At 41.4% G+C, this 230,686-nt stretch carries 167 protein-coding genes, 2 tRNA genes, 3 rRNA genes, 1 pseudogene and 1 riboswitch (2 of these 174 cut by a window edge); of the genes and pseudogenes, 78 read left to right on the forward strand and 95 right to left on the reverse strand.

Features of this window, described 5'->3' with window-relative positions:
• From OQ289_RS19825 to rhaT, 14 genes are all read right to left on the reverse strand, one after another.
• Positions 1–280, reverse strand: the 5' end (the start) of a protein-coding gene (locus tag OQ289_RS19825) for a SusC/RagA family TonB-linked outer membrane protein (protein ID WP_270088483.1). The gene continues 2,819 nt to the left of window position 1, outside the view; only the first 280 of its 3,099 coding nucleotides appear in the window; the start codon lies at positions 278–280; its stop codon lies beyond the left edge, outside the window.
• Positions 281–303: 23 nt separating this feature from the next.
• Positions 304–1,623, reverse strand: coding sequence for an IPT/TIG domain-containing protein (locus OQ289_RS19830; protein WP_270088484.1), 1,320 nt, complete (start codon positions 1,621–1,623; stop codon positions 304–306).
• A 545-nt stretch (positions 1,624–2,168) separates the two neighbouring features.
• Positions 2,169–4,247: a sialate O-acetylesterase gene (locus tag OQ289_RS19835; RefSeq protein ID WP_270088485.1), complete on the reverse strand. Its 2,079-nt coding sequence runs from the start codon at positions 4,245–4,247 to the stop codon at positions 2,169–2,171.
• A gap of 208 nt (positions 4,248–4,455) precedes the next feature.
• Complete coding sequence (locus OQ289_RS19840) at positions 4,456–5,409, reverse strand: hypothetical protein (protein WP_270088486.1); 954 nt, start codon at positions 5,407–5,409, stop codon at positions 4,456–4,458.
• Between the two features lie 151 nt (positions 5,410–5,560).
• A complete protein-coding gene (locus OQ289_RS19845) occupies positions 5,561–7,312 on the reverse strand; it encodes a hypothetical protein (RefSeq protein WP_270088487.1) in 1,752 nt (583 codons plus the stop codon).
• Between the two features lie 96 nt (positions 7,313–7,408).
• Positions 7,409–9,223 carry a hypothetical protein gene (locus tag OQ289_RS19850; RefSeq protein WP_270088488.1) on the reverse strand — a complete coding sequence of 605 codons (1,815 nt, stop codon included), beginning with the start codon at positions 9,221–9,223 and terminating at the stop codon, positions 7,409–7,411.
• 46 nt (positions 9,224–9,269) lie between these two features.
• On the reverse strand, positions 9,270–11,456 hold the full coding sequence (locus tag OQ289_RS19855; protein ID WP_270088489.1) for a RagB/SusD family nutrient uptake outer membrane protein: 2,187 nt from the start codon (positions 11,454–11,456) through the stop codon (positions 9,270–9,272).
• A gap of 24 nt (positions 11,457–11,480) precedes the next feature.
• The gene (locus tag OQ289_RS19860; RefSeq protein ID WP_270088490.1) at positions 11,481–14,597 is read right to left on the reverse strand and encodes a SusC/RagA family TonB-linked outer membrane protein; all 3,117 of its coding nucleotides are present in this window, start codon (positions 14,595–14,597) and stop codon (positions 11,481–11,483) included.
• Between the two features lie 49 nt (positions 14,598–14,646).
• The gene (locus OQ289_RS19865) at positions 14,647–16,542 is read right to left on the reverse strand and encodes a RagB/SusD family nutrient uptake outer membrane protein (protein WP_270088491.1); all 1,896 of its coding nucleotides are present in this window, start codon (positions 16,540–16,542) and stop codon (positions 14,647–14,649) included.
• Between the two features lie 17 nt (positions 16,543–16,559).
• Positions 16,560–19,715: a SusC/RagA family TonB-linked outer membrane protein gene (locus OQ289_RS19870; protein ID WP_270088492.1), complete on the reverse strand. Its 3,156-nt coding sequence runs from the start codon at positions 19,713–19,715 to the stop codon at positions 16,560–16,562.
• A 429-nt stretch (positions 19,716–20,144) separates the two neighbouring features.
• Positions 20,145–21,512 (reverse strand): FGGY-family carbohydrate kinase, encoded by a 1,368-nt coding sequence (locus OQ289_RS19875; protein WP_270088493.1) that lies wholly within the window; start codon positions 21,510–21,512, stop codon positions 20,145–20,147.
• Positions 21,513–21,514: 2 nt separating this feature from the next.
• Positions 21,515–22,789: a TIM barrel protein gene (locus OQ289_RS19880; protein ID WP_270088494.1), complete on the reverse strand. Its 1,275-nt coding sequence runs from the start codon at positions 22,787–22,789 to the stop codon at positions 21,515–21,517.
• A gap of 71 nt (positions 22,790–22,860) precedes the next feature.
• Positions 22,861–24,975, reverse strand: coding sequence for a bifunctional aldolase/short-chain dehydrogenase (locus tag OQ289_RS19885; RefSeq protein ID WP_270088495.1), 2,115 nt, complete (start codon positions 24,973–24,975; stop codon positions 22,861–22,863).
• Between the two features lie 16 nt (positions 24,976–24,991).
• Positions 24,992–26,065 carry an L-rhamnose/proton symporter RhaT gene (rhaT, locus tag OQ289_RS19890; protein WP_270088496.1) on the reverse strand — a complete coding sequence of 358 codons (1,074 nt, stop codon included), beginning with the start codon at positions 26,063–26,065 and terminating at the stop codon, positions 24,992–24,994.
• A gap of 289 nt (positions 26,066–26,354) precedes the next feature.
• On the opposite strand from rhaT, the gene OQ289_RS19895 reads away from it, so the two are divergent.
• Positions 26,355–26,975, forward strand: a complete 621-nt coding sequence (locus OQ289_RS19895; protein WP_270088497.1) for a hypothetical protein — start codon at positions 26,355–26,357, stop codon at positions 26,973–26,975.
• 71 nt (positions 26,976–27,046) lie between these two features.
• Here OQ289_RS19895 and OQ289_RS19900 read toward each other — a convergent pair whose 3' ends face one another.
• Together OQ289_RS19900 and OQ289_RS19905 are read right to left on the reverse strand one after the other, a co-directional pair.
• Complete coding sequence (locus OQ289_RS19900) at positions 27,047–28,417, reverse strand: RagB/SusD family nutrient uptake outer membrane protein (protein WP_270088498.1); 1,371 nt, start codon at positions 28,415–28,417, stop codon at positions 27,047–27,049.
• 69 nt (positions 28,418–28,486) lie between these two features.
• Positions 28,487–31,984, reverse strand: a complete 3,498-nt coding sequence (locus tag OQ289_RS19905) for a SusC/RagA family TonB-linked outer membrane protein (RefSeq protein ID WP_270088499.1) — start codon at positions 31,982–31,984, stop codon at positions 28,487–28,489.
• A gap of 661 nt (positions 31,985–32,645) precedes the next feature.
• Here OQ289_RS19905 and atpD point away from each other — a divergent pair.
• From atpD to OQ289_RS20005, 20 genes are all read left to right on the forward strand, one after another.
• Entirely contained in the window at positions 32,646–34,148 is a 1,503-nt protein-coding gene (gene atpD / locus OQ289_RS19910) for a F0F1 ATP synthase subunit beta (protein ID WP_033565496.1), read from the forward strand.
• A gap of 84 nt (positions 34,149–34,232) precedes the next feature.
• On the forward strand, positions 34,233–34,481 hold the full coding sequence (gene atpC, locus OQ289_RS19915) for an ATP synthase F1 subunit epsilon (protein ID WP_033565497.1): 249 nt from the start codon (positions 34,233–34,235) through the stop codon (positions 34,479–34,481).
• 397 nt (positions 34,482–34,878) lie between these two features.
• Positions 34,879–35,769 carry a branched-chain amino acid transaminase gene (locus OQ289_RS19920; RefSeq protein WP_033565498.1) on the forward strand — a complete coding sequence of 297 codons (891 nt, stop codon included), beginning with the start codon at positions 34,879–34,881 and terminating at the stop codon, positions 35,767–35,769.
• Positions 35,753–37,453, forward strand: a complete 1,701-nt coding sequence (gene ilvD / locus OQ289_RS19925) for a dihydroxy-acid dehydratase (protein WP_033565499.1) — start codon at positions 35,753–35,755, stop codon at positions 37,451–37,453. Before OQ289_RS19920 ends, ilvD begins: the two co-directional genes overlap by 17 nt.
• Positions 37,454–37,512: 59 nt before the next feature.
• Complete coding sequence (ilvB, locus tag OQ289_RS19930) at positions 37,513–39,258, forward strand: biosynthetic-type acetolactate synthase large subunit (protein WP_270088503.1); 1,746 nt, start codon at positions 37,513–37,515, stop codon at positions 39,256–39,258.
• A 74-nt stretch (positions 39,259–39,332) separates the two neighbouring features.
• On the forward strand, positions 39,333–39,923 hold the full coding sequence (gene ilvN, locus OQ289_RS19935; protein ID WP_033565501.1) for an acetolactate synthase small subunit: 591 nt from the start codon (positions 39,333–39,335) through the stop codon (positions 39,921–39,923).
• A 4-nt stretch (positions 39,924–39,927) separates the two neighbouring features.
• Complete coding sequence (locus tag OQ289_RS19940) at positions 39,928–40,392, forward strand: DinB family protein (protein ID WP_270088504.1); 465 nt, start codon at positions 39,928–39,930, stop codon at positions 40,390–40,392.
• Positions 40,393–40,437: 45 nt separating this feature from the next.
• Complete coding sequence (gene ilvC / locus OQ289_RS19945) at positions 40,438–41,919, forward strand: ketol-acid reductoisomerase (protein WP_033565502.1); 1,482 nt, start codon at positions 40,438–40,440, stop codon at positions 41,917–41,919.
• A 267-nt stretch (positions 41,920–42,186) separates the two neighbouring features.
• On the forward strand, positions 42,187–43,584 hold the full coding sequence (gene leuC, locus OQ289_RS19950) for a 3-isopropylmalate dehydratase large subunit (RefSeq protein ID WP_270088505.1): 1,398 nt from the start codon (positions 42,187–42,189) through the stop codon (positions 43,582–43,584).
• Between the two features lie 101 nt (positions 43,585–43,685).
• Positions 43,686–44,270 (forward strand): 3-isopropylmalate dehydratase small subunit, encoded by a 585-nt coding sequence (gene leuD, locus OQ289_RS19955; protein WP_270088506.1) that lies wholly within the window; start codon positions 43,686–43,688, stop codon positions 44,268–44,270.
• Positions 44,270–45,739: an ATP-binding cassette domain-containing protein gene (locus OQ289_RS19960; protein WP_270088507.1), complete on the forward strand. Its 1,470-nt coding sequence runs from the start codon at positions 44,270–44,272 to the stop codon at positions 45,737–45,739. The genes leuD and OQ289_RS19960 overlap by 1 nt, the downstream gene beginning before the upstream one ends.
• Positions 45,740–46,001: 262 nt before the next feature.
• The gene (gene leuB / locus OQ289_RS19965) at positions 46,002–47,075 is read left to right on the forward strand and encodes a 3-isopropylmalate dehydrogenase (protein WP_033565506.1); all 1,074 of its coding nucleotides are present in this window, start codon (positions 46,002–46,004) and stop codon (positions 47,073–47,075) included.
• 35 nt (positions 47,076–47,110) lie between these two features.
• Entirely contained in the window at positions 47,111–48,274 is a 1,164-nt protein-coding gene (locus tag OQ289_RS19970; protein WP_270088508.1) for a 2-isopropylmalate synthase, read from the forward strand.
• 71 nt (positions 48,275–48,345) lie between these two features.
• On the forward strand, positions 48,346–49,599 hold the full coding sequence (gene ilvA, locus OQ289_RS19975; protein WP_270088509.1) for a threonine ammonia-lyase IlvA: 1,254 nt from the start codon (positions 48,346–48,348) through the stop codon (positions 49,597–49,599).
• A gap of 207 nt (positions 49,600–49,806) precedes the next feature.
• A complete protein-coding gene (locus OQ289_RS19980) occupies positions 49,807–50,328 on the forward strand; it encodes a DUF2911 domain-containing protein (RefSeq protein ID WP_270088510.1) in 522 nt (173 codons plus the stop codon).
• A gap of 612 nt (positions 50,329–50,940) precedes the next feature.
• Positions 50,941–51,174 carry a glutaredoxin family protein gene (locus tag OQ289_RS19985; protein WP_033565510.1) on the forward strand — a complete coding sequence of 78 codons (234 nt, stop codon included), beginning with the start codon at positions 50,941–50,943 and terminating at the stop codon, positions 51,172–51,174.
• Between the two features lie 30 nt (positions 51,175–51,204).
• Positions 51,205–51,612: a class Ib ribonucleoside-diphosphate reductase assembly flavoprotein NrdI gene (gene nrdI / locus OQ289_RS19990; RefSeq protein ID WP_270088511.1), complete on the forward strand. Its 408-nt coding sequence runs from the start codon at positions 51,205–51,207 to the stop codon at positions 51,610–51,612.
• Between the two features lie 10 nt (positions 51,613–51,622).
• Positions 51,623–53,677, forward strand: coding sequence for a class 1b ribonucleoside-diphosphate reductase subunit alpha (nrdE, locus tag OQ289_RS19995; protein WP_270088512.1), 2,055 nt, complete (start codon positions 51,623–51,625; stop codon positions 53,675–53,677).
• A gap of 83 nt (positions 53,678–53,760) precedes the next feature.
• Positions 53,761–54,747, forward strand: a complete 987-nt coding sequence (nrdF, locus tag OQ289_RS20000) for a class 1b ribonucleoside-diphosphate reductase subunit beta (RefSeq protein WP_270088513.1) — start codon at positions 53,761–53,763, stop codon at positions 54,745–54,747.
• A gap of 143 nt (positions 54,748–54,890) precedes the next feature.
• Positions 54,891–55,421 (forward strand): hypothetical protein, encoded by a 531-nt coding sequence (locus OQ289_RS20005; RefSeq protein WP_270088514.1) that lies wholly within the window; start codon positions 54,891–54,893, stop codon positions 55,419–55,421.
• Positions 55,422–55,467: 46 nt separating this feature from the next.
• On the opposite strand, the gene hutG is transcribed toward OQ289_RS20005, so the two are convergent.
• From hutG to hutH, 4 genes are read right to left on the reverse strand one after another with little or no spacing between them, the layout of a single operon-like run.
• Positions 55,468–56,454, reverse strand: a complete 987-nt coding sequence (gene hutG / locus OQ289_RS20010) for a formimidoylglutamase (RefSeq protein ID WP_270088515.1) — start codon at positions 56,452–56,454, stop codon at positions 55,468–55,470.
• Positions 56,455–56,458: 4 nt separating this feature from the next.
• On the reverse strand, positions 56,459–58,465 hold the full coding sequence (locus OQ289_RS20015) for a urocanate hydratase (RefSeq protein WP_270088516.1): 2,007 nt from the start codon (positions 58,463–58,465) through the stop codon (positions 56,459–56,461).
• Between the two features lie 12 nt (positions 58,466–58,477).
• The gene (gene hutI / locus OQ289_RS20020; RefSeq protein ID WP_270088517.1) at positions 58,478–59,728 is read right to left on the reverse strand and encodes an imidazolonepropionase; all 1,251 of its coding nucleotides are present in this window, start codon (positions 59,726–59,728) and stop codon (positions 58,478–58,480) included.
• Between the two features lie 9 nt (positions 59,729–59,737).
• On the reverse strand, positions 59,738–61,312 hold the full coding sequence (gene hutH, locus OQ289_RS20025; protein ID WP_270088518.1) for a histidine ammonia-lyase: 1,575 nt from the start codon (positions 61,310–61,312) through the stop codon (positions 59,738–59,740).
• 127 nt (positions 61,313–61,439) lie between these two features.
• On the opposite strand from hutH, the gene OQ289_RS20030 reads away from it, so the two are divergent.
• Complete coding sequence (locus tag OQ289_RS20030; RefSeq protein ID WP_270088519.1) at positions 61,440–62,336, forward strand: LysR family transcriptional regulator; 897 nt, start codon at positions 61,440–61,442, stop codon at positions 62,334–62,336.
• Positions 62,337–62,439: 103 nt separating this feature from the next.
• The gene (locus OQ289_RS20035) at positions 62,440–64,242 is read left to right on the forward strand and encodes a M60 family metallopeptidase (protein ID WP_270088520.1); all 1,803 of its coding nucleotides are present in this window, start codon (positions 62,440–62,442) and stop codon (positions 64,240–64,242) included.
• A gap of 37 nt (positions 64,243–64,279) precedes the next feature.
• On the opposite strand, the gene OQ289_RS20040 is transcribed toward OQ289_RS20035, so the two are convergent.
• From OQ289_RS20040 to uvrB, 5 genes are all read right to left on the reverse strand, one after another.
• Positions 64,280–64,681, reverse strand: a complete 402-nt coding sequence (locus tag OQ289_RS20040) for a hypothetical protein (RefSeq protein ID WP_270088521.1) — start codon at positions 64,679–64,681, stop codon at positions 64,280–64,282.
• An 11-nt stretch (positions 64,682–64,692) separates the two neighbouring features.
• A complete protein-coding gene (locus OQ289_RS20045) occupies positions 64,693–65,940 on the reverse strand; it encodes a glutamate-5-semialdehyde dehydrogenase (protein ID WP_270088522.1) in 1,248 nt (415 codons plus the stop codon).
• A 1-nt stretch (position 65,941) separates the two neighbouring features.
• Positions 65,942–66,976: a glutamate 5-kinase gene (gene proB, locus OQ289_RS20050; protein ID WP_270088523.1), complete on the reverse strand. Its 1,035-nt coding sequence runs from the start codon at positions 66,974–66,976 to the stop codon at positions 65,942–65,944.
• 106 nt (positions 66,977–67,082) lie between these two features.
• The gene (locus OQ289_RS20055; RefSeq protein WP_270088524.1) at positions 67,083–68,528 is read right to left on the reverse strand and encodes a hypothetical protein; all 1,446 of its coding nucleotides are present in this window, start codon (positions 68,526–68,528) and stop codon (positions 67,083–67,085) included.
• Between the two features lie 255 nt (positions 68,529–68,783).
• Entirely contained in the window at positions 68,784–70,814 is a 2,031-nt protein-coding gene (uvrB, locus tag OQ289_RS20060; protein ID WP_270088525.1) for an excinuclease ABC subunit UvrB, read from the reverse strand.
• Between the two features lie 348 nt (positions 70,815–71,162).
• Between uvrB and upp the strand changes: the two genes are divergently transcribed.
• Both upp and OQ289_RS20070 read left to right on the forward strand, forming a co-directional pair.
• A complete protein-coding gene (gene upp / locus OQ289_RS20065) occupies positions 71,163–71,807 on the forward strand; it encodes a uracil phosphoribosyltransferase (RefSeq protein ID WP_033565524.1) in 645 nt (214 codons plus the stop codon).
• 120 nt (positions 71,808–71,927) lie between these two features.
• Positions 71,928–72,401: a ribonuclease H-like YkuK family protein gene (locus OQ289_RS20070; RefSeq protein ID WP_033565525.1), complete on the forward strand. Its 474-nt coding sequence runs from the start codon at positions 71,928–71,930 to the stop codon at positions 72,399–72,401.
• Between the two features lie 221 nt (positions 72,402–72,622).
• Here OQ289_RS20070 and OQ289_RS20075 read toward each other — a convergent pair whose 3' ends face one another.
• A complete protein-coding gene (locus OQ289_RS20075) occupies positions 72,623–73,237 on the reverse strand; it encodes a S24 family peptidase (RefSeq protein WP_270088527.1) in 615 nt (204 codons plus the stop codon).
• Between the two features lie 311 nt (positions 73,238–73,548).
• Between OQ289_RS20075 and OQ289_RS20080 the strand changes: the two genes are divergently transcribed.
• The 5 genes from OQ289_RS20080 (at position 73,549) to OQ289_RS20100 (ending at position 79,734) form a co-directional block, all read left to right on the forward strand.
• Positions 73,549–73,824 carry a hypothetical protein gene (locus OQ289_RS20080; protein WP_270088528.1) on the forward strand — a complete coding sequence of 92 codons (276 nt, stop codon included), beginning with the start codon at positions 73,549–73,551 and terminating at the stop codon, positions 73,822–73,824.
• Between the two features lie 259 nt (positions 73,825–74,083).
• Positions 74,084–77,062 (forward strand): hypothetical protein, encoded by a 2,979-nt coding sequence (locus OQ289_RS20085; RefSeq protein WP_270088529.1) that lies wholly within the window; start codon positions 74,084–74,086, stop codon positions 77,060–77,062.
• 248 nt (positions 77,063–77,310) lie between these two features.
• On the forward strand, positions 77,311–78,447 hold the full coding sequence (locus OQ289_RS20090; RefSeq protein WP_270088530.1) for a clostripain-related cysteine peptidase: 1,137 nt from the start codon (positions 77,311–77,313) through the stop codon (positions 78,445–78,447).
• 138 nt (positions 78,448–78,585) lie between these two features.
• A complete protein-coding gene (locus OQ289_RS20095) occupies positions 78,586–78,867 on the forward strand; it encodes a hypothetical protein (protein ID WP_270088531.1) in 282 nt (93 codons plus the stop codon).
• 303 nt (positions 78,868–79,170) lie between these two features.
• A complete protein-coding gene (locus OQ289_RS20100) occupies positions 79,171–79,734 on the forward strand; it encodes an ATP-binding protein (protein WP_270088532.1) in 564 nt (187 codons plus the stop codon).
• Between the two features lie 84 nt (positions 79,735–79,818).
• Here the strand turns inward: OQ289_RS20100 and ahcY are convergent, their stop codons facing one another.
• Positions 79,819–81,135, reverse strand: a complete 1,317-nt coding sequence (gene ahcY / locus OQ289_RS20105) for an adenosylhomocysteinase (RefSeq protein ID WP_270088533.1) — start codon at positions 81,133–81,135, stop codon at positions 79,819–79,821.
• 170 nt (positions 81,136–81,305) lie between these two features.
• On the opposite strand from ahcY, the gene OQ289_RS20110 reads away from it, so the two are divergent.
• Positions 81,306–81,716 (forward strand): BrxA/BrxB family bacilliredoxin, encoded by a 411-nt coding sequence (locus OQ289_RS20110; RefSeq protein WP_033565533.1) that lies wholly within the window; start codon positions 81,306–81,308, stop codon positions 81,714–81,716.
• A 390-nt stretch (positions 81,717–82,106) separates the two neighbouring features.
• Positions 82,107–83,741: an amidohydrolase gene (locus tag OQ289_RS20115; RefSeq protein ID WP_270088535.1), complete on the forward strand. Its 1,635-nt coding sequence runs from the start codon at positions 82,107–82,109 to the stop codon at positions 83,739–83,741.
• Positions 83,742–83,794: 53 nt separating this feature from the next.
• Here OQ289_RS20115 and OQ289_RS20120 read toward each other — a convergent pair whose 3' ends face one another.
• The 8 genes from OQ289_RS20120 to lipA form a co-directional block, all read right to left on the reverse strand.
• Positions 83,795–84,430 carry a peptidylprolyl isomerase gene (locus OQ289_RS20120; RefSeq protein WP_270088537.1) on the reverse strand — a complete coding sequence of 212 codons (636 nt, stop codon included), beginning with the start codon at positions 84,428–84,430 and terminating at the stop codon, positions 83,795–83,797.
• Positions 84,431–84,753: 323 nt separating this feature from the next.
• Complete coding sequence (locus tag OQ289_RS20125; RefSeq protein ID WP_033565536.1) at positions 84,754–85,734, reverse strand: Gfo/Idh/MocA family protein; 981 nt, start codon at positions 85,732–85,734, stop codon at positions 84,754–84,756.
• Between the two features lie 12 nt (positions 85,735–85,746).
• A complete protein-coding gene (locus tag OQ289_RS20130) occupies positions 85,747–87,243 on the reverse strand; it encodes a Gfo/Idh/MocA family protein (RefSeq protein WP_270088538.1) in 1,497 nt (498 codons plus the stop codon).
• A gap of 13 nt (positions 87,244–87,256) precedes the next feature.
• A complete protein-coding gene (locus OQ289_RS20135; RefSeq protein ID WP_270088539.1) occupies positions 87,257–88,924 on the reverse strand; it encodes a RagB/SusD family nutrient uptake outer membrane protein in 1,668 nt (555 codons plus the stop codon).
• A gap of 4 nt (positions 88,925–88,928) precedes the next feature.
• Complete coding sequence (locus OQ289_RS20140; RefSeq protein WP_270088540.1) at positions 88,929–92,297, reverse strand: TonB-dependent receptor; 3,369 nt, start codon at positions 92,295–92,297, stop codon at positions 88,929–88,931.
• Positions 92,298–92,488: 191 nt separating this feature from the next.
• Entirely contained in the window at positions 92,489–93,688 is a 1,200-nt protein-coding gene (locus OQ289_RS20145; RefSeq protein ID WP_270088541.1) for a FecR family protein, read from the reverse strand.
• 81 nt (positions 93,689–93,769) lie between these two features.
• Complete coding sequence (locus tag OQ289_RS20150) at positions 93,770–94,405, reverse strand: RNA polymerase sigma factor (RefSeq protein ID WP_270088542.1); 636 nt, start codon at positions 94,403–94,405, stop codon at positions 93,770–93,772.
• A 173-nt stretch (positions 94,406–94,578) separates the two neighbouring features.
• A complete protein-coding gene (gene lipA, locus OQ289_RS20155; RefSeq protein ID WP_033565541.1) occupies positions 94,579–95,460 on the reverse strand; it encodes a lipoyl synthase in 882 nt (293 codons plus the stop codon).
• Between the two features lie 154 nt (positions 95,461–95,614).
• On the opposite strand from lipA, the gene OQ289_RS20160 reads away from it, so the two are divergent.
• On the forward strand, positions 95,615–97,870 hold the full coding sequence (locus OQ289_RS20160) for a glycoside hydrolase family 20 protein (protein ID WP_270088543.1): 2,256 nt from the start codon (positions 95,615–95,617) through the stop codon (positions 97,868–97,870).
• A gap of 53 nt (positions 97,871–97,923) precedes the next feature.
• On the opposite strand, the gene OQ289_RS20165 is transcribed toward OQ289_RS20160, so the two are convergent.
• Positions 97,924–98,430 (reverse strand): hypothetical protein, encoded by a 507-nt coding sequence (locus OQ289_RS20165; protein WP_270088544.1) that lies wholly within the window; start codon positions 98,428–98,430, stop codon positions 97,924–97,926.
• A gap of 369 nt (positions 98,431–98,799) precedes the next feature.
• Here OQ289_RS20165 and carB point away from each other — a divergent pair, with 369 nt between their 5' ends.
• Complete coding sequence (gene carB / locus OQ289_RS20170; protein WP_270088545.1) at positions 98,800–101,616, forward strand: carbamoyl-phosphate synthase large subunit; 2,817 nt, start codon at positions 98,800–98,802, stop codon at positions 101,614–101,616.
• 95 nt (positions 101,617–101,711) lie between these two features.
• On the opposite strand, the gene OQ289_RS20175 is transcribed toward carB, so the two are convergent.
• The 8 genes from OQ289_RS20175 to OQ289_RS20210 form a co-directional block, all read right to left on the reverse strand.
• Positions 101,712–102,800: a formylglycine-generating enzyme family protein gene (locus OQ289_RS20175; RefSeq protein WP_270088546.1), complete on the reverse strand. Its 1,089-nt coding sequence runs from the start codon at positions 102,798–102,800 to the stop codon at positions 101,712–101,714.
• A 388-nt stretch (positions 102,801–103,188) separates the two neighbouring features.
• Positions 103,189–103,300: ribosomal RNA gene (rrf, locus tag OQ289_RS20180) — 5S ribosomal RNA — on the reverse strand.
• Between the two features lie 85 nt (positions 103,301–103,385).
• Positions 103,386–106,270: ribosomal RNA gene (locus OQ289_RS20185) — 23S ribosomal RNA — on the reverse strand.
• A gap of 153 nt (positions 106,271–106,423) precedes the next feature.
• Positions 106,424–106,497: transfer RNA gene (locus tag OQ289_RS20190), tRNA-Ala, on the reverse strand.
• Positions 106,498–106,510: 13 nt separating this feature from the next.
• Positions 106,511–106,584, reverse strand: a tRNA-Ile gene (locus tag OQ289_RS20195).
• Between the two features lie 112 nt (positions 106,585–106,696).
• Positions 106,697–108,218, reverse strand: a 16S ribosomal RNA gene (locus OQ289_RS20200).
• Together the 16S, 23S and 5S rRNA genes with 2 tRNA genes alongside form the textbook arrangement of a ribosomal RNA operon.
• 566 nt (positions 108,219–108,784) lie before the next feature.
• Positions 108,785–109,603 carry a 3-keto-disaccharide hydrolase gene (locus tag OQ289_RS20205; protein WP_270088547.1) on the reverse strand — a complete coding sequence of 273 codons (819 nt, stop codon included), beginning with the start codon at positions 109,601–109,603 and terminating at the stop codon, positions 108,785–108,787.
• A gap of 84 nt (positions 109,604–109,687) precedes the next feature.
• The gene (locus tag OQ289_RS20210) at positions 109,688–110,848 is read right to left on the reverse strand and encodes an acyl-CoA dehydrogenase family protein (protein ID WP_270088548.1); all 1,161 of its coding nucleotides are present in this window, start codon (positions 110,846–110,848) and stop codon (positions 109,688–109,690) included.
• 267 nt (positions 110,849–111,115) lie between these two features.
• Here OQ289_RS20210 and amaB point away from each other — a divergent pair, with 267 nt between their 5' ends.
• Entirely contained in the window at positions 111,116–112,645 is a 1,530-nt protein-coding gene (amaB, locus tag OQ289_RS20215; RefSeq protein WP_270088549.1) for an L-piperidine-6-carboxylate dehydrogenase, read from the forward strand.
• A gap of 35 nt (positions 112,646–112,680) precedes the next feature.
• Positions 112,681–113,970 (forward strand): L-lysine 6-transaminase, encoded by a 1,290-nt coding sequence (lat, locus tag OQ289_RS20220; protein WP_270088550.1) that lies wholly within the window; start codon positions 112,681–112,683, stop codon positions 113,968–113,970.
• A 138-nt stretch (positions 113,971–114,108) separates the two neighbouring features.
• Here lat and OQ289_RS20225 read toward each other — a convergent pair whose 3' ends face one another.
• The 6 genes from OQ289_RS20225 to OQ289_RS20250 form a co-directional block, all read right to left on the reverse strand.
• Complete coding sequence (locus OQ289_RS20225; protein WP_270088551.1) at positions 114,109–115,671, reverse strand: RagB/SusD family nutrient uptake outer membrane protein; 1,563 nt, start codon at positions 115,669–115,671, stop codon at positions 114,109–114,111.
• Between the two features lie 20 nt (positions 115,672–115,691).
• On the reverse strand, positions 115,692–118,838 hold the full coding sequence (locus OQ289_RS20230) for a SusC/RagA family TonB-linked outer membrane protein (RefSeq protein ID WP_270088552.1): 3,147 nt from the start codon (positions 118,836–118,838) through the stop codon (positions 115,692–115,694).
• A gap of 406 nt (positions 118,839–119,244) precedes the next feature.
• Positions 119,245–120,960 (reverse strand): GMC oxidoreductase, encoded by a 1,716-nt coding sequence (locus tag OQ289_RS20235; RefSeq protein WP_270088553.1) that lies wholly within the window; start codon positions 120,958–120,960, stop codon positions 119,245–119,247.
• Positions 120,961–120,975: 15 nt separating this feature from the next.
• Positions 120,976–121,467, reverse strand: a complete 492-nt coding sequence (locus OQ289_RS20240; protein ID WP_033566090.1) for a gluconate 2-dehydrogenase subunit 3 family protein — start codon at positions 121,465–121,467, stop codon at positions 120,976–120,978.
• 110 nt (positions 121,468–121,577) lie between these two features.
• A complete protein-coding gene (locus OQ289_RS20245; protein WP_270088554.1) occupies positions 121,578–122,231 on the reverse strand; it encodes an HAD family hydrolase in 654 nt (217 codons plus the stop codon).
• A 65-nt stretch (positions 122,232–122,296) separates the two neighbouring features.
• Complete coding sequence (locus tag OQ289_RS20250) at positions 122,297–122,929, reverse strand: DUF6266 family protein (protein ID WP_270088555.1); 633 nt, start codon at positions 122,927–122,929, stop codon at positions 122,297–122,299.
• Between the two features lie 421 nt (positions 122,930–123,350).
• Between OQ289_RS20250 and OQ289_RS20255 the strand changes: the two genes are divergently transcribed.
• The 4 genes from OQ289_RS20255 to OQ289_RS20270 all read left to right on the forward strand — a co-directional run bounded on the left by OQ289_RS20255 (position 123,351) and on the right by OQ289_RS20270 (position 127,908).
• On the forward strand, positions 123,351–123,962 hold the full coding sequence (locus OQ289_RS20255; protein WP_270088556.1) for a fumarylacetoacetate hydrolase family protein: 612 nt from the start codon (positions 123,351–123,353) through the stop codon (positions 123,960–123,962).
• Positions 123,963–124,124: 162 nt separating this feature from the next.
• Positions 124,125–125,846: a M23 family metallopeptidase gene (locus tag OQ289_RS20260; protein WP_270088557.1), complete on the forward strand. Its 1,722-nt coding sequence runs from the start codon at positions 124,125–124,127 to the stop codon at positions 125,844–125,846.
• A gap of 55 nt (positions 125,847–125,901) precedes the next feature.
• Positions 125,902–126,363, forward strand: a complete 462-nt coding sequence (gene bcp, locus OQ289_RS20265; RefSeq protein ID WP_033566085.1) for a thioredoxin-dependent thiol peroxidase — start codon at positions 125,902–125,904, stop codon at positions 126,361–126,363.
• 75 nt (positions 126,364–126,438) lie between these two features.
• On the forward strand, positions 126,439–127,908 hold the full coding sequence (locus tag OQ289_RS20270; RefSeq protein WP_270088559.1) for a glycine--tRNA ligase: 1,470 nt from the start codon (positions 126,439–126,441) through the stop codon (positions 127,906–127,908).
• A 55-nt stretch (positions 127,909–127,963) separates the two neighbouring features.
• Here the strand turns inward: OQ289_RS20270 and OQ289_RS20275 are convergent, their stop codons facing one another.
• From OQ289_RS20275 to OQ289_RS20295, 5 genes are all read right to left on the reverse strand, one after another.
• On the reverse strand, positions 127,964–129,682 hold the full coding sequence (locus OQ289_RS20275; protein ID WP_270088560.1) for a M64 family metallopeptidase: 1,719 nt from the start codon (positions 129,680–129,682) through the stop codon (positions 127,964–127,966).
• Between the two features lie 17 nt (positions 129,683–129,699).
• Positions 129,700–130,581 (reverse strand): AraC family transcriptional regulator, encoded by an 882-nt coding sequence (locus OQ289_RS20280; RefSeq protein WP_270088561.1) that lies wholly within the window; start codon positions 130,579–130,581, stop codon positions 129,700–129,702.
• Between the two features lie 91 nt (positions 130,582–130,672).
• Complete coding sequence (locus tag OQ289_RS20285) at positions 130,673–131,929, reverse strand: DUF4369 domain-containing protein (protein WP_270088562.1); 1,257 nt, start codon at positions 131,927–131,929, stop codon at positions 130,673–130,675.
• Positions 131,930–132,059: 130 nt separating this feature from the next.
• The gene (locus OQ289_RS20290; RefSeq protein ID WP_270088563.1) at positions 132,060–134,408 is read right to left on the reverse strand and encodes a glycoside hydrolase family 95 protein; all 2,349 of its coding nucleotides are present in this window, start codon (positions 134,406–134,408) and stop codon (positions 132,060–132,062) included.
• Positions 134,408–136,288, reverse strand: a complete 1,881-nt coding sequence (locus OQ289_RS20295; RefSeq protein ID WP_270088564.1) for an alpha-L-fucosidase — start codon at positions 136,286–136,288, stop codon at positions 134,408–134,410. Before OQ289_RS20295 ends, OQ289_RS20290 begins: the two co-directional genes overlap by 1 nt.
• 193 nt (positions 136,289–136,481) lie before the next feature.
• On the opposite strand from OQ289_RS20295, the gene OQ289_RS20300 reads away from it, so the two are divergent.
• Both OQ289_RS20300 and OQ289_RS20305 read left to right on the forward strand, forming a co-directional pair.
• The gene (locus OQ289_RS20300; protein ID WP_270088565.1) at positions 136,482–137,978 is read left to right on the forward strand and encodes a catalase; all 1,497 of its coding nucleotides are present in this window, start codon (positions 136,482–136,484) and stop codon (positions 137,976–137,978) included.
• Between the two features lie 271 nt (positions 137,979–138,249).
• A complete protein-coding gene (locus OQ289_RS20305; RefSeq protein ID WP_270088566.1) occupies positions 138,250–139,422 on the forward strand; it encodes a trans-sulfuration enzyme family protein in 1,173 nt (390 codons plus the stop codon).
• A gap of 28 nt (positions 139,423–139,450) precedes the next feature.
• Here OQ289_RS20305 and tpx read toward each other — a convergent pair whose 3' ends face one another.
• A complete protein-coding gene (tpx, locus tag OQ289_RS20310; protein ID WP_270088567.1) occupies positions 139,451–139,951 on the reverse strand; it encodes a thiol peroxidase in 501 nt (166 codons plus the stop codon).
• Between the two features lie 232 nt (positions 139,952–140,183).
• Between tpx and OQ289_RS20315 the strand changes: the two genes are divergently transcribed.
• From OQ289_RS20315 to OQ289_RS20325, 3 genes are all read left to right on the forward strand, one after another.
• On the forward strand, positions 140,184–141,425 hold the full coding sequence (locus OQ289_RS20315; RefSeq protein ID WP_270088568.1) for an OmpP1/FadL family transporter: 1,242 nt from the start codon (positions 140,184–140,186) through the stop codon (positions 141,423–141,425).
• Between the two features lie 27 nt (positions 141,426–141,452).
• Complete coding sequence (locus OQ289_RS20320) at positions 141,453–142,769, forward strand: SGNH/GDSL hydrolase family protein (RefSeq protein WP_270088569.1); 1,317 nt, start codon at positions 141,453–141,455, stop codon at positions 142,767–142,769.
• Positions 142,770–142,958: 189 nt separating this feature from the next.
• Positions 142,959–143,375, forward strand: coding sequence for an OsmC family protein (locus tag OQ289_RS20325; RefSeq protein WP_033566076.1), 417 nt, complete (start codon positions 142,959–142,961; stop codon positions 143,373–143,375).
• A 44-nt stretch (positions 143,376–143,419) separates the two neighbouring features.
• On the opposite strand, the gene OQ289_RS20330 is transcribed toward OQ289_RS20325, so the two are convergent.
• Positions 143,420–144,460 carry a membrane protein gene (locus OQ289_RS20330; RefSeq protein ID WP_033566075.1) on the reverse strand — a complete coding sequence of 347 codons (1,041 nt, stop codon included), beginning with the start codon at positions 144,458–144,460 and terminating at the stop codon, positions 143,420–143,422.
• 221 nt (positions 144,461–144,681) lie between these two features.
• On the opposite strand from OQ289_RS20330, the gene uvrA reads away from it, so the two are divergent.
• From uvrA to OQ289_RS20355, 5 genes are all read left to right on the forward strand, one after another.
• Entirely contained in the window at positions 144,682–147,522 is a 2,841-nt protein-coding gene (gene uvrA, locus OQ289_RS20335; RefSeq protein ID WP_033566074.1) for an excinuclease ABC subunit UvrA, read from the forward strand.
• 107 nt (positions 147,523–147,629) lie between these two features.
• Positions 147,630–149,507 (forward strand): DNA mismatch repair endonuclease MutL, encoded by a 1,878-nt coding sequence (mutL, locus tag OQ289_RS20340; RefSeq protein ID WP_270088570.1) that lies wholly within the window; start codon positions 147,630–147,632, stop codon positions 149,505–149,507.
• A 22-nt stretch (positions 149,508–149,529) separates the two neighbouring features.
• Positions 149,530–150,207 (forward strand): rhomboid family intramembrane serine protease, encoded by a 678-nt coding sequence (locus OQ289_RS20345; RefSeq protein WP_033566072.1) that lies wholly within the window; start codon positions 149,530–149,532, stop codon positions 150,205–150,207.
• A gap of 19 nt (positions 150,208–150,226) precedes the next feature.
• On the forward strand, positions 150,227–151,105 hold the full coding sequence (locus OQ289_RS20350; protein WP_270088571.1) for a rhomboid family intramembrane serine protease: 879 nt from the start codon (positions 150,227–150,229) through the stop codon (positions 151,103–151,105).
• Between the two features lie 5 nt (positions 151,106–151,110).
• Entirely contained in the window at positions 151,111–152,226 is a 1,116-nt protein-coding gene (locus OQ289_RS20355) for an endonuclease/exonuclease/phosphatase family protein (protein ID WP_270088572.1), read from the forward strand.
• Here the strand turns inward: OQ289_RS20355 and OQ289_RS20360 are convergent.
• A complete protein-coding gene (locus OQ289_RS20360) occupies positions 152,223–153,818 on the reverse strand; it encodes a S41 family peptidase (protein ID WP_270088573.1) in 1,596 nt (531 codons plus the stop codon). The two genes, OQ289_RS20355 and OQ289_RS20360, sit on opposite strands and share 4 nt — an antisense overlap.
• 158 nt (positions 153,819–153,976) lie before the next feature.
• Between OQ289_RS20360 and OQ289_RS20365 the strand changes: the two genes are divergently transcribed.
• From OQ289_RS20365 to OQ289_RS20380, 4 genes are all read left to right on the forward strand, one after another.
• Positions 153,977–154,546: a hypothetical protein gene (locus OQ289_RS20365; RefSeq protein WP_270088574.1), complete on the forward strand. Its 570-nt coding sequence runs from the start codon at positions 153,977–153,979 to the stop codon at positions 154,544–154,546.
• Positions 154,547–154,747: 201 nt separating this feature from the next.
• Entirely contained in the window at positions 154,748–156,145 is a 1,398-nt protein-coding gene (fumC, locus tag OQ289_RS20370; RefSeq protein WP_270088575.1) for a class II fumarate hydratase, read from the forward strand.
• Between the two features lies 1 nt (position 156,146).
• Positions 156,147–156,683 (forward strand): fumarate hydratase, encoded by a 537-nt coding sequence (locus OQ289_RS20375; RefSeq protein WP_270088576.1) that lies wholly within the window; start codon positions 156,147–156,149, stop codon positions 156,681–156,683.
• 24 nt (positions 156,684–156,707) lie between these two features.
• Positions 156,708–157,712 (forward strand): acyltransferase, encoded by a 1,005-nt coding sequence (locus tag OQ289_RS20380; RefSeq protein ID WP_270088577.1) that lies wholly within the window; start codon positions 156,708–156,710, stop codon positions 157,710–157,712.
• A gap of 67 nt (positions 157,713–157,779) precedes the next feature.
• On the opposite strand, the gene OQ289_RS20385 is transcribed toward OQ289_RS20380, so the two are convergent.
• Complete coding sequence (locus OQ289_RS20385) at positions 157,780–158,154, reverse strand: DUF3127 domain-containing protein (RefSeq protein WP_033566065.1); 375 nt, start codon at positions 158,152–158,154, stop codon at positions 157,780–157,782.
• 71 nt (positions 158,155–158,225) lie between these two features.
• Here OQ289_RS20385 and OQ289_RS20390 point away from each other — a divergent pair, with 71 nt between their 5' ends.
• The 6 genes from OQ289_RS20390 to OQ289_RS20415 all read left to right on the forward strand — a co-directional run bounded on the left by OQ289_RS20390 (position 158,226) and on the right by OQ289_RS20415 (position 163,807).
• On the forward strand, positions 158,226–159,404 hold the full coding sequence (locus OQ289_RS20390; RefSeq protein WP_270090883.1) for a THUMP domain-containing class I SAM-dependent RNA methyltransferase: 1,179 nt from the start codon (positions 158,226–158,228) through the stop codon (positions 159,402–159,404).
• Positions 159,397–160,044 carry an HD domain-containing protein gene (locus OQ289_RS20395; protein ID WP_270088578.1) on the forward strand — a complete coding sequence of 216 codons (648 nt, stop codon included), beginning with the start codon at positions 159,397–159,399 and terminating at the stop codon, positions 160,042–160,044. Before OQ289_RS20390 ends, OQ289_RS20395 begins: the two co-directional genes overlap by 8 nt.
• A gap of 60 nt (positions 160,045–160,104) precedes the next feature.
• Entirely contained in the window at positions 160,105–160,971 is an 867-nt protein-coding gene (locus tag OQ289_RS20400) for a phosphodiester glycosidase family protein (protein ID WP_270088579.1), read from the forward strand.
• A 200-nt stretch (positions 160,972–161,171) separates the two neighbouring features.
• Positions 161,172–161,942 (forward strand): glycerophosphodiester phosphodiesterase, encoded by a 771-nt coding sequence (locus OQ289_RS20405; protein ID WP_033566120.1) that lies wholly within the window; start codon positions 161,172–161,174, stop codon positions 161,940–161,942.
• Positions 161,943–161,946: 4 nt separating this feature from the next.
• On the forward strand, positions 161,947–162,783 hold the full coding sequence (locus OQ289_RS20410) for an endonuclease/exonuclease/phosphatase family protein (RefSeq protein WP_270088580.1): 837 nt from the start codon (positions 161,947–161,949) through the stop codon (positions 162,781–162,783).
• Positions 162,784–163,042: 259 nt separating this feature from the next.
• Entirely contained in the window at positions 163,043–163,807 is a 765-nt protein-coding gene (locus OQ289_RS20415; protein ID WP_270088581.1) for a DUF4197 domain-containing protein, read from the forward strand.
• A 173-nt stretch (positions 163,808–163,980) separates the two neighbouring features.
• Here OQ289_RS20415 and OQ289_RS20420 read toward each other — a convergent pair whose 3' ends face one another.
• Entirely contained in the window at positions 163,981–164,394 is a 414-nt protein-coding gene (locus OQ289_RS20420; RefSeq protein WP_270088582.1) for a hypothetical protein, read from the reverse strand.
• Between the two features lie 270 nt (positions 164,395–164,664).
• Between OQ289_RS20420 and pepT the strand changes: the two genes are divergently transcribed.
• On the forward strand, positions 164,665–165,927 hold the full coding sequence (gene pepT / locus OQ289_RS20425; RefSeq protein ID WP_270088583.1) for a peptidase T: 1,263 nt from the start codon (positions 164,665–164,667) through the stop codon (positions 165,925–165,927).
• A 122-nt stretch (positions 165,928–166,049) separates the two neighbouring features.
• Positions 166,050–166,613, forward strand: coding sequence for a nitroreductase family protein (locus OQ289_RS20430; RefSeq protein WP_270088584.1), 564 nt, complete (start codon positions 166,050–166,052; stop codon positions 166,611–166,613).
• Positions 166,614–166,669: 56 nt separating this feature from the next.
• Here the strand turns inward: OQ289_RS20430 and OQ289_RS20435 are convergent, their stop codons facing one another.
• From OQ289_RS20435 to OQ289_RS20490, 13 genes and pseudogenes are all read right to left on the reverse strand, one after another.
• Positions 166,670–167,353, reverse strand: a complete 684-nt coding sequence (locus tag OQ289_RS20435) for a hypothetical protein (RefSeq protein WP_270088585.1) — start codon at positions 167,351–167,353, stop codon at positions 166,670–166,672.
• Complete coding sequence (locus OQ289_RS20440; protein ID WP_270088586.1) at positions 167,313–167,849, reverse strand: RNA polymerase sigma factor; 537 nt, start codon at positions 167,847–167,849, stop codon at positions 167,313–167,315. The genes OQ289_RS20435 and OQ289_RS20440 overlap by 41 nt, the downstream gene beginning before the upstream one ends.
• A gap of 146 nt (positions 167,850–167,995) precedes the next feature.
• Positions 167,996–169,252: a YeiH family protein gene (locus OQ289_RS20445; RefSeq protein ID WP_270088587.1), complete on the reverse strand. Its 1,257-nt coding sequence runs from the start codon at positions 169,250–169,252 to the stop codon at positions 167,996–167,998.
• A gap of 286 nt (positions 169,253–169,538) precedes the next feature.
• The gene (locus OQ289_RS20450; protein ID WP_270088588.1) at positions 169,539–170,975 is read right to left on the reverse strand and encodes a hypothetical protein; all 1,437 of its coding nucleotides are present in this window, start codon (positions 170,973–170,975) and stop codon (positions 169,539–169,541) included.
• Between the two features lie 10 nt (positions 170,976–170,985).
• Positions 170,986–172,296 (reverse strand): DoxX family protein, encoded by a 1,311-nt coding sequence (locus OQ289_RS20455; protein WP_270088589.1) that lies wholly within the window; start codon positions 172,294–172,296, stop codon positions 170,986–170,988.
• A gap of 29 nt (positions 172,297–172,325) precedes the next feature.
• Positions 172,326–173,693 carry a RagB/SusD family nutrient uptake outer membrane protein gene (locus OQ289_RS20460; protein ID WP_270088590.1) on the reverse strand — a complete coding sequence of 456 codons (1,368 nt, stop codon included), beginning with the start codon at positions 173,691–173,693 and terminating at the stop codon, positions 172,326–172,328.
• Positions 173,694–173,792: 99 nt separating this feature from the next.
• A complete protein-coding gene (locus tag OQ289_RS20465; RefSeq protein ID WP_270088591.1) occupies positions 173,793–176,828 on the reverse strand; it encodes a SusC/RagA family TonB-linked outer membrane protein in 3,036 nt (1,011 codons plus the stop codon).
• 227 nt (positions 176,829–177,055) lie between these two features.
• Positions 177,056–179,647, reverse strand: coding sequence for a TonB-dependent receptor (locus tag OQ289_RS20470; RefSeq protein ID WP_270088592.1), 2,592 nt, complete (start codon positions 179,645–179,647; stop codon positions 177,056–177,058).
• Positions 179,648–180,126: 479 nt separating this feature from the next.
• A complete protein-coding gene (locus OQ289_RS20475; protein WP_270088593.1) occupies positions 180,127–181,905 on the reverse strand; it encodes an acyl-CoA dehydrogenase family protein in 1,779 nt (592 codons plus the stop codon).
• Between the two features lie 131 nt (positions 181,906–182,036).
• Positions 182,037–183,209, reverse strand: coding sequence for an acetyl-CoA C-acyltransferase (locus OQ289_RS20480; RefSeq protein ID WP_270088594.1), 1,173 nt, complete (start codon positions 183,207–183,209; stop codon positions 182,037–182,039).
• A gap of 35 nt (positions 183,210–183,244) precedes the next feature.
• Positions 183,245–183,604 (reverse strand): annotated as a pseudogene (locus OQ289_RS22180) (four helix bundle protein).
• Between the two features lie 33 nt (positions 183,605–183,637).
• A complete protein-coding gene (locus OQ289_RS20485; protein ID WP_270088595.1) occupies positions 183,638–186,067 on the reverse strand; it encodes a 3-hydroxyacyl-CoA dehydrogenase/enoyl-CoA hydratase family protein in 2,430 nt (809 codons plus the stop codon).
• 83 nt (positions 186,068–186,150) lie between these two features.
• On the reverse strand, positions 186,151–186,585 hold the full coding sequence (locus tag OQ289_RS20490) for a MarR family winged helix-turn-helix transcriptional regulator (protein ID WP_270088596.1): 435 nt from the start codon (positions 186,583–186,585) through the stop codon (positions 186,151–186,153).
• 227 nt (positions 186,586–186,812) lie between these two features.
• Here OQ289_RS20490 and OQ289_RS20495 point away from each other — a divergent pair, with 227 nt between their 5' ends.
• The 3 genes from OQ289_RS20495 (at position 186,813) to OQ289_RS20505 (ending at position 189,061) form a co-directional block, all read left to right on the forward strand.
• Complete coding sequence (locus OQ289_RS20495; RefSeq protein ID WP_270088597.1) at positions 186,813–187,292, forward strand: RNA polymerase sigma factor; 480 nt, start codon at positions 186,813–186,815, stop codon at positions 187,290–187,292.
• 8 nt (positions 187,293–187,300) lie between these two features.
• Entirely contained in the window at positions 187,301–187,957 is a 657-nt protein-coding gene (locus OQ289_RS20500; protein WP_270088598.1) for a hypothetical protein, read from the forward strand.
• Positions 187,958–188,098: 141 nt separating this feature from the next.
• A complete protein-coding gene (locus tag OQ289_RS20505; RefSeq protein ID WP_270088599.1) occupies positions 188,099–189,061 on the forward strand; it encodes an isopenicillin N synthase family dioxygenase in 963 nt (320 codons plus the stop codon).
• Positions 189,062–189,137: 76 nt separating this feature from the next.
• Here OQ289_RS20505 and OQ289_RS20510 read toward each other — a convergent pair whose 3' ends face one another.
• The 3 genes from OQ289_RS20510 to OQ289_RS20520 form a co-directional block, all read right to left on the reverse strand.
• Positions 189,138–189,902, reverse strand: coding sequence for a porin family protein (locus OQ289_RS20510; RefSeq protein ID WP_270088600.1), 765 nt, complete (start codon positions 189,900–189,902; stop codon positions 189,138–189,140).
• The gene (locus OQ289_RS20515; RefSeq protein WP_270088601.1) at positions 189,902–191,032 is read right to left on the reverse strand and encodes a PCMD domain-containing protein; all 1,131 of its coding nucleotides are present in this window, start codon (positions 191,030–191,032) and stop codon (positions 189,902–189,904) included. Before OQ289_RS20515 ends, OQ289_RS20510 begins: the two co-directional genes overlap by 1 nt.
• A 226-nt stretch (positions 191,033–191,258) precedes the next feature.
• Complete coding sequence (locus OQ289_RS20520; protein ID WP_270088602.1) at positions 191,259–191,630, reverse strand: MmcQ/YjbR family DNA-binding protein; 372 nt, start codon at positions 191,628–191,630, stop codon at positions 191,259–191,261.
• A 274-nt stretch (positions 191,631–191,904) separates the two neighbouring features.
• Between OQ289_RS20520 and OQ289_RS20525 the strand changes: the two genes are divergently transcribed.
• Entirely contained in the window at positions 191,905–192,753 is an 849-nt protein-coding gene (locus tag OQ289_RS20525; protein WP_270088603.1) for an AraC family transcriptional regulator, read from the forward strand.
• A gap of 101 nt (positions 192,754–192,854) precedes the next feature.
• Positions 192,855–193,529, forward strand: a complete 675-nt coding sequence (locus OQ289_RS20530; RefSeq protein WP_333485555.1) for an ankyrin repeat domain-containing protein — start codon at positions 192,855–192,857, stop codon at positions 193,527–193,529.
• Positions 193,530–193,567: 38 nt separating this feature from the next.
• Here OQ289_RS20530 and OQ289_RS20535 read toward each other — a convergent pair whose 3' ends face one another.
• Positions 193,568–194,122 carry a thioredoxin family protein gene (locus OQ289_RS20535; RefSeq protein ID WP_270088605.1) on the reverse strand — a complete coding sequence of 185 codons (555 nt, stop codon included), beginning with the start codon at positions 194,120–194,122 and terminating at the stop codon, positions 193,568–193,570.
• A gap of 213 nt (positions 194,123–194,335) precedes the next feature.
• On the opposite strand from OQ289_RS20535, the gene dnaK reads away from it, so the two are divergent.
• On the forward strand, positions 194,336–196,243 hold the full coding sequence (dnaK, locus tag OQ289_RS20540; protein WP_033566041.1) for a molecular chaperone DnaK: 1,908 nt from the start codon (positions 194,336–194,338) through the stop codon (positions 196,241–196,243).
• A gap of 73 nt (positions 196,244–196,316) precedes the next feature.
• Here dnaK and OQ289_RS20545 read toward each other — a convergent pair whose 3' ends face one another.
• From OQ289_RS20545 to OQ289_RS20560, 4 genes are all read right to left on the reverse strand, one after another.
• The gene (locus OQ289_RS20545; RefSeq protein ID WP_270088606.1) at positions 196,317–196,559 is read right to left on the reverse strand and encodes a hypothetical protein; all 243 of its coding nucleotides are present in this window, start codon (positions 196,557–196,559) and stop codon (positions 196,317–196,319) included.
• A gap of 162 nt (positions 196,560–196,721) precedes the next feature.
• Complete coding sequence (locus tag OQ289_RS20550; protein WP_270088607.1) at positions 196,722–197,420, reverse strand: TIGR02117 family protein; 699 nt, start codon at positions 197,418–197,420, stop codon at positions 196,722–196,724.
• 194 nt (positions 197,421–197,614) lie between these two features.
• On the reverse strand, positions 197,615–198,526 hold the full coding sequence (locus tag OQ289_RS20555) for a sugar phosphate nucleotidyltransferase (protein WP_270088608.1): 912 nt from the start codon (positions 198,524–198,526) through the stop codon (positions 197,615–197,617).
• A gap of 64 nt (positions 198,527–198,590) precedes the next feature.
• Complete coding sequence (locus OQ289_RS20560) at positions 198,591–200,147, reverse strand: helicase HerA-like domain-containing protein (RefSeq protein WP_270088609.1); 1,557 nt, start codon at positions 200,145–200,147, stop codon at positions 198,591–198,593.
• 215 nt (positions 200,148–200,362) lie between these two features.
• Here OQ289_RS20560 and OQ289_RS20565 point away from each other — a divergent pair, with 215 nt between their 5' ends.
• The 3 genes from OQ289_RS20565 to OQ289_RS20575 all read left to right on the forward strand — a co-directional run bounded on the left by OQ289_RS20565 (position 200,363) and on the right by OQ289_RS20575 (position 203,172).
• Positions 200,363–200,704, forward strand: coding sequence for a hypothetical protein (locus OQ289_RS20565; protein ID WP_270088610.1), 342 nt, complete (start codon positions 200,363–200,365; stop codon positions 200,702–200,704).
• A gap of 89 nt (positions 200,705–200,793) precedes the next feature.
• Complete coding sequence (locus OQ289_RS20570) at positions 200,794–202,329, forward strand: SulP family inorganic anion transporter (RefSeq protein WP_270088611.1); 1,536 nt, start codon at positions 200,794–200,796, stop codon at positions 202,327–202,329.
• A gap of 195 nt (positions 202,330–202,524) precedes the next feature.
• On the forward strand, positions 202,525–203,172 hold the full coding sequence (locus OQ289_RS20575; RefSeq protein ID WP_443020413.1) for a carbonic anhydrase: 648 nt from the start codon (positions 202,525–202,527) through the stop codon (positions 203,170–203,172).
• Positions 203,173–203,284: 112 nt separating this feature from the next.
• Here the strand turns inward: OQ289_RS20575 and OQ289_RS20580 are convergent, their stop codons facing one another.
• Positions 203,285–204,553 carry a hypothetical protein gene (locus OQ289_RS20580; protein WP_270088612.1) on the reverse strand — a complete coding sequence of 423 codons (1,269 nt, stop codon included), beginning with the start codon at positions 204,551–204,553 and terminating at the stop codon, positions 203,285–203,287.
• Between the two features lie 225 nt (positions 204,554–204,778).
• Here OQ289_RS20580 and OQ289_RS20585 point away from each other — a divergent pair, with 225 nt between their 5' ends.
• A complete protein-coding gene (locus tag OQ289_RS20585) occupies positions 204,779–206,449 on the forward strand; it encodes a glutamine--tRNA ligase/YqeY domain fusion protein (RefSeq protein WP_270088613.1) in 1,671 nt (556 codons plus the stop codon).
• Positions 206,450–206,593: 144 nt separating this feature from the next.
• On the opposite strand, the gene OQ289_RS20590 is transcribed toward OQ289_RS20585, so the two are convergent.
• The 4 genes from OQ289_RS20590 to OQ289_RS20605 all read right to left on the reverse strand — a co-directional run bounded on the left by OQ289_RS20590 (position 206,594) and on the right by OQ289_RS20605 (position 210,262).
• Entirely contained in the window at positions 206,594–207,550 is a 957-nt protein-coding gene (locus tag OQ289_RS20590) for a methylenetetrahydrofolate reductase (RefSeq protein ID WP_033566032.1), read from the reverse strand.
• Positions 207,551–208,027: 477 nt separating this feature from the next.
• A riboswitch (SAM riboswitch) is annotated at positions 208,028–208,132 on the reverse strand.
• A 66-nt stretch (positions 208,133–208,198) separates the two neighbouring features.
• A complete protein-coding gene (locus OQ289_RS20595; RefSeq protein ID WP_270088614.1) occupies positions 208,199–209,041 on the reverse strand; it encodes a hypothetical protein in 843 nt (280 codons plus the stop codon).
• Positions 209,042–209,128: 87 nt separating this feature from the next.
• Positions 209,129–209,653: a ribosome maturation factor RimM gene (rimM, locus tag OQ289_RS20600; protein WP_270088615.1), complete on the reverse strand. Its 525-nt coding sequence runs from the start codon at positions 209,651–209,653 to the stop codon at positions 209,129–209,131.
• 69 nt (positions 209,654–209,722) lie between these two features.
• Positions 209,723–210,262, reverse strand: coding sequence for a 30S ribosomal protein S16 (locus OQ289_RS20605; RefSeq protein WP_033566029.1), 540 nt, complete (start codon positions 210,260–210,262; stop codon positions 209,723–209,725).
• A gap of 317 nt (positions 210,263–210,579) precedes the next feature.
• Between OQ289_RS20605 and OQ289_RS20610 the strand changes: the two genes are divergently transcribed.
• Both OQ289_RS20610 and OQ289_RS20615 read left to right on the forward strand, forming a co-directional pair.
• On the forward strand, positions 210,580–213,969 hold the full coding sequence (locus OQ289_RS20610; protein ID WP_270088616.1) for a UvrD-helicase domain-containing protein: 3,390 nt from the start codon (positions 210,580–210,582) through the stop codon (positions 213,967–213,969).
• A 75-nt stretch (positions 213,970–214,044) separates the two neighbouring features.
• The gene (locus OQ289_RS20615) at positions 214,045–216,921 is read left to right on the forward strand and encodes a PD-(D/E)XK nuclease family protein (protein ID WP_270088617.1); all 2,877 of its coding nucleotides are present in this window, start codon (positions 214,045–214,047) and stop codon (positions 216,919–216,921) included.
• A 32-nt stretch (positions 216,922–216,953) separates the two neighbouring features.
• Here OQ289_RS20615 and OQ289_RS20620 read toward each other — a convergent pair whose 3' ends face one another.
• The 7 genes from OQ289_RS20620 to OQ289_RS20650 form a co-directional block, all read right to left on the reverse strand.
• The gene (locus OQ289_RS20620) at positions 216,954–217,820 is read right to left on the reverse strand and encodes a cupin-like domain-containing protein (protein WP_270088618.1); all 867 of its coding nucleotides are present in this window, start codon (positions 217,818–217,820) and stop codon (positions 216,954–216,956) included.
• A 165-nt stretch (positions 217,821–217,985) separates the two neighbouring features.
• Positions 217,986–219,023: a gliding motility protein GldN gene (locus OQ289_RS20625; protein ID WP_270088619.1), complete on the reverse strand. Its 1,038-nt coding sequence runs from the start codon at positions 219,021–219,023 to the stop codon at positions 217,986–217,988.
• Positions 219,024–219,127: 104 nt separating this feature from the next.
• Complete coding sequence (gene porM, locus OQ289_RS20630) at positions 219,128–220,651, reverse strand: type IX secretion system motor protein PorM/GldM (protein ID WP_033566026.1); 1,524 nt, start codon at positions 220,649–220,651, stop codon at positions 219,128–219,130.
• Between the two features lie 43 nt (positions 220,652–220,694).
• Positions 220,695–221,339, reverse strand: coding sequence for a type IX secretion system motor protein PorL/GldL (gene porL / locus OQ289_RS20635; protein ID WP_270088620.1), 645 nt, complete (start codon positions 221,337–221,339; stop codon positions 220,695–220,697).
• Positions 221,340–221,386: 47 nt separating this feature from the next.
• Positions 221,387–222,679, reverse strand: coding sequence for a type IX secretion system lipoprotein PorK/GldK (porK, locus tag OQ289_RS20640; protein ID WP_270088621.1), 1,293 nt, complete (start codon positions 222,677–222,679; stop codon positions 221,387–221,389).
• 381 nt (positions 222,680–223,060) lie between these two features.
• A complete protein-coding gene (locus tag OQ289_RS20645; protein WP_081981272.1) occupies positions 223,061–223,840 on the reverse strand; it encodes a uroporphyrinogen-III synthase in 780 nt (259 codons plus the stop codon).
• Entirely contained in the window at positions 223,841–224,764 is a 924-nt protein-coding gene (locus OQ289_RS20650) for a DUF4271 domain-containing protein (protein WP_270088622.1), read from the reverse strand. It lies immediately after the preceding gene.
• 264 nt (positions 224,765–225,028) lie between these two features.
• Here OQ289_RS20650 and OQ289_RS20655 point away from each other — a divergent pair, with 264 nt between their 5' ends.
• Positions 225,029–225,598: a DNA-3-methyladenine glycosylase I gene (locus OQ289_RS20655; protein WP_033566108.1), complete on the forward strand. Its 570-nt coding sequence runs from the start codon at positions 225,029–225,031 to the stop codon at positions 225,596–225,598.
• Here the strand turns inward: OQ289_RS20655 and hpt are convergent.
• Together hpt and OQ289_RS20665 are read right to left on the reverse strand one after the other, a co-directional pair.
• Positions 225,595–226,140 (reverse strand): hypoxanthine phosphoribosyltransferase, encoded by a 546-nt coding sequence (gene hpt / locus OQ289_RS20660; protein WP_033566023.1) that lies wholly within the window; start codon positions 226,138–226,140, stop codon positions 225,595–225,597. The genes OQ289_RS20655 and hpt overlap by 4 nt on opposite strands.
• Before the next feature lie 88 nt (positions 226,141–226,228).
• Positions 226,229–228,313, reverse strand: coding sequence for a transglycosylase domain-containing protein (locus OQ289_RS20665; protein ID WP_270088623.1), 2,085 nt, complete (start codon positions 228,311–228,313; stop codon positions 226,229–226,231).
• Between the two features lie 271 nt (positions 228,314–228,584).
• Between OQ289_RS20665 and OQ289_RS20670 the strand changes: the two genes are divergently transcribed.
• The 3 genes from OQ289_RS20670 to OQ289_RS20680 form a co-directional block, all read left to right on the forward strand.
• Positions 228,585–229,646 (forward strand): Mrp/NBP35 family ATP-binding protein, encoded by a 1,062-nt coding sequence (locus OQ289_RS20670; protein WP_270088624.1) that lies wholly within the window; start codon positions 228,585–228,587, stop codon positions 229,644–229,646.
• A 221-nt stretch (positions 229,647–229,867) separates the two neighbouring features.
• Positions 229,868–230,263 (forward strand): hypothetical protein, encoded by a 396-nt coding sequence (locus tag OQ289_RS20675; protein WP_033566021.1) that lies wholly within the window; start codon positions 229,868–229,870, stop codon positions 230,261–230,263.
• A gap of 47 nt (positions 230,264–230,310) precedes the next feature.
• Positions 230,311–230,686: the 5' portion of an SIMPL domain-containing protein gene (locus OQ289_RS20680; protein ID WP_270088625.1), read on the forward strand. Its footprint extends 347 nt past the window's final position; the window shows 376 of its 723 coding nt (coding positions 1–376); it begins with the start codon at positions 230,311–230,313; the stop codon falls past the right edge of the window.

Raw genomic sequence — 230,686 nt, forward strand, 5'->3', positions numbered from 1 at the left:
TGTCCTTTTTCTCTTCCGTAGCCAGGTACTCAACCGCATCATAGCCCACTGACTTAAACACGACCATATCCCCCTTTGACACTCTGATACTAAATTTTCCTTTGGCATTGGTTGTTGTTCCGATACTAATCTTGTCTCGAAGATATATAGTAGCTCCTTCGACAACCTCTCCTGCATCGTCATAAACGGTGCCCTCAATATGAAAGTTCTTTTGCTCTTGGGCAAAAAGCATCGTGGATACTGACAACAGTACCCCCAATATAAACACTATTTGTCTCATAATTTTAGGTTGGTTTTTGTTGATTAGTTAATTGAGAGTTTTCTAACTCGATTGTTGTTAAAGTCGGCGACATACACAGAGCCATCTTTACTGATCCCAATTCCTGAGGGATTGTTAAAGAGTGCTTCCTCCTTTCCGCCGTCTTTCCAACCGGCTGTACCGGGCATCCCCAGCACAGTCTCTACCATATTATCAGGCGTTATTCTTCGAATACAATGATTGCCAGAATCAGCAATAAAGATATTGCCTTGCGCATCGCAGAAGATTTGTTCTGGATTTCTAAACTGCGCTACTTCCAATCTACCATCTCGATGCCCACCGGCTATCGATCCACTTAATTTTTTAAAGCTATTCTCTGGGTCAGTAACATCGATACTACAAATGCTATTTGCATTTACACCTGAGTTGCCATAAAATGAGATGTATAGAATATTGGGATTTAACGGATTGAAAGTCAAACCATAACTATCTCCTTGTTCTGTTTTGTAGATTGTTTGGACTTCATATGTCCTCGGATTTATCTTGACAATATGACCATGGTAGTAACGTGTGTAAAGAAAGCCGTCGGTAGGGTTAAAAACCATGGAGTGTTTCCAGCCTGCATCGGGGCGATCCCCTGAAGCCGGCCATCTCATTTCTCGAATTCGCGGTCCCCAAAACTCTTTCGGATCTAAGGTATAATAAGATCCAACTGTAGTCTCCGTTGGAAAGCTGATTGTGCCGGTTTCTGGGTCTGCAGCTGGCACATTGGCAATAACATTTCTAGCAACCGTTATCAACTCATTTGCCTCTTCGTCTATTCGGGCCACATGATACATATCGGGAACCCGATTAATCATAAAAATATTGTCTTCCTTATCTACACATACATATCGAGGGGCAACAATGGATTGGGTGAGATCCCCATCACGATAGGAGTTGCGGCTACCATTACCGGCGATGGTCGTCACAGTTACCGATGTCTTGTACAAAAACTTTTGAGTATAAGCTAAAGAATCCTCGCCTATTGCTACGGATATTGTGCAGGTATCGCCCGGGAGCCGAGGAGCTAAAACGTACATCCTCGTTCCGGTAGACCCAACAACAGCCGCTTTTCTGTTATTAAACCAAACACGAATTTGCTTAGGGTCTGTTCCAAAATTTTCTCCAGTTAGCATTACCTTTTCAAGGTATTTCCCCGAGTCTGGATAGACAATTTGTAATTTAACAGGTTTGGACGGATCGTACTCCTCTCCTTGGCCCTGTGTACTGCCGTCTTTCTTGCAAGATAGAACGGTGAATAAAAGCAGTAACAATCCAACGCTTAAGATTGTCGTACTAGTGGAATGCTTATTTGTATCCATAGTAATAGGTTATTAATTAATACATTAATTATTCGAAGGGTTATCGGAAAAATTAAAAAAAATTGGTTATGTAGCTAAAAAATAGGTCTTTGGCTTGGTTAATTCATCATCATCAACTACATTGTAAAGATACCGATACTTATTACTGCACTGTCCTGCTCCATCCTGCAACAGGTTGTTTACAACCGCTTTTACAGGTAATTAGCGCTAATTTTTCGAGATATTTCTTGTCCCATATCAGCCATAATGGAATCACTTATACGTTTTAGCTACTTGAAAATAAATAATCAAAAAAAATGTTTACTTTTTTTTGATTATTCTCGAGAAAAAAAATCAAAAATGATTTTTTTTCTCCCATCTTCACTTACAGAGTGTATCCTTGCGTACCTACTTTCTAGGAGTATCCCCATTGAAATTTTGATTTTCTATACGCCGTTATGATCGGTGATTAATCAAGAGCTGAAAGGTCCCCTAACAAATCGAGAGAAAATAAAAAAAGGGATTTACCTCATCCTGAAAAATTCTTTGCTAATAGACCGGGCTATTTAATATGGATAGATATCCTTAATAGGCCAATTGTCCGTTCGGAATGGAAGAGCAGGAAGTCCTTCCTTGTTGAAAAATTTGGATAGATAGGGGTAATTTTCCCACCCATACCTTACAGCGGCAATATGAGGAACAAGAGGAGAGGATACCATCACTCCCTGCCCGTGTATTCGGGCTTCGGCAGGATAAAATTTTTGGTCGTTACCGGCAACCATAAATCCTTGCAGAAAGGTCTTTTCGTTTGTCAAATGGTCTGTTCCTTTTTTATAGAAAACAATCGCTTTATCCCCTTTATACTTTACCTGCTTTAAATCTGGTCCCGAAAAGACAATGTCCGTTTGACGATATACTTTACGCAATGCTGCAGCTGACAATCTATTGCCGACTTCCCACTTCAGCCTAGGATGTATATCGTGTATATCACCTAGATCAAACGCAGATATACACCAAGTATTTGTCACTTCATTAGCCACTTTTCTTTGTATATCACGCAAAAGAGGCCATGCATCCGTCAATTCATTACCGCTTACTTTTCCGTCAAAACCTGCAAGTTGTACCCACAAAAAAGGCATAGCGCTGTCCTGCCAATAGTTTCTCCAAGTGGAGACCAGCATGGGTAGCAAATATTGATACTGCGATGATCGGTGGCAATTACTTTCACCTTGATACCACAATACTCCCTTCATAGATACATTTTTAAGTGGGGCTATCATGCCATTAAAGAGATATCCAGGAGCATGCGACTGACCAGGTACATCCCAATTTTGGGGCCAAGGAACCTGTATTGCCTCTCCTTTTTTCAGCAAAAGATCATACGCTTTATAACGCTCCATATAGGAACGTGTATAGACGGATGTATTCAACGCATCTTGAGGAATCCAACTTTCTATTCCGGTACCACCATAATGCGCAGTAATTATTGCTATCGGGACATCTAATTTGTCTTCTAGATTGAGGGCGAACGCCAGGGCAACTGCGGACCAACCAGCTACTTCGAGAGAATCACCTACATACCACTTACCTCCGGTTTCGTTCTCTTCAACCGGAGAGGACCATTGCTGCTGCTTATAATGCCTGAGCATGGAAAGGTCATAATCCTGACTTTTGCTCAAACTGTCCAGAACGTCACTTTGCCAAGCTCTCATCTCCATATTGGATTGGCCAGATGCTAACCATACTTCGCCGATATCGACGTTATTGTACACAACTGTCTCGGTAAGAGACGAAATCTTTAATTCCAGTCCTCGGCCCTTTTTTAAGGAACCTAGGGTGACTAACCACAATCCGTTCTCATCTGTAATTGCACGCTCTTCGTTTCCTCCCAACTCGACTTTGACTATTTGGTGCGGCTCTCCCACTCCCCAGACTTTAATGGGCTTTCCTCGTTGGATGACCATATTATCACCAAAATACGAGGATGGTTTTAACTGTTTCTTTTTTAATTGCTCACGACTGAGCAGAAGCATGTGATTTTTAAATTTGATCGATGGGCCATTTACATATATGCCAGTATTCCCCTTTCCAAAGAAAGGCATTAAATTCTCTACGCTCCATTTCAAGAAAACAGCTTGACTTTCCACCTCAACAACCTCTACCTTCCAAGGCCTCCAATGTTCTTTATCTACTCCCGGTGCTCGATAAATTTTAATTTGATAATCTCTATTTAATACTAGCGGTGCCATCACCTCGAGTTCTTCTACTACTCGAATCGTACCATACTGTCTTTTCCCTAATTTCAATACTGTACGATGATCGCGTGTTCCGATTGACAAAAAATGATAGGTAGACTCATCGCTGAAATTCAATATGCACCCAAAGCTATTCTCTTCCTGTAAGGAATCTTCTAGCCTAAAGGATAGGGATATGGCATCCCATATGGAATTGCCTATTGGGGGATTGTCGAGAAAGTAAGAGGAGAGGTTGTTGGAGAAGTTGGGCGATCGTTGGCTATGTAAGTAACCATTGCTATCCATACTCCAATCGCCATGAATAAGAAATCGAGTCGTATCAATCTGAGCAACTACGCTGCCAACGAGAAATCCCATTAGAGAAATCAATAAAATTAGATCTTTCTTCATCTACACTACAATTGGTTTTCAGAAGTTTGGAATGCCCTAATACAATCCTATACGTTCGCTTTTAAGATGAAAGAACGTACATCGCTTTCTATTATTTGGACAATAATAATATTCTAATCAAATGGCGGCATCCTGCCCTATCCTGCAACAGATGTAGATGCAACACACGCTATACAACCTACTAAGTTGGTAGATTACAGCAGTAATCTTATTTCTTTTTTCGGATTTCTTGGATATCAAGATTCCGGACAACCACGCCAGAATTGATCGTCGCTGTACTTTCCCAACCAATGTTCATCGTCGTAATTTTCATATCTCTCCACTGACTCTTTTTCAGAAACCCTCGGGCTTGTGCTTCTTTAAAAGCAGCCTTTAAGCTTGGCAGAATATCGATGTCGACAGGTTGCCATTGGCCTGACCGAAGGCTTTCTTTCAAGACTTGGTTACTGCCGAGCATATAAATAAATTTGGCAGAAGCGTCTGATTTACCAATATCCTCTGCCATATAGGGAGGGATATCTACGTACCTATAGTCATAAAAAGGTAGTCCAAACCATAAGAAATCATCATACCCGGAGGAATTTGGATTGACATCTTGCAGCGTGACAAAAAACTGAAATTGAGCGGAGTGCAAGCCATTATCAAATAATGGCTCAGGCATTTTTAATTCACTAAAAAGTAGGCGGAGATCCATCTTCACCTTTAACATTTCCAAATTATCCGTCAGTGAAGGAGCTTCAAAGGTCTGCGCTAACAATAAATGAGGCCAATATTCTCCATTCTTTCTGACTGCTTCGTACTCATGCTCTGCCAACACTTCCAAACGAACGGAAATCTCATTCTTTGATTTTCTAAATCCGATCGTTTTGGCCTTATTGGCAAACACGATTTCCTCGCCCTGAGCGGGGACGGCAACATTCGATACCAGATGCTTGGTACCCCATTCGGCTATACTCCATTTCGGTTGAGACTCGCTCTTGCCGAATGGAAATAGGAAGTTCCCCTGTCTGGGCTCGCTGGTATTTGCTCCTTCCATTCTTATACCATTTTCAAATTTCCGATCTGCAAGTAGCGATACTGTATCGTGTTGGGATACTGAACGGGCGGCAGTCTGACTTTCTCCCACATGATAGAAGAAGAGAAGACCAAGGGTGAATGCCATTGGCATTATTTTAGTGAAATCAACCATTTTTTTCAAAATTTAATTGAGAATATCTGCGGATCTTTTAGCCTTTCGATTATAAAGGTTATGCTCTTTATTGAAACCGCTGCAATCCTAGTATGCCTTGGCTTATTTTAATACGCTCATACGGTTACTTTATTTTTACAGTCAGATTCAATCTGCCCCCAGGCGCCGTATCCCCATTTAGATACCAATCCAAGGGATCGTCTTTTTGCATATTATCGGACCATTTAAATTCAATTGACGCACCCTCAACGGACAATCCAAGTTTTTCATACGATATGGTGACTATCATCTCGTTATCGAGTATCTCACACCGGACAGTAGTCACATCTTTCCATGATCCATTGACGTACCGTTGTAGCTGGTCTCCATTGACTACCCTAAAATCATAACCATTCCAACCCGATAAATAGGACTCATCAATATTCAACCACAAGGTCATCCAATCTCTACCTGATTTTGTCGATATTTTGTCTACTGTTTGTACATAAAAACTAAGGTCTTTACTGGAAGCTGCTAATTTTAAAACTTTGAAATCATTTCTCCCAGTTTTGTTCTCATATATTATTTTGGGTTCTGATTGTGCTCCTGGATGACTTCGATGTAGCACATCTCCAGTAAAATCTGTATAAAGAGGTGTGATATCTTTCCAATTGATGCTCTTTTGAGGTGATCCATCTTTATTGACGTAGAGGGGAGGATTTGTGCCTTTGTAGCGGCGAATATTCGCAATCATCTGTAAGTAATATGTATCCTTAAGATCGGCAGTCCACGAGGGTTCAATATCCCGACTATATTCTGGATTTGCTTGATCAACAAAATGGGCGTGATGCTTATTCTCATCTGCACGACTCCATTTGCCTGCAATCCATTCATTCCACCCCGTGATGAATATAAAGGGTACATCTTGACTTAAAGCAAAATCCCATTGCTCTTGGATATTGTAACCATAATAGATATCCTTGGAGGGATTTCCGGGTGAGCCTTTGTGAAAACTTCGGCCCCAATTGCCAGACTTTCCATAGAAGGCGCTACCTCCCATTGATGCGTCAAGATTAGGATGTTGTGCTGCAGAAACGTTGATAATTTCCTTCTGTCCACTTTTATTTTTGTAGACGCGTTGGGGCCGTTGAAATTCAATCCATGGCCAACCATTTACCTTCTCGGCTTCATTGGGCCATTGCGACTCTCTAATTGTGAAAAAAGATTCGTAATCTCTTCCTGCAGCCTCCTTGGATAACCCGATGATAAGGGGCTTTCCTTCCAAATAGTACCAGTTATCGGGATAATTGCTGATTGCCTGAGGACCATAAAAGTTTTTGTAAATTTCTTGCATCGCTTCTCCGGAAGCTGTGTTCGTATAAAAAACGATTTTAGGGGGGGTCTTCCCCTGTTTTCTTACGGCATCCATTGCCTTCATTAAAGCGTCACATTGTTTGAAATAGGTCAATCTATTGGTCGCATCGATAACAAGAAAATCAACCTCAGCATCGGTTAGGAGTTGAATATTCTTAAGATGTACCCAATAGTCGTCACCTCTATAATACCCATAGATGGGTTCACCCCAAAAATAGTATTTCCCGGCACCTGACGCTCCTCCTCCCCATCCGGGGTGATAGAAGTCCTGGAAAACTTCAGGACTGTATTGGTACAACTTATCCAAATCCCATTGGTGGGCAGAGGTAGGAGACCCATCATCCCCTTGCCATAAAAAATAGAAAAGCCCGATTTGCTTGCCCTTCTTTTGCGGTCCTACTTCAGAGAATTGGGGCAAAATCCGTCCGAGATCATCCACACCCGTAAACGCCTGACCTTTAACGCCCAAGGCAGCCCATGTGGTGACTAGGGTTAATATTATCTTTATACTTATTTTTTCCATAATTCACATGCGGTATACATTCGTTTTATAACTGTTGTCAACTCCACTATAATAACCTAAGGCCCTTTTCCATTGCTCAGCAAATTTCTTTAACGCTCAATCCGTTTTATAGACAAAATTAAACCGCCCTCCCGGGGCTGTATCTCCATTAACGTAGAAATCCATAATATTACCATTTTCTTGCATATTGTCATTCCACTTAAATTCCAAATTCAATCCCTCTCCCTTAATCCCTAGCACTTTTTTCGGAATGGCGATTACCAGTTTATTATGATGTGTAGCCATCTTAGAATGACCGATGCTTTCCCATTCCCATCTATTTCCTACATTGCGTTCTATGACGACTTTATTCTTGGATGGGCTCATTCTATTGATTACAAAATCATACCCGTTCCATCCGGTATTTTTATCTCGATCTATATCTATAAACAACAGCATCCAATTGCGATCATTCGGAGAGGTCAATTTGTCATTGGTTTCTACATAAAAATAGATTTGATCGATATCTCTTGCTACTTTGGCTCCGACAATATCATTCCGCCCGGTAGTATTTGTATAGTATTTATCATACCGCCCGCGATGACCCCTGTGTTCGGTATTTCCTTTATAATGTGCATAATAGGGTTTGACTTGATCCCAATCACTAGGTTGGGCAAGATTTATGGTCTTGGGCGGGGAGGCAATATCCAAGGTTGCCATTCCCTTAAATTTACGCACATTGTCTATTAATTGTTGATAATACACATCCCCTTTGTCTCCCCATCCTTTATTTGGCTCAATATCTCGACTATGTTCCCAATCAAACTGATCGACAAATGAGAAAGGATCTCCGGTCCAACTATCCGAAGGAAGCCATTGTCCAGCAATAAATTCGTTCCAACCGGTTACAAAGACTAATTCAGGATCGATTTTTAGTGCTTGGTTCCACTGCTCCTGAAAATTCCACCCATATAGATAGCCATCCACTCTTGGGTCAAATCCGTTAGTCTGACTGAAACTTCTGCCATATGTCCCGGGAAGATTAAATGCACTACAGTGGCCATTCGTTGATGGCCCTGCATTCTGGGCAACTCCTACAGTGACTTGCTCAAATGATTCGTCTTTATTCTTGACATATCCTTTCTGTGGATAATTCTCCAGCCACCCCCAGTGGTCGGAACGCTTTGGTCCGTCAACATAGTCTGGTTGGCCAGGTCGAAAAGTAAAAAAATTGGCTATTTCCTGGTCTTCAGTTGTTTTTTGAAGATTATCTGGATAGGCCATGATACCAGGTTTCCCTTTCCATACGAACCATAAATTCTGATAGCGGCCGGGTTTATACACATCTTTGTAAAGCTGCCGAAGTGATACCAATGAATGGGGGACTGGCCCAAAAGGTAGCATAAATGCTATTTTAGGAACTCGTACTCCATCTCGTTGAGCTTCATCCCAGGTTTTCAATAGGGCCTCATACGACTCTTGCCAGGTTAAGCTCCCATTGGTGCAATCAAAGAAAACAACATCTACCCCAGCATCTGCCAGCATCTCAGCATGTTTACGAAGCACCCAAGGGTCGGTGGTCTTATAATACCCCAATAAAGGTTCTTCCCAGAAAAAAAAGCCGGGCTTTTTAGTTCCCCACGCAGGGTGGTGGTAATCCTTCATGGCTTCTGGATGTTCTCGAACAATTTCGGTGATATTTTTGACTTGATAGGTGGTGTCATCATGTCCCTGATGCCATGTCCAATAAAACATGGCCACCAACTTATTGTCTTTTTTTAAACCGGCAGTTTCTTGGCTCGCGGCTTTGCGCCCCAATGCGTCGGTAAAAGACCATTGATCGCTATTGACAATCTGCTGGGCTTTGACGAGCTGTGCATTCCAGCATACTATTAGACCAAAAATTAATAGTGATATCTTTCCTTTCATCATGCTATAACTAGTTGAATTATACGGGTACTCATCTCTTATTTTTCTACTATTCTAACCATCCCGGGTTTTGCCAATTCTGGTTGTTTAACTTGCTCATCTTATCCACCTCGCTTTTATCTATCGGATACAGTAAATATTTATTATCCCATGAATGGCGATCGGAAAACTTAAATCTATTGTAGGCAAAAGAACCATCTTGCCTTTTCACGATGCTCACCCCTGTAACAAACTTATCTGTTTCAGCTAATATTTTCCAACGGCGCACATCAAAAAAACGGTGTTCTTCGTATGCTAATTCTACTCTACGCTCATTTCGATACTTCTTTTCAAAGTCCTCTTTGCTTAGCCCCGTAGGAAAACCAGGCATCCCTGCACGCGTCCGCACCGCATTAACGGCATCGCGTGCGCTCATTGACCTAGTTCCTGTTTGCATCTTGACTTCTGGCCCATGCGACTGATAGGCGGACTCGGCAAAATTCAAATAGACTTCGGCCAAACGAAATAGTCGAGTATAACCGTCAGCAACATTGTTGAGTGTAGAGCTATGATTATAGTATTTTCTAAGGTAGTATCCGGTACGGGTATTTTTACGACTGCTATTGGAAATTTCATCAGCGCCGCCAACAAATGTCTGTACGACATCGGATGATGCGGAAGAGGTTTCCAACACTCTCAAATTTCTAACACGGATATCTCGATTTGCCTGTCCACCAAAATCGAAACGTAGCACATCACCTTTATTGCCCCAACCTAACCTGGCAGCACTGGCAGCAATGTCAATTGTATGTGTAGTCCAATTGGTGGCCACCGGAATATTCGGGTAGGTGGTGGACCTTCCCCCTGCAATTGGGCTAAAAAACAATTCGGGACTTTGGATGCCTGTGGTGCTCTGATACTCAAAAACGAGCTGAACAACTGGGAAACCTTTCATTTTGGAGGGCAGAGCAGAAGTCTGTACGAAAGGGTCCCCTCCCGTTGTAATGATGTCAAAGTAGCCATTCTCCTCCTTAATGTTCATGTGGTTACTGGTGCCCATTTGTAAAGAAAGGTTATATTCCTCATGACCTTCTTCTCTAGACGCCTTCGCCGCTCCATTGTAAAATATGGAAGCATAAAATCTCGGATCCCTTTTGCTATAGGGCGCCTCAGGATCGTAGCCAGATGCAGTATTGATAATAGGTTGAAGCCTATCAGCATCTGTATAACCCAAAATAGGAGCCATTCCGTTTGCCATTTCGTAGGCATCTACCAAATCTTGTGTCGGACAATGCCCAGCTCTTTCTTGGTTGGGAGTAGAAGGGAGTCCGACATATCTCCAAACTTCCTGACGACTCCCCAAACCATAAATCGTTTCCTTATCTACTGATCGCTGATCGTTAGGATTGGTAAGGAAATAAAGTGCATACGCATTTTCTGCGACTGCGGCACTGGGCTGGACATCAAAAAGTTTATAATCATTGTCCAATAGTTGACCAAGAGCCTCTGCATTTATAGCTGTTGCTTCGGCCCAAGTAAAGGTACCATCATCAAATAATGGGCTTACTGCATATGTGATGGCTTGCGACATGATGGCATATGGAATCGCTCTCGTCATAATTCCATTTTGATTGTCATAAATATTCCAAGAAAAACCATCTTGCTCGTTTGGGGCTGCGAGTGCCTCTCTGCAATCTGAAATAATAAATTTTACAATCTCCGAAACTGATGTACGGGTCATCGCTCCATAGTCCGACCCGACTGGAAGCGCCTTATCCAGTAAAGGCACGGCACCGTATCGCTTAATCAATTGCAAATAATACAAGGCGCGCAAGGTGTGTGCTTGTGCCTTCCAACCAGCTTTCGTGGTTTCAGAAGCGAAGGCAGTAGATGTTGGAATATTCTCTATAAAAACATTACATTTCCTTATTCCCTGATATAGACTTGTCCATGGACTTCCATCAGTCAGTACACTTCCAAAATTGGAGGGTGTTACATTTCCATTATACCAATTGGAGTATCGATTTCCAGCAATAATATCTTCGGAGTCATGTGATTCGTCTGATAATGAAGCTCTCGCAGCTCCTGGTGATGGACAGTGTCCATAACATGAATTTAAATATCCTCGAGTACGGTTGTAATCGCTAAATACCTCATCCATGGTAATCCTTCCATCCAACGGCAAGTCTAATTGCTTATTGCAACTACATGCCATAAGTAAAATGGCAACATAGATAATCTTCTTATAAAAATTCATAACCTTTTGAAATATTTACAGCTGTTAAAAAGTAAGACTGACTCCTAAATTGTACACGCGATAGACTGGTATCGCACCGAAACCTCCTCCTTCTGGACCGAAATCATCGGTTTTCATATGACTCCAAGTCAACAAATTCTGTCCGCTTAGCAAAAATCGAATCTTTTCAGCTCCCATTTTATGCGCAATACGTAAGGGCATACTATAGCCTATCTCTAGATTTTTAAGACGTAGATAGGACATATTATTGACATAGAAGTCATTCCCTTCGTGACTTGCGGTAGCATTTGTTGACAATGCTGGATATAAGATTGGAGCTCCGCTTTGATATCTTTCTTCTGTCCATGCTTGTTTATGAATATTTGCATAGATGCCTTCATAATGATGTTCTTGAACTCCCCAACCGGTCACAATGCGAGAATATCCACCTACTCCTTGAAATAGGACATTCAAGTCAACGTTTTTATAGTTTACTTTTCCATAAATTCCGTACGAATAGGTCGGGATGGCACCTGTACCAAGAGGTACCCTATCTCGATCGTCAATCACTCCATCTGCATTTAAATCTTGGTAGAGAAAATCCCCTAGGCGCTTGGAACGCTCATATTTCGGGCTATTACTAAGTTCTTCAGCGGTATTGATATATCCATTGCCTTTACTATGATCGATTACGTATCCAAATGCTTGACCTACTGAAAAACCTTGTGAACGGAATGGATAGATATAATCTTCGGCTCGCTCAGCCTCATTATTGCTTACTATGTTATTCTTAGTTTTGCTGAGATGCCCTCCAAAACCAATAAACCAATCTTGATTCAGGGATTTCTTAACATCTAAAGTAAGTTCATAGCCTTTATTTTCAAAAACACCGACATTCAAGTTGGGATAGTTTCCAAGAGGTATACCTTGAAATGTAGGGATTGCCGAAGTGGCCCCCACCATCATATTGTCTGTACGCTCATCAAACAAATCAGCCGTGATAGTGATTAAATTAAACAGGCCGATATCCACACCAATATTTCTTTTTTCAATCTGTTCGGCTTCATACATAGGATTTCCAAATCTATTTTCGCTGACGAGGTATTGGAGATATGCGATAGGTCCACCACGGCCTACCGTTACATCATCGATATATGAAAATCGTCCTTGACCATTTTGATCGGTAGCGGTCTTAGACCATGTTCCTCGAAATTTGGCCAACGATAACCAAGAGACGTCTTTCATAAACGCTTCATTGGTCAAGGCCCAAGCCAAGCCAATACCTGGAGTGAAGGTATAACGACGGTCTTTGGCAAACTGCTCTGACCCTGAATATCCCCCAATTAAATCTACGATATACCGCTCGTCATAGGCATACTGTGCTTTGACTCCAGAACTCATCCTATTGTATGGAAAAAGCCCCGGACTGCCATTATCTGCTTTGATCAGATTTTGGTAGAAAAAGTATCCGGTACTACTGATTTGGTGTTTGTCAAATTTTCTATTGAAACTAAGCTGTCCTTGGTACGACAAGTGATAGTAATGAGAGCTCGATTTGGAATAGCCTAATGGTTCATTTACGTTGGTATAAACGGGCGAAAAACTCAATTCATCTAAATTAATGGTATTACGACGCATTCGCTGATAATCCTGTAGGGTATTCATGCTTCCTACTGTATTCGTCTGGTAGGAAAATAAACCACTAGCTGATAATCCATCTACCAAAAAACTCAAATCCAGATTAGCTCCAAACTGCGAAAAGATATTGGTGACGGTGTGATTACGATATCCTCTCCTATTCAACATACCGTAGGTTGGGTTAGTAACATCTCCGGAGGTAATCACCTGCTTGCTATTGGACAGCTCTTCTCCGGTCTCTGGATCAAAGGCTTCGGGGGTTAGCGGACCATACATGCTCGGAGGAAGATGAAAAATGCTACTGTATATAGTTGCATTTCCCTCCCCTGGAGTATGCTCTCTCTTGACATTTCCCGCCAATCGTACATACGCAGACAAATATTTATTTATTTTCATATCCACGTTGGACCTATAATTGGCCCATACATTATATGGATTGGTCCGATAGTCTTCTTGATCCGTATTAAAATATCCTGCTTGGTGCATAAAATTAACATTCGAGTAATACTGTACTCGATCGCTCCCTCCAGAGACATTAAGTCCAACACGCTGCATATTTGAGAGTTCACGAAAATAGTAGTCATACCAATTGTTATTGGGATACAAAGGGTCAGAGCCTGATACGAATTTTTGTATTTGCTCTTCGGTATAGAGCGGTTTATAATTCGCTTGACTCTTGTAATCATTATGCCATGCTTCTTGACGAAGTGCGACATACTCACCCGATGACATCATATTGGGTCGAGTGGTAACCTGTTGTACCGAGTGGTCCAAGCGGGTATTGATTTCAATATCTCCTTTCTGCCCACGTTTGGTTTTAACCAACAGGACCCCATTCCCTCCTAATATACCATACATTGCTTGATCCAAACCATCCTTAAGTAGGACAACAGATTCAATCTCGTTTGGTGAGATGTAGTCAAGAGTTTGATTGGCATTGTAGGGAATCATGATGCCATCTACCATGACCAGTGGTCCCCCCGACCTTGAAGTCGAAAATCCCCTAACATAAAAGTTGGTATTGGCCCGGGACAATTCTGAAGAGGTTTCTTGCGTGGTTAAGCCCGAAAAACGTCCTGCAAATCCCAATGTCAAATTCGCAACGGGAGCTCGTTCCAACTCCTCCCCAGTGACGACAGAAACCGTACTGGTCATCAGACGCTTGGGCTGCTCATCCCAGCCTAACGGGATAACATTATCTAAACTATGAATGTCAAGTTCCAACTGGACATCCATATCAGATTCGCTATTAATTTTGACCGTTTTGGTCCTGTAAGAATCGGCTGAAAAAGTCAAAGCCAAACTACCGTCATCCACTATAATATCATAGTGTCCTAAGACGTCTGTGGATGTCCCATTTTTTCCTTTCTCTGACTTGACAGACACTCCCTTCAATGGCTTTCCATAGACATCTGTCACCTTTCCCTTTGCGGGAAGTGAGTATGATTGCGCCGAAGTAAAAGATAGACCTAAAACAAATAATTGAAGACCTATGGCTATTACTCGAATAATGTAACTATTCATATGCTTTTATATCTCGTTTAATAATTAATATTCATCCCGGGATTTGGGATTACCACCCGGGATTTTGCCACACCACGCCTGTAATAGATTCCAATCGACTTGCTTCATTTAACGGAATGGGGAGTAAGAGATAGGCATTAGTATAGTTGCGTCGTTCTAATGTCCGCACTGTCCTCCTATTATAAGTAAATGTCCCGTCTTTACCCTTCACGATTTCCATAGCCGTGACCCATTTATCGGTCTTGGAAAGATCACCATCAGGTTGGCTCCATCTACGGACATCAAAGTAGCGACACTCTTCAAATGCTAGTTCTACACGTCGCTCATTCCGAATCCGTAAAATCAATTGTTCTTTATTCAACCCATTCGGTAATTCAGGCATATTGACCCGACTTCGGATTTCATTTACAGCTTCCCTGGCCTCATCAAGATGTCCGGCCTCAGCCGCAGCCTCGGCAAAGTTTAGTATGATCTCACCGAGACGGAAATACTTCCAACCTGCCCCAGCGACAGGGTTATCATTTCCAGAGTTAGGATGCAAGAATTTGCGATGGTAGTATCCTGTTCTCGTAGCACGACGGGCGGTAGGGTGTATACCCGTTTGTGGTTCACCAACGTAAGTCGTTATAATACGGGTTCGATTTCCAATCCCTCCAGGATAATTTTCAGGAGACTGCGGGACTTCTATAAAATTCCAAAGTGCTTTACGCTTCGACCCATTGTGATATATAGATGCGTAAAATCTAGGGTCACGATTAGCATAGGGATTATTGGGGTTATACAATTTATTTTGAGAATTATAGTTGGGTTGGAGGTGCTTCTCATCCAAATACGGATTTTCTAAATTTAATATAGTTTGCCCATCCAGGGTTTCGTAGGCATCGACCAACTCTTGTGTGGGAGAGGTCCCACTTTTGTAACTATCCTGTGCACCAACTCCATCGATATTCCATATATTTCCCTGGCCTTCTCGACTTTGATAAATAGTCTCCAAATCGACCTGAGAAATACTAAAAGACATCCCACGAGTAAAGTATTCATTATACACCCCCGCATATTTACTATTTTCAGGTCCCAAGAATGACACATCAGATTGATAGGTCTGGGGGAAATTTACTTTTTTATACAATTCATATCCGTTGTTTCTCAAATTTTGTAGAGACTGTTTATTTATTTGGTATGCCTCTTCCCAATGGTCCTTGCCGATATTGTTCATCGGACTAGCTGCAAACAAAAACATCTTGGATTTAATAGCCTCGGCCAATGCTTTTGTAACACGATATGACTCGCCGTTGCTTATGCGCCATGGGAGATATTGGGATTGCAAACCTGCATTGCAATCTTCTTCGATAAATTTGACAATCTCATAATAAGTCGGTTTCACGAGCGTACTAAAATCCGCAGCAAAATGTATAGGCTCGCGAAGAATAGGTATGGCATTTCCATACCATTTCAGTAATTCATGATAATAGTAAGCGCGGAGCACATGAGCTTCTGCTTTCCAACGGTTACGCTCCTCTTCACTATTCACCTGTGCCTTGTCAATTTCGGAGATAAAAATACTGCAATTGCGAATGCTTGCCCAGTACCGATTCCAGTAGTCTCCATTACCTGCTTCTACAGAGGCCGGGGTTTCTATAGGATGATTTCCTGCTGAAGCATTACCATTATAAAGTCTGCCGGAAGTCAATGTAGGCTCGGCCTCAGCGTCTCCATCCCAAGCTTCATCACTCCACACCACGGGACCTCTCGACCAGAAAAAGTAACGAACGCCCTTACCGGACATATTGGAATAGCAGCTATTTAAAAATGCACCTACCTTTATGTGATCCTCAAAAACCTCGGATAAGTCCATTTTTCCATCTGGCGCCATATCCAACGTTTTGTTGCATGACAACAATAATATGGTCACACAAAATCCTATTATATATTTTTTAATTTTCATATCAATTTATATTTTCCTCAAAATCTAATATTGCATCCGAAACTATACATCTTCGTAATGGGATATCCGATAGCATCGTTATATTCAGGGTCATGATGGGTCATCTTCAATTTATCCCATGTGACAAGATTTTGTCCAGAGATGTAGGCACGAAGATGTTTTATTCCTAAATGACTGAGAAATTTTTGATTAAAGGTATAAGCTAATTCAACATTCTTCAGCCGGATAAAAGACCTATCCATGATAAAAAAATCATTTGCTCTATGATTGGTATTGAGCTGCGTACTTAATGCTGGGTAGGTAATGTTTTCACCATTTTTATAGCGTTCTTCTGTCCAGGCAGTACGGTGATATCCAAAGTAATTACCCTCTTTTGTTGTCTCCCAGACACCTTGCTCGGCAAAGTTTGTCGAATAACGACCTACTCCTTGAAAAAAGACGGTAAAGTCCCAATTCTTGTATGTCCCACCCACATCAAATCCATAAATGATTCCCGGAATTGCAGAGTTCTTTATAGGGGCCACATCCTTATCGTCAATCACTTCATCTTGATTAAGATCAATGTATTTGAAATCTCCCACTCGAGGTACTCCAAAGCTGTATGTGATACGCGAGAGGTATTCGTCTAACTCCTCTTTAGAATTGAAATATCCGTTACCATTGCTGTAATCTATTCGGTGTCCCCACGCTTGGTGTAACGGAAACCCTGTTGTGGTATAGCGATAGCTATATGATTCACCACGTCTAGCCTCATCTAAGAAAACAACTTTATTCTTATTAAAACCCAAATTACCATTAGACCTCAGGGTCAATTTGTCACTAAATATCTTTCTATAGTGATACTCGATTTCAAACCCTTTATTATTGACAATTCCCATATTGACTTTGGGAATGTTACCTAAAGGCACCCCCTGAAGACTTGGTACCGTCCCTCTAGTGAGGAGTATATCCGACCGACGCTCTTGGTATACATCAAATGCTAGATCTAAATCTTTAAATAATTGAACATCTAGACCGACATTCGTCTTTTTAGCTGTTTCCCAAGTAATGTTTGGATTACCCAATAGCCCTTGGTTCACGCCCCGTCCTTGAGACAAACTCCCCAAAGGCCCACCACCCATAGTGATATCACTTTGATAAAGAAAACGCTTGCCGTCCATTTGATCATTACCGACTTTACCATGCGACCCTCTCAGCTTCAAGTTTGTAAGCACGGGATGCTCCTTGAGGAAGCGCTCATTACTGAGTACCCATCCAAGCGAAAATGCGGGAAAGAATCCAAATCTCTTTGTAGGAGAAAACTGTTCGGAGCCATTATACCCCATATTAATCTCGGCGAGGTAACGATTATCGTATCCATAAGTAGTCCTTCCGACAAGACCTATGACATTATAAGGAATCTCACCACCATTAGTCTCCCAAAAATCACGCTGGCCCAGTATCAGCCCTGTTACATCATGTTTGCCAAAATTTCTTTTATAATGGAGAGACCCTTGAACGTTAATATTGTATCTAGAGGAGACACTACGACCTACTGATAATCGATTCTCATCTGGACGAAACACAGTATAAGACAATTCATCGGTATCATAGTTGACTGTGGCTCGATATAAAGGCTCCAATTTTGCACCCTGAACTGTGGTACTTGCATATGAATCATAAGAAATCATACCCTTTAGCGACAGGCCTTTAGTAATCAATGTTGCTAAATTCCAATCTGCTCCGAAGGTTCCGTTCAGATTTGATCTCATGGTATTCCGATATCCCATGCGATTCATGACTTCAAATGCGGACCGATCTAAATAGCCCGGATCAACGATTTGTCCTGGCTCTACCCCAAATCCATCAATAGTAAGTGGCCCGGGGGTGATAGGTAATATAGATTGCGCTTGAAAGAAAATATCCCGCATCATCCAACTCGGACTACTTGAAGGATAAGCTGACGCAGAAGGCATATTGACTTGTTCGATGTAACTTCCTAGATTTAAATAGGTTTTAAATGAACTAGAAATGTCGTAGTCCAAATTTGCGCGAAAGTTATATCGATCCAACTTGGAAGCTGAATTGTAGCCAAGCTTGGATTCGGGCTCTACATTTAGATTGCCTCCCTGATGTAGATAGGCTGTATTGACAAAAAATTTGACCTTTTCTGTCCCTCCAGATGCTGTTACGTTCACTCTAGATTGGGGTGTATATCGACGAATAAACATTCGATAATAATCATGATCCGGATAAATATACTGGAGCACCTTTACTTTTGACTCGTAGTCAGGATCATTGGGATCTAAACCGAGTAGAGGATTAACAAATTTCTCCCTGGTTTGACTACTGAAACGGAGAGGCATCTGATCATTCAGAGAAGCTTCATTTCTAAGATCTATATATTCCCAAGAGTGCAGCCGCTCGGGTTCGCGGGTGAAGGCTGAGTAACTCTGATCAAGCGAGGCACTAAATTCTGTTTTACCGGCAACTCCTCTTCGGGTAGTAATGAGAAGTACTCCATTAGCGCCGCGGACCCCGAATACTGCTGTCGCTGACGCATCCTTTAAGGTGGTGACTGATTCTACTTCAGATGCATCTAATGCTTGGAGATTGTCCCGAGGCACCCCATCTATCAAAATCAAAGGAGATTTTCCATTAGTGGTAGCCGCCCCTCGCAAATACAATGTAGCATTGTCTACCCCAGGCTGCCCTCCGCCCGATTGTATTGCAGTCAATCCCGATATTCGACCCGCTAAAGTAGCTGTGAAATTTGCCGACGAAGATTTCCTTAATTCTTCTCCGCTAACACTACTTATAGCACCAGTCACTGATATCTTTTTTTGTTCACCGTATGCCACGACGACTACCTCATCAATGGCCCTATTTTCGGAAATCAGATTGATATTAATTGTCCGAGCCCCATCCACTTTAACCTCCTGCCTCTTGTACCCTATAAAATCAAAAGTTAGATTCCCATTGCGTCGGGCTTTTATAACATATTGCCCTTTACTATTAGTCGAAGTAACCTCTGTCGAATTACTCAGTCTTACAGTAACACCCGAAATAGGAACTTTGCTCTCGGAATCCAATACGGTTCCTTCTACTTGTAAATCCTCCTGAGCGAGAAGAGAAATACCATTAAACAAGAAAATAAAGACAAGGATGGCAATCCTTTTTATTAAACAGTTCATATAAGTCTTTTCATTCATAATTCATTTGACTAAAATTTATTGTAAGGCATGTTACCACATATGTGATAGGTAAAAAACAGGTACTTCATTCTTTTTAGGATTGTTAGGTTTATACAATTTATTACTGGTTAGATGGTCTAAAATTAGGGGGCAATTTTAAACATATCATCATGCTCTATCCTGACTAAATACTAGGGTCAAAAAGATAGATTTAGCTCTTTAAAAAGAGAAAATTAAACGGAATAACAAAAGCTAAAACGTTTTTAGGAAGCGGTCAAATGGAAGTTTCCTAAGAACTATCCTGTGCTATCCTTATTCGCCCACACCACAAAAAAAAGACGTGTTTCAACAAATCGAAACACGTCATTCATTTATTCTGAATAAAAAAATTGATAATACTGAATTACTTCTCTTAGTGAGTAAGATTACTTAGGATTCACCTCCTCTATAAAACCGAAGTTCTATAATATCACTTGGAATTGTATGTTCGTTCCAGTGATTATGCATCACTAAGGCAGCACCTATGGCTGTCGCTTGGGCCATGGAAGCCGCGTAGACCTCGACATCACTAAATGTCTTGGCAATCAAATTCATATAGATATTATTTTTACTGAACCCGCCGTCGACAAATATCCGACGTATTTTCTGATCTCCAAGCACGAGGTTAGTCGCGACAACTTGTGAAGCCACCAGGTCCAATATAAGGGCATGATAAGCGACTATACTATCTTCGAAATCAGACAATACACGTTGACCAAAAGCAGCTAAAGAAGTGCCATCAAATGTAAATCGCGTTTGCAGATCATCTATAATTTCCCAGTCTACATTTATATTCCTGAATTTAGCAGTGGTTACATCAAAGTGGTCTGCAATCCGCTTGAGCTGAATCTCATGCTCATGACCTGCGAATAGACGAGAAGCTTTTACAGGTACGCCTGTATACGTCATGTAAAAAAGACAGTCTTGATTTAACTCATCGGGTGTCAGTGTATCGTTATTAAACGGATTGAAAGAAATACACCATGTGCCCGTTGATATAAGGATAAAAGGCTCCTTGAAATTCAATATATAAGGAATTAAAGCTGCTGAACTATCATGCAATCCAATGCCAACAGAATAATTGCTACCAGGAAAAGTCGCGGGAAATACCGCTTCTCCTTTGACTATAGGAGCAAGTTTGTCAATGAGCCCCTCACTAATGACCCAATCATGATAGCTTTGCTTACTAAAGTCCCATAGGGCCGTATGGCAACCAATACTAGTCATATCCGAATATATTTGTCCGGAGACAAGGTAGCTGAGGTATTGAGGAAGGTGGAGGCTATACTTTAGCCGTTTAAAAACTTCAGGGTTACGTTGTTTTAGACGATACAATTGGAAGCCGGAATTCAAGCTCCCTAAAGAGGGAGAAGCTGTATCTAATAAGAACTGTTCACGGCCACCAAATTTCGCATAGATTTGATCCTGAAGCTCCTCTGGATAGGCCTTTAGATAGTTATATAGCGGAGTGAGTGGCCGCCCATCCTCATCCAAATGCACCAAACTTGCCCCATACGAAGTAAAATTTATAGCCTTGACATCAAATTGCCTCTTCGTAAAAACCTCATGCAGAGAATCAAATATAGAAAGTCTAAGACTTTCTATATTCTCACACGGATCGCCGTCTTCATCAACAGTTTCTATAAAACGAGCTGTCCGTTCAAATACGAGATTGTAATGTTCATCAAATAGGAATAATTTTTTATTGGTTTTACCTACATCGAATATTGCGATGGTGGGAATCAGACTCCGTTCCATGCCTATAGTCCAGTCGCGATTGAATCCACACCTCTCTCCTCAGTCAATTGTCTACGGACATCCAGCTCCTTAAACAACCCAATAGGGTCTAGGGCTGCGCCACTTCGCAATCTTGCTTCGGCCAAAAGGGATCGTACATCCGTTCGAAAAGCGTATTGTAATATTTCCTGAGCTTGAATGACATCATTCTCCTGCTGTGCAATCCTCAGAGCTTTGCGATCTACAAGCAGGGCTTGTGCATATGCAATTTTTATAGCTTCCACAGATTGCAATAAATCAATAAGAGGATCTTTCTGATTATGTGATGCATCTATCATCCACCCCAGTCCTGTTGCATGGTCTAGGCCATTCAAATCCATCCCATCAACCAGTTCATTAAATATCAAAAAGAGTTGATAGGGTTTGATACTGCCTGCAGTAAGGTCGTCATCCGCATACTTACTGTCATTAAAGTGAAATCCACCTAGCTTACCTTCCATCAATAGTAGAGATACGATCTGCTCAATATTCGCATTGGGAAGATGATGCCCTAAGTCAACCAATGTGTATGCCTTCTCACCCAATTTATTAGCCAATAGCAGGGACTGCCCCCAATCGGCGATAGTAGTAGAATAGAAATAGGGTTCGAAGCACTTGTATTCGATAAACATTTTCCAGCCCTCGGGAAGGTGTTTGTATATTTCACCCAGGCTTTCTAACGTATTTTGGAAAGCTTCACGAAAGTTAAGCTGTCCTGGAAAAGAAGATCCATCAGCTAACCAGATGGTCAGCGCTGTCGACCCTAGAGCAACCCCCTGTCGAATAACTTCAATATTATGATCGATGGCCTGTCTTCTAACTGCAGGATTGACATGGTGTAATGAACCATATTTATAACTATATTGCTGACCGGGTTGATCTTGAAAAGTATTGGAATTGACCGCATCAAACTTTAACCCATAAGATGCTGCCAACTGTTTAATACTTTCGATGTCTTTTGGTATATCCCAAGGAATGTGAAGGGATATTGCGCCACTTGACTTATTTAAAGCGTGTAACAACCCAACATCTTCAATCTTCTGATCAAGAGTTGCAGGTTCACCCCCACCAGAAAAACGACCAAATCGAGTTCCGCCAGTCCCCAATGCCCAGCTTGGGATACCAATTTGGAATGCCATGAGTTTTTGAAGTACCAGCTCGTAATTAAGGATGTCTTCTTTTATAAAATTAAATTTTCGGATGTGCGTGTACAAAAGTGACTCATTGTGTTGGTCAATATGCTTTTGCTCTATTCTCATGTTTATATCAATTTTAGGTTTATTACTGAAATTACATAAATACCTATTATACTTCCCAATATTTATGTAATTTATCGAACAAATGCCATCGCTACTCCACCGTCTACATTAAGTACATTGCCTGTAGACTTATTGAGCAGTCCGCCAACAAAGGCAAAACAAGCGTTTGCAATATCGTCTGGCAAAATAATCTCGTTTAATAATGTTCGTTTAGCATAGTAAGCCGGTAATTCTTCAACTGTAATACCATACGCCTTGGCCCGTCCTTCAGCCCAGCCTCCAGACCAGATATTGCTGTCCGAGATAACGGCATCAGGATTCACGACATTTACCCGTATTTTTGCTTCACCTAGTTCTGCGGCATTTAATCTACTAAGATGTAGTTGAGCAGCCTTTGCACTCCCATAACCCGCGTTATTAGGTCCACTTACCAAGGCATTTTTACTCACGATATTAATAACATCTCCTCCTATTCCCTGTGCTTTTAAAATTTTAACAGCGGCTTGCGTTACAAAAAACTGTCCTTTAGCCAAAATATCATATAACAGATCCCAATCCTTTTCGGTATGCTCTTCTATCGTCTTCGATATCGAGATACCCGCATTGTTCACGATGATATCTACACCACCGAAAGATAAAGAGGCTTCACGCATTGCCGAAGTAATTTGCGCTTCGTTGGTGACATCAAGTAAACATGTGCATACGGCATCCCGACCAAAAAGTCTTACAAACTCCGCAAAGGTGGAATCGAGTCGCTCCTTATTCACGTCATTCAGGACTACAACTGCTCCTTCTGCTACAAATTTTTTAGCAATGGCTTTTCCAATTCCACCGGCACTACCTGTAATCAGAGCAATCTTACCTGAAAGCGCCTTCGGCTTAGGCATCCGTTGTAATTTGGCTTCTTCTAACAACCAATACTCTATGTTAAAAGCTTCTTGCCTTGGCAGGGAAGTATATGACGAGACAGCTTCTGCTCCTCGCATTACATTTATAGCATTAATGTAAAACTCGGACGCAACTCGGGCTGTTTGTTTATCTTTTGCGAACGAGAACATCCCGACTCCTGGGAATAGGATAATAACTGGATTGGCATCTCGCATAGCAGGGCTATCAGGATGTTTACAGGTTTCATAGTACGTTTTGTACATATCCCTATACTCTTGATAGACCGGCAAAAGTCTAGCTTTAACGCCCGCAACATCTGTCAAATCATCCTCTTTATCCAAATTTAATATCAAAGGTTGAATCTTGGTTCTCAAGAAATGATCTGGACAACTCGTACCGAGGGGCGCCAATCTGTCCAAGTCATATGAATCAATATATTCCAATACACGAGCATCATCTGTAAAATGTCCTACCATGTGTCGTTCACTGGAACAAAAGCCTCTTAAAATTGGTGCCAAAGCTGCTGCCTGTGATTTCCGTCTATCCTCCGAAAGCGGAGTGACTTTCTGACCACCAAATACGGGTCTATTCTTTCCTTCATGTTGATGCAGATATTCTGCGCATTTCTCGATGACTTCCAAAGAATTAATATAGCATTCATAAGCCGTATCTCCCCATGTAAATAGGCCATGTGAACCGAGCATAATCCCTTTGATACCTGGATTTTTATTCAAACATTCACGCAATTGCAAACCCAAATCAAACCCAGGCTTTTGCCACCCGACCCAACCAATCTGACCATTAAACAGCTCCTGTGTTATGCGCTCACCATCGGCAGCGGCCGCTATTGCAATAGCGGCATCAGGATGAAGGTGATCAATATGCTTAAACGGTAAAAATCCGTGTAAGGGGGTATCAATAGAAGGTGCCTTAGATTGCAAATCAAAAATGCAATGATTGAACAATTCAACCATTTCGTCCTCGTGATCCAGACCTTTATAAATATGCTCTAGGTTTCGCAGACGGTTTACGTATAGCGCAGCTAATCCGGATTTCTGCAGCGTGCCAATATCACCACCCGATCCTTTTATCCACATCACCTCTGTCTGCTCACCAGTCAATGGATCCTTTTCAATCACCTTACAGGAGGTATTACCCCCGCCATAGTTTGTGATTCTCAGATCCGATCCTAGTAAGTTTGACCGATACAACAACAAGGCAACTTCATCCCCCTCGATGGTCTTAGCTTTTTCTTCGTCCCACAAATAGTTGACGTACTGAAATGTTTTCAATTCCATATGTATATTTAAATGATTATTCTAATGTTTTTGCTAATCCCACGACACAAATAGATAGGATAATGGTCACTATACCTGCTATAATTGCGCGATAGGTGGACTTACTCACTCCCTTCCATTCTTTCAATGCTATTCCCCAAGCATTGGAAATCAATATGATAAAAGCCATGTGTAATATCCATGAACTGGCACCATTACCTAGACGACTCTCTCCCATTCCATAAAAAAAGAACTGCAAGTACCAGGTCGTCCCTGCTAAAGCACATAGTAATATGTTTTTGGCTAAAGGCGAAGAAGATTTAGTGTAATCCGTATATGTCTTATTCTTCATCAAGAGATATAAGCACCACAGAAAATTAGTCGTAAATCCCCCCCATAAGATGACCACATAGGTCACATTATTCTGATATAAAAATTCGCCCTGCCCTGGATTGGCTGACTTCCAAAGATTATTTGCAATTTCTGCCATTGGTTTTCCGGCCTCAATCCCAAAATTGAAACAAGCACTAAGTATCCCAGAAACAATAGCTACCACGATACCTAAGGTAAAGTTATACTCAGGCCGTAGATCTTCAGATTGGCTTTTTATACCTCTCTCCTTAAGCATACCTGCATATCCACATAGATAAATACCAACCACACAAATCAAAAGACCAATCATCACACATATCCCGGGACCGGTTGATAAGAAATAATCTATTCCGTGCTTTCCTATTGTTTCATTAAAGAAGTAATAGACTGCGGGCATTAGGGAACCAAAGACCATACTTAACCCCAACATAATACTGCTTCCCAGAGATACCCCGAGATACCGGACTCCCAACCCATAGGTCAATCCGCCTATACCCCACAATAGTCCAAAAAGAAATGTATAACCAAGCGTATTGGAATCACTATCTCTTATAATATTCCAAAAGTTAGGAATCGTGATATAGGCTGCAATGGGCGGAACAATAATCCACGAAAAAACACCTCCCAGTATCCACATGGATTCCCAAGACCAAGCTTTGACCTTTTTATACGGTACATAAAAACTTCCGGAAGCGAATCCTCCGATAAAATGAAATAATACTCCAGCTATTGCGTTCATATGTGTATTTGAAAGTTAATCTATTGATCTTAATCTGTAATAATTAAACACTTGCAAATTATAGATTAGATCCTGCTCAACTGTTATGAACTGTCATGTCTAAAAAATTAGGACATAAGCTTATGTCGGTAAGGATCACCAAATAACATACTATTAGAAACAGGGAATCTACATTTGGGTTTTCTTCTCTACCATTTATTCGTATATTAGACGGAATTAGTAATTAAAAATACTTACTCAATTAGTATCTACACGGAATATGAAATACACTTATAACACAAATGATTCTATGAATTTCAAAAAACTATTTTGTTATATATCAACAATTTTATTAACGATCATATCAGTGATGCCGACTAGTGGATTTGCACAAACGGGAACTTTTAAATACAGTAACGAAGGTTTAAAAAAGGGTACCATCGAAAGTCAATTCCAGCATCTAAATTATATTTCCAGAACCCAACCACCTTACAAGCTAATCCGTAGTGAGAATCTGGATATAATCAGACAAAACATCCGCGATAGCATCACTGTCCTAACAAAAGAAATTGCAACTTTAAAATCTTCGTCAAGCAATGTAGCCGCAAACACCAAAGCACTACAAGACTCTTTGGGCAACGTCGCACAAGAATTACAGCAAGAGCAAGCAAAAACAGACAGCATTTCCTTTTTAGGCATTCCATTCTCCAAATCAACCTATCATATGCTGGTCTGGACCTTAATCATCGTATTTGGACTTCTATTCTTAATCATGCTTGCTTCATTTCGCAAAGCGAAAGTAGATACTGTGGAGCATAAGAAAACGGCGGAACAAGTTCAAGATGAACTGCAAACGCTTCGAAAAAAATCAATAGAAAACGAACAAAAATTACGCCGTCAACTTCAAGATGAGCTCAATAAAAGGTTATAAGAAAAGCGGGCAAATGCCCGCTTTTCTTATAATATAACCCATTGATGACATTAGGCATATTTAAACATGTATCAATAGCCCGGATTTTGTGTAAGTCCAGTTCCCAAACCTATTTGTGCAGACGGGATAGGATATAAAAGAAATCTTTCGTCGGTCAGACTCTCATATTTTTTGAGTGCGAGCTTGGTCCTACCGAAATCAAACCAGGTCTCACCTTCAAACATAAGTTCCTTTTCTTTTTCTTCTTGTACCGCTACGATAAATTCCTCCAGATTGGGATACGCATTGATAGGTACCGTAACTCCAGCGCGGTCCTGAACGGCTTTCAACGAGTTGTAAGCAGCTGTGCTTACACCATTATCTACTCGACCCTGAGCTTCAGCGTGGATTAAGTAAATCTCTGCCAGTCGAATAGCGGTTACATTTTGGCTGGCTGGCGAGAAATTAGGAAACTTTCCCATAAAGTACTTATCGTTATTGCCCTTTTTCACAGTGAAATTCTTTCGTTTGTCCTGCTCTGCGTATATATCAAGAATTTCTGACTCCTTAGCAAAAAATAGTACACTTGCATTATCATTAGCTACTGCGGCAAGCGGATTTGTGACTTGATCGTCAAACTGGATTTCGAAAATGGCTTCGCTTGTGTTTTGTGTAGTCCAAATCGTACTAAATTCGGTAACTAAACCAAAACCGCCGGCTGTCAGCACTTCGTTTGCCAAATCTGCTGCTTTTTTATAGTCATTGGTAATAGAAGCTTGATATAAATATACCTTTGCCAGTAAAGCTTTGGCCGCCCAATGAGAAGCACGACCTTTAGCTGCATTGCCCGTATTGGGATTCTCTTCAGGAAGTGATACAATGGCATCTGTTAAATCCTTGACAACTTGCTCATAGAGGACTTCTTTATCAGACTCTTGAATATCAATATTATCCCCTTCTTTGGTATAAGTAAGTTTTAGAGGGACTTTATTAAAAGCTCGTACGAGAAAAAAGTAATTCAACGCTCTAATAAACTTAGCTTCGCCAACAAGTATATTCTTCTTCTCTTCAGTAATCATCGCTTCCGTCATTTTTGGAACCTCCTCGATAACTTGATTGGCCGCATTTATTGTCGTATACAACGCCTGCCACATATTTGAAATCCATGGATTAATGGCTTGTATTTTATGTTCGGAGAAGTTTTCGTATTCAGGAAAGCTTGCTGAATGGCTTACATGTCTCGCTGAAAATTCAGGGACGACTATCACAGACTGACCAAAGGAAAATGAATTCATCATAGTCCGATATATCCCCAAAACAGCCGCATTTGCATTTGTCTCGGAATTGAACAATTTATCTTGAGCAATTTGTCCCAAAGGATCACGATCTAAGAATTTATTACATGATGTCCCAAAAGAAGCCATCATGTAGACTAAGCAGATTAATATTGTTTTATTTTTCATTGGAATATTTTATTGTTAGAAATGGGGAATCTTGCTGCGAACAGATGTCGCATAGACCATTAGCAAATGTCAGAAAGTTAAGTTGATACCAGTAGTGAATATGCGTGGTTGCGGATAACTTCCATAGTCATACCCATAAATCAACCCTGTATTTGCTCCACCATGGCTTGAACTTACCTCTGGATCATAACCCCTATATTTAGTGAATACATATGCATTTTGAACGGTAACGTACCATCGTAGTTTTTTTACTTTAATCCTGTCGGTAACAGTAGATGGAAATGTATATCCAAATGTGATATTTCTAAGCCTAAAGAAGGAGCCGTCTTCTACAAATCTTGATGATACCGCTCCATTGCTAAGATCACCTGGTGCTGGTCTAGGAACGTCGGTAATATCTCCCGGAGCTTTCCATCGATCGACAAAGTCAATGAATTGATTGGAGCTTGGATTAAACCCCTCTAGACCAGAAGCTAGGTTATAATTGAAAATATCATTGCCATAAGTGAACTGACCTTGGACACTTAAGTCAAAATTTTTATATGCAAAGTTATTGGTGATACCTCCAAAGAAGGAAGGGTTAGGATCACCTATCATCCGGTGATCTTCGTAATCTGTAGGAGATACCGCATTACCACCTTGCCCTAAATAATCAATCATACCTGTTTGAGAATTAACACCGATTGCTTGCCAGCCATAGAAAACTCCTAATGGATGCCCTACAATCGCACGATTCAAATCGCCAACTCCGCCACGCATTTCTGCCAATCCCTCAGGTAATGCTACGACTTTATTTCTATTAAAAGTCATGTTTAAGGCCGTAGTCCATTGAAATTCACCAATCAAGTTTTTCGTCGTCAATTCGAATTCGAAACCTTTATTCTCTATATCCCCCGAGTTTGTGAATCTATTGAGGTAACCAGAACTAGTCAGGATAGGCAATCCGATTAACAAGTCGGTAGTTTTTTTATAATAGTAATCGGCCAATAGTGACACTCTATTATTTAAGAAGCCAGCGTCAATACCTACGTTCCATTGACGGGTGGTTTCCCATTTTAAATCACGGTCACCCAGTACATTTGGTACAAAACCTGCCATACCCAGATAATTATTCCCTCCCGAATACAGAGAACGGCTAGCATAATTACCGATATTTTGGTTACCTGTAATTCCCCAACTTGCACGAAATTTTAAGTCATCGAGCACTTTGGAGTCCTTTAAAAAGTCTTCTTCTGTAAGTCGCCAAGCCCCCGCAAATGAAGGAAATATTGCCCAGCGATTGTCTGCACCAAAGCGGGAAGAACCATCTGAACGAACATTTGCATTTAGGATGTACTTATTCTTGTATATATATGTGGCCCGTGCGAATCCGGATGCAATCGCCCATTCTTCCGGATAAGAATTAGCCCCTGTAATCACACCTCCTGCAGTAATGTAAGGGATATCATTGTTCGGAAAACTAGACCGTTGTCCATGGACAAATTCAAGTCTTGACTCTTGGACTGAAAACCCCGCTAAAGCATTAATACTATGGTCACCGAATGCCTTATCGTAGGTCAATGTTGTTTCATTAATCCATAGCTGATCTCGGGTATTACGGCGTGCACCAATGCCGCCCTGACTAGCATAAGACCTAAGTCCCACGGGCGGCATAAAGAACGTTTCATCGATAAAACTAATATCTGTACCAAAACTAGTTTTTAACAAAAGCTCTGGGATAATATTGTATTCCACGCTGGCATTAGCCAATACGCGAAAAGTTTGCGCTTCATTGGTAGGTAGGTCTAACATAGCGACTGGATTCTCGCGTGTCAGTCTGACTTGATCATATACAAAATTACCTGCGGCATCATATACCGTTAAGTTTGGTGGAGAAAATATACCACTCTTGGTTGCTCCTTCTTTTGAGTTTTCCTCTTGGACGCGTTGGTTGATGGCCCTCGTTAGATTAATGGCAGTCGAAAATCTTAGTTTTTCATTGTGCTGATGATTAAGATTTATACGACCGCTTAATCTATTGAAATCAGAACCTAAAAGAACACCACCTTGTTTCATATAACCAATGGAAGTATAGTACTGGGTCTTTTCACCCCCACCTCTTGATGATAGTTCGTAACTCCTGGTGGCTGCATTCCTAAAAATTGCGTCCTGCCAATCGGTATTAACATTAGGATTGGAAAATATTTGATTAGGGATAACTGCTTTGGGATCCTTTTGTTGAAGAATGCTGTAATAGTCTTTCATATAATCCTGATACTGTTCGGTATTCATAAAATCATAATACCTTTCGCGCGGGACTTGTGAGAACCCCTCGTACATATTAAAGTTAAATTCACTTTGTCCGGCTACCCCCTTTTTTGTACTAATCAGCACCACCCCATTTGCAGCTCTTGAACCATAGATGGATGAGGAAGCGGCATCTTTTAGTATTTCGATGGATTGAACATCGGAAGGATTGATGGACGACAACACATTGATACCTTGGGTACCGCCTCCAAAATCGAAGGTAGACCCTCCCGTAAAGTTGGTCGTGCTATTTACAGGAATGCCATCTACCACGTACAATGGATCTGAGCTTGCATTAATGGAGGTTGTCCCCCTTACTCGAATACTGATTCCGCCTCCGGGGGAACCAGACTTCTGAGTAACTTGAACTCCACCAGCCTTCCCTTGTATTGCCTGTGTAATACTTGGTAGGACCTCATCCTTAATTTCATTAGCGCCGATACTGGATACAGCACTAGGCAGGGTAGCTCGATTCATCGTGCCATACCCAACTGCGACAACCTGTGCTGAGTCGAGCATATTGGTTTCTGAACTCAGTACTACTTGAATATCTTTCCTATTGCCAACCGTCTGCGTTATGGCCTTAAAACCAACTGATGAAAATCTTAATCTATCTTTCGACCCAGCCGCAACTTGGAATTTCCCAAGCTCATCCGTACCGGTAGATTGGCCTGTTCCGACTACTGTAACCGTGACTCCTGGCAAAGGCCCTTTAGGTCCCGTGACAGTACCTGATACATTCCCTTGTGTGGCCGATTGGACAACGGTACTCAAGCTGTCGGGCTGAGCAACGATTACAGTCGAACTGTCTTTGACACCGACATGAGTGGAATCGACGACTACAGCAGATACTGTAGAATCAGCCTGGACTATAATCGAGTCCGCTGAACCTTCGACCGTAGACTCGGCGAGGCCGGTACTAAGGGACACCTTTATAAGCTTTTGATTGTTTACATGGATTTCTTTGTTCACAAATCCAGATTTGATAAAAACCAAAATTCCGTTGGGATCTGCCGAAATTTTGAATGTTCCGTCCTGCTCGGACAACGTACTATTGGATGTTCCTTTTTCGGTGACAACTACTCCACCGACTGCCATTCCCGCTGAATCCGTGACCGTACCACTGATACCAATGGAGTCTAACAGAGAGAACGAAAGTGGTGTAGAATATTCTAATATCTTGGAATGGTAGTTGTCTTTGGTAATGTCTGCACGCCCCGACTGACTAAAGAGAATAAGACAGCAAGTCAAAAAGAGCGAGTGGTAGAGATAATGCATCATACGTCAAATATTTATATAAGAATCTAAATTGAAATAATAAGCTTCAGCCAAAAATGGCAATACAGTAGACCAACTTGATATGATTCGCTTTCGGAGCCACACCCAAGTGTATCATATTTGTTACATGTATTGCAGACATTATAACGTTGTCAAATCCATTTTGTTATTCAGATATTGTTATTTATTTCAAAAAAAATTGACATTCAGGCACGATAGCGAAAAGTAGAGAAGCCCACAAATTAGGAGGGTGGAAAAAAATGGAACACTATCGAAATATTCTTTGACTAGCGATACCGAGCTACAAAGGATACTGCCCCTGTTTATATATAACAGATTTGTTACGCGATTTAGTATAACGCTGTTAAAATATAATAATCAAATTATAGTGATTACTGGTAGCCAAGTCCGAAATACATTGGGGAGATAAAATGTTCATCCAAGCCAAATTTTGATGCATATGATTCTTTGAAACAAATTGGAGTATGCCCTATTCTCTAACTTATTCAGTCATAATTATATTCAAATTTACCTTTGACAAAAAAAAAGTAAATTTTATTCATCCAACACTTTGCTTTTCGGCATATATAGCTTATTTTTGCAGTCCAAAATAGGACTCATTTTGAGTTTTGTAATTGATTATTAAATATTTAGTCCCTATAATATGCCCCAGATTGGTAAAATAGCGCAGATTATCGGCCCAGTTGTTGACGTCAACTTCGCCGACAATGAGAACCTTCCTAGACTTTTCGATGCATTGTATATCGAAAAAGATAACGGTCAGCGTATCGTTTTAGAGGTTCAACAACACTTAGGTGAGGATTGTGTACGTACAATTGCCATGGATGCTACCGAAGGTTTGGTTCGTGGAATGAAAGTTGTCGACACAGGAGCCCCTATCAAAATGCCGATTGGAGAAGAAATCAAAGGCCGTGTATTTAACGTAGTTGGAGACGCCATTGACGGGATCAAGAATCTGGACAAAACCAACGGACGCCCTATCCACAATGTACCCCCAAAATTCGAAGACTTATCTACCGAGACTGAAGTTCTCTTTACAGGTATTAAAGTTATCGACTTATTAGAACCTTATGCTAAAGGTGGTAAAATTGGTTTATTCGGTGGTGCTGGTGTGGGTAAAACAGTATTAATCCAAGAATTGATTAACAATATTGCAAAAGGTCATGGTGGTCTTTCGGTGTTCGCCGGTGTAGGCGAACGTACTCGCGAAGGTAACGACTTATTGCGTGAGATGTTGGAATCAGGAATTATTAAATATGGTGAGCAATTCATGGAAGGCATGGAAAAGGGCGAATGGCCTTTAGAAACCGTTGACCAAGAGTTGATGAAAGAGTCTAAATGTACATTTGTCTTTGGTCAAATGAATGAGCCTCCAGGCGCCCGTGCCCGTGTAGCTCTATCTGGATTGACAGTAGCGGAGTATTTCCGTGATGGAGAAGGTGATGGCCAAGGTAAAGACGTACTATTCTTCATTGATAACATCTTCCGTTTTACGCAAGCAGGATCTGAAGTATCTGCGTTATTAGGCCGTATGCCTTCCGCCGTAGGTTACCAACCGACACTTGCTACAGAGATGGGGTTAATGCAGGAGCGTATTACGTCGACCAAAAATGGATCGATCACTTCTGTACAGGCCGTTTATGTGCCTGCGGATGACTTAACTGACCCTGCTCCAGCGACAACATTCGCCCACTTAGATGCTACAACAGTATTGTCTCGTAAAATTGCTGAGTTAGGAATCTATCCGGCAGTAGACCCTTTAGATTCTACTTCACGCATCCTTTCTCCTGCAGTATTGGGTGCTGAGCACTACAATACCGCTCAACGTGTTAAAGAAATCTTACAACGTTATAAAGAACTTCAAGATATCATTGCCATCTTAGGTATGGATGAACTCTCTGAAGAAGATAAATTGACTGTGCACCGTGCACGTCGCGTTCAACGTTTCTTGTCACAACCTTTTCACGTAGCAGAACAGTTTACAGGCCTTAAAGGTGTATTGGTAGACATCAAAGATACCATCAAAGGATTCAATATGATTATTGATGGAGAAGTTGATGAATATCCTGAAGCAGCATTCAACCTAGTCGGTAGCATAGATGAAGCAATCGAAAAAGGAAAGAAATTATTAGCTGAGGCTGTTTAATAATAGATTTGCGTATTACGTAGTTAGATTTGCGAAAGCAAAATTCTCATCACGTAATACGCAATTCGCAATACTATAGAATAAATGAAACTTACAATTATTACTCCTGACAAGTTGGTCTACGAGGGTACGGTTACAGCAGTAACGGTGCCTGGATCTGCTGGCTCATTCCAGATACTAAAGAACCATGCTGCTATCGTCTCTACGCTAGAGGATGGTAAGGTGATTATTAAGGTCAGTAACAATGAAGAAATCCTTAATATTAAAGGCGGAGTAGTGGAAGTAAAAGACAATGTTATTACTGTCCTGGCGGAGGGCATTATAGAAGAATAGAAAATAACAATTCAAGACCTTATAAAAAGCCCTTAAAACGATATGTTTTAAGGGCTTTTTTTTAAAACTTTTAGCAACCAAAAACCTATTTTAGGAAGAATTTAAGCATAACTGACTATAAATACAAAAAAGTCAAACTATACCAATTTTAATTTTGGTCTACTTTAAAGATTGAAAAATATTAAAACAAAAGAAATATACAGAATTATATTCCGCAAATATTGCATACACAAAATTATAAACTATTTCAAAATTATAAGCTCGGCTATTGCGTAGTATTTTTATTCGTCCTATCTTACAATTATCATTTTGAGCATCAAATGTACCAATTGAAATGGCTCACTGAGATTGAGGAATATCCGTATCACAATAAGTGGAATTAAAATTTGATAAATGTATGCAATACTACAACGATGAAACGCTTATATATTTAGAAGGTAGCTTTGTAAAAGCATCTTCCGCTGGCGTGGATTTATACGGTCAGGCGTTACACTATGGATATGGAGCATTTGAAGGTCTAAGAGCTTATAATACCCATAATGGGACGCGTATATTCAAGGCGGAGGAACATTTTGATAGACTTCAAAAATCCTGCGAAGCTATTAGTATACCATATATATGGGACAATCGTGAATTAGTCGAAAGGACCTACGAATTATTGAGCTTGAACAATCTTCGTGAAGCCTATATCCGACCTCTGGTTATAGCTGGATCAAATATGCACCTTACCTCTGCTACACATGCCAAGATGTTGATTGCAGCATGGGAATGGGGGCCTTATTTAGGACAAAATCTATTAAGGGTATGCATCACGAATATACAACGACCAAGTCCAAAGGCTTTTCCTGTCGAATCAAAAATCAGTGGTCAATATATCAATTCCATCTTAGCAAGTACAGAAGCTATAAAAAAAGGATTTGACGAAGCACTTCTTTTAGATCAAGAAGGATTCGTGGCGCAAGCATCTAGTGAGAACCTCTTTATCGAGAAAGATTACAAAATATACACTGCTCCTTTGAAAACCGTATTTCCTGGCATAACGCGTTCAGCGGTAATCAATATATGCAAAAAACTGAATTTTGAACTTATCGAAAGACCTCTCACCATTCAAGATGTATATGAGGCTGATAGCGCTTTCTTATGTGGCACAGCTGCAGAAATTATCGGTATCAAACAAATCGATCATATAATTTTTAAAGAGGATTGGGAGCACACTATAGGAGCTTCCATCCAAAGAAGATATAAAAACCTAGTATTAGAGAACGAAAACTATGAAGTCATCATCTAACGGCGAAAATGAAATGAATAAGTACAGCCGTACATTTACGCAAGACGCTACACAACCTGCTGCAAAGGCCATGTTATATGGGATCGGACTCACCGATGCTGATATGGACAAAGCACAGGTCGGTATTGCCAGTATGGGATACGATGGTAATACCTGCAACATGCACCTCAATGATCTAGCACAGGTCGTCAAGACAGGTGTTTGGAACAATGATTTAGTAGGTTTGACTTTTGGTACGATTGGAGTAAGTGATGGGATGAGCAATGGCACCGATGGTATGCGCTATTCACTCGTCAGCCGCGATGTCATAGCAGACAGCATTGAGACGATATGCGGAGGACAATATTATGACGGCCTTATAGCTATTCCTGGCTGTGATAAAAATATGCCTGGCGCAATTATCGCTATGGGTCGCCTAGACAGACCAGCTATAATGGTATACGGGGGTACTATCGCTCCTGGTCATTATAAAGGGGAGGAACTCAATATTGTATCCGCATTCGAAGCGTTAGGTCAAAAGATTTGCGGCAACCTGTCCGATGAAGATTATGAAGGGATTATAAAACATACTTGCCCCGGAGCAGGCGCTTGCGGCGGAATGTACACCGCCAATACCATGGCCTCTGCAATCGAAGCTTTAGGCATGAGCTTACCTTATTCCTCCTCTAACCCTGCTGTATCGGATGAGAAAAAAGCAGAATGTCTAGAGGCGGGCAAGTATATCCGTATCCTGTTGGAAAAAGATATCAAACCATCGGATATCATGACCCGAAAGGCATTTGAAAATGCAATTAGATCAATTATCATCCTTGGGGGTAGCACAAATGCGGTATTGCACTTTATCGCTATAGGTAAAGCTATCGGCGTGGATATTACACAAGATGATTTTCAACGGATGAGTGATGAGACGCCAGTGTTAGCAGACTTCAAACCGTCTGGTAAATATCTCATGCAAGATCTCCACCAGTATGGTGGCACACCTGCAGTACTTAAGTACTTGTTGGAGGAAGGACTATTGCATGGAGACTGTATGACCGTAACCGGGAAGACACTAGCTGAAAATCTGGAAAACGTGAAATCAATCATGGATTACGACCAAAATATTATTCACAAACTCAGTGATCCAATAAAAGCAACCGGACACCTTCAGATTTTATATGGAAATCTTGCTGAGAAAGGATCTGTCGCTAAAATATCCGGAAAAGAAGGTGAAAAATTCACAGGACCGGCTCGTGTATTTGACGGAGAGCAACGTCTGATCAAAGGCATACAAGATGGAACCGTCAAACAAGGTGATGTTGTCGTGATCATTAATGAAGGTCCTAAGGGCGCCCCTGGAATGCCAGAAATGTTAAAACCTACATCTGCTATCATTGGAGCAGGACTCGGAAAATCCGTAGCCTTAATTACCGATGGTCGTTTCTCTGGAGGAACACATGGATTTGTCGTAGGACACATCACTCCTGAGGCCTATCAGGGAGGATTGATTGGTTTAGTCGAAAACGATGACATTATCGAAATCGACGCAGTCAACAATTCTATCAACCTAAAGGTAGATGAAGCGACCATTGCCGCAAGACGAGCAAAATGGACTCAACCTGCGTTAAAAGTATCCAAAGGAGTTCTCTACAAATATGCCAAGACCGTGGCAGATGCATCCGAAGGCTGTGTAACAGACCTTTAATAGCAGAACCGGATAATCAACAACTAAAACTAATAAACTAATCGACTAAAATTAAAGTAATGAGTACACTGGAAAAAACAGAAAATAAAGCACCAACAATAAAACCCAAAGAATCTACTCAAAAATCGGGTTCTCAAGCGGTGTTGGAAGCTTTATTATGTGAAGGTGTTGACACCGTATTTGGATATCCAGGTGGTGCAATCATGCCTATCTATGATGCCCTTTACGATTATAACGATCGCCTTAAGCATATTTTGGTACGTCACGAGCAGGGAGGTATACATGCCGCTCAAGGTTATGCACGCACCTCAGGTCGTACAGGTGTGGTATTTGCCACTAGTGGTCCAGGGGCAACCAATCTTGTCACCGGCTTAGCGGATGCACTGATTGATAGCAATCCCATCGTTTGCATTACTGGACAGGTATTTGCGTCTTTGTTGGGAACTGATGCATTTCAGGAGACAGATGTCATGAACATTACCGCCCCTATCACAAAATGGAACTACCAGGTAACGGACGCCTCTGAAATCCCCCATGCATTAGCTAAAGCATTCTATATTGCTAGCACTGGGAGACCAGGTCCGGTACTCATTGACATAACAAAAAATGCCCAATTACAATTATTCGATTATGAAGGGTATCAGAAATGTGAACACGTCCGTAGTTATAGACCTGCTCCCGAAGTCAGAAATGAATATATTGAGCAGGCCGCCAATCTCATCAATGCAGCAAAGAAACCTTTTGTTCTATTTGGACAAGGTATAATCTTAGGCAAAGCTGAGCAGGAATTTAAGACCTTCATTGAGAAATCGGGGATCCCCTCAGCTTCAACAGTCATGGGACTCAGCGCCTTGGAGACCGACCACCCCCTACACGTCGGAATGTTGGGAATGCACGGAAACTATGCTCCAAACGTGATGACCAATGAGTGCGACGTACTTATTGCTATAGGTATGCGTTTCGATGATCGTGTGACTGGCCGTTTGGATAAATATGCTAAACAAGCGAAGGTCATACATCTAGATATTGACCCCGCTGAGATAGACAAGAATGTACAAACGACGGTACCTGTATGGGGAGATTGCAAACTTAGTCTTCCTCTTCTAACAGCCGCAATCAAACCAGTCGACCATTCCCAATGGTTAGCCCAATTCAGAGCTTTAGAAAAAGAAGAAATAAAAGAAGTCATTCAAAATGAACTTCACCCGACAACGGATACGATGACAATGGGTGAGGTGGTCAATATACTGAATGAATTAACTAACGGTGATGCAATCATCACAACTGATGTTGGACAACACCAAATGGTCGCTTGTAGATATGCCAAATTTAACAACAGCAGATCAAATGTTACCTCGGGTGGGCTAGGTACAATGGGCTTTGGGTTACCCGCAGCTATCGGAGCTTGGTATGGTGCTCCAGATAAAACCGTTGTGGCTATTATTGGTGACGGAGGTTTCCAGATGACATTACAAGAATTGGGAACTATCATGCAATTTGGAGCGAAAGTTAAGATACTGATTCTTAACAACGAATTCTTAGGGATGGTACGTCAGTGGCAGCAATTGTTCCACGACAAACGTTATTCTTTTGTAAATATCACCAGTCCTGACTTTGTAGCGGTAGCTAAGGGTTACTATATTGAAGGGCAAAAAGTTTGTGAAAGAAAAGACCTTCGGACTGCATTGGAAGCTATGCTGAATCACGATGGCGCATACCTTCTAGAAGTAATGGTGGGAAAAGAGAACAACGTCTTCCCAATGGTTGCACAAGGGACATCTGTCTCAGAGATCCGATTAAAATAATACATTGCCATAGGTCCTAGAGGATTGATCTTACCAATATCTCATCTAGGACTTATAGCCAAAAAGCTGTAAAAATGGAAAAACAAGAATATACTATCACCCTATATACAGAGAATTCTATCGGGCTTATCGGTCGGATTTCGACCATCTTCTCTAGAAGAAAAATAAATATAGAAAGCTTAAATACCTCTCCTTCTGAAGTCGAGGGCATACATCGGTTCACCATCGTTATTACGGAGACTGAAGAAGTCGTGCGTAAGCTATGTCGTCAATTAGAGAAGCAGATAGATATCTTAAAAGCGTACTATAACACCAATGATGAAGTTATCTGGCAAGAGCAAGCTTTATATAAAGTACCAACAGACATTATCGCCGAAAAAGCACCTGTAGAACGCCTACTACGTGAATATGGGGCATCTGCGGTCGTCATTCGGAATGATTATACTGTATTTGAAACAGCTGGCCACCGTGAGGAAATTGACAAACTAACAGAAGAGCTAACCAAATACGGACTGATTGAGTTTGTACGTGGCGCTCGTATTGCTATTATCAAAAATAGTGCGGGATTTCATTCTAAATTAATTCAGTTCGAACAGAAACAACCATCTGAAGAGATTGTCGAAAATGAATATCTCGACAAACGTGATGATGTATTTACTATGTAATCAGATGGAAGAGACATTTAAATTTATCCTACAGGCCCGCCAAAAGTTCATTGAATTGATTGATAGCCTTTCTGTAGAACAACTAAACAATATTCCATCGGGATTCAACAACAATATCATTTGGAATTTTGGACATATTGTTGTCAGCACCCAAACATTGGTATATGTCCGTACTGGAATCAAATCAGATACTACTTGGGTCAAATACAATGAGGATTATAAAAAAGATACGAAGCCTACCCGTTTTGTAGAACAAACTGAAATCGACGAATTGAAAGCAATTGCCATCAAAAGTATCGAAGAAATCTGTAAAGACTATGAAAACAATGTTTTTGGAACAATCACAACCTTTTCAACGGCAACGTATGGTTATCCAATGGAAACAATCGAAGAAGTTGTAGCCTTGACTTCTGGTCATGATAATGTACACTATGGATACGCGTTGGCACAACGCAGACTTGTGCAATAATTTAGAGTAAACAACCTAATAACAACAATATTAAGAATTAAAAAAATGGCAAATTATTTCAACACATTACCGCTAAGAGAGCAATTAAACCAATTAGGCGTGGCCGAGTTCATGGACAATTCCGAATTCGCAGAAGGTGTGGAAGCACTAAAAGGCAAAAAATTAGTAATCGTGGGATGTGGAGCTCAAGGATTGAACCAAGGACTTAACTTAAGAGATAGTGGTCTGGATGTTTCTTATGCCTTACGCAAAGAGGCTATTGAACAAAAAAGAGATTCTTGGAAAAATGCAACCGACAATAACTTTACAGTTGGAACCTATGAAGAATTGATTCCTTCGGCAGATGTTGTTATCAACCTCACTCCCGATAAGCAACACACCTCGGTGGTCAATGCAGTGATGCCGTTAATGAAACAAGGGTCGACTTTGTCGTACTCGCACGGTTTCAACATCGTAGAAGAAGGCATGCAAATTCGTAAAGACCTGACCGTCATCATGGTCGCACCTAAGTGTCCTGGTTCTGAAGTGCGTGCCGAATATTTAAGAGGCTTTGGTGTACCAACTCTAATCGCCGTTCACCCAGAGAATGACCCTGAAGGAAAGGGATTAGCGCAAGCTAAAGCATATTGTGTAGGTACTGGTGGTCACCGTGCAGGTGTACTACGTTCAACATTCGTTGCTGAAGTTAAATCAGATCTAATGGGAGAGCAAACTATCCTTTGTGGCCTATTACAGACGGGTTCTATACTTTCATTCGATAAAATGGTCGAAAAGGGAATCGATGCTGGATATGCTTCCAAACTGGTACAATATGGTGTAGAGGTCATTACCGAAGCATTGAAACACGGTGGTGTAAGCGGTATGATGGATCGGTTGAGCAATCAAGCGAAAGTTAAAGCTTTTGAAATTTCAGAAGACTTGAAAGACATTATGCGTCCACTTTTCCAAAAACACCAAGATGATATCATGGCTGGCGAATTCAGTCGTGTAATGATGGAAGATTGGGCCAATGGAGACGCCAACCTATTGAAATGGAGAGCAGAGACAGGTGAAACTGCATTTGAAAAAACACCTGCTGGAGATGTAAAAATAGGCGAACAAGAATATTTTGACAATTATTTGTTAATGGTCGCTTTTGTCAGAGCGGGTGTTGAATTGGCCTTCGAAACGATGGTTGAAGCTGGAATCAAACCAGAATCAGCTTATTACGAGTCCTTACACGAGACACCACTTATCGCCAATACTATTGCCCGTAAGAAACTATTTGAGATGAACCGCGTTATTTCCGACACGGCTGAATATGGTTGCTATTTGTTCGACCAAGCCTGCAAACCGTTGTTAGGTAATTTTATGAAGACGGTGGATACAGACTTAGTCGGTAAAAATTTCAACGATGGTAAAGATGGAGCTGTAGATAATGCAACACTTGTCGAAATCAACGAAATCCTACGTGATCATCCTGTCGAAGTGGTGGGTAGAAAATTACGTAAAGCAATGACTGCTATGAAAGCAATTAAAACTACTTAAAATTTTTGTAATTTAGAGGGTTAAATAAGGGGTGAAGATTATGAAAATAAGATTTACCCCTTATTAAATTGATGAAACCTTATACATATAACACCGTTGCTATATGCATTGCACCTACATTAGGTTTGGTTTCATCATCATTAATCCGAGTGAAACGAGCTCATTCATGCTCGTGAATGCCAACACTCGTTAATAAAACAAATCGATTCACCTGTTGGCGAATCACACAGTACTTATTCTGATGAAAATTAATTGAGAGAAAGAGAAATGTCAAAAACATTAGTAGAAAAGATTTGGGACGCACATGTCGTCAAACGTGAAGAAGGATTTCCGGATATTCTATATATCGATACGCACCTAATCCACGAGGTCACCTCTCCTCAAGCTTTTGATGGGTTACGTAAAAGAGGGCTTCCGGTCTTTCGTCCACAACAGACTGTGGCGACTGCAGATCATAATGTCCCTACCCTTAATCAACATTTACCGATTAAAGAAGAGCTTTCTAGATATCAGGTAGACATGTTAACCAAGAACTGTGCTGAATTCGGGATAGAACTATATGGCTTAGGACACCCTTTTCAGGGTATTGTCCATGTTATTGGTCCTGAGCTTGGCATCACTTTGCCGGGCAAAACAATGGTATGTGGTGACAGCCACACATCCACACATGGAGCTTTTGGTGCTATTGCTTTTGGTATAGGCACTTCACAAGTAGAGCAAGTATTCGCCACGCAATGCTTACTACAACAAAAACCTAAGACCATGAAAATCGAGGTCAACGGTACACTTCAGAATGGAGTAGGTGCCAAAGACATCATTCTCTATATTATTGCCAAAATATCTGCTGCTGGGGGAACGGGATATTTCATTGAGTATGCAGGATCAGCCATTCGCTCATTGAGTATGGAAGCAAGGATGACTATCTGCAACATGAGTATCGAGATGGGTGCGCGTGGAGGTCTCATAGCTCCGGATCAAACTACATTTGATTATATCAAAGGTCGGGAATTTGCACCTAAAGGAGAAGAATGGGATAAATCCTTGGCATATTGGAAAACGTTATATTCTGATCAAGATGCATCTTTTGATGCTGTCCTCGAGTTCAAAGCGGAGGATATTGCTCCGATGATTACGTACGGCACCAATCCAGGAATGGGAATGGGCATCCGTGAAAGCGTACCCCCCACACTGTCTCAACCCGAAAGCGAACGTCCATCTTACAAAAAAGCGTTGGAATACATGGGATTTGCCGATGATGCACCTGTATTGGGCAAGCCGGTAGACTATGTATTCATAGGTAGTTGCACCAACTCTAGAATTGAAGATCTGAGAGAAGTAGCATCATTTGTTAAAGGAAAACAAAAAGCTTCTCAAGTAGAAGTTTGGATCGTACCTGGTTCTAAGCAAGTGGAGAAACAAGCAAAAGAAGAGGGATTAGATAAAATTTTTGAAGAAGCTGGTTTCCAATTAAGAGAACCAGGTTGTAGCGCTTGCTTAGGGATGAATGAAGATAAAATACCTGCTGGAAAGTATTGTGTATCAACATCCAATCGAAACTTTGAAGGCCGTCAAGGACCTAATGCAAGGACGATGCTGGTATCACCGCTTACTGCAGCAGCAGCAGCAGTTACCGGAAAAATAAGTGACGTAAGGGAATTGATATAAATAAAGGCATGTGGAACAAAGACTAAAGGAACAAAGACAATTCTCTGCATATCTATTACGGTCTTGAATCTTATATCTTTAATACACATATTTAAGAAAACATGAAAGTATTCAAAAAATTAACATCTCAGGTAGTACCATTACCTATCGAAAATATTGATACCGATCAAATCATTCCTGCGAGATTCTTAAAAGCGACTACAAGAGAAGGATTTGGCGACAATTTATTTCGTGACTGGCGCTTTGATGGGGACAACCAACCCAAAGCTGACTTTGTCATGAACAACCCCACTTACAACGGGAAAATTCTTGTTGCGGGTAAAAACTTCGGATGTGGCTCTAGCCGTGAACACGCTGCATGGGCAATCCAAGATTATGGATTTGATGTTGTTATAAGCTCTTTCTTTGCTGATATTTTTAAAGGAAATGCTTTAAACAATGGTGTATTACCGATTCAAGTTACAGACGAGTTTTTAGAAAAAATATTTGATTTAGTATTCAAAAATCCTGTAACAGAAATTATTGTAGACTTAGAAAATCAAACCGTTACGTTGACGGAAACAGGCGAACAGAGTACATTTGATATCAATCCATACAAAAAATCATGTTTAATCAATGGATATGATGACATTGATTTCATCCTAAACCAAAGAACAGCAATCGAAGCATTCGAACAGACTCAATAATGGTAGAGCCTTTTGTCCATATAGTCAATTTATCCCTCCAATACGGTAGCCATACGATATTGCAGGATTTAAATTGGCAAATTTTTCCAGGAGAACATTGGCTCATTGGCGGAAAAAGTGGATCAGGAAAGACTTCATTGGCCCAAGCTATAGTGGGACAACGAAAAACATTGGGAGAAGTAAGTATCCGCTTTCATGAAGCCCCCTCCCTCACTCCTAAAGCCGTATATGTATCCAGCTGGTTCCAATTTACGAACTTAGAAGGTGATCGCAATTTCTATTATCAACAACGATATAATAAATTCGCAAAAAACGACACGCTGACAGTTCACGCAGAACTTTTACACCATGCTAAAGTGGAGCAACTTCGTTTTGAAGATGTCCAAAGATATTTAGAAGCTTTTGGATTTGATAATTTCCAAGATCAACAGCTCATAGAAATGTCTAGCGGTGAGCACAAAAAGCTACAGTTGGTAAAAGCGCTATGGCTACAACCGCAACTGCTAATCATTGACCAACCTTATACTGGATTAGATGTACAGACAAGAAAAACTTTAAATACATTTTTTGATGAACTTGCGGAAAAAGGATCCCAATTGGTTCTCATTAATAATGATGACGAGCTTCCTAACTGTATCAATCGATTTGCAGAAATAAGGGAAGGAAAACTTCATTTTGTAAATTCAGTACAAGAAATCGAAAAAGAAGAAAATCGAATCCGAAAACCTCTTCCCTATTTTCTCCAACAAGATCCACAGGTCTCTGCTGAGGTAATGGTTCAGATGAACAATATAAATGTCTCCTATGGCGACAAGCATGTATTGAAAAATATCAGCTGGAAAATCAAAGCTGGAGACAAATGGCTCCTACAAGGGCACAATGGCTCTGGGAAATCCACGCTTTTGAGCCTAATAAATGGAGATCATCCTCAGGCATATGCGAATGATATCCACCTATTCGGAAAAAAACGCGGCAGTGGAGAGAGCATCTGGGATATAAAAGCCCATTTGGGTATAATCTCACCCGAATTGCATTGGTACTTTGATAGTAACGCCAAAATATGGCAGACCATTGCATCTGGATTCTTTGATTCCGTTGGACTTTACCAAAACCTTGGCTTTGATAAAAAACAAAAACTGGATCAAGTTCTCGATTTTTTTGATTTAACGGAGTATAAAAATCATACGTTGGGCACCTTGCCTTTAGGAAAGCAGCGGTTAGCACTCTTGGCTCGTACGATTGTCAAGAATCCGGAATTACTAATTCTCGATGAACCCTGTCAAGGGCTGGATGCAGAACAGTCCAGGTATTTTAATGAAGTAGTTGACGACCTATGCAAGCATGGACAGACATTAATCTATGTTGGACATTTCCAATCTCAATTACCAAAGTGTATCAACAATCGATTAATATTAGAAAAAGGCAAAGTAAAAGCCTGCGAACAGGATATAGAAAGCATACCACAGTAATGAAATCGCTTACTTCTAGAAACGGACAAATCTAGATAATCGCTTACGAAATACAGCGTTCATTACTTTAATAAAAGAAGAACAGATCCGTCAAGCGGCGAATCAAGGAATAATTTATTCTAATGAAACCGAGATATAAGTAATTTTGACATGCACTAGCAAATATTATTTATTCGAGTGCTCATCAGTAAATGAACCGAGTGTACCGAGCTCATTTACACCATGGAGTTCATATACTCCGTAAATAAAAAAGATAAAATAGATGAAAAAAAACATTTTAATCATCCCTGGGGACGGAATTGGACAAGAAGTAACAACTTGGGGTAAAAAAGTTTTAGAAAAGATTGGTCAAAAATACGGACACGATTTTGTATTCGACGAAGCAATCATGGGACATACGGCCATCGAGGCAACAGGAGATCCTCTCCCAGAAGAAACATTACAAAAGGCCAAAACTAATGATGCTATCCTTTTTGGAGCTATTGGCCATGCCAAATATGATAATGACCCAACAGCAAAAGTACGCCCGGAACAAGGCTTATTGAAAATCAGGAAAGAGCTTGGATTATACGCCAATCTTCGCCCTATTTTATTGTTTGATGAACTTTTAGATGCCTCTAGTTTAAAACCAGAAGTCCTCAAAGGAACGGATATCCTCTTCTTTCGCGAATTGACGGGCGATGTATACTTCGGAGAGAAGAAACGTAGTGAAGACAATACATTTGCATCCGACCTCATGAACTACAATCGTTATGAAGTCGAACGTATCGCCCGTAAAGCATTTGAAGCAGCACGCACACGAGGCCGAAAGTTATGTTCTGTAGATAAAGCCAATGTATTGGAAACTTCTCGTCTTTGGAGAGAAGTCGTGCAGGAATTAGCAAAGGAATACCCAGATGTAGAGACTGAGCACATGTTTATCGACAACGCCGCTATGCAATTGGTCAAGAATCCGAAGAAATTTGATGTCGTACTAACAGCAAATCTATTTGGCGATATTCTTACAGATGAAGCTTCCCAGATTGCAGGTTCAATGGGTATGTTAGCGTCAGCATCAATTGGAGATGGCACTGGTTTTTTTGAACCCATACACGGATCTGCGCATGATATTGCAGGACAAAATAAAGCCAACCCTTTAGCTTCTATTCTCTCTGTAGCGTTGATGCTAGATATCAGCTTTGGCTTGCAAAATGAAGCCAAGGAAGTCACACAAGCTGTTGCTGACACATTAAAAGCTGGTTGGAGAACTGGCGATATAGCGAATACCCAAACTCCGGCCGACAAACTATTAGGTACAAAAGAAATGGGTGCAAAGGTATTAGAATTTATTAAATAGTATTAAACAAGGTTCAAACATAAAAACGTAAAGCTATGTTACACGATCCAAATCACTTATATATTTTCGACACTACCCTTAGGGATGGCGAGCAAGTGCCCGGATGTCAATTGACTACTCCAGAGAAGATTGACATTGCAAAGGATTTGGAAAAACTAGGCGTCGATGTAATCGAAGCAGGTTTTCCAGTTTCCAGCCCAGGCGACTTTCAATCAGTAGTCGAATTGTCAAAAGCCGTAAATGATGTCATCATCTGCGCACTCACACGCGCTAACAAAAATGATATCGACGTTGCAGCGGAAGCATTAAAATATGCAAAAAGACCACGTATACATACCGGAATAGGCTCATCCGATTTACATATTCAATACAAATTTAACAGCACACGCGAAGAAATACTTGAACGTGCCATTTCTGCTGTAAAACACGCTAAGTCATATGTAGAAGACGTGGAATTTTATGCAGAAGACGCCGGACGTGCTGACTTGGAATTTTTGGCTAAGATGGTCGAAGGCGTCATTGCAGCAGGAGCAACGGTGGTCAATATTCCCGATACAAATGGTTACTGTCTACCAGACCAATATGGTGCTAAGATCAAATATTTGACTGAGAATGTTCGTAATATCGACCAGGCAATTATATCTGCCCACTGTCACAATGATTTGGGGCTTGCGACGGCCAATTCCATCGCCGCTGTTCAAAACGGGGCCAGGCAAGTAGAATGTACTATCAACGGTATAGGTGAGCGTGCAGGCAATACTTCTTTGGAAGAGGTGGCCATGATTCTAAAAGTACACAACCAGACATTCGGCGGCTTAACCTCCAACATCAACAGTCAGATGTTCACCTACTTAAGTAGAAAGGTTAGCGAGATGATGAACATGCCGGTACAGCCCAATAAGGCTATCGTCGGTCGCAATGCATTTGCCCACAGCTCAGGTATCCACCAAGATGGATTCCTTAAGCACAGAGAGACCTATGAAATCATCCGCCCTGAAGATGTCGGTCTAATAGAAGCTGATATCATCCTAACAGCACGTTCAGGACGCCATGCACTTAAATATCACTTAGAGCGTCTAGGATTTCTATTGGAAAAAGACGAATTGGCTGAGACATATCAACGTTTCTTGGTATTAGCTGATGCCAAAAAAGATATTTGTGATGATGACTTAAAGAGCCTCATCCAAGCTAAGATTTAATATAAAAGGCTGCGCGATGCAGCCTTTTAACTTTTATCACTCCTGATTACTTCAGAGAAATTAAAACAACAATGACTTTAGATTTATCAACCCTAACCATCAATTCAGAGGCTACTCTTGACCGTATCAAAGATGTTGTCAACAGGACACCTCTTCAATATAACCAACACCTCTCAGATAAATATCAGGCTGAGGTCTATCTTAAAAGGGAGGACCTTCAGATAGTTCGGTCCTATAAATTAAGAGGAGCCTATAACAAGATTGTTAGCTTATCCGAGGAAGAGCGCAACAAAGGAGTTGTATGTGCTAGTGCGGGTAACCATGCACAAGGTGTCGCCTTTTCATGTCGTAAGCTCGACATCAAAGGAGTTATCTTCATGCCAGGACCAACACCTCGTCAAAAGATTTCACAGACAGAAATGTGGGGTAATGGCAATGTGGAGATTATACTCACGGGTGACACCTTTGATGACTGCCAAAAAGCAGCGCTCACCTACACCGCAGAACATGGAATGACGTTTATACCTCCATTTGATGACCTCAAAGTAATTGAAGGTCAAGGCACCGTAGCTGTAGAAGTACTCCAAGACTTGCCAGACCTAGATGTTGTCTTTATTCCAATTGGTGGGGGTGGGTTGGCCGCAGGAGCAAGCTATTACCTGAAAAGCAAGAATAAAAATATCAAATGTTTTGGAGTAGAGCCCGAAGGAGCACCCTCTATGCAAGCAGCCTTGGATGCTGGTGAACCTATAGAACTTGGACACATCAATAAATTTGTGGACGGTGCCGCAGTGAAAAAAATTGGGGCAACTACATTTGAAATAGCACGTCAACTATTAGATGATACCCGTTCCATTCCCGAAGGAAAAATCTGTACATGTATACTGGAACTTTACAATAAAGACGCTATCGTCGTTGAGCCTGCAGGAGCTCTTTCTGTAGCCGCCCTGGAATTTCATAAGGAGGAAATCAAGGGGAAGAAAGTCGTTTGTATAATCTCTGGAGGTAATAACGATATTGACAGAATGAGTGAAATCAAGGAATTATCACTCTTGTATGAAGGCTACAAGCACTACTTCATCGTTCGTTTTCCACAACGTCCGGGAGCCTTGAAACTTTTTGTTTCTGAAGTATTGGGACCTAAAGATGACATCACACGCTTCGAGTTCATCAAGAAGACCGAACGAGAAAGAGGCCCCGCACTTGTGGGTATAGAGTTGAATAAACCAGAAGATTATCAGTCATTAATAGACCGAATGAAAGAATACAAATTTGAAGTTATCGAGGTCAACAAAGATCAAACACTATTTGAATACCTCGTCTAACAACGAATAGGTGCAGAGACGATCGATATTAAGAAAAGCTCCTCTCCCCAGAGGAGCTTTTCTTGTATACATATGTACCACCGTTATTATCCTCATCATATAGGAGCCCATCACGGTAATCATTGATTTATTTTTTATTCAGACAAACACAACATTATCATCAATAGTTTGTTATATTTAATACATCAAACTGTAAATTAACTCCTTATGAGAACACCTATCTTATTTCTATTCGCCATGTTGCTCAGCATAGCAACATTCGCACAGACAGACAAAGCCAAACGTCCTAGTCCTCCGGCCAATACAAAAATCACGACCAATGATGGCGTCACCATAGATATCAACTACAGTAGCCCTTCTTTAAAAGGGCGTCAGATTGGTGTAGACGTAGCTGAAAGAGGCAAAGTATGGCGGACAGGAGCCAATGAAGCCACTACATTAGAAATCGACAAAGACGTAATGGTAGAAGGTAAGAAATTGGCTGCTGGAAAATACGGATTATTCACCATTCCCGGCGAAAAACAAACAACCGTAATCCTCAATAAAGTGTGGGATCAATGGGGCAACTCCAAATATGACCAAGCACAAGATGTCCTACGCATAGATGTCAAAAATACAACGGCTAGTGCCGCACAAGAACAATTCAAAATCAATGCTGACAAATCGGGGAAGATTTCCCTAATCTGGGGTACGTATAGTGTACCCTTCAATATTAAAAAAGCAAAGTAATATAGTGCCTACATATATGCTAGCGAAATCATTTATTGTTTTCGCTAGCATATCTCCTTGGTCATGCCTTTTATTAGCCTGTTTTAAGGATTTTCGAAAAACCAAACAGGAAAAAGCCGTCTGCCTCCGATTTAAGCAGTTCAATCGGCCAAAAATAGAACTGTCCCCCTTCGTCATCACCCCATTAGATTTCCTAAAATCTTACCACTATAAAAAAAGAAAAAACAATCTTTCTATTTGCTTATTTGAAGTATTTGACTATTCAAAAAATACTGCAAAAAAAACAATTTTAATGCGTCATTTTTGTCTTACTTTTGTCATCAATGAAATGGAATTTTCACCCTTGAAATTTGGTTGTAAAATTAATTTTAAAGTTATCCACATTCTCAACATCAGCTGAAAACCAATCATTTACCAAAAATAATCGCGCAGGAACGCTGTTTACAGCAAGTTGTTAGTTCAGTTGTGGAAAAGTATCATTAGCCCTCCCATTTAAAATAGTTGATATTTGTTCAACGCTTGGGAAAACTATCTCCCGCGAGTACTTTTAATCATCTTCAGACACTAACTTTCGACCTGGGGTGAAATGTCTGGCTTTATACATTAACAATCATGGCAAGAATCATCAAATTTGAAAAAAATGACTGTGCACCATGTGCACAAGTGTCGGCATACCTGGATCAAAAAGGTATTCAATACGAAACCATTAATCCTTTTGATCAGCCTGAATTAGCGGTCAAGTTCAAAGTCCGTACTGTCCCTACAGTCATTGTGCTTGAAGATGAGGAAATCAAAAGTCGTATTATTGGATTCAAACCGGAAGAATTGGCCGCTATTGCGTTGTAATCATGTGTATCACTATTCAATCAACAGAACATGGTACATATTTATTACGACTCACGTACAGGCAATGTGCAACGGTTTATGGACAAGCTGACACAAGTCACGGGCTGGCACACGCATAAAATAACCGAAGACTTATGTGTTGAAGAAGCGGGACATTTAGTCACCTTTACGACCAACTTCGGGCAGATACCAGAAAGTACGCTTTCTTTTGTGAGGAGAGAAGCACAGCATATTATTTCCGTCACCTCTAGCGGGAATCGCAATTGGGGACGTAATTTTGGTCTTGCAGCCGACAAAATAGCCGCAGACTTTGACATCCCTCTGGCATTCAAATTTGAACTGTCAGGAACAATGGAGGATATTAATCAATTTATTGACATCATAAAGAATAACAACTATGATAGCGAACGAGGTAGCAAAAAGCTGGATATTGCTTAACAATGAGATCATGATCAAACATGAGGACGAGTATAGCTTGCATAAAGATAAAGAAGCTGTACGCGCCTATTTCTTGGAATATGTAAATAAGAATACTGTATTCTTCTATACATTGAAAGAGAAGATTGATTATCTAATCGAGCAAAATTATTATATTGACTTCTATGAATGGTTTACATTCGAACAAATGGAAGAGGTATATAACTTTGTCTACTCCAAAAAATTTCGCTTTCAATCCTTTATGAGTGCGTTCAAATTTTTCCAGAGCTACGCATTGAGGGACGACTCCGGAGAAAAATTCTTAGAGCGCTATGAAGACCGTGTAGTCGCTGTCGCATTATTTCTTGCACGTGAAGAAGGTGTCAATAAAGCTATTGAATACGCAGAAATTTTCATCAATCAAGAGTATCAACCTGCTACCCCGACTTTCTTGAATGCTGGAAAAAAACGTTCTGGAGAGTTGGTATCTTGTTTTCTTGACGAAATCGGTGACAATCTCAATGGGATTGGCTATGCGGTAGACTCAGCAATGAAACTGTCGTCCATTGGAGGTGGTGTATCATTTAATATTTCCAAAATTCGTGGCCGTGGAGAAGCCATAAAAGGTGTTGAAGGTCGTGCCGGAGGCGTATTGCCAATTATGAAAATCATGGAAGACACATTCTCGTACGCCAACCAACTTGGACAGCGTCCAGGGGCGGGTGCTGTTTATTTGAATATCTTCCACTCAGATATCGAAGAATTCCTCGACTGTAAGAAAATCAACGTCGACGAGAAAGTCCGTATCAAATCTTTGTCCATTGGTATCATCGTTCCTGATAAATTTATGGAACTGGCTGAAAAAGACGAAGCCGCATACCTCATCTATCCACACACTGTCATGCAAGAATATGGCAAGTATCTCGATGAACTGGATATGGACTTGATGTATGAGGAGTTGATTACCAACCCCAACATCAAGAAGAAAAAAATCAATGCTCGTCACATGCTTGTGAAAATAGCGCAAACCCAAAAGGAATCCGGTTACCCATATATCTTCTTCAAAGAGAATGCGAACCGTGAACATGCTTTGAATGGCATTGGACAGGTCAAATTCTCGAATCTATGTACTGAGATTATGCAAGTATCAGAAGTCTCCGATATTAATATCTACGGAAGAGAAGATACTATCCGCTACGGAATATCGTGTAACCTGGGATCGTTGAACATCGCTACAGTGATGGATAATAAGCGTGTAAAGGAAACAGTCAAAACGGCAATGCGCGCCCTCACGGTCGTATCCGATGTAACGGATATTGAGATGGTGCCATCTATAGCTAAGGCCAACCGTGAGTTACACTCCGTAGGTCTAGGAGCAATGAACTTACATGGCTTCCTAGCGAAAAGCTTTATCATGTACGAATCAGACGAAGCATTGGATTTTGCGAATACATTCTTCATGATGATGAATTATTATTCACTAGAAGCATCCATGGAGATTGCTAAAGAACGCCAAAGAACATTCGTCGGTTTTGAAAAATCAGGATATGCCGATGGATCTTACTTTGACAAATACTTAAGTAGAGATTATCTTCCACAGTCGGATAAAGTAAAAGAACTCTTTGGAGATATGTACATTCCTACAATTGAAGATTGGGCAAACTTGAAAGAACAAGTCAAAGAACATGGCGTATACCATGCTTACCGTTTAGCAATTGCTCCGAATCAGTCGACTTCATACATCATGAATTCAACAGCTTCAGTAATGCCTATTGTAGATATCATCGAAGTACGCGAATACGGAGATAGTACGACTTACTACCCTATGCCATATTTAACCAATGATAATTACTTCTACTTCAAGTCTGCATATGACATGGATCAAATGAAGGTATTAAAATTAATATCTGTTGTGCAACGTCATATCGATCAAGGTGTTTCAACCATCTTACATACCAACTCGAAAGACTCGACAAGGGATTTGGCAAAGTACTATATCTACGCGCACAAATTAGGATTGAAATCGCTATACTATACGCGTACGCGCAAATCGTCTATTGACGAGTGTGTATCCTGTTCGGCATAAAAAGAAAAAAAACATAATCATATAGAAGCTGAATATCAACGACTACATTCGTTAGTATTCGGCTTCTTTCAACAAATACCACTATGAACAAAAAAATAAGAGCAGTCAACTGGAATACCCCGGACAATGATTATGCGTTGATGTTTTGGGAGCAGAATATAAAACAATTTTGGATTGATACGGAATACATACCCTCAAAAGATATCGACAGCTGGAAGGGATTGAGCTGGGATATGAAAGAGTGTTACAAAAAAGCATTGGGAGGCCTTACTCTTTTAGACACACTACAGAGCCATACGGGGATGCCAAAAATCATTGATCACATTGATTCCCTACAAAATAAAGCTGTATTGTCTTACATGTGTATGATGGAAGCTATCCATGCCAAATCCTACTCGACTATATTCACCACTGTATCCACGACCAATGAAATTAACGATGTATTTGGTTGGGTAGAGGAAAATAAACAGCTACAATTTAAAGCGCAGACAATCGATAAATATTACCGATCGATTGACAAAGAGAATCCAACAGACGAAGAGTTGTTCATGGCTTTAGCGGCGTCGGTTTTATTAGAATCTTTCTTATTCTACTCCGGATTTTTCTTACCGCTTTGGTTGTGTGGACAGGGACAAATGGTCGCTTCTGCCGATATCATCAAAAAAATTATTGCCGATGAATCTATCCATGGTATTTTTGTAGGATTAATCGCTCAAGATGTATATAGAAGGTTACCAAATAAAGAAGAAGTAAAAGGAAGATTCTTGACCCTCTTAAACGAGCTTTACGAAAACGAATTAAAGTATACTGAAGAAATCTATACAGTTGTAGGATTGACGGCCGAAGTTAAGGAATATGTTCGTTACAATGGAAATAAAGCCTTGATGAATTTAGGTTTTGATCCTATTTTCGAAGTTAAGCAGGTCAACCCTATTGTACTGAATGGATTGAATACCGAAACAACCCAACATGACTTCTTCTCTAAGAAATCTACGAATTACGAAAAAGCAACCGAGATTGTCCACTTAATGAATGAGGACTTTCAAATGGATGCTACAGTCAATATCTAACACCAATAGAACGTTCCTACGCGTTCTCAAATGGGCTATACCTGAAGGCGTTCGACGATAGTTGAACGCCTTCATCATTTATTCATTGGCTACTCTTGCTCAAACCATTTTTCTTACTTAGCTTTATAGTAAAGCCATTGGTTATGAAATACTTCATACTCTTCTCTCTATATTTACCCCTTACAGTCCTAGCTCAGGAATTAAAGGTTCATTTTCAAAAAGATAACGACAGAAGTGAGCCCGCTTACTTTGTCAATAACATCTTCACACAAAAATCTGTGATGTCCACCTTGAAGCCGAATTTAATTGACAGCTTGTATGTAGATAAGCAAGACACAACCATTAATGGGAAAAAATATGCAGGTAAGATATTTATAAAATTAAAAGAATCGGCTAGCTTTGACAAATCAAACTTGCTAAGTCTTGAAAATATAGATAAGAAATATATTAAAACAGCTACAGCCAAAATATACCTAATAGATGGAGTTGTTATCACCGAAAATCCAGCGACCTATTTAGTCGATATCAACAATATTGCGAACATTACTGTCACAAAGTTAAACTCAGATGCCGCGAATTTAAAAGATGCCGAGCTAGTATATGTGAACACCCACGAATACCACAAAAAACAATCGATAAGAATTCGTGGAAATAACGCCCTTACGGCTAGATAAAACATCTTATATCTGACAGGGAGTCTTCGTTTGCGAAGACTCCCTGTCAGATATCCTTAGATAATAACCTAAAGACTAAATCTGCGCCCAACTTAGCTGTTCGACTATCAACATCATATAGTGGATTCAGTTCTGCAATATCCAATGAAATCAGTTTTCCACTATGCAGGATACGGTAGAACATTTGAAAAAAGACATCATCTGGAACAATTCCACAAAAAGCAGTTGCACTAACCCCCGGTGCATATGCCGCAGCAAAGACATCCAAATCCACCGTTAGATAGACAACATCACACCTCTGGATAAAATTATCTATTTTCCCTAGGTGTTCAGTAATATCATTCTTCATTCGCAACTCATCCGCTAAAATATATTCCACACCCAATTCAGTTGCCGTATTGAACAATAATTTGGTATTACTGATTTGTTGTATACCTATAGCCAAATAGGCCATCTCACAGTCCTTACTATCCAAATCCTGTGCAATTTCATAAAATCCTGTGCCAGATGTAGACGTCCCCCCCTGAGGTGCCCTTAAATCAAAATGAGCATCGAAATTAATAATACCTATTGTACGGTCAGCTCCGAAACATCGATCAATACCCTGGAAATGACCATATGTAACCTCATGTCCACCACCCAATACAATTGGAAAACCTCCCCCTTTGATAATCAACTCTACCGCAGCAGCTAAAGCTTGCTGCGCCCGCTCCAAATGGCCATCTAGGCAGACAATACTTCCTCCATCATACAATGCACTTTCATGATGTACTGGCAAATTTCGCAATACATCCCGTATAGCTACTGGACCTCCAACAGCCCCTACACGACCTTGATTACGTCTCACACCCTCATCACAACAAAATCCTAACAACACATATCCTCCATTCCATGACGGCTTATCTGTACGGAGGTCAGCTACAACAATCCTCTGATGCCAACGAAGATACGCTGTAGAATCACCATCCACTCTCCCTTCCCAGTCGTTCTCATCCGCTAACTGATAATAGAAAGAATCTAAAATATTTTCCATGTAGCTATTGTTTAAATAAGCTTCTGATGGTCTCATCCGCGACCAAGTGTGCCTGAGTCACCCTAAGCTGACTACTGCGTTCCAATTCTCGTTTTATAGCATCCATTGCTTCCGGATTACGGGCCCAGGCCCTTCTGGCAATACCATTGTTCACATCAAAAAACAACATCTGCACCAATTTTTCATCCGCTTGTGCGGTACCATCCAACACCAACCCGAAACCACCGTTGATGACCTCACCCCATCCGACACCACCGCCATTATGAATCGATACCCAGGTAGCCCCCCTGAAGCTATCCCCAATGACATTATGAATGGCCATATCAGCCGTAAATTTACTTCCGTCGTAAATATTACTCGTCTCCCGATAGGGCGAGTCTGTGCCACTTACATCATGATGATCGCGTCCTAAAACAATAGGTGCCGACACCAATCTCTCTCGAACAGCTTGATTAAATTTTTCTGCAATTCTAATTCGTCCCTCAGCATCTGCATATAAGATGCGCGCTTGAGAGCCTACCACCAGTGCATTCTCTCCCGCTTCACGGATCCATTGGATATTATCATCAAGTTGCTGGCGGATATCCGCAGGAGCATCTTGCTTAAGTTCCAACATTACTTCCAAAGCCAGCTGATCCGTCAAGGCAAGATCTTCCGGCTTCCCTGAAGTACACACCCATCTAAAAGGACCAAACCCGTAGTCAAAGCACATTGGACCTAAAATATCCTGTACATACGATGGGTATTTAAAATCTATACCATTGTCCGCAAACACATCCGCACCTGCCCGGCTAGCTTCCAAAAGAAAGGCATTACCATAATCGAAAAAATAAGTTCCCCTCGCCGTATGCTTATCTATTGCTTCTACATGCGCAAGCAAAGACTGTTTCACTTTCTGCTCAAATAACTTTGGATTTGAGACAATCAAAGCATTGGACTCTTCAAAACTAAGACCCATAGGATAGTATCCTCCCGACCAAGGATTGTGTAAAGATGTTTGGTCACTACCCACCGTTACAAAAATATCCGCTTCATAAAAACGCGACCATAGCTCCACCACATTCCCGATATAAGCAATAGATACCACTTCCTTTCGATCCATGGCCAATCTCACCCGATTGATCAATGCACCTATCTCCAAAAACAACTCATCCACCCATCCCTGTTCATGACGTTTCTTTGCAGCCACAGGATTCACTTCAGCACATACTGTAATACATTTGGCAATATTTCCAGCTTTAGGCTGGGCTCCACTCATTCCCCCCAAGCCCGATGTCAAGAATAGCTTTCCCCTACTATTATCTCCCAATTCCAACTTCTTACGGAATGCATTCATTACCGTGATAGTGGTACCATGTACGATTCCCTGCGGTCCGATGTACATATAGGACCCAGCTGTCATCTGACCATATTGTGTAACGCCCAATGCATTGTAACGCTCCCAATCATCAGGTTTAGAATAATTCGATATCATCATTCCATTCGTTACAACGACCCTTGGAGCAGCGGTAGAAGAAGGGAATAATCCCATTGGATGGCCGCTATACATATGCAGCGTCTGTATATCTGTCATATTAGCCAAATATTGCATAGTCAAGCGATATTGTGCCCAGTTCTGAAACACAGCACCATTGCCACCATACGTAATTAATTCTTCCGGATGCTGGGCCACTGCAGGATCCAAGTTATTCTGAATCATCAGCATGATTGCTGCTGCATGCTTGCTTTCAGCAGGATATTCCTCGATGGGTCTAGCATACATCCTATATCTAGGCATAAATCGGTACATGTAAATACGACCATATATATCCAGCTCTTCTAAAAACTCCTTTCCCAACTCCGCGTGCCAAGATACCGGGAAATAACGCAATGCATTCCGTATCGCTAGTTTTCGTTCCTCCTCAGTCAAGATTGCCTTACGATTTGGAGCATGACTAACCGTTATACTACGCCCTCTTTTCTCAGGTAACCGATTGGGTATTCCTTGTAAAATTTCTTCTTGAAATGTCATACTTTTACATTTTTAGTCCAATACTCGTTCTCCACCAATCCACACCTCCTCTGGAATCATTTGTCCTTGCAGATAGGTTATTTCCTCAATATGTGCTGTCCTATAAATAGCAAAATCTGCTCTATATCCGGGGGCTAATACCCCCCTATCCTCCATACCCAATGCAGCCCCAGCACGGCAGGTCAAGCCAGCAAATACTTCTGCATTCGTCAACTTCTCAAACGTAGCCAAAATCGATGCCTGTGTCATCAGCTGTCCCATAGGTGCCGATCCAGGGTTCCAATCACTAGCAATAGCTAGACTCGCACCTGCATCCAACAGCTGTCGAGCCGGTGTGAAGGCACAACCAATACCTAGAGACGCCCCTGGCAATGCTACAGAAACTACATCTGACGCTGCTAATTGTCGAATCTCCCGCTCGCCTGAACACTCCAAATGATCCGCACTCCTCGCTCCAAACGCTATAGCTACTTCACTACCTGATGTGGAGAACTGGTCTGCATGAACCGTTATATCAAATCCCATTTCTTTCGCCCGCATAAAGTATGGTTCAATTTGGGCTTTCGAAAAAGCACTTTTTTCTATAAATGCGTCTATCCTGTTTGTTAACCCCTCGGCTTTCAGTATCGGAAATAATTCCCTCGCTATCATATCCAGATATTCTGTATGCGTGCCTACATAATCTTTGGGCAACGTATGTGCAGCTAAACAAGTCGGTACGAGTGTTGCCTTACAGATAGTCCCCGCCCTCCGAATAGCTCTTAATATTTTCAGCTCTTCCTCCACACTCAAACCATAGCCACTCTTCACTTCAATAGTAGTAATGCCTTGTTTAATCAGGCTATTTGCTCGTTTCAGAATTAAGAAAACCAATTCCTCCTCACTCGCATCACGAGTATCTTTTACCGTACTCCAAATTCCCCCGCCACTTTCGGCGATTTCAAGATAGGAGCTTCCCGCATTTCGCATTCCAAAATCACGAGCTCTTGTCCCTGCAAAAGCAATATGGGTGTGCACATCTATCCAGCCCGGTGTCAGCACCATGTCGTTATCAATAGAGAGTATTGTTGCAGACAACTCTTTAGCTTCATGCTGCAAGACTTCAAAATTACCAATAGCTTTAATCGTTGCGCCGTCCAACAATATCCCGGCGTCACAAATCACTTTTAAATCCGAATCGTGCAACGCTCCCTTAAGAGGAGTTCCCTCCATCGTCAAAACCTCACTAAAAGGACCAATCAGTATATATTGATTTCTATTCATGACCATCATTTAATAACTGTCAAACAATTCGCTCCCCTCACCAACATAATCTACACCTTCTTGAGCAGCCACCCTTTTGGCTTTATCTAATAGCTCCCCATTACGAACTATAGTCAATGCAGTATCTATTATCACCGACATTGTCTGGTCCTCTTCCACGTGAGGGATTAAACTTCTGATATAATCGTGCAAGCCAGCAATTATAGGCGTAGGCCGGAGCGGCGCATGAAAGTCTAAGGCCTGTGCTGCACAGAGCAATTCTATTGCCTGTATTTTTTCGACATTATCCAATACCCGCAACAATTTGCGTCCACTAATAGATCCCATACTGACATGGTCTTCCTGCCCTAAAGAAGTCGGAATGCTATCCGCACTTGCAGGGAAACAAAGCCCCTTATTCTCGCTAGCTAATGCTGCAGTTGTATATTGAAGAATCATAAATCCAGAGTTGAGCCCAGTTGACTTTAACAATAATTTAGGGACATTCGGCGTATCTCCCTCTAACGATAGATAGATTCTCCTGTCCGCAATATTTCCTATTTCTGAAGTCGCCAAGCAAGCATAATCCAAAGCCATTGCAAGTGGTTGTCCATGAAAATTCCCTCCACTAATTGTCAATCTATCGTTAATTAAAACAGGATTATCCGTGACCGAATTGATTTCAATCTCCACCAATTCTTTCAAGTGAAGCCACGCTGTACGAGAAGCACCATGTACCTGAGGGATACAACGCAGTGAATAAGGATCCTGCACGCGCGAGCAATTGGCATGAGATGTAACTATTTCAGACCCTTCCAATAGATTAAAGATAGTACTCGCTACAAACTTATTTCCCCCATAAGGTCTTAAATCGTGGAGTTCCTTAAAGAAAGGCTTAATGGATGCATTCATCCCTTCAAGCATTAAGGTCGCAATCAAGTCTCCCTGCATCAAGGTTTGATGCAATTTGACTACCCCCATGACCGCATGTGCAGCTATAAATTGTGTCCCGTTGATTAAAGCTAGCCCCTCTTTGGCTGCCAGATGCAAAGGAGCAATCCCCATTTCAATTAACAATGTTGAAGTCTCGCGCACCTCATTTTTGTAGTATACTTGTCCCAAACCGATTAAGGGCAAAAACAGATGAGAAAGCGGCGCTAAATCTCCTGAAGCACCAACCGACCCTTGTTTAGGCACCAACGGAATTACGTCATGATCTATATGCCAAATAATACGATCGATTGTACTTTCCTGTACACCTGAAAATCCTTGCGCCAACGCATGAGCCTTCAAAATCAACATCAACTTGGAAAGCTCTTGATCAATAGGCTCTCCAATACCTACCGCGTGGCTTTTTAGAATATTCTCCTGTAATAACTTCGTATCTGTAGAATTTATCATCGTAGTACATAGTGGCCCAAAACCAGTATTGATACCATAGACAACCTCATCTGAAGCAACAATTCTTTCTACAATCTTAGCACTCTGTTGCACACGTACTCTATAAGATGAAGATAGCTCCGCACGGATTTTCCCTTTCGCAATAGCCAGGGCAGTTGATGTCTTTAGATGATCTTCACCGTAATGGAATATTGATTTTATCATATGCGCGATTTGATTTTATAATGGATGCACTTCTGCTACGTTGAATTCAATAGAAGAGAAGCTTTTATCAAATTTACCAGCTATATTTGATAATCAGAAATACCAAAAAAGTCAAGAATTGATAACTATGAGTAATCAAATAGAATTAAGGCATCTCATCTATTTTAGTGTATTAGCCGAAGAACTACATTTTCGGAAAGCATCCGAACGACTTTTTATCTCACAACCCGGTCTTACAAGGCAGATTAAGCAGATGGAGGACATCTATCAAGCTCGCCTCTTCGAAAGAGGTAAACGCGCGGTCCACCTTACCCGCGCCGGAGCATTCCTAAAGACAGAGGTTGATATTCTCATGAGTCAGTTGGACAATATCCGTGTACAAATAAAAAAAATAGCCGATGGGAAGATTACCGACCTCTCTATTGGATTCATTGGTTCTGCTGCACAAAGTATTATGCCCGACCTCCTATCTCGTCTCAATGAAGACTTTCCATTAATCGAGGTCAGTATGAATGAACTTCCTAACAATACACAAGTCCACTTTCTTCAAACCAATAAATTAGACTTTGGATTCGTCCGAACTGCGGTACCTCCTCTCGGTCTATTGATGAAAAAAATCGGAGATGAATCTTTCTCATTAGTCATCCCGAAAGATTACCCCATACAACTACACAATTTCGTCTCTCTGACACAATTTAAAGATGAATCCTTTATCTTATTCTCCCGAGATTATGGGAATGCCTACTACGAGCTCGTCATGAGTATCTTCAGCGACCATGGTTTCATTCCCCAAGTACATCATAAGACCGTAAATGCACTAAGTATTTTCAAACTCGTAGAAAAAGGACTCGGAGTTGCCATCGTACCAACCTCTCTAAAGATTGGATATGATATCCCCGTCAATTTTATTGAGTTGGCACATCTTCCACAACGAAGTCAATTATCCCTGCTTTGGAATCCAAAAAATAGAAACTCTGGAATCCCCGCACTCTTAGAAGTATTAGAAAAATCTATTCATCCGTAACTTTTTCATGATATTAAAGTTAGGCAATCGATTGCCCGTCCCTAGTCCTTAAAGATAGCACAAGAGATTAGATATATTTGGGTTTGATATACTTAATCTTGTTATGAAAAAAATACTATTCATATGCCTAGTCATGTCCAATATGGCATATGCACAAATCAATACCACCGATATTTTTAAAAATGTCAATCTGACAGCACTACGAAAAAACGTGACATCAGAAGATATAAGTGGGATACAAAATCCTATATTCAAACGCGTAGCCCAACAACTTTACAACAAAGAATACCCCTTAGCACAACGTTATCGTAGTTATGCACAATACCTCTCTCCCAAAGTCTTGGCATCCCAGCTCAAGACAAGCCCATATTCACAGTATGAAAATCCAACCGGAATCTATTTTAACACTGGAGACTCCGCCGTCATTTGGGTTGGAAAGACACATGGAGCCACACCTTCCCTACGTGTGACGAATTGGGACAACGAAAAGTTTGCACAAAAGGACTACCCCTTAAAAGAAGGCTACAATACCTTCAAAATTGAAAATCAAGGAAATGCATATATCTACAATTATACAGACGGCAACGTTAGCAAAAAAAAGCTTGACATCCATATCTTAACTGGTCAGCTTAATGAGATATTTGATATTAGTAAACATACCAATGAAGATTGGAAAAAAATATTAGATAATGCTTCCGGTCCCGTCATCGACATTGTAGGCAAACAAGTGCATTTAGCTTATGCAGTTTCATCATTAAGGGTCCACGCACCAGACCAAGGAGTTGAACTTATACAGCTCTATGATTCTATTGTCGGCATCCAACATCAAATCATGGGCTTGAAGCAAACAAAGCGCATCCCGAAAAACAGAATGTTTGGAAGAGTCATCTGGAAAGGATTCATGCATGCAGATGGCATTGGAGCCGCTTTTCATGACAACACCATGAAGGATATCGCCAGTGTAACCAATCTTCGCAAAAATTCTTGGGGAGTAGCGCATGAATTTGGTCATGTCAACCAGGTACGTCCCAATATGAAGTGGGTCGGTACCACCGAAGTAACTAACAACATTTACTCCGTATGGACACAATACATATACAACACTGCAACACCTAAATTAGAACGCGAAAAATTAAAAGACTATGATGAACCCACTGTAGGTGGGCGTATCACGGCTTACATGGAGTCTGCATTTATCCATCGTCAACCTTGGCTGACACAAGCTGGACCTGACCGATGGGATAGAGAACGTCCGCGCGATTGGGGTGGAGACCACTTTGTCAAATTGGTACCGCTATGGCAGCTCCAACTGTATTTCGCTGTTGCTGGTAAGGGCAATTCCTGGGGCAATTCCAATTTTTATGGAGATATTTTCACAAAAGCGATAGATGCTCCCCAAACCGAAGGCAAATCAGATGCCTACTACCAATTGGAATTCATCAAAAATGCTTGTGATGCCACTAAACTTGACCTATCTGATTTCTTCGAAAAATCAGGTATGTTAACGCCGATCGACCTATGGGTTGATGATTACATCTGTGCACAGATGACCATTACCAATGAAGACATCTTAGCTATTAAAAAATATACATCAAAATATCCCAAACCTTCCACACCAGTCCTACATTACATCACCGCCAATAGTGTCAAGGCCTATCAAAATAAACTGGAAGTCATGGGGGTTACGGGAAAAGGATACTCAAAAGAAGACAAGAAGCTACTGATAGACAACAACAAGTGGCAAAATGCTGTCGCCTATGAGACCTATATTGGAGACAGATTAGTTAAAGTCACATTTGTGGGGGCCGGATCTGCAGATGCCTCAACGACGACAGTACGCACTCCAGAAGGAACAACTAGTATCAAAGCTGTAAGTTGGGATGGAAAACGGATAGACGTCCTATAACAGGAAAAAAAATAAGGCACCTGGTCTATCAAGTGCCTTATTTTAATTTAGCATCTATCGTCGCTAGATAACCATAATCTTCAAAAGCAAAGCTCGATGTTTGCTTTATGACATAATCCAATATTAGTCTCGCCTTCATCAACAAATTCTGCTGTTCAGAAAGCTGTCCACTATGCAACCCATCTTGCATCATAACCAATCCCAACGGGCGAAGCTGCTCGACCTCTAGATCTGTTCGGATATAGGCCATTAGGTCCTCGTCCGAAAGCCCTAAGAAGAAACTCCTATCTTTCCCAAAAAAGTCAATATATCCTTGATTAAAGAAATCCGTGTCCTCCACTTCTTCAAATGCACTATATCGATCTGTAATCAACCGTAGATATTTTCCGATCTCGTTCATCCAGTTCATCAATGTGTCTTTCTCAAATCTTATTCCCATCGTGTTTCTATTTATCTGGTTTGCCCGTCACCTATTACAAACCATTTCTCCGTGACCAATTTCTCCAATGCGAAAGGTCCTCTTGCGTGCAATTTCTGCGTGGAAATTCCAATCTCTGCCCCTAAGCCAAACTCTCCACCATCCGTAAAGCGTGTTGATGCATTTGCATACACTGCTGCTGCATCCACCTCTTGCATAAATTGCTTTATACTAGACTGCCGCTGTGAAACAATACACTCCGAATGCTTGGATGAATATTTAGCAATGTGCTCCAATGCTTCATCTAGACCATCCAATATTTTAACCGAACATTTCAAATCTAAAAATTCCCTACCAAAATCCAAGTCGTTAGCCTGTTGTAAATATCCATATCCCCCTCGCTCCAATATCTCATACGCTTCCTTATCTGCAAAAATCTCCACACCAGCTTCCGTAAAAGCAGGCATTAATTTAGTCAATAGAGCCTCCGCAATATTGCGATCTACCAATACCGTATCCAAGGCATTACAGACTGAAGGTCTACTGATTTTCGCATTCGCGACAATCGCCGCTGCTTTATCCAAATCTGCCGTCGTCTCTACATAAGTGTGGCACACCCCCGCCCCAGTTTCGATGACAGGCACCTTCGCATGACTACGCACAAATTCGATTAATGACTGTGATCCCCTAGGGATAATGATATCAATATAATTCGTGGCTTCCAGCAATTCAGTTACAAATGCACGGTCAGTAGGCAATAATTGGACTACATCAGGATTCACACCACTATTTTGCAACACCTGCCGAATCAAATCAACCAATACCCTATTGGTGTGCCAAGCATCGGTTCCACCCCGCAACACACATACATTACCGGAGCGTATACACAGAGAGGCCACATCAATAGTAACATTCGGCCGAGATTCATAGATTACGCCCACCACACCTAGCGGAACTGTTTTCTTTTCAATCAACAATCCATTATCCAATACTTTGGAAGAAAGCACCTGTTCAGTAGGATCTTCCAGTTTAGCAACAGCCATTAAGCTGGCACGGAGATCATGAATGCGATCAACAGTTAGTACCAAACGATCTCGTTTAGGATCATTTACATCCAGTTGAGTCACATCTAATTCATTAGCCTGCAATATTTCAGCAATATGCTCACCGAGCGAATCGGCCAATCGGATTAACATTCCCGATCGTTCTTGATTTTCTAACCGTTGAATGTCGCGGGTTGCCGCCTTTGCGGCCATCAGTTGGTTTTCTATACTTTTCACGTTACAACAGTACAATATCATTGGCATTCGCCAGTTCTACATTCTTTTTACTTTTCATATCCGTCAATGAAGAAGCATCCACACGAGCCTTCCCAACCCCTATTTTCACGCCGTCTTCATCCGAAATATGAAAAACTTCCCCTGCTTCAAAGCCCTGCACAATCTCCTTTACACCCACGGCTAGAAGACTCTTTCTTTTTTGGAGCGCCTCTACAGCCCCCTTATCAATCGTCACTTCCCCCTTTATCAAACTCCCACTCGCAATCCACTTATTACGCGACGAGACCTTGCTCGCTTGAGGAAGGCACACCGTACCCGTTTCCCCCTTCACCGCTTTTAATAATCCATTTTCCGTCTGCATACTAAAGATGACCGCCTTAATACCTAATTGGCTAGCCAGTCGAGCAAAGTTCAGCTTAGAGGTCATTCCTCCAAGGCCTACTGCCGATTTCTCCGTCCGCGCCAAAGAAAGCGCATCCTTATCAACGACTTTTATTTCGGGAATAACCTTGCCCTCACCATCCAACACACCAGGCACCGAAGTACTAAACAAAATCTGTTCTGCTCCAAACCCTACTGCTATCAACGTTGCCAGTTCGTCATTGTCCGAGAACTTCAACTCTTTGTTGCTGACCACATCGTTCTCATTTGCTATCGGAATGATATTATTCTTCCATAACTCTTCATACGTACTCTTCAATTGTAAAAATTGATTCCGATTCGCGAAATGCTGCCGTTCACAGAGACTCTGGGCAAGCCCAATCTTAAACGGTTTAAAATACGTACTGTATTTCCGAACCAAAAGTGGATTACCAATCGCAGCGGCAGCTTTACGCTCAGACAAAGTCCCAGCATACTTAGGCAAAAATCTTTTTCCTGCAGCCACCGCCCCAGAAGACACAATCACAATATTATATCTCTGTTGCAATTCCGCGGCTTGCCTTGCTATTTCCAAAACAATCCGCTCATCTATTTCGCCTTCTTTTGTAGTAATGGCTGCCGAACCGAACTTAACAACCAATATCGGTTTTCTCATCTTTACCTAACTCCCTTAATTATTGAGGTGATTAAAAAGCTAAATTTAAGAACTTGAGCTTACAATACAAGCAAAATCGGTAAAAGAATAAATAATATTCGTTTAATCAAAAAGGCTGCTCCACGCTCCCTCCCCATGCCTCGTCCAGATTAATGACAAACTTACCATCCGTATGTATACCATCTAGCAGATTCCCCTTAAACGTCAGTTGAACATTATTTTTGATAGCCGAACTGACCGAAAACTCTCGCAGCACCTTTTTATCTCGATCGTATGCCCGAATAAGGTAAGCCACATCTCGTACGTTATCCAAATCACCTAAAAATTGGTTAAATTGGATAAATCGATTATCCGGTCCAAATGTCGTAGGCATCGAAACTTTGGTCGCATCTGTCAAAGTCGAAAATACCCGATTACCAAATGGCACATAATAGGGAAGGATATGTTCTTGAACAATCTCTATATTAGCCACTTTCGTGAGATCCATTACATCTGTAAATTCAAATCTAATCTCTGAATAGTAGCGTCGTAATGTAATAGGTACATGCTGGTCCCCATCAATATCCAACCCTATGATTACCCCTCCATATACATTGTTTTCAAAGTTTTCAAAAGAATTGTAAATATAAAAATCATCTATTGTTTTAATCGTCTTGGGCAATATCAAGGCTTTTGTAGATTGGTTCAGCACAAAAGAAGCCAGGTAACGTCCCGAACTCAATGCTACGGGCAATTCCACTTGTGTACTCCCTGACACAACTTCCGCCTCGCCAGACGCCACAAGCCCCCCATCATTTTGGTTGAATATGTAGTAGTGTAACTTTCGAATCGCAGGCACCCCTTCCTCGATATGCCCATCATATTCCCCTTGTATGCTAAAATTATCTATTTTGAAGGTTCCAGTAGTCGGATTTGAAGCATTTTTCAATATAAATTTAAACACCAGCTTTTGCACATTTCCAGACAAATCAATAGCTGACAAATCTTGGATTACATCTCCCCATGACGTGCTCTTGACATCACTGAAGTCAAAATTCAGGAGGAGAGGAAGGTAAGTTGCCCCATCATCTTTCGAGTAAGACAAATCCAACTTTTTCGGTCCTGTATCCGAGCCTGAAATATGAAAAGCCAATTCTCCTAGTGACTTGACATCCTTGATGGAAATGCCAAGTGTGAATTCGGAAATACCCCTTACAGAGAGCGCCTTTCCGGCTTCATATGGTTTAAAGGCTTTCCCCGCCACATAACTAATTCGATCTGTCTGGATATTCCAAACGACCGAAGATTTATCGATTGCTAGGTCTGGATGTAATGATTCTTGATTGAATGACCAATGATATAGCACTTTACCCGATACCTCAGCCAGCATATGAGCACCCTTCACATCATTAGACGGAAGAGGAGTGACTGAAGCATTGAAACCGTCTACTTGAAATCTAATTTGATGCTCGCCAATTAATTCAGGATCGGGAATTGATTTCCCACAAGAGTAAAATAATCCCGATACAATTAGCAGGATAGCATAGAAGTTCTTTTTCGCGTTCGTTCTCATAATATATGATTGATAAAAGATTAAACTTACAGCTCATGCAATCCGTACCTTCTACCTCTTTAGGCAAAAAATCGCATGACAATACAGCCCCGCAATTCCAGGGTTCTAAATCTCACTCATACCAAGAAAAAAAATCGTCGGCTATAAAAGATAATCCGTCATTGGGAATAAATACCATACACGGTCATTTAAGTATTGGCAAAAACACTTAAATATAAAAACAATTTACTTAAATATCAAATATTTAAACCAATATTAACCAAATCTCTCCTCATAGATTTTTTCTAAAGAGAACATTTCATCCCTCAACTTGGCAGCCTCTAGGAAGTCCATCTCTTTTGCAGCCTTTTCCATACTCTTGCGCGTAACTTCAATAGCCTTTTTAATATCCTTTTCACTCAAATACTGCATCACTGGGTCTGCTGCAATAACTTCTGTCGGATCAGGTTCGACATATATTTTAGGTTCCATTCCATTAAAATCAGCAACTGATGTCTGTCCCATGATTTCCTCCCTGGTTTTGCCCACGGTCCTCGGTGTGATGTTATGCTCCTCATTATACCTCATCTGCTTCTCACGCCTCCGGTTCGTTTCATCAATAGTCACCCGCATGCTATCAGTCATCTTATCCGCGTACATAATAACCTTTCCCTTATCGTTTCTCGCTGCTCGCCCAATCGTTTGTATCAACGACCTCTCCGAACGTAAGAAACCTTCCTTATCTGCATCCAAAATTGCAACCAATGTCACCTCAGGCAGATCCAATCCCTCTCGTAACAGATTCACTCCCACCAGCACATCAAACTCTCCAAGCCGTAGTCCTCTCAAAATCTCTACACGCTCCAAAGTCTTTACCTCCGAATGGATATAGCGTACTTTCACATTGAGTCGAGTCATATATTTGGTAAGCTCCTCTGCCATGCGCTTGGTCAATGTAGTCGCCAATACACGCCCCCCCTCTTTAATCGCTTTATCCACAGCTTCCAGAAAATCATCTACCTGATTAATGGCCGGACGAATCTCTATAATAGGATCCAACAGTCCCGTAGGTCTTATGACTTGCTCAACCACCACACCTTCTGTCTGCTGCAATTCATAATCTCCAGGCGTTGCCGATACATATATAGTTTGATTAGTCAAAGATTCAAATTCTGAAAAATTAAGTGGTCTATTGTCCATCGCTGCAGGCAGTCTGAATCCGTGCTCTACTAGCGAAACCTTCCGCGACCGATCACCGCCATACATAGCCCGTAACTGAGGGATAGTCACGTGGCTCTCATCAATCACAAGAAGATAATCCTCGGGAAAATAATCCAACAGTGTAAACGGTCGCATACCAGGCTCACGACCATCGAAAAATCGAGAATAATTTTCAATTCCCGAGCAATAGCCAAGTTCACGCATCATCTCCAGGTCATAGTTGACACGCTCTTCCAAACGTTTAGCTTCCAACATCCTCCCTTCCTCTTCCAACTGCGTCTTACGTTGCATCAACTCATCCTGGATCGCCCAAATAGAAGAGGTAAATTTTTCCTTCGGTGTTACAAAGAGATTTGCAGGAAATAGGGCTAAATCCTCCATCTTATTAATCGTCTTTCCAGAAACGGGATCGATTTCACTCAATTCATCGACCTCATCTCCAAAAAAAGATACCCGTATGGCATAGTCCAGATAAGCGGGATAAATATCCACTGTATCGCCTTTAACACGAAAAGTCCCCCTTTTAAACTCGGTTGTAGTCCTCGAATACAAGATCTCTACCAAACGATGTAAAAATGCATTCCGACTTATAGTTGTGCCCACCGCAAAACGAAAAATAGACCTTGAGAAATCCTCGGGGTTACCCATACCATAGATACACGATACCGATGAAACAACCACAATATCCCTTCGCCCCGACATCAACGAAGACGTCGTCGCCAACCGCAACTTCTCGATTTCTTCGTTAATCGCTAAATCCTTTTCGATGTAGGTATTGGAAGACGCGATAAAAGCTTCCGGTTGATAGTAATCGTAGTAAGACACAAAATAATTGACAGAATTTTCAGGAAAAAACTGTTTAAACTCCCCGTATAGCTGAGCGGCCAATGTCTTATTATGACTAAGTATCAGCGCAGGTCGTTGCGTTTCTTGAATCACATTCGCAATCGTAAATGTCTTACCAGACCCTGTAACCCCCAAAAGTGTTTGATAAGTCTCTCCTTCATTTACCCCTGCAACTAGTTCTTTAATCGCTTGTGGCTGATCGCCAGTAGGACGGTATTCGGACGTGAGTTTAAATTTCATGTAGCACCCTTCAATAAAGTATAAACTTAGATAAAATGCTTTGCATTCACAAACCGAGGGCTGCAAGCACACATCCCCCCATTGACGCAAGACAGTCTAATTCTACCATAAAAAATTAGTCCCGCTACAGCTCGATAACAATAATACATAGTGCACATCGGAAAGGCAAGTAGATTCATTCCTCTTGACACTCTCTGGTATCATAATCGCAATCAAACTAGGGTGCCATCTTAAAGTCGCCAAATCACAAAGTGTAAAAAATCCGATCTGCATAACAAGGTTCGTTCATACTGTTTCAAACAATTCTAGTATTTTTTACGTATATTAACTAGCAAACATCCAAACCGTATGACAACGATCCTGACAAAACAAAATAGTATAGCCAATCAATACATCTCCGAATTACGAGATGTCCATATTCAGCAAGACCGAATGCGATTCAGACGAAATCTGGAACGTATAGGAGAGATAATGGCCTACGAAATAAGCAAAACATTAGAGTACAAACAAGTATCTGTCGAGACCCCATTGGGTATTGCCGAGACGCATCTTCCCATAGAACATCCCGTACTAGGCACTATCATCAGAGCAGGACTACCTTTTCATCAAGGGTTTCTTAACGTGTTCGACCGTTCCGACAATGCATTTGTAGCCGCATATAGACATACAAAAAAAAGTGGAGAATTTGAGATTCACAAAAAATATGTCAACACACCCAATCTGGAAGACAAGATTGTCATTATTGCAGACCCCATGCTGGCGACTGGCCAAAGCTTAGTACTATGTTGTAAAGAGCTCTTGGCCGAGCACAACATCAAAGAACTCCACATTGCAGTAGTCATAGCGTCCGAAGAAGGCCTCAGACATGTCAAAGCATTCCTACCAGAAGCCATACTATGGGTGGGCGACGTAGACAATGAACTGACAAGTAAGGCATATATCGTTCCAGGACTAGGCGACGCCGGTGACCTTGCCTATGGAAACAAGGAATAACCATTATATGTAATTAATTAACAATAATTTAGCACACAAAAATGCAAAAACACGATTTACAACAGTTACATTTATACTATCATACGGTACGTTCTTTTTCACCCTTAAAATTTTCACTTTATGAATTGGCAAAAATACAATGGCGAGTACATCCGCATTCCCATCATGGAAGCCGTGGAAGAAATCATTAGTAGAGAGACGCACTTAGGCAATAGACTCAAAGTATACATCGGAACAGACTCTCAGGTCAAGCGAGGAATTATAGATTTTGCAACAGTCATCGTCTTTCTTCGAGAACACAAAGGTGGCTTTATGTTCATCCACAAAGACAGGCGTAATTACCGGATGGGCATCAAAGAGCGAATGCTACTCGAAGTCCAAAAATCCATCGAAATCGCCTACCACATCTGTCCCCTCCTAGACCAATACCATGTCGACCTCGAAGTTCACGCCGACATCAACACCAACCCCAACTTCCAATCAAACGTAGCACTTAAAGAAGCCATGGGATATATCATGGGAATGGGATTTGTATTCAAAGCCAAGCCCGAATCGTTCGCCAGCACAAACTGCGCGAATAAATTGGTACAATAAAGATTAAAAAGAAAAATAATAAAGCTTAGGTTCGAACAAAAGAAAAATCATTCAAACTCAAGAACCTGTAAAAAGAGAACACATTAATAAAAAATACCGGCACCAAGCACTCCATCAGTTTGCGGATAGATGCTGTAATAAGATTTGCGACAGACTTTTGAACATCTTCTCAGAGAGGATTTTGACTAATCTCGAAAACCTCAGTTATGCCCATAATACAACTACATGGACAGCATAGACAATACGCCCTTTACTTTATATATTGCTTGAATGGATGATTTTTTCAGTAAGATATCGTCAAAATCTTTCGCATTTTTTGCCGCAAGGCGCAAAGTTTCCGAATCATATTCACGAACAAATCGGATAACATTAAATTTTTCGGAAATAATCAAATAGATATCTCCAAAAAGAACAGAATCGACCTCCACTTTGCGTACAAAAACCATACTGCCGTGTGCAATTTCAGGTGACATCGCCTCTCCATTATTCACTACAGCAAAGTCGCTACCCGACAAAACAGGTATCTCCAATTCGTCCGTGGGAGTAAGGACGCTCAGATCTGCAGGCAAGTCTTCCAAGCCAATCCCATAAAGCGGAATTTTCTTTAACAGAGAAGCCGACCGAAGCATATTTCCATTACCCGTAAGTAACCAGCCCTCGTTAATATCGGGGAATCTCTCCGATATAATCGAAGACAGATTTTTACTGATGGAATAGTTCCCTTTTTTTATCTGATAAAGACGCTCGGACCGTTTCAGACCAATCTCTTTCGCAAAGGAATTCACATTGAGTCCCAGATGTTCAATAATCTGTTCCAATCTTTCCCAACTTGACATATATAAAATTACAGTTACTTTAAAAAAAACAATAATACGCAAAAACGACGCCAAACATTAAACCTTCCATAATATTTATCGAAATAAAAAATTTGATTATACAATACAATATTGTATTATTGCAATTTATTATTTAGATTATTAACATAAGCCGCATACATTACCCTACAAAAAATATATGCAATCCACAGAAATAACGAACATGTACCATGAAATCCATAATAACGTACACATATTTCAATACCCAGTAAACGGATAACATGATAAATATGCTACAGGCATAAGCCTCCCCTATTACCAATATCTATGTTATGTCAAGAAAAAAAGACACCAAAAAAAACCACGCGACGATAGTGGACAGCAACCAACAAGATGACCCCTCATATATCACAATGCAGGATGTGATGCAGTTATGTGCATTTTGGAGTCAAACCAATGCTGATATAGTAGACATATTAAAAATCAACAACCCCGAGAAAAACATCCAGATAGTTAAGAAAAGTGAAAAAGCAATCTTAGAAATTAAATTCATCAATGAAAATAAAGAGGAAAAAATCTTTCAAATCGAAATAAAAATATACGAATAATACAATACCAAGACCATTTTTTTTAATCCGCAGCCCCCCGTTGCCAGAGAAGAATATAAGTTTCAAAAAAAATAAATTAAAAAACATTTGCAAATACAATATTATATTGTACTTTTACCAAAAATATTGCAATTTAATTGAAGAGTCATTATTAACAACTAAAAAACAGCTTTTAACAAAATCATAGTAACACAAAAAACAATTAAAAATCAAAACTGGCAACAGGTTCGGCCATGTCAAAAAAATCATTACGAAAAATATGAAAGTTAAACATTTATCCAAAGTAGCCTTGGCACTGGCACTCTCGAGTACGGTAGTATTTGAAGGGTGTAAAAAGTACGACGATGATATCAATCGTCTCGAGAACAGCATCAATCAGAACACCTCTGATCTTGCAGGATTAAAAACAAAACTAGATGACCTAGCTAAAAACTATGTCGTTACGGCTGTCACACCTGTGACGGGTGGATTTGACATCACACTAAAAGGTGCAGATGGCAAGACTACTACCTATCCCATCAGAAGTGGAGCAAATGGTACCGATGGTACAAATGGTACAAATGGCAAAGACGGTGTCGAGGGAAAACCAGGCACAATGTTCCGCATTGTCAACGACATGTGGGAAATCAGTGTTGATGGAGGCAAAACTTACCAATCGACTGGAGCGAAAGCGAAAGGTGATAAGGGTGACAAAGGTGATCAAGGAACGCCAGGAACTCCAGGTCAAGACGGAGCACCTGGAACGCCAGGTCAAGACGGAGCGCCAGGAACACCTGGCACCCCAGGAGCGCCAGGTCAAGATGGTGTTGACGGACAACCAGGTAGAGATGGTTCAGTTGTCTCTATTATCGATGTTGCAGGTAAAAAAGTTTGGGCGATCGATGGTGTAGCAGTAGCTCCACAAGTACTTGCTTATCCTGGTGAAGTGGCAGTAATGGAGGTCAATGACGGATACACCATTGTCATCACAGACAGCAATGGCCAACCGACTACTGTATTCCTTTCAAAAGAAGCACTTGCAGTATCTAGCTTAGCTTTAGTACCAGCTTTCACTAACAACAATTCTCCTGTTATTTTCTTCCCGCGTATCGTCAATGACGACGTAAATAGAACGACTTGGATGCAAGGTGAGGCTGAAATTAAGTACAACTTAAATCCATTTGGTGTTGCAACTGACAACTATTTAGCGACTGGCCTATTGACGCAAAATGCTGAAAAGATTGTCTTCAGATCTTCTGGCGGATCCGTTTCAAATAGTTTCACGATTACCAATACGGCTAAGACATTCGGAGATATCACAGTTAAAGTCAAGCCTGATGGAAATGCGAACTCTATCTTCCCGAAAAACACAGATAACAACGATTTGTTTGTCGCATTACAATTAAAAAATACACATGCAAAAGTAGCAGACAACCAAAGATTTGCTGCTTCAGGTTATAATCTTGCCAAAGAAGAGATTGTAGAAGCGGACGAAGTAACTATCGAAAAAGCAGTGAAGCCAACAACCAAATATGAGTTGGCAGGTGGTGTAACGCCTAATTTCACTGGAGGCGCGTTTGGAGAGGGTGCTGCAAGCAATCAAGCAACATCTATTTCTGCAACAAATGCTGCTGCAAAAACTGCTGCCCATTACACATTGCACGTATTCAACAATGCCGAGAACAACATCGACGGACGCACCACATACGTTGGAGCTGTTGATTTAGAGAAAGATTTACGTGGTTTCTTCGCTCGTACGCAGGTAGGCAACAAAATTGTATCCATGGATGACCACGGATTAGCTGGTTATGACTTGCGTTTTGCACTTGCCAACCCTAGCACTACTGAAGCCAACTGGCTAAAAGTAGATGCAGCTACAGGAAAGATTACGGTAAGAGAATCTACGCCTGGCGTTTACAACACTGCGGCTCTTAACAACCATACTATCGTAGAGGTAAAACTATACGCGTCAGCAACTAGCACACAAGCTATAGCAACCCGTTATGTGAAAGTTGACTATACGCAGACAGCACCTACGCCTATTAGTTTATCTGGCGTGATCAACCACGATGTAGTTTCAACTGCTTCAGTTACCAAGGACATCGTATGGCCTAATCCGTTATCTTCTATGGACGTAGCGTACAGCACAACTGGAAAATCTGCTGCTGACTTCCATACAACCTATACATTTGTACCGGGCGGTCTACCAGCAGGATTCACATTCCATGCAGACATGAACTCCAATGTACAAGCTACGACTAGAAAAGTGAACATTGCCAACACAGTAATGCCTGGTACCTACACGTTGACAGGTCAATACATTTCGTCTGTATCTACTGATCCAGTTGTCAATGTATCCATCACAGTAACAGTTGCAGGTACAATGATTGACAAGTTGAACAAAGACCTACCGTTCTGGGATAATTCACAAACTTTCGGTATTATCAACGGTAGAAACATTGGCGGTAACAACTGGCAGCTATATGCTAACCTGTGGGATTACTGGACCATTCAATCTGTATCAGGAGCAAACAAACCAACAACTACGTTTGAATACAGCATCAACAACGTAACATATCCTGGAATCTCGATTGTAAACGGTACTAGCCATACTACTGCTGAAGTACAACTTGATGCGACTAACTCCGCAGCTAGAGACAGGGTAAACAATGGAAATGTTGTTTTGACTGTAACCACCAAGGTGAACGGCGCCGTTTACGAAGTGAAGAATTTCGACGTGAAATTTGTGAATCCGGTAAAACCAATCGTTCTTCGTGCCCCTTATAGAGAAATGACAGACAAAGAAAACTCTGGATCGAATACGTCTACCTTTGACCTTCGTAGAGCCATCGAAGTTAGCAACTTCAATAATGACATTATCTACAGATTCAATGGCATTGCTGCTACAGGAACCGAGAATGATGGCACATTGAAAGCAAATTACGGTATTAGCCTCACAACTAATGGCATTGCAGCGACGTTCTCCGGAACACCTTATCGCTTGACAGCTAGCAGCTTCGTAGGTGCGTATGCAGGAGTAGTCACAAGCACAAGTGGCACACCGCTAACCCTTCAAAGTGGAGCAACAGCGACTGTCAATGGAGACAACGCCGTATGGACAAACAATGGTGCAAACTTGCAACAACCTATCACACTTGTTTACAAAGTGAAGGTACATAACAAGTGGAACCTAGGACAAGCTCCAACAATAGGAGAAGTTGAAAAACTAGTCTACATTGTAGTAAATCCAAACAACTAAGAACTAACACACCCAGTTCGAAGTATGAAGGTGGCTCCGGCCACCTTCTTTTTTCTCCAATTTTTAACATTGACCAACCACCTCAAATTTTATAAACCTTTTATCAACATGGAATTATTAAAAACAACCTTATATTTGCTGATTGCCATCATACTTTTTATAGCAACTGTAGTTGTCAAATATAAGCTCAACAAAAAAGATTTCCATTAACCAGGCAATCCTTAACATTAACCTTTTGAACCACGGCCATGAGATTCCTATCCATCATATCTACCCTCGCGATACTTCTACTAGGCTTGCAGTCCTGTAAAAAAGAATTACCCACACACCCTGAAGAACAGCCTAAATTTAGAACTGTAATTGCTTACCTCGCGGCAAACAACAGTCTAATCAACGAGGCCTACGAAAATATCAATCAAATGGAAGCCGCCATCGGAAATGTTGACGGCGACCTGATTGTATACGCCCGTCTCCAAGGCACCAACCCAGCACTTTACAGGATAACACCCGATCAAACCCCTGATATTCGTAGCCAGAAAATCAAAGAGTACGCTCCTCATAATTCTTCTGACCCCACCGTCATGAAGCAAGTGATAGCAGACATTCAAGCCGCATACCCCGCACAGACCTACGGACTCATCCTCTGGTCACACGCTACAGGATGGATACCCCCTAACCATGGAGGTGTCAAAGTCAAGTCATTTGGCGACGATAATGGGAGCACAATGGACATCAAGCACCTCAAACAAGCCCTACCAGACAATCTCGATTTCATCATGTTCGACGCCTGTTCCATGGCCAGTGTAGAGGTCCTCTATGAAATAAAAGAAAAAGCAAAATACTTTATATCTTCACCTGGAGAAGTAATCTCCAATGGCATGCCATATAACAAGATAACCAATGACCTTTTCCACATATCGCCTGAAAGCTATCAGATGATTGCTCAAAAATATTATGAACACTACAATAGTAAGAGCGGACTATTCAGGTCGGCGACCATATCCATAATAGACGGCCTACAATTAGCCACACTAGCAACAACTTCCCAGCAACTCCTGAAAGCTTATTCGTCACCCTTCCCAAACTTACAACGCAATAACATTCAACGTATGGATTTTGACAGGATAGGCAATCCATTGATTGCATTTGACTTTGAAGACTTCTTCTTTCAAAATTTTGGTCCTGTCATTACCCAACCCCTATCTCAGCAGCTCGCTCGCACTGTAATTTTCAAAGCAAACACTCCTTCATTCAATGGTTACGAGATCAAGAAAAATGGAGGGTTGACCTGCTACATCCCACATCCAGACAATGACGGGCCCCTACACGATTACTACCGTACTTTACAATGGTATAGCGCCAGTGGGTTTGATCGCTTATTTTAACACAAAATACCCAACAAGCCCAATGACAATTAATTAAAAAATACTCATAATTAGGTATATTTTACTTGATATTGAATGACTACTTTTGTTACTAGGAGAGCATAAAAAGAATAAGCCAATTATTTTTGACATACATCTATGAAAAAGCAAATAAGTTATTTAGACGAGGATAGCTACATTTTCAACAGCTATTTGACACATAAAGATTATGGATCAGCCAACACTTCAAAGTGGCAACTCATCCTGAATACACCATCCATCAGAAAGAAGCTCAAAAAACTAGCCATCTGTGCCAACAAGTCATTATCACTGTCCGAAATGTCTCAGCATCCATTATTGGTTCCAAAAGAAATAGATCGGTTTACATTGACAACCAAGGAAATCAGTAACACCATCATTGAACTCAAGATTTACACCTAGATCTAGACGTATGGCCTCCAACCCATTCCCCTTGCTCTGATTGACAGTCTCCTTAACTAGGTTCATTTTTTTATTCAGTACCCTTCAAAGACGAAAGATTTCGCCTAACAGCGGACTAAGTTTGTATCTTTAGATTCGCAAATACAAAGACTTATGTCAGCTCCTACTCAACAGATGCCACAACAAACAGCCCAAACCTCCCTACTGGAACGGCCAGTAGCCATCTCTGGCGCTCCATAGGTACATTTTTCCATCAATTTAATTGATAATCCTCTCCCCAGATACATATCTTTATAGCCATATATGTTTGCAACACATCCAGACCTCCTAAAAATAGCTGTTGTTGGGCCCGAGTCAACAGGAAAATCCACAATCGCACAAGCACTTGCGGCGCATTTCAGAACCATCTGTGTCCCTGAATATGCACGAGAATATTGCAAACACTTGCATAACGCATATACATTGCAAGACGAAATCAACATGTACTACGGGCAGGTTGCATTAGAAAACAGTTTGATTCCACTTGCCCAGCAGAATCTATGCTTCTGTGACACTACTATATTGACTGTTAAGATTTGGTGCGATTACCTTTTTGGAGATACACCAGTACACGTCAAGAACGAAATATGCAAAAGACCATACGACCTATACCTGTTGATGGACATTGATCTCCCTTGGCAAGACGACCCCTTAAGGGACTTCCCAAATCAGCGAGATCATTTTCTACAAGTATGGAAAAATGAGCTGCATGCTTTAAACGCCAAATACACCGTCATCTCTGGTTTAGGGAATGACCGTTTTCAAAATGCCTTATCTGCAGTACACACGCTATTATCAGACGCTGATTGGTCGGGCAAACAGAGCTAAAATCTATCATAAAAAACAAAAGGAGTAAAGTTTAACACAGTCGTCGTTAAACTTTACTCCTTTTGTTTCAAATAAAAATATTATCTAGTAGCGATAGGCATCCGATTTAAAAGGCCCCTCAACAGCTACCCCAATATACGCTGCCTGCTCTTCTGTAAGCACATCCAACACCACTCCAATATGTGCAAGATGTAATCGTGCCACTTTTTCATCCAAATACTTCGGCAATGTATACACTTTGTTTTCATAAGCTGCAGTATTTGTCCATAGTTCCAACTGTGCCAATGTCTGATTAGTAAACGAATTGGACATGACAAAAGAAGGATGACCTGTTGCACACCCCAAGTTTACCAATCGTCCCTCAGCCAACAAAATAATGTCATTCCCATCTATTGTGTACTTGTCCACTTGAGGTTTAATTTCAATCTTCGTACCGCCATAATTTGTATTCAACCAAGCAACATCGATTTCATTATCAAAGTGTCCTATATTACAGACCACTGTTTTATCCTTCATCATTTTGAAGTGTTCGGCACGCACGATATCCTTATTCCCCGTCGTAGTCACTACGATGTTAGCTTCCTTTACTGCATCCGCAAACCTCTTCACTTCAAACCCCTCCATTGCAGCTTGCAAAGCACATATAGGGTCAATTTCGGTCACGATAACCCGTACACCAGCTGATCGCAATGACTCCGCAGACCCCTTCCCCACATCACCATATCCAGCTACTACAGCCACTTTACCCGCAAGCATGAGATCGGTTGCCCGACGAATAGCATCCACCAATGATTCGCGACAACCATATTTGTTGTCAAATTTAGATTTCGTCACTGAATCATTCACATTGATAGCAGGTAAGTGCAACGTTCCATTTTTCATGCGTTCATAGAGCCTATGCACACCAGTAGTGGTCTCTTCCGACAATCCTTTAATCCCCGAAATCAGCTCTGGATATTTATCAAACACCATATTCGTCAAATCACCACCATCGTCCAAAATCATATTCAAAGGATGACGCTTCTCCCCAAAATATAACGTTTGTTCAATGCACCAGTCAAATTGCTCCGCTGTCATTCCCTTCCACGCATACACCGGAATTCCCGCTGCGGCAATCGCCGCTGCAGCATGGTCCTGTGTCGAAAAAATATTACAAGAAGACCAAGTGACATCTGCTCCCAATTCTACCAATGTCTCAATCAGTACCGCGGTCTGAATCGTCATATGTAGACAACCCGCAATACGTGCACCTCTCAATGGCTTAGAAGCTCCAAACTCCTCCCGTAGACTCATCAGTCCAGGCATTTCAGCTTCTGCAAGCTCTATTTCCTTACGTCCCCATTCGGCAAGGTTAATATCTTTGACTTTGTATGGCACATAAGTACTTTCAATTGATGACATAATTTATCTTCTTTAGTTATAACGTTAGAAGACAAAAATACCATTAACAGTAATAAATTCAAAACGTTAGCTTCTTCCTATTTACAAATCTGACATTCATTTGAGAGTATAAACTTGACGAAGGCCCCGAAGTACCTTATATTTGTAGATATAAAAAAAATAGAGAAGAGATGTATCCAGAATATTTAGTTGAACCGATGCGTAAGGAGCTTACGGATGCCGGTTTCCAAGAATTAAAGACAATTGAAGATGTTGATGCGGCCATTCCTTCTGAAGGAACTGTTTTTGTCGTCGTTAACTCTGTCTGCGGATGTGCTGCAGCAAATGCAAGGCCGGCAGCAAGAGCTGCCGTAAAAAACGAAAAGCACCCGAGCAAATTAGTAACAGTATTTGCTGGAATGGAAAAAGAGGCTGTAGACAAAGCTCGTGAATACATGCTACCTTTCCCTCCATCGTCTCCAGCAATGGCACTTTTCAAAGATGGCAAATTGGTGCACATGATTGAAAGACACATGATTGAAGGGCGCCCCGCACAAATGATTGCCGACAACCTAGTCGCTGCATTTGACGAGTACTGCTAGATCTTATTTTGATTTTTGAATAAACAAGGTCGCTCAACAATCGTTGAGCGACTTTGTTTATTAACATTAACCTCACCCAATTATTTAATTAAGAATGCATCCATATTACCTGTGTAATGTGCAAGCGGAATCATTAATTTACTTTTTGACAACACCAGGCCATCATAATCAAAATAAGCTATCACTTTAATTATCATAAACTGTCAAATATACTGCCTGCCTTATCCACGGTTCGGTTCAAATGTTGCGGAGGACACACTTTGCCACGATGCTCAATCGTATTATCCCTTCGATGTTCACGAATATCCTAGCCGCTTCCTAAAATATATAAAATAATAGGTTAGTTCAGCCAAACGATTTGTATTTTAGTATACATCAATTAAAACAACCATGCGCTGTATCCTCCTCTATTGCACCCTATGTCTATTGGCATTCTTCAGTTGCAAATCTTCAAATCAAGTCGACCTTATTGTCTATAATGCACAGATATACACCGTAGATTCTGCATTCTCCATCGCCGAAGCCTTCGCCGTAAAAGACGGGAAATTCGTTGACATTGGCAGTGGCGCCGATATTCGATCCCAATACATGGCCAACGAAGAGATTGACGCCCAACAAAAATCGATATATCCCGGATTCTACGATGCCCATGCCCATTTTTTCATGCTCGCTGAGCTTCTCGACCAGGTCGATTTAGCAGGAAGCAAGTCCTTTGAAGAAGTCATCGCCCGCATGAAGATATATCGTAGTAAATACCCCGATAAAAAATGGCTCATTGGGGGCGGTTGGGATCAAAATCTTTGGGTAGACAAGAAATTCCCGACCAAGGAGTTCTTAGACAAAGCCTTTCCCGATATCCCGGTTTACCTAGCAAGAATAGATTACCATGCTGCAGTTGTGAATTCCAAAGCATTGGAAATAGCTGGGTTGACACACCCTGTTCCGATAGAAGGTGGCATCGTAGGGGGAACTTCCACTGTTCCAAACGGGTTACTAATAGACAATGCTATGGACTTAGTCAGCAAGTTCATTCCCATAGCCAATGAGGAAACATCATTAAAAATATTGAAAACCGCAGAGGACTCATTGCTGTCGGTTGGACTGACATCTATAGTAGATGCTGGGCTTCCTAAATCCCAGTTAGATTTGCTTCAAAAATTCTACAAAACCAATCAACTCCGCATCCGCAATTATGCTATGATTGCAGCAAACAAAGAGAACATTAACCATTACTTACAAGCTGGTCCTTACCGCACCGACCACCTCACCATCAGCTCGTTCAAGATATTGGCGGATGGGGCTTTAGGCTCACGTGGAGCATGTCTATTAGAGCACTACCATGATGCCCCAACTAAAGGGTTTCTCTTACACAGTCCAGCTGAATTTGACACCGTGATACGTCAATTAGCCAATAGCCCTTTCCAAGCCAATACCCATGCCATAGGAGACTCTACCAATCGTATCATATTGGATACCTATGGAAAATATCTCCCTACTCATCAAGACAAGAGATGGCGCATAGAACACGCACAGATTATTGCCCCCTCAGACTTCCCTAAATTTAAAAAGTTCCATATTATCCCCTCCGTACAACCCACACATGCAACATCAGATATGTATTGGGCTATAGATCGTCTCGGTAATGAGCGCATGAAGGGAGCTTATGCCTACAAAGAGCTACTTCAACAATATGGAAAATTAGCATTAGGCAGCGATTTTCCCGTCGAACACTTCAACCCAATGTTTGGATTTCACGCCGCAGTAGCAAGAGTAGATGCCAAAGGGTATCCTCAAGGAGGATTTCAGATGGAAAATGCAATAACTAGAGAAGAAGCATTAAAAGGGATGACTATCTGGGCTGCCTATTCCTGTTTTCAAGAAAAAAATCGAGGCAGTATTGAGAAAAACAAAGATGCAGACTTCATTATATTAGAAAAAGATATTATGAAAATACCCAACGACCAACTCCGAGCAGTACAGACGCTACGTACGGTTATTGGAGGAAAAACTGTTTTTAAACGATAAGATTATAGCGGCATAGCGTGGAATGCGGTCTTTTTTAAGTACCCCTATTTCACCTATTCTATTACTTCCATCGTAAACAACACCTTTTCAACTGGTAAATCAGTAGACGTAGTACGTACTTTACTGATAGCCGTCACGACATCGAGACCTTCATAAATCTCACCAAAAACCGTATAATCATAATCCAATCGAGGTTGGCCTCCGTTCGTTAGATAAGCATGCCGTTGTTCAGGTGTATATTTGATTCCCTTTTTTTGTTCCAATGTGTGGAGATCACCTTCCGTCACAGGTTTTCCTACGACAAAATACAACTGATTCAAAAAAGAAGATTTCGTTGGGTTGTCATCCCTTCCCGCACCAAGCGCACCAATTTTATGAAACGCTCGTTTATCAAATTCGGGACTCAAACGTTGCTCAGCAGATATATTCTTCGCCTCTCTTGCTAAAATTTCCTCATCCAAGTCTCCTCCCTGTATTACAAAATCAGCAATTACCCTATTGAATTCTGCCTGATCGTACACCTTGGCTCGGATTGCATCAAGCAGCAGTTGTCGATGATGAGGTGTATAGTCATATAGCAATACTTTAAAATTTCCATAATTAGTCTTCACCAAGATCTTGTAAGTCTGCCCATAGCACACCGAAAATATTAATAAAGCAAATACCGTAACTAATGCTCTTTTCATCATCTCCAATAATTAGGATATCATCAAACTTAGACAAACTTACCTTTTTTCACAAATGCTTACATATCTATCTAAATTATTTGAATGATTGATGTTCACCTCCAAATTAAACTCAACGTTCAAACACGCTATTATGAAAACAAAAGGTTCTTTCTAGGATCTACACATAAATACACAGATGGAAACCACACATCAGTTCCAAGGTGACTATTTTCAATCAATATGAGCTTAGAAGACAATGGCTATTGAAAGCTATCTTCAATCCTTAACATACTAAAAAAGACTGTACTATAGCCCATTATAGGACTATAGCACAATCATCCCAATTATAAGCGTTCTATTCGTTTTGTTTTCTTGCTTCGGTCGGCAGCTTCCATAAACTTAAAAATCTCGATTGTTTCTGCTGGAGTGACAGGAGGTATCCCTGTATCGAAGAATGTAAGAATCTCCGACACCAAAGGTCCATAACCTGCAAAAGGTCCTAATTCAGCAATTCCTTTCTCGCCAAAAGCCCTTCCCGCGATATTAGATGCTCCCTTTCGGATTCCACGAACCGATCCTATACGGCCATCAGACCAGACACCCACCACCTGTTCAAAATCAGCATGAAATACTCTGTACACCTCTTTACATCCTACACCCATCACAGTAAACAACATCTCCACACCATGTATCATATACCAAGCCTGATCTATATGATGACGCTCGATTTCAGCAGGAGTATACACATCCGCCCCCAACACTTGACCAATACTCCCTTCCTTAACCTTTCTTACATTCGCATCATATCGCAAAGATGATGAACTAAAGAGCGGGACGCTATTCCGCGCAGCTAGGTCAAAGATCTTTTCTACGGACTTGAGATTCTCACCCATTGGCTTATCGATGAACAACGGTTTTTTTGCCCTTATCACGGGTTCGGCCTGTTCTAAATGCACTCGCCCATCATTAGATTCCAACAGTACAAAATCCACCTTTTTCAACAAATCTTCTATACTCGTCACAATTTCCACCCCCATTTTCTTAACCGCTTCTGTGATAGCAGGTTTCATCTCCAGTGCAGAAGGAATATCCTTGCTCCCATTTGGGTATGCGGCGACTACACGATACCCTCTATCCTTGAGTGCCCCTTCATTGATATCCCGCGTAAACATCTCACTATGAGAAGTATCCAATCCAATAATACCAATTCTTTTTTGTTGCACAGGCCGTTCAAAGATTCCATCTGAGAACGAAAGTGCCCCAAGCCCAGCGCCCAATACCGACATTTGCACGATAAAATCCCTTCTATTTGTTTCTTTCTTCATATCAGTTTCGATTTAAATTTTGGGCATATCTGGAAGACGAAAGCCATTATGGTAAGTATGTTGAATCCATTCCTTCGCAATATCTTTAGCATTGAATTCAGTAAATTGTCTATTGAAGCGCGGATCTCCATCCACCACACTAAATTCGTCCACCGACACAATCTTAATTTTATCTGCGTCATTGATATTGGTAAACTCCATCTTCTCACCATCCCATAACAAATCTCGATGCAACCCCTGCAAGCGGACAGCCAGTACCCCCATTACAACCATCTCATTAAAAGGTCCCGAAAACCCAAAATGCGAACTTGCCTCTTTCCTGTTATCCGGCGACTCCTTAGCCGCACGTATCCAATCCTGCTCATGCGCGTTGCTATTCCAGATATCACCGTTTCCGCCTGGTATACGCGGAATCCAAGGCTTAGGTTGCTGAAAATGTGCCATATCCGTCACTGGCAACAACGTTGGATTCATCCCATAGCAACCAGTCATGATTTTACCTTTCTTCCCGACAAATATGATTCCACCATTTTCATCACCCATCATCGCACCTGGTGCAAGTTCTTTTGGTCGCTCTGGAACCAGTCCGCCATCATACCAATAGACCTTAACCTCTGGCATATTCACCTTCCCCTTTTTTGCTCTAGCAGGAAACGTATATTGTACCATCTGCGCATGCGGAGGAGAATACAAGTTACTCAAGGTGGAGCTTCCATTTACCTTGATTGGATATTTAAGATCCAGTGCCCAATACAGAGGATCCATAATATGACAAGCCATATCACCCAAAGCTCCTGTTCCAAAATCCCACCATCCCCTCCAGTTCCACGGTGTATACACACTATGATAAGGCCTGTTTTCTGCCGGTCCGACGAATAGGTCCCAAGCCAAGCTATCAGGTACCGACATTCCATCTTTTGGCTTCATCAAACCTTGAGGCCAGATAGGACGATCCGTCCAGCAATGCACCTCATAGACCTCACCAATCGCATCCGATTGAATCCATTCTGCAATTTGCCTACACCAGTCAAACGAATTTCCTTGGTTTCCCATCTGCGTCGCCACTCTATGCTTTTTTGCTAAACGTGTCAGCAAACGTGATTCGTATACCGAGTGGGTAAGCGGCTTCTGTGTATAACAATGCTTTCCCAGTGTCAGCGCATGCGCCGTCGCTATAGCATGAGTATGATCTGGAGTTGCCACCATCACCGCGTCTATCGAGTCACCCATCTCATCAAACATCACCCGCCAATCTTTGAACTGCTTCGCACCTGGATAGTCTTTGAAAGTCTTTTGAGCATATCTCCAATCCACATCACAAAGCGCTACGATATTCTCCGATTTCATATTGGCAAGATTACGGCGTCCCATCCCACCAACACCTATACCCGCAATATTAAGTTTATCACTAGGAGCCACATGTCCCAGTGTTTTGCCCAGAACATGGCTGGATACGATTGAAAAGCTCGCCAATGCCGTTGTATTCTTTATAAAATTTCTTCTGTCCATTATATTTAAGCTATTAATAATTATCATTTTGAACCAGTACACCATTAGATCGATCGATCTCTATCTGCGGGATTGGGAATGGCCAACTATTGTCGCCAGCATCCCGTCCTTTATCCGCAAAGCCATATTTTTCATAGAATGCCTTCATCGTAGGGGCATACTCTCCCCAGCGCACCAGATCATATAGACGGAACCCCTCTAACGCCAATTCATTCCTCCGCTCACGCTTTAAGGCAGTCATGACATCGTCAGATGGCTTAATCGCGTATTGCGCTTGAAAATCAGCATCAGAAACAGTTTTAAGTCCTTGACCAAATAATCTAAATATCGCCGGCTCATCCACCTTAGAGGTCGTTACAAAAGCCCTCCTACGCACCTCATTCAAGTGTGTAAGCGCATCCGTTGTACTGCCTCCTGACCTTATTAAAGCCTCTGCATACATTAAGAGAACTTCTGAATAACGGATCCAATATGGCTGCCAATTGCTGCGCTGTAGGTCATTGTTTTGCCGATATTGTTGTGGGACAAAAGCCTTCCTACTTTGTTGAAGGTTAAAATCATTGAAGTATCCCCTATAATTATGTATTTCCTCCCCACCAGAAGAAGTTTTAAAAATATCGTTGTGACTAATGATGGTAAACATACGACGTGGATCCGCAGGGTCATAAGAAGCCGCCAAATCCTTGGTTGGTGTATTTCCTCCCCAACCACCGACATTGTTCCGTCCTACGTTCATAATCGCAAACGGGTCACCACCAATACCAAATGCTGGATCGAACTTACGAAGAACCCCAAAAATACACTCCTTGGAAAATGGAGCCACAGCATAGTCACCCCTAAAAAGATCTTGAAAATCTGGCAACAAACTAAGCTGTCCATTTCGCACCACTTCCCCTGCAGCATCCCTTGCCACTTTATATTCATCCTGTGCATTTCCTGCAAGAATTCCTTGTTCCATCAACCCTCCAAAAAACAATGCGGCCCGAGCCATCAAAGCATAGGCTGCATCTTTTGTCACACGTCCGGTTTCTGAACTAGACAATCCTGAAGCACGAGGAAGACTACTTTCTTGTATGGCCTCCTGTAAATCTTTATAAACCTGCGCCTTTAAATCCGCCAGTGGAGCCTTAGCCTTACGTGTGTCAGGTTTTTCTACATTGACAATCAAGGGCACTTCCTTAAATACCGTAATCAAATCAAAATAATACCATGCCCTCAAAAATTTAATCTCTGCAAAATAACGTGCTACCGTCTCTGCAGGTACAGGTTTGGCATTCTCAATTAGATTGCCTCCCTCCCTTTGCAGGGCATCCAAGGCAATGTTACAATTCCCAATTCCCTTAAAGCGATTTGCCCAAGTCTCGTAAAGCAAAGGATTGGATGGCAACGGTCGACCCCGCCCCACCTCTGTTGTTTGTGGCCTATCTCCTGGATCAGAACCTCCAGCATCTGCGTTATCCACACTCTCATCGCCAAGAGCGACTTTATTCACCGTATACCCCCAACCATCAAACATAGGTTGGTAACAGCTTGTGACCAACTTCAACCCTGCACCATCCGTCTTAAAAAACTCACTCTCGTTCAAAATCCCATAAGGATCACGGTCTAAAAAATCCTTTTTGCAGCCAATTACCGTCCCCAAGAGAAGGAATGCCGACATATATAAAACTATATTTTTCATCTATTTAAAAACTTAGATTAACCCCAAACATAAATGACTTCGCCACAGGATAGTATCCTTGATCAACTCCCATACTGAGTGGTGACCCACTTCCAATTTCAGGATCCAAACCGGAGTATTTCGTAAACGTGAACAAGTTATATGCACCAGTCCATATCCTTATGCGCTCTATTTTTGCCTTCGACAACAATGAGGCTGGCAATGTATACCCCAACTGTATATTCTTGATTCGGAGATAACTTCCATTCTCGACAAGCCAGTCAGATACCTGTAGGTTATTTTGATTAGATGAACTGATTTTAAATTGTGTATTGCTAGGATTTGTCGGTGTCCACGCTTCAGTCAATAACTCACGCGGCGCGTTGTACCAGCCCACGCCTGATTTCATGTCAATCTTTGAAATATTCATGATTTCATTACCCTGCGTTCCTTGTGCCAACAATTGAAAATCAAACCCTTTATAATCCAATCCTATACGAAAACCGTAAGTCAAATCCGGAAAAGGATCTCCGATATTTGTCCGGTCTAGGTTATTGATCTTTCCATCCTGATTCACATCCACAAAACGAAGGTCTCCAGGTCTAGCGCCCTCTTGTATATAGCTATCCACTTCTTGTTGTGACTGGAATATACCATCGGTTTTTAAGCCATAGTAATACCCAATAGGCATATTTTCTTCCGTCATTGTAGTAGTATAACTAATCCATCCGCCTCCCGTGATAGGTTCACCACCACCCAAAGTCAACACCTTATTTCGAAAAGTCGAGGCATTTGCTGCAATAGTATAACCCAAATCTCCAATCTTATTCCGATAGGCTACATCCAACTCCAATCCCTTATTCTGTACACCACCCGCATTTGACCATGGGCTATTGGGAAATCCCAGATAAGCCGGCAAAGGAACATTTAACAGCATCCCATCCGTATTCTTTCTGTAGGCATCCACTGTTACATTCAATTTGCTTTCAAAAAATGCCAGATCGAGCCCGATATCGACTTGCTCCGTCTGTTCCCAACGAATAAGCGGATTACCAATATAATTACTACCTCCGATCAGCTGTGGGTTACGCGGGCCGAACAGGTAATAGCCCATATTTCCAGAGTAAGTCGTCAGGTATGCGCCACTACTAATATTTTGATTTCCAATTTTACCCCAACTAAATCTTAATTTTCCGCTACTCAACCAAGAAAGAGACTTTGTAAATTCCTCCTCTGAAAAGTTCCATCCCGCAGATATCGAAGGAAATGTTCCCCATTTCTCATCTCGCCCAAAGTTAGACGACCCGTCATAGCGAAGATTTGCCGTTACCATATATCTGTTCTTATAAGAATAGAACACCCGACTGAAATAGGAATTCAAAGCATTTTCCCATTTTGTTCCCGAAGCTTGAGGGTTGATAGTACCTGCATCGATTATCCATTGACTCGGGTCATTCGATATCAGTCCTTGCTTCGAAGCACCAGTAGACTCTCCTTTCCATTGCTCCGCAGAAGTCCCAATCATTGCCGTAATATGATGATCCTCTATTTTTTTCTCATAGGTCAATGTATTTTCCCAAACATAATAATCCGTTTTAGAAGTCGATTTACCAACTGTAGCATCTACATTAAACTGGTTACCATTGAGATAATATTTAGGTAAAAAAGAGTCCGAAGTACTTCTTCCTAAATCCACTCCAAGACTACTCCTGTACTTTAACCAATCGGTAAATTGAATATCTATAGCTCCACCTCCCTTTATAGCAAGACCTTTCCACCGATTATTTTTATAGATATCCGTTTGTGCTACAGGATTTTCCTTATTTGTCATCAGAATTGGGCCATAATTGGACCAAGGATTGTTTGGATCGATTTTATCTAAAAATAGTCCCGGACGCAGAAAATCTGGGATATCAACCAAGTTATTTCGATATACCTGCGAGATGGGATCTGCTACAAAAGCAATAAATGCCGTATTGAATCCAGGACTGTTTTCCAGTACATTCCCACGTCCTTCATTAATCAAACCTATGTTTCCTGATAACTTTAACCATTTCCGTAGGTTGTGATTAAAATTCGTCCGCCACGAGAGGCGATCATAATCGGAACCATTGATAATTCCTTGTTGATCCATGTATCCCACGCTCGTGCGGTATGCCAAATCTTTCATACCTCCTGAAATAGCAATATCATAATTCTGAATAACAGCATCCTTATGGTTGATTTCTTTCCACCAATTAGTTCCCTCCGTACTTCCCGTATTCGATTTTAAGAATTTCAGAACATCAGCTTTATTCTGTTCGCTAAAATAAGGGTCCAATCCAGCGTTTATATTTGCAAGATTTTTATACTCCATGAATTCAGATGCATTCATCATATCATACGTCTTCGTTGGATTTTGAAAGCCCACATAGCTATCGAATGAAATCAAATTGTTCAATACATCCCCTTTTTGATTCCCTTTGGCTGTTGTCACCATAATGACTCCGTTTGCTGCTCGAGAACCATAAATTGCAGTTGCTGACGCATCTTTCAGAATTTCCATAGAAAGGATATCATTCGGATTCAACCAACCAATATCCGACTGAGGAAGACCATCTACCACATACAGTGGATTATTATCATTGACTGTACCAATACCACGTATCCTAACCGCAGGCGGTGTGCCTGGGCTCCCTCCTGTAGACGTCACCTGTACACCTGCAGCTTGCCCCTGCAAGCCCTCGGTCGCATTTCTTATAGGCATATTCTTAATCTCCTTCCCATCCAACTTCCCAACAGCTCCAGTCAAATCACGCTTGAGTTGCGTACCGTATCCTACGACCACCACCTCTTCCAAACCACTTATCGATTCTTCCAGCACTACCTGGATCGACGTATTTGAAGAAATCGCAACTTCTGTAGATTGGTATCCTACCGCCGAGAAAAGCAGACTTTTTCCCTCCTCCAAAAAAATCCTAAAATTACCGGACTGATCGGTAGAAGTTGCACTATCCGTACCTTTAATCGTTACCGTTACACCTGTTATTGGATTCCCCGATGGATTTTTAACCGTACCTGTAACCTCTCGCTGTTGGAGGAGATTGTTCCCTGAAGATCTTTGCATTTTTTTAATCAGGACCGTTTTATTCGCCAACTCAAAGGTCAATCCTTGATCATCCAGACATGCTTTCAACACCTCTTTAAAATCTGTATTTAAGAATCGGACGGAAATCTTCTTATCACTATCAATTTCTGCACTGTTATACAGAAAATCATAATCTGTCTGCTTTTGAATCTGGTTCAAAATATCGCGAAGATTGGCCTTCTTAGCGTGAATACTTACTTTCTGTGCAAAAGTTGAAGCATTGACCTGCAAAAGAAAAGTCGTCAAAAAAAAGATGACTAATTTCATAACAATAAGGTATCTAATTAAGATTTGTCGCGTTATACAACAATTTCTAATTGAAGTTTTATACATTTGGTTTATGTTTGGTTTATAATTTATAATTACTTCTTATCACAAGGTTATTTTTATGGACAAGCATTTCTTCGGAAGCGTTCGCAGCGCTTCCGATTTCTTGACATCTCCAATCTTAGGTCAGTTTACTTCATCACCCTCACCCTCCCTTCTACAATTTTAAATTTTAAAGAAGATATACGCTCCAGTTGTCCCAAAAGATCGGACAATTTTTGTGAACGTCTAACTGAACCGGAAAATCGATCTGAAGATTCAGAAAGAATTTCCACCCCTTTAATGTCATACCACTTCGACAGCTCATACAACACTTGCTTTATCGATTGGTCTGTAAATCTAAAATATCCATCCTTCCACGCCATCATTTCTTCCAAATTGACTGTTCGAGATACGATATCACCGCTTTTACTATTTACAATAGCCTGCTCCCCAGGCATCAATCTAACATGCGTCTTTTTACTGGACACCAACACAGAGCCCTCGCTAAGAGTCACTTCACTGTTTAGTTCTTCTGGATAGGCCGATGCATTGAATTTAGTCCCTAAGACTTGTATTTCACTAGTATTAGTCTTCACACGAAAAGGGGCATCTCGATTATGAGCAATCTCAAAATAGGCTTCGCCGTTGAGATCGACTTGACGTGTATTATCGAAGATTAAGGGAAAGGAAAGACTTGATGCGCTATTCAATTTGACTACCGAACCATCTGCCAATATAATTTCAGCAGAAGAGCCCTTAGCAGTCTTAAACACTTGTCGTTTCGCTAATGAGTGAAGCGAAGCATTTGCATAAGCAAAATAAAACCTACCGCCTTTTCTTTTTTCTATCCGCACTCCATCTACTTCCCGCACTTGCCCTTCCTCTAAATCGTCCAAGGAAATTGGTTTGCCATTCTCTAGAATCAACGTTGCTACTGTATATGGAAGGAGTGTAATTTCTTGTTGGTCTTGTTGAACAACCCTCGACATTGGAGGAGCCTCTCTTTTCATATAAAAAATCAATCCCAATGCTATTAGAAGCACTGCAGCGGCAGGAATACCATATTTAAACCTAAAATGCCTTTTAGCAGCTCGTTCCTCATTCAAATTATCGACCCCAGACATTCCCGCTATTTCAGCTCTCACCCGGTCGAATACCCCCTTTTTCTTAAAATCCAGAACATCTATTCGTGACCAGTTGATCGTCGTCAATACATCATCGATTACCCCCCCAACTATTGCCTCATCAGACTCTTCCAGGGTCAACAGCAATTGCTTCACCTCCTCCTTGGATAGTTCATTCTTAAAATATTTCTCTAAACGACTCTTTAAATCTTCAGTGTTCATCATACGGTCTATCGCTCTTCAGAAGCGTTGATTTCCCATAGAACACCTAAAAAAGAAAACAGGACTAGTAAAAAAGAAAAAAAATTAAAAAATATACATCGATAGAATCAACAGGTAGAGATAGTCCGTTTTATTTAGCTGTTCTCGTAAGGATTTTAAAGCCTCCACAATATGATTTTTTACAGTATTTTGCGAAATCTGAAGTTTTTGGGCAATTTCAGAATGGCTTAATCCATCAATACGACTCAATTTAAATACCTGCTGCTGCTTTGGAGAAAGCTTACGCATGGCCTTAAAGATGTTTTGCTCCAACTCAGAAACCTCCAAATCATTCGGAAAAATCAACTGTTGATTGACGAGCGCCATATACAGTTTTTCAGTTGACAATTGCGCATTCCGTATTTCGCGCAATTTATTCAAGGCTTGCCTTTTTGTAAGGACATACAAAAAGAGCCATATGTTACCACTAACATCCAGCTTCTCACGATGCCTCCACAATTTGACAAATACCTCTTGTACGATATCTTCACTCCAACCATTATCCTTCACAAATAAGAAAGCTAATTTGTAGACCTGTTCCGCATAATAATCATATACTTGTTCAAAGACAAGTTTATCTCCTCCTGCTAATGCGCGCAAATCACATATATAGGCACTGTGGGGCATGGGTTCTGGTTTATTCAACTGGTACTGATCAAACTTAGATAAAATGCTTTGCATTCGCGAATATCTAATAGAAAAAATACAATTGGTTACCCTCTTTTTTTGTTCGTTTATGAACGACTTCATCCATGAAAAAGTACAAAAGTAACATCGACATCCATGATATACAAAAAAGGCCTAGTAAATAAAAATTTACCAGGCCTCCTATTATATCCTATTCTTTCATGAGATTACTGCATATCAAAAAGATGCTTCTCCGCATGATACGAAGAGCGAACCAATGGTCCAGACTCCACGTACTTAAATCCCATTTTCAATCCAATTTCTTTATACTTATCAAATTGAGCCGGAGTGACCCAATCAATTACCGGGTGATGTGCTTTTGTTGGTTGCAAATACTGACCCAACGTCAAGATATGAACACCCACGTTGTATAAATCCTGCATTGCTTCGACCACATCCTCTTCCGTTTCTCCCAAGCCCAGCATGATACCAGATTTAGTTCGCAAGCCCGCTTCCGAGATACGTCTTAAACATTCCAAGGAGCGGTCATATTTTGCCTGGATACGCACTTCCCTAGTTAAGCGGCGAACCGTTTCTAAATTATGTGAAACCACTTCAGGACGAACTGCAAGTACTCGATCCAAGTTATCCCACTGTCCCTTAAAATCCGGAATTAAGGTCTCTAAAGTTGTCTCTGGACTTTCCTTCCGTATTGCGTTGATTGTCTCCGCCCAAATGATAGATCCTCCATCTTTAAGATCGTCACGATCCACAGATGTGATGACGCAATGTTTGACCTGCATGAGTTTAACCGAATTAGCCACACGATTCGGCTCATCCAAATCTACGGCCAAGGGTCGTCCCGTAGCAACGGCACAAAACGAACATGATCGAGTACAAATATTTCCCAAAATCATAAATGTTGCCGTCCCTGCCCCCCAACATTCCCCCATGTTAGGACAATTCCCACTTTCACATATCGTATGCAATTTATGCTCATCGACAAGACCTCGCACATGTCTATACTCCTTACCTACGGGCAGTTTTACGCGTAACCAATCAGGTCTGCGCTGAGTCTGGCTCACGGGAATTACTGGAAGTTCAATCATGACACAAAGTTACGGATTATTCAATTAAATAACCATTTAGAATTTGTTTGAATAATATCATAAAACAATTCCTGACCCTTTTGGTTATTTATTTAAGACCAAAGTCGATATTTAGCGCCTAAATTAAGATATTTGTACCTAAAACATTGCTCACATGCTTCGAAATACCACTACAGCAGTACTATTCTTCATGCTATTTATACAAATAGGCTTTGCACAAACACCTATCTTAGATATCATCCCTAAACCCAATAAGGTCAACTATCTCGAAGGAAGCTACAGCATCCCTTCCAATCCCAAGATTTATATCACCCCCGAATTTGAAGGAGTTGTCGATCTACTTTCCGAGCATCCAGCCATCCAAAGCTATACCATAGAGATTGTAAAGAAGGTTAAGAAAGTACCTAATACTGGAATACGGCTTACAACAGGATTAGAGACGGACAGATTTGATGACAATACCTACAAAATTGAAGCTGATAATAATGGGATTGTATTAAAAGCCAAAAACACCAAGTTGATGATCAACGCGATATTCACGCTCATTCAAATAGCGTATCTTCAAGATTATCCACAATTCATCCCTTCCGTCGAAATTGAAGACAGTCCTCGTTTTGGTTACCGAGGAATGATGTTGGATGTTTCCAGGCATTTCATGCCTTTCAGCTCATTGAAAAAGTTCGTTGATGTGATGGCACTATACAAGTTCAACCATTTACATTGGCATTTGACAGATGGCGCCGGATGGAGACTACAAATCCTCAAATATCCCGAACTTACTAACAAAGCAGCTTGGCGTACACATGCCGGTTGGAAAGACTGGTGGAACAACGGCCGCCATTACGTAGAGCAAGGCACTCCAAACGCTTCTGGGGGTTATTATACACAAGACCAAGCTCGTGAATTGGTTGCTTACGCTGCGCGCAAGGGCATTACAGTTATTCCTGAAATTGAAATGCCAGGCCATTCCGAAGAAGTACTAGCTTTATTTCCTCAGTTGGCCTGTTCTGGACAGCCGTATACACAGGGTGAATTTTGTATTGGCAATGAGGAGACATTTACATTCCTTAAAAATGTTTTGGATGAAGTCATCGACATATTTCCTTCTACATATATACACATAGGAGGCGATGAAGCCTCCAAAGAACATTGGAAAAATTGCCCGAAAGATCAAGCTTTAATGAAAAAAGAAGGTCTTAAAAGCGAAGAAGAATTACAAAGCTATGCCATAAAGCAAATTGACCTCTATCTGCAATCCAAAGGACGTAAGCTATTGGGTTGGGACGAGATACTAGAAGGTGGGTTAAGTGCAGGAGCTACCGTCATGAGTTGGAGAGGCGAAGAGGGTGGTATCAAAGCCGCTAACGCGGGCCATGATGTCATTATGACTCCAGGTAGCTATTTATACTTTGATGGATATCAAACCGACCCACGCACACAGCCAGAATCAATTGGCGGCTACCTTCCTATTGACAAGGTATACAGCTATGACCCTATACCCACTGCTATTGCCGCAGATAAAACCAAACATGTTTTAGGCGCACAGGCCAATTTATTTGCCGAATACATGCCAACCTATCAGCATGTTGAATATATGGCCTTCCCAAGAGCACTAGCCCTCTCAGAAGTTGTATGGACAAAAAAGGTGGACAAGAGCTGGGAAGACTTTCACAGCAGACTACAAAGACATTACAAATTACTCCAACAACTAGAGGTTAATTATTACCGTCCTTCTTACAATGTAAGATTTGAAGTATTATTCAATCCAGAAAAATATAGTAACCTTATCACCCTGCATACCGAGCAGGTCAGTCCAGACATTCGATACACCATAGATGGTAGTGATCCCTCCGCAAATTCCACTCCATACACACAGCCTATCGACCTAGCCATTGTCTCTACAATCAAAGCGGCTATCTTCTTAGACTCCACACGTGTGGGGCCTATACAGAGTATAGAGGTAGATGTGCATAAAGCAATTGGTAAGACCGTGCTATATCAGCAAACTTGGGAAGGCTATCCTGCACAAAAAGAACTCACACTTACCAATGGAAAAAAAGGAGGACTTACCTATGGTGATGGAGAGTGGCAAGGTTTTACCAAAGACATCGATGTAACGGTCGATTTTGAACGAAGAGAAGAAATCAAAAGTGTAGCCATGAACTTTATGCAAGTACCCGGACCAGGCGTATACTTCCCCGGAGAGTTTGTGGTTTCAGTATCTGACAATGGAAAAACCTTTCGCGAAATCGGAATCGTCAAGAACGACATAGGCACCGACGACCCTAAATTAAAATTCAAGAAATTCGAATTGAAGTTACCTAAAAGCCAAGCAGCAAGATTTGTAAGAATAAAAGCCACAAACCCAATGAAAGGCTATCTCTTTACAGATGAGATTATCATTTACTAAAATAAAAGGGCTTGCAATTGCAAGCCCTTTTATTTTCAATTAGAGACGATTGACTAGAATACGTAACGAGCAGTTAGTCCACCATTGAATAAAAATCCATTGATTCCACCGTATGATTTAACGAAGTGTGCTGTTGGTCTTGCATCAGCCGAAAATGCGAAAGGTGCATTTTTTAATTTATAATCCACCCCTCCTGTAGGGAATATACCGACTGAAATACCTTTAAAATCCTCATAATCAGAGAACGTATTGGCGACAATAGCACCACCACCTACAAACCATTTAAATCCCTCAATATTTGCAATTTGGAAATGATGTTGGTAGGCACCCGATATAGAAACATTGGTTACACCATCACTGTAACCCCCATAAGAGACACTAGGTTTTAAACCTAAATTGAACTCCAACGCTGCCGGCGCACTAATGAATGTTTTGAAAGAAGCACCTACAAGGTCATAATACCCACCTCCAAAACGTACACCGATTGAATTTTTGTAGTCCTGACCAAAGGCAAAAGTTACCAAAAACAAGGTCGCAAGCAATAAAAATGTTCTTTTCATAAAAATAAATTATAGTATAGATTGTAAAAATTATTGGCGAATATAAATCAAAATTTAATGTAAAAAAATCGAAATGGTAATACTTCACACGTTAAACGTTGCGAATATCTGCTTTTTTTCCCTTCCATAAAATACCTGTAAACTGGTAATTTACGCTCATTTATACCAATCCGCCAAAATTGAAAAATATACTATCACCCCCATTGTGAAAGTTTTTTCAAACTCTATTCATCTTAATGCTAAGATATTCAAATAAAATATGTAACTTTGCACTCCGACAAAGCAGTCGGAATCTTCCCTTCATAGAAAGCTTTTCGCTGTACTTTGTTCAAAATCGTTTTTAAAAAAATAATTTTTTGAACTACAAAAATGCCAAGAAACACTTCCATCAAATCGGTTTTAATAATTGGATCAGGGCCTATCGTCATCGGTCAAGCCTGCGAATTCGATTATTCAGGATCTCAAGCAGCATTATCTTTAAAAGAAGAAGGTATTGAAGTATCCATTATCAACTCCAATCCGGCGACTATCATGACTGACAAAGTCGTAGCAGACAATGTTTACTTGCTTCCTTTGACTTGTGAAAGCATCGAAGAAATCCTTCAGAAGCACAACATCGATGCCGTATTGCCAACTATGGGTGGTCAGACCGCATTGAACCTTTGTATTGAAGCTTCCGAACGTGGAATCTGGGAGAAATACAACATTCAAGTAATTGGAGTGGATGTTGCTGCAATCGAAAAAACAGAAAATCGTGAAGCTTTCCGTCAACTGATGGTCGATATTGGTGTAGGTGTTGCTACTTCAAAAATCGCAAATTCATTTTTAGAAGGTAAAGAAGCTGCCCAGGAAATTGGGTATCCACTCGTTATCCGCCCTTCCTATACTCTTGCTGGAACAGGTGGTGGTTTTGTACATAAAAAAGAAGATTTTGACGCAGCCTTAAATAGGGGCCTGCACGCTTCGCCTACACATGAAGTATTGGTAGAACAGGCCGTATTAGGTTGGAAAGAATTCGAATTAGAATTACTTCGTGATACCAATGATAATGTCATTATCATCTGTACTATCGAAAATTTCGACCCTATGGGGATTCATACTGGTGATTCCATCACTGTTGCACCCTCAATGACATTAAGCGACCGTTGTTATCAAGACATGCGCAACCAAGCTATCAAAATGATGCGCTCTATTGGTAACTTTGCTGGCGGCTGTAACGTACAGTTCTCTGTAAACCCTGAGAATGAAGAAATTATAGCAATAGAAATTAACCCCCGGGTATCCCGTTCATCAGCATTAGCATCCAAAGCAACGGGTTACCCAATTGCAAAGATTGCCGCTAAACTAGCAATCGGATACAACTTGGATGAACTGCAAAATCAGATTACCCAAACAACATCCGCGTATTTCGAACCTACACTTGACTACGTAATTGTTAAAGTGCCTCGTTTCAACTTTGATAAATTCAAAGGAGCCAACCCAGAGTTAGGCTTACAAATGAAAGCTGTAGGAGAAGTCATGGCTATTGGCCGCACCTTTATTGAAGCCCTTCAGAAAGCCGCACAATCACTCGAAACCAACCGTGCGGGACTAGGAGCAGATGGCAAGCAAAGTCGCAACCTAGAGGAGATTATGCATAGTCTTGAACACCCGAGTGCCGATCGTTTATTCCATATTAAAGATGCTTTTGAATTAGGTGTTCCTTTAGAGTCTATTCGTAAAGCTACCCTTATCGACAAATGGTTTCTCGTACAGATTCAAGAATTGGTACAGTTAGAAGGCGAACTACGTCGCTACCAACTCAACAACATACCAAAAGATTTCTTTATGACCTTAAAACAAAAAGGTTATTCAGACATACAAATTTCTTGGTTACTGGGCAACGTAAGTGAAGACGATGTCTATGCTCGTCGTAAAGAATTAGGCATTAATCGCGTCTACAAAATGGTAGACACCTGTGCAGCAGAATTCCCGGCTCAGACGCCATACTACTACTCCACTTTTGAAGAAGAAAATGAATCTATTGTTTCCGACAAAAAGAAGATAGTTGTATTAGGTTCTGGTCCTAACCGAATTGGTCAAGGTATTGAATTTGATTATTCTTGTGTACACGGTTTATTGGCATCCAAGGAAGCTGGATACGAAGCCATCATGGTCAACTGTAATCCAGAAACAGTATCGACAGACTTCAACATGGCTGACAAATTATACTTTGAGCCTGTTTTCTGGGAACATGTTCGCGAAATCATCGAGCTGGAGAAACCAGAAGGGGTAATCGTACAACTTGGCGGTCAGACAGCACTTAAAATGGCTGAAAAACTTGAAGCCATAGGCGTCAAAATTATTGGCACATCCTTCCAAGACATGGATTTGGCAGAAGATAGAGGTCGTTTTTCCGATTTATTAAAAGATTTGGATATTCCATACCCTAAATATGGAGTCGCAGAATCAGCAGAAGAAGCTCTTGTTGTCGCTAATGAAGTCGGCTACCCTGTTCTTGTCCGTCCTTCCTATGTATTGGGAGGCCAAGGTATGAGCATTGTAATCAACGACGAAGATTTAGAGAAAGCAGTAGTCAATCTACTCAAAAATCTACCTGGAAATCGCGTATTGATTGACCACTTCTTAGACCGTGCAGAAGAAGCCGAATCAGATTCTATCTGTGACGGTGATGATGTACATATCATCGGCATGATGGAACATATTGAACCTGCGGGTATCCATTCAGGAGACTCATATGCCGTTCTTCCTACCTTCAGTCTATCACAGAATGTCCAGGACAAAATGGAAGAATATTCTGTTAAATTGGCAAAGGCATTAAACGTGAGCGGATTACTAAATATCCAATTCGCAATAAAAGATGACAAAGTGTACGTGATTGAGGCCAATCCTCGCGCATCCCGTACCGTACCTTTCATTGCCAAGGCATATGATGTACCGTATATCAACATCGCTACTAAAGTCATGTTAGGGGTGAATAAATTGAAAGATTTTAAGATCGAGCGTAAACTTGAGGGATATGCAATCAAGGAGCCTGTATTCTCCTTCTCTAAATTCCCCGAAGTAGACAAACAATTAGGTCCAGAGATGAAATCGACTGGTGAAGCCATTCGATTCATAAAAGATTTGAACGATCCATACTTTAGAGAACTATATGCCAAAAAATCAATGTTCTTAAGCAAATAGTCATCATTACTATAAAAAGAAGAGGCGAGATTTATTGAATCTCGCCTCTTCTTTTTAAATAGCTATAGCTACATGTACCTTCTCAATACGCTATACTAAATATCCTTCACGCAACGAAAGCCAACGTTACTTGTTGGGCTATTCACCTCACCTTTACCACGACTTCCAGCCTTATAGCGCTCACAATACATATCATTACATAAGAATGAACCACCTCGCTGTACGCGTTTCACAGCTCCCGGTTCCTGCGGGTCGTAAGAGTCTATTGGCCCTTTAGGATTATCGACACTACTACTTTGATAGTAGTCTGGACGGTAATAATCTGCACACCACTCCCACACGTTACCTTCCATGTCATAGAGACCCCAAGCATTAGCTGGATAAGATTTTACCGGAGCCAAACCTATGAAGCCATCCTCACCCGTATCCTTCACGGGAAAATTACCTTGAAAAATATTCGCAGGCCACTTTCCGTTCTCTGTCTTCTCCTCACCCCAGTAATAGATTTCCTTATTGTGTTGATTTGTTTTTGCCGCATACTCCCACTCCGCCTCTGTAGGGAGACGCTTTCCTGCCCATTGAGCATAGGCTTCAGCATCCTGGTAGGCGATATGTACAACGGGCCTATTCTCCTTCTGCCGTATAGAGCTATTAGGTCCTTCAGGACTTTTCCAACTTGCTCCTACAACATAATTCCACCATTGCAATGGATTTTCAAGCCCGTCAACTCTATCTGGCATAGCAAATACAGCAGACCCCGGTTTCAGCATTTCAGGATCCACGCCAGGAAAATCGCTGGGGTCAAGAGGTCGCTCGGCTACCGTTCTATAACCTGTCTCTTTAACAAACTGTGCAAACTGTGCATTCGTCACCTCGTGCTCGTCCATCCAAAAGGAGTTAACAGAGACGGTATGAATCGGCTTCGCATCGTTAAAATCATTCGATCCCATCTCAAACTTGCCACCCAAAATCTTAACCATTTTTACATTGCCTTTACCCATAGAAGTTGTTACAGTAGCTATACTATCTACTTTTCCAGAAAAACGAGATGGAATTCCAGTAACACAATGAGGAGAATCCTGTTCAAATTTAAGCGAACTAGTGGGTTTAGAATTAGTTGTACAAGATACAAAAATCAGACTTTGTCCAAGCATTAGCAAATAGCAGCCAACGGATATTTTCATACTTCCAAAATACATAATAATGAGTAATTTAAGGCATAGGGCAATACAAAATTAGCTAAAAATAAAGGGACTCCTAAGAATCCCTCTAAAATCACCTATTTTAAAACAAACTAAACAGTCTAATTAATTCCGGAACTCTGATATCTGGGCTTTACTTGTTTATAAAGGTTTCCGTACGTCATTTGATTGACAATACAATAATACATCACTTAATGCTAATTGAAAACAAAAAAAACAATGCAACCGTTTGCTCAATCAGCACAATCGTTTGCATCCGTTGCGAATACGGTTCCAGTATCCCCTGGGATACGATGGGAATATGGGCTGTTGTGTCCCCCGGGGAGGGAAACAAAAAAAGCCCCCCCGGTTTCCCGGGGGGGCGTATAAAAAAAGGCACCGACCTACTCTCCCACCTGTTACGGCAATACCATCGGCTCTGGCGGGCTTGACTTCTCTGTTCGGAATGGGAAGAGGTAGACACCGCCGATATAGGCACCTGAAATCCTTTTTGGTACGACACATTATGGTCGTATCTATAGACAATCGAAAGAAAAAAACAAAGAGGAAGACAACAGTGTCCTCTGCTTGAGAAAGCTTCGGGCTATTAGTATTGCTCGGCTATGGTATCTCTACCTTTACACCTACAACCTATCGACGTAGTCATCTACTACGGCCCTCTAAGGAAGTCTCATCTCGTGGCTAGTTTCGCACTTAGATGCTTTCAGCGCTTATCTATCCCCGACGTAGCTACCCTGCCGTACACCTGGCGGCATAACAGGTTCACCAGCGGTCGGTCCAACCCGGTCCTCTCGTACTAAGGTCAGATCCACTCAAACTTCCAACGCCCACAACAGATAGGGACCGAACTGTCTCGCGACGTTCTGAACCCAGCTCGCGTGCCACTTTAATGGGCGAACAGCCCAACCCTTGGGACCTTCTCCAGCCCCAGGATGTGACGAGCCGACATCGAGGTGCCAAACCTCCCCGTCGATATGAGCTCTTGGGGGAGATCAGCCTGTTATCCCCAGCGTACCTTTTATCCTTTGAGCGATGGCCCTTCCATACAGAACCACCGGATCACTATGTCCGTCTTTCGACCCTGTTCGACTTGTCGGTCTCACAGTCAAGCAAGCTTATGCCATTGCACTCCGCGTACGGTTACCAAGCGTACTGAGCTTACCTTTGAAAGCCTCCGTTACCTTTTTGGAGGCGACCACCCCAGTCAAACTACCCACCAAACAATGTCCTCGACATAATCGAGTTAGAAACCGGATACAGAAAGGGCGGTATTTCAAGGTTGATTCCATGGCTCCTGGCGAAGCCACTTCAACATCTCCCGCCTATCCTACACATCCTGTACCCAATTCCAATGTTAAGCTATAGTGAAGGTGCATGGGGTCTTTCCGTCCCGTTGCGGGTAATCGGCGTCTTCACCGATACCACAATTTCACCGAGCTCATGGCTGAGACAGCGCCCAGATCGTTACACCATTCGTGCAGGTCGGAACTTACCCGACAAGGAATTTCGCTACCTTAGGACCGTTATAGTTACGGCCGCCGTTTACTGGGGCTTCGATTCAATGCTTCTCTTGCGATGACATCCCCTCTTAACCTTCCAGCACCGGGCAGGTGTCAGGCCTTATACCTCATCTTGCGATTTCGCAAAGCCATATGTTTTTGTTAAACAGTCGCCTGGGCCTTTTCACTGCGGCTTCTCACTCTCGTGAGGAAGCGCCCCTTCTCCCGAAGTTACAGGGCCATTTTGCCGAGTTCCTTAGCCATGATTCACTCGAGCACCTTAGGATCCTCTCCTCGACTACCTGTGTCGGTTTACGGTACGGGTTTTTATAACCTGGAGCTTAGCGGGTTTTCTTGGAAGTCTGTTTACCTGCTCTATCAGCGCCGCCGGAGCTTTGCTGTACTATTGGGTTTCAGCAGGGTCGGCGGATTTGCCTACCGTCCCTATACCTACGCCTTTCAACGGACTATTCCGTCAGTCCGCGGCAGTGTCACTACTCCGTCACCACATCGCAGTTATAAAAAGTACTGGAATATTGACCAGTTGTCCATCGGTTATCCCCCTTCGGGTGTACCTTAGGCCCCGACTAACCCTGATCCGATTAGCGTTGATCAGGAAACCTTAGTCTTTCGGTGGGCGGGTTTCCCACCCGCCTTATCGTTACTTATGCCTACATTTGCTTTTCCATAAGGTCCACAGCACATTGCCATGCTGCTTCGCCCCCGATGGAATGCTCCCCTACCAGACATACATCGCTGTATGAATCCATGGCTTCGGTAGTAATCTTGATGCCCGTTTATTATCCACGCCCGGCCGCTCGACTAGTGAGCTGTTACGCACTCTTTAAATGAATGGCTGCTTCCAAGCCAACATCCTAGCTGTCTGGGCAACCGGACCTCGTTAGTTCAACTTAGACTACATTTGGGGACCTTAGCCGATGGTCTGGGTTCTTTCCCTCTCGGCCCTGGACCTTAGCACCCAGAGCCTCACTGCAAGACATATCTAACAGCATTCGGAGTTCGTCTGGATTTGGTAGGATTTGACTCCCCCGCACCCAATCGGTAGCTCTACCTCTGCTAGACTCTATTCTCACGCTGTTCCTAAAAACATTTCGGGGAGTACGAGCTATTTCCCAGTTTGATTGGCCTTTCACCCCTACCCTCAGGTCATCCGGAAACTTTTCAACGTTTATCGGTTCGGTCCTCCATTACATGTTACTGCAACTTCAACCTGCCCAAGGGTAGATCACAAGGTTTCGCGTCTACCTCATCTGACTATGCGCCCTATTAAGACTCGCTTTCGCTTCGGCTGCGCGGCTGAACCGCTTAACCTTGCCAGACAAGAGTAACTCGTAGGCTCATTATGCAAAAGGCACGCCGTCACGGAACTTGTCCGCTCCGACCGCTTGTAAGCACACGGTTTCAGGTTCTTTTCACTCCCCTGTTCGGGGTTCTTTTCACCTTTCCCTCACGGTACTGGTTCACTATCGGTCTCTCAGGAGTATTTAGCCTTGGCGGATGGTGCCGCCGGATTCCCACAGGGCGTCTCCGACCCCGCGGTACTCAGGATACCACTATGCTGGCATTCTTTGCCTGTACGGGGCTATCACCCATATCGCCCGGTTTCCCAACCGGTTCCAGTTCATAGCGCCAATGCAATATCGTGGTCCTACAACCCCCAAAATGCCGTAACATGATGGGTTTGGGCTCTTTCCCGTTCGCTCGCCACTACTTGGGAAATCATTGTTATTTTCTTCTCCTACGCCTACTTAGATGTTTCAGTTCAGCGCGTTCGCGTATTGTACGGCATACCTTCAGTATGCCAGGTTTCCCCATTCGGAAATCCACGGATCGAGTCGCATTTGCCGATCCCCGTGGCTTATCGCAGCTTATCACGTCCTTCATCGCCTCTGAGAGCCTAGGCATCCTCCGTGTGCCCTTATTTACTTTCTTCCTCCTCATGGCCCTTTTGCTACCATGGAAGTGCTTGTCGTTACGTTCCCCAAAAGGAAAACGTCCCTACTGTTGTCTTCTCTTGTAATTTTTTTCTTTCAATATGTCAAAGAACTCTTTGCGCACGCAATCCATATAGGACGGCGGCGTTCGTGGAGAATAACGGATTCGAACCGTTGACCCCCTGCGTGCAAGGCAGGTGCTCTAGCCAGCTGAGCTAATCCCCCGTATAACCGATCGTAGTCCCGAGCAGATTTGAACTGCTGACCCCTACATTATCAGTGTAGTGCTCTAACCAACTGAGCTACGGGACTAGCTTATATCTCTCTCGGTACCGACCTCCATATATAGGGACGGACCTTATTCCATTTCTTTTTCCTAGGTCGATCATGTATGTACGTAACGAGTACCTATCAGGTACTCTAGAAAGGAGGTATTCCAGCCGCACCTTCCGGTACGGCTACCTTGTTACGACTTAGCCCCAATTATCGGTTTTGCCCTAACACGCTCCTTGCGGTTACATGCTTTAGGCACCCCCAACTTTCATGGCTTGACGGGCGGTGTGTACAAGGCCCGGGAACGTATTCACCGCGTCATTGCTGATACGCGATTACTAGCGAATCCAACTTCATGAGGTCGAGTTGCAGACCTCAATCCGAACTGTGATCGGCTTTCAGAGATTGGCATCACATTACTGTGTAGCTGCCCGCTGTACCGACCATTGTAGCACGTGTGTAGCCCCGGACGTAAGGGCCATGATGACTTGACGTCGTCCCCACCTTCCTCTCTGCTTGCGCAGGCAGTCTGTTTAGAGTCCCCACCTTGACGTGCTGGCAACTAAACATAGGGGTTGCGCTCGTTGCGGGACTTAACCCAACACCTCACGGCACGAGCTGACGACAGCCATGCAGCACCTAGTTTCCTGTCCCGAAGGACGTATCCGTCTCTGGATACTTCAGTAACTTTCAAGCCCGGGTAAGGTTCCTCGCGTATCATCGAATTAAACCACATGCTCCTCCGCTTGTGCGGGCCCCCGTCAATTCCTTTGAGTTTCACCCTTGCGGGCGTACTCCCCAGGTGGATAACTTAACGCTTTCGCTTGGACGCTGACTGTCTATCGCCAACATCGAGTTATCATCGTTTAGGGCGTGGACTACCAGGGTATCTAATCCTGTTCGATCCCCACGCTTTCGTGCATCAGCGTCAATGATGGCTTGGGATGCTGCCTTCGCAATCGGTGTTCTGAGACATATCTATGCATTTCACCGCTACTTGTCTCATTCCGCATACCTCAACCATATTCAAGTCCTTCAGTATCAAGGGCACTGCGACAGTTGAGCTGCCGTATTTCACCCCTGACTTAAAAGACCGCCTACGCACCCTTTAAACCCAATAAATCCGGATAACGCTTGGATCCTCCGTATTACCGCGGCTGCTGGCACGGAGTTAGCCGATCCTTATTCTTCGGGTACGTTCAGCCACCTACTCGTAGGTGGGTTTATTCCCCGACAAAAGCAGTTTACAACCCATAGGGCAGTCATCCTGCACGCGGCATGGCTGGTTCAGGCTTGCGCCCATTGACCAATATTCCTTACTGCTGCCTCCCGTAGGAGTCTGGTCCGTGTCTCAGTACCAGTGTGGGGGATTCTCCTCTCAGAGCCCCTAGACATCGTCGCCTTGGTGGGCCGTTACCCCGCCAACTAGCTAATGTCACGCGAGCCCATCCCTGTCCTATGAATATTTGATCCCCGGAAGATGCCCTCCAGGGATGTCATGCGGTGTTAATCCGACTTTCGCCGGGCTATCCCCCTGACAAGGGTAGGTTGCTCACGCGTTACGCACCCGTGCGCCACTCTCACGGGGTGCAAGCACCCCGATCGCGTTCGACTTGCATGTATTAGGCCTGCCGCTAGCGTTCATCCTGAGCCAGGATCAAACTCTCCATTGTAAAATGAAGTGTCGACTCTAACTATCTATAACATAAATAGAATTGTCTTTTTTAATTTCCCGACCTGATTGGCTTGGCTTTCGTTTTCCGAACTTTCGCCCGGAAAAATCCCAGCTACTCGTTACGTTACATGATCATTTCCTTAAAGAACTCATCTGCCTCGACTCGCGTTCCGGCATATATCTCACAGGGCTTTGCGCCCCGATCGTTTTCCTGTTTCCAAAACCCTCCGTTTCCGAAGGGACTGCAAAGGTAGGGATATTTTCGACATCCGCAAACTTTATTTTAAAATTGTTCGCCGGAACACATCGCCAATCCCCTCTTTCAAACGGAACGACCTCGCGATCGGACCATACCTCCCTTGCGGAGTGGTGCAAAGGTAGCACTTTTAAACAACCACTTCCAAACTTTCAAACAAAGTTTTTTACCTAAAATAGGTAACGGGTTGATAATAGGAGAGATATTTTAAAAAAAACCGAAGCAACATCCGCTTTACATAGGAACAAAGTCATCTTTAAGCAAAAAAGACAAGAGAAACCATCGCTTAGGAGCAAGTGGAAATACAATTACTTATACGCAGACGATAGGTCCTTAATCTGTATATTTTTAAAATCCACAGGCTGACCCTCGCTCTGTAGCGCAATATAACCGCTCTTTAACAGGCGTCCATCGATTTTAAGTTTAGGATCATAGCGATTAGCTACACCTCCACCTATTTGGGGCTTGGAATACTGAAGAACCGTATCGCCTTCTATAATATGCGTAATCAACGAATCCCCGAGGACAATTAGCTCCGCCCTTACCCATTGGTCCCCATCATATGTTTTCGAAGTAGAGTTTAAACAATGAGACGCTGCAATCTTCCCCTGATAAACCACATTGGTACCAGGTGAGCACATGTTACCGGTAGGTCTTGGATTTCCATCGCTCAACCCACCCAAAAATTGCATTTCCACAGAAATCGGCCAATCTTGCTCCTTAGGCATGGATTTCGGATCCTGAGAATGAAACATTACACCACTATTCCGCAGAGTATAATCAGGAGCACCTTTATGCAACTCGCCTACAAAACGGTATTCCAATTTTAGATGATAATATGAATACGGTGTTTTATAATAGAGATGACCATATTGTTCATTAAAATCTCCGTATTGGTCGTAGCGCACCTGAATCGTTCCATCCTCTACCCGAAAAGTGTTACCATAATTTACACCAAAATCATGATGATGAATCTTGACATTCCAATCCTTAATGTCCTTCCCATTAAACAAAGATTTCCAACCATGGACTGTCTTCACACTTGATTGCTCATCCGTTTTCTTAACGGCGCATCCCCAAAAAGACAATAAGCCAACACAGACAAAAAGGAATAGATTTTTTTTCACCACGATTTAGTTTTAGTTGAAAGGCCTAAAATACAAAAATTACCATTGAAGACAAATACAACTCCCCAGCGATACAATCGCCCCCTAAAAGGCGCTAAAGCCCGTGATATCTTGCCCAGTAATTAACAGATGGATATCATGCGTTCCTTCATAAGTGATGACAGATTCCAAATTCATCATGTGCCGCATAATTGGAAAGTCTCCCACAATACCCATAGCGCCTAAAAGTTGCCTAGACTCTCTCGCGATTTGTAGCGCCATATTCACATTGTTACGTTTAGCCATGGAAATCTGCTGTGGTGTAGCGCGGCCTTCATTCTTTAATACGCCCAATCGCCAAGACATCAATTGCGCCTTAGTAATCTCCGTCAAAAACTCCGCTAATTTCTTTTGCTGTAATTGATAGGCTGCAATCGGCCTTCCAAACTGCTCTCTTTCCATAGCATACTTCAGTGCAGTTTGGTAACAATCTATCGCAGCACCGATAACCCCCCAGGATATCCCGTATCGAGCAGAGTTAAGACAAGACAACGGCCCCTTCATAGACCGCACATCTGGAAGTACATTTTCCCTTGGGATATACACATCGTTAAAAATCAACTCTCCTGTCATAGAAGCCCGTAATGACCATTTATTTTCCGTCTTTGGCGTGCTAAAACCCACCATTGTCCGCTCCACGATTACCCCTCTTATCTTACCCTCTTCATCTTTGGCCCATACCACTGCCAAATCGCAAACGGGGGCATTTGTAATCCACATTTTCGCTCCATTAAGGAGGTACCCCGTTCCCGATTTTACAAGTTTCGTTTCCATGCGTGCTGGATCTGAACCATGGTTAGGTTCGGTCAAGCCAAAGCTCCCAACCCACTCCCCCTTCGCCAATTTGGGCAAATATTTTACACGTTGCTCCTCACTGCCATATGTATAAATCGGAAACATCACCAAAGATGACTGCACCGAAGCAGCAGAACGAACTGCCGAATCCCCTGCTTCCAATTCTTGCATGATAAGACCATATGCGATTTGATCCAAACCAGCCCCACCGTATTTTTGAGGAATATAAGATCCCAATGCACCTACTGCCCCCAACTTCAACATAAGTCCTGACAATTCCCGGTGCTCTTGAGCAGCGACATCAATAAAAGGCTTTACCTCTCTGTTGATGAATTCACGAATCATCCCCTGAATCATCAAATGTTCTTCTGACAGCAGTTCTTGTACCTGAAAATAGTCGACCTCTTTCATATCTATATAATTACTTTTGGATCCATCTCCCGAATCCCAACTATGTTATAACCCTATTTTAACAGCTATTCATGCTATTTCCCAATCATTCATATTTGCCCAATCTGTGCCAAATGGATATTTCACAGAGACAGATATGTTCGAGATTAAATTTAAAGATACACATTATTTAGACCGCAACATAAAACAAATTATATTCATGTAATTATTATAAAACCAGAAAATTATTCCCTATTTTTAAAAAACAAACGAACAATAACAGAATCCATGATTAGAAAAGAATTAGAGAAATTAGGGATTAAGGAAGAAAATCCAGGCACGTCCACCGGCGCCAATTGGTTTGCTTCTGGCGAATTGATTACTTCGTTTTCCCCGGTCGATGGCAAGGAAATTGCAAAAGTCACCTCAACCACCTATACCGAATATGAAGACGTCATCCAGACCGCCACAACGGCAGCACAGCTGTGGAAAGATATCCCCGCTCCCAAACGAGGCGAAATTGTCCGTCAACTAGGTATCAAACTCAGGGAACTTAAACCTGTGTTGGGTAAGCTCGTTTCTTATGAGATGGGCAAATCCTACCAAGAAGGCTTGGGAGAAGTACAAGAAATGATTGACATCTGCGATTTTGCAGTTGGCTTATCCCGCCAATTATATGGCAACACTATACATTCCGAACGTCCTGGACACCGCATGTATGACCAATACCACCCACTTGGATTGGTAGGTATTATCACCGCTTTCAACTTTCCCGTAGCAGTATGGTCATGGAATGCAACATTGGCATTAGTATGTGGCGACGTTGTCATCTGGAAACCAAGTGAAAAAACACCCGTCTGCGCACTAGCCTGCCAACATATCCTTGTCGAGATCCTGAAGAACAATAACCTTCCCGACGGTATTTCATCGGTTGTCACCGGTGACGCTGAAATCGGCAAATGGATAAGCGCTGACAAACGTATCGCATTGGTATCCGCTACGGGCTCTACCCGTATGGGGCGTGCCGTAGCTGTAACCGTTGCCGAACGATTGGGCAAGTCCCTTCTTGAACTGGGAGGAAACAATGCAATCATCGTAACACCCAATGCCGACCTTAAGATGACCATCATAGGAGCGGTATTTGGGGCCGTAGGTACCGCTGGTCAACGTTGCACGAGTACCCGTAGACTTATCATCCACGAAGACATTTATAACACAGTAAAGGCAGCCTTGGTAGCCGCTTACGCTCAAATACACATCGGAGATCCGCTAGATGTCCAAAACCATATGGGTCCACTCATTGATAAAGCAGCAGTAGAAACTTACACAGCGGCTATTGAAAAAATAAAAACCCAGGGCGGTCAAATACTCGTAGAAGGAGGTATTTTATCTGGAGAGGGGTATGAAAGCGGCTGTTATGTCAAACCCGTGATTGCGGAAGTCGAAAACCACTACGATATCGTACAGACCGAAACCTTTGCCCCCATCTTATATCTTATCAAATATAACGGTGAAGTACAGCAAGCAATCGCTCTACAGAACGATGTCGTACAAGGCCTTTCCTCCGCGATCATGACGTCCGACCTACGTGAAGCCGAGCTATTCCTCAGCAATAAGGGATCCGACTGTGGGATTGCAAATGTCAACATTGGGACTTCAGGTGCCGAAATAGGGGGAGCCTTTGGAGGGGAGAAAGAAACAGGCGGAGGACGTGAATCTGGATCGGACGCCTGGAAACTCTACATGCGTAGGCAGACCAATACGATAAACTATACTACTGACTTACCACTTGCCCAAGGCATTACCTTCAATTTATAACATCATATATAGCCTCGTTTATAAATACAAGAATTATGACAGCAACAGTTCACGAAAGATTATCCAAGCATATATTGGCAGATGGGCTACCTATGGTTATCGACTTAGAGAAGTCTCACGACTCCTATATCGTAGACATCCATGGGGTGGAGTATCTGGACATGTTTAGTATGTTTGCCTCTTCCCCTATTGGGTATAATCACCACCACATTGTCAACAACACCGACCTTCTCAAAAAGGTGGCGATCAACAAATTAGCTTTATCGGATATATATCCAATAGAATTTGCAGATTTTGTTGACACCTTCGATCGTGTAGCCATCCCCAAGGAACTTAGCTATTGTTTCTTTATAGATGGCGGAGCTCTTGCGGTGGAAAACGCATTAAAAGCTGCCTTTGACTGGAAAACCAGGTTTAATTTATCTCACGGGATCCAGCAGGAAGCCAGTCAGGTTATCCATTTTAAACAGGCCTTTCATGGCCGTACGGGCTATACACTCTCGTTGACCAACACCAAGGATCCTCGGAAATACATGTACTTTCCCAAGTTTGACTGGCCACGTATCATCAACCCGAAGCTTCATTTTCCATTGACCGAAGAGGGCGTCTCCGAAACAATCAAATCGGAACAACAAGCAATTCACGAAATAGAAACAGCCATTGCCAAAAATCCGAATGACATTGCCTGCCTAATAATAGAACCAATTCAGGCCGAAGGTGGAGATAATCATTTCCGAAAAGAGTTTTTCAAAAAATTAAGGACTATCTGTGATCAGCATAACATTATATTCATTTTGGATGAAGTACAAACCGGATTAGGAATGACCGGTAAGATGTGGGCATACGAACATTATGACATCTTACCAGATATCATTGCATTTGGTAAAAAATCCCAAGTATGTGGACTGTTGGCCAACCGTAACAAGTTTGACCAAGTGGCTCACCATGTATTCCAAGAATCAAGTCGTATCAACTCTACATTTGGTGGCAACCTAGTGGATATGGTCCGTTTTAAGCTAATCTTAGAAGTCATTGAGCGCGACAATCTCGTCCATCATGCTGAAAAGCTAGGCCATTACCTATTTGAAAAATTAGAAAATTTGGCTGTAAGGTACCCTCAAATTCAAAATATAAGGGGCAAGGGCCTTTTAGTGGCCTTTGATTTCGAAACAGAGGCTAAACGAGATCAATTTGTAAAAAATACAATGGCCAATAAACTCTTGATATTAGGATGTGGAGAGAAAAGCATTCGCTTCAGACCACATTTAAATGTGACTGTCGAACACTTGGATAAAGCACTAGCCCTAGTCGAAAAGAGCTTGTAGTCAGTAAGACTACCTCATCCTGACGACAAATACAAAATATAATCATATGATAGGCCACAGACTCTATCATATGATTACCACCTTTATTAAATAAAGGGACACCGGAATCAGCATCCCTTTATCTATTCTACAGAACTACTAATTATAGCCCGGATTTTGCTTCAGACTCTTATTGCGTTGCAACTCATCTGGTGATATTGGCCAAAGAAGATCTGACTCCTTGAAAGTTGCTCCAAATCCGTTCTTTGCACCAATCAGTGTCTGATACTCGACCTTTCCTTTCTCCGTTGGCGAGATAACTGGAAATTTACCTGTCCTCAGACAATCATCCCACATCTTAAATTCCAATGGCAACTCACGTAGTCGCTCTGTCCAACACTCTTCAACAAATCTATCGACTGACAAAACCTGCAATTCGCTCGTGTACTCTGCCACGGTCTTGCCGGTAACGTCAGCTCTCGATCGAACCTGAGCAAGGTATCCTGCGGCTTCGGCGGTCACTCCCGTGCTTTTCGCAATGGCTTCAGCCGCTATTAACAGCGCTTCAGAGAAACGGTAGAAATTCCAGTCTTTAGTTCCCTGTCCAGCACCGAGTACTGCCGCTTCGTCAAAATAATACCACACACCCGCCGCTTGAGAAGTCCATTTTTTTCCCGTAGTAGGGTGTGTATACTCCCAGTGAAAAAATTGATTGGGTTTTATACGCAAATCGTTGACACCATATACATTTAGGAAACGATCCGTGGGACCAAACACCCGCTCAAAGATAGAATAAGATGTAAAAACAGCTGTAGCGGAAGAACTGAAGGCATAGGTAGGCCACCAACTACTATTACGAATCCCGGCATCGAATTCTTGAGCATAGATCACCTCATCCAAATCATCAGTGGTGCGCAACTTATTAAACGCACTGTTAGTCCCATAATCCCCATTAGGTGTTAGTTTATGTGCTGAACTGGTTACTATCTTTGCATAAGTAGCCGCTTCAGCAAATTTATTTTGCTGTAAATACACATTGGCAAGTGCCATAGCAGCCGCGTACTTTGTAATGCGACGGGCATTTGCCAAGAAAGTAGTTGCCGGTAATTTTTCTACCGCTTCCTTTAAGTCGGCCTCAATTACAGCATATACAGATGCAGTAGTGTTTCTTTCTGGATAAAGGTTTTCTAACTTTTCATAAGGCTCTACCACTAATGGCACATCTCCAAACGTCTTAATCAGATAGAAATAGTTATAGGCCCGGAAAAATTTTGCCTCAGCGACCAACTTGTCTACATTTGCAGCCTCCATTTTAATCCCTGGGATATACTTAATGGCTCCATTAGCCGTATTGATGGCTGCATAGCAGCTATCCCATATACTATTCATCGTCGGTGATATTACGCTGGTGTGTTGCTGACGTGTCAACTCTTTAGCGTACAGACAGACCAATTCTTGCCCTTCATAACTATTGGTAAAATATCCCGTCAGCATGGTGGGGATAGAAGCGTTTGGCCCTACGTAGGCACTTGCAGCATCCGAATAACGTTGAGGAGCTCCTCGACGGTACAGTGCATTAACATTTGCTCGAGCCTGCGTTTCTGTCTTATAGTACTCTTGTGACGGTATAGAGTATTTTGGTTCTTCATCTAGAAAATCGCTACATGAAGTAAAGGATAGTAGGCCAGCGATCAGCAGAAGCCCTGTTATATATATTTTCATCTTATTATTCTCCTTAAATTTTATAAAGTTACATTTAATCCTAGCGTAAAGGTTTTGGCTCTCGGATAAGAAAAGAAGGTCACATTTTGACCGAACTTATTGTTATCCCCTTGCGATGTGCTTTCTGGATCGTATCCTTTAAAATCATCTGACATCAAAAGCCAAGGATTGTTAGCGCTACCATATACCCGCAATCCAGAGATACCAATTGATTTACATAAATTAGGGGCAAACGTATAGCCCAATTGAAGAAGGTTTACTCGCAAGAAAGAACCATCTACGACCCACGACGAGTCTACATTAGTATCTTGACCCGCATGTCCGGAATTAGTCAAGTAGATAGCCTGTTGCATCGTATTAGGATTAGATCCATTGTAGGCATCGGTAAGTATCTCCTTTAATCCATTGGTAATACCGAAGCGATCGTAGGTAGAATGATAGAACTGCTGCATGGTCTCCACGCCATATACAAATTGTAAATCCAAAGTCAAATCAAAGTTTTTATAATTAAATGTATTGATAAAACTTCCAGTCCAGTCAGGTGTTCCCTTACCCAAGATTTCCTTCTCTTTCGAACGCTTAGGCCTACCTACTTGTGCCAAGGTAGCTTCACCGGCCTCGTAATCTTGGATGGTATATATACCATAGCGCTTATATCCATAAAAGCTATTCATGTTTTCGCCCACGCGGATAATACCATTTGCACCCCCAACCCATTCATTGCGCAGGATATCAGCATTATTCTCTCCGAGTTTCAACACTTCGTTCTTATTGTAATTCATATTCAAGCTGGTATTCCAACTAAATACTTCATTTTTTACTGGTGAGGCACTCACCATAATATCTAAACCACGATTTTGCACAGACCCGACATTCATCAATACCGACTTATATCCCGTTGTGCGTGGAAGCGGCACTTCCAACAAGAGGTCTGTCGTCTTCTTTTGGTAGTAGGACACATCAAAATTTAATCTATTGGCAAATAGTCCGAGTTCTACTCCCACGTCATACTGCGCCGTCTTTTCCCATTTAAGATCATCATTTGCGATGTTATTAAGATATGAAAATGGTGCACGTGATCCATTCAACAAAATGGTACCAGCCCTTGTTTTTGCGATCGACTCATAGGGGTTAATCTCCGAATTTCCGGTCAGACCATAGCTGGTGTGAAATTTCAAATTACTGATTGTACTATTATCCCTTAGAAAATCTTCATTTGACGCATTCCACGCAAATCCAACGGATGGGAAGAAAGCATATTTATTATTCTTCCCGAATCTTGAAGATCCGTCGTAACGACCTGTCACTGTTGCTGAATAACGATCGTTATACGTATAAGCCATACGCAAAAAATAAGAGTTCATAGCCCATCTACTCCAATCTGATGTCGGAGCCCCAGGAGTGGTTCCTACCCCCATATTGTTCCACTCGTAGAAATCATCACCAAATCCTTCCGTTCTAGACCGATCGATGCTGTAGGTTCGTTCCTGCCAAGACAATCCTACCATCCCGTTGATCCGGTGACGATCTATAGTCTTATTATATGTTAAATAGGTCTCTTCTTGCCAATAGAGTGTATTGGTATTTTCAATCTCTGCCCAGCCATTTGGTCGAGAAATATTATTAAGAAGAATGGATGAATATCCCTTGTAATCCTTTTTGTGGCTATCCACACCAAATTGTGTTTTTAAATCCAACCCCTCCATAAGGTGAAAGGTTAACGCCGCATTTCCAAAAATCTGGGTATTATAGCGCATACGCTTTTGTAGGTCCAAAATAGATACTGGATTTGCCATACCCTCGAATCCAAAGGCGTCGGCCATATTAGAGGAAGACGAAGAAGTATAATCTCCATTCGCATCACGTACGGGAAGCCAAGGCAGCATTTCAATCATAGTTCGTCTTGCTTCCTGTCCACCGCCATCCTCAGGTGTATACCGACCCCAAGTATGATTCACTAACAGATTGACGTTTGTCGATAACCATTTTGCAGGTTTTGCATCATAGGCCAACTTACCATTGACACGTTTACTAAACGTATTCAACAATACCCCTTGTTGATCGCTATAATTTAAGAAAGCACCTACTGAGGAGCTCTCGTCGCCTTGTTGTATGTTCACTTGGTGATTTTGGGAAATTGCGGTTCTACTCGCTTCCCTTTGCCAATCCGTATCGTATATCGGGTTGCCGCCTGCGTCAAAGTAGTTCTGATCCGTAAACCAAGTAGTCCTGTCTAAAGACCAATTCTTCCCTTGATACTTATTTTCGTTTTCCAGACCTATCATAAAGGCATCTGTCCACTCCTGCGCATTCAACAAATCCATATAACGTGCCACAGAACTCACACCCGCAGAACCTTGATAGCTAAGTGTCTTCCGGCCATCTTTACTTCCTCGTTTTGTCGTGACCATAATGACCCCATTTGCCCCTCTCGCACCATAAATAGCGGCAGAAGATGCATCTTTCAGCACCTCTATCCGTTCGATATCATTAGGATTCAAAAGATGAAAATCTTCCATTACAACTCCATCCACGACATATAAGGGATTAGAGGAAGAAGTAATCGTAGAGTTCCCTCGAATCACCACCCTATTGGCGTAAGCCCCCGGCTGGCTCGAATTAGAAAAAATATTCACGCCTGCAGCCTTTCCCCTTAGGTTTTCCAGTGCGCTAAAACTTTGGGTTTTAATCATATCTTCGCCTTTAGCTATGGAAATAGATCCGGTCACATCTGACTTACGCATGGTTCCGTAACCCACCACCACAACCTCTTCTAAAGCCTCACTTTCAGAAGTTAGGTTAATAGTAATTCCTGAGGATGATGTTATAGGCACTTCCGATTTCTTAAAGCCCACATACGAAACCTGCAAGGTGTCACCAACCTTTGCATTTAAGGTGAAGTTCCCGTTTTCATCCGTCTGGGCGCTCACCGTTGTACCTTTTACCGTGACAGTCACACCCGCCAAAGGGCTTTTGGTCTGCGCATCAAACACTCGACCGCTGACCGACTCCTGTGTGGCATTTGACAAATAAACACGCTTGCTTTCATTCGGGAGCAGTCTGCTGGGAGATGCAGAGGCATAATTTAGAGCCAAAAGAGAAAGTGGGACAATCCACCACCTCGACCGACGACCTACAGGCCAATCATGTTTCATGTAATGTTTCATGTTAGTTAGTTATTTATAGTATAGTTGTGTGTTTGTAAAGCTAAAACGTTTTATATTTCACCCAACACTTCAGTTGTAGTCCTATATAATTTTCCAGCTCTTCAATTATTATTTATAATTAGTCCGAGATTGCTTCTATCTTGGAAACCTTTTCAAATCAAAGAATGACTCAAATAATGTTGCAGTTAAATAAAAGCCAAAATATCGGCATGTTTTTCCGGTTAGATTAAAGTTAATTGTTTTAGCTCGAAAAACACAAACCTTTTTTACACTATATTAATATAAGAAGATGCTTCACATATAGTAGTTCGAAAAAAATAGAAAGTTTCAAAACAAAAAGGCTCCCTCTTCATAATCATGAAGAGGGAGCCTTTTTGTTAGCGATAGTAGCCTTAAAGGGCTTTTTCTATATATTTCCTTTTTTCATTTCCTGTATCGCATAATCTACAGCTCTTGCAGAAAAAGCCATATAGGTTAACGAAGGATTTTGAGTTGAAGTTGAGGTCATCGCGGCACCATCTGTCACAAATACATTCGGTACAGCATGCATTTGATTCCACTTATTAAGTACGGATGTTTTAGGATCGTGGCCCATACGCGCTCCACCCATTTCATGTATATCCAATCCTGGTGACTGCCCTTGATCATGTTGCTGGATATTGGTAAAGCCAGCTGTTTCAAACATCGCTGTCATCTGCTCTAAGTAATCCTTTTTCATCTTTGCATCGTTATCGTCATAATCTACCGCAATCTTCAATAAAGGTATATCCCAAGCATCTTTCCGGCTGTCATCCAAAGTAACCTGTCCAGATTCTTTAGGAATGGTTTCGCCCATCATATGGGACCCTACCCCCCAAATACCATACTGCGGATTCAATAGATTATTCTTAAGAGACTCCCCATAGCCAGACTGATCTGCATTTTTGGAACGATAAGCTCCGAAGCCAGCAGCGTACCCTCTCAAAAAATCTGTCTCTTGTTTGTGTAGGTTTCGGAATCTCGGAATATATCCTCCTCCTGCAGGATTACGGCCATCAGTAGTATAATCGAGATAGCCTTCATATTCGGCATATATACGCGCACTATAGTTGTGAAAAGCGACATACTTACCCAACGTTCCGCTATCATTTCCTAATCCATTCTCAAAGCGTTTGGATTTTGAATTCAAGAGGATCAAATTCGTATTAAGTGCGGCAGCATTGACAAAAATCACCTTTGCATAAAAATCGATTTCCTCCTTCGTTTCAGTATCCAATACGCGCGCGCCTATCGCCTTCCCTTTGTCATCATCGTACAATATAGAATGAACGACAGAAAGAGGGCGCAAGGTCATATTACCTGTTTTTGCAGCCCAAGGTATAGTGGATGCATTGGAGCTAAAATAACCACCAAAGGGACATCCTCGTTGACATAAGGTTCGATTTTGACACTGCACACGCCCTTGATCCAAATGTATTTGGTTCGGTTTCGATAGATGCGCGCAACGTGCAGATATTACCTTACGTTCCGGAAACTTTGCCTGCATAGTCTGCTGAAAATACTTTTCGACGATATTCAATGGATATCCCGGTAAAAACTCTCCATCTGGGAGCTCTGGAAGCCCGTCTTTATCGCCCGCTATGCCCGCAAATCGCTCGACATAGTCGTACCATGGCTTTAGGTCGGCATAGCGTATAGGCCAATCTACCGCAAATCCGTCGCGAGCAGGTCCATCAAAATCAAAGTCAGACCAACGCTGTGTCTGCCTAGCCCACAAAAGAGACTTGCCCCCTACCTGATATCCTCTTATCCAATCAAAAGGTTTCTCTTGTATATAAGGATGTTCATGATCCTTTACAAAAAAATGTGCAGCATCTTCATGGAAAGCATAGCATCGATTAACAACTGGGTTATCTTGCTTTACCTGATAGGGCATCTCGCCACGGTGTTCGAATTCCCAAGGATAGAGGTTCGTTGTTGGATAGTCTTTTACGTGCTTTACATCTCTCCCACGTTCCAAAACCAAGGTCTTCAATCCTTTTTCACATAGCTCTTTCGCTGCCCATCCACCGCTGATACCCGATCCAATTACAATAGCATCGTATGTTCTCTCCTGTACACTCCGTGTATTAATATTTGCCATTCAAACGATTCCTTATTATGCAATGATTTTCATTTCCCCATTGTAGCGCCCCGGCACTAACTCATATATGAGCTTGTTTTTCATGACGTACTCAGAGTTCAAGTACCCTTGTATAGTCCTTCTTTTGAAAATTCCATAAAAAGGGGATTTCTCTTCAGCTTTCTCCTGACCTTCAAAATAAGTTTTTAGATGGTCAGGAGACTTCCCGTCCAGTTCTTTCCTCGCTATAGCTAGCCCCTCGAGGAAAGCTTTTTGGTCTTCAGGAGAATGACAATCATCGACCATCTTCATCACAAAGAGGTGGAGATTTAACTTTTTACCTCCTGGTGAATCCGTTTCTGGGATTAGCATATCAACTAAATTGGCTAAAAACGCTTCATCCTGAGCCGTCATTTTGATAACGTGCAGATCGATGGATGTACCTCCCTGTTCGCGTAAGCAAGATGGCATTAAGGCCAATCCCCCCGCAATAATAAAAAGTTGCTTTACCGCAGTCCTCCGGTTCATACGATTTTGTTTATAATCTGTAATATTAGAAATATTCTAACAAATATCAAAAAGCTAAAACGATTAGACGGCACAACCTCCTCGTGACACGTCATTTCTTAGGGTGTATTTTAATTCTTCAAAAAATTCCACACCTGTTCGAGATTGCTAAACAATTGATCTGCTACTTTCAATTTTTCACGCTCTATCGGTTGTTCCGAGACCGCTATACAATAGAGTCCTGCTGCCTGCGCCGCCGTGGTCCCAGTAATCGTATCTTCAATCACCAAACAGTTCTGTGCATCTATCCCCATTTCTTCAACCGCCAGCAAGTATGGTTCGGGATTGGGTTTGGGCTGCTGCACGCTATCTCGAGTGATAATTATTGAAAAGTAAGGCAATAGTCCATGATGTCCCAAAACTTTATCTACCGTAGTTCTATAACTAGAGGTTACCAATGCAATCTGAGTACCTTTTTCTTTAAGATTCGTCAAGATTTCTCGAGCATAGGGCATCAAATTAATTGTCGTCATATCAGAAGACTCATATGCTGCACGTGTACGCGTCCACATAAATTCAACTGTGGTGTCCACGCCGTATACCTCACGTATGGTCTCTACATTCGAGACCAACGTATGTCCAGCAAAATGTCTGACCCAATCTTCAAATGTCAATTCAATACCGAACTCCTCAGCTATAATAGGTCCCCAATTTTTAAAGTAATAGTATTCCGAATCAATCAATGTCCCGTCTAAATCAAAAAATACAGCTTGCAAATCGTTCATGTTTTTGTTCTAAAATCGTTAACAGGTAAAAATAGGAATTTGATTGTTAAGAACCGATTAAACAACTAAATAGTTCCTCCGTAGACGCTATCTGACAATTTATTGATTAAGGTATTGTGAAAACCTACATAGACATATATTGCACGACCATCCTTAGGTATCCAAGGTAAGTCCCAAATATCCATCCCTATCGACTCCAAACTTCCCACTTCTCGAAATTGCCGATAGTCATGTCCATCATACAAGAGTGCAATCAGGACATTGTTCCCCATCCGATTTTGTACATCCCACGTAATTGTCACCCTAGTATCTGTTAAGCTCACCTTCACATTTTGCGGTGGCAACAGGTCACCTCTAAAAACCAACACCTTCTCCGGATCTATCAACGGTTTGTTTCCTTCGCCATACTTAATGGCATTTTTTAACGCATAAGATTGCGCCATTTGAAATGGACCAACCCGGCTCCCTTTAGGGGCAAGATGCTGATAACCAAATACAATAAACGGCCTTATCATCTTAAGAAAACTTGATACGGCTCGCATCCGCCCTTGATTAATCAGCTCCAATTCACTGAATTTTTGGGATGGAGCCCGTCTCCCCACCGTCCTAATGACATTTTGGCCATTAAGTTGATAACCCACAATAGAACCTATTTTCCCGGAAAAGGTCCCCTGTATTCCATTCTTTGATACTGCCATAATTTTGAGTGTATGATTGGTTAGTAATTCGCTACAGATTCGTATCCACTTCGTACTAAATATACAACTAAAAAAGTATTAATCAAGTCTTTATAGAGAGTTAACAGGGGGTTGATAGAGGTTGTACCTCTATCAACCCCCTGTTAACTCTTTCTCAATACACTATTAATTCTCTATTAATATCTAAGTATTGGTGTAGTTGATCCGAATTGATGCAGAATTAAACCCGAATGTTGCGACCTTAAACAATATCCTCTTCCACAATTGGCCTATATCGATACGCTCCCTTGTCACAAATCCGAATAAACACTTGTTAAAAAAAACAAGTTTGTCTAAGTTTGTTAAGTTACGACAGAATAGGAGGCTTCTCCTTCAATACAGTTGTCTCTAGAATACCCTTAGTATATACACGTCAATCGATATGAAGATAATCGCAGTAGGTCGCAACTACATCGACCACGCCAAAGAACTCAATAATCCAGTACCCGAAACGCCTGTTATCTTTATGAAGCCAGATACTGCGCTTCTTAAAGACAATAAAGATTTTTATTATCCAGATTTTTCTACCGATATCCATTACGAAGTGGAAGTGGTCCTACGGATCTGCAAAGAAGGGAAGCACGTATCCCCTAAGTTTGCCACCACATATTATGATGCTGTTGGTCTAGGAGTAGATTTCACGGCTCGGGATATTCAGCAGCAGCATAAAGAAAAAGGATTGCCTTGGGAGCTGGCCAAATCCTTTGATAGTTCAGCTGTCATTAGTTCTCTTATTCCTATAACCGATTTTGAAAATCCTGATCAGATAGCATTCAGTCTACAAAAAAATGGGAATATCGTCCAAGAGGGGAACACACGGGATTTGATTTTTTCTTACGGTCAACTGATTGTATTTATCTCCCAATACATCACTCTCCGAAAAGGTGACTTCATATACACCGGAACACCTGCCGGTGTAGGTCCAATTGCGATTGGCGATCATCTGGAAGGCTTTATTGGACAACAAAGCATGTTTACTTGTGCTATCAAATAAAGCCTCTGTGGCGCAGACGAGAAGCTTACTATAGCGTTGAATGTATACACAGAGACTACCAAAGGCTGCTTGAGCATCCTAAACTGAATAATAAACGATTGCATGATACTTACCCTACACCGCAGAAAAGGGGTTATCAGCGAATGAATAATAGATAATCGGATGAAAAAACTAAGTATATTTTTGGGTCTATTGACATTTACAGTTGCTTCTGCATTTTCGCAGAGCGTCCTCAAGTCCCGCACATACCCTCAAAATTATTTCAGACAGCCTATGGATATAGCACCTCAAGCATCTGGAGGTTTTGGTGAGCTGAGGGGCACCCATTTTCATGCTGGGAATGATTATCGGACACAGCAACGTACAGGTATCCCGATTTATAGCGTTGCCGAAGGGTTTGTCTCACGCGTGAGGGTGCAAATCGGTGGGGGTGGCCTATCGGTATATGTAGACCATCCCAATGGATATACTTCTGTATACCTACATATGGACAGCTTCAATGAGCAGCTATCACAGATTATCAAGGATGAGCAGTATAGGAAAAAGAGTTATGATGTAGATGTAGAAATAGCTCGTAATAGAGTCCTGGTCTCCAAAGGCCAGCTTTTAGGAAAATCCGGAAATACGGGCGGCTCAGGTGGGCCACACTTACACTTTGAAATCCGTGACACCAAGACACAAAACCCGTTGAACTCGCAGTTATTCGGGTTGTATTTTAAAGATGATGTTCCCCCAATTATTAGAGGTATGACCGTCTATGATATTGGCACAGATGTATTTGATGAAAATACACCGCGTCGACATCAGACAATCAAGGCCCTAGGCACAGGTAAGTATGCACTGACAAGCGCAGCTCCTATCCCCGTAAATGGACGATTTGGATTAGGCATCAACGCTATCGACCGCCATACGGGGACGACATTTAGTTTTGGGGTCTATTCCATCGAACTGTTGCTAGACGGGAAACCCATCAGTACGGTGGTCTTTGAAGAGCTTTCTTTTGCTACTTCACGAGCACTCAATTCGTATATCGACTATCCTTACTTTGTCAAGACAAAAGCAAAAATCCAAAAAAGCTTTAAGGACCCCAACAACACTGCTCCAATATATAGGCATCTTGACAATCTAGGCTTCATCGAACTACGGGACAACAATCCGCACGAGATCGAGTATATTGTAAAGGATGTGCATGGCAATACGAGTAAGGTCGGTTTTACCGTGCAGCAAAACCCGACATACACCATTTCACGCAAGCCCCAAAAAGGGACAGCAATATTCAAATATGGCCAAGAAAATAATTACAGCACCAATAACATGCGCATAACGACCCCTAAAGGTATATTGTACAATGATCTCTATTTTAATCATGCTGAGGGCTCGAAACCAAAAGGAGGGTATAGCAACCTGCATCAAGTCCACAATGATATGGTGCCACTATTGGATAGCTACAAGCTCAGTCTCAAACCTGACGCAACGCTCTCGTCCCGACTGCAGACTAAGGCGATAGTGGTTGACGATAAAGGGCGTTCGAAAGGCGGGCGTTATGAAAACGGTTGGGTAACTACTTCTCTACGAGATATGGGCAGTTTCTATATAGCCGTGGATACAGTCGCCCCGGTGATTACACCTCGAAATTTAAGTAACGGAAAAAATTTAACCAACCAATCTCGAATAGATTTCACCATTTCGGATCATCTTTCTGGCATCCAGAGCTTCAATGGATATATTGATGGCCAATGGGTATTAATGGAGTATGACCCTAAAAATCGACATGTATGGCATAGCTTCGAACCATCATTAGGTAAGGGAACACATACCTTTAAACTGGAGGTACGGGATTTGAAAGATAATGTCAAGACATATGAAGCCAGCTTTTCAAAGTAGTGCTTTACAAGGTTTAGTATTTATAATAGTAAGAATTACAAAGAATCATAACAATATGGCAACACTGGAAGTAGGGCAGCAAGCGCCGGATTTTAGCGCTAAAAACCAAAACGGCGAGATCGTGAATCTCCATGATTTCAAAGGAAAGAAGGTTATTCTTTATTTTTATCCGAAGGACAATACACCGGGGTGTACAACTGAGGCTTGCAATTTTAGGGACAATTATCAATCGCTCAAAAAGGATGGGTTTGAGGTATTGGGTGTAAGTATTGATGGGGGGGCATCCCATCAAAAATTCATCACCAAGCACGAGCTTCCATTTCAATTATTGGTTGATGAGGACAAGAGTCTCGTTGAGAAATACGGTGTATGGGTAGAGAAGAACATGTATGGAAAAAAATATATGGGCACAGCCCGCACTACATTTGTTATTAACGAACAGGGGCGTATCGAGCACATTCTCAAAAAAATAGACAATAAAAATGCATCACAACAGATTCGAGATTTATACGTCTAAAGGACCATAAGAAATAAAGACAATCTTTAATCCTTTGATCTTTCATCTACCAAATATTTCTTATATTCGCCTCTTATGAGCAAACAGACTGACGATTTTTTTAAAAGTATAGTATCACATGCAAAGGAATACGGTTTTGTGTTCCAATCGAGTGAGATATATGATGGCCTTAGTGCCGTATACGATTATGGTCAATTGGGTTCGGAGTTAAAGAACAACCTAAAGACCTATTGGTGGAAATCCATGGTGCAATTGAATGAGAACATCGTTGGTATCGATGCTGCAATCTTCATGCATCCAACAACATGGAAAGCTTCTGGACACGTGGATGGGTTCAATGACCCAATGATAGATAATAAAGATTCCAAGAAGCGTTACCGTGCTGACCAATTGATAGAAGACAAGATTGCGCGTTACGAGGCGGATGGAAAGACCGATAAAGCAGCAGCTTTATTGAATGACTTGAACACGGCTTTGAACGCAGATGACCTTGCGGGATTGAAATCTATCATAGAAGAGCACAATATCGTATGCCCGGTATCTGGCACGAAAAATTGGACAGAGGTACGTCAATTCAACTTGATGTTTGCTACACAAATGGGCGCAATGGCAGATGGTGCAGAACAAGTATATCTACGCCCAGAGACCGCCCAAGGTATCTTCGTCAATTTCTTGAATGTTCAGAAAACTGGCCGTATGAAGATTCCTTTTGGTATCGCACAAATTGGTAAAGCTTTCCGAAATGAAGTTATTGCCCGCCAATTTATCATGCGCATGCGCGAATTTGAACAAATGGAGTTGCAATTTTTCTGTCGTCCAGGCACAGAAATGGAATGGTACAACAAGTGGAAAGAAACCCGTCTAAAATGGCACTTAGCCTTGGGATTCAATCCAGACAACTATCGCTACCACGACCATGACAAACTCGCTCATTATGCGAATGCTGCAGTTGATATCGAATTTAAGTTTCCGTTTGGCTTCAAAGAAGTGGAAGGCATCCACTCTCGCACGGATTTTGACTTGAAACAACATCAGGAGTTTTCAGGTAAGAAGATGCAATATTTTGATACTGAAATCAATCAGAATTATATCCCATATGTGGTAGAGACTTCAATTGGGCTCGATCGTTTGTTTCTAACCGTCCTGTGCAATTCATTAGTACAGGAGGATCTTTCTACTGAAGAAAAACAAGATTCACGTGTCGTCTTGAAGTTCCCTCCAGCATTAGCACCCGTCAAGGCTGCAATCCTGCCATTGACTAAAAAAGATGGTCTTCCAGAGAAAGCAAGAGAAATCATGGCTACCTTAAAGATGGACTACAACGTACAATATGATGAGAAGGATTCTATCGGAAAACGCTACCGTCGTCAAGATGCTATCGGTACTCCTTTCTGTATTACAGTAGACCACCAGTCTTTAGAAGATAATACGGTAACCATCCGTCATCGTGATTCAATGGAACAAGAGCGTGTGGCTATCGCGGACTTGGAAAACATCACTCGGGAGCTAGTAGGATGGAATACCTTACTGAAACAATTGCTATAGGCACGGTTTCTATAAAAAAATAAAAGGAGGTCCAACAATGGACCTCCTTTTATTTCTAATAGACTGTAACGGTTATCCGTTCGCTTACACAAGTAGTTTCCTTATCTACTTTCTGGACAAATACTTTGATAGGTCGCCCTGAGCGTTTAAGTGTCATGGTGTTATTTTTCCCAGTGGGTCTGACAAATTCTCCCCCTAGCTCGTCATACTGATAAATGGGTTGCCCATCCTCATTACTCCATATGTAATTGTATCGTCCATCCTCTTTTTCATCGACCCATAATAGCACTTTATCGGAAGCTTTAATATGTTGTACCTTGACCTTCTTTGGCGGGACAATCCGTGGAAGTACCTTAATGTTAACAGCACGTCGTTGGGATTTTCTTCCCTTCCAAACGCCTTCTATATAATAGGTCTTATTCACCGTGGTTCTCGGTACGACAAAATTTGTATTTGTCTTTATCGGCACTCCTCCTGACGGGGTATCATACCACTGATAAACAAGACCTGAGGCTGGGTCTTTCACCGTTATGACTTGATAACCGTCGTAACAGGTTTCCAATGTATCCCCAAAAACGGAGACGGGCGAAGATAGTGCAACGGGGTGATTACTTTGGATTTTCCATTCTACAGTATAGGTATGCACAGCATGTTCAACACTGCGAACTAGAGTCGTGTGATCATGCACCACCGCTTTTAGGTTATTCTCGCCAGTTGTAAACATGCCTTGGTCTAAGTAGATACTATCTTTGTCAATATCGATGAGCTCGCCATTCAAATACCACTCGACTTTTAATGTGTTAGGTGATGGCTTGATTAAGGTCAATGACAATTTTGAAATATCCGCTGCTTTCAATATTTGTACAGCAGAGGGTGTCGCCCTCTTTATTGGATTGGTCAATTTATGAATCGTTTCTACAAAGGCCTCTTGACAGACGTTGCAAAACGGGGCCACCAAATATTGCATCTTACAATACTCATGTGGTCTGAACCATGTTGATGGCGAAGCTTTTGCGCCATAGGCGTATACGCCTACTCCATTAGTCCCGACCCAATTTTTCCAACGCACCTTTGTCGGGTCGGCTTCCTGGGATCTATTGGGGCCTTCTATGGCATATTGATTTCCGGCCCAATACTCATCGGCCAATAGGGCAAAAGAATGTCCAATTTCGTGCACAGCGATGTCGTTACTGGCAGCATTGACGGTTGCCGTTGCATACTTTCCTCCTGAACCACCGTAGAATGGAGAATTAACTAAAATCACGACCTGTGAATGATTAGGCACATGTTCCTTTAATACCTTTTGAATAGCTTGTTCATTGTGTGGAATCACCAATCTATGGAGTCCCATGTTATCAAAGCTACTACCAAATATGGTTTGTGGATTACTAGTAGGTACAGCAGCATTTCTAGCAAACTTGTTAAATCGAGCGGGCACTTCACCCACGGCATGTGCATCTTTGGGACAATCTGTTGCTATACCCCTATGGATAGCACCCGACTCAGCGGAAGGGGTTCGAATGGCAAAAACATTGAAATAGTTAACATATTGACGAAAAGGCTCCGTCAAGAAGAAATAATTATTGAATCGCTTGGCATCTTCGACAAAATAATCCAATTCTTCTTCCGTGTACCCATCAGCCAATATGACCATATTGACCACATGTTGATCAGTACCCTGATACTGTAAGGTATCAATTGTATACTGTTGAGCATAGGTAGAACTGCCTATCAACAACGATACTGCAATATATATTAAAAGTGCTTTTTGCATATATTACTAGGTTCTGCTTATGAAATCTCTTTTAGCTTGTATGCTTCAACATATTCACTTGGAGAGAGTTTTATTATCTTTTTAAAGACTCGATTAAAGTTGACAACATTATTGAAGCCCGTACGAAAGGCAATATCTGCCATGTTTTCGGATTGCCCGTTGATTAAAAGTTTACAGGCTTGCTCCACCCGTATTTCATTCAAGAATGCGACGTAAGTTTTACGAGTGTGCTTTTTAAAATACTTACAAAAAGCATGTGGAGTCATATGAGCAACCTCAGAGATCTGCTCCAACGTCACTTTTTCAGTAAAGTGGGCAAAGGTATACTGAAAAATATCGTTCATTCGAATCCCCTCGTCATCTGAATACCTTTTTTGGGGGATACCTGTATATAGCGATGTCCAAAGTTCAATCTTCTTACTGAGATGATCGATTAAATTAAGGAATTGCAATAGCCGCTGAGTACCTTCGGATTGATTTATTTTCAGAAAATTGGATTTCAGCGGAATAGCATATTCTGCTGTTAGCTTTTTGCTTCCATTGATTTTTTCTAAAAATGATTTTGCCCCTTCAAACTCTGGAAGAGTAAAAAAATTGGCAAAGGCCTGATAATCGATAAAGATATGTATGGCATGTATCCCTTGTTCCAACGGGGGTGCCGACACCATATCTGCCTTCTTAAACATATGCGCCTCATCGGCATCAACAATAAATACTTCGTCTTCGTCAAAGTGATGTGAGAAATTCCCAATCAAGAACGTTCCTTTGCCTTTTAAGATATAGGTCAACTGAATTTCTTTATGTCGGTGATAGTTACCATAGAATTCAGGTAGTATATCTTCCTGCACACATACAGAGCCTTGGTCTGGGACCGGGACGGTAAATTGGACAATTCTCATCTTTGCTACATTCACAACTTATATTGCTGAATATTTCAAAGATACGGATAAAATGTAGCAATAAATGTAAAGTGTTTAGCTTTACATTTATTTACAAAGCTTTCTTGATAGCGGATAAAAAATCAGGGGTAGCTGGATCACCTCCTCTTAGTTCTTTGATTTTAAGCGATTTGGGTTCGACCCAAATGTATGTAGGAAAGCTGCTTACATTATAGTTGTTAACGATAAAGTCTTTATCGGTGACATTCAATAGATAGCTATTCAATCCTAAGCCCAAGGATTTGTTGCCCGTCTCCCATTCTTCAAATTTTTTCTCGACGGATAGGTAAATTACCGAGACACCTAAATTTTTTAATTGCGGCTCCTTATTCAGCAAAGTGGGAATATCCATTTTTGAAAAGCGATCTCGACTCGACCATAGTGCGATAATTAACAGTTTGGAATCCCGGAATTTGGAAATATCCAAAGAGTCACCTTTAATATTACGAGGTGTAATACTTGGGAAAACGGGCATTTGCTCGTAGAAGTTCTTAACTCTTTCGACTTTAGCTTTTGCGGCAATCGTCAAAGGGTGCTGTTGTATTGAGGCGTCCAGACTATCTAATACGGTCCAATATCTAGCATAGTTGTTTTCATTGATAGTAATATACTTGAAAAGGTAGGGTGTTATCAAGGAAGTCCGGTGTTCCGGTTTGTTAACAAATAGGCTACTCACCTCTTCCCTTGGATTTTTCTTTGCTAATTCTTGACTCTCTTTACCTGCCTCTCGCATTCGATCTATGGCATAGTTATATTTGCTATCCTCTCCCTTACCGATGGTCATTAAGGAAGCTTTGAGCTGTGCAGCCTCGTTGGAAAGCGCTTCGCGTCTTGTATCCCATGTTTGCTTCACCTTAGCCACTTCCTTTTCAAAGACAAAAAGATTATTAGAGGCTTCGGAATTGGTTATGATTTCGGCAGCTTGAATTACATTTCCATCTCGATATTTTTGAACTTTAAATTCGTAGTCGCAATTGTTTTCCAGAAAAACTGGGTAGGTAATGCGAAATGATTTTTTCCCCGTGTCTTTGTCCTTGTAATCTGTCTTCACAATTAAATTATAGATACCGTCACTGACCAACTCTCCTTCCAAAATGAATTCGCCGTCCTTAACTGTAGTTTTTTGGAACTGCTGCAGTTCGTTATCGTAATTTTGAAGGTAAACTTGCATACCGTCGTTGAAATCTACCTTCCCCGTGATTTTGTATTTCACAATACCACCATTCTTGGTTTCGGTTTTACGATTTGACTGACAAGCTTGCAATACGAAGACAAGCAAAATACAACTGTAGGTAAAGTAGGCTTTCATGCTATTTGGGATTAAAGAAAAAAAGATTAATGATGGAAAGTCGAGGCTAAAAAGATTGGGAAGACAAAAGGATCATAACTCCAACATATAAAAATAGGATTTTTAATCCTTTTGCCCTTGCTCCCATTTATCAGTCGTCTAATTTATGTTGGACGACTACGTCATTGACTAATACCAATACATGCCCGGGGCCTTCTCCCCCTATAATCTTGTACTCGAGGACTCTTCCATCTTTCCAAGTGATATCAATGGTATGCCCTCCTCTTGCCCGCAAGCCTTTTACTGAACCACTTTTCCAAGCTTTGGGTAGCGCTGGCAATAAATGAATAAATCCTGAGTGACTCTGAATCAGCATCTCTGCAATACCGGCTGAACCACCGAAATTGCCGTCAATCTGGAATGGGGGATGTGCACAGAATAAATTTGGATAGGTGCCACCACCGACTTTGTAATTCGTTTCTTTGGTATAAGCGGGTTTCAAAAGCTGTCTTAATATTTCCAACGCGTGATCTCCATCTTGGAGTCGGGCCCAAAAAAGCACCTTCCAGGCTCTGGACCACCCTGTCCCCTCATCTCCACGTACAGCTAATGTCTTTTTTGCGGCCTCTGTCCATTCGGGACTTATTTGTGGGGATATAAAATTTGCAGGGTACAATCCATATAAATGGGACACATGTCGATGCTGCGGTTCGACTTCTTCATAATCTTCCAACCATTCTTGAACACGCCCACTTTTACTGACGACAACAGGAGGAGGCAGTTGTTGGATACGTGCTTTTAGTGTAGCGGTAAATGCATCCTTGGTTCCTAAAATACTATCTGCCTCGAGCAAATTACGATAGAGTTCACGTACAATTTGGTTGTCAATGGTAGGCCCCATCACTACCGCAGCTGTTTTACCGTTCTGCATCCGAAATGCATTCTCTGGTGATACTGATGGAGACGTGACTAGCCATCCCGTTTTGGGATCTTTGACCATGGTGTAGTCGTAGAATTCTGCAGCCCCCTTCATCACTGGGAATATATCTTGGAGATAGGCTTTGTCTTTGGTAAACAGGTAGTGCTCCCATAAGTGATTACATAGCCAACCTGAAGCTGTACTTGCTCCCCACGATGCAGACTCTCCAGGTGCAGAATACCCCCAAGGATTGGTCATCATATAGACAACCCAACCAGGGGCATTGTAATACGCCTTTGCCGTCTTTTCACCCGTTTTGGCCACTTTTTTAATCAGATTGATAAAGGGCATATGATATTCGGAGAGGTTGCTCACTTCCACCCCCCAATGATTCATCTGTGCATTGATGTTGAGGTGATAATCTCCATTCCATGGTGTCTGTATCTGATGTGCCCACAAGCCCTGGAGGTTTGGAGGTAATGCGCCTTGCGTGGCTGGATTGGTACTGGAAATATTTAGATATCGACCAAATTGATAGTAGAGCGTTGCCAAGCCATTATCTTGTGCTGGATTATTGTAAAAGTCTTGAATTCGTTTATCTGTTGGGATACTTTCTTTGGACTGCTCGTCTTCTAGTTTAAGCTCTACTCTGTTAAAAACAGCTCCATATTTGGAGTGGTGCATTTTCACTAATTGAGGATAAGGTTTATTGTAAGCCGCTTGGAGTTGTTCATTTATATATTTTTCAGGATCAGCATGCAGGTAACTTGTCGCTGCAGTAAAAAAAATCAATACTTCTGAGGCCTTCGATACATGTAAGGCTGTATCGACAGCCGAAATCTTACCCCCACGATGATAGACTTTGATTTTAGACAGGAACGTGATACCGTTTCCACCTTTACCATCAGGCAATACTCCACGCATAAGAAGTTCGTTCCCTTGACTGATCACTGTTGCATTTTCTTCACGAGACAAAGCTGTGGAGAAACTTAGCGTTCCCTTTTTATTGGCCGTTAGTCGAATGACACCAACATTCTGATCGTAAGATGTGAAATACTCACGGGTATACTGTACACCGTTCACGGTATAACTGGTTGTAGCTGTAGCATTTTTAAGGTCTAGTGACCGCTCATATTGGGTGGGTGCGGATTGGTTTATAAAATGAAGATGGAGAAAGCCAAGGTTTTGATAAGCTCCAAAGGGTACCTTGGCGCCATTACCGTGTCCGCTTCCTTTGCCACTTGTTACAAAATTTTGATTAACAAGATGTTCGGCTTCATCATTTTTACCTTGGAAAAGAAGCTCTTGAATATCCTTAACACTTTTATAGGCATCGTATTTATTAGGGTCCTCCTCACTGCCAGACCACATTGTGATTTCATTGAGTACGACTTTTTCATGAGTGATGCCTCCATCGGGCATCATACCTATTTGCCCGTTGCCCAATGGCAATGTCTCTTCCCAACGAGATGCAGGCTTATCATACCATAGTCTTAAAGGGTTGGTTTGTGCTGTGACATTGGAAATTAATCCTCCAACAATCAAACATAGGGCTACATATTTTATTTTTATCATCATCATTATGGCGTGTAAAGCTCGATTTCAGCGGCAGTAAACGAATCTCCAAAAATCTCTTTAGGGAGAAACTTAAGATACTTGGTACGGATAGACTTATCAAAGATTATTTTTTGTTGAATAGGATTGGCTTTGATATTCGAAAATTCTCCTGCCTTCAATAACGTCCAGTTCTTGTTATCCTCACTCGTATATACTTCATATTTAGTAGGTATACCAACAATCTTTCCATCCTGTCGTGGTAAATAACCAATCCCTGACACCTCGTTTTTCAGTACGAAGATTAGTCCTTCGCCTACGGTATTCATTGTTCCAATGGTCGAAGCTTTCCCATCTAACGCTTTTTTGAAAGTTGCTGAAAGCTCCATCTTGTAAGAAGAAGTCGGCAGTACTTTTGATGTAGTTTTAAAGGCAGCAAAAGGTTCGTCAAATTCTTTAAAGAGTCCAAAATCACTTAAGGCCGGCACTACGGGAGCATATAGCTGTACTCGTATTTTAGTTGTTTTAACTGGCTGGGGGAGTTTGATTAACCGGGTAGCACCAATACTTGTTGCTTTGGCTAGTGGCATCCATTTTTTGCCTTGCCACATCTCGATATGAACACTATCGATACGCTGTCCTAACTTGATATTTTCACGTAAACGAATAATATCAAATTCTTTTGTTCCTGTTAAATCAATTTCTAGCGTTGGATTATTAACACCTTCATCGGATGCCCAATAGCTATAACGATCGGCATCTAGTACGTTCGCCGGGTCGAAGGTCCTACTATTTGCCCTTATATTGGAGGCTTTTACTTTTGCTCCAGCGGTAAGGTTAAGTCGAAAGGTTTCCCTGACCTTCTTACCGAATGCAGCCAATGACTTTACATCATTTTCATGGAGTTGTCCAGAGGGCATAGGTGCTAATCCTAAATTCATATTGGCCCCTCTACCCACACTTTTAAGATATATTTCAAAAAGTTGCTGTGGGGTCTTGACCTTTTCGTTCTGATCTTCATGGTAAAACCATCCAGGCCTTTGTGGGACATCACATTCTGCAGGAATCCAATACTTACCATTGCGATCTCCAGTAGGCAAATTGCTATCGTCTACTACCCCGGGCACAGGTTTCTGTCCGTTGATACTACGAGGTGTGATGGTCGCCCAGCTAGTTTCCGCAGCAAAACCGTGCTCATTACCAACCCATCGAATATCTGGCCCAACATCACTAAAAATCATGGCCATGGGTTGTAATTTTCGCACGATGGGCCAAGTCTGCTCTTCCCATGCATAGTATGTCGTGCGGTCTACCGTACGTTTCTCGTTTCTACCACCGTAGTACCCATCTCCACCATTGGCTCCGTCGTGCCAAGAGGTAAATAGCTCGCCATAATTGGACATCAATTCAGTCAATTGCTCTCGGTAGGCATCTGCATATGCGGGCGATCCGTAGCGGGTATCGTTACGATCCCAAGCGGAGAGATAAACGCCAAATTTCATTCCTGCCCGATGAGTGGCTTCCATAAATTCTTTGACCATATCCCCCTTACCACCTTTCCAAGGTGTAGTGGCGATACTATAGGTGGTGGTAGCCGTGGGCCATAGACAAAATCCATCGTGATGCTTAGCAACGCTGATGAGACCTTTGAATCCGGCACTTGCGGCAGCACTAGCAATTTGATCGGCATCGAAATTACTAGGATTAAATAAACTCGTAGGGGCATCTCCATATCCCCATTCCTTATTCTGAAATGTTGTTGGGGTAAAATGGATAAGACTATACATCTCCATCTCATGCCATTTCAATTGCCTTGCAGAAGGCAGTGCCCCGTATGGCTTTGGAGCATCTTGTGCGAATAGAAAAGTAGGTAGCATTAAGGCTCCTAGTAGGGTTTTAAGCTTCATCTTGGTCTATTTAAAACAAGTCTGTAAAATACGTATTTTTTCACACCCATAGAATCACTAGAATATATACAGCAAAAAAACATCTATAGATTTTATCGATAACACATTGTTTAAAAAAATGTGTTATACTAGAAAGTTGTTCCTAGATTTGGACATAGGCCATCAGAAATTAAGAGATAAAATCACTAAGAATATGGAAAATAACAAAAAGAAAATCACGAGTGCATCAGGTGCTCCTATTGTAAACTATGAGGACTCGATGACAGCTGGGGCTAGAGGCCCAGTGTTACTACAGGATTATTTTCTACATGAAAAATTAGCGCATTTCAATAGAGAACGTATTCCAGAACGCATCGTCCACGCTAAAGGTTCGGGTGCATACGGTACATTTACAGTGACCAATGATATCACACAATATACTCGTGCGAAATTTTTGAGTGCTGTCGGCAAACAGACACCTATGTTCATCAGGTTTTCCACGGTTGGGGGAGAAAAGGGGTCTGCTGATTCTGAACGCGACCCGAGGGGATTTGCGGTAAAATTCTATACTGAGGATGGGAACTACGATCTTGTGGGTAATAATACTCCTGTATTTTTCATAAAGGATGCGAAGAAGTTCCCGGATTTTATTCACACCCAAAAAAGAGATCCTTATACAAATTGCAAATCACCCACGATGATGTGGGATTTTTGGTCTTTAAATCCAGAATCTCTTCACCAGGTTACTATTCTGATGTCTGATCGTGGTACACCATATAGTTACCGTCATATGCATGGCTTTGGTAGCCATACTTTTTCGATGATAAATGCAAACAACGAGCGAGTTTATGTCAAGTATCATTTCCGTACGGAGCAGGGTATCAAAAACTTAACCGATGCAGAAGCCGCTGATATGCGCCGTGAAGATCCAGATCATGCGCAACGCGACTTGGTAACGGCTATCGATACAGGAGATTTTCCAAAATGGAAACTCTACATACAGGTCATGACTGAGGAGCAAACGAAGACGTTCAAGTGGAATCCATTCGACCTAACTAAAGTATGGTCCCAAAAAGAGTACCCACTCATCGAAGTCGGGGTGATGGAGCTTAACCAAAATCCAGACAATTATTTTGCTCACGTTGAACAGGCTGCTTTTGCTCCTGCTCATGTGGTGGATGGAATCAGCTTCTCGCCCGACAAGATGCTACAGGGTCGAATCCTATCTTATCCTGATGCGCAACGCTATCGTTTGGGAGTAAACTATGAACAATTACCGGTCAACAGGTGCCCATTCATGGTGACCAATTACCAACGTGATGGCCACATGGCCGTAAACGGAAATGGGGGATCAACACCTAATTATTATCCCAATAGCTTCGATGGGCATTATGAAGACCAAGCTTATAGAGAGCCTGCCATTCAATTGGACAGCACTATCGGAGACTTTTATGACCGTAACGCATCTGGCGAAGACGATCACTATACACAACCAGGAGATTTGTACAGGTTGTTAGATGCTGAGCAAAAGCAGCATCTGATTCATAATATTGTTGGGGCAATGTCCGGAATTGATGGTCCCAAAAAGACAGACATCATCAATCGTCAATTATGTCATTGGTTTAGAGCGGATATCAATCTTGGTATGGGGGTTGCCCTTGGCTTAGGGTTGGATATGAATGAATTGAGTAAGCAAATGCCTCAAAAATAAACACTTCCGCTCGTTAAGAGAGCGGCATGGTCAATGCGAACCAAAAGGAGCCTGCCAATCCATGGCAGGCTTCCGTGTTTTCGTTCTATCCCTCCTTACTTTCAAAAACCAGTTTTTGCGGTCATGTATTTTGCTGAGACCTTCTATTCTAAACAGCACATCTCATTGGATAAACCTTCTAACCTGCACGTAACAAGGCAGATATAGGGTGAAAATAAATCTACCATTCGAGTAGAATTAAAAAAAAACATTTATGTACATTTGAACCATCATGAATAAGGATCAATCTAAAATAATACGTGAACAGGCCGATCGTTCTGCTCTCCGCGAACATTCGGTACCATTATATCTTACCTCTAGCTTCATCTTTGACAGCGCTGAACAGGGACGAGCAATTTTCGCAGAAGAGGAAGAAGGGATGGTATACTCAAGGTATGCCAATCCGAATACAACTGAGTTAATCAACAAGGTGTGTATTATGGAGCAAGCGGAAGCTGGGTTAGCTTTTGCTTCTGGCATGGCGGCTGTATTTGCATCTTTTGCTGCTCTTATCGAAAGTGGAGATCATATCGTATCTTCTCGTGCAATCTTCGGTTCTACACACCAGCTTTTTACGCAACTTTTCCCAAAATGGGGAGTGACAACAACCTACGTAGATGCTGCAAACCCTGAGGAATGGGAGAGAGCGATACAACCAAATACGAAAATCATCTTCTTGGAGTCTCCTTCTAATCCGGGGTTAGAACTTGTAGATTTGGAATGGCTAGGCAACTTCAAGGAGAAATATCCAAACATTATTTTGTCGATAGACAATTGTTTTGCAACTCCTTATTTACAGAAACCTATTCCCTACGGCTTTGACTTAGTGATTCATTCGGCAACAAAATATATGGATGGTCAAGGGCGCGTACTGGGAGGTATAGTAGTAGGCAAACAGGAATTAATTGACAAATTGATGTTTTTTATCCGACATACGGGCCCTGCATTGTCACCATTCAATGCCTGGGTAATCTCAAAAAGCTTAGATACACTAGGCTTACGTATGGATCGCCACAGTAGCAATGCGTTAGCATTGGCACAAGCATTAGAAGGGCATCCAGAAATTGAAGAAGTAAGATACCCTTTTCTCCCCTCGCACCCGCAATATGAGTTGGCCAAAAAACAGATGAAGGCAGGCGGTGGTATTGTTACATTTGTCGTGAAGGGTGGGTTTGAAAGAGCCAAAGCATTTGTAGACCAACTCGAGATGATATTGTATACGTCTAATCTTGGTGATTCACGTTCTATTGCTACACATCCCTCTTCTACTACGCACTCTAAACTAAAAGAAGAGGAAAGATTAAACCTCGGCATCCAGCCTGGAAGTATTCGTCTTTCGGTAGGCCTAGAAGATCAAGAAGATATTATTGGGGATATCTTACAAGCGTTGGATAAAACCAAATAAAAAAGCGGGATTAAACCCGCTTTTTTATTTATTTAAGTGTTGCTAACGCTGCATCATAGTTGGGTTCGTCTACGATTTCGGCAACCTGCTCTTCGTAAATAACCTGACCAGACTCATCTATGACAATGACCACTCGACTCAAAAGGCCTTCTAAAGGACCGTCTACCAGCTTCAATTGATAAGCATCTGATAATGAAGAGTCCTTATACTCCGAAAGGGTCACCACATTGTCGATGCCTTCGGCTGCACAAAAGCGACCTTGCGCAAAAGGTAAGTCTTTAGAAATACACAGTACGACGGTATTGTCCAAGTCGGCGGCAGCTTTGTTAAACGCACGAACGGAGGCCGCGCAAGTACCGGTATCGATGCTTGGAAAAATATTCAACACCACTCGTTTGCCTTTGTAATCAGATAGTGATTTGCTAGAAAGATCTCCCGCAGTTAATTTAAAATCTGGCGCTGTTGTCCCTACCTTTGGTAATTCACCTTTGGTATGCACATTTCCACCTTTGAATGTAATTGTAGCCATAAGTTGTTGTCTTAATTATATATCGTTTTGTTTTTTTATTGATTTAAAAGAATATTCAATAGGTTTTCCGTCTTGTCTAATGCAGACCCAATAGAATGGTTCTTCCGAATGTAATAAAGATACGTTCTAAAAAAATGTTACACAAGAATTTATTATTTTTCGCCAAAAATTTATTATGTTAGCATTGTATTTTTTCTAGTTAGGGAAAAGTAATAACCAAATTATAATAGGTATGAAGAAATTATTATTCGCGCTACTCTGTGCTTCTCCTTCTCTACTATGGGCACAGGGATCACAAGTGAACCTTCAAAGTCCAAAAGCAGTAGGCATGGGAGGGGCTGGTTCGGCTTATTTCATCGATGAATCTTCTATTTTCTACAGCCCAGGGGCTTTGTCCAAAATGGATCACAACGCCATCATGGTTGCTGGAAATGCCGTTATGTTCAAATCTGCCTTCCGTGAATCGGGAAGCACTGTGGTCAACCATACCAAATCACAGGTTACACCTCCATTTTCAGTCTTCGCGGCATTAGGCCCCAAAAACTCATGGTGGAAAGCAGGGATTGGTATATATACCCCTTACGGCGGAGCTGTAGACTGGGGTACTGAGTGGGCAGGTCGATTTAGCTTGGTAAGCCTATCACTACGAGCCATCTACATACAACCTACCTTAAGCTTTAAGCTAACGGAAAATTTTGGTATTGGGGGTGGTTTTGTATACAATATCGGAAGTGTTGATTTAGAAAGTGCTATTCCTGTATTCTTCCCTGACGGCAAGGCTGGCCTTGCCACCTTAAAAGGGACGGGTAGCGGGACAGGATATAACGTAGGAGTCCATTACAATCTAGAAGATGATTTTGCAATATCCTTGAGCTATCGCTCAAAAGTAGTGACGAAGTTAAAAGATGGAGACGCTATATTTGACGTACCAGAAACCGTAAGAGGATCTTTTCCAGAGGGTACTACCTTTAAATCCGAATTGCCTCTACCCTCGACTTTTGCACTCGGTATTGCTTTTCCTTTGACAGAGAAACTCAAGATGGCAGTCGATGGGACATTAATCGGTTATTCAATTTACCAAAATTTAGATTTCGACTACAGTCATAATACCGACAATATCATTGGAGACGATGCCTTAGAAGATTCCCACTACAAGAAAAACTATGTGAATGCAGGTTCTGTCAAAGCTGGCCTGGAGTACCTTGCAAGTGACAAATTACAGCTCCGTGTAGGTGGTGGATATATCGCTACTCCTGTTCAGGCCGACTATGTATACCCAGAAACACCTGATAATGTACGTTATCTCGCTTCTGGGGGATTCACCTACCATGTCAATCCGAAGTTTGAACTAACAGGCTCTTTTGCTTACCAACGTATCTCTCCTAGAGAAGCCAACAACGTAGAGAGTCACCTGTCGGGAACGTACAAAACTAATATTTATGCTCCGGGGCTATCTCTCAGTTACAAATGGTAAAACTGCTCATTCTAAAACGAAAACAACATGAAACGAAATAAGCTTTATATAGGATTAGCTTTGCTTCTACTAGGTGTAGCATCCTGCAAACCTGAAATCAATGATTTTACTCCATCATCTGGAGGGAAAGCTGATTTCAGCAAATACATCGCCGTTGGCAATTCGCTTACTTCTGGCTTTGCTGATGGGGGACTTTATCGCGAAGGGCAACAAGTTGCCTTTACCAACCTAATGGCTGAGCAATTTAAGCAAGTAGGTGGTGGCGAATTTAAATCCCCTCTTTTCCCAGAAGACAAAGCAAATGGAACGGGCTATCTTCGCTTAAAAGCCTTGGTAAATGGGCAACCTGTTATTGAGCAGGTAACGGAGAATACCGCGTATCGCGCACCTGGTTTATTGGTCAAGTATCTGGATCCTATTCAAAATCTAGGGGTCCCAGGCATGCGTATCGACCTTGGACTTGCTCCTGCCTTCGGTGCTGCCAATATGCACTTCGAACGTCTATTACCAGATGACCAAGTAGGCAAAAAAAGTTATTTGGACTATGTGAAAGAGCATGAAAGTACTTTTTTCAGTTTTTGGCTGGGTAATAATGACGTGTTGGGTTACGCGACCAAAGGGGCTGTGTACAATCCGGCCGATCCAAAAGATCGGATTAACATGTTGACAGACGTACCTACATTCACTTATGGCTACAACCAGTTTATAGAAGCATTGACAGCAAAGGGTGCCAAAGGTGTGGTGGCAACAATACCTGACGTAACTGCTATCCCTTATTTCACGACGGTAACCCGAGTGGCTTTATTAGCGGGGGCAAATGCCGCAGCTAAAGCTGCAAATCCCAATGCTCCTGAAATTACAGACATTTACATCCGGACAAAAACAACCGCAAGGGCTGCAACGGACAAAGACTATTTTGTGCTACCTTTTTCTTCAGCCGGACTTTTGGGCAAGCCCAATGACCTAGGTATACCCTATGGACTGCACCCTGGAAATCCTGTAGAGGATGTTTACGTCTTGGACGAGGCCGAAGCCAAACAAGTGGTAGACCGTGTCAACGAATTTAATGCTGTAATCAAATCCATCGCCTCAGCTAAAGGGTTGGCTATAGCAGATGTCAACGCATTCTTTACCTCAGTGAAGACCGGTATCAGTATCAATGGACTAGCAGTGAGTAATAAGTTTATCACTGGTAACGCCTTTTCTTTGGATGGAATACACCTCACCCCTATTGGCTATGGAATCGTCGCTAATGTTTTTATTGATGCCATCAATAAAACATATGGCTCTACAATACCGAAAGTAGATGTCTCGCAATATAGAGGAGTGAAAATGCCTAATTAGGCGACAATATATGGCTACGAAAAGGGCGGTTTCAAATTGAAATCGTCCTTTTTGTAGCCATACCAGTAAGAAAAAATGGAATCTTTGACAGATTACATACCTCTGGAATTGCTTTTAAAACGCAAATTCCCTAAATTGCACTTCAAGACAGTCACTCTTTGATTGTCTTTACAATAAGGAGAAAAAGAAATGAAAGTATCACTAAATCGTATAAATCAAGCGGTTCATTTTGAAGCAAACAGTGAGTTATCGAACGTAAAAGTGCATATCGATGGATCGAAAGAGATAGGTGGAGAAGGCAAAGGGGTTAGACCGATGGAGTTGGTGTTGATGGCACTGGGTTCCTGCAGTGTATTTGACTTGGTTAGTATCTTGAATAAACAACGTCAGGAGATTGCAGACATTCACGTAGATGTGGAAGGCAAGCGTCGAGAAGAGATTCCGAACATCTTTACCGATATTCACATCAGCTTCACGTTGAAAGGGCAGATTGATGAAATTAAAGCACAAAAAGCAGCAGAATTAGCTGTCAAAAAATATTGCTCGGTACATGACATGTTAGCGGCAGGGGGTGTCAACATCACCTATAGCCTTAAGATAAATTAGTCACAAAAGACTCGAAAACCTTTGGTTTTCGAGTCTTTTAGTATTTATTCTCTTTTCTTCCAGATACGCTCTGCCCATAGCCCGACAAACCAAAATGAGACGGCAAGGATGAGGAAGAAAATCGTTCTATTGATATTATCCCATAAATATTCCACAAAGCGAGTGTAAAGGTTCAAAATAAAAAATACAAACCCTATTTCACGCGTGATATTATCTTTTGCCTTAAGTCCATATAGAATCAACCCGGCTGACACTACCGTCGATAGCAATCCCCAATAGAAAATATGGAATTGACGAACACGAGTCCACTCTTCGAAGTCACTGTAATTGCCAAAAATAGAAAGGCACCATAGTGCAATCATAGTATACAGTAAGCCTACGATATAGGAAGTGGATTGAAAAGGTTGTAATTTTTTCAGTTTAGGTTGAGCCAGTAGCGCAAAGAGGGTCACCAACACCCCAAAAATAGTGAATCGTAAGGGATAATTCATACCCCAGAATTTGAAGCCCCAGTCGCTATGATAAGCTGTTTCGGTAGCAAACCAAACGCCAAGACTGATCAATGTAAATGTCCAAATAAGTTTTGAATCGAGCTTAACAGCCAATACACCGTAAATAATCACCGAAAGTAGAAAGAGTAATGAAAAGTGCAACTCATTGCGATCCAATACTTGTCCAAGAAAACCGATACTGGTGGCTGTCGAAAAAGCTCCGGCCAACATAAGCGTCTCATTGCTAAAGGTTTTTTCGGGAAATTTCTCTTTATTCCGAAAGCCTACCACATAGAATACGGCTGCTAGGGCTGCGAAAAAGATAAAGAACACGATGTTGGGCGTTTCATAAAACCGCTTGACAAAATTGAGAAAAACGTCGTCTACAAATAGCGATAGCACTGAAAACACCAAAGAAGCGAGTGCTATCCAAAATGCGTACTTAGCAAGCACCCCCCATTCGAAGCTCTTGACTTCTATAGAATCGCGCAATCTTGAGGCTATCTGCTCATCGATATATCCTTCTTTGCTCCAATGATCGATAGCGGATTCCAAGGTTTCCTTTTCTTGTTTATTGGTATCTATTTTTTTCATTAGATTGAATTGTCTATTAATGGCGATGGACACGTCTCCAAAGTACAAATATTAATCCAAGTTCTCAAAATCCATAATTTGCCAATAGATTCTTGTCGCTCAGCCATGTGGTGGTCAAATTTCACGACATCTTTACTTTATGGTCAGTCATAATCTTTTAAAATTCTGTAACTTTGCGCTTTGCCGTTTTCCCAACGGCCAAAGCTAACTTTTTAAGTTCAATGAATAAAAATACAACGCCAGATTTGGGTGAACAAAATGAAGTGGAAGTCTTCGGCGCTCGCGTCCATAATCTTAAAAATATAGATGTCACGTTTCCTCGGAATGAACTTGTGGTCATTACTGGGTTGAGTGGCAGTGGCAAGTCCTCTCTAGCATTTGACACGATCTATGCAGAAGGGCAACGTCGTTACATGGAGACATTCAGTGCCTATAGTCGTCAATTTCTAGGCGGCATGGAACGTCCAGACGTCGATAAGATTTCGGGATTAAGTCCGGTAATATCCATTGAGCAGAAAACGACTAGTAAAAATCCACGCTCTACTGTTGGAACGATTACAGAGGTTTATGATTTTCTTCGTTTGCTTTTTGCCCGTGCGGGAGAAGCATTTTCATATGTCACTGGAAAACGAATGGAGCGGATGTCTGAGGACCAAATTGTGGATCGTATCTTAGATGAATTTGACGGAGAAGGAGTGAATGTACTGGCCCCTATCGTGAAGGGACGTAAGGGACATTATCGGGAGCTATTTGAACAAATCCGTAAGCAAGGGTATACGAAGGTGAGAGTTGATGGAGAGATTGTAGACCTAGAGCCCAAGATGCAGGTAGATCGCTACAAGATCCACGATATCGAGATCGTAATTGATAGACTCACGGTAAAGTCGGCGGACCGCAAGCGATTGTTCACCTCTGTGATGCAAGCAATGAAATCAGCAAAGGGAATCATCAAAATCAGCAATAAAGAGAACAAGGAACAGTTTTTCAGTAAATACTTAATGGATGCAGAATCGGGTATTTCCTATGATGAGCCGCAACCCAATACCTTTTCATTCAACTCTCCATACGGGGCCTGTCCAAAATGCGATGGTCTGGGCTATATTTTTGAGATTGATAAAGCTGCAGTGATTCCTGACCGTAAATTAAGCATCCAAAAGGGTGCGATTGTACCATTAGGTCCGGCCCGTGATTCTTGGAATTTCCAAGTGTTAAAGGCTGTTGCTAAGAAACTTGAGTTTTCATTGACCTCTCCTATTGAAAAATTAACAGAAGAACAGGTTGATACGTTATTATTTGGTGCAGAGGAACCTATTCCTATTACCGTGGAGTATAGTAGCTACAGTGTAAGAGAACATAAAGTGACTTTTCAGGGGATATTCTCTATGTTGGAAGACCAAATGGGGCGCCAGAGTGATGACATCGCCTCATTAGAAGATTTTCGCACGAAGGTAACTTGCCCCAGTTGCCATGGCGACCGCTTAAAGAAAGAGTCCTTGCATTTCAAGATTGACCAAAAGAATATCAGTGAGTTGTCAGCAATGGATATCATTACATTGATGGACTGGTTTAAAGATTTGGAATCTAGATTAGACGAGCGTCAACAAGTTATTGCTACTGAGATATTAAAGGAGATTCGTGCCCGCCTTGGCTTTTTATTGGATGTGGGCCTCACTTACCTCACGTTGAATAGAACGTCCAAGACACTATCTGGCGGGGAAGCTCAGCGGATACGTTTAGCAACTCAAATTGGATCGCAATTGGTGAATGTCCTCTATATATTGGACGAACCCAGTATCGGTTTGCATCAGCGCGACAATGAACGCTTGATCAACTCACTAAAAAATCTGCGCGATATCGGCAACTCGGTACTGGTTGTGGAGCACGATAAAGATATGATCCTCAATGCGGACCATGTCATTGACATGGGGCCTGCGGCAGGGTTACATGGTGGAGAAGTGGTTGCAGAGGGCACCCCAAAGGAGATTTTAAAAGCAGATTCGCTAACCGCAGCTTACTTGAATGGTCGTAAAGAAGTGGCAATTCCTAAAACACGAAGACCTGGAAATGGGAATACACTAACGCTTAAGGGGGCAACTGGGAATAACCTTAAAAACGTAACTGCAGAATTTCCCTTAGGCAAGTTGATTTTGGTCACAGGGGTTTCTGGTTCCGGAAAATCGAGCTTGATTACTGGAACACTATACCCTATCTTGAATAAGCATTTTTTCCGAGCTAAAGCGACACCACTACCCTATAAAAGTGTGGAGGGGCTGGAGCATATTGACAAGATTATCGAAATCGACCAAAGTCCGATCGGGAGAACACCACGATCGAACCCTTCGACCTATACAGGTGTATTCTCGGATATCCGTACCTTATTTGTGCAACTTCCAGAGGCTAAAATCCGAGGATATAAACCCGGAAGATTTTCGTTCAATGTGAAGGGCGGAAGGTGTGAAACGTGTCAAGGCGCTGGAATGAAAATCATCGAAATGAACTTTTTACCCGATGTACAGGTTCCTTGTGAAACATGTCATGGCAAACGTTATAACCGAGAGACACTGGAAGTACGATATAGAGGAAAGTCAATCTCCGATGTATTAGATATGAGTGTGGAAGATGCGGTAACATTTTTTGAAAACATTCCTTCTATATATCGTAAGATTAAAACACTATATGATGTAGGTCTAGGTTATATTACATTGGGTCAGTCATCGACGACCTTGTCTGGAGGAGAGGCCCAACGGATTAAACTAGCAACGGAGCTTTCTAAAAAGGATACTGGCAAAACATTCTACATCCTGGATGAACCGACTACCGGTCTCCATTTTGAGGACGTGAACGTATTGCTCGGTGTCATCAATAGACTGGTAGAGCGAGGCAACTCGGTACTCATCATTGAACATAACCTTGATGTGGTGAAGACAGCAGACTGGGTCATCGATATGGGACCTGAAGGGGGTCGTAGCGGGGGGCAACTTTTGTTCGCAGGAACGCCTGAGGACCTTATCAAAGTCAAAGGAAGTGAAACGGCAAGATTCTTGAAGTTAGAAATGAAATAGGTTTGATTCTCCAACTAAGATTGCATGCTGTCTATCGGGCTTTGGGCTTATTTGAAATTTATGTTAACTAAGATTTCGGTTCTATTTTTTGTAACTTCGCATTGATTATGTCAGATATTATTCAATTGTTGCCAGATGCTGTAGCCAATCAAATTGCTGCAGGAGAAGTGGTGCAACGACCTGCTTCTGCTGTAAAGGAACTGATTGAGAATGCAATTGATGCTGGAGCAGATAAAATAAAACTCATCGTCAAAGATGCAGGGAAGTCGTTGATTCAGGTCATTGACAACGGATGTGGAATGAGTGTCACCGACGCTAGGCTATGCTTTGAAAGGCACGCTACGTCCAAAATTCGAAAAGCGGAAGATCTTTTTGCTATTCGTACGATGGGATTTCGTGGAGAGGCTATGGCTTCCATTGCGGCCATAGCACATGTGGAATTGCGGACTAAACGAATTGAAGATGAGCTCGGTACGGTCATTGAAATAGAGGGCTCAAAAATAACAGATCAACACCCCGAAGCGTTAACGAACGGGACAAGTATATCGATTAAGAATTTATTTTATAACATTCCGGCAAGACGTAATTTCCTAAAGAGCAATTCGGTTGAAATGCGCCATATTATTGACGAGTTTCAACGAGTTTCGCTGGCACACCCTGAAATCTTTTTCAGTCTACATAGTGATAATAATGAGGTGTACCACCTTCCTGCGGAAACCTTGAAACAACGCATTGTGCATTTGTTGGGCAATAACTATAACCAGCGGCTGGTACCTGTAGAAGAGGATACAAGTATCATCACAGTGAACGGTTTTATCGGAAAACCGGAGTTTGCGAAGAAAACTCGCGGAGAGCAGTTCTTTTTCGTCAATAAAAGGTTCATTAAGGATCCGTACTTACATCATGCAGTATTGAATGCATATGAGGATATATTACCCGCAGATAGCTATCCATTGTATGTGCTTTTTATCGAGATAGACCCGTCTAAGATTGATATTAACGTCCATCCGACGAAAACGGAAATTAAGTATGAGGATGACAAAGCCATTTATGCTATCTTAAGGTCTGCCGTAAAACGTTCCTTGGGTCGTTATAATATTGCTCCAACCTTGGACTTTAATCAAGAAACCGGTTTTTCGGGAATGATAAGTCCAAAGCCCTTGGACGAAATACAAGTTCCGACAATCAATTTCAATCCTAACTTCAATCCATTTGAGGCTGGATATAAGGAGACTTCCTCTCAATCTCGCTCAGATAGCTATGCCTCTGGTTTTGAGAAAAAAACTGCCATTCCTCAAAATTGGGATACATTGTATCAGATTACGGAGCAGGAGTCATCTACTCAATTGCCTCTTTTGCCCGAAGAGGAAGACGATACCGCTAGATCTACAACAGCTTCGGCACGCACACAGCCAACAAAGCAATTTTTTCAGCTTCATAATCGGTTTATCGTCTCACAGATTCACTCAGGATTTATGATTATCGATCAACAGGCTGCTCACGAGCGGATTTTGTTTGAACAATTTCAAAACCAGTTGGACCTTCATCAAGGGATAAGCCAACAAAGCTTGTTTCCGCAAACGATAGATTTGAGTCCTGCCGATCATGCACTGATGGAAGATATTCTTCCCGAAATACAGAGTCTAGGATTTCAATTACGTCTTTTTGGAAAAACAACGTATATTGTTGACGGAATACCGGCAGACTTAGGGAGTAATGTGAATGAACGTGCAATCATTGAACAATTGTTGGAGGATTTCAAAAACAACAAAGCAGAGCTCAAGCTCAGTAAAAGGGAAAATCTAGCGCGTAGCCTTGCCAAAAGCGCGGCGATAAAAATAGGCACGCATCTAGACGGTCAAGCTATGGCAGAGCTTATAGACAGGCTTTTCGCTTGTGAGTCACCTAGTATCTCCATCTATGGTAAACCCATTATCGTGACCTTTACATTATCTGAATTGCTAGAACGATTCGGCAAAACTTAATTTAGAAAAAAAAGAATACTATATGTTTCCAAACTTAACGCCCGTTGTCAAGAATCTGTTGATTATCAACATTATCTTTTTTTTAGGATCCAGTGTTGTGGGGGCATCCTACGATTATCTTTCAGCCTTCTACCCGGATTCTCCTTATTTCAAAGTTTGGCAAGTGATTACCTACATGTTTATGCATGGTGGTTTTACGCATATTTTCTTCAACATGTTCTCCTTATTGATGTTTGGTCCAATGATCGAACAAGTATTGGGTGCAAAACGTTTCATCAACTTCTACTTGTTCACGGGGTTAGGCGCATTAGTTCTTCAATATGGCGTACAGGCATTTGAATTATACCAAATGGTGGGGACTAGCTTCCCGCTCCGTCAGGGAATTGACCTGGGATCGTTAACGGGAAGCCAGCTGGGTTTCGTACAAGAAATTAACGGGACACGCCTTGTCGGTGCCTCTGGTGCGATATATGGTATCCTTCTAGCATTTGCCTATTTATTTCCAAACATTCCGCTTCAATTGATATTTATACCTATCCCGATTAAGGCAAAATACTTTATCGGAGGGCTGATTGCTATAGAAATCTATTCGAGCTTATCCCAGCCTGGGGACTCTGTAGCACATTTGGCACACGTCGGAGGAGCGCTATTTGGGTACATTTTATTGAAAATGTGGGGTATAAGAAAAGGTTTATATTAGTAACTTTAGCTAAGTTTGAATGATGGCGCAAAAAGAGTTTAAATCCTTCTGGAGGGACACCTTTAGCTCAGGGTCTCCAATACCAATTGTTATCATTGGTCAGGTGGGTCTTTTTGTCTTGATTCATATCTTTGACCTGCTTGCCGAAACCAAGATAATTACAAATCCACTATACGATAACACGGTCCAATACTTGAGTTTACCGCTAGGTATAGATCGGTTTATGGAGCAGCCGTGGTCGCTATTCACATACTCATTTGTCTATACGGGTTTATTCAGAATCCTATTCGATTGTCTTTGGCTGTACTGGATTGGAAATTTATTTCTAAATTTTCTAAATAGCAGGCAACTATGGTTTATCTACGCCTCGTCCCTATTTCTAGGGGGGGGGATTTATCTAGCATTGGGTCAGATTCCTTTCCTAGCAAATAGCCCGCAAACAATTTTAAATACAGGGTCGATGGCATTGGCCGGTGTAGTTGCCGCCACGGCAACGCTAGTTCCACATTCAGAAGTACGACTTTTGCTATTGGGTAATTTGAAGTTGAGGACTATTGCATGTGTATATTTCGGTTTGGAAATCGTCTTCTATGCACTTGTCAATAAAACTGCGGCTGCTACATACGTATGCATAGTGCTTTGGGGCTTTCTATTTATGCGAACCCTACAACAGGGCAAAGATTGGAGCAAGATTATGCTTTTCAAACGTAAACCGAGAGTTAAACTACAAGTCGTCCATCAACGTAAAGAGTACGCATCATATAGTATCTCTACAGCTAGTGACCTTCCCAACCAAGAGGAAATAGACCAAATCCTTGACAAAATTTCCTTATCAGGTTATGACAGCTTGACTTCACGGGAGAAGGAAATATTATTTAAAGCAAGTAAGCAAGATTAGGGAGAATGGCAAAGATTCGTTTCTTGAAAAAAAAACTGGGTTTTCTGAGCAAAGCTGTATTCTTCGCCAATACACTGGCTGTGGCTGCGCTATTGCTAAGTTATTCAGCATCTTTCATCAATCCTAAGATATTTTGGTTCATTGCCTTTTTTGGTATTGCTTACCTCCCTATTCTGCTCATAAATATTGGATTCGTAGGCTATTGGCTGATGCGAAAACCGAAATATGCGCTGATTTCATTACTGACTATTATATTAGGTTGGAATCTACTGACCAAACACTGGAATTTTGGAGGTGGAGATATCCAAAAGGTATCCGTCGCAGATAGTAGTATTCGAGTATTGAGTTTCAATGTGCATTTGTTTAAGATTGCAGAGAAGGCGGAAGAAAAGGATTTCAAACGAGAGGTGTTAGGAATTATTGACAGCTTAGAGCCAGACTTAATTTGTTTTCAAGAGTATTATAGCAAAATAAAGGGTAAGCATGTCTATGCCAAGGAACTGAAAGAAAACTATGGTTATAAATATTGGTATTTTGAACCGGCTTCTGTGAACGACTATGAAGCGTATGGACAAGCTATCTTTTCCAAATATCCGATAACCCACTCGGGGACGATTGTCAAAAATGAATTTGGGATCAACCGTATCATCTACGCTGATATAGAGAGGGGAAATCAAAAAATCCGGGTGTACAATGTTCACTTGCGTTCATTTGCGCTACAGAATGAGGATAAAGAATTTATCCAAAACCCTTCTGGAGAAGCGGACAAAACGAAAACAAGACGTGTCGGGAGAAAACTAAAACAAGCATTTGCATCACGCAGTGAGCAAGCAGAGGCCCTAAAAGAGCATATTCAGAATACCGAAACCCCGTATCTAGTCATGGGCGATTTCAACGATACGCCCATGTCCTATAGCGTGAATCTGATTGGTAAAGGTATGAAAAATGCATTTCAGGAGAAGGGCTCAGGCTGGGGGGTGACGCACTATGAAATGTTGCCTATCTTTCAGATTGACTACATCTTGACAAGCCAAGATTTCAACATCCTTAACTATCAAATCGTCAAGAGGAAGCTTTCGGATCATTATCCAATTTGGGCAGATATTCAATTAAAGCATTAATGCATAAAAGATGGATCGAGCAATTTGACGGCTTGATCGATAAAAACATCATGCCTATTCCTCACCTTAAAGTACGCATCTCGTCCAAAATAGAAACGCCCAACAAGTGATTCAATATCGGTCTGAATCAGCTGGTGAAGATCATCTTCCTGTCTTTTATTTAAGTGTAGCCCTTTATTTTTTAAATAGGTCATAAACTCTGCATATTCTTTATCAGGTAAATGGTAGCCTTGTAAAAAATTTTCTATAGAGTAAGCGGGAGATTTTTTTGTGAATCGCTCGTACACGAATTGTTCAATCAAACTGGAGGAATTTATTTCTCTATATTTGAGACTTACAGCATTCGAATCTATCGGCACTAGGACATCAGGAGAAATACCTCCTCCGTTGAATACACGATTACCTGCTTTTGTGACAAAGGCTTTCGTATGTTGATAGGTAGTGTCCAGAAGCCACAGCTGCTCTGTCTGGTTTTGAAAAAACTGCGGATTGAGGGCGTATTTTTTTTGAATATCGCGTCCTAAAGGGGTATAATAGCGAGCTACACTGAGATTCATCGTCGACCCATCCGGCAACTCGAATCGCTCTTGTACCATACCTTTACCATAGGATCGTCGGCCTACAATGGTGCCTCGATCCAAGTCTTGGATGGCACCAGCAAATATCTCACTTGCGGAAGCAGAGTTTTCATTGATCAGCACGGCGACCTTGCCTTCAGCAAACTCGCCATCAGCAGCAGAAAAATAATCTTTCCTCAACTCATTATATCCTTCGGTATAGACGAGCAATTTTTTATCTTTAAAAAATTCACTTGCTAATTGAATGGCCGAGTGGAGATAGCCACCGCCATTTTCTCTAAGGTCGACCACCAAGCTGCTTGCTCCACGCTTTTGAAGCTCTTTAAGGGCCTTTCTAAACTCTTCCGCGGTTTTAAGGCCGAATCTCCGAATTTTGATATATGCGACGGTGGGCTTAATAATATATGCTGCATCCAACGAACTAACATTAACCTGATCGCGAATGACTTTAATTGGCTTTCCAAGAAGATATCCTTCCCTTTTGACAAAGATCTGTAAGGCGCTGCCTCTTTTGCCGCGAATGAGCTTATCTACCTCACTTAAGGGCTTCTGTACACCGGCAATGTTGACATTATCAATCTTCAACAATTGATCTCCCACTCTAAAGCCTGCCTTATCGGCGGGTCCATTCGGAATAATACTGACGACAAGGAGCGTATCGTTAAGATTAAAGTACTCCAATCCAATACCTTCGAAAGTACCTTCTAAGGTTTCATTGAAATTTTGTGCCGCTTCGGGTTGCAAATAAGTAGAATACGGGTCTAAATGGGATAATACATGGGCGATAGCTTCATCCTGTACGCCATCCATATTAAGACTGTCAACATATGTTTTGGAAATGAGGTCCATCATGCCCTGAATCTTATACGTATTGTCAACTCCCAAGGGATCCAAAATACCTCCCGAAGCACTTCGTTGTTCATTCGAATAATATTGACCTAAAATGAGACCTAGCATAAGCACCCCACCGTATGTCGCCGCCACAAAAAGATTCCGTTTTGTATTTTTCTGCATGTCTAGATTTTCCGACACAAAATTAAAGAGTTTTTAAAAATTTTTAGTTATAAATTATCAGATAATATAGTAACAAATCAATCTTTATTTAGTTTTTAATCAGGATTTTTACCAAATTTGACGCTGAAACGATAATCGAAATTTAATTCTTCAAAATCATGCACGAAATCGAACCTTTTTACAACTGGAGAGACGATTATATTGCTTCTGAAGATGACCGTTCCCCTTTTTTTGGAACCATCTATAACGAGTTTGAATACGACAAACAAATCTACAACTTCTTGCTGCATCCGCAATGGGATCATTTTGGTTCGAGTACGCTCTATCTAAAAGTCATTTATGCAGATTATGACAAAGGATATGCTATTATCGAATTCATTGGAGAATGGAATGATGCGATTTATAATGACATTATGATCTTGAAAAGGGAACTGATTGATTTGATGATAGATGAAGGAGTCAACAAGTTCATTTTAATCGGGGAAAACATCCTTAATTTCCATGCTTCAGATGACCTATACTATGAAGAATGGTTTCAGGATGTTGAAGATGGATGGATTGCGGGGCTCAACTTCCGGGCGCATGTAATTGAAGAATTCAAAGCTCATAATATTGACTACTATATCAATTTTGGGGGTGTATTTGATCAGATGCCTTGGCGGACGTTAAAACCTAAACAACTTTTTCATCATGTGGATGAGCAATTGATGAAGCGCTTGGGTCATTGATGGAGGATTTAAAGAACAAATGCTTGTCTCTATTCAGCAGAATCTCCTGGAGATCGTTTTCGGTTTCTGAATTAGTTCATTAACTTTGTTAGGTTGAAACCGAGATGTAGATAATGTGGACCTATATGGCAACATTATTTAAGCGAACTCTCATCGGCAATCGAGAATACAATAATTAGATGAAAATATAAATCAAACGTTATGTCATTTAGAGTCGAAAAAGATACTATGGGCGAAGTACAGGTACCTGCAGATAAATATTGGGGTGCACAAACTGAACGCTCACGTAATAATTTCAAGATTGGACCTGCTGCATCTATGCCGCATGAAATTATAGAGGGATTTGCTTATTTAAAAAAAGCTGCTGCATATGCCAACCATGAGCTTGGGGTATTGCCTATCGAAAAACGGGATGCAATAGCTACAGTATGTGATGAAATATTGGCAGGCAAATTGGATGATCAATTCCCGTTGGTTATTTGGCAGACTGGCTCTGGTACACAATCTAACATGAATGTGAATGAAGTGGTCGCCAACCGTGCGCAGGTATTGGCGGGATATGGAATTGGTGAGGGTGAACCTGTACTAAAAGCGAATGATGATGTCAACAAGTCCCAATCATCTAATGACACTTATCCTACAGGTATGCACATCGCGGCTTACAAAGCGGTAGTGGAAGTGACTATTCCAGGTGTTGAAAAACTTCGTGACACCTTGGCCAAAAAATCTGCAGACTTCATGAACGTTGTGAAAATAGGTCGTACGCATTTAATGGATGCTACGCCTTTGACATTAGGTCAAGAATTGTCTGGATATGTAGCACAGCTGAACTATGGTCTAAAAGCGGTCAAAAACACACTTGCACACTTATCAGAAGTAGCCTTGGGAGGGACCGCGGTAGGGACCGGACTGAACACTCCTGCAGGATATGATGTGACCGTGGCAAAATATATCGCTCAATTTACCGGCCATCCATTCGTGACGGCAGAAAATAAATTTGAGGCCTTAGCGGCCCATGATGCAATTGTTGAGACACACGGTGCTTTGAAACAATTGGCTGTATCTTTGAATAAAATTGCTAACGACATTCGTATGTTGGCTTCTGGTCCTCGCTCCGGTATTGGCGAAATCTTGATCCCGGAGAATGAACCAGGATCGTCTATCATGCCAGGGAAAGTAAACCCTACGCAATGTGAGGCTTTAACAATGGTGGCTGCACAGGTTATGGGTAATGACGTGGCAATCACTATCGGTGGCACTCAAGGACACTATGAATTGAATGTATTCAAACCCTTAATGGCAGCTAATTTCCTACAATCTGCGCGATTATTAGGAGATGCGTGTGTTTCTTTTGAGGAACACTGTGCTAGTGGCATAGAGCCTAACCACAAGCGCATTAAAGAACTGGTAGACAATTCATTGATGCTGGTAACCGCATTGAATACGAAAATCGGTTATTATAAAGCTGCTGAAATTGCACAAACGGCACACCGTAATGGGACCACACTTAAAGAAGAGGCTGTACGTCTTGGCTATGTAACGCCTGAGGATTTTGATGCGTGGGTGAAACCAGAAGAAATGGTTGGAAACCTAAAATAACATGGGGGAGCCATTGATTAATAAATCATTATTTCTAAAAGCATACCTACTTCCAATAGTAGGTATGCTTTTGATTTTTGGAGGTTGCCAAGCGAGATCGGATATGCAGGGAGAAGGAGCCGACTATCTTCAAGGTGTATGGCAGCAGGATAGCATCCCTAGTCAGGGACAGATGTTGTCATATACTTTACATGAGTTTAAATTCACGTGTGACTCTATCTATGCAAAAATGGACGTGCATACGAAAATCCAACGTATCCCAGACAGCTGCTATAATGGCGGTCAGTGGTCGGAATACGCAAAGGCTGTATACGTGGTGAGGGGTGACAGTATCATTGTAGAAGGAATCTATACAAAGGCTAACGGCAAACAAAAAATATCGGGCTGCTATAAACAGGGGCAATATCTTCCTCGGTTTCGAATAGCACAGTACAGTCAGGATTCGCTTGTATTAGAGAGTCGTTATGACCAACGTCCCATCGTGCTGCGTAAAATCAAAGATATCACCTGCGTACCGAAGAAACGCTGGGAGTTGTAATCTTACTACAAATCAGATATTCACATGGAGGGCCATAATATCTATATCAGTAATCTACGTGTAGCGGCTACCATTGGCGTCATCTTGATACATGCAACGACAGGATATCTGCAACAAGTGCCAATCGGATCATTCAACTGGGATTATGCAAATTGGATGAATGGCTTTACACGTTATGCTGTTCCGATTTTTGTCATGATTTCGGGCGCACTTTTGCTTCATAAGGAAGAAAGCACATTGGATTTCTATCGTAAAAGGCTTTTGAAAATCGTACCTCCTTTCCTGTTTTGGACATTGGTCTATATCATTTATTATTTTTGGAAATCTGGTACTTGGGATAATCTTTCTATGCAGCAGATTACATCCATTAGTTGGACCAAATTCAGAACAGGTGCTAATGCCCATCTTTGGTATCTATATATGATTATGGGGTTGTATCTTGCTATTCCTTTTTTACGAAAGATGGTAAAACACTGCTCAACTCGTGAATTGGAGCTCTTTCTCCTGATTTGGTTTGTCTCCCTTTTTATTGTGAACAAAAGATGGCAAGATATTGTAATCCGTATAGACCTGACTTTTTTTACAAACTACATCGGTTACCTCGTATTGGGGTATTATCTTTCTATACAGGATTTTAGAAAGTCTCGGATCTGGTTTGTAATCCTTTGGTTGGCAAGCTGCGCATTTACGATTTATATAACACATACCCTCAGTGTCTCGCAGCAAAAGTATGACCCTTCATTTTATGGCTATGTCCTTCCAAATATAGCAGTCGCTGCTACTGCGTTTTTTGTATGCATAAAGTACTTTTCTAAGAGGGTAACCTCTCCCCTCTGGATAAGTTTGATTGATAAATATAGCTTTGGGATATACTTAGCGCACATCATCGTATTAAACTATGTGCACCCAGAGCTACCTGATGCAATCTGGCTGAAGGTACCGTTGGCAACGATTGCTACATTAGTGGGTAGTGTGCTATTGGTGTACATCATTCAAAAAGTGCCCTATGGGAAATATGTATCGGGGTAACACACAAAAGGCGTCATTAAATGACGCCTTTTGTGTGTTACACTTTATAAAAATGACTTATCTAAAATTAGAAAGGCAAATCATCGTCATCTGCACCAGATGAGGAAATATCTACAGGAGCAGGCATATCACCATATCCGGGAGCTGCAGCAGCGGCACTACCTGCCAATTTAGTCACTCTCCATGCTACCAATGAGTTAAAATAAGTAGTCATTCCGTCTTTGTTTGTCCAAGGACGTCCACGTAAGTTAAATGAAATTTCAATCTCTTCACCAATCGTCAAGTTATCAAAGATTGATGTTCTATCTTGCGTAGCTTCAAAACGAATATATTCTACAAATTGTGGATTTTCTGCGTAAGCAACGATCAAATCACGTTTCTTGAATGATTCTGTTACCTGCTGAGTCGCCCCAACTTCATGTACTTTTCCTCTAATTTCCATAATGCTAAATATTAAACCGTAAAAATAAGCAATTTTTGACTACAAGATTAACTAACTTTGCCAAAATTACTATGGAAGTTTTCAACACCCCCAATAAGGTCATTATTACGTGCAATAAGAGACTGAGTCCTTATCTACAACAGGAAGTAGAAGAATTAGGTTACGAAATCAAACGATCGTTCGGAACAGGAGTAGAACTATACTGCTCTGTTAATGAAACGATTAAATTGAATCTAAATCTTAGAACTGCCTCCCAAATCCTGTATTCTCTAAAGGCTTTTGATGCGAGCAATCCTGAGGAGCTGTATCGCGAATTGATGGAGATTGAATGGGAAAATCTTATTTCCTTCGATGGCTATTTTTCTGTCACATCGAATGTGAATAATGAGACGATTACGACTCCGCTTTTTGCAAATCTTAAAGTGAAAGATGCGATCGTAGATCGTATCAAGGACAAAAAAGGCATACGTCCAAACACAGGTCCCGACCAAGGAAGAGCCCTGGTGCATTTGTACTGGCAGGACGACCGTGCTGAAATATTTTTGGATACTTCGGGCGAAACACTTGCAAAGCATGGCTATCGTAAGCATCCCGGCAAAGCGCCTATGCTGGAGGCGTTGGCTACTGGCGTAGTCATTGCGACAAAATGGGATGGAATATCTACATTTATCAATCCGATGTGTGGCTCTGGGACCTTAGCAATTGAAGCAGCTCTTTTCGCGACCAACCGTAGACCTGGACTGTACCGTATGAACTATTCATTCATGCATTTCATAGGCTATGATGAACAAGTTTTTTTCCAAGAAAGGAGAGTGCTTAAGGACCAAGTCAACAAGAAAAACACACCGACAATAATTGCATCTGACCTTTCGGAACAAGCGATAGAAATTGCCAAAATGAACGCAAAAACCGCGGGAGTGGACCATATGATTACTTTCGAGGTTTGCGACTTTGAAGATACGACAACACCAGAGGGAAATGGGGTGGCCGTATTTAATCCTGAATACGGCGAACGCTTGGGGACACATGCCAAATTGGAAGTCACTTACAAGCGGATGGGAGACTACCTTAAACAAAAGTGTAAGGGATATCGCGGGTATGTATTCACAGGGAATCCTGATCTTGCCAAAAAGATCGGACTTCGAGCATCTAGAAAGACTGAATTTTACAATGGTAAATTAGACTGTAGGCTTCTGGAGTATGAATTGTACGAGGGAACACGTGACAAGCCCAAAGTAATCTATGAATAATATTATTGATCGGACAATCGCGTTTGTCCAACACACCTTAGCAAATGCCGAATCTGGTCACGACTGGTGGCATATCCAACGGGTATGGAATAACACAAAATTAATCCTACAAGAGGAGGAGGCTGATGTATTGGTATGTGAATTGACCGCACTGCTCCATGATATTGCAGACAGTAAATTCCACAATGGGGACGAGACCATCGGTCCTCGTGTTGCGGGCGAATTCTTAACGCAGGAGGGGGTAGACCCAACCATTGTCACGCATGTACAGGCCATTATTCTCAACATGTCATTCAAGGCGAGCTTGGGCGTGCGTACATTCCATTCCAAAGAATTGGAAGTGGTCCAAGATGCCGATCGCCTAGATGCGATTGGCGCCATAGGGATTGCACGGGCATTTACCTATGGTGGATACAAAAATAGAGAAATCTACAATCCCCATATTCCGGTGATCGAAAATATGGATAAAGAATCCTATAAAAACACAACTGCTCCAACTATCAATCACTTTTATGAAAAGTTGCTGCTGTTGAAAGATCAAATGAATACCGAGACTGCGAAAAGGATTGCAACAGATAGGCATGTCTTCATGCAACAGTACTTAGATCAGTTTTATGCCGAATGGCAAGGAGTAAAATAACAGTTACTTAACATCTATTTTAAGTAAAAAGGGTACATTAGTGTTCATAAATTCACCTGTATGAATCATCAAGCCCTTGCCGCTCTCCTTTTTTGCTTTTCCGCCTGTTCGCTTACCTTTGCGCAAGAGAGTGACTCTACGCAGTTTGTTTCGAAAATATGGAATGAGAAGTCACTGAAAGAGGGAGTCGTTTGGAAACAGGCTCATTTTGAAAATCTTTTTGACGGCCACCAAGAGATCAACTTTATCGAAATCGATCTTACAAAAGTTAAACATCCTATCAAATTAGCGGGAATCTCGGAAGGGTTCAAGAATACGACAGCATTTGCAAATGAAGCCAACGCTATCGCCGCTATTAATGGTGCATTTTTCAACACCAAAACTGGAGGAGGGACCACACTGCTGAAAGTGGAGGGTAGATTGATCAATACGACTGTCCTTACAGAAGGCAAACCTAAAAAAAGGAGCTTCAGAAGCGATGGCGCACTTGTATTTGATAAAAAACACATCAAAATCATAAAGGGTGATGCGCGAGATACGCTGTGGGATCAAAAATTGAAATTCCCCAATGTGATGACTTGCGGTCCTCTCCTATTGTCTGAGAAGGAGCGTGTTTCATTGGATAGCAACGCATTCAATAATAATCGACACCCCCGAACGGCTGTAGCACTAACCGTTGACAAAAAGCTAATCCTCATGACCGTAGATGGGCGTAATGCACAAGCTTATGGCATGTCATTGCCAGAGCTAACCCATGTCCTGAAATGGCTAAAGGGTAAGGATGCCTTGAATCTGGACGGAGGTGGATCTTCGACTCTTTTTATAAAGGGACAAAATGAAAATGGGATTGTTAACTATCCTACAGACAACAAGTTATTTGATCATGAGGGAGAACGTCCAGTAGCCAACGCTATCCTTGTTTTATAATCTATTCAATAGCAAATTACTCGCATAAGAGATATCCATATGAAACAGACGGTACAAACACAGACATGAATAGTATGATAAGTTCAGCCAGATGACAACTGAAAATCAACCGAGTGCAGCGAGCTCAATAATACAATATAACACCTACATTCATTATTAAACCGATCCATCGACTGATGGGTCAAGAAACAATTATACATATGAAACATTTCGTTTTAGGCATACTTATCTTAGGAGCGAGCCTTTCAACTGCCTCAGCTCAGAAAAATCCTATTATTGCCCACAGAGGTGCGTGGAAGAATACCGAACTACCTCAAAATAGCATTGCTTCTTTAAATGCTGCAATTAGCGAAGGGGTATTTGGTTCTGAATTCGACATACACCTCACCAAAGACGACATCTTGGTGGTCAACCATGACAATGATTTCTATGGCATCGACATTGCCACGGCAACCTATCAGGAGCTTTTAGCAAAAAAACATCCAAATGGGGAATCGATACCTACCGCAGAGGACTTTTTAAAGGAAGGTCTCAAGCAAAAGAAAACTAAGTTGATCTACGAATTGAAAACGAATAGATTGGGTTTGGAACGCACGCTACTAGCGGCTCAAAAATCAGTAGAACTTGTCAAAAAACTAAAAGGTGAAAAAATGATTGAATACATTGCGTTCGACTATGATGCATGTAAAAAAATCGTTGAACTAAATCCAAAAGCTAAAGTCCACTACCTAACAGGGAACAAGTCTCCGCAAGAATTAAAAGCGGATAAGATGGCTGGAGCAGATTATCATTTCTCCGTCTACAAAAAGAATCCAACTTGGATTGCTGAATTGCAAAAGCTGAAACTTAAAGTAAATGCCTGGACGGTGAATGAAGAAGCTGAAATGAAAAATTTGTTGGATCAAAAGGTAGATTATATCACTACGGATAATCCAGAGCTCTTAGCTGAACTGTTGAAAGTAAAAAAATAAAAGAATGAGAAGAACATGGATAGTGGCTTTGATGCTATTGGTCTTCATGACAATAGCAGAGGCTCAACAATTTAGAATAGCGACTTATAACATCAGACAGAAGAACACCCATGATGTAGGTAACATGTGGGACGAACGGAGAGAGGCAGTGACCAATCTTATCAAGTATCATCAGTTTGAGATTTTTGGAACACAGGAAGGATTTAAAGATCAACTAGTCGATATGGAAAATAGACTTCCAGGCTATAAATATATAGGAGTGGGTCGAGATGATGGCGCAGAAAAGGGGGAATACTCGGCTATTTTTTATAACACAGCGCGCTTTGAAGTATCCAAGAGTGGGACATTCTGGCTATCGGCAACCGATATTTCGTCTCCTAATAAGGGTTGGGACGCAGCACTGCCCCGTATTTGTACTTGGGGAATATTCAAAGACAAGAAAACAAAAAAACAATTTATCATGATGAATACGCACTTTGACCATGTAGGTGTAGTGGCTCGCAAGGAAAGTGCAAAGTTAATGATGGCCAAAGCGAAGGAATTTGCGGGCAATCTACCTCTTGTAATTACGGGGGACTTCAATGTTTCGGAAACTGATGAAGCATATTTTACGTTGGCCAATAGCAAAGTAGTTGCGGACTGTTATACAAAAATTGATTTTAAATATGCCCCCAGTTCGACGTTCAACGGATTTGGGAAAAATGTAGCGGCGTCAGGAAGGATAGATCATATTTTCGTTACTCCTCAATTCAAGGTAAAAAAATACGGTATCTTGACAGATACATATGCAGGTAAATATCCATCAGACCACTTTCCTGTGGTGGTTGACCTGGTTTTATAGTTTTGTTTAAAAAATAAGTAACCCTAACCCTGTGCGCCGAATTGGCACACGGGGTTTTTTAATGGTAGCTACTGCCCCACTGGTACTTTTCGAAAAATAATAAGAGTCTGCTTATATTGAAACATGTTGTATAACTCGTTTATAAGTGCGTCCAAAAAGAGACATGAACAAATTGATGGATAAATTTTACTGGTTAATTAAACTTTTCCGATTATTCCTAATCAGAGTATTATCTTTACTCCATATTTCTATTGCGTTTATGAACAGGAACACATGCTTAGGCTTAATTTTACTAACGGGTATCATGGGTACCGGTCTCGAATCTCAAGGACAGATTTTAAAAAAAATACTCAAACCATCTACTAAACAACAGAATACAACGGCGACATCAAATAACTTGAGTAACACAGAGCTAAACTCGGGCTTGAAACAAGCGCTGAGCGAAGGCCTGACATCAAGTATCAACAGTCTGTCAACCAAAAACGGCTTTCTTGGAGATGCCGCAGTAAAAATATTAATGCCACCAGAAGCGCAGAAGATAGAAAAAACTTTGCGAAGCGTAGGAATGGGAAAAATATGCGACCAATTTATTGCTAGCTTGAATGGGGCAGCGGAGACCGCAGTTAAGGAGGCCGCTCCTGTATTCGCCAATTCACTTTCAAAAATGACCATTACGGATGCTTATAATATATTATTGAGTGGCCAGCAAGATGCTGCTACTACATTTTTCAAGACTACAACAACGCCGGATTTGACATCAAAATTCAGTCCTATTGTTGAAGGTGCACTTGGTAAGAATAATGTGAGTACCTATTGGACACAATTGACCTCTACGTATAACTCGCTCCCATTGGCTTTCTCCAAGGTGAATACAGACTTAAACGCATACGTCACGCAAAAAGCAATCGACGGTTTATTTGTGAAGGTCGCTGAACAGGAGCTAAAGATTCGCAATAATCTGGGCGGCTCTAGAACAACACCTTTACTGCAAAAGGTATTTGGGTGGGCGGATAAGCAAAACTAAGGGCAAAAAGCATTGTACATGCTCCTCCCTCAACAAGTTGACCGAAGGATCATAACTATATCGTGGTCATTCCGAGTGTAACGATATTAGCTGCGCTCGCAAATTCACTTTACAAGCGCTATGTTTAATATATGTATAGGTAGTGACTCACCTCGAGATACTGAACCATGTGGCTATGGATTAGGCCCAGTAAGTCGGCTCTTAGCGGTTTTTTGAAAATAGTGCGTGTAGAGCATGGTGAGTTCTCGATATTTAAAAATGACCAAGACCCCTAATCCCATGAGCAATCCTTTGATAGCTAATCCCAGCATAAAATAGTCCGTAATTCCAATATGGGTAGCCAGAAGATAACTGCCACTCAAAATCATAAATAATCCGCAAACGATAAGGTATATCTTAAATATTAGTTGCGCTAACCGCATCCGTCTTTTCAGCAATATGGACATCAAGGGGACGAGCAAATAAGATAGCTGGACGATGAGTCCGATATGGACACAGATTTCATTTGTACTAAAAATCAAAAACAACTGGACAATGACCAGTAATACAAATGCTGTCTGATAAAAAGGTAGTGCTTTGGTATTCAAAATTCAAGTTTTACATAAAAGTAACTTAAAATAAGGCGATTACCAAATAAACTTATTACAATATCCACTAAGAGGCCTTATACCGAAAGGATAAAACAATTGAATAGCATAGCCAAATACAACAGTAGGCTCCCCTAAACAAGGGGTTAAGCTGGGATAGCGAACGTGAAAATGAATATCCATTAAAAAGCGTTGAAACCTGGTTTAAATTCGTCAATGCCTTGATAGTTTCGTAATTTTGTCGGAATCATCTTATCAGTAAAAATCAATATGAGTAAATTTGATATCAATGGCATTACCGATTTTTCGGTATCAGAGCGATTTCAGCGTTATGTACAAATCGACACTCAATCTGACGCAGCATCTCCAACTTGTCCTTCTACAGAAAAGCAGAAAAACTTAGGCAATCTTCTCGTTTCAGAATTGTTGGCATTGGGCGTGACGGACGCGGCTATAGATGACAATGGTTATGTATATGCTACGATTCCGTCTAATACCGAAAAGAAAGTACCTGTGGTTTGTTTCTGCTCGCATATGGATACTTCACCTGACTCTTCCGGGAAGGATGTAAAGCCCTTGGTACATCACAACTATCAAGGTCAGGACTTAATCTTACCTGATGACCCATCTATTGTGATTCGATATACTCAACATCCAGATCTGGCCAATCAGATTGGACACGATGTCATTACTGCCAGTGGTGCCACACTACTTGGAGCTGATGATAAAGCAGGGATTGCTGAAATTATGGATGCAGCACGTATATTGATGAATCATCCAGAGATCAAACATGGAGATATTAAGATTTTATTCACACCTGATGAAGAAATCGGTAGAGGGGTAGACAAGGCTGACCTCAAAAGACTTGGTGCTGAATTTGCCTATACAATGGATGGCGAGAAAGCGGGGACGATAGAGGATGAGACTTTTTCTGCTGACGGAGCAGTACTCCATATACAAGGCGTATCGGTACATCCTGGATTTGCAAAAGGTAAAATGCAAAGTGCAGTTAAAATAGCAGCAGCAATTGTAGAGGCGCTTCCAAAAGACCGTTTATCACCAGAAAGCACCAGCAAAAAAGAAGGATTTGTACATCCAACCTCTATCTCCGGGACGGTAGAGCAAGCAGAAATACATTTTATCATCCGTGACCACGTGACAGCTAAACTTCAGCAACATGCTGCCGAATTGGAGAGTATTGCGAAGACAATCGTGGATCAATACCCCAACTGTAGCTATACTTTGACGGTAAAAGAACAGTATCGCAATATGAAAGAGGTGTTAGACCAATATCCTCATATCATGGAAATAGGCATGGAAGCTATCCAACGCGCGGGCATGACTCCTGAACGAAGAAGCATCCGCGGCGGAACAGACGGCTCTCGTCTATCATTCATGGGCTTACCATGTCCCAATATTTTTGCCGGTGGCCACGCTTTTCATGGTAAGCAGGAATGGGTTTCGGTGCAGGATATGCAGAAGGCTGTTTTAACGATTCTACACGTTGCGACCCTTTGGGAAGAACGAGCCTGATTCTAATAGGAAGATGAGTATGGCAATTGGTCTTTTAACTTTAGTACATTTGCACGCACTCCCAAGGAACATATGCCACAAAGGCAATAACGATTTTTTAATTTTCACTTTTATTCATAAAAATGGCAAACGAAGTTATTAAAGCAATACAGACCCGTCGGGCGGTCTTCCAAGCAAGCTTTACCCAAGAAGAGGTCAGTAAAGAGGACATCTTGACTATCTTAGAAGCAGCAAATGCAGCTCCTACACACAAGAGAACACAACCATGGCGATTTGTGATATATCGTCAAGAAGGTTTGCAACGCCTTGGTGCCGAACTATCACGTATCTATAAGACAGTGACACCAGCTGAAAAATATCTTGAAAAAACAGAGCTTTCTATGGGAGAGAAAGCGACACTGTCAAATGTTGCGATTGCTTTGGTCGTAAACTATACTGGGGAGCTTCCAGAATGGGAAGAGCTTGCAGCAACTTCATGTGCTATCGAAAATATGTGGCTAGCAGCTCATTCACTAGGGCTTGGAGGCTACTGGGCATCACCGGGTTTAATTAATCACCTTGGCGGTTTCTTAAATCTTGAAGAGAATCAGAAGTGTATTGGTCTATTTTATCTAGGACATCACCAGTCAGAAGTACGGGAGCCTGTTCGCACACCTATTGCAGATAAAATCCGCTGGGAAGAATAAAATGGCATACGTATAAGGAATAGGGTGTTCGGAAGACTTCTATTCCTTATATGCGTTTATTCTGGAAAAATAATTTTCACCTCTGCCCTTTTTCCCTTCCATTGAGGGCCGCGCTCCAATAAAATAATGATTTCCTGAAAGATATGCTGGTCGGCTTCCGCGGAAGGAGTTACATGATAGGGCTTGCCTGAAGCGTCTATATCAAAACTGACTTGTATTTCTTTTTTATTATTCAGACCGGAGTAATTGTGTTCGAGATATTCTTCAAACGCAGCCCACCCATCTACAGGTTGACCATCAAAAGCCTGATTGGCAACCACGGATATGCTCATTAGCTTCTCATCCATCAACTCGACTTCGGTCACATTGGTCTCGCCTCTTTTGGGTATATACCGAATCAAGATTAGTGTACAAACGGTGAGAAACATTACTCCTGCCGCCATCCCTATGGTCAACCGTTGCCAACTGAAGTAGCGTCTGCTTTTTTCGGAAGCTTGTTGTTCAACTCTTCTTTCTAACCGTCTTTGCAACAGACTTAACGATCGGGCATCTACGCCCTGTTGCAATCTATAACCATCAATTGCATCCTGTAAAAAAGGGTCTTCGAGTGCTTCCCTTTCTAGGTCAAACATCTCTTCCCGGCTCATCAATCCATTGATGTAGTTGTGTATACGTGATAGTTGATAGTTATTTTCCATTTTACTTCTTCTCCATACAGATTTTGAGGTTACGCTTTCCATTCTGGATATAGCTTTTGACTTTGTTCAAATCATAACCAGTCTCTTCTACAATATCTTTATAACACTTTTGCTCTAAGTAAAACGAGCGGACGCAACGTTCCTGTTCGGTATTGAGTGTCAACATACATGTTTCCAGCTTTTCGAATTCGGACTCTTCCCAAAGAGGCTGATCTCCAGACTCCATAAAAGACTCGCTTTCAACCATATGTTCATCAATATCGACTTGTGTCATCCGCTTATCTTTACGGAGCTCCATCAAACAATAATTGCGTGAGAAGGTATACAACCAACTCTTGAAATGATCAACTTCGTGCTTACGTAGTTTGACGATTAATTCCTCAAAAATCTGCATTACCGCATCCTGACTTCGATCCGCATCGTTGAGATACTTATAGCAAACTCCATATAACAGCGACATGTAAGGAGCATATATCCTGCCCAGGGCGTCTAGATCTCCAGTGGTACGATAATGTTGTAAAAGCTCCTTTTCTGTCATAAATTACTTGGCCCCTCGTATTATAGATGCATGAAGATAAGAAATTCCATAAAGATTGGTAGGATGTATTTGATAGTAATGGGCATTTCATAGAGAAAGGGAGCTAATAGCTCCCTTTCTCTATGAAAATATAATGATTGATTATACTAATCGAATAGCAGCAGCGCTATTATCAGTGTGACAATAACATTAAAAGTCTGCGCAAGGAGAAAAGCATACAACGGCTTCTTGTTATCCTGTTTAAAAAGGTCTTTGAAATTGGTCTCTAATCCGATTGAGGTAAACGCCAACGCAAACCACAAGCCTTGCAAACTTTTAAGACTTCCCTTGACTGTACTCACTTGGTCTGGGGTAATAATAAATGAAAACAACAGCGATGCAAACACGAAACCGATTACAAATTTCGGAAAACGGTCCCAAATAATTTTCAAAGTGGGTTTTTCCTTTTTGGTCTCTTCATTAACCGACTTGGAATAGGTCCAATAGATACTTATTGCAAAAGCTGCAATACCGAGTAGGACATTCTGCGAAAATTTAACAATGGTACTAATCTTCAAGGCTTCTTCACCGACAAGGGAACCGGATGCAACCACGGCACCCGTCGTGTCGATACTCCCCCCTAGCCATGCACCAGTAACTTCTTGAGACAATCCCATCCAATTCGCCATATAAGGCATAAAAATCATCATAGGAATGGCAGTAATCAGCACAAGTGAAATGACATAAGACAATTTTTTGCTATCGCCTTTAATGGCTCCAGAGGTAGCTATAGCTGCAGAAACACCACATATAGAAACAGCGCTAGCTAACATCATGGTCATCTCATTGTCTATTTTTAGCTTCTTACACAGCCAATAAGCAAAATACCAAACAGACAGCACCACAGCCAAGGCTTGGATCAGGCCTTTTGAACCAGCTGTAAGGATATCGCCGAAGATAACTGTGGTCCCCAACAGCACCAAGCCTATTTTCACGTATAGTTCTGTACTTAAAGCATCTTTGAACCACTGTGGCAATTTAAAGAAATTGCTAATAGCTAGACCAATAACCAAACTAAAAATTACCGCTTCGAGATTGTACTCTTTTAAGACATCATTACCTGCAACAATAAGGGCAACTACCGTAAGTATAAATACAATTGGAAAAACGACAAGTAGGTGCTTGATGGACTTTCCAAGCAAAGCCGCACCTATAATAGCCGTCACATATAAGGCAACGAATTGATACAGAATAGCAACGAGATTACTACCGCTCAGGACTTGATCTTGCAGAGCGACAGTATCTGACCAAGAGAATTTAGGGGCTGGAATGATTAGGCCCGATAATGCTAAAAAAATGATCCCTAAACCTAAAATTACGACTACCCAATCTTCGGAAATAGAAAATTTTTTTGATGAAGACATAAAATAAATATTATTGTTTTGAGTTGATAAGTTGATTAAATGCTTGACGAAGATAAGGATAATGCAATTGAAACCTCTCATCCAATACATATTTCGACGATTAAGGACATCCTCTCCAAAAAGCAAATCGAGGTCTAGGCACTATCCGTCATATATTTCTTCCAGCACTTGATATATTTGTAGCCAAAAAAATACATGCTCGGGCATCCTCAAGATTGGTGATGTAGGCTTATCCTTCATACCGTTCTAACAACCGCACGATCATATCGTCTTAAAAGCGAAAATTTCAGGGTTTAAAAACGAAATTATCTTTATACCGATCATGGAACAATGCATACTCTTTCTCTTTACGTACAAGTTTAATTTTCAAATGAACTGATTTTACCATTCCATCCAAGATAATAGTCTCCGCATTGGGGCGACTGTATTCCAATGAAAAATTATCGGTCTTGTAAACTTTATTTTTACTAAAAAAATTCAGTTTATGATGTAAAGAATCTATTTCGTAGTAGAAATGACGCCTCCCTCCCCCTGTCCCAGCAGATTCGTAGGTACGGTTAATATCCTCATATTGTTTACCACGACCAGCTTCTCCATGTATTAAAAATGTATTATTGACGGAGTAGGATAGGGTGGACCACTTTTCCAACGTCACATCTCTCCAGCGCACAGCATCGGTAGGATCGTAAGCAATGGTATCTCCATCTACAATAAAATCTTCCACCTCGTATGTACCTCTAGCATTCGCTAATCCAGGATTAGAAGGCACCTTATAGGAATCATATTTGTAATTATGCCAGTGTAGATAACCACTGTAGATAAAGAAAAACAAGAAAAGAAAGGTTTTAATTCCGTATCGCACAACTTTCTCCCATGGCTTGGAAAAAGGATAGTAATACACGTCTTCTTGAATGTTTTCCTCTTTCACAATCAACTGAAAAATACGAGTAAAATAGGGCCATAACACGTATAGTCCGCTGATGGTAAAAAAGAATGCTATCAGATGGATACCTCCGTCGTAAGCATGGTTGGCATAGGTTATGTTTCCAATCATGGCAACGGACAATGCTGCTCCCAATGCCCTTGTCTGTCTGAAAAACAAAAAGGCCATAATGACCAGTTCTGCCAGCCCCGCAAAAATTTCATATCCATGAACGAAGCTAAATTGGATCCAATAAAGCTTTTGAGCAGTAAAATCACCGAAAGGGGTATTCAATTGTGTAAGTGCCAAATCTGGCATTTGGGTAGGGAATATTTTAGAAAATGTCAACCCTTGCAACCGAATCGCCAAGGCTAGACTCACCGCGACCGACGAAAAATACAGCAAGGTCCTATAGTTTTTTCTTTTCCCATCAACCAATCCCCATATCAACGCCCCTACCATCCCAATTCCCAGTAAAATAAAATAATTAACATAACTGACAATATTGAAAGGAGCATCCTCTCCTTTAATCACACCTGGTTTCTCATTTTCAACACTCAGTCTCTGCTTTTCCCGATTATCATTTACCTCCTGATGGTTCGAAACTACTGTTACAAATGATAGACCTGTACCGGAAAACCTCGGAATGTCCCTAATGTGCATTTCGGACCAGTCTTGCGTAAACCACTGTGTGTAAAACGTTGTCTTGAATGGAACGATTAGTAGAAAAAAGAAAATAAAAAATACACGAAAGAAAAATTTCTGTGATTTACTCCAGATATATTGATGAATTGTTTCCATAACTGTCCTATTATAATTTTATCGGTTTTCGTCGTCCCTCTAACAACATATACTTCTTATTAACTTTTTGAAGAGTAACCTCTATATGGCGTCCTTGCTCGTCCGAACCAGACAGATTAATAACAGAATCTCCAATAAGCTCGTATTGTAATTGGAACTTTTCCTCTTTATGATTTACATTTTTATTAGCTAGCGTCAGGCTTTTGGCGGTCTTATCTATCTCATAGTGAAAATATCGTCTACCACCTACCCCAGCTGATTCAAAATTACGCTCGTAGTCGTATTTTTTGTAATCGCTAGCCACAGAGTTATCCAAGATGATAGGTCGTGCTGAAGCAATTGAAATGGTGGGCCAGCTTTCAAAAACAACATTTTGCCAACGCACAGAATCGGTACGAGAATAGGGAATTTCTTGTCCATTAACTTTAAATGTCTTCACATTATAATATCCATAAGCGCCTTCCAATCCTTTGCCTTTTGGATATTTAAAAGGAGAAGTAGACCACGAGCATGCAAAAGACAACCCTATGAACAACAAGTACACATACACGGTTGACTTAAAGATCAAACGTCGCCTATTCCATTTAGAATTATATTCGGGAACTACATTATTTGCCTCTACCTTTTCAAATTTATAGAGCAATCTAAAAAGACGGCGAAAATCAAAGGTGAATAGAATTGTTGCGATGACTATAATCAATAGTGATAAGTATTCCTGTCCGCCTTGATAAGCCAAATTTGCCGCAAAAACATTTCCGGAAAAGCCAATAATGACTCCGGCACCTAAGGTGGTGGTACTCCTAAAAAAGAGTAAAATACCTGCAGCAACTTCTATTGCACCTAAAAATGATTCGTACCAAGGTGTAATACCCGTCGTATGGTAATAAATTTTCCAAGCGTAGAAGTCGCCATAGTTGGTATGCAAATTACTCAATGACGGGAAGGGCATTTGTAACGGGAACAACTTTAACAAACCATAGGCCACTAAAATAATTCCTAATCTATACCGTAATACCACCCTTGTCCAATGGTAGAGATTACTGTAGTTAATATTCCGTTGGCTACCGAAATACGCTATCGACAAGGATAGCCCAATTAAGATAATGATGTTCCAATACGGATTGCCGACAACAAATTCGGGAACATAATTTGTTAATTTAAATAGTGTAAAAAAACTTAGACCATCTTCGAAAACATATATCCAGAATTTATAATCTAATGGAATGCTTACAAAAAAAGTAAACACTACCAAGGCCCGTATCAACCACCGATGAGTAGGATTGGTAATGCCGTCTTGTCGTATAACAATTGGTAAGTTCATATCTAAAAAATTAAAATGTCTTGTTGAAACTAATAGCCTGGATTTTGTTCCAATTTATCATCCAAATCTAGCTGAGCGACGGGGATAGGAAATAGATTTTCGTGCTCATCTACCTTAATCGTCGGATCCAACAACGGAATTAATGTCATATATCTTCCTGTGCGAGTCAGATCAAACCATCGATGTGCTTCAAAAGCAAATTCGTAGCGACGCTCTTGGTCTATCGCATCTAATATCTCCTGCTTATCTGAGGAAAACGTCACGGCTAGGTCTGCACGTTGCCTTATTACATTAAGATCTTCTAAAGCATCTTCTAAATGACCTTGTTGCGCTCTCGCTTCAGCTCGTATTAAATACATTTCGGCTATTCTGAAAATATAGGCTGGATCGGTCGCTTGTAAACGGTAGTATAAGTTTCCAAACCACAAAGTGGTATTATTTTGTGTAACGCTCCCTATTAGTGCCCTACGTGCCCCGCCCTTAGTTGGATTATTTAGTAGGCCGACAAAATTGTCGTTCGGTGCATAGCGATAGGTTCCACCGGCAGTAGGATGCTGCATCTGCGATCGTATAGTACTCGGGTTTTGAGCACTATACTGCAATTCAAAAATTGACTCTGTAGTACCGATTACATTGTTTTTAAACCAGTCTGCGAAAGGGTATACCAATTTATAGCTAGTGGTTCTATCAATCAACTTGGTGGCGTATACTTCTGCTAAATCCCATTGTTTTTGATATAAGTGTAGACGTGATCGTAAAGCCCACACGGTCTGCTTGGTGGCCCGAATACGATTCACATTCTCAGATAGCAGTTTTTCGGCTTCTTCCAAATCTGTTAACACTTGTTTATAGGTCTCTGCTAGAGATGAGCGAGAAATAGAGGGCCTAGAATTGAGATCATCTGTTGGTAATAAGTAGATTTGAACGCCTCCAAATGTACGAGCCAAATCGAAATATGCTAACGCCCGAATAAAGGTCGCTTCCCCAACGAGAGTAGTGCGTTCGGCATCAGTAAAATTGGCATCCACCACCAGTGGCACTTTCTGAATCACGTGATTCGCTCGATTGATGGTATTATACGCTGCATTCCAAAATGAATTAAGGTTCGCATTATCAGCTCTAAAATCCCAGTTGACCAAATTGAGTATAACACCCGTAGTCAAACATTTTATATCTCCTGAAGGATAATAAGCCAAGGTGACGAAATTCTCGCCATAGTAGCCAGGGGAAGCTAATTGTCTATATGTACCTCTCAAAGCCGTATTCGCAGACGCTTTGTCATAGATAGTATTTTCATCGGAGACATCATTGACAGGTTGTACTTCCAAAAAGGAATCACATGCTGCTGTTATGAGTACAAATAAGAAAATACAAAATATATTGAGTTTATTTTTCATCTGTATATAATTTGTTTTTTAAAGGTGATGAAGCTATCCGACCTATGCATTCCCTTGTGTGGTGTGGATAAATCATGATGGTTCTACTGTCAAAGTCATTTATAGTGAAATCTGAATTCCAAATTGAAAGGTCCGTGGCTGTGGAGGAGTCCCGTAGTCATATCCTTGAATATTCTCTGTTCCTAAATTTGCTTCTGGATCTGCTCCGGAATAAGGCGTAATCAAAAATAGATTTGATGCAGACACATATACTCTTAGATGTTCTAGCTTGATTCGCTGTACTAAATTTTTATTTAAGGAATAGCCGACGGTGATATTCCGCAACCGGAGGTAAGATGCATCCTCCAAATAGCGGCTATTTTCTTGTATCGAATAGTTGGCCGTTGCTAACCTTGGCACATCAGTAATCTGTCCAGGTTCGGTCCAGCGATTAAGTTGTGACTTTAACAGTACGCGATTTGCGTCTAAGGTCCCTCCCGTTTCCCCCAGCATTTTGTTGTGATTCCAGGTTTTATTGCCTAAAGAAAACGTAAACAAAAAGGAGGCGTCAAAGGATTTATATCTTATGTTATTAGTCAGGCCTCCAAAAAGCTTCGGCCATGTATCCCCAATAATCTGACGATCAGCTACGGTAATCGCCCCATCGTCATTGACATCCTCGAATTGCACATTACCTGTTTGTGGGTCAACTCCGATTTGATGGTACAGCCAGTAGGAATATAAAGGATGGCCCTGTTGAAGCCTTATCAGGTCACGACCAGCAAAGGGTATATCTGCAGGAATATCTTCTATTCGATTTCTATTTTGAGCTAAATTTAAGTTGGCTGACCACGTAAATTTTTCTCCAGTAAAGGGCTGGGCATTGATAGAGAGCTCAAATCCTTTATTACTGATTTCCCCATAATTCGTAATATAGCTTTGGTAGCCAGTCGAGCCCGGAGTACCTACTAAAAGCAACGCATCCCTCGTATACTTTTGATAGTAATTCAGCTCTAATGTCAAGCGGTCACTCCAGAATCCAACATCCAGACCTGCGTTAAACTGTGTTGTGCTTTCCCATTTCAAATCATTGTTTTTTAACTGCAAGGGAGCTGTTCCGGGCTTCTCTTCTCCTCCCAAAATATCAGCATACCCATCTCCGCCCTGCCATAATCCAAATGTTGCGTACTCGTCTATGCCGGATTGGTTGCCTGTAATACCATAGTTCAACCGAAACTTGAAATTACTTAACGTCTGTTGATGTTGTAAAAATGATTCTTTCGCAATGTTCCAAGCCAATCCTACTGCAGGAAAATATCCCCATCGATTAGCATCTCCAAATTTGGAAGATCCATCCGCGCGAAGTATGAACTCGGCATAGTATCTATTGTCGTAATTGTAATTTAATCTGGTGAAAAAAGAAGCTAATGTACTTTCCTTTTTCCATTGATCGGCAGTCTGGGTAGATGCAGAAGAGATTTGCGTATATGAATTATTGGGAAAATTACTACCCGAAGCAAACACGTTATTAAGCTTAGAAGACTGCAATGTATTCCCAACCAAAGCACCAATAGCATGACCTCCTATCTTGTCTGCATATGACAGGGTCTGCTCATTGACTAATGACAAAGATTGCGTATTACTCTCACTGGCCAAGCCTCCATTTACACCAAGAATCGTGGAGGAATCCCACCATTCGTGTTCGTTGTATTGATTGAAATCGAGTCCTAGCGTTGAGCGAAATTTCAATTTCGGGCTAAGCGACACATCCAAAAAACCATTTCCTATATAGTGATAACTATCGGACCACAAATTCTGATTTGAGGTCAATGTGTAAATATTATCGAAATTGACCCATTTTAATGGTGTACCAGCGTCATCAAAAACAGGCAAGTATGTAGGAATATTCAACGAAGCTTGCAATAATGTTCCATTCCCGCCGTTTGCAGGTCGTGCTTGGTCACGATGTGATTTCGAAAAAGAATTACTGACACCTAAGGTTACATATTCACTTAATTTTTGATCGAGATTAAGTTTAAAGCTATACCTGTTAAATCCCATTGGTTTCCAGATGGATTCCTGATTAACGTATCCCCCACCAACATAATATCGTGTTCTATCTGAACCTCCTTGAATAGAGAAATCGTAATTTTGTAATGAGGCGGTACGAAAAAGATATTGGAGTCGGTCATATGTCTGCTGCTCTGAGGGGAGTCCCCGCCCTCCTTCTGAGATTGGTCGGAATGGCTCCACCCGCCCCATATTTCGATTAAATTCATTGATTAATAATGCATGCTCTTCACCAGTGGTTGTTTTCCATACCCTATCGGACAAGGCTTTGGCAAATCCATTGGAAATGTTAAAGTCAATTTTGGCACTTTGCCCAAACTTACCTCGCTTGGTCGTGACCAAGACAACGCCATTGGCACCGCGAGAACCATAAATTCCTATTGCCGTGGCATCTTTGAGGATTTCAATACTCTCGATGTCATTGGGATTAATATCTGATAGTGGTGACGTCTTACGATCTTGCGCTATACTTTGCAAGGATTCATTGTTGACAAATACGCCATCTATTACATATAAGGGATCATTGCCGGCATTAATGGACGTTGCTCCTCTGACGCGGATAAAAACATCAGATCCAGGGACACCCGTATTGGTATTTATTTGGACTCCAGCAGCCTTTCCTTGAAGCTGAGCATCAAAACTAGCCTCAGGAATTTGCTTTGTTTCGTCTGCATTTATTTTTGATATGGATGAGACTAGATCTCTTCTTTTCTGTGTGCCATACCCTACTACAATCACTTCATCTAAAGTCCTATCTTCGGGTAGCAATTCGATAACAGTCGGAGATTTTGAAACGACAATCGTCTTATTTTGATACCCCACATATGTGATGGTCAACGTAAATGGAAGTTTTTGCCCAGTGATGAATTGAAACTTGCCATCTCGGTCTGTTCTAACACTATGTGTCACAGCTTCAAGACGTATAGTTGCACCTTCAATAGGTTCTTTTGTCTCAGCATCAATAAGGGTTCCCTGTAAGGACGCATTGATGATAGGTCTGGTTTCATCCTGAGCTTGTACGCTGTGAAAGCTCATTAGGGACAATATAAGTATGCAAGAATAGCGGAATACTCCGTATTTTTTCATATTTTTAAACGATTTAATAGTGAATACTTGCAAGTGCCAACGCCAATTGAATACTTGTTTCATTATTGAACAGAATAGGGAAGCCATGGCTTCCCTTTCTGTTTCTATATTAAGGGAGAGAGACTTAATTACACATTCGACGGAATGGTAAATTGAATTTTATTGATTTTTGGATAATCATTTTTGTTATTATTTCTTTACTAGACATAGCTACTTTAATCTTATCATTATCTGAGATTATAACGAAGCGTCACCCCGTAGGTTTGTGGATCTCCAACAACACCTGCATATTGACCAGCATTACCCGGTGCAGCCAGCAATTGTTCGTAATAGTCTTTGTTGGTCAAATTCCGACTCCATACAATGACTGTAATCCCATTTGTCGCTTTAAATCCAACGCGTGCGTTCAATAATGCATATGCATCAATGTTCAAATATTTTGATGGGGATGGACTAGATGAGAATTTTGACCGGTAAAAGAGGTCTGTTCCAAAAAAGTAAGTCCCTTGGAGGCCTATTAAATTTCCTTTGGCCGTCAATTCTGCCGCGAGTGACCATGACCATTTGGAAATCCCGGGCAGTTCACCACCAGAGACATCTTTAAATGCCTCTGCCCCTCCGACCTCTTCTAAAGGAACTGGTGCATTGGTAAACTTCACGTATTTTCCATCCGTATAAGCTAATGCCCCATTCAACCTTAGAAAATCCCATGGTCTAATGCTCCCATCTAATTCAAAGCCCTGTACCCGAACTTTTTCAGCATTCGCTAAATATCCTCGATTTACGCCAGGGTCCGGTGTTTGGACTTGAGTTTGGTAATCTTTGATATTGGTTTGATACAACGTAAGGTTTAAGAAAGAGTTTCTGCTAGGGCTTGTTTTTACACCAAACTCCACGTGATTGACAGATTCGGGTTTTACCTCAGCCAGGTCTGTGGCAACCTGTCCATCGATAACAGGTAATCCCCCTACATTAATACCTATTGGTTTATAACTCTTTGAATAGGTGGCATAGGCATTATAGCTTGGTGTAAATTTATACTGCAAAGATAATTGACCAGATAAATTACCTGCATCGGCATTAATGTCAAAAGTCTGGTCTGAATAAATGCTATTTACGGCTGCCAGTTGTGCCGGAGTGTATTCAATCTTGTTATCTATATACTTGGTACGATCGTAGTTGGCTACTTTTTTATCGTAGTTGTACCGTATTCCTGGCAACACATGCAATTTAGAGGTTACCGCCCAATCAATTTGAGAAAACACGGCCAAACTAGTGCTCTTGATGCCGTATTTTGTACGAATACCAACCTTATCGATTAGACCTGGAGCCCATTGGGTCTGAGAAGCATTGCTTTGCTGAAAACGCCATAATGCATCACCAGCCTCCTCTGTATGTACTGGATCTGTCTTCAAATCCTGCCACAAACCAAATACACCTACCACACCGCTTACCTTCTCGCTTAGATTTCCAGAATAACGGAATTCTTGAGACCACTGGTCGTGAACAGAATTGCCGGCGGATATGGTATATACGGGGACACCTAAATAATCCCTATCGTTTAAAGGTACCCAATTCCAATATCTCCAGGCAGATGTGGAAGTCAATGTCCCATTTCCAATTTTGTAGTCTGCATTTAGAGATATGCCCCCTAATTCGTTATCGGCCTTGGAACGTGTATCCAAATCGACTTTTCTTTCAAAAGCACTTTTGTAAGGAATTTCATAACCGAGATCTTTTATAATACTATTGAATTGTCGATACTCTGAACGTTGATTTTGCACAACACCCGCGATACCCCATCCATATCCGTCTGGCCTTTGTTTGGTCACATCCCCAGCTAATGATATCTTCAGATTCTCATTGGGGGTAAATAGCAATTGGCCTCGAACACCCAAATTATTGATATCATTTATATTCCGGTCGGAATAGACATTGTATAAGGTTCCGTCACGCTGTGTACCTGAAAATGATACTCTAGCGGCCAATTTGTCTTTAACTAGTGGGCCGCTGAGCGAGGTTTTAGCCTGTATATATCCATAGTTTCCATAGCTTAACTCAAAATTGGCGCTTGGTGTAAATTCGGGTAGACGCGAGGTGATATTAAAGGCTCCTGATGTCGTATTCTTACCAAACAATGTTCCCTGAGGTCCTCTTAAGACTTCTATCTGTTCAATATCGATAAAATCAAGCCACGTGGCAGCAGGACGAGCTAAATAAACACCATCTAAATAAAAGCCTACACCTGGATCTATCCCGTCATTAGTGAGTCCATAAGTAGACCCCAGCCCTCTAATATTTAGGGTCGTATTCCGTGCATTAGAGGAGTATAATTGTACGGTAGGAACGGCTTCCTTAATCCGGGCAACATTGAATGCTCCGGCATCTTCTATGGTACTGGCCCTTATTATAGAAACCGGTATGGGAACATCTTGAATCCGCTCTGATCTCCGACGTGACGTCACCAAAACTTGATCTAACGCATTTAAACTAGGAGCTAGTTCTATAATTGTGGGCGAGGTTTCGACCACAATCTTCTGACTTGCATATCCTACATAAGATACATTCACGGTGAATGGTAACTTCTGTCCGGTGACAAATTGAAACTTGCCATCACGGTCGGTTTTGACCTGATGCGTCACGGCTTCTAACTGTACTGTCACTCCAGAAATGGGTTCTTTTGTAGTGGCATCAATGACTGTGCCGACCAACGAAGCATTGATAATAGGTTTTGGCTCGACTTGTGCCTGACCCGAGGTGTGTATTAAAATGAAGGTACTGATGATAAACCAGACCTGGTAAAACCTTTCCTTTTTCATAGGTGTATAATTTGATTTTCATTTGCCATTATTTTATCCCGATGTATCGGAATAGACTATCCAACTTATGCTATCTGTGCTAGATGGATATTTCAGACATATGGATGAATTAAATAGTGGATACGCATAAGCATAGACACCGATTGAATATTTAGATCCTGAATGTAAGGGGAGAGAAAAAGCTCCCGCTTATAGATAGTATGGAATGGAGCTTAGCAACACATTCGCATATGGAGAGGAGGGCAACAGGGATTGATAAATCCAGCCGATTTACTGATTAAAGATTTGGTTGTTAGGTTGTTATTTTTCATAATATGATTTTAGTAAATACTCGTTGCCAACGCCAATTGTTAACGATGTTGATGCAAATATATAAATATTTTCAAATAGTCTACTAAATCAATAGATTTTATTTTTCAAAAAAAATAAAGCCTGCAATTTTCATTGCAGGCTCCAACAACCAAAACAATACTAGAATTTTAAAAACAATATCTATTTTCTTCAATCAATTTTCTAGCAATCCGTTGGCGAGCTTCTTTTACGTTAAAGGGTTCGGCTTTTGTAAATCGACGAAGACCTACGAGCATCATCTTTAGCTCATCCCCTTCTCCGAAAGAGTACAAAGCTTCCTTCGCGGCAACATTCACCTTATCAATGGCAGAATAGAGATATACCTTAGCTATATCTGTAGCATATGACGCTGCATCTATCCCTTGGGTGTGATGGATTTTTTCCGCCCGCAAGAGGACGGATTCAGCCACGTACACGTATCCGATAATATCGGCAATATTCATCAGGATTTCTTGTTCTTTGGATAGGGACATCATTAATTTCTGAACTGCAGCACCGGCAATCAGTAATCCAGCTTTCTTCAAATTGGCCAATAATTTTTTCTCAGTAGCAAATGGGGTTTCGTCTTCGTCTCCGAAATCGGGGATGGACATCAATTCATTAGCCACTGTAGTGGCAGGTCCCATTAAATCCAGCTCGCCTTTCATGGCTCGTTTGAGCAGCATATCTACGACCAAAAGACGATTGACCTCATTTGTACCTTCAAATATTCTATTGATTCGTGAATCACGATAAGCTCGCTCCATAGGTGCATCAGCAGAATACCCCATACCACCATACACTTGAACGCCTTCATCCACTACATAATCCAACATCTCTGACCCCCATACTTTGATAATCGCACATTCAATGGCAAATTGCTCCACAGATTTGAGCTTAGCCTTGGCTTCGTCCATACCGCCAGCAACTAATGCATCATAGGTATCATCTATATTCTGTCCTGCACGATAAGAGGCAGACTCGACGGCAAATAAACGAATAGCGGCCTCGGCCAGTTTATATCGTATAGCCCCAAACTTGGAGATAGGTAGATTGAATTGAATGCGTTCATTGGCATAACGTATCGCTTGAGTCAAGACTCCACGAGAAGAACCGATTGTTGCAGCACCCAATTTAATGCGGCCAATATTAAGGATATTGACAGCAATCTTAAATCCGTTCTCTCGATCAGAAAGCATATTCTCTACCGGGACTGGGCAATCATTAAAGAATACTTGGCGGGTAGAGGAACCTTTAATGCCTAACTTGTGCTCTTCAGGATTCATAGTGATTCCGCCGAAACCTTTTTCAACAATGAATGCTGTTAGATTCTTATCGTCGTCAATCTTAGCGAAGACAATGAATATATCCGCAAATCCGCCATTGGTAATCCACATCTTCTGCCCATTCAATATGTAGTGGGTACCTTCAGCATTTAATTTGGCAGATGTACGTCCAGAGTTGGCATCTGAACCAGAATTGGGCTCGGTCAAGCAATAGGATGCTTTCCACTCGCCAGAGGCCAACTTAGGAATATATTTCGACTTTTGCGCGGCATTGCCGTAATAAAGAATCGGCAACGTACCGATACCGGTATGCGCCGAAAGGGCTACAGCAAATGAATATCCTGAACCTACAGCATCCGCGACCAGCATAGAGGTATTGAAATTTTTTCCAAAGCCACCATATTCCTCAGGAATAGAGACGCCCAAGAGCCCAAGTTCTCCTGCTTTATCCATTAGCGCAGGCATAAGTCCTTCCTCCTGTGCATCGATACGATCTAACTTGTTGAGCACCTCGGTGTCCAGAAAGTCTAAGCAGGTTTGACGAATCATCCTTGCCTCTTCGTCGAACTCTTCGGGTATAAAAATATCGGTATATGGTGTCTCTCTGATTACAAATTCTCCACCTTTGATTGTTTGTTTCATTTTTTTTGGATTTGCGTAGTGCGTATTGGGTATGTAGACCACATCTCTCATACTGACTTACGTACGTACAATTTCGTCAATTCACAAAGTTGACGCATATCGCAATATATCTATCGCGACTCGCGCATCTTCTACATCATTTCAAATATTCCAGCGGCTCCCTGACCAGTTCCCACACACATGGTCACCATACCATATCTCTTATTACGACGTTTTAGCTCGTTCAGAATTTGAACAGTCAGCTTTGCACCGGTACAACCAAGGGGATGTCCCAAGGAAATAGCACCGCCATTGACGTTGACTTTTTCCTCATCTAAGCCGAGCTCCCTAACAATAGCCAAAGATTGGGAGGCAAATGCTTCATTCAACTCTATAAGATCGATATCCTCTTTCTTCAGACCAGCTTGTTGGAGTGCCTTTGGAATGGCGTATATCGGACCTATGCCCATAATTCGAGGAGGTACCCCCACTACAGCGTAGCTCACTAAGCGAGCAATGGGTTTCAGTCCCAATTCGTTCATTTTTTGCTCAGACATTACCAGCACAAAGGCTGCTCCATCTGAAGTCTGAGAGGAGTTACCAGCCGTCACACAACCGTCAGCCGCGAAGACAGGCTTCAGTTTGGCCAATGCTTCTAAAGAGGACTCTGCTCGAGGTCCCTCATCGGTATCCACGACGTACTCACGAGTGGCCATCTTACCCTCTTTAATATAGTTTTCAGAAACTTTAATGGGTACGATGCCATCTTGGAGATGACCATTCTTGATTGCTTCAATGGCACGTTGATGAGAACGTAGAGAAAATTTGTCCTGGTCTTCACGACTCACGTTATATTCTCTAGCCACCGCTTCAGCTGTAAGCCCCATGCCCCAGTACCAATCGGGATTGGATTTGGCAACTTTGGGATTAGGGACAATCTTCCATCCTCCGAAAGGCATACCTGACATTACCTCTACTCCTCCTGCAATGATACAATCTGCCATTCCGGATTTAATCTTAGCAACTGCTGTAGCAATAGTTTCAAGTCCTGATGCACAATAACGATTGACAGTCACCCCTGGCACCTTGTCGGTATCAAGGCCCATTAGGGAAATCAAACGTCCGACATTTAGTCCCTGCTCTGCCTCAGGCATGGCATTGCCAACGATGACATCGTCGATCTCCTCTTTGTTTAAAGAGGGTACAGAGGCGACCAAATGCTTAATGACATCTGCCGCCAGATCATCCGCACGCATAAATCGAAACCCTCCTCTTGGGGCCTTGCCAACTGCTGTACGGTATCCTGCTACAATGTAAGCTTCCATATGTTTTTTAGTAGTTAGGTGTTAGATATTAGTATTTAGATTTTAGTATCTAGATTTTGCTGAAATACATAATTGATTTTCTGTAGTTCACCAAGCTTTTCTAAACGGCTAGTCAAATCCTCTACTGATATGTAACCCAAATTATTTGAAATAATTAATTGTGTCTCTACCTCATAAGTTGATGCATGTGCAATAGAAAGGAAGTACAGAATTCCTTATCCGAATTTCTTCCAGCCCCCTTCCACGATATTTGATGGAATTGAAACAGCAGCACGATTTATCTGGGCGATCAAACAAAAACGTTCGCTTTCCGGAAAACCAATCGTAGTGCGGTAAATAATAGAGACTATTTCGATTGCTTTCTGCCATATTTTCAACTCCTTATACTGATGCATACATCTAAATACTAGGTACTCTATAGTTGACGTCTAATTGCGTAAGGGCTTTCCTTTCGTTAGCATAAACTGTATGCGCTCCAATGTCTTGCGTTCGGCACAGAGCTCTAAGAAGGCTTTACGTTCGAGGTCTAACAAATATTGCTCAGATACCTCTGTGGGCGCCGATAAATCTCCACCACACATCACCCAGCCTAATTTCTCAGATATCTTCTTATCATGATCGGATATATAATTACCAGCGCGCATAGAACTAGCACCAACATACACAATGCCTAAACCAGCATTACCTAAAACTTTGATATCATGACGAGGCGCCGGCTGTACGTATCCCGCATCCGCAAGTTCTAGCGCTTTGGCTTTGGCGTCAGCCAGTAGTCGAGCACGATTCATAGTAATGGCGTACTTGCCTTGCTGTAGGTATCCAAGCTCATACGCTTCTACTGCTGAGGTCGATACTTTGGCTTGTCCAATGGTGAGAAACCTATCTTTTAATGTATTCTGCACAATCTGATCATCCTTATACTCATCGGATGCACGCAGGGCAAATTCCTTCGAGCCACCTCCACCAGGAATCACACCAACACCAAACTCGACAAGGCCCATATAGGTCTCGGCATGTAATTGTACAAAATCTGCATGCATAGAGAATTCGCAGCCCCCACCTAATGCCAGTTGAAATGGTGCTGCAACGACAGGGATAGAAGAATATCGAATACGCATAGAGGTATTTTGAAAAGCACGAACAGCCATATTAAGCTCTTCATAATCTTGCTCAACAGCCATCATGAAGATCATTCCGATATTAGCTCCTGCTGAGAAATTCTTCCCATCATTGGAGATAACCAGACCGCGATATTCCTTTTCCGCCAAATCGATGGCTTTATTCAATCCTTGAATCACATCGCCGCCGATAGTATTCATCTTGGTATGGAATTCGCAATTAATGATACCATCACCGAGATCTATGATGGATACACCCGAATTTTTCCAGATGGTCTTGCTATCACGGATATGATCCAATACAATCAGCTCTTGAGTACCGGGAATAGGTTTATACGATTTAGAAGCAATATCATAGAAATAGCGTACCCCATTTTCTACTTTATAGAAAGAATCGAAGCCTGCATCCAACATGTCGTGGACCCATTTGGCAACTTCACCACGTTGCCCAGGCAGGCGTTTTTCTTCTGCTTTGATTTTTTCAATGGTTTCGCGTACACCTAATGCATCCCACACTTCAAATGGACCGATTTCCCAACCGAAACCTGCGCGCATGGCATCATCTATACGGAAGAAATCATCCGTAATCTCCGGGACGCGATTGGATACATATTCAAAAAGAGGATAATGCATAGCCCTAAATAATTCGGCTGCTTTGTCCTTACCCTGTTCGTAAACTTTCATGCGCTTACGGATATCTTCAACTTGTTTGGTCGCCTCTAGGGTGGGAGATTTAACTTTCTCCTGCGGGCCAAATGTTAATGTTTTCAAATTGAGTGATAAGATTTCCGAATCGCCTTTATCATCTTTTACCTTCTCGTAGAATCCTTTTTTAGTTTTCTCGCCTAGCCACTTGTTTTCCACCATCGTAGTGATGAAGGCTGGGAGTTGGAAGACGCCTTTGGCTTCATCATCAGGGGCATTTTGGGCCAAACCATTTGCAACATTGACTAAGGTGTCCAATCCAACCACATCAGCAGTGCGGAAGGTGGCGGATTTGGGATGCCCCATAGCCGGACCGGTGTATTTGTCAACTTCTTCAACGGTCAGTCCCAATGGCTCGACAAGATGAGTCAATGCCAACATGGAGTATACCCCAATCCTATTCCCTATAAAAGCGGGAGTATCTTTACATAATACAACTGTCTTGCCTAAAAATTTGTCTCCATAATGAACCAAAAAATCTACCACCTCTTTATTCGTGTGCGGTGTAGGGATGATTTCGAGCAATTGAAGATACCTTGGGGGATTGAAAAAGTGAGTACCACAGAAATGGTCTTTGAAATCTTCACTCCTGCCCTCTGTCATCAGGTGAATGGGTATACCCGAAGTATTGGACGTAACCAATGTCCCTGGTTTACGAAATTGCTCAATTCGCTCGAATACAGATTTTTTGATATCCAAACGTTCGACCACAACTTCGATAATCCAATCGACTTGTCCAATATCTTTCAAATCGTCGTCAAAGTTGCCCGTCTTAATCCTTTTCACGAATGATTTGCTGTAAATCGGTGACGGATTAGATTTAACAGCGGTTTCCAACGACTGGTTAACGATACGATTGCGAACGAATTTGTTATCCAGGGTCAATCCTTTGGCCGACTCCGCCGGAAGTAGTTCTTTAGGCACAATGTCCAAAAGCAATACCTCTACCCCAATATTAGCAAAGTGGCAAGCAATCCTAGATCCCATAACACCAGAGCCCAAGACTGCTACTTTTTTAATACTTCTGTTATTCATCCTTCTATATTTTTCTCTATAAATAATCACCTATAGCAAAGCAGATGTTGATATAAGATTGCGACAATTATCACAAAATGGAATTACAGCTCTCCTTTGTATTCTTTAGCTAATTCATTGACCTTAGCTAGGGTCTTGATCAATTGTGCTCGCTCTCGGCCTGTCAGATTGGCCTCTAGATACTGATTGAAATTACGAACTACATCTTTCGCTATTCTTCGTTTCTCTTGTCCCAATTCTGTTAGATATACTTTTACGGACCGCTTGTCCACACTACTAGCCTCCCGATAAATAAAACCAAGGGCCTCTAGATTATTCAACACTCGAGATAGGCTGGTTGTTTTGACCCCTGTAAGGTTGGCAATCTGAGAAACAGGCGTACCCTCCTTATGGATATTAATCAAAATATAACCAGCAGCCTGGGTAAAACCATGTCGCGAAGCAATGGTATTATATTTATTGGCAACTGTCTGCCAACCTGTTTTCATGAAGTAATCAATTGTATTATCTTGGCTCATAACTTATAGGCAAACACTTTACTATGCAAGCATAACAAATCTAATAGATTTATTTGTACATTCCAAATGCTAAATGTTAATTTATCAATAATTTTTGTCTGATTTGAATAGTTCAAAAGTTGAACAAAAACAAAATTTCTCGCTTTTTTCTATTTGCGCTGTAATGTTTTTATCATTTTAAAGACTAACAAGTAAAGCAATTTAAATAAAGACATCCAAACGAAGGCATGGACATTGAAAAAGAATTCATAAAATTAGTAACCTCCAATCAAACAATCATACATCGCATATGCTGCATGTATGTGGACAACAAGACCGATAGGGAGGATCTGTTTCAAGAGATAGTACTACAAGGATGGAAATCTTTCAAGAGTTTTCGAGGTGACTCGCAGTTCTCGACTTGGCTATACCGCGTTGGACTAAATACTGCGATTACCCATATCAAACGTGACCGCAGGCACACACATGCCGAGCTAAATTTCAGCCAAGAAAGTTACTGCGAAATCAAATATCAGGAGGATGAAGCTATCCTATCTATGTATCAATCAATTACGAAACTTTCAAAAATCGAAAAGGCTCTTGTGGCTCTCTACCTTGAGGACTATAGCTATAAAGAGATTGCACAAACGATGGGCATGACACCGAATCATGTAGCCGTGAAAATATCAAGAATAAAAGAAAAATTGAAAACATTAAGTAAAGAATAGCACTCATCATGGAACTAGACGACCTTAAATACAAAAACAGACAAAATGATGGGGATTCTTCCTCTACAATACTATCCTTATCTGGGGATGTGGTAAAAAAAATAACCGAACAGAAATCAACAAGTCTACTCGACAGGATAGATGAGAATCTTAAGCGGAATATACAATATCAGTATCTGTTCATTCTTATTGGCATCGGCATCTTAGTGTACAACTATGACCTCTTTTTTGCCTATTATCTCTTCTTTGGGTTCCTAATGGAGGCTGAACTAATGTATACAACGTACAAACTTCGGAAGAGTATTTATCAGAACTATGAAGCAGACCTTCCACTGAGCGAACGCTTTACCCGAATACAGGCACTTATTATAGCGTATCTAAAATTTCGAAAGTCAGCAGCTATTATCAGATACATCATTTTAGTAATAGCCTTTTCATTAAATGACATCCAATCTTTTAATGTTGCCTCAGTCTTTAGCGGAACTGTTCTATTCAACCTGATTGTAATCGGAATCATCTTCTATTTTATCCATACCTATTATTTTAAAAAATTCGTCAAGCCTCATCAGGATATGCTCGTGGATCTTCGTTATTATTTAGCTGAATTAAAGGAATCATCTGAAGCGGGTAGTAAAGATAGCCTAGAGGCTAAAGATGCAGATTAAAGAGACACTCAAATGTGGAAAACTTTTAAACACTAGACACTAAAGCTTTACGTCCCAGTAGGGGTCTCTTATTCACACAGACATTAGATAAATCAAAAATAATTCGGTTAACTTTGTGTTAGATTTTAAAACACAAACAGTATGGCATTAGTAAACATACCTCGATTGGACTTATTGAACTACACCAGTGGTTCGGCAGAACAGCGAGCACAATTTATCCAAGATATCGGAAAAGCTTTCAATGAAACTGGATTTGTCACGATTGCAAATCATGGTCTATCCAAAGAATTGATTGATGAGCTCTATGAGGTCGTTCCTGCTTTTTTTTCGCTACCTACAGAGACTAAATTAAAATATGAGTTTCCGGAGTTAGCTGGACAACGTGGCTATACGTCAAAAGGACGCGAAAAAGCAAAGGATGCCAAAACACCTGACCTAAAGGAATTCTGGCAACGTGGACAAACAATCGTGGGCGAAGAATATTCGAAAGCCGACTTTCCAGACAACCCAACCGTGACGGAATTGCCTCGTTTTAACGAAATCACTGCTGAAGTATATAAAAAGTTAGAAGATACGGGCCGCGAATTACTAAAAGCAATTGCGACTTATCTAGATTTAGATGTTCATTATTTCGAACAATATGTCATCAACGGTAACTCTATCTTACGTGCAATCCACTACTTCCCTATCCTAAATCCCGATGAACTGGCACCAGATGCAGTACGTGCAGGGGCGCATGAAGATATCAACTTGATTACATTATTGATTGGGGCAAGTGCTGACGGTCTGGAAGTGATGACAAAAGATGGCGAATGGTTCCCCATAAAAGCCAAAGGCGAAGATATTGTCATCAATGTAGGGGATATGCTCCAACGATTGACGAACAACAAATTGAAATCTACAACGCATCGTGTCGTAAACCCTCCCCGCGAAAAGATGGGCACATCGAGGTTCTCGATTCCATTTTTCCTACATCCGAAGGCGTCCATGAGCCTGGCTTGCCTGGATTCATGCGTCAGTGAACAGTATCCTAAAGCTTATCCTGACTATACCGCAGGGCAGTACTTGGATGAAAGGCTAAGAGAAATCGGATTGAAGATGTAATGGTCTATTTATACCATACGAAAGAAGCCCTATTGTGCGATACAATAGGGCTTCTTTCGTATGGAACATATAGGATTTACAACTTAATTCCTACCCCTACATTCATAAAGATATTGTGAAGTCCAAAGCTAATGCTCTCGAAACCTGTTTTCATAATATTATTAAAGCCGTAGTCAAACTGCGCCAATGCAAAATAGCGCTTTGAAAAACTATAATTTGTCCCTAAGCTCATTCCCACATCAACAGTACGTATGCTATTGGCAAAGTCGTACTCTGCAAAATCAACATTGATTTTTTCCCCTGTGGGATCGATATTGCGCATGTACCCATTTGTGGCCTCTCCAAAAAATCTCTTCTTAACAGCAAATGCCACATAAGGTCCCGCTTGTAAATTCCACCGTTCAGACAGCTGATAAGTGGCTTGTATAGGAATGGAAAGATAGAGGTTTTGAACTTTGGTTGTGATATCACCTGTATAATAACCTTTCATATTTTGGGTAGGGTCATCACTAGCATTGAATGTTGTCTTGTATCCCTTTACGGTCGCCTCTGTATTCATCCCCTTACCTTCAAATGTCAGCCCTAGGGACATGCCCCATTTCTGATTGATAGCATAGTGAGCTTTCGCTCCGACAAAGAATGGATAGGCTGGTTGATATCCTCTAATTTTACGAATCTCAGCCGGCAATGACAAGGGGGCAGAGCCACCAATCTTGGTTCCTAATGTTGCGGTAAAACTTATTTTACTAAGGATGCTATCGATAGGCATTGAGCCCTCTGCTTTTAGACTACAAGTTACTGCAACAAAAAGTATGGCGGATATATAATATTTCAATTTCATTATTTCGTTATTATTTTCAGATCATCAACAATTAATTTACTTCCAACAGCTCCTTTGAAGCTATCGCCATATTTACTAGAAGACATCACAATGGCAATATTATACCCAAGATTGGAGACCGCTTCCTCATTAAATTCTTTTATATAATTAAATGGTATGGTAAATTTCACAAACTCACCTTCTTTAGTTGGACTGCCATTTTCCAATCTCGCAATTGCCACGACACTTGGATGGGTGAGCACATTTGTACCATCAAGGTAACTCTTCTTCGTCGAAGCAATCAGCTCTTCTCTATTATAAAAAACAGCATATATGTCACACGAATCCGGCATGTTCACAGGTTTAAGGTTCTCATCTGTCACTTGCGCTCCTGCGGCATATTTATAATACCCTTCCAGCGCTACGGGTACTTTATTGAATGGTAACCCAAAACGTGTTGCTTTAAGAGGATCACTTAATAGAGGGGCGGTATCGAAAGAACCAAGAAAAAGATTCCCTGCTGCAATTGGCTTTTTGAAGGCAGCACCGAAGGCACCTGTTAACTTGGTTTCCATCAAAACTGCATATTCTCCACTACGTTTATCTGTCGTAAATAAAGTTGGGTATGCCTCGGGAGCCTTCGTTGCACTTGGATCAATTGACAACGTCAACGAAAAACCAAGATTACCCGAAGACCAATTTCCCACCTGATGACCATTAATCAAATCATAGAAGGATGTATATTTATCATCTGCATCTATTTCAAAGCTCTCAAAATCGAAAAAAGTAGGCACAGAACTGTCGGATGTCTCGATAATAGATACCTTATATTTTTTTTGAAATTGCCCATCTTCGGAGGTAACAGTATATTCTACCTTACCAGAAAAATCTTGTTCAGAACCTGACAATGGTGTAATAGTTGCCCCAGGAGTAACCTCTATATCCAGTTTATATTTCTTCAAATCGTATAGCCCTGGTTTTACATAAATAAAAACCGTACTGTTGGTAATCAGGGGGTCAGTCAAAAAAGTACCCTCTTCGATATTAACAGAAACAATATCGGCTTCCATATTTAGAGGTTCATCTTTGATGCAACCACTTAACACTAGCATGGCTAACAGGGTAAATAGTATTGTGATTTTTTGTTTCATAAGTAATTATTTGTTACATGAGCTCCTTACACTCAATTTGTTCTTCAATTGCCATTCACTTGTCCACATACAGTGGGAGAATGTTTCTGACGTTAATAAATAGATGAAACAACACCTACTATTCCTATCAAAGAAGCTTGCAAAGATAATATAACTCCTATTATATTATGTATTGTTTTCCCTCAGAAGTGTAGGACAGCACAAACAATTTACAATTAAGGAAAGGCTACAAATCGCGATTGGATGTAATCTCTTCACGTATACGCTTGGGAAGGGCGTTGACAATCATCTCATAACTGTGGTCAACCAACTCAAAAAGCTTAGCGTCGGACAGCTCTCTATTTGCAAATACTGTATTCCAGTGCTTTTTGTTCATGTGATAACCAGGTGTGACAGTAGCTTCATACTGCTCCCTCAATTGCACCGCATACTCGGGGTCACATTTGACATTAAAAGACAGCTTATCCACTTGATTGAGTCCAACCAACAGGAAAACCTTGCCTGCGACTTTAAACACCAAGGTATCAGGACCAAAAGGCAACTCTTCAGTCACTCCATTTTTAATAATACAATAATCACGAAGTTGCTCAATATTCATAGATAGCCAATTATTTAGCCCTCATCTATAGCCTTGCACGCATCTCAAATGCAAGCAGGCAAATCAAATATCCACACATCCAGACAATCTGATTAAATCTATTGAAGGCGATATAAATTTAGGCAATCTATCCTAAATTTTCACGTAATTTTTTGGACCTCCTCCACACACCGGCAGCTCCCCCCGAAAAACAGAAATGAAATGATGAACCTCAAACCGAGTAGTTGACCATTTATTCCCAGCAACTAAACAGAATTATTCGTATTTTCCCTTCATGGGAACTCAAGAAACCTTTCCTGTACTCGAATTAAAAGAATTTCAATTCAGCCTAGAATCGGACTATAGCCTCCTTTATCATAGTGTCCAAGGGAAGAACAAGATTGAAAAACCCCACAAACACGACTTCTTCCTACTCTTCCTTGTAGAGAAGGGTAGCGGCACCCATACCATTGACTTTATCGAGCACCCCGTGTCAGACCATCAACTTCACATCTTGTTCCCCGACCAAGTGCATAAGTGGGAATTGGGAGAACAAACTTCAGGCTTCCAACTGATGATCAGTAAACGAGTATTTGAGACCTTCTCGACAAATCTACGCTTCTCCTTTATGTTTTCGCAACATCATGCTGTGATTAACCTGTCTAAAGATGTATTCAGAAGCCTATTATATGAATTCAATATGCTCAAGCTAGAATTGGGGCGGATCCCGATCCATTGGGATATCGTATACAGTAGAAGTAAACTTGTTGCACAGCTAGTCACACGAGAGGTCGAAGAAAAATTCGACGACCTTCCCCTGTATCATGCCCATCCAATTTTATTGAAGTACCGCACATTGATAGACACCCATTTTAGAGACGAAAAGACCGTCACCTACTATGCGGACAGGTTGAACATCTCTGCGAATTATCTAAATATACTCTGCAAAACGCATTTAAATATTTCGGCACTGTATTTAATCCAGAACAGGGTGATATTGGAAGCTAAACGATTGGTACAGGCATCCGAAAAATCAATAAAGGAAATTGGCTATTATTTAGGATTCAATGATTTGGCCTACTTTTCTAATTTTTTCAAGAGTCAAACTGGCTTATCACCACGTCAATTCAGAGAGCAGTTATAATATTCACAAGTTTGTGAATAAATATTCCATTCGGAACGAGCGATATATAACTAAATTTGTAGAAGAAATGATTAATTAGCGTCCACCAAATACAGAAGCTTATGCACTATATCGTTTTATTTTTCTCTCTATTTTTTCTAAACTCTTGTCAAGCGGATACAGACATGAATACATCTTCCATTCAACAAACGGCCTTAGTCGAAGCTGTAAAAAAGAATCAACTCGTTGTGGTCTCTGAAGCGCTAAAGAAAGGTTCCGATGTCAATACAACGGATAAGGATGGTAAATCATTGCTTCTAATCGCAACGCAATCCAACGCCATCGAAATGGCGAACTTATTAGTATCATACAAGGCGGATGTCAATCAACAGGACCGCATACAAGATAGCCCTTTTCTCTATGCTGGCGCTGCAGGACACACCGAACTCGTACAACTCTATTTACTAAATGGGGCGCGATTCGACGTATTCAACAGATACAACGGTACCGCATTGATACCTGCTTGTGAACGGGGACATCTTGAAGTGGTCAAAATCTTAGTCAGTACCAAAGGGTTTCCTATTGACCATGTCAACAGATTAGGCTGGACAGCATTGATGGAGGCAATAATCTTAGGCAACGGGAGTCAAAAGTTTGTGAATGTCGTACAAGCCTTGGTAGATGCGGGTTGCAATATCCATATCCCCGACCAGGACAAGGTAACGCCTTTGCAACATGCAAAATCGAAGGGATACACTTCGATAGTCGATATTTTAGAAAAAGCGTCTAGAAAATAAAAAGGAGGCCCAGAAAGAGTGTCCGCCCCCTTTATTTTTTACTTGAGTAGCGCCATCAATTCTTGTTGGATCTCGTGGCCCTTATCTTGGTTATACCATTTTTGAATCTCTTCTTTAATTTCGGAGAACGGGGCCTCTTTAGCTTTCAACGCTTCAAATACCCTCGTACATCCCGCCGGTCTAGGTCCCCACACAGCTATATCTTCTGTACCTTGTTGATTCCGGATGACCAATTTAGGGATAGACTTCCCTCCGTTTGTTAGGTATTGATCGATCAGAAATGGTTCCTGATCACGAAGTTGGATATCCAATTCGATCTGCGGGTTGGATTTGACCATTTCGTAAATCATAGGCACTGAATGCGCAGCATCTCCACACCATGGCTCAGTAATCAATATCCACTTTTGTGGTTCGGTGATAGAAGCAAAGAATTCGTTGGTTTCAACTGAGGGTTGGAATTTCTTGAGCCACCTGCCCATCCTGCTCCAATTCATCTTAGTGTAGTGATAATATTCTTCGTCCTCATAGCCCTTGTGGATCGTCGGATTTTTAAGCACATCTTCAAAGTATGTTAAATAGGCTTCAAATGTCATGATAAATGGGTGTTTAAACTTTTGAGAGGGCAAAGGTGACAAAATAAATAAACGAAAGCAATATAGACAGTATATTAAAACAATGATATGACAGTTTGTCACCCAAATAGTATCGTTTTAGCCGTTTTGCAGCATTTTTATCGTTTTTTTTCAATTGGCATAAGGGTTGATAATAGTATTGCAAACAATTAAAAAATTAATAAAATACAAGATATGTCTAAAATTATAGGAATTGACTTAGGTACTACGAACTCATGCGTTGCTGTAATGGAAGGTAACGAGCCAGTAGTTATTGCAAACAACGAAGGTAAACGTACTACTCCTTCTATTGTTGCGTTTGTTGATGGAGGAGAGCGCAAAGTAGGTGATCCTGCAAAACGTCAAGCGATTACAAATCCAACAAAAACCGTTTATTCCATCAAACGTTTCATGGGAACGTCATATGATGAGTCTGCTAATGAGCTTACTCATGTACCGTACAAGGTTGTAAAGGGAGATAACAACACTCCTCGTGTAGAGATTGATGACCGTAAATATACGCCTCAGGAGATATCAGCAATGATTCTTCAGAAAATGAAAAAAACTGCTGAAGATTTCTTGGGTCAAGAAGTGACTGAAGCTGTCATCACAGTACCTGCTTATTTTAATGATGCGCAACGCCAAGCAACTAAAGAAGCTGGTGAAATTGCAGGTCTAACCGTAAAACGTATTATCAACGAGCCTACTGCAGCAGCTTTGGCTTACGGATTGGACAAAGCACATAAAGACATGAAGATTGTTGTGTTCGACTGTGGTGGTGGTACACATGACGTTTCGGTCTTAGAATTAGGTGATGGCGTATTCGAAGTAAAATCTACTGATGGTGATACCCACTTAGGTGGTGATGACTTTGATAACGTAATCATCAACTGGCTGAATGACGAGTTCAAAAACGAAAACAATGGCTTTGATCTTAAAAAAGACCCAATGGCATTGCAACGTTTGAAAGAAGCTGCTGAAAAAGCTAAAATTGAGTTATCAAGCACGACTTCTACAGAAGTAAATTTACCATATATCACCGCTGATGCGACAGGACCGAAACACTTGGTACGTACATTGTCACGTGCTAAATTTGAGTCTTTAGCCTCAGATTTGATCCAACGTACAATCAAACCTTGTGAGTCGGCTTTGAAAAACGCTGGCTACAGCAAATCTGATATTGACGAGATTATTCTAGTAGGTGGTTCGACTCGTATTCCTGCTATCGTTGATGCAGTTAAAAACTTCTTTGGAAAAGAGCCTTCAAAAGGTGTTAACCCTGATGAAGTAGTTGCGTTAGGTGCCGCTATCCAAGGTGGTGTATTGACTGGTGAAGTTAAAGATGTATTATTATTAGACGTCACTCCTTTGTCATTAGGTATCGAAACTATGGGAGGTGTCATGACAAAATTGATCGAGGCGAATACAACGATTCCTACTAAAAAATCGGAAACGTTCTCAACCGCATCAGACAGCCAACCTTCAGTGGAAATCCATATCTTACAAGGTGAACGTCCAATGGCAGCTCAAAACCGCACAATCGGTCGCTTCCACTTGAATGATATTCCACCTGCACCTCGTGGTGTTCCTCAAATTGAAGTGACTTTTGATATTGATGCTAATGGTATCATCAAAGTATCTGCCAAAGATAAAGCAACAGGTAAAGAGCAAAATATCCGTATCGAAGCTTCCTCTGGTCTTTCCGATGAAGAAATCCAAAAGATGAAGCAAGAAGCGGAAGCAAATGCAGAAGCGGATCAAAAAATAAAAGAAGAAGCCGATAAAATCAATGGTGCTGATGCATTGATCTTCTCTACTGAAAAACAGTTAAAGGAGTACGGTGATAAGATTTCTGCAGACAAGAAAGCTGCAATCGAAGCTGGATTAGAAAAATTAAAAACTGCTTATGCAGCGAAAAGTTTTGCAGACATCGACACGGCTTCAGCTGAGCTTGAGGCTGCTTGGAATGCTGCTTCAGAAGAAATGTATGCTGCTTCAAACAACGGCGCTCAGCCGCAAGGTGATGCTGGACAAGCTCAAAATGGAGCAAACAGTGGTGGTGCTGATGATGTAACTGACGTAGATTACGAAGAGGTTAAATAAGCATCCTTCTTATAATAAAACAAAAGACCCCGAGAAAAGAATCCTCGGGGTCTTTTTTTGCTTTTAGGATTTCTCAAATAATCCATCTGAAACGAAGCGCTACAAAAGTAGAATCTTCTTGCGTATAGCTGATTTCGCCGTTCAATCGCAACTCTTCCTCCAATCGATCGAGTATGACCTCCGATTTGACCCGCTCGAACAAGCCATTCACGCGACCTTGACAGCACTCCTTATCTACGAAGAGAATAGTCCATAGCAGAAAGGCTACCCCTGCACCCAATCGAAATCCTTTGAATAACAATCTACTTAATTTCATAACACATAGATTTAAAGGCCTATATCAAACAAAAGTAATGGTTTATCCATATTCTTACATGCGAAAGCACTTAAAATATTTGTTACAATCACAACGAGGCTGCTGCGAGCGACAATCTTTATTGGAGGAAACAAATTAATTGATCGACGGAAACTTGTAAAATCAGTCAGTGGACTTCTTTGGTTTATAATGACTTAAGATACCTTTATCTAGGGTCGCCCATATCCCTGCTGGCATATTAGCTCGTTTGAGGGCATTATTGGTCCACGTATTGCATGAATAAAACAGATTGTAAGCTCCTTTAGCCTCATAAAAGGCATCTGCATCAGTATATTGAGCGTTAGTATTGATATATATAGCGTTACCCCCACTATCCTTATCCAATGAGGCCTCAATGTAATCGACCAAGGCTTGATATTGTAAAGTATCTATCATCCACTTATAGCATAGATTGTCTTCTTGTACTCGTTTATAGTAACTGACATGAAGCGCTGTCTCCCCAAGTCCTGTCGCAGCAACTAAAGCAGTAGACGCCTTTAGGTCTTTCCATTCGGGGGTATGAAGATAAAATCCCTTATCACCCCAACCTATCCCTACATAAGCATAGGCTGTGTCTTTGCTGACAATATTGTAAAAGGGAAAAAGAGTAGACCAGTCTTTGAGTTCATTTTTGACAGGTAGGACAATGTCGGTGTGCACACCGTTAGACATAATGTAGACCGCCACTGATTGAGGCAGGTTCGACGGTTCGACCCTGGCAGCTATCCTAGAGAGGATGCGCTCGGTCAAGAAATAAAGGATTGCGAATGCAATGATAGCAATCAATACAACTAATAAGATTTTCAGCATCTTCTTTATCATATCGCTAAACTTAGATAAAATGCCCTGTATTCACAACATCAATTTGATAGCTTATAACCCCTGCAGGCATTCGCCTGCTCGTTATCCAGGACCATAGAGATCAACCAGTTGCCGGCAATTAGGTATTCATTCCAAAAAAAATCCTGCAAGTATAAATACGTACAGGATTATAAATATCGGTTTATCGATTGCTTTTAGAATAACTTTTCGGGATAAGCTCCTGAAGCTACCAATGCAGAAATTGATTCTTGGACAATAGGTTTATCTTCTTTATATGTAACGCCAAACCATTTGGATGATGTCGGTATAACTTTAAAATCCGCCATTTTATTCTTGACCATATGATCTGGAACGGACGGAATAAAGAATTCCGATTTTGGATTATCCGCATTTGCCTCAACAAATGGAGCGAACATCTCTAAGGCCACATCGAAAATTCGAGGTGTAAAACCCCAGAAATTCATAGAAACACGTGTCTCCGGATTCAATTCTGTCTCTACACCATTCTCTTCATATACGATTGTTTTTCCGCTTTCCGTTTCTTTGTAATAGATATTCGTACGTTCGGTTACCGCAGCCATATTGCCATCTGCATTCACATCACAGACTCCTCTGGATACATATCCGTAGTCGGACATAGTATTACCAACTTTGAAACCCATCAGCGCCATATGTGAGTCCGACACTTCTGTAGTCAAGAACTTCGCCATTTTTTGAAAAGCATCGGTACCATAGAAATCATCTGCATTGATTACACAAAAAGGTTCCTTGACCTTATCATATGCACTCAATACAGCATGGGCTGTGCCCCATGGCTTAGACCTTTCAATTTCTCTATCTATTCCGAATTTCTTTAAATCAAAATCTTGGAAAGCATAATCCACTTCTATTTTACCTGCTAATTTCGCATCAAAAACTTCACGCATCTTGTCGACGAATTCTTCGCGGATAATAAACACCACTTTTCCAAATCCAGCATTGATTGCATCATAAATTGAATAATCTATAATTGTCTCACCATGTGGACCAAAACCATCAATTTGTTTCAAAGAACCGTAGCGACTAGCCATTCCTGCAGCTAAAATCAATAAAGTTGGTTTACTCATATTTTAATATAATAGTTTACGTGTTGATAATAACTGTGTTACTTAAAGGGCAAAGATACAATTTCTATTTTCTTTTCTTCAGAAATGCTGTCAAAAGTCCATTTGCCAATTTACCAAGGAACTTTACACCTTCTCTAGCAAGGGTGGTGGTAGCAGTCTTTTGGGCTGCTTCCAACGGTGTCTGCCTTCTAGAAGTGCTCCTAGCGGTAGAAACCTGTGCTTTCTCAGCCTCTTTCTGTGCTTTGGCACGCTCTTCCTCAGCCCGATAAGCAGTATTCTTTTCTTCGATGATTTCTTCAGCACTACGATTATTTATAGTCTCCTTATACTTTTGCAGTAATGGAGAACTATTTATAATATCATTATATAACTGTGGATCTGCCGCTCCCATCACCGAGCGCGGACCAATCATATGTGTAGCGACGACTTCAGTAGGTATACCCTTATCATTCAGCACCGTGATAATAGCTTGGCCTGTACCGAGCGATGTTAGTATCTTATCGATTTCATAAAATTCAGAATGAGGATAGGTTTTCACTGTCTTTCGTAATGCTTCTGCATCATTTGGAGTAAAAGCACGTAGAGCATGTTGCACCCGATTGCCGAGTTGACCAAGGACCGTCTCCGGAACATCTGTAGCAGCTTGGGTACAGAAGAAAACCCCCACGCCTTTAGAACGGATCAACCGAATAATCTGTTCAACTTGAGACAAGAATGTTTTAGAAGCACCATTAAACAACAAATGTGCTTCATCGAAAAAGAACACCAGCTTCGGCTTGTCTAAATCTCCCACTTCGGGGAGCGTTTTAAACAACTGCGCCAAAAGGCTCAATAAAAACGTAGAAAACAAAAGTGGTTGATCTTGCACGTCAGCGATGTTCAAGAGACTAATTACACCTTTACCGTCCATTTTCTCAAACAGATCTTGGATATCAAACTCACGCTCACCAAATATATGCGCCAATCCCTGTTGTTCTATTGCAACAATTTTCCTTAGTATCGTACCCGAAGTAGCGGTACTGATCCTACCGTAGTCATCATTTATTTCTGCTGCTCCCTGACCTTCTGATAGATAAGATAATAATTTTTTCAAATCAGTGAGGTCAACCAAAGGCATCTGCTGATCTGCAGCATACTTAAATATTGCAGACAGAACGCCCGTTTGTGTCTCATTTAAATCCAAGATTCGAGACAACAATATGGGGCCAAAATCATCAACTGTAATCCGCATAGGAATTCCCTTATTGCCACTAAGTGAATACAATTCAACGGGAAAACTCTGTGGTTGGAAAGGATAATCAATTAATAGGCCACGCTCTTCCAGAGCAGGGTTAGACTTGCCCTCTTGGGCAAACCCAGACAAGTCACCCTTGACATCCAACATGAATACAGGAACTTGTTCATTGGAAAGCTGCTCGGCAATCAATTGTAGAGTACGCGTCTTACCTGTCCCTGTCGCTCCAGCAATAAGACCATGTCTATTCATCATCTTTAGCGCCAAGTTGACTTTGGCACCTGCGACTATCTCTCCATTAAAAATACCGGCTCCTAAAAAGATAGATGCTCCTTTTGGACTATACGATTGGGTAATCTTTTCTATAAACTGTTCCTTTGTTGCCATAGTTGATTCTTGGAATTGACAATTATAATGTGAATATAACACAACTTTGGCTATTATATCAAAGATTATACTAAAAGCATGAAATAGAATTTTGTATTTAAAAAAGACTCATTCGCAAAATTTTTGTAATAAAATTGTCTTATTTAAGTTTTTAATTTTGATTTTTCCAATATTGCATTATTTTTGTACCGTTGAACCGAAATATTTAACGAAAAATGTTTAGTATAAATCACAGAAAAATATCAGCATTCATTTGCTTTTTCATCTTCTTCACGAAGATGGTGATTTCTGCTACCCCCATTTTTTCGACGGATGTTGATAAAAACCATATCCTCCAAGTTGTCCTGCAACTAGAGATCGAGAACAACGCAAAGGGTAAAGCACAACAAGGTGAAGACCTACAAGACTCGGGAACCAAATATTTTGGAAGCTCAACAGAGATTAATCTGTATGCCTACCCGGAAGTTATTTGTGACAGCAACCCATTTTTTGACAGAAATGAACGAGATATCCGTTCTTTTCATCCCTCTGTACCCACCCCGCCTCCTAACTGTTAGGCTATTGACACATGTGAATTGGATTGAACCCTTCCTTTGGAAGCGTTCAAGTATGTTATCATTAGTTTTTTACAGTAAATAAAATTTTTATGTTTGGTACACGTATGTCTGCTTTTCTAAAACTATCGAAAAGAGACTTAAAATATGATTTCCCTGCAAGTATTGTCGTATTTTTAGTGGCTCTGCCATTATGTCTTGGCATTGCCATGGCTTCTGGAGCACCTCTTTTTGCAGGCATCTTGACAGGAGTAATCGGAGGTATTGTAGTTGCTTCTATTAGTAAATCGCCTCTCAGTGTAAGTGGTCCAGCCGCCGGCCTTACGGTCATCGTATTGGGCGCTATTCAACAACTAGGAGCGTATGAGACTTTTCTACTTGCGGTAGTAATTGCTGGGGTGGTCCAGCTTATCTTAGGGATATTGAAGGCGGGAATGATTGGAAACTATTTCCCATCTTCGGTTATCATCGGCATGCTAGCCGCTATCGGTATCACGATTATCTTAAAACAGATTCCACTAGCATTAGGCTTGACCGAAAGCCATGCCTTTGAAATGGACAATGGAGGTGGTATATCAGCATTTGCAAATACACTTTTTTCCTCAATTGGTTACGGAGCCTTAATCATTTGTACGCTGTCCATATTGATCCTTATTTTTTGGCCCAAGATCCCTAAGCTGAACAAACTCCCAGCTCCACTATTAGTCGTAGGTGTGGGCCTTGGCTTAGCAATGGCTTTCCAAGGCACTGGACTGCAGTTGAGTTCAGAACAACTGGTCACCGTGCCTATTGTAGGTTCATTCAGTGAATTTACAGGCCTCTTTACGCTACCGGATTTTTCACAAATCCTGAATAAAGATGTGTGGATAGTTGCACTGACGATCGCTATCATTGCCAGTCTAGAGACCTTACTCAGTATAGAAGCAGTAGACAAGATCGATCCATTCAAACGTAATACCCCAACCAACCGCGAGTTGATTGCCCAAGGTGTCGGCAATATTACCAGTGGTATGCTCGGTGGGCTTCCAATGACTTCTGTCATCGTTCGCTCATCTGCCAATGTAAATGCAGGCGGACGCACGCGTCAATCGGCAATCTTACATGGTACATGGTTGTTCCTCGCATTGTTGGCAATCCCGACAGTGCTTAACCTCATTCCATTATCTTGTTTGGCGGCAATTCTGTTGCATACTGGCTTCAAATTGGCTAAGCCCGCGCTTTTCAAGGAAATGTATGTAAAGGGATGGGACCAATTTATTCCATTTGCAATGACAATTGCAGCGGTGGTATTTACTGACCTATTAACAGGTGTAGGTGTAGGGATCGTAATTGCGACCTTCTATATCTTAAAGGCTAATATGAAAAATGCTTTCAAATTCGACATTGTCAAACATCAGGATGAAGAAACGGCCGTCATTACTTTGGCCGAGGAAGTAACATTCTTAAATAAAGCACCTATACAGCAAAAGCTTTACAGCTTGCCAAAAAGTATTGGAAAAATCGAGATAAACGGCTCTAAAAGCAAGTTTATCGACAAGGATGTAATCGAAGTTATCAAAGACTTTCAGCAAAATGCAATAAGTAAAGGTCGAGACATCCAGTTAACGGATATTATTTATAAAAAATAAAACATTTAATTGCCGAGATTTGTATGTAGAGTACAAATAATATCCAACAGCATATCCGAGAGTTGTCTCCATTCAATCGAAGGCAACCTCATCAATAAAACATACATTTACAAAGCCCTGCCTATTGCAGGTAGGGCTTTATCATTAAAAAAGATAACCCGAGTGGCATACACTCTCTTAAAATAATTTATTCAAATGAAAAACGAAGTTTTAAAAGCAGGATTCGATAAAATTATAACAGGAAACAAAGAATGGATGGATTTTGTAAAAAGTGACAATACAGGTCGTTTTGAACAACTTTCTAAGGGACAAAATCCCGAAATATTATGGATCGGCTGTGCTGACAGCCGTGTCCCTGCAAATGAACTGACAGGAACAAAACCAGGTGAGGTATTTGTACACCGCAACATTGCAAATGTATGTGTACACTCGGATATGAATATGCTCAGCGTACTTGACTATGCTGTTAACGTGCTTAAAGTAAAGCATGTTATCGTGGCCGGTCACTATGGCTGTGGAGGGGTCGCAGCTTCTTTAAGCCGCAAACAATATGGTGTTATTGACAACTGGTTATGCCACATCAAGGATGTATACCGCCTACACGCAGAAGAAATCGACTCGATACAAGATACAGAGAAGAAAACAGACAGATTGGTAGAATTGAATGTCGTGGAACAGGTCTTCAACCTCTGCACCACCTCTATCGTACAAAATGCGTGGAAAGAACGTGATGACCTTGCTGTACATGGTATGGTTATCAATATCGGTTCAGGTGAACTAATTGACTTAAAAACGACCTTCACTAATAATGAAGCCCTCGGAAAAGTATTTGCTTTTTCTTAATACAAGAGAGGGGATCCAAATGGATCCCCTTTTTTTTTGTAAATGTTCGTACTCAATGGACATCCAGAACCTTTAGGTCTGTTGGTGATGCAAAGGAGTCATTGAAATTTTATTATCGAACTATTTTGCCCTCTGCGTTTACGCGAACAACAAAAGGATTGCAATATCTATCCACAATAACGGCAAACTGATACTTGGAAATATATTGTTCCAACTCGAAAGTCCCTTCGAATCTCAATTTTTTGACCCACTCCTGTTCAATTTGCTTATCCAATTCATCCCCACGCTGACTCACATATTTAATCAAGCTTAGCGCATCCTTCCATTTGAGATAATCCCCAGTATTGTCCAAAAACCAAATCTGACTGCGCGAATAGAGCTGATTGAAGACCGGCTTGACATTTTCAAAACTGATTCGATCATCCTTATGAAAGAGATACTTCCCATCCGAAAGAGGCTCCTGCCATAAACTGGTCAATCCAAATTTCTGGATACCCAGTGCAAACGGGTCGTCTACTGGTATATCTTGATAAGGAATCAATTTTGCACCATACTGCAGAAGTTCGTCTTGCGCCTTTCGGACATCTATTTTATCAGCAGAAGTCTTAAAGAATGCACAGTACCCTCCAATGGCACCCAGCGCCTGCCCAATATTACTCCTCAAGGGCACATACTCCGTTTCATTGCCTAACGATATGATTAAATGTCGCATGTTAAAGTAATTATCCTTATAACCAGATAGAAAAGTATCCATCGCAAAAGCCATTACTCGATTGGGACCTATCCCACTAGCCATCCATAGCCGTTGCTCCGCTGTCGTATACTGCTCGATGGGCTTTACTTCTGTCGTTGCGGAGGGTTTGAACCCAATCAGTTGACTCAATTCTTCGGTATTCGAGAAGTCTAGAAGCACAGCCACCTCGTACTTTTGCTTATTAGCAAGCGTGACCTGCCATCGATTTCCGCCATTCTTTAGCCCTATTATCTTTTGCCCCTTTTGTACACTTAAATTAGGTTCTTGTGCCATCAATCTATCTACAGCATTTTTCATGAGCTGAGGATTCATATCTACTCGAATAGATTTGACAGTGGAATCGCTGGGAGTCATTGCCGGATGAGAAGCCAATAGCAAAGTTCGCCAAATGCCCGCATCCAGATTATCGTTCGTCCGAACTGCGGTTCGTACCTCTGTCACAGCAGGGACAAGCTTTTCGCTATCAACTACCCACAGGGTGGGCACCCCCGACTTGGCACTCTGAATAGCCGCGGAAAAGGCCTCGATATCATGTCCATACACGATGAGTGTTGGCTTTTTCGGTTTATGTGCCTTGACAAGCAAGGGAAAGAGTACTATAATCAATAACAAATAGCGATTTTTCATCGGAGTATAATGTGTTTGAATAATGCTTGTAAGCTCCATTGACATCCTGAGCTCATTACGCTCGGTTTACATGCAAGTGATATACTAATGATAGTCGTATCAGGTGACACATGCCAACCAAACGTGTTAAAGATATAAATAAATGGGTAAAACCAATCGAGGAAAGCTATGATTAGCTGCCGAATGTACTGCAAAAATATCAGGGTTAATAATTAACTTTGCAATATGGAAAATGAAGAGAAATCATTAAATTTTATCGAAGAAATCGTTGAGCAGGATCTCCGTACGGAGAAGCACGATGGACGTGTACTGACACGTTTCCCTCCTGAGCCTAATGGTTACCTTCATATTGGACATGCCAAATCTATATGCCTTAACTTTGGATTGGCAAAGAAATATAAAGGTAAGACCAACCTCAGATTTGACGATACGAACCCTGTGACAGAGGACACAGAGTATGTAGAAAGCATCAAAAAAGACATCAAATGGTTAGGCTTCGAATGGGCCGAAGAACTATATACATCCGATTACTTCCAGCAACTTTACGATTTTGCGGTTGACTTAATCAAAAAAGGCCTAGCCTATGTGGACGATAGCACCGCTGAAGAAATTGCAGCTGCTAAGGGAACCCCGACAGAACCGGGAACCCCTACACCATACCGAGACCGTTCGATAGATGAAAATATACGTCTATTCGAAGAAATGCGTTTAGGGAAGTACCAAGAAGGAGAAAAGGTGCTGCGGGCCAAAATAGATTTGTCCAGTCCAAACATGCATATGCGAGATCCATTATTGTATCGCATTAAATATGCCAACCATCACCGCACAGGAAATGCTTGGCCTATCTATCCGATGTATGACTTTGCACATGGACAAAGTGATGCTATCGAGAAGATTACACACTCGATTTGTACACTGGAATTCATCCCACATCGTCCACTATACGATTGGTGTATAGAGAAGTTAGAAATATTTCCGTCAAAACAGTATGAATTTGCGAGGCTTAATCTGAATTATACAGTGATGAGCAAGCGTAAACTACTACAATTGGTCAATGAGCATCATGTCGAAAGTTGGGATGATCCGCGGATGCCCACAATAAGTGGTTTGCGCCGTCGAGGGTATACCCCCGCGAGTATAGTAGACTTTTGCGATAGGATTGGTGTAGCTAAACGGGAGAATATCATTGATATGGGATTATTGGAATTCTGCATACGGGAAGACCTCAATAAAACTGCTTGGCGTAGGATGGCCGTATTGGATCCTATAAAAATGATTATCACCAATTATCCCGATGGTCAGATAGAAGAATTGGAGGGCGAAAACAATCCAGAAGTAGAAGGGGGCGAGGGTTCTCGCAAGATTCCATTCAGCAAAGAGCTTTGGATAGAACGCGATGATTTTATGGAAGAGCCTCCTAAAAAATTCTTTAGACTTGGCCCTGGACTATCCGTAAGATTAAAGAATGCCTATATTGTAGAATGCCACAATTTTGTAAAGGATGAAAATGGCAATGTGACCGAAATCCACTGTAATTATATCCCTAATTCGAAATCTGGAGAGGATACCAGTGGACTCAAGGTTAAGGGAACAATTCATTGGGTATCCGTACCACATGCTAAAAAAGCTGAAGTCCGCTTGTACGAGCGCTTGTTCAATGTCGAAAATCCAGCTGCGGAAGAGGATTTCAAATCGACCATCAACCCCGATAGTCTGAAAGTCATTTCCAATGCTTATTTGGAACCAGACTTGGCAACAGCTGAAGCAGGAAAGGGTTACCAATTTATACGATTGGGATACTTTACCTTAGATACCAAGTCTACTACAGAAAATCTCGTCTTTAATAGAACCGTGACGCTCAAGGACTCTTGGGCAAAGGAAGTCAAAAAAGGATAAAATTTTGTCAAAAGAAAAGCCTGTTGCAACAGGCTTTTCTTTTATTCTATTAATGACTTTCCCCTTGAATGAAGAACCCTGATCAGACCAGGCGATAGCAGCGCGAAGCGTTTGTAGGTTTATGAAGCAGCTGCCTCTTTTCCCTTAAAATAACTGTTCCACAATCTTCTTGGTGGGACCAGGATTACTCATGGTATAAAAATGCAATACTGGTGCTCCAAAGTCAATCAGCTCTTTACATTGTTGAACAAGCCATTCCTGACCAACTTGACGAACATCAGCATTGGTATGACAGTCAGCAATCGCATCGCTCAATTCTTCCGGAATATCCAAATGGAAAACGCGAGGTAATGTTACCAATTGTTTTTTGGATGTTATCGGTTTCAGTCCTGGGATAATGGGCACATGTATATCATGCTCCCGGCATTTCGTCACGAATTCTTTGTATTTTTCTACATTGAAAAACATCTGGGTCACGATAAACTCGGCTCCCATCTCCACTTTCTTTTTCAAGAATTTGAAGTCTGTATTGAAATTAGGACTTTCAAAATGTTTTTCAGGATAACCTGCCACGCCTATACAGAAGTCAGTTTTTTCTGAATTGACAATATCCTCATGCAGATATTTACCGGTATTCATATCCAAGACTTGTTCGAGCAAGTCTGTGGCATAGGTGTGTCCTCCATCTGTCGGGATAAAATCAGCATCTCCTCTACGAGCATCGCCACGAAGAACCAATACGTTGTCGATACCTAAGAAATTGAGATCTATCAATGCATTTTCAGTCTCCTCTTTGGTAAAACCTCCGCAGATTAAGTGTGGCACGGCATCCACTTTATACTTATTCATGATGGCTGCACATATGGCGACTGTACCTGGTCGTTTGCGATAAGCTACCCGTTCCAAAAGTCCACCTGCATGCTCTTTATACAAGTAATCTTCTCGATGGTAGGTCACATCTATAAAAGGCGGTTTGAATTCCATGAGTTCGTCCATTGTCTTATAGATACTCTGGATACTCTGCCCCTTCGCTGGCGGCAACAATTCGAAAGAAAAAAGCGTTTTCCCTTTGGCGTTTTTAATGTGATCGACGATTTTCATCTAATAATTTTTTCTTTATCTGTTGATGAGAGCTCGAGTAAATAATGATTGTCCTATTCGCAAACATTATTTACCTCTCGGTTTCATCTAATAATTTTTTCTTTATCTGTTGATGAGAGCTCGAGTAAATAATGATTGTCCTATTCGCAAACATTATTTACCTCTCGGTTTCATCTAATAATTTTTTCTTTATCTGTTGATGAGAGCTCGAGTAAATAATGATGTCCTATTCACCAACATTATTTATCTCTCGGTTTCATCTAATAATTTTTTCTTTAACAGTGACGCAGTTATAGACATTATTGTCTACCCTACTTATCTTTTCATATGGAGACAGCATTCTCATTCCTGCAGAGCGAGTTGCCTCATTGACCTATCAGACTGAAAAACAGCTATATGCACCACAAATAGTGATGACAATAATAAAAATTAACATATGAAAGCTCGGAGAGAAAGACACCAAGGAACAGTGTTTTCGGCTTATCTTTCCCGTTGATTGGCGGGGTAGAATGTAGCACCTTGTCTTCAGACAGGTTGCTAAGGCTTCATCGGGTCTATTCCCTCTGCCTTTCTCCATAAGCGGAGCTAATATCGATAATCAAAGCGACAACTCAAAATTAAATCGTCAAAACAAGATATTATGTTTCATCACTCCTGTTGTTCAATTGCATTTCGAAGATCTTTTAGATAATAGAATACCACCAAAAGACCAGACTTTTTGTATCGATTCACAGAGGTGCCCTTAAAGGTCTCATACATCATTTGATACGCTTGATGGGCATCCCCTTCATCATAAAAGATAGCTTTCCAAGTATCGGGTACCTCCTTCCAGTCGCGAAGGACTATTCCATTTTCCTGATACACAAGTGGTGTTGGGATACCATCCATCTTATATCCGTGATAGACACCAGAATTAAGTACATGTTGTACATAGGCACATACATAATCGAGGTTGTTCAACAGCCGATCTTTGATGGCTGCTTTGGACTCCTGCTCACTAGGCGCTATCCTCCATTGATTAAGCGCATAGGAAAATTTACTTTCGCTCTCAATTGGTGTAGTTTCATCCCGTACAAAATTAAAATACAGACGCTCATTGGCGGGTACTACTTGACTGTAAATCTCATCAAAGACAGCAAAAAATTGGATACAATCTTGCCCTTGTTTCTTCGTTTCCAAAACGAGCTCGGCACCCTTCTCATCTTTTAGTCTAATCTTACGACCGTCGATTTCATAGCTTCCATGTAATAAAATATCATCCAATCCGAGAACAAATGAATAATTGTCTTTTAACGATAGAAAAGATCGGTGATAAATCTCATGGTCACATGCCACATTACACCCTACCCTCTCCTTATTATGTTTACTATCGTTAAGATATTCATTTTCCTTATAAGCGCATGTCATCTGATAATTGCCCGGAGGTAGCCTTACCGATTCATTACATGAACTCAGGAGCAACGCCAATAAGAGGATTGATAGGTATTTCATTCAATTGGTCCGATAATAAAACGTACTTCGTTTACTCGTCGTAATATAAATAGAAAAAGCTGCCTTTACAAGAGCAGCTTTTTTCTATTATTCTTGATAGAGGTCTACCAATCCATCTGGGAGGTCTACTTCTATAATTTCCTCCTCGGGGTCTATCCCAAGAATGAGATCGTCATTCAACGGAAACATAAGTTCTTTGCCATTATAATCGACAGTCGCAACGAATTGCTGAGGTAAATCCTGCACTTCGGTAATTTCGCCCAACTCGCCATGCTTTTCATCTACCACCAAAAAACCGACAAGGTCCTTCATCCGAAAATCATCGGGGTCGCGCTCAGGCATTTTATCATTGGAAAGGTATACCTTCTTCCGTACCAACGGCTGAGCTTGATCGATATGATCCACATCTTCAAGATTAAGGTAAGCGGTACTATTGGTGTGGTACTTTATTTGATCGACAAAATAGGGCACCAGCTTTTTATTGACCTCGACAAAAAGCGTATCAAAATCTAAATCTTGATAATCCTCAAATTCAAAAAAGAGCTGTAGCTCGCCTTTCAATCCTCTTGTTTTGCTGATATAACCTATGTAAAAGCTCTGTTCTAAAGTCATGGTACAAATTTACAAAAAAGCCGGTCCTATACAGAACCGGCTTAAAAACTTTTTCTTGGTAATATAAAATTATCCTTCAGTTTCTTCAGTGCTATCAGCGCCTTCAGTAGCTTCTGGTGCTTCAACTTCTTCAGCAACTTCTTCTACTGCTGGAGTGTTTTTCGCAGCAATAGCCGCAGCTTTTTCAGCTTTTTTCTTTGCTTCAGCAGCTAAAGCAGCTTTTTTAGTTTCTTCTTTAGAAGATACTAAACCAACTTTTTTACCTTCGATTTGAGCAGTTTTGCTTTCTGACCATTTTGTGAATAGTTCTTCAGCTTTAGCTTCATCAAAAGCACCTTTTTTCACACCACCTTCTAAGTGTTTTTTGTACAATACACCTTTGTAAGAAAGGATAGCACGAGCAGTATCAGTAGGTTGTGCACCATTGTTGATCCATCCCAAAGCCTTTTCAAAATCCAAGACGATAGTCGCTGGATTTGTGTTAGGATTGTAAGAACCGATACGTTCGATGAATTTACCATCACGTGGAGCACGTGAGTCTGCTACTACTACGTGGTAAAAAGGCTTTCCTTTTTTACCATGTCTTTGCAATCTGATTTTAGTTGCCATGTTTGATTATAATTTATGTATTCAACATATCCCCCGAGCATTATTGCAAGAGGGGACGCAAAGATAGTAATTCTTTTTCAAAAAACGAACCTGCGACAATTACTTCTTTCTGTCTCAACTCTTTACTGGTCCAAAATCTGTAATAAGTTCCTCCCACTAGGAAAATAAACCTTCCTCTTTGACAAATTGGACCAAAGGGCTCAGAACCATCAGCAAATCGACCTTTACAAAAAATGCGATTATTCGCCGGTGAATACCGTAATTACCATTAGACAAATATTCTGTAACTTCAACCTTCCAAATCAGTCGTGTACAACATGTCTCAAATAGCACCCTTAAAAATACTCAAAGCCTCAGCTGGATCAGGAAAGACCTTCAGTCTTACCCTACATTACATTTCTTTGTTGCTGGCAGATGAAAATAATTACAGAGAAATACTTGCCGTAACGTTCACAAACAAGGCTACGGCTGAAATGAAAGAACGCATCCTGTCCGTGCTCTCTGGTCTGGCCATGGCTGATCAAAACAGTAAGATTGCTGATTTTCGCACACGTTTATTGGTCCAGCATCCACACTGGGATGCGCAGACCATCCAGGAGAAAGCTTATCAAGTATTTCGAAAAATCCTTCACGACTACAGTCATTTTACCGTCAGCACCATAGATGGATTTTCGCAGAAAGTAATCCGAAGCTTCACCTACGAACTAAATCTCGATGCCGGATACAAGATCGAGATGAACACCAATAAAGTAAAACAGGACCTTACCGTCATGCTCAATCACTTACTGGATGAGCGTCCCGATTTGCTGGATTGGATTATCGAATTTGCAGACAAAAAAATAGCCAATAATGAAAACTGGAATTATCGTCAACAACTGACTGGGTTGGCGAGCTTGATCTTTACCGAAAACTTTCAAGAATTCAATGCTTTCTTGACTGTGGCTGATACCAAAGAAGTATTCAACCTCCTAAACAAAGAAATCCAGGACAAGACCCGCACATTCTTGGAAACCTTTAGCCTTACTATTGAAATGTTTTCCACCACATTGAAGAGCTTTAATATCACAGCTGAGGACCTCAAGGGCAAATCACGGAATAAACTCATTACAACTAGTAAAGTGAGCCCGAATATTTTCAAGCAATCTCCTTCCGAACTACAGAAACTATTTGATAAATACCTGGAGCTCCTCGAAAATGAAGACCCATATACAGGGACCGATAAAGTCGTTAGATACGACATACAACAAGCGCTATATCCGATCTTACAACAAATAGCCGATCTCTACCGATTTTACCCCAGCTTCATCGCTTATCATGCCGTCCAAGGCAATCTTTACTACCTACGTCTGCTCAAGGAAATGAGTGATCTACTAGGCCAATGGCGTAAAAATAACGGAGCGCAACTCATCTCGGATTCACAGATCCTGCTCAACAAATTAGGATTGGATGAAAATAGCGACCCCACTTTTATATGGGAAAAAATCGGCAATCGCTACAACTACTTCTTGTTCGACGAGTTTCAAGACACTTCTCGCATTCAATGGAAAAATTACAGCCCGTTGCTAATTAACGCATTAGGTAATGCTAAGCAAGAGCTGAGCGAACACCTAATCGTAGGTGATGTAAAACAAAGTATATACCGATGGCGTAATGGCGATTGGCGCATATTATTACAACAGGTTGAACAACAAATCGTACAAACCTTTCACCTCCGAGCGAATCAGCAACATCAATTTATCGAAAATGGTTCACTGGACACCAATTTCCGAAGCCTACCCAACATTATAGATTTAAATAATTATTTATTCCAACGAATACCACATGCACTTCAACATGTACTCAACGAGAAGGTTAGAGAGGAGCTTGATGAAAACGACTGGCATTGGTGGGTGGAGTCTGGTAATAATAACATGTTGATCAAAGCCTATGAGAACAGCAACCAGCTCGTCCCCGAAAAAAAACGGGATGACTTGACACGAACTGGCTCTATTGAAATACAATACCTCCCCGTTACAGATGGGCGATGGCGCCGCAATCAAGTCATCGAAGAGTCTTTAGCACACCTTTGTACAAAAATTGGTGATTGGCTATCATCTGGCCGATACAAAGCCCGTCAAATCGGAATCTTGGTAAGAAGTAACGCGCAAGCCAAGCAGGTCATCCAACAACTGATGGAGTACAAAAATACAGTAGGCTTGGAATTAGAAGTAATATCGGGCGATGCCCTTACCCTGATATCCAACGACGCTATCCTGCTCTTGGTGGAAACGCTCAAAGCGCTGGTCTATAATTCCGAGAGCCACACCCTACATCGAGCAAAGATGGCTTACCTCTATCAACTCATCCGTAGCAATAGCTCTTTCGACACCACATACTGGCTAGCTTTCAAATCCAATAATATTCAAGATATACGCCCAATTCTTCCCTCTCAATTGGTAGAAGAATGGAATCAATTACAGAAATCACCACTGATTCATTTGGTCGAAAAACTGATTGAAATCTATGGCCTCACGACCAAACAAAATAAGCACTTACCATACATCTTGGCGTTTAAAGATATCATCAACAATTTTTCACAAAGTGGCGAGCGCGGCATTACCCAATTCCTAGAATTCTGGGAAGAAGATGGAAATCGGGCTACCCTGCCCTCAAGCGGAAAAGTCAATGCTATCGAAGTGACGACGATACACAAGTCGAAAGGACTGGCATATGATGTAGTCATGATACCGTTTTGCTCTTGGGACCTAGACGGCAAGCTCAACGGAGACTTTTGGATAGATGTACAAGATAGCCCCTTCGCGCAATTGGGCAAGATTCCAATCAAGTACAATAGCAGCGTGGGGCGATCGATCTTCTACAAGCAATATTTTGAAGAAATGCTCTTCAACTATATGGATGCATTGAACACTTTTTATGTGGCCACCACCCGTGCCGTGGAGCACCTTTATATTTGTGCCCCTTCTTTCAAAGAAACTGTTGATAAAAAAACTGGAGAAATCCTAGGCTACGAAGTTAAGAATGAATACATCAGCGACCTCTTATACCAAGCGCTAGGCCAAGACGATGCTCCATTTACCTTTGAAAATGGGCAGCTGGCTATTGGACAAACGGCCCTACAGAAAGAGGAACCCACTTTATCTCCTAAAACCGTAGCTGAACAAGGTGGAAAAGTAATTCACCAATCAATAGCACTCGATGCATACCCCATATCACAGGAGCTACAAAAGGCATTTGACAAATCAACAAAACGCACTATCAACACTATTATGATGATGGAAAAAGCTGCTCAATATGGTATACTCGCCCATGAAATCATGTCTGAAATAAGCTTGGAAAAAGAGATAGACCGATGGGTAGACAAGTACATCGAAGAAGGCGTCCTCACTGCAGAAGACCGTCCCTTTATATTACGGGAAATCCACCAAATATGGCATCATCCGCAAATCAATAAATGGTTGAATGGTCAGTACAAAATTTGGAATGAAGCCAGTATCATTTTAGAAACCGGCGAAACCATTAGACCGGACAAAGTATTTACCGCCGAACATGAAACCATCGTACTGGATTTCAAATTTACCAAGGGAGACAGCGCAGATCACAAATGGCAGGTCGACAATTACAAAAAAGCACTCGAGAATCTCGGATATCAACAAGTAAAAGGCTTTTTATATTATGCAAAAAGCAACGAACTGGTAGAAGTAAAATAAATTAGAACTTAGTAAGAAGAGCAAAGACTACAGTACAGCAGTAATCTTTCGTCTCGAATTCTTAATCAAACAAACATGCGTAAACCGTTTTTAAAAGTAGTTGCAGAAGATATTAGGGATAGATTTGGAGATGACCTCGCAGATGTTGCGATAGTATTCAACAATAAGCGTCCGATTACCTATTTGAAAAAACATTTGTCTGAGGTATATGGTAAAGCCATTTGGTCGCCACAGTTTTTCACAATCCAAGAATTTTTCAGCCAATCATCACAGGCGGCAGATGCTTCATCCCTTAGCCAGTTCTTCTATCTCTTCCAATTACATAATGACCTATTGATTGCTGAGGGGCATGCTGCTGAGACATTAGAAGAATTCTATCCAATAGCTGAGATTATACTCAATGACTTTGGTCAATTGGACTATGAGCTGGTGGATATCGACCACATCTATATGGAACTACATGATACCACCAAAATAGATATCGCATTCCAACATTTCACATCAGAACAGCAACATTTCATCAAGCAATTTTGGCAATCATTTAGCATCGATGGACATACAGGTATCCAGCAACGGTTTCTACAACTCTGGAAGCGACTTCCTAAGCTATATCGGGCCTTCAAAGAAAAACTAAAAAAGGAAAGATATATCAATTATCCAACCTTATATCGTAACATCGTAGATGGTAGTGTTGATAATCCGACCTTTATTGAAAAATACAAGAAGATATTATTTGTAGGGTTCAATGCCTTGAACAGAGCCGAAACCCACCTCTTCCAAAAATGGCAACACGAAGAAAGGGCACTATTCTACTTTGATGCAGATGCCTATTACCTAGATGATAAAATACAGGAGGCAGGCTTATTCATACGACGCAATATCTATAGCAGCGGATTAATAAATGCCTTGGGAGATGCCCCAAATATTATCGGAAATCGACAGGAAAGGATAGATATCTACGCAACTTCGGGCAAGATTAGTCAAACCAAGCTATTGCATGATATCTTACAACAACAGGAGAGCGCAGACAAAAGCTCAGCTATTCTATTGGCAGACGAAAGCCTGCTCGTCCCCTTGCTTCAAAGCTTACCTGATGTAAAGCCCAATATCACGACAGGATATCCACTGACCCAGTCTCCAATCTTTGGACTTGTTGACCTATGGATGGATGTACAGGCAGAAATCTCACACTTGAAAAAAGAGAAGGTACCCTTTCAATATGTTGAAGCATTCATCAACCATCCCTTAAGCAGATTGGACCAAGAGGAGCGATTCGCCATTTTCAAAGAAATCTCGGACAAGCAATTATTTGAGATGAATATCAACGAGATTAAAATAAGAAGTAGCGTATTGCCTAATTTCTTCACTAGGCTCAAAGCTTCTCAAGACCTCATTACCACGTTAATCCATCTATTGGACAACCTGCTGATATCGATAGCAGAACAAGACAAAATCAACCAGATAGATAGCAATCTTATCGTCGAAACGAAGAAGGTCTTACAACAACTTCACCTTGGGATTGAAAAGATCGCCCCTACTTCCATATCTTTCCAGATAGGTCTGATACGAAAAGCCATCTCCCCCATTACATCTGCAATAGAAGGAGATCCATTGAATGGATTACAAATTATGGGGCTCTTGGAAAGCCGATGCCTAAATTTCGACCATATATATGTCCTTGGTGCCAACGAGGGCGTATTACCAAAGACATCTAGCTCACCAACATTCCTACCCAATAATCTCAGGAGAGCCTACGGCCTTCCAATTCTGGAAAATCAGGATGCGCTCTCTGCTTATCTATTTTATCGACACTTGCAATATAGCGAAGGTATCCACTTATTTTATAACAGTTTGGTGGACGAAATAAGTACAGGTGAGGAAAGCCGTTTTATTAAGCAGCTTATGTTTGAAAGTAATTTTCGCTTTGTAGTACAGACACAACAACAAACGATTCAATTCCAAGAGCCAAGTAGTGAATTGACAATCCCTAAAGAAGGGGCCATCTGGTCCCATATGTGGCAGTCCTTCATCGAAAAAAAGAAAAAAATATCAGCCACAGCATTAACGACTTACCTGCAATCACCTTTACAGTTCTTTTTGAAATACGTGGCCGAAATCAAAGAACCACCTAGCATTTCCTACGAATTCGAGATGAATCGATTAGGCACCGTGGTGCACAATGTGATGGAGACGATACTAAAACCCTATAAAGGTTTAGGAGAATTTACATCCACACAGCGTCTTATTGCTAAAATAGAGGATGTAGATAGCCTGGTGATACGCGAAATCGGGAATCAGTACTATACCGAAATCAGCAGTATAGGAGAACTCAACAGCATGCAGCGAATCATGCAAAAAATAGCAAGTGAATACATCAAGATGTACCTACAGTATGATATCGATCACTATAAGGCATTCAAAATCGTTGAGCTTGAAAATGATGAGGACTATATCTTAGATTTTCCCATTCACATAGAAGGGCAAGAAGAAACGGTCAGACTGTATGGCATCATCGACCGAGTGGACGAAGTAATGACTAAAGAGGGCCAGGTGTTGACTAGGATTGTGGACTACAAAACCGGAGGAGACAGTGTCGTATTCAGAGATATAGAAAAAGTGTTGACATCTAACACTGAGAACAAGGCTTTGGTACAAACACTCTTCTACTCGTATGTATTTGAGCGAGTAACAGGACGAGTAGCACTAGAACCCCATCTATATGTTGCGCGCAAAATGCGTGAAGATGGCACTTTATTCAATAGTAGAACCGAAATATTAGCGGGCGAAAACCTCATGCAGGTCAAACAGCACTTTGTATCCTTTCTAAAAGCAACGTTAGAGGAGATTTTCAATAAAGACATACCATTCAGACATCATGCTGACAGTAAGGTATATGAATCAGATCCATACACGCTTTTTTATCGAAATGCAATAGTGGAAGATGAAGAATGAAACAAGGCACTTCTTTGAAGTGCCTTGTTTATCTATTTATATTTTTTGATTGCTCGATTTGCTCTCGCTTTTGCCATTTGAATTTTATAATCAAACCACCTGCCTTTGAAAATTTTGCGCATGGTATCATCAAAATATCGTGTTATAAAGAGATTTCGCGCCCCTTTTAGCTTTTCACTGAATGATGAGGGCAATGCTCTCACCGATATCGAATACCCTTCGGTAGCATATTGGATATAATGCCACCATCCTGCCGGCATGTACAACGTCTCCCCGGGGTGTATCTCCGCTTCATATCCGTCCAAAAATTTCAGTGCCGGATATTCGTCTACACTACTGGTTTTCAGATTAGCGATGCCATGGAAATTATAGGGCAATTTGTACATCAAATCCGATTGACTATTGGGGAATACCCATATTTTTTTGACTCCTTGAAATTGGGAGATAAAAACATGAGACATATCAATATCAAAGTGATTACGTGTCGCCGACCCTTCTCCTCCAAAAAACATGTAAGGCAACCACTGCAAGACCTTTCCGCCCGTTACATCGTTGTAAATTACATCCTTCTTTAATTCGGGACGAAGCTTTAATAAATCAAATAAGAAAAGTCTCAATTCGGTGGGCTCCCTTTGAATCAAATCCAAATACTCGCCAAAAGTCATCTTCCCAATTGGCGCACTGGCTGCCCTATCTTGAGATTCTTCTTCTTTTCCATAAACAGAAATCACCTCGCTTCCGGCTATCTCTTTGAAATAGTCATAACTCCATTTATCCCAACAAGCACTTTTAGGACTGATAAAGTCCTTTATAATCACGGGTTGGCCCTTTTTCAGATAATCTCTAATGAAATCATTCGGAGCTATTCCGGAAATTTTATCTACTGGTTTTAATTTCACAAGACTGACTGTATTATTTATCCTCTGATACAAACTTAAAAAAAAATATTCCTATTAAGCCTTCTAATTTGTGATATAATTCTGTGAGTCATTATCACTACTTTCAGGAAGACAAGTTAATAAGAATATTTCTAAATAAGCAAAGTCTACTTTACTTTTATTATCTTAATATGACCATAGGTCTTGTTCATAGTCCATCAATGTTTTCTTGATTCTTTCAGACTCGTACAATCGCTCCAATCCGTCGCCAATATAATCTTTAATTCTTAGATCTTCGGGATTGGATTGTTTGACGATGTAACTCGAGAACATTCTTTTGATGAATACATCATCATAACTTAATCCAGTTGCATCATTATTTCTGTTGACGACCTCCTTATTCACGAATACATGCCGAGCTTCTGGGAAATACACCCAAAAAGCAGGTGTTGCATCTATCTGAGGACTAAATGTCGCATCCTCCGTAGGTAATTGCGCTAAAGAAGCATCCTCATTCGTAGGTTGGGCTGTAGCTGTCTCTGGTTGAACGGCAAAAGGATCGAAAGGATTGCCTCCCTCTACAGGCGCATTAGTGCCCGTAGGAAGTATAGGATTGGTCGCCAAACCTTCAATATTTGGTGTGACTAAAGGGGCTATACCCACGATACGCGGCTCAAATACAGATCGTTGTTTGTCAAAAATCCAATCCTCCTTAATCCTAAACTTAACCACATTCTCACCACTGAATTTTTTGGATTCATAATGTGAGCTCACCACTTCATTGTTCTCGTTGTATTCCTCTACCAATGTACTATCTCCACCAAAGCGGGACATGACTTGATCAACGGGAAGCACGTTCTTGAAACTATCGCCATTAGGGTCATTATCCGTAGGTGTTGGGTCATAGGCCGTCAATTCGCCTTTCATAATCGCATCTACAATGATATCGATTAATCTTGATTTAGGCGAAGCGAACGCCTTATTCATCTTTTCCCTCAAATCCAATTCTCTCCAGACACGCTTACTGTAAGCGATATCCGTTTGTCGAATGTTTGCGTATGGGATTACCTTACGCTCTGCAATATCAGATTTTACTAAATAACCATCCACAGGAGGCTCCTCAGCCTGCACGGGCTTGGTACTATTGGACAGATTCTCTTGCTGTGCTAAGACAGCGGTAGAACAAGTCGAGATCAAAATCAATAAAGCACCTAACTTTTTCATCGAAGTAATTATTTATGAGCTGCTCCGATTACTATCGGAATCATTCTATTCATTTAACGAAAAAGAAGCCATCCCTAACAGTTCAAGACTTCCCTCTCCCATTTCTAATTTGTGACTTGGAATGAAATAGGGTCCAAGTTTTGTGCCACACCGTCTGGCCCAACCCCTACAATATTATAAATCGCCACCAATGTACCAGGAGTAATCGCTCCCAGACCAGTTTTCATCTGTGCCGAGAAGCTTGATCCAGAGGATTGATATGGTCCTATAGGGTCCACTCTGGGCTTCAAGATATACATGTTAAATTTGGTAATGCTAAACTTAGCATCAAATTCAAAATTATCCAATGCTGCTGACACTACATTTTGTCCTCTCAGCTGTGCGGCAGAGATTGCTCCTCCAGTTTTACCGGCTACACGTGCTGCAGGTTTCGGGATACGCTTCACCCGAAATTCTGTCGTACCGAGTTGCTGCACTTTACCATCAATCTTTGCAGATACACTAATAGTTGCCTTGCCTGGAGTGGATACTTTAGCAGCATACTTACCTCCCGACCCTGAAACGCTAACACCTGAGCCACTCACATCGATACTGCTCATAGGTATACCAGGTGCAGATACCGAAATTGGATTTGACACACCAATATACAAGACATTCATAGCATCAGGAGATACGACTGCCGAAGGCTTCGCCACCTGATAGGTCATGGGCTCTGTCATGTACTCTTTCATTGTACCGTCTGTCTGCTGCACCATAATCTTACCTTGCCATTTAAACTCTCCTACAGACGATGTATTCACCGAATATAGTCCCTGTCCATCGGTCACGTTCAATGCTCCACCATTTACAGAGATTTGCGGATTGGACTTCGAATCATAAGCAGTCAAAAAGACCTTAGCAGTATACGGTTGACCTTGAATCAAGTACGAGGTGGGTGCTACGGCCACTGCTGAAAACCTATCCAAATTGACGACTGCCTGGTCCATCTTTCCAAAAATATGTTTGACAGCTGCAGATTCGGCATTCTTGGCATCTGCCTTTATTTTTTCCAATGCCGTGATTGCCGCAGTCAATGGGATACCATCTCCAAAGTTAGAATCTTCCCAACTTTTCTTGATACCTGCCCTTGCCGGAGGATCTTGTGCAAATAAACTGAAGTTGACTTCTTTATTTGTCAATTTCTCCAATTCAGCTTTCGTTGCATTTATCTTTTCTCTCAATTCCTTACCTCTTTTCTCGGTAATCATCAATCGATATGCAATATCTGTATTGTTTCTTTTTCTCAAATCTCCAGTCTCATCATCTTCCCCACCACCTTCTTGCGCCAACAGCGTCTTCAATTCTTCTACGTACGAAGTCAAATTGCTGGTCAACTGTTGTGCTTTCTCCGCACGTTCCAAGATAGGTTTGGCACGCTCTGGATTTTCCTTCATTTTTGTCTCTCTAAAAGACAAAAACATATTGTCTATCCCTGATTGCGTATTCTGGGTAGACGTGCTTAAGCTATTTGCTAAATTTTTAAATGCATCTAATATGGAATCACTTACATTGAGCGCTACTAACCCCAGTAGCACCAAATATAGGATTCCGATCATCTTCTGTCTTGGTGTTTCTCTACGACCTGCCATAATGTAAATTTTAATTAATAAAGGATGATTATTAAAATATTACCTATGATCTATTGGTATTCATAGCAGAAAGCATATTCCCATAAATGGCATTTAATGACGCTAAGTTTTTATTAAATGTACTTACTTGTTCTTTGAACTGATGCATATCTGCAGCAGACTCATTGAACGTCTGCAAATCAGCTGCCGCTCTATCAAAAGCATGACTTAATTGAGCCGCTCCTGTGGATGCCGCATTCAATTTGTCTGCAAATTGATTTGTCGCAGTAGCCGTATCAGCTACCTTTGAGATGGCTGCTACTTTGTCGCTGAAAGTACGTAGTCCATCACCCAAATTCCCAATCAGGTTCTCGTCGATTTTGGCATCTTGCAACAACTTATCCAATGCAGCAGTATTTCCTAGCGCTACTGCAGGCTGTGCTACGACAGGACGAGCACCTGCTTTAGGCAATTCTCCTTTATAGTCTTCGTCCAACTCTGGATAGACACGTGCCCAGTCCAACTCGGGCTCGCTTGCCAAGAATCCCATAATAAAAAACAATACCGCTTCTACCGCCAATCCAACACCAATCATCCATTCCCCTCCTTTAAAATGCAATATTTTAAACATCAATCCTATGATTACGACTGACGCTCCCCAGTTGATGAGTGTATTGATCCCAAATTTAAACTTACGCTTAGTTGCCATTTTGCTCTCTTGATTTAATAGTTTTAGCTTCGATTAGTTAGTATGTATTAATAAGATACTCCTGTGTAACGCGTCACGGATCTAAATCCTATATATGACTTTGCGGTATCTTGGTATTCATATTGTCTGGTTGAATTTTGAAGAAAGTACCCTACGTCTTTCCAAGATCCTCCTCGCACGACTTTACGCTTCATTGCGTTGGGGTCAGAAGACTTAGCACTATGCGAATACGTAGGATTCATATCATGTACAAATGAGTAGGCGGACTCATCATAACTGGACTGTGTCCATTCGGCCACATTCCCGGCCATATTATATAAGCCAAAGTCATTGGGCCAGTAAGAATAAACTGGTGCCGTGTAAGCGGCCCCATCATCTATATAGTTACCTCTTCCTGGTTTAAAATTAGCCATCAAACAGCCTTTTGCATTTCGGGCGGATGGACCTCCCCACGGATACTGCATACCTGTCTTTCCGGAGCGAGCCGCATACTCCCATTCGGCTTCTGAGGGAAGCTGATAAGGCATACGTTCTGTTTCGCGATTTTTGGATGCGGCGTTGTTAAAGAGGCGAGTTCGCCATGTATTGAAAGCCTGTGCTTGTTTCCACGTCACCCCCACTACTGGATATTCGTCGAATGATGGGTGAGAGAAATACCCTTCTACCATAGGCTCATTCTGCGCATAACTGAAGTCGCTCAACCATACCGTGGTATCTGGATACACCAACAAAGTATCTCGCATAATAAATTCAGAACGGCTTCTCGAAGGGTCATTTTTGGCATCAATGGCTCTTCTTAGATCATACCACTCATAGTGGTATTTTAACAACCTCACATCGATTTCATTCTTACCAAAAATCCGGTCTTCACCTTGATAATACATGCTCCCAACACGTTCGCGTTGGTTGGCATCCTTCGTTTTCCATGGCGAATTTGCGTTTACCTTATTCCAATCAATATGTCGCTCAGCACCCGCATTCTCACTTTGGATAAAATAACTATCATCTCCCAAAAAGTTGGTTATTAATATCGAATCCCTTACCCAATTGACAAATTGGCGATACTCACTGTTGGAAATCTCTGTATCATCCATATAGAATGGAGCAATGGTCACCTGTCTATTCTGGGAGACTTGGGAAAATGTAATGTCTTCATCCGATTGTCCCATTATAAATGTACCTCCCGGAATCAACACCATCCCAAACGGTGTTTTATTTGCCTTTAGTTTATCAAGCCTTACCCCAACTAATTCACCATTATTACCTGGACCTTTACAACTAGCCATCCCAATGGACACTATAGCGAAGAGTGTAAGAGCCTTTAAAAAATTACAATTCATTTTTTATGAATTTGATCAAATAAGTAGATTTCTTTTCTATGCTTTATAAATATAGCCCATTCTCAATAGACAGCTATTTTGTAAAAATACAACGTTTAATTAATAATATGCCCCTCCTAATTGAAAATTTTTTTTTCTGTAAGGATAGGCCTACAACATCTAACAGGTGCATCCTTCTTTTGTTTTCGCTTTTTTACTTTTCTCGATGGCTAGCGAGAGCTCTCCGACCAGTCGGAATCGGTTTCGCTTTTTTACTTTTCTCGATGGCTAGCGAGAGCACTCCGACCAGTGCGAATCGCACCTCGCTTTGTCGTAACTTTAGTCAAAAAAAGGGCATTTGAATCAAATGCCCTTTCTCTATTTCTTTTATTCGGTCTATTCCTATTTGTTGACCAACTTAATATATTGCTCTACGGCCATCGTCATACTTGGTGCAGCTGGTGTAGGCGCAGGAATATCAAGAATAAGTCCATGATCTAACAACGCTTGCTGTGTAGTTGTTCCAAATGCTGCGATACGGGTATTGTTCTGCTTGAAGTCTGGAAAATTATCATACAGAGACTGTACGCTTGATGGACTAAAAAATACGATCACATCGTAAAAAACATCTTTAAGATCGGACAAGTCACTGATTACCGTTCGGAACAATACTGCGGGGGTAAAATTATACCCATTCTCCTGCAGCCAGTTTGACGTCTCCTCGTTGGCGACATCCGAGCAAGGGAAAAGGAATTTTTCCTTGCTGTGTTTCTTCAGTACATCTTCCAAGTCCTTCGCAGTCTGCTTACCAAAGAATATCTTACGTTTGCGATACTGGATATACTTTTGTAAATAGAGAGCAATAGCCTCTGTGATACAGAAATACTTCATTTCAGCAGACACTTCAAATCTCATTTCTTCACATACTCGAAAAAAATGATCTACAGCATTCTTACTGGTAAAAATGACTGCTGTATGCTCAGATAAATTGACCTTATCTTTTCGCACCTCTTTAGCAGGCACTCCTTCCACATGAATAAAGCCTCTAAAATCTAACTTAAGGTTATATTTTTCAGCTAAATTGAAATAGGGGGATTTATCATTTTCGGGTTTGGGAATAGTTACTAGAATACTCTTAACTTTCTTAGCTCTTTCAACATCAGAAGTTTGCATATCTTTCATTTATTTGCTCAACGTCCGCACTAATATCAATATCGGTGCAATTTCTAGGCAGCAAAGGTACACAATTAAATAAAAAATAGGAAACCTAAGATTGCTAAACAAATGAAAAGCAGTGCGTAAAAACCTATAAATGAACAATATAAATATTAAAATTAGTGATAAAGATATTACTATTGTAAAATAAGCGGTAGGCAACAAACTCAAAATCAGCACTGCCGGCATTAGAATTAACATACTGTTAAAATAAACTAAATACAAAACAGCAATATATTCACGTACCAATTTATTCAATTCGAAAATATAGGAAATAAATCGAATAATCAAAATTTTCACGATGAAGAGAACCCCCACAATAAGGGACACTTTAAAAAAGTTTTCGAGGGTCAACAATCGCTGGCTTTGGCTGAGGTAAGCGTCAAACATCAGTAGAAAAAGCCCTAGCGTAAAACTAAAAATAAGGTATAGAAAAATATAAGGCCAGGAAGTTGCCATATTATCCTCCTTGCTCACCTGTTGAAGTAGTCTGTCCTTAAAATATGCTTCTATGATCACATAGAAATCTAATGGAAAATACCGTCTGACCATAGCAACAGCAAACATCAAAATCAATATAGTGGCCATGATCCACAGCGGCCGAGTAGTTTTTATATCCCCACTTTTGACCACATCTGTCGACTGTCTCTTCAGCGTATCGGCAAATTTCATCCATTTCAGGAAATCGCCATTGGTCACGATCACTTGATCTTTTATATATTGTGGTACGACCAGCGCTCCATTTGGATTTGGCTTGAGATATAGCGGACGTGATGGAGCGAGCTGCATAGTATCCAAGGCAACATCATGGGCAGGGAGTGTGATCGTTGCGCCTAGAGAATCGTTTTGTATGTTTGTATTTTTGATGGAAGAAGATGACAACGACAGCAAAGAAACTGATAAAAAGCTGTGATTGTGTACAAGCGCTTTTTTATCTAAGTTTGCTAACGATACCGAGGGCCAAAATGACGTAAGTAAGCTGGTCAAACATAAAAAAAACAAACTCCTGACTGGTATGGACATATTTCTTGATTCGAACGGTAAAGTTAAAACAAAACTTTCATGATTCCATAGAATCACAGACAAGCATGAAAATTCTTGATGGCAAAGTACTAAGACAAACACTTTCATACAAATACTTTAATGACACCCAATATGCAAAATTCAATCACTAGATGTCCATGGTGCGGGACCGACGAACTCTATATGCGTTATCATGACGAAGAATGGGGCAAGCAGGTTACGGACGAGCAGATTTTATTCGAATTTTTGGTACTCGAATCCGCGCAAGCCGGATTGAGCTGGATTACGATTTTGAGAAAACGCGAGCACTATCGAAGACTATTCGCAGACTTTGACTACCACAAGGTGGCCCAATTCACAGCTGATGATGTCGAACGCTTGCTCTTAGACCCGGGCATCATTCGGAATAGACTAAAAGTAAAGAGTACGATTGAGAATGCAAAGATATTCATTCGAATACAAGAAGAATTTGGCAGCTTCTACCGGTATCTTTACTCGTTCTTACCTCATGAGGCTCCTATCATCAATCAACTAAAAAGCCTGAAAGATGCCCCTGTCAGCACCCCAGAATCTGATGCCATCGCAAAAGATCTCAAAAAACGAGGAATCAAGTTTTTTGGCACAACGATATGCTATGCCTATATGCAAGCTGTAGGCATGGTCAACGACCACCTAGTAGATTGTACCTTCCGGGATCGTTAAGATCCTGAAGGTACATGCTGATAAATGTTTGGTAGATTTCGGCATTGGCCATTGTAATCCAAGCCATATCCGACGACGAACTCTTCATCAATCTCAAACCCAATGTACATGATGTTGTCAAAGGTCACTTGAAGATTGGCCGGTTTCATCAACAATGCGCACACGGAAATACTCGCAACTTCCAACCGTTCCAAAGCATCCATTGTATATTTGAGCGAATGCCCAGAATCAATAATATCTTCTACGATAATGATATCTCTTCCTTTTAGATCCATCCCTACCCCGATCAGTTCGGAAAGCCTTCCCTGCTCCGTACCGCTATAAGATGCGAGCTTGACAAACGAAAGTTCGGAGGGTATCACCACCTGCTTCATAAGATCGGACATGAACATAAAGCACCCATTGAGTACACCAATAAATACGGGATGCTTATCTTGGTACCTCATATTCAAATCAATACCAATTAACCGTATACGCTTTTGTATCTGATCGTGATCGATCATTAACTCAAAATCCAAATTATCTATCGTCAGACTCTTCATGCTCTATTTGTTTTTCTTTTATCGAAGGATTCCTAATCAGCTGAATACGTGGGCACTTCGTTCATTCTGTTCTAAGAGAAACCTATTATTATCGTTCTACAGGAGGTTTTTTATCGAAAATCTTATCAAAAAGACCTCTTTTTTCCTTTTCCTGTAGCTCTAATTCTCGAATTTTGTCCTCCTGTTCAGCATCAATATCCACATCCAGCCCCTGCAGGCTATCCACCTCCAGCCCCGCAGGTCTATGAGGACGGAGATTAGGCTGTAGACTCACCGTATAGAATCCATAATTAGCGACTGTGGTATCACGCGCCAGCTGGCCGGTTTTCACCATTATATTGCCATAGGTACTGAAATATCGATAGACATTCTCCTTCAAGTGACCGGTATATTCGAAAGAATACAGTCCTTTTTTGGGCTTAGGGACGATGCTAGATAGAAATAGGCTCTCGCCTAATGTAATCTCCGCCGGTGTCTTCCCGAAATAGTAACGAGCAGCTTCCGTAATGCCATAGACATTATTCCCCCACTCGATAACATTGAGATATACTTCATACATCCGTTGCTTACTCACCTGCTTAGATGACTCCATCAGCCACACGAGCATGATTTCTTCTAATTTACGGACCAAGGTCTTATTCCGATTCAAAAAAACGTTCTTAACCAACTGCATGGATATTGTACTTGCCCCTCTTTTGAATTTGCGTTCTTTAATATTTGTGACAATGGACAGCTTGAAAGCTTCCTCTTGAAAACCATTGTGCTTAAAAAAGAACGGGTCTTCGGTATTGAGCAGTGTCGTACGCATATAATTCGAAATCCGATCATAGGTTGCAAAATTAGGATTTTGCGGCCCTACCGTGATTTCCCGCATGACCTTATCACCTTCATAAGCGGTATAGACAAATGGCCCGTTAAGCTTATTGATATCAGCCTTACCCCACTTCTGGACCTTGAGCTCTTGGTCGTCTATCTTTGATACAAACGTCAATTGATCTGGTTTCTTAAGGTTGACTTCAAAATCAAGATCATACTGGATATTACCTTGGACTTGAACACCTTCCAAGGATTCAAATAACCCCTTAGGTATAGCATCGAAAAGCTTCTGCGCCTCGAACCTGCCCGTATGAATGGACAGTGCTACAATTTTCTCTGGCTTATGTACATATTTGGCTTGTGGGCTAAATTCAAAATCTTTCACCTTCACCTTGCTCTCTTTTACCAATTCAATAGACTGCGCACCTATATCCACCCCTCCCTCCAACGTGGCTTCAGGAATATTGATATCTTGGTCGGAAAGACGCCAGTGATGGACATTCAAATTCTTAAACTGCCAATCACCTCTAAGCGTCAAGAGTTCTTTGCCCTTACGATTTACCTTCTGTAGGTCGAATTGGATTTCGTCAAAGCTCATCCGTATACCGAATTTACTACGTAGAAAGGGGAATTCCGTATTCTTTTTTTCGGAAGCAAGCTTTAGATTGAGTTCCTGAGCATCTGGATTGACATGGCCCATCACATGCCAGCGGCCCTCATCACCGTTGAGGTATAATGCGGCATCAATATCCCCCCCTGCAATCTCGGCACGTGGCACCTTCAATTGTTGATAAGTACTATCATCCTTGAAAGAAATTTCGAAATTGCGCACATCCATGTTGCGCGGAATCTTGAAAAAGACCTTTTTTAGCAAACCATCAGCTAGGGCAGCGAGATTTTTTTCGGCCTTAGGAGTAGGGGTAGAATCTTGTTTATTTTTCTTGAACAGAAAGTCATAATTATTGACCACACTATCTCGTTTTACGAGCGTGAATCGAGCATTTTCCATCTCGATGAGCCCAATTTTGACATCCCCGAAAAGCAGCGGCCATAATCTCACCGACACGGCAAAATCATCTATCTGCGCAAGTTGGTCTTTCCCCTTGGGCGTGACGAACACATTCTTAAAGACAACAGTAGAAAGCCCTCTGAAGCCGTAGTATTGAATCTTAAGGTCCACATTATACTGACTTTCGGCTTTCTGTTTGGCAGAAGCAATAGCTCGCTGTAAGATGGCATCCCTCTTGCTTAGCCCATAAAGCAAGCCTATCCCGCATATCAATACCACCACCGCAATTGTGCCGATGATCCATCGTTTTTGCTTGATGGTGATTTTATTATAGAATTTCTTGAGCATATCCATATCTAAACGCTTGACGGCTTCTTTTCTTATTTGCTCACTATTGACAAAGCCTTCTATCCCGATAAGAGATCCCGTATAATCCTAAGCCGTAGATGCTGTCATCACATTTCACCCTGCAAGTATAATTAAAATAAAGCCAGATTGGTTTAAGAGCTTATTTAAAAATTTGTGATTGCTTTCCAGCACCTGTCCTTCGTTTTAAAAAACATCCAAATGACAGGATTCTGTTGCGCATTCATTAGATTTGTGTTTTCATATTGAAGCAATGGTTACTAAAGAACAGATTTTAAATGCCCTGAGCCATGTAGAAGAGCCTGACCTAAAAAAGGATTTGGTCACACTGCACATGATTCAGAATATAGAAATACTTCCCGACAAAATCAAGTTTGATGTAGTACTGACTACGCCCGCTTGCCCATTGAAGGGACACATTGAGCATGCATGCCGCAACGCTATCGCGCTCTTTATCGATAAACAATTGGTGGTCGATATCAATATGACCGCTAAAGTGACCAGTCGTGAGGGACATCAATTGTCCGGCATCAAAAACATTATACTAGTGGCCTCCGGCAAAGGAGGTGTCGGTAAATCTACCGTAGCTGCCAACCTAGCGTTGGCTCTTGCCGATACAGGAGCTAAGACAGGCTTGCTCGATGCGGATATATACGGCCCATCACTGCCTATTATGTTTGGACTTGAAGGTGCCAAACCACAGTCTACCCAGACTGCCGATGGTAAAACAAAGATACTACCCCTCGAAAAATTCGGAATCAAACTACTTTCAATTGGTTTTTTCACAGACCCCAATCAACCCATTCCTTGGAGAGGGCCTATGGCTACTTCAGCCATAAAACAACTTTTCAATGATGCCGATTGGGGCGAGCTGGACTACTTAGTCGTCGACATGCCTCCAGGTACAGGTGATATACACATCACCGTAGCACAAAGCTATCCTATCGCTGGAGCGGTAATCGTGACCACTCCTCAACAGGTTGCCCTTGCCGATACCATTAAAGGAATAGGCATGTTCATGATGGAGGGAATCAATATCCCGATACTGGGTATTGTCGAAAATATGTCTTACTTCACGCCTGCCGAACTCCCTGAAAACAAGTATTACATCTTTGGGAAAGATGGTGGAAAACGACTTGCAGAAGAGAATCACACCGCCTTCTTGGGAGAAATCCCTTTAGTCAAAAGCATTTCCGATGCTGGTGATAATGGATTTCCAATCTTGTTGGATGAGGAGAGTCCGTTGCAACAAACCTTTGCCGATATAGCAGGTCGTACAGCACAGCAGCTGTCTATCGTACAGGCTAGAAAATAAAATATTTAGTCGAAAGACACCATCTTGCTGGGGCAAGCCCGCTATGATGGTGTCTTTTTTGCATCCCTCGCTCTAGCCCCATGACCGACATTGTTTCCCGCCAAGACCACGAAACTCACTTTGTTAACTCAATTTTAGTTTAATACTAAAATAATGTTTAACTTTAAATGAAATCAGCAATCCGGTTATTGCAGACACTACCTATTATAAGAATTAAATGTATGGAAAGCATCGATATCATATATAATGTATATCAGAGGACTGTCGGCAATTATAAATTTTCCATAAGGTCGTATTATTCCCGCCATGTAGACTTGGGTATTGGATTCTTTGTCAATGACTTGCCCCTGCCCATCTTCTATTATGAGGCGGAGAAGACCAATAGCATCCCCGTTTTGGAATTCAACCATGCGCTGATACAATCGTTTATGGATTCTGATAATTACGAGAACAAGAACGTGACCGCTCGCTTTATTAGTTTCAAATCCTTAATCAAGATGTTTGAGTTCTATGCTCACTCCCATTTTGCCGAAACACCCAACGAATCGTTATTGGAAAATCAAACCTATAGAGATTATATGAATCAATTGACTCAAAAGATAAGAGGATTAAAGTAAGAAAACATTTACTATCTTTAGTTTACTAACGATAAATGACGAACACTATGCACATCCTCGCTAGATTAACAGTTGTATTGGCGGCCAGTAGTATCCTACTGTTCGCTTCCTGCAATTCTGTATCCACAGAAAATCAAAATAGAATCAGAGTAAGTGGAGAAGGAAAGATAAGGGTGATGCCCGACCAAGTGACGTTGACCATAAATGCTGCGTTTACCAAACCCAGGATGGTGGATGCTGTACACGAAACCCAAGCTACGGTGGATAGTGTGATTTCTATCTTACAACGATACGGCAACAACAAAGAAGATATCAAGACAAGTAGTATATCGGCCAATAAAGATTACCAATATATCGGGAATACTACTAAATTCGTTGGCTATCAAGCCCAACAAACCATAGACTTTGTCTTACACGATTTGA

Origin of the sequence: Sphingobacterium sp. SYP-B4668 (assembly GCF_027627455.1) — a bacterium.
GTDB lineage: Bacteria > Bacteroidota > Bacteroidia > Sphingobacteriales > Sphingobacteriaceae > Sphingobacterium.

Coding starts and splice junctions, on each gene's coding strand:
- OQ289_RS19830 (WP_270088484.1), bottom strand. CDS start 1,623: ATGGATACAAATAAGCATTCCACTAGTACGACAATCTTAAGCGTTGGA.
- OQ289_RS19835 (WP_270088485.1), bottom strand. CDS start 4,247: ATGAAGAAAGATCTAATTTTATTGATTTCTCTAATGGGATTTCTCGTT.
- OQ289_RS19840 (WP_270088486.1), bottom strand. CDS start 5,409: ATGGCATTCACCCTTGGTCTTCTCTTCTTCTATCATGTGGGAGAAAGT.
- OQ289_RS19845 (WP_270088487.1), bottom strand. CDS start 7,312: ATGGAAAAAATAAGTATAAAGATAATATTAACCCTAGTCACCACATGG.
- OQ289_RS19850 (WP_270088488.1), bottom strand. CDS start 9,223: ATGATGAAAGGAAAGATATCACTATTAATTTTTGGTCTAATAGTATGC.
- OQ289_RS19855 (WP_270088489.1), bottom strand. CDS start 11,456: ATGAATTTTTATAAGAAGATTATCTATGTTGCCATTTTACTTATGGCA.
- OQ289_RS19860 (WP_270088490.1), bottom strand. CDS start 14,597: ATGAATAGTTACATTATTCGAGTAATAGCCATAGGTCTTCAATTATTT.
- OQ289_RS19865 (WP_270088491.1), bottom strand. CDS start 16,542: ATGAAAATTAAAAAATATATAATAGGATTTTGTGTGACCATATTATTG.
- OQ289_RS19870 (WP_270088492.1), bottom strand. CDS start 19,715: ATGAACTGTTTAATAAAAAGGATTGCCATCCTTGTCTTTATTTTCTTG.
- OQ289_RS19875 (WP_270088493.1), bottom strand. CDS start 21,512: ATGGAACGGAGTCTGATTCCCACCATCGCAATATTCGATGTAGGTAAA.
- OQ289_RS19880 (WP_270088494.1), bottom strand. CDS start 22,789: ATGAGAATAGAGCAAAAGCATATTGACCAACACAATGAGTCACTTTTG.
- OQ289_RS19885 (WP_270088495.1), bottom strand. CDS start 24,975: ATGGAATTGAAAACATTTCAGTACGTCAACTATTTGTGGGACGAAGAA.
- rhaT (WP_270088496.1), bottom strand. CDS start 26,065: ATGAACGCAATAGCTGGAGTATTATTTCATTTTATCGGAGGATTCGCT.
- OQ289_RS19895 (WP_270088497.1), top strand. CDS start 26,355: ATGAATTTCAAAAAACTATTTTGTTATATATCAACAATTTTATTAACG.
- OQ289_RS19900 (WP_270088498.1), bottom strand. CDS start 28,417: ATGAAAAATAAAACAATATTAATCTGCTTAGTCTACATGATGGCTTCT.
- OQ289_RS19905 (WP_270088499.1), bottom strand. CDS start 31,984: ATGATGCATTATCTCTACCACTCGCTCTTTTTGACTTGCTGTCTTATT.
- atpD (WP_033565496.1), top strand. CDS start 32,646: ATGCCCCAGATTGGTAAAATAGCGCAGATTATCGGCCCAGTTGTTGAC.
- atpC (WP_033565497.1), top strand. CDS start 34,233: ATGAAACTTACAATTATTACTCCTGACAAGTTGGTCTACGAGGGTACG.
- OQ289_RS19920 (WP_033565498.1), top strand. CDS start 34,879: ATGCAATACTACAACGATGAAACGCTTATATATTTAGAAGGTAGCTTT.
- ilvD (WP_033565499.1), top strand. CDS start 35,753: ATGAAGTCATCATCTAACGGCGAAAATGAAATGAATAAGTACAGCCGT.
- ilvB (WP_270088503.1), top strand. CDS start 37,513: ATGAGTACACTGGAAAAAACAGAAAATAAAGCACCAACAATAAAACCC.
- ilvN (WP_033565501.1), top strand. CDS start 39,333: ATGGAAAAACAAGAATATACTATCACCCTATATACAGAGAATTCTATC.
- OQ289_RS19940 (WP_270088504.1), top strand. CDS start 39,928: ATGGAAGAGACATTTAAATTTATCCTACAGGCCCGCCAAAAGTTCATT.
- ilvC (WP_033565502.1), top strand. CDS start 40,438: ATGGCAAATTATTTCAACACATTACCGCTAAGAGAGCAATTAAACCAA.
- leuC (WP_270088505.1), top strand. CDS start 42,187: ATGTCAAAAACATTAGTAGAAAAGATTTGGGACGCACATGTCGTCAAA.
- leuD (WP_270088506.1), top strand. CDS start 43,686: ATGAAAGTATTCAAAAAATTAACATCTCAGGTAGTACCATTACCTATC.
- OQ289_RS19960 (WP_270088507.1), top strand. CDS start 44,270: ATGGTAGAGCCTTTTGTCCATATAGTCAATTTATCCCTCCAATACGGT.
- leuB (WP_033565506.1), top strand. CDS start 46,002: ATGAAAAAAAACATTTTAATCATCCCTGGGGACGGAATTGGACAAGAA.
- OQ289_RS19970 (WP_270088508.1), top strand. CDS start 47,111: ATGTTACACGATCCAAATCACTTATATATTTTCGACACTACCCTTAGG.
- ilvA (WP_270088509.1), top strand. CDS start 48,346: ATGACTTTAGATTTATCAACCCTAACCATCAATTCAGAGGCTACTCTT.
- OQ289_RS19980 (WP_270088510.1), top strand. CDS start 49,807: ATGAGAACACCTATCTTATTTCTATTCGCCATGTTGCTCAGCATAGCA.
- OQ289_RS19985 (WP_033565510.1), top strand. CDS start 50,941: ATGGCAAGAATCATCAAATTTGAAAAAAATGACTGTGCACCATGTGCA.
- nrdI (WP_270088511.1), top strand. CDS start 51,205: ATGGTACATATTTATTACGACTCACGTACAGGCAATGTGCAACGGTTT.
- nrdE (WP_270088512.1), top strand. CDS start 51,623: ATGATCAAACATGAGGACGAGTATAGCTTGCATAAAGATAAAGAAGCT.
- nrdF (WP_270088513.1), top strand. CDS start 53,761: ATGAACAAAAAAATAAGAGCAGTCAACTGGAATACCCCGGACAATGAT.
- OQ289_RS20005 (WP_270088514.1), top strand. CDS start 54,891: ATGAAATACTTCATACTCTTCTCTCTATATTTACCCCTTACAGTCCTA.
- hutG (WP_270088515.1), bottom strand. CDS start 56,454: ATGGAAAATATTTTAGATTCTTTCTATTATCAGTTAGCGGATGAGAAC.
- OQ289_RS20015 (WP_270088516.1), bottom strand. CDS start 58,465: ATGACATTTCAAGAAGAAATTTTACAAGGAATACCCAATCGGTTACCT.
- hutI (WP_270088517.1), bottom strand. CDS start 59,728: ATGAATAGAAATCAATATATACTGATTGGTCCTTTTAGTGAGGTTTTG.
- hutH (WP_270088518.1), bottom strand. CDS start 61,312: ATGATAAAATCAATATTCCATTACGGTGAAGATCATCTAAAGACATCA.
- OQ289_RS20030 (WP_270088519.1), top strand. CDS start 61,440: ATGAGTAATCAAATAGAATTAAGGCATCTCATCTATTTTAGTGTATTA.
- OQ289_RS20035 (WP_270088520.1), top strand. CDS start 62,440: ATGAAAAAAATACTATTCATATGCCTAGTCATGTCCAATATGGCATAT.
- OQ289_RS20040 (WP_270088521.1), bottom strand. CDS start 64,681: ATGGGAATAAGATTTGAGAAAGACACATTGATGAACTGGATGAACGAG.
- proB (WP_270088523.1), bottom strand. CDS start 66,976: ATGAGAAAACCGATATTGGTTGTTAAGTTCGGTTCGGCAGCCATTACT.
- OQ289_RS20055 (WP_270088524.1), bottom strand. CDS start 68,528: ATGAGAACGAACGCGAAAAAGAACTTCTATGCTATCCTGCTAATTGTA.
- uvrB (WP_270088525.1), bottom strand. CDS start 70,814: ATGAAATTTAAACTCACGTCCGAATACCGTCCTACTGGCGATCAGCCA.
- upp (WP_033565524.1), top strand. CDS start 71,163: ATGACAACGATCCTGACAAAACAAAATAGTATAGCCAATCAATACATC.
- OQ289_RS20070 (WP_033565525.1), top strand. CDS start 71,928: ATGAATTGGCAAAAATACAATGGCGAGTACATCCGCATTCCCATCATG.
- OQ289_RS20075 (WP_270088527.1), bottom strand. CDS start 73,237: ATGTCAAGTTGGGAAAGATTGGAACAGATTATTGAACATCTGGGACTC.
- OQ289_RS20080 (WP_270088528.1), top strand. CDS start 73,549: ATGTCAAGAAAAAAAGACACCAAAAAAAACCACGCGACGATAGTGGAC.
- OQ289_RS20085 (WP_270088529.1), top strand. CDS start 74,084: ATGAAAGTTAAACATTTATCCAAAGTAGCCTTGGCACTGGCACTCTCG.
- OQ289_RS20090 (WP_270088530.1), top strand. CDS start 77,311: ATGAGATTCCTATCCATCATATCTACCCTCGCGATACTTCTACTAGGC.
- OQ289_RS20095 (WP_270088531.1), top strand. CDS start 78,586: ATGAAAAAGCAAATAAGTTATTTAGACGAGGATAGCTACATTTTCAAC.
- OQ289_RS20100 (WP_270088532.1), top strand. CDS start 79,171: ATGTTTGCAACACATCCAGACCTCCTAAAAATAGCTGTTGTTGGGCCC.
- ahcY (WP_270088533.1), bottom strand. CDS start 81,135: ATGTCATCAATTGAAAGTACTTATGTGCCATACAAAGTCAAAGATATT.
- OQ289_RS20110 (WP_033565533.1), top strand. CDS start 81,306: ATGTATCCAGAATATTTAGTTGAACCGATGCGTAAGGAGCTTACGGAT.
- OQ289_RS20115 (WP_270088535.1), top strand. CDS start 82,107: ATGCGCTGTATCCTCCTCTATTGCACCCTATGTCTATTGGCATTCTTC.
- OQ289_RS20120 (WP_270088537.1), bottom strand. CDS start 84,430: ATGATGAAAAGAGCATTAGTTACGGTATTTGCTTTATTAATATTTTCG.
- OQ289_RS20125 (WP_033565536.1), bottom strand. CDS start 85,734: ATGAAGAAAGAAACAAATAGAAGGGATTTTATCGTGCAAATGTCGGTA.
- OQ289_RS20130 (WP_270088538.1), bottom strand. CDS start 87,243: ATGGACAGAAGAAATTTTATAAAGAATACAACGGCATTGGCGAGCTTT.
- OQ289_RS20135 (WP_270088539.1), bottom strand. CDS start 88,924: ATGAAAAATATAGTTTTATATATGTCGGCATTCCTTCTCTTGGGGACG.
- OQ289_RS20140 (WP_270088540.1), bottom strand. CDS start 92,297: ATGAAATTAGTCATCTTTTTTTTGACGACTTTTCTTTTGCAGGTCAAT.
- OQ289_RS20145 (WP_270088541.1), bottom strand. CDS start 93,688: ATGATGAACACTGAAGATTTAAAGAGTCGTTTAGAGAAATATTTTAAG.
- OQ289_RS20150 (WP_270088542.1), bottom strand. CDS start 94,405: ATGCAAAGCATTTTATCTAAGTTTGATCAGTACCAGTTGAATAAACCA.
- lipA (WP_033565541.1), bottom strand. CDS start 95,460: ATGATTGAACTTCCAGTAATTCCCGTGAGCCAGACTCAGCGCAGACCT.
- OQ289_RS20160 (WP_270088543.1), top strand. CDS start 95,615: ATGCTTCGAAATACCACTACAGCAGTACTATTCTTCATGCTATTTATA.
- OQ289_RS20165 (WP_270088544.1), bottom strand. CDS start 98,430: ATGAAAAGAACATTTTTATTGCTTGCGACCTTGTTTTTGGTAACTTTT.
- carB (WP_270088545.1), top strand. CDS start 98,800: ATGCCAAGAAACACTTCCATCAAATCGGTTTTAATAATTGGATCAGGG.
- OQ289_RS20175 (WP_270088546.1), bottom strand. CDS start 102,800: ATGAAAATATCCGTTGGCTGCTATTTGCTAATGCTTGGACAAAGTCTG.
- OQ289_RS20210 (WP_270088548.1), bottom strand. CDS start 110,848: ATGAAAGAGGTCGACTATTTTCAGGTACAAGAACTGCTGTCAGAAGAA.
- amaB (WP_270088549.1), top strand. CDS start 111,116: ATGATTAGAAAAGAATTAGAGAAATTAGGGATTAAGGAAGAAAATCCA.
- lat (WP_270088550.1), top strand. CDS start 112,681: ATGACAGCAACAGTTCACGAAAGATTATCCAAGCATATATTGGCAGAT.
- OQ289_RS20225 (WP_270088551.1), bottom strand. CDS start 115,671: ATGAAAATATATATAACAGGGCTTCTGCTGATCGCTGGCCTACTATCC.
- OQ289_RS20230 (WP_270088552.1), bottom strand. CDS start 118,838: ATGAAACATTACATGAAACATGATTGGCCTGTAGGTCGTCGGTCGAGG.
- OQ289_RS20235 (WP_270088553.1), bottom strand. CDS start 120,960: ATGGCAAATATTAATACACGGAGTGTACAGGAGAGAACATACGATGCT.
- OQ289_RS20240 (WP_033566090.1), bottom strand. CDS start 121,467: ATGAACCGGAGGACTGCGGTAAAGCAACTTTTTATTATTGCGGGGGGA.
- OQ289_RS20245 (WP_270088554.1), bottom strand. CDS start 122,231: ATGAACGATTTGCAAGCTGTATTTTTTGATTTAGACGGGACATTGATT.
- OQ289_RS20250 (WP_270088555.1), bottom strand. CDS start 122,929: ATGGCAGTATCAAAGAATGGAATACAGGGGACCTTTTCCGGGAAAATA.
- OQ289_RS20255 (WP_270088556.1), top strand. CDS start 123,351: ATGAAGATAATCGCAGTAGGTCGCAACTACATCGACCACGCCAAAGAA.
- OQ289_RS20260 (WP_270088557.1), top strand. CDS start 124,125: ATGAAAAAACTAAGTATATTTTTGGGTCTATTGACATTTACAGTTGCT.
- bcp (WP_033566085.1), top strand. CDS start 125,902: ATGGCAACACTGGAAGTAGGGCAGCAAGCGCCGGATTTTAGCGCTAAA.
- OQ289_RS20270 (WP_270088559.1), top strand. CDS start 126,439: ATGAGCAAACAGACTGACGATTTTTTTAAAAGTATAGTATCACATGCA.
- OQ289_RS20275 (WP_270088560.1), bottom strand. CDS start 129,682: ATGCAAAAAGCACTTTTAATATATATTGCAGTATCGTTGTTGATAGGC.
- OQ289_RS20280 (WP_270088561.1), bottom strand. CDS start 130,581: ATGAGAATTGTCCAATTTACCGTCCCGGTCCCAGACCAAGGCTCTGTA.
- OQ289_RS20285 (WP_270088562.1), bottom strand. CDS start 131,929: ATGAAAGCCTACTTTACCTACAGTTGTATTTTGCTTGTCTTCGTATTG.
- OQ289_RS20290 (WP_270088563.1), bottom strand. CDS start 134,408: ATGATGATGATAAAAATAAAATATGTAGCCCTATGTTTGATTGTTGGA.
- OQ289_RS20295 (WP_270088564.1), bottom strand. CDS start 136,288: ATGAAGCTTAAAACCCTACTAGGAGCCTTAATGCTACCTACTTTTCTA.
- OQ289_RS20300 (WP_270088565.1), top strand. CDS start 136,482: ATGGAAAATAACAAAAAGAAAATCACGAGTGCATCAGGTGCTCCTATT.
- OQ289_RS20305 (WP_270088566.1), top strand. CDS start 138,250: ATGAATAAGGATCAATCTAAAATAATACGTGAACAGGCCGATCGTTCT.
- tpx (WP_270088567.1), bottom strand. CDS start 139,951: ATGGCTACAATTACATTCAAAGGTGGAAATGTGCATACCAAAGGTGAA.
- OQ289_RS20315 (WP_270088568.1), top strand. CDS start 140,184: ATGAAGAAATTATTATTCGCGCTACTCTGTGCTTCTCCTTCTCTACTA.
- OQ289_RS20320 (WP_270088569.1), top strand. CDS start 141,453: ATGAAACGAAATAAGCTTTATATAGGATTAGCTTTGCTTCTACTAGGT.
- OQ289_RS20325 (WP_033566076.1), top strand. CDS start 142,959: ATGAAAGTATCACTAAATCGTATAAATCAAGCGGTTCATTTTGAAGCA.
- OQ289_RS20330 (WP_033566075.1), bottom strand. CDS start 144,460: ATGAAAAAAATAGATACCAATAAACAAGAAAAGGAAACCTTGGAATCC.
- uvrA (WP_033566074.1), top strand. CDS start 144,682: ATGAATAAAAATACAACGCCAGATTTGGGTGAACAAAATGAAGTGGAA.
- mutL (WP_270088570.1), top strand. CDS start 147,630: ATGTCAGATATTATTCAATTGTTGCCAGATGCTGTAGCCAATCAAATT.
- OQ289_RS20345 (WP_033566072.1), top strand. CDS start 149,530: ATGTTTCCAAACTTAACGCCCGTTGTCAAGAATCTGTTGATTATCAAC.
- OQ289_RS20350 (WP_270088571.1), top strand. CDS start 150,227: ATGATGGCGCAAAAAGAGTTTAAATCCTTCTGGAGGGACACCTTTAGC.
- OQ289_RS20355 (WP_270088572.1), top strand. CDS start 151,111: ATGGCAAAGATTCGTTTCTTGAAAAAAAAACTGGGTTTTCTGAGCAAA.
- OQ289_RS20360 (WP_270088573.1), bottom strand. CDS start 153,818: ATGCAGAAAAATACAAAACGGAATCTTTTTGTGGCGGCGACATACGGT.
- OQ289_RS20365 (WP_270088574.1), top strand. CDS start 153,977: ATGCACGAAATCGAACCTTTTTACAACTGGAGAGACGATTATATTGCT.
- fumC (WP_270088575.1), top strand. CDS start 154,748: ATGTCATTTAGAGTCGAAAAAGATACTATGGGCGAAGTACAGGTACCT.
- OQ289_RS20375 (WP_270088576.1), top strand. CDS start 156,147: ATGGGGGAGCCATTGATTAATAAATCATTATTTCTAAAAGCATACCTA.
- OQ289_RS20380 (WP_270088577.1), top strand. CDS start 156,708: ATGGAGGGCCATAATATCTATATCAGTAATCTACGTGTAGCGGCTACC.
- OQ289_RS20385 (WP_033566065.1), bottom strand. CDS start 158,154: ATGGAAATTAGAGGAAAAGTACATGAAGTTGGGGCGACTCAGCAGGTA.
- OQ289_RS20390 (WP_270090883.1), top strand. CDS start 158,226: ATGGAAGTTTTCAACACCCCCAATAAGGTCATTATTACGTGCAATAAG.
- OQ289_RS20395 (WP_270088578.1), top strand. CDS start 159,397: ATGAATAATATTATTGATCGGACAATCGCGTTTGTCCAACACACCTTA.
- OQ289_RS20400 (WP_270088579.1), top strand. CDS start 160,105: ATGAATCATCAAGCCCTTGCCGCTCTCCTTTTTTGCTTTTCCGCCTGT.
- OQ289_RS20405 (WP_033566120.1), top strand. CDS start 161,172: ATGAAACATTTCGTTTTAGGCATACTTATCTTAGGAGCGAGCCTTTCA.
- OQ289_RS20410 (WP_270088580.1), top strand. CDS start 161,947: ATGAGAAGAACATGGATAGTGGCTTTGATGCTATTGGTCTTCATGACA.
- OQ289_RS20415 (WP_270088581.1), top strand. CDS start 163,043: ATGAACAGGAACACATGCTTAGGCTTAATTTTACTAACGGGTATCATG.
- pepT (WP_270088583.1), top strand. CDS start 164,665: ATGAGTAAATTTGATATCAATGGCATTACCGATTTTTCGGTATCAGAG.
- OQ289_RS20430 (WP_270088584.1), top strand. CDS start 166,050: ATGGCAAACGAAGTTATTAAAGCAATACAGACCCGTCGGGCGGTCTTC.
- OQ289_RS20435 (WP_270088585.1), bottom strand. CDS start 167,353: ATGGAAAGCGTAACCTCAAAATCTGTATGGAGAAGAAGTAAAATGGAA.
- OQ289_RS20440 (WP_270088586.1), bottom strand. CDS start 167,849: ATGACAGAAAAGGAGCTTTTACAACATTATCGTACCACTGGAGATCTA.
- OQ289_RS20445 (WP_270088587.1), bottom strand. CDS start 169,252: ATGTCTTCATCAAAAAAATTTTCTATTTCCGAAGATTGGGTAGTCGTA.
- OQ289_RS20450 (WP_270088588.1), bottom strand. CDS start 170,975: ATGGAAACAATTCATCAATATATCTGGAGTAAATCACAGAAATTTTTC.
- OQ289_RS20455 (WP_270088589.1), bottom strand. CDS start 172,296: ATGAACTTACCAATTGTTATACGACAAGACGGCATTACCAATCCTACT.
- OQ289_RS20460 (WP_270088590.1), bottom strand. CDS start 173,693: ATGAAAAATAAACTCAATATATTTTGTATTTTCTTATTTGTACTCATA.
- OQ289_RS20465 (WP_270088591.1), bottom strand. CDS start 176,828: ATGAAAAAATACGGAGTATTCCGCTATTCTTGCATACTTATATTGTCC.
- OQ289_RS20470 (WP_270088592.1), bottom strand. CDS start 179,647: ATGAAAAAGGAAAGGTTTTACCAGGTCTGGTTTATCATCAGTACCTTC.
- OQ289_RS20475 (WP_270088593.1), bottom strand. CDS start 181,905: ATGAAACAAACAATCAAAGGTGGAGAATTTGTAATCAGAGAGACACCA.
- OQ289_RS20480 (WP_270088594.1), bottom strand. CDS start 183,209: ATGGAAGCTTACATTGTAGCAGGATACCGTACAGCAGTTGGCAAGGCC.
- OQ289_RS20485 (WP_270088595.1), bottom strand. CDS start 186,067: ATGAATAACAGAAGTATTAAAAAAGTAGCAGTCTTGGGCTCTGGTGTT.
- OQ289_RS20490 (WP_270088596.1), bottom strand. CDS start 186,585: ATGAGCCAAGATAATACAATTGATTACTTCATGAAAACAGGTTGGCAG.
- OQ289_RS20495 (WP_270088597.1), top strand. CDS start 186,813: ATGGACATTGAAAAAGAATTCATAAAATTAGTAACCTCCAATCAAACA.
- OQ289_RS20500 (WP_270088598.1), top strand. CDS start 187,301: ATGGAACTAGACGACCTTAAATACAAAAACAGACAAAATGATGGGGAT.
- OQ289_RS20505 (WP_270088599.1), top strand. CDS start 188,099: ATGGCATTAGTAAACATACCTCGATTGGACTTATTGAACTACACCAGT.
- OQ289_RS20510 (WP_270088600.1), bottom strand. CDS start 189,902: ATGAAATTGAAATATTATATATCCGCCATACTTTTTGTTGCAGTAACT.
- OQ289_RS20515 (WP_270088601.1), bottom strand. CDS start 191,032: ATGAAACAAAAAATCACAATACTATTTACCCTGTTAGCCATGCTAGTG.
- OQ289_RS20520 (WP_270088602.1), bottom strand. CDS start 191,630: ATGAATATTGAGCAACTTCGTGATTATTGTATTATTAAAAATGGAGTG.
- OQ289_RS20525 (WP_270088603.1), top strand. CDS start 191,905: ATGGGAACTCAAGAAACCTTTCCTGTACTCGAATTAAAAGAATTTCAA.
- OQ289_RS20530 (WP_333485555.1), top strand. CDS start 192,855: ATGCACTATATCGTTTTATTTTTCTCTCTATTTTTTCTAAACTCTTGT.
- OQ289_RS20535 (WP_270088605.1), bottom strand. CDS start 194,122: ATGACATTTGAAGCCTATTTAACATACTTTGAAGATGTGCTTAAAAAT.
- dnaK (WP_033566041.1), top strand. CDS start 194,336: ATGTCTAAAATTATAGGAATTGACTTAGGTACTACGAACTCATGCGTT.
- OQ289_RS20545 (WP_270088606.1), bottom strand. CDS start 196,559: ATGAAATTAAGTAGATTGTTATTCAAAGGATTTCGATTGGGTGCAGGG.
- OQ289_RS20550 (WP_270088607.1), bottom strand. CDS start 197,420: ATGATAAAGAAGATGCTGAAAATCTTATTAGTTGTATTGATTGCTATC.
- OQ289_RS20555 (WP_270088608.1), bottom strand. CDS start 198,526: ATGAGTAAACCAACTTTATTGATTTTAGCTGCAGGAATGGCTAGTCGC.
- OQ289_RS20560 (WP_270088609.1), bottom strand. CDS start 200,147: ATGGCAACAAAGGAACAGTTTATAGAAAAGATTACCCAATCGTATAGT.
- OQ289_RS20565 (WP_270088610.1), top strand. CDS start 200,363: ATGTTTAGTATAAATCACAGAAAAATATCAGCATTCATTTGCTTTTTC.
- OQ289_RS20570 (WP_270088611.1), top strand. CDS start 200,794: ATGTTTGGTACACGTATGTCTGCTTTTCTAAAACTATCGAAAAGAGAC.
- OQ289_RS20575 (WP_443020413.1), top strand. CDS start 202,525: ATGAAAAACGAAGTTTTAAAAGCAGGATTCGATAAAATTATAACAGGA.
- OQ289_RS20580 (WP_270088612.1), bottom strand. CDS start 204,553: ATGAAAAATCGCTATTTGTTATTGATTATAGTACTCTTTCCCTTGCTT.
- OQ289_RS20585 (WP_270088613.1), top strand. CDS start 204,779: ATGGAAAATGAAGAGAAATCATTAAATTTTATCGAAGAAATCGTTGAG.
- OQ289_RS20590 (WP_033566032.1), bottom strand. CDS start 207,550: ATGAAAATCGTCGATCACATTAAAAACGCCAAAGGGAAAACGCTTTTT.
- OQ289_RS20595 (WP_270088614.1), bottom strand. CDS start 209,041: ATGAAATACCTATCAATCCTCTTATTGGCGTTGCTCCTGAGTTCATGT.
- rimM (WP_270088615.1), bottom strand. CDS start 209,653: ATGACTTTAGAACAGAGCTTTTACATAGGTTATATCAGCAAAACAAGA.
- OQ289_RS20605 (WP_033566029.1), bottom strand. CDS start 210,262: ATGGCAACTAAAATCAGATTGCAAAGACATGGTAAAAAAGGAAAGCCT.
- OQ289_RS20610 (WP_270088616.1), top strand. CDS start 210,580: ATGTCTCAAATAGCACCCTTAAAAATACTCAAAGCCTCAGCTGGATCA.
- OQ289_RS20615 (WP_270088617.1), top strand. CDS start 214,045: ATGCGTAAACCGTTTTTAAAAGTAGTTGCAGAAGATATTAGGGATAGA.
- OQ289_RS20625 (WP_270088619.1), bottom strand. CDS start 219,023: ATGAAAAAGTTAGGTGCTTTATTGATTTTGATCTCGACTTGTTCTACC.
- porM (WP_033566026.1), bottom strand. CDS start 220,651: ATGGCAGGTCGTAGAGAAACACCAAGACAGAAGATGATCGGAATCCTA.
- porL (WP_270088620.1), bottom strand. CDS start 221,339: ATGGCAACTAAGCGTAAGTTTAAATTTGGGATCAATACACTCATCAAC.
- porK (WP_270088621.1), bottom strand. CDS start 222,679: ATGAATTGTAATTTTTTAAAGGCTCTTACACTCTTCGCTATAGTGTCC.
- OQ289_RS20645 (WP_081981272.1), bottom strand. CDS start 223,840: ATGAAAGATATGCAAACTTCTGATGTTGAAAGAGCTAAGAAAGTTAAG.
- OQ289_RS20655 (WP_033566108.1), top strand. CDS start 225,029: ATGCAAAATTCAATCACTAGATGTCCATGGTGCGGGACCGACGAACTC.
- hpt (WP_033566023.1), bottom strand. CDS start 226,140: ATGAAGAGTCTGACGATAGATAATTTGGATTTTGAGTTAATGATCGAT.
- OQ289_RS20665 (WP_270088623.1), bottom strand. CDS start 228,313: ATGCTCAAGAAATTCTATAATAAAATCACCATCAAGCAAAAACGATGG.
- OQ289_RS20670 (WP_270088624.1), top strand. CDS start 228,585: ATGGTTACTAAAGAACAGATTTTAAATGCCCTGAGCCATGTAGAAGAG.
- OQ289_RS20675 (WP_033566021.1), top strand. CDS start 229,868: ATGGAAAGCATCGATATCATATATAATGTATATCAGAGGACTGTCGGC.